Source organism: Flavobacterium humi (genome assembly GCF_004745595.1).
GTDB lineage: Bacteria > Bacteroidota > Bacteroidia > Flavobacteriales > Flavobacteriaceae > Flavobacterium > Flavobacterium humi.
Window position 1 is genome coordinate 1 of the sequence record NZ_SRLH01000001.1, and the last position, 230,686, is coordinate 230,686.

At 40.8% G+C, this 230,686-nt stretch carries 180 protein-coding genes, 1 tRNA gene and 1 pseudogene (1 of these 182 cut by a window edge); 109 read left to right on the top strand and 73 right to left on the bottom strand.

What is annotated here, in order from left to right; translation table 11 throughout:
- Positions 1-946: T9SS type B sorting domain-containing protein (locus tag E4635_RS00005; protein ID WP_135524562.1), on the top strand; the 946-nt coding region annotated here is incomplete at its 5' end.
- Between the two features lie 85 nt (positions 947-1,031).
- On the opposite strand, the gene E4635_RS00010 is transcribed toward E4635_RS00005, so the two are convergent.
- Positions 1,032-2,228: a pyridoxal phosphate-dependent aminotransferase gene (locus E4635_RS00010; RefSeq protein WP_135524563.1), complete on the bottom strand. Its 1,197-nt coding sequence runs from the start codon at positions 2,226-2,228 to the stop codon at positions 1,032-1,034.
- Positions 2,229-2,353: 125 nt separating this feature from the next.
- Between E4635_RS00010 and E4635_RS00015 the strand changes: the two genes are divergently transcribed.
- On the top strand, positions 2,354-3,682 hold the full coding sequence (locus E4635_RS00015) for a PDZ domain-containing protein (protein ID WP_135524564.1): 1,329 nt from the start codon (positions 2,354-2,356) through the stop codon (positions 3,680-3,682).
- A 34-nt stretch (positions 3,683-3,716) separates the two neighbouring features.
- On the opposite strand, the gene E4635_RS00020 is transcribed toward E4635_RS00015, so the two are convergent.
- Positions 3,717-4,151 carry a DUF1573 domain-containing protein gene (locus tag E4635_RS00020; protein WP_135524565.1) on the bottom strand — a complete coding sequence of 145 codons (435 nt, stop codon included), beginning with the start codon at positions 4,149-4,151 and terminating at the stop codon, positions 3,717-3,719.
- 207 nt (positions 4,152-4,358) lie between these two features.
- Between E4635_RS00020 and E4635_RS00025 the strand changes: the two genes are divergently transcribed.
- On the top strand, positions 4,359-6,992 hold the full coding sequence (locus E4635_RS00025; RefSeq protein ID WP_135524566.1) for a valine--tRNA ligase: 2,634 nt from the start codon (positions 4,359-4,361) through the stop codon (positions 6,990-6,992).
- Between the two features lie 47 nt (positions 6,993-7,039).
- On the opposite strand, the gene E4635_RS00030 is transcribed toward E4635_RS00025, so the two are convergent.
- The 7 genes from E4635_RS00030 to E4635_RS00060 form a co-directional block, all read right to left on the bottom strand.
- Positions 7,040-8,317, bottom strand: a complete 1,278-nt coding sequence (locus tag E4635_RS00030) for an aspartyl protease family protein (protein ID WP_135524567.1) — start codon at positions 8,315-8,317, stop codon at positions 7,040-7,042.
- Entirely contained in the window at positions 8,314-8,814 is a 501-nt protein-coding gene (locus tag E4635_RS00035) for a DinB family protein (RefSeq protein ID WP_135524568.1), read from the bottom strand. The genes E4635_RS00030 and E4635_RS00035 overlap by 4 nt, the downstream gene beginning before the upstream one ends.
- A gap of 160 nt (positions 8,815-8,974) precedes the next feature.
- Positions 8,975-9,661: a carboxypeptidase-like regulatory domain-containing protein gene (locus E4635_RS00040; RefSeq protein WP_135524569.1), complete on the bottom strand. Its 687-nt coding sequence runs from the start codon at positions 9,659-9,661 to the stop codon at positions 8,975-8,977.
- A 15-nt stretch (positions 9,662-9,676) separates the two neighbouring features.
- Positions 9,677-10,504 carry a 4,5-DOPA-extradiol-dioxygenase gene (gene ygiD / locus E4635_RS00045; protein ID WP_135524570.1) on the bottom strand — a complete coding sequence of 276 codons (828 nt, stop codon included), beginning with the start codon at positions 10,502-10,504 and terminating at the stop codon, positions 9,677-9,679.
- A gap of 7 nt (positions 10,505-10,511) precedes the next feature.
- Positions 10,512-11,084 (bottom strand): pentapeptide repeat-containing protein, encoded by a 573-nt coding sequence (locus E4635_RS00050; RefSeq protein WP_135524571.1) that lies wholly within the window; start codon positions 11,082-11,084, stop codon positions 10,512-10,514.
- Between the two features lie 30 nt (positions 11,085-11,114).
- On the bottom strand, positions 11,115-11,495 hold the full coding sequence (locus E4635_RS00055; RefSeq protein ID WP_135524572.1) for a response regulator: 381 nt from the start codon (positions 11,493-11,495) through the stop codon (positions 11,115-11,117).
- Positions 11,492-13,852: a sensor histidine kinase gene (locus E4635_RS00060; RefSeq protein ID WP_135524573.1), complete on the bottom strand. Its 2,361-nt coding sequence runs from the start codon at positions 13,850-13,852 to the stop codon at positions 11,492-11,494. Before E4635_RS00060 ends, E4635_RS00055 begins: the two co-directional genes overlap by 4 nt.
- 231 nt (positions 13,853-14,083) lie before the next feature.
- Between E4635_RS00060 and E4635_RS00065 the strand changes: the two genes are divergently transcribed.
- The 4 genes from E4635_RS00065 to E4635_RS00080 all read left to right on the top strand — a co-directional run bounded on the left by E4635_RS00065 (position 14,084) and on the right by E4635_RS00080 (position 20,351).
- Positions 14,084-14,479 (top strand): hypothetical protein, encoded by a 396-nt coding sequence (locus E4635_RS00065; protein ID WP_135524574.1) that lies wholly within the window; start codon positions 14,084-14,086, stop codon positions 14,477-14,479.
- A gap of 173 nt (positions 14,480-14,652) precedes the next feature.
- Positions 14,653-15,735, top strand: a complete 1,083-nt coding sequence (locus E4635_RS00070) for an efflux RND transporter periplasmic adaptor subunit (RefSeq protein ID WP_135524575.1) — start codon at positions 14,653-14,655, stop codon at positions 15,733-15,735.
- A gap of 28 nt (positions 15,736-15,763) precedes the next feature.
- The gene (locus E4635_RS00075) at positions 15,764-18,928 is read left to right on the top strand and encodes an efflux RND transporter permease subunit (protein ID WP_135524576.1); all 3,165 of its coding nucleotides are present in this window, start codon (positions 15,764-15,766) and stop codon (positions 18,926-18,928) included.
- Positions 18,921-20,351: a TolC family protein gene (locus E4635_RS00080; RefSeq protein WP_135524577.1), complete on the top strand. Its 1,431-nt coding sequence runs from the start codon at positions 18,921-18,923 to the stop codon at positions 20,349-20,351. Before E4635_RS00075 ends, E4635_RS00080 begins: the two co-directional genes overlap by 8 nt.
- Before the next feature lie 975 nt (positions 20,352-21,326).
- Here E4635_RS00080 and E4635_RS00085 read toward each other — a convergent pair.
- Genes E4635_RS00085 through E4635_RS00095 form a run of 3 tightly spaced genes read right to left on the bottom strand, consistent with a single transcriptional unit; the run spans position 21,327 to position 30,018 of the window.
- On the bottom strand, positions 21,327-23,267 hold the full coding sequence (locus tag E4635_RS00085; protein ID WP_135524578.1) for an OmpA family protein: 1,941 nt from the start codon (positions 23,265-23,267) through the stop codon (positions 21,327-21,329).
- A gap of 12 nt (positions 23,268-23,279) precedes the next feature.
- Positions 23,280-24,197 carry a PorP/SprF family type IX secretion system membrane protein gene (locus E4635_RS00090; RefSeq protein ID WP_135524579.1) on the bottom strand — a complete coding sequence of 306 codons (918 nt, stop codon included), beginning with the start codon at positions 24,195-24,197 and terminating at the stop codon, positions 23,280-23,282.
- 55 nt (positions 24,198-24,252) lie between these two features.
- On the bottom strand, positions 24,253-30,018 hold the full coding sequence (locus E4635_RS00095) for a gliding motility-associated C-terminal domain-containing protein (RefSeq protein WP_135524580.1): 5,766 nt from the start codon (positions 30,016-30,018) through the stop codon (positions 24,253-24,255).
- A gap of 372 nt (positions 30,019-30,390) precedes the next feature.
- On the opposite strand from E4635_RS00095, the gene E4635_RS00100 reads away from it, so the two are divergent.
- A complete protein-coding gene (locus E4635_RS00100) occupies positions 30,391-30,870 on the top strand; it encodes a DNA-deoxyinosine glycosylase (protein WP_135524581.1) in 480 nt (159 codons plus the stop codon).
- Between the two features lie 23 nt (positions 30,871-30,893).
- Here E4635_RS00100 and E4635_RS00105 read toward each other — a convergent pair whose 3' ends face one another.
- The 4 genes from E4635_RS00105 to E4635_RS00120 form a co-directional block, all read right to left on the bottom strand.
- On the bottom strand, positions 30,894-32,081 hold the full coding sequence (locus tag E4635_RS00105) for a helix-turn-helix domain-containing protein (protein ID WP_135524582.1): 1,188 nt from the start codon (positions 32,079-32,081) through the stop codon (positions 30,894-30,896).
- Between the two features lie 445 nt (positions 32,082-32,526).
- On the bottom strand, positions 32,527-33,087 hold the full coding sequence (locus E4635_RS00110; protein WP_135524583.1) for a hypothetical protein: 561 nt from the start codon (positions 33,085-33,087) through the stop codon (positions 32,527-32,529).
- Between the two features lie 92 nt (positions 33,088-33,179).
- The gene (bla, locus tag E4635_RS00115; protein ID WP_135524584.1) at positions 33,180-33,935 is read right to left on the bottom strand and encodes a subclass B1 metallo-beta-lactamase; all 756 of its coding nucleotides are present in this window, start codon (positions 33,933-33,935) and stop codon (positions 33,180-33,182) included.
- A gap of 28 nt (positions 33,936-33,963) precedes the next feature.
- On the bottom strand, positions 33,964-34,338 hold the full coding sequence (locus tag E4635_RS00120; protein WP_135524585.1) for a hypothetical protein: 375 nt from the start codon (positions 34,336-34,338) through the stop codon (positions 33,964-33,966).
- An 863-nt stretch (positions 34,339-35,201) separates the two neighbouring features.
- Here E4635_RS00120 and E4635_RS00125 point away from each other — a divergent pair.
- From E4635_RS00125 to E4635_RS00140, 4 genes are all read left to right on the top strand, one after another.
- The gene (locus E4635_RS00125; protein WP_246020615.1) at positions 35,202-35,648 is read left to right on the top strand and encodes a T9SS type A sorting domain-containing protein; all 447 of its coding nucleotides are present in this window, start codon (positions 35,202-35,204) and stop codon (positions 35,646-35,648) included.
- Between the two features lie 9 nt (positions 35,649-35,657).
- A complete protein-coding gene (locus tag E4635_RS00130) occupies positions 35,658-42,587 on the top strand; it encodes an RHS repeat-associated core domain-containing protein (RefSeq protein ID WP_135524586.1) in 6,930 nt (2,309 codons plus the stop codon).
- A gap of 3 nt (positions 42,588-42,590) precedes the next feature.
- On the top strand, positions 42,591-42,947 hold the full coding sequence (locus E4635_RS00135; protein WP_135524587.1) for a hypothetical protein: 357 nt from the start codon (positions 42,591-42,593) through the stop codon (positions 42,945-42,947).
- Positions 42,948-43,057: 110 nt separating this feature from the next.
- On the top strand, positions 43,058-46,873 hold the full coding sequence (locus E4635_RS00140) for a T9SS type B sorting domain-containing protein (protein ID WP_135524588.1): 3,816 nt from the start codon (positions 43,058-43,060) through the stop codon (positions 46,871-46,873).
- 425 nt (positions 46,874-47,298) lie between these two features.
- On the opposite strand, the gene E4635_RS00145 is transcribed toward E4635_RS00140, so the two are convergent.
- Positions 47,299-47,604, bottom strand: coding sequence for a helix-turn-helix domain-containing protein (locus E4635_RS00145; RefSeq protein ID WP_135524589.1), 306 nt, complete (start codon positions 47,602-47,604; stop codon positions 47,299-47,301).
- A gap of 220 nt (positions 47,605-47,824) precedes the next feature.
- Here E4635_RS00145 and gapS4a point away from each other — a divergent pair, with 220 nt between their 5' ends.
- The 7 genes from gapS4a (at position 47,825) to E4635_RS00180 (ending at position 58,379) form a co-directional block, all read left to right on the top strand.
- A complete protein-coding gene (gapS4a, locus tag E4635_RS00150) occupies positions 47,825-48,763 on the top strand; it encodes a GapS4a family protein (RefSeq protein WP_135524590.1) in 939 nt (312 codons plus the stop codon).
- A gap of 2 nt (positions 48,764-48,765) precedes the next feature.
- Positions 48,766-49,869, top strand: coding sequence for a GapS4b family protein (gapS4b, locus tag E4635_RS00155; RefSeq protein ID WP_135524591.1), 1,104 nt, complete (start codon positions 48,766-48,768; stop codon positions 49,867-49,869).
- 83 nt (positions 49,870-49,952) lie between these two features.
- Positions 49,953-51,650: a hypothetical protein gene (locus tag E4635_RS00160; protein WP_135524592.1), complete on the top strand. Its 1,698-nt coding sequence runs from the start codon at positions 49,953-49,955 to the stop codon at positions 51,648-51,650.
- A 313-nt stretch (positions 51,651-51,963) separates the two neighbouring features.
- Positions 51,964-53,196 (top strand): hypothetical protein, encoded by a 1,233-nt coding sequence (locus E4635_RS15785; RefSeq protein WP_211518705.1) that lies wholly within the window; start codon positions 51,964-51,966, stop codon positions 53,194-53,196.
- Positions 53,197-53,242: 46 nt separating this feature from the next.
- Entirely contained in the window at positions 53,243-54,181 is a 939-nt protein-coding gene (locus tag E4635_RS00170; protein ID WP_135524593.1) for a HamA C-terminal domain-containing protein, read from the top strand.
- On the top strand, positions 54,181-56,862 hold the full coding sequence (locus tag E4635_RS00175) for a DEAD/DEAH box helicase (protein ID WP_135524594.1): 2,682 nt from the start codon (positions 54,181-54,183) through the stop codon (positions 56,860-56,862). Before E4635_RS00170 ends, E4635_RS00175 begins: the two co-directional genes overlap by 1 nt.
- Before the next feature lie 329 nt (positions 56,863-57,191).
- Positions 57,192-58,379 (top strand): HEPN-associated N-terminal domain-containing protein, encoded by a 1,188-nt coding sequence (locus tag E4635_RS00180; RefSeq protein WP_135524595.1) that lies wholly within the window; start codon positions 57,192-57,194, stop codon positions 58,377-58,379.
- 23 nt (positions 58,380-58,402) lie between these two features.
- Here the strand turns inward: E4635_RS00180 and E4635_RS00185 are convergent, their stop codons facing one another.
- The 5 genes from E4635_RS00185 to E4635_RS00205 all read right to left on the bottom strand — a co-directional run bounded on the left by E4635_RS00185 (position 58,403) and on the right by E4635_RS00205 (position 64,369).
- Positions 58,403-59,974 (bottom strand): alpha/beta hydrolase, encoded by a 1,572-nt coding sequence (locus E4635_RS00185; RefSeq protein ID WP_135524596.1) that lies wholly within the window; start codon positions 59,972-59,974, stop codon positions 58,403-58,405.
- Positions 59,975-60,286: 312 nt separating this feature from the next.
- On the bottom strand, positions 60,287-60,853 hold the full coding sequence (locus tag E4635_RS00190) for a helix-turn-helix domain-containing protein (protein WP_135524597.1): 567 nt from the start codon (positions 60,851-60,853) through the stop codon (positions 60,287-60,289).
- A 525-nt stretch (positions 60,854-61,378) separates the two neighbouring features.
- Positions 61,379-62,776 (bottom strand): tRNA uridine-5-carboxymethylaminomethyl(34) synthesis GTPase MnmE, encoded by a 1,398-nt coding sequence (gene mnmE, locus E4635_RS00195; RefSeq protein WP_135524598.1) that lies wholly within the window; start codon positions 62,774-62,776, stop codon positions 61,379-61,381.
- Between the two features lie 112 nt (positions 62,777-62,888).
- Positions 62,889-63,653 (bottom strand): TIGR02757 family protein, encoded by a 765-nt coding sequence (locus E4635_RS00200; RefSeq protein ID WP_135524599.1) that lies wholly within the window; start codon positions 63,651-63,653, stop codon positions 62,889-62,891.
- 2 nt (positions 63,654-63,655) lie between these two features.
- Positions 63,656-64,369, bottom strand: a complete 714-nt coding sequence (locus E4635_RS00205) for an ABC transporter ATP-binding protein (RefSeq protein WP_135524600.1) — start codon at positions 64,367-64,369, stop codon at positions 63,656-63,658.
- Positions 64,370-64,510: 141 nt separating this feature from the next.
- On the opposite strand from E4635_RS00205, the gene msrA reads away from it, so the two are divergent.
- Both msrA and E4635_RS00215 read left to right on the top strand, forming a co-directional pair.
- The gene (gene msrA / locus E4635_RS00210) at positions 64,511-65,158 is read left to right on the top strand and encodes a peptide-methionine (S)-S-oxide reductase MsrA (protein WP_135524601.1); all 648 of its coding nucleotides are present in this window, start codon (positions 64,511-64,513) and stop codon (positions 65,156-65,158) included.
- 49 nt (positions 65,159-65,207) lie between these two features.
- Complete coding sequence (locus tag E4635_RS00215) at positions 65,208-65,516, top strand: hypothetical protein (protein ID WP_135524602.1); 309 nt, start codon at positions 65,208-65,210, stop codon at positions 65,514-65,516.
- 34 nt (positions 65,517-65,550) lie between these two features.
- Here E4635_RS00215 and E4635_RS00220 read toward each other — a convergent pair whose 3' ends face one another.
- From E4635_RS00220 to E4635_RS00245, 6 genes are all read right to left on the bottom strand, one after another.
- Entirely contained in the window at positions 65,551-65,865 is a 315-nt protein-coding gene (locus E4635_RS00220; protein WP_135524603.1) for a DUF6787 family protein, read from the bottom strand.
- 29 nt (positions 65,866-65,894) lie between these two features.
- Positions 65,895-66,323: a DUF6146 family protein gene (locus E4635_RS00225; RefSeq protein WP_135524604.1), complete on the bottom strand. Its 429-nt coding sequence runs from the start codon at positions 66,321-66,323 to the stop codon at positions 65,895-65,897.
- Positions 66,324-66,374: 51 nt separating this feature from the next.
- On the bottom strand, positions 66,375-67,037 hold the full coding sequence (locus E4635_RS00230) for a DUF937 domain-containing protein (RefSeq protein ID WP_135524605.1): 663 nt from the start codon (positions 67,035-67,037) through the stop codon (positions 66,375-66,377).
- Between the two features lie 51 nt (positions 67,038-67,088).
- The gene (locus tag E4635_RS00235) at positions 67,089-68,048 is read right to left on the bottom strand and encodes a D-2-hydroxyacid dehydrogenase (RefSeq protein WP_135524606.1); all 960 of its coding nucleotides are present in this window, start codon (positions 68,046-68,048) and stop codon (positions 67,089-67,091) included.
- A gap of 106 nt (positions 68,049-68,154) precedes the next feature.
- On the bottom strand, positions 68,155-69,228 hold the full coding sequence (gene serC, locus E4635_RS00240; protein WP_135524607.1) for a 3-phosphoserine/phosphohydroxythreonine transaminase: 1,074 nt from the start codon (positions 69,226-69,228) through the stop codon (positions 68,155-68,157).
- Between the two features lie 115 nt (positions 69,229-69,343).
- Positions 69,344-70,402 (bottom strand): acyl-CoA reductase, encoded by a 1,059-nt coding sequence (locus tag E4635_RS00245; protein WP_135524608.1) that lies wholly within the window; start codon positions 70,400-70,402, stop codon positions 69,344-69,346.
- Positions 70,403-70,527: 125 nt separating this feature from the next.
- Here E4635_RS00245 and E4635_RS00250 point away from each other — a divergent pair, with 125 nt between their 5' ends.
- Positions 70,528-70,878: a 4Fe-4S dicluster domain-containing protein gene (locus E4635_RS00250; RefSeq protein ID WP_135524609.1), complete on the top strand. Its 351-nt coding sequence runs from the start codon at positions 70,528-70,530 to the stop codon at positions 70,876-70,878.
- A gap of 71 nt (positions 70,879-70,949) precedes the next feature.
- Positions 70,950-72,110, top strand: coding sequence for a hypothetical protein (locus E4635_RS00255; RefSeq protein ID WP_135524610.1), 1,161 nt, complete (start codon positions 70,950-70,952; stop codon positions 72,108-72,110).
- A 62-nt stretch (positions 72,111-72,172) separates the two neighbouring features.
- On the opposite strand, the gene E4635_RS00260 is transcribed toward E4635_RS00255, so the two are convergent.
- The gene (locus tag E4635_RS00260; RefSeq protein ID WP_135524611.1) at positions 72,173-72,709 is read right to left on the bottom strand and encodes a hypothetical protein; all 537 of its coding nucleotides are present in this window, start codon (positions 72,707-72,709) and stop codon (positions 72,173-72,175) included.
- A 198-nt stretch (positions 72,710-72,907) separates the two neighbouring features.
- Between E4635_RS00260 and ychF the strand changes: the two genes are divergently transcribed.
- The 5 genes from ychF (at position 72,908) to E4635_RS00285 (ending at position 76,681) form a co-directional block, all read left to right on the top strand.
- On the top strand, positions 72,908-74,002 hold the full coding sequence (gene ychF / locus E4635_RS00265; protein ID WP_135524612.1) for a redox-regulated ATPase YchF: 1,095 nt from the start codon (positions 72,908-72,910) through the stop codon (positions 74,000-74,002).
- Positions 74,003-74,007: 5 nt separating this feature from the next.
- Positions 74,008-74,667 carry a porin family protein gene (locus E4635_RS00270; protein WP_135524613.1) on the top strand — a complete coding sequence of 220 codons (660 nt, stop codon included), beginning with the start codon at positions 74,008-74,010 and terminating at the stop codon, positions 74,665-74,667.
- 87 nt (positions 74,668-74,754) lie between these two features.
- Positions 74,755-75,276 (top strand): NADPH-dependent FMN reductase, encoded by a 522-nt coding sequence (locus E4635_RS00275; protein WP_135524614.1) that lies wholly within the window; start codon positions 74,755-74,757, stop codon positions 75,274-75,276.
- 56 nt (positions 75,277-75,332) lie between these two features.
- Positions 75,333-76,001 (top strand): hypothetical protein, encoded by a 669-nt coding sequence (locus E4635_RS15645; protein ID WP_169630170.1) that lies wholly within the window; start codon positions 75,333-75,335, stop codon positions 75,999-76,001.
- The gene (locus tag E4635_RS00285) at positions 75,998-76,681 is read left to right on the top strand and encodes a TIGR02117 family protein (RefSeq protein WP_211518706.1); all 684 of its coding nucleotides are present in this window, start codon (positions 75,998-76,000) and stop codon (positions 76,679-76,681) included. Before E4635_RS15645 ends, E4635_RS00285 begins: the two co-directional genes overlap by 4 nt.
- A 43-nt stretch (positions 76,682-76,724) precedes the next feature.
- On the opposite strand, the gene E4635_RS00290 is transcribed toward E4635_RS00285, so the two are convergent.
- Positions 76,725-79,430: a TonB-dependent receptor gene (locus E4635_RS00290; RefSeq protein ID WP_135524615.1), complete on the bottom strand. Its 2,706-nt coding sequence runs from the start codon at positions 79,428-79,430 to the stop codon at positions 76,725-76,727.
- A 267-nt stretch (positions 79,431-79,697) separates the two neighbouring features.
- Here E4635_RS00290 and E4635_RS00295 point away from each other — a divergent pair, with 267 nt between their 5' ends.
- A complete protein-coding gene (locus E4635_RS00295) occupies positions 79,698-81,554 on the top strand; it encodes a DNA topoisomerase IV subunit B (RefSeq protein WP_135524616.1) in 1,857 nt (618 codons plus the stop codon).
- Between the two features lie 48 nt (positions 81,555-81,602).
- Positions 81,603-84,317: a DNA gyrase/topoisomerase IV subunit A gene (locus E4635_RS00300; RefSeq protein ID WP_135524617.1), complete on the top strand. Its 2,715-nt coding sequence runs from the start codon at positions 81,603-81,605 to the stop codon at positions 84,315-84,317.
- 52 nt (positions 84,318-84,369) lie between these two features.
- On the opposite strand, the gene E4635_RS00305 is transcribed toward E4635_RS00300, so the two are convergent.
- The 7 genes from E4635_RS00305 to E4635_RS00335 all read right to left on the bottom strand — a co-directional run bounded on the left by E4635_RS00305 (position 84,370) and on the right by E4635_RS00335 (position 89,206).
- A complete protein-coding gene (locus E4635_RS00305; RefSeq protein ID WP_135524618.1) occupies positions 84,370-85,227 on the bottom strand; it encodes a TerC family protein in 858 nt (285 codons plus the stop codon).
- Between the two features lie 42 nt (positions 85,228-85,269).
- Positions 85,270-85,641: a DNA topoisomerase IV gene (locus E4635_RS00310; protein ID WP_135524619.1), complete on the bottom strand. Its 372-nt coding sequence runs from the start codon at positions 85,639-85,641 to the stop codon at positions 85,270-85,272.
- Between the two features lie 85 nt (positions 85,642-85,726).
- The gene (locus E4635_RS00315; protein WP_135524620.1) at positions 85,727-86,302 is read right to left on the bottom strand and encodes a DUF1572 family protein; all 576 of its coding nucleotides are present in this window, start codon (positions 86,300-86,302) and stop codon (positions 85,727-85,729) included.
- A complete protein-coding gene (locus E4635_RS00320) occupies positions 86,289-86,516 on the bottom strand; it encodes a DUF6095 family protein (RefSeq protein WP_135524621.1) in 228 nt (75 codons plus the stop codon). Before E4635_RS00320 ends, E4635_RS00315 begins: the two co-directional genes overlap by 14 nt.
- Positions 86,516-87,328 carry an N-acetylmuramic acid 6-phosphate etherase gene (murQ, locus tag E4635_RS00325; protein ID WP_135524622.1) on the bottom strand — a complete coding sequence of 271 codons (813 nt, stop codon included), beginning with the start codon at positions 87,326-87,328 and terminating at the stop codon, positions 86,516-86,518. The genes E4635_RS00320 and murQ overlap by 1 nt, the downstream gene beginning before the upstream one ends.
- A 478-nt stretch (positions 87,329-87,806) precedes the next feature.
- Positions 87,807-88,475, bottom strand: coding sequence for a ZIP family metal transporter (locus tag E4635_RS00330; RefSeq protein ID WP_135524623.1), 669 nt, complete (start codon positions 88,473-88,475; stop codon positions 87,807-87,809).
- Entirely contained in the window at positions 88,475-89,206 is a 732-nt protein-coding gene (locus E4635_RS00335) for a class I SAM-dependent methyltransferase (RefSeq protein WP_135524624.1), read from the bottom strand. Before E4635_RS00335 ends, E4635_RS00330 begins: the two co-directional genes overlap by 1 nt.
- A 150-nt stretch (positions 89,207-89,356) precedes the next feature.
- Between E4635_RS00335 and E4635_RS00340 the strand changes: the two genes are divergently transcribed.
- Together E4635_RS00340 and E4635_RS00345 are read left to right on the top strand one after the other, a co-directional pair.
- Positions 89,357-90,535: a THUMP domain-containing class I SAM-dependent RNA methyltransferase gene (locus E4635_RS00340; protein WP_135524625.1), complete on the top strand. Its 1,179-nt coding sequence runs from the start codon at positions 89,357-89,359 to the stop codon at positions 90,533-90,535.
- A gap of 58 nt (positions 90,536-90,593) precedes the next feature.
- Positions 90,594-90,827, top strand: a complete 234-nt coding sequence (locus E4635_RS00345; protein WP_135524626.1) for a hypothetical protein — start codon at positions 90,594-90,596, stop codon at positions 90,825-90,827.
- Between the two features lie 5 nt (positions 90,828-90,832).
- On the opposite strand, the gene E4635_RS00350 is transcribed toward E4635_RS00345, so the two are convergent.
- The 5 genes from E4635_RS00350 to rlmD all read right to left on the bottom strand — a co-directional run bounded on the left by E4635_RS00350 (position 90,833) and on the right by rlmD (position 96,020).
- Complete coding sequence (locus tag E4635_RS00350; protein WP_135524627.1) at positions 90,833-92,242, bottom strand: hypothetical protein; 1,410 nt, start codon at positions 92,240-92,242, stop codon at positions 90,833-90,835.
- 26 nt (positions 92,243-92,268) lie between these two features.
- Positions 92,269-93,171, bottom strand: a complete 903-nt coding sequence (locus tag E4635_RS00355) for a hypothetical protein (RefSeq protein ID WP_135524628.1) — start codon at positions 93,169-93,171, stop codon at positions 92,269-92,271.
- A gap of 194 nt (positions 93,172-93,365) precedes the next feature.
- Positions 93,366-94,061 carry a DUF6048 family protein gene (locus E4635_RS00360; RefSeq protein ID WP_246020617.1) on the bottom strand — a complete coding sequence of 232 codons (696 nt, stop codon included), beginning with the start codon at positions 94,059-94,061 and terminating at the stop codon, positions 93,366-93,368.
- Positions 94,042-94,545: a DUF6452 family protein gene (locus E4635_RS00365; protein WP_135524630.1), complete on the bottom strand. Its 504-nt coding sequence runs from the start codon at positions 94,543-94,545 to the stop codon at positions 94,042-94,044. The genes E4635_RS00360 and E4635_RS00365 overlap by 20 nt, the downstream gene beginning before the upstream one ends.
- A gap of 62 nt (positions 94,546-94,607) precedes the next feature.
- Positions 94,608-96,020 carry a 23S rRNA (uracil(1939)-C(5))-methyltransferase RlmD gene (gene rlmD / locus E4635_RS00370; protein ID WP_135524631.1) on the bottom strand — a complete coding sequence of 471 codons (1,413 nt, stop codon included), beginning with the start codon at positions 96,018-96,020 and terminating at the stop codon, positions 94,608-94,610.
- Positions 96,021-96,176: 156 nt separating this feature from the next.
- On the opposite strand from rlmD, the gene E4635_RS00375 reads away from it, so the two are divergent.
- Complete coding sequence (locus tag E4635_RS00375; RefSeq protein WP_135524632.1) at positions 96,177-96,728, top strand: DUF1697 domain-containing protein; 552 nt, start codon at positions 96,177-96,179, stop codon at positions 96,726-96,728.
- 42 nt (positions 96,729-96,770) lie between these two features.
- Here the strand turns inward: E4635_RS00375 and E4635_RS00380 are convergent, their stop codons facing one another.
- Positions 96,771-98,549 (bottom strand): cytochrome c peroxidase, encoded by a 1,779-nt coding sequence (locus E4635_RS00380; RefSeq protein ID WP_135524633.1) that lies wholly within the window; start codon positions 98,547-98,549, stop codon positions 96,771-96,773.
- 71 nt (positions 98,550-98,620) lie between these two features.
- Positions 98,621-100,069, bottom strand: coding sequence for an alkaline phosphatase PhoX (locus E4635_RS00385; RefSeq protein ID WP_135524634.1), 1,449 nt, complete (start codon positions 100,067-100,069; stop codon positions 98,621-98,623).
- A gap of 266 nt (positions 100,070-100,335) precedes the next feature.
- Between E4635_RS00385 and rocD the strand changes: the two genes are divergently transcribed.
- Positions 100,336-101,580, top strand: a complete 1,245-nt coding sequence (rocD, locus tag E4635_RS00390; protein WP_135524635.1) for an ornithine--oxo-acid transaminase — start codon at positions 100,336-100,338, stop codon at positions 101,578-101,580.
- A gap of 56 nt (positions 101,581-101,636) precedes the next feature.
- On the opposite strand, the gene E4635_RS00395 is transcribed toward rocD, so the two are convergent.
- Entirely contained in the window at positions 101,637-101,999 is a 363-nt protein-coding gene (locus E4635_RS00395; RefSeq protein WP_135524636.1) for a CCC motif membrane protein, read from the bottom strand.
- Between the two features lie 16 nt (positions 102,000-102,015).
- On the bottom strand, positions 102,016-102,300 hold the full coding sequence (locus E4635_RS00400) for a DUF2752 domain-containing protein (RefSeq protein ID WP_135524637.1): 285 nt from the start codon (positions 102,298-102,300) through the stop codon (positions 102,016-102,018).
- Between the two features lie 81 nt (positions 102,301-102,381).
- Here E4635_RS00400 and E4635_RS00405 point away from each other — a divergent pair, with 81 nt between their 5' ends.
- Together E4635_RS00405 and E4635_RS00410 are read left to right on the top strand one after the other, a co-directional pair.
- Positions 102,382-102,561 (top strand): hypothetical protein, encoded by a 180-nt coding sequence (locus E4635_RS00405; RefSeq protein WP_135524638.1) that lies wholly within the window; start codon positions 102,382-102,384, stop codon positions 102,559-102,561.
- Entirely contained in the window at positions 102,561-103,115 is a 555-nt protein-coding gene (locus tag E4635_RS00410) for a Smr/MutS family protein (protein WP_135525112.1), read from the top strand. The genes E4635_RS00405 and E4635_RS00410 overlap by 1 nt, the downstream gene beginning before the upstream one ends.
- A 3-nt stretch (positions 103,116-103,118) precedes the next feature.
- Here E4635_RS00410 and E4635_RS00415 read toward each other — a convergent pair whose 3' ends face one another.
- Positions 103,119-104,069 carry a hypothetical protein gene (locus tag E4635_RS00415; RefSeq protein WP_135524639.1) on the bottom strand — a complete coding sequence of 317 codons (951 nt, stop codon included), beginning with the start codon at positions 104,067-104,069 and terminating at the stop codon, positions 103,119-103,121.
- A gap of 177 nt (positions 104,070-104,246) precedes the next feature.
- Here E4635_RS00415 and E4635_RS00420 point away from each other — a divergent pair, with 177 nt between their 5' ends.
- The 5 genes from E4635_RS00420 to dnaK all read left to right on the top strand — a co-directional run bounded on the left by E4635_RS00420 (position 104,247) and on the right by dnaK (position 113,060).
- Positions 104,247-105,905, top strand: a complete 1,659-nt coding sequence (locus E4635_RS00420) for an MFS transporter (RefSeq protein WP_135524640.1) — start codon at positions 104,247-104,249, stop codon at positions 105,903-105,905.
- Positions 105,906-105,990: 85 nt separating this feature from the next.
- Positions 105,991-107,247, top strand: a complete 1,257-nt coding sequence (locus tag E4635_RS00425; RefSeq protein ID WP_135524641.1) for an NHL repeat-containing protein — start codon at positions 105,991-105,993, stop codon at positions 107,245-107,247.
- Between the two features lie 6 nt (positions 107,248-107,253).
- The gene (locus E4635_RS00430) at positions 107,254-108,147 is read left to right on the top strand and encodes an EamA family transporter (protein WP_135524642.1); all 894 of its coding nucleotides are present in this window, start codon (positions 107,254-107,256) and stop codon (positions 108,145-108,147) included.
- A gap of 60 nt (positions 108,148-108,207) precedes the next feature.
- Positions 108,208-110,946: a M16 family metallopeptidase gene (locus tag E4635_RS00435; protein ID WP_135524643.1), complete on the top strand. Its 2,739-nt coding sequence runs from the start codon at positions 108,208-108,210 to the stop codon at positions 110,944-110,946.
- A gap of 233 nt (positions 110,947-111,179) precedes the next feature.
- The gene (dnaK, locus tag E4635_RS00440; protein WP_135524644.1) at positions 111,180-113,060 is read left to right on the top strand and encodes a molecular chaperone DnaK; all 1,881 of its coding nucleotides are present in this window, start codon (positions 111,180-111,182) and stop codon (positions 113,058-113,060) included.
- A 154-nt stretch (positions 113,061-113,214) separates the two neighbouring features.
- Here the strand turns inward: dnaK and E4635_RS00445 are convergent, their stop codons facing one another.
- Positions 113,215-113,601, bottom strand: a complete 387-nt coding sequence (locus E4635_RS00445; protein WP_135524645.1) for a RidA family protein — start codon at positions 113,599-113,601, stop codon at positions 113,215-113,217.
- 38 nt (positions 113,602-113,639) lie between these two features.
- A complete protein-coding gene (locus tag E4635_RS00450) occupies positions 113,640-116,360 on the bottom strand; it encodes a putative LPS assembly protein LptD (RefSeq protein ID WP_135524646.1) in 2,721 nt (906 codons plus the stop codon).
- Positions 116,361-116,440: 80 nt separating this feature from the next.
- Between E4635_RS00450 and E4635_RS00455 the strand changes: the two genes are divergently transcribed.
- Genes E4635_RS00455 through E4635_RS00495 form a run of 9 tightly spaced genes read left to right on the top strand, consistent with a single transcriptional unit; the run spans position 116,441 to position 126,397 of the window.
- Positions 116,441-117,595, top strand: a complete 1,155-nt coding sequence (locus E4635_RS00455) for an N-acetylmuramoyl-L-alanine amidase family protein (RefSeq protein ID WP_135524647.1) — start codon at positions 116,441-116,443, stop codon at positions 117,593-117,595.
- 45 nt (positions 117,596-117,640) lie between these two features.
- A complete protein-coding gene (locus E4635_RS00460; RefSeq protein WP_135524648.1) occupies positions 117,641-118,588 on the top strand; it encodes an MlaD family protein in 948 nt (315 codons plus the stop codon).
- Positions 118,589-118,614: 26 nt separating this feature from the next.
- On the top strand, positions 118,615-119,943 hold the full coding sequence (locus E4635_RS00465; RefSeq protein WP_135524649.1) for a (Fe-S)-binding protein: 1,329 nt from the start codon (positions 118,615-118,617) through the stop codon (positions 119,941-119,943).
- Between the two features lie 4 nt (positions 119,944-119,947).
- Positions 119,948-120,391, top strand: a complete 444-nt coding sequence (locus E4635_RS00470; RefSeq protein ID WP_135524650.1) for an LNS2 domain-containing protein — start codon at positions 119,948-119,950, stop codon at positions 120,389-120,391.
- A 46-nt stretch (positions 120,392-120,437) separates the two neighbouring features.
- The gene (locus E4635_RS00475) at positions 120,438-121,229 is read left to right on the top strand and encodes a (Fe-S)-binding protein (RefSeq protein WP_135524651.1); all 792 of its coding nucleotides are present in this window, start codon (positions 120,438-120,440) and stop codon (positions 121,227-121,229) included.
- A gap of 48 nt (positions 121,230-121,277) precedes the next feature.
- Positions 121,278-121,760, top strand: a complete 483-nt coding sequence (locus E4635_RS00480; protein ID WP_135524652.1) for an ABC transporter ATPase — start codon at positions 121,278-121,280, stop codon at positions 121,758-121,760.
- A 9-nt stretch (positions 121,761-121,769) separates the two neighbouring features.
- Positions 121,770-124,775: a glycoside hydrolase family 3 N-terminal domain-containing protein gene (locus E4635_RS00485; protein ID WP_135524653.1), complete on the top strand. Its 3,006-nt coding sequence runs from the start codon at positions 121,770-121,772 to the stop codon at positions 124,773-124,775.
- 60 nt (positions 124,776-124,835) lie between these two features.
- Positions 124,836-125,966 carry an N-acetyl-alpha-D-glucosaminyl L-malate synthase BshA gene (bshA, locus tag E4635_RS00490; RefSeq protein WP_135524654.1) on the top strand — a complete coding sequence of 377 codons (1,131 nt, stop codon included), beginning with the start codon at positions 124,836-124,838 and terminating at the stop codon, positions 125,964-125,966.
- A complete protein-coding gene (locus E4635_RS00495; protein ID WP_135524655.1) occupies positions 125,963-126,397 on the top strand; it encodes a protease complex subunit PrcB family protein in 435 nt (144 codons plus the stop codon). The genes bshA and E4635_RS00495 overlap by 4 nt, the downstream gene beginning before the upstream one ends.
- 34 nt (positions 126,398-126,431) lie before the next feature.
- On the opposite strand, the gene E4635_RS00500 is transcribed toward E4635_RS00495, so the two are convergent.
- Together E4635_RS00500 and E4635_RS00505 are read right to left on the bottom strand one after the other, a co-directional pair.
- Positions 126,432-126,920 (bottom strand): hypothetical protein, encoded by a 489-nt coding sequence (locus E4635_RS00500; RefSeq protein WP_135524656.1) that lies wholly within the window; start codon positions 126,918-126,920, stop codon positions 126,432-126,434.
- Between the two features lie 87 nt (positions 126,921-127,007).
- Positions 127,008-127,838: a UDP-2,3-diacylglucosamine diphosphatase gene (locus tag E4635_RS00505; protein WP_135524657.1), complete on the bottom strand. Its 831-nt coding sequence runs from the start codon at positions 127,836-127,838 to the stop codon at positions 127,008-127,010.
- Between the two features lie 151 nt (positions 127,839-127,989).
- Here E4635_RS00505 and aroC point away from each other — a divergent pair, with 151 nt between their 5' ends.
- The 3 genes from aroC to E4635_RS00520 are packed head-to-tail and all read left to right on the top strand — an operon-like array spanning position 127,990 to position 132,041.
- Positions 127,990-129,051 (top strand): chorismate synthase, encoded by a 1,062-nt coding sequence (aroC, locus tag E4635_RS00510; protein WP_135524658.1) that lies wholly within the window; start codon positions 127,990-127,992, stop codon positions 129,049-129,051.
- 5 nt (positions 129,052-129,056) lie between these two features.
- Positions 129,057-130,325: a dicarboxylate/amino acid:cation symporter gene (locus tag E4635_RS00515; protein WP_135524659.1), complete on the top strand. Its 1,269-nt coding sequence runs from the start codon at positions 129,057-129,059 to the stop codon at positions 130,323-130,325.
- A gap of 60 nt (positions 130,326-130,385) precedes the next feature.
- Complete coding sequence (locus tag E4635_RS00520) at positions 130,386-132,041, top strand: T9SS type A sorting domain-containing protein (protein ID WP_135524660.1); 1,656 nt, start codon at positions 130,386-130,388, stop codon at positions 132,039-132,041.
- Between the two features lie 53 nt (positions 132,042-132,094).
- On the opposite strand, the gene E4635_RS00525 is transcribed toward E4635_RS00520, so the two are convergent.
- Entirely contained in the window at positions 132,095-132,895 is an 801-nt protein-coding gene (locus E4635_RS00525) for a TIGR00266 family protein (protein ID WP_135524661.1), read from the bottom strand.
- Between the two features lie 196 nt (positions 132,896-133,091).
- On the opposite strand from E4635_RS00525, the gene miaE reads away from it, so the two are divergent.
- A complete protein-coding gene (gene miaE / locus E4635_RS00530; RefSeq protein ID WP_135524662.1) occupies positions 133,092-133,673 on the top strand; it encodes a tRNA-(ms[2]io[6]A)-hydroxylase in 582 nt (193 codons plus the stop codon).
- Positions 133,674-133,745: 72 nt separating this feature from the next.
- On the opposite strand, the gene E4635_RS15650 is transcribed toward miaE, so the two are convergent.
- The gene (locus E4635_RS15650; protein WP_169630171.1) at positions 133,746-134,006 is read right to left on the bottom strand and encodes a hypothetical protein; all 261 of its coding nucleotides are present in this window, start codon (positions 134,004-134,006) and stop codon (positions 133,746-133,748) included.
- 132 nt (positions 134,007-134,138) lie between these two features.
- On the opposite strand from E4635_RS15650, the gene E4635_RS00535 reads away from it, so the two are divergent.
- The 3 genes from E4635_RS00535 to ypfJ all read left to right on the top strand — a co-directional run bounded on the left by E4635_RS00535 (position 134,139) and on the right by ypfJ (position 142,537).
- Positions 134,139-135,368: a glycosyltransferase gene (locus E4635_RS00535; protein ID WP_135524663.1), complete on the top strand. Its 1,230-nt coding sequence runs from the start codon at positions 134,139-134,141 to the stop codon at positions 135,366-135,368.
- 110 nt (positions 135,369-135,478) lie between these two features.
- Positions 135,479-141,637, top strand: a complete 6,159-nt coding sequence (locus E4635_RS00540; protein ID WP_135524664.1) for a PAS domain S-box protein — start codon at positions 135,479-135,481, stop codon at positions 141,635-141,637.
- Between the two features lie 42 nt (positions 141,638-141,679).
- Positions 141,680-142,537 carry a KPN_02809 family neutral zinc metallopeptidase gene (ypfJ, locus tag E4635_RS00545; RefSeq protein ID WP_135524665.1) on the top strand — a complete coding sequence of 286 codons (858 nt, stop codon included), beginning with the start codon at positions 141,680-141,682 and terminating at the stop codon, positions 142,535-142,537.
- Between the two features lie 172 nt (positions 142,538-142,709).
- Here ypfJ and E4635_RS00550 read toward each other — a convergent pair.
- Positions 142,710-144,246 (bottom strand): annotated as a pseudogene (locus E4635_RS00550) (YifB family Mg chelatase-like AAA ATPase).
- A gap of 289 nt (positions 144,247-144,535) precedes the next feature.
- Here E4635_RS00550 and E4635_RS00555 point away from each other — a divergent pair.
- The gene (locus E4635_RS00555; RefSeq protein WP_169630172.1) at positions 144,536-144,925 is read left to right on the top strand and encodes a DUF1398 domain-containing protein; all 390 of its coding nucleotides are present in this window, start codon (positions 144,536-144,538) and stop codon (positions 144,923-144,925) included.
- A gap of 76 nt (positions 144,926-145,001) precedes the next feature.
- On the opposite strand, the gene E4635_RS00560 is transcribed toward E4635_RS00555, so the two are convergent.
- A complete protein-coding gene (locus E4635_RS00560) occupies positions 145,002-145,214 on the bottom strand; it encodes a helix-turn-helix domain-containing protein (RefSeq protein ID WP_135524667.1) in 213 nt (70 codons plus the stop codon).
- A 3-nt stretch (positions 145,215-145,217) separates the two neighbouring features.
- The gene (locus E4635_RS00565; RefSeq protein WP_246020619.1) at positions 145,218-145,757 is read right to left on the bottom strand and encodes a DUF2975 domain-containing protein; all 540 of its coding nucleotides are present in this window, start codon (positions 145,755-145,757) and stop codon (positions 145,218-145,220) included.
- A gap of 305 nt (positions 145,758-146,062) precedes the next feature.
- Between E4635_RS00565 and E4635_RS00570 the strand changes: the two genes are divergently transcribed.
- A complete protein-coding gene (locus tag E4635_RS00570; RefSeq protein WP_135524668.1) occupies positions 146,063-147,262 on the top strand; it encodes a GAF domain-containing sensor histidine kinase in 1,200 nt (399 codons plus the stop codon).
- 33 nt (positions 147,263-147,295) lie between these two features.
- Here the strand turns inward: E4635_RS00570 and E4635_RS00575 are convergent, their stop codons facing one another.
- The 3 genes from E4635_RS00575 to E4635_RS00585 form a co-directional block, all read right to left on the bottom strand.
- The gene (locus tag E4635_RS00575) at positions 147,296-149,323 is read right to left on the bottom strand and encodes a protein-disulfide reductase DsbD family protein (protein WP_135524669.1); all 2,028 of its coding nucleotides are present in this window, start codon (positions 149,321-149,323) and stop codon (positions 147,296-147,298) included.
- Positions 149,323-150,627, bottom strand: coding sequence for a tRNA lysidine(34) synthetase TilS (tilS, locus tag E4635_RS00580; protein ID WP_135524670.1), 1,305 nt, complete (start codon positions 150,625-150,627; stop codon positions 149,323-149,325). The genes E4635_RS00575 and tilS overlap by 1 nt, the downstream gene beginning before the upstream one ends.
- A gap of 386 nt (positions 150,628-151,013) precedes the next feature.
- Positions 151,014-152,300: an anthranilate synthase component I family protein gene (locus E4635_RS00585; RefSeq protein ID WP_135524671.1), complete on the bottom strand. Its 1,287-nt coding sequence runs from the start codon at positions 152,298-152,300 to the stop codon at positions 151,014-151,016.
- A 178-nt stretch (positions 152,301-152,478) separates the two neighbouring features.
- Between E4635_RS00585 and E4635_RS00590 the strand changes: the two genes are divergently transcribed.
- The gene (locus E4635_RS00590; RefSeq protein ID WP_135524672.1) at positions 152,479-153,402 is read left to right on the top strand and encodes a DUF4349 domain-containing protein; all 924 of its coding nucleotides are present in this window, start codon (positions 152,479-152,481) and stop codon (positions 153,400-153,402) included.
- Between the two features lie 74 nt (positions 153,403-153,476).
- Here E4635_RS00590 and lpdA read toward each other — a convergent pair whose 3' ends face one another.
- From lpdA to E4635_RS00610, 5 genes are all read right to left on the bottom strand, one after another.
- Positions 153,477-154,880: a dihydrolipoyl dehydrogenase gene (gene lpdA, locus E4635_RS00595; protein WP_135524673.1), complete on the bottom strand. Its 1,404-nt coding sequence runs from the start codon at positions 154,878-154,880 to the stop codon at positions 153,477-153,479.
- A gap of 209 nt (positions 154,881-155,089) precedes the next feature.
- A complete protein-coding gene (locus E4635_RS00600) occupies positions 155,090-155,284 on the bottom strand; it encodes a hypothetical protein (RefSeq protein ID WP_135524674.1) in 195 nt (64 codons plus the stop codon).
- A gap of 24 nt (positions 155,285-155,308) precedes the next feature.
- Positions 155,309-155,485 (bottom strand): hypothetical protein, encoded by a 177-nt coding sequence (locus E4635_RS15655; RefSeq protein WP_169630173.1) that lies wholly within the window; start codon positions 155,483-155,485, stop codon positions 155,309-155,311.
- Positions 155,486-155,573: 88 nt separating this feature from the next.
- Positions 155,574-156,032, bottom strand: a complete 459-nt coding sequence (locus E4635_RS00605; RefSeq protein ID WP_135524675.1) for an Lrp/AsnC family transcriptional regulator — start codon at positions 156,030-156,032, stop codon at positions 155,574-155,576.
- A 598-nt stretch (positions 156,033-156,630) separates the two neighbouring features.
- Positions 156,631-158,328: an amino acid permease gene (locus tag E4635_RS00610; protein WP_135524676.1), complete on the bottom strand. Its 1,698-nt coding sequence runs from the start codon at positions 158,326-158,328 to the stop codon at positions 156,631-156,633.
- 216 nt (positions 158,329-158,544) lie between these two features.
- On the opposite strand from E4635_RS00610, the gene katG reads away from it, so the two are divergent.
- The 4 genes from katG (at position 158,545) to E4635_RS00630 (ending at position 162,258) form a co-directional block, all read left to right on the top strand.
- Positions 158,545-160,782: a catalase/peroxidase HPI gene (gene katG, locus E4635_RS00615; protein ID WP_135524677.1), complete on the top strand. Its 2,238-nt coding sequence runs from the start codon at positions 158,545-158,547 to the stop codon at positions 160,780-160,782.
- Between the two features lie 172 nt (positions 160,783-160,954).
- A complete protein-coding gene (locus E4635_RS00620; RefSeq protein ID WP_135524678.1) occupies positions 160,955-161,590 on the top strand; it encodes a peroxiredoxin in 636 nt (211 codons plus the stop codon).
- Positions 161,591-161,689: 99 nt separating this feature from the next.
- A complete protein-coding gene (locus tag E4635_RS00625; RefSeq protein WP_135524679.1) occupies positions 161,690-161,998 on the top strand; it encodes a thioredoxin family protein in 309 nt (102 codons plus the stop codon).
- Between the two features lie 2 nt (positions 161,999-162,000).
- Positions 162,001-162,258, top strand: a complete 258-nt coding sequence (locus tag E4635_RS00630) for a DUF6952 family protein (protein WP_135524680.1) — start codon at positions 162,001-162,003, stop codon at positions 162,256-162,258.
- A 24-nt stretch (positions 162,259-162,282) separates the two neighbouring features.
- Here the strand turns inward: E4635_RS00630 and E4635_RS00635 are convergent, their stop codons facing one another.
- Positions 162,283-162,657, bottom strand: coding sequence for a DoxX family protein (locus tag E4635_RS00635; protein ID WP_135524681.1), 375 nt, complete (start codon positions 162,655-162,657; stop codon positions 162,283-162,285).
- Positions 162,658-162,869: 212 nt separating this feature from the next.
- On the opposite strand from E4635_RS00635, the gene tpx reads away from it, so the two are divergent.
- The 17 genes from tpx to E4635_RS00720 all read left to right on the top strand — a co-directional run bounded on the left by tpx (position 162,870) and on the right by E4635_RS00720 (position 178,565).
- Positions 162,870-163,367 (top strand): thiol peroxidase, encoded by a 498-nt coding sequence (gene tpx / locus E4635_RS00640; RefSeq protein ID WP_135524682.1) that lies wholly within the window; start codon positions 162,870-162,872, stop codon positions 163,365-163,367.
- 9 nt (positions 163,368-163,376) lie between these two features.
- A complete protein-coding gene (locus E4635_RS00645) occupies positions 163,377-163,751 on the top strand; it encodes a diacylglycerol kinase family protein (protein WP_169630174.1) in 375 nt (124 codons plus the stop codon).
- A gap of 41 nt (positions 163,752-163,792) precedes the next feature.
- The gene (locus E4635_RS00650) at positions 163,793-166,273 is read left to right on the top strand and encodes a DNA translocase FtsK (protein WP_135524684.1); all 2,481 of its coding nucleotides are present in this window, start codon (positions 163,793-163,795) and stop codon (positions 166,271-166,273) included.
- Between the two features lie 2 nt (positions 166,274-166,275).
- The gene (locus E4635_RS00655; RefSeq protein ID WP_135524685.1) at positions 166,276-166,917 is read left to right on the top strand and encodes a LolA family protein; all 642 of its coding nucleotides are present in this window, start codon (positions 166,276-166,278) and stop codon (positions 166,915-166,917) included.
- 6 nt (positions 166,918-166,923) lie between these two features.
- Positions 166,924-168,363, top strand: coding sequence for an LptF/LptG family permease (locus E4635_RS00660; protein ID WP_135524686.1), 1,440 nt, complete (start codon positions 166,924-166,926; stop codon positions 168,361-168,363).
- Position 168,364: 1 nt separating this feature from the next.
- Complete coding sequence (ribB, locus tag E4635_RS00665; protein ID WP_135524687.1) at positions 168,365-169,498, top strand: 3,4-dihydroxy-2-butanone-4-phosphate synthase; 1,134 nt, start codon at positions 168,365-168,367, stop codon at positions 169,496-169,498.
- A gap of 148 nt (positions 169,499-169,646) precedes the next feature.
- A tRNA-Ser gene (locus E4635_RS00670) sits at positions 169,647-169,731 on the top strand.
- 68 nt (positions 169,732-169,799) lie between these two features.
- Entirely contained in the window at positions 169,800-170,339 is a 540-nt protein-coding gene (locus E4635_RS00675) for a hypothetical protein (protein WP_135524688.1), read from the top strand.
- Positions 170,340-170,560: 221 nt separating this feature from the next.
- Positions 170,561-171,205 carry a DUF3575 domain-containing protein gene (locus tag E4635_RS00680; protein WP_135524689.1) on the top strand — a complete coding sequence of 215 codons (645 nt, stop codon included), beginning with the start codon at positions 170,561-170,563 and terminating at the stop codon, positions 171,203-171,205.
- A gap of 149 nt (positions 171,206-171,354) precedes the next feature.
- Positions 171,355-172,104 (top strand): SDR family oxidoreductase, encoded by a 750-nt coding sequence (locus tag E4635_RS00685; protein WP_135524690.1) that lies wholly within the window; start codon positions 171,355-171,357, stop codon positions 172,102-172,104.
- A 51-nt stretch (positions 172,105-172,155) separates the two neighbouring features.
- The gene (locus E4635_RS00690; protein ID WP_135524691.1) at positions 172,156-173,028 is read left to right on the top strand and encodes an RNA polymerase sigma factor; all 873 of its coding nucleotides are present in this window, start codon (positions 172,156-172,158) and stop codon (positions 173,026-173,028) included.
- Positions 173,029-173,443: 415 nt separating this feature from the next.
- A complete protein-coding gene (locus E4635_RS00695) occupies positions 173,444-174,667 on the top strand; it encodes a hypothetical protein (protein WP_135524692.1) in 1,224 nt (407 codons plus the stop codon).
- 16 nt (positions 174,668-174,683) lie between these two features.
- A complete protein-coding gene (locus E4635_RS00700) occupies positions 174,684-175,301 on the top strand; it encodes a DUF6705 family protein (protein WP_135524693.1) in 618 nt (205 codons plus the stop codon).
- Between the two features lie 313 nt (positions 175,302-175,614).
- Positions 175,615-176,112 (top strand): helix-turn-helix domain-containing protein, encoded by a 498-nt coding sequence (locus E4635_RS00705; protein ID WP_135524694.1) that lies wholly within the window; start codon positions 175,615-175,617, stop codon positions 176,110-176,112.
- A 56-nt stretch (positions 176,113-176,168) separates the two neighbouring features.
- Positions 176,169-176,459: a hypothetical protein gene (locus E4635_RS00710; protein WP_135524695.1), complete on the top strand. Its 291-nt coding sequence runs from the start codon at positions 176,169-176,171 to the stop codon at positions 176,457-176,459.
- 290 nt (positions 176,460-176,749) lie between these two features.
- On the top strand, positions 176,750-177,622 hold the full coding sequence (locus E4635_RS00715) for a helix-turn-helix domain-containing protein (protein WP_135524696.1): 873 nt from the start codon (positions 176,750-176,752) through the stop codon (positions 177,620-177,622).
- 82 nt (positions 177,623-177,704) lie between these two features.
- Positions 177,705-178,565 (top strand): nuclear transport factor 2 family protein, encoded by an 861-nt coding sequence (locus E4635_RS00720; protein WP_135524697.1) that lies wholly within the window; start codon positions 177,705-177,707, stop codon positions 178,563-178,565.
- 53 nt (positions 178,566-178,618) lie between these two features.
- Here E4635_RS00720 and E4635_RS00725 read toward each other — a convergent pair whose 3' ends face one another.
- Positions 178,619-179,251 (bottom strand): nitroreductase family protein, encoded by a 633-nt coding sequence (locus E4635_RS00725; RefSeq protein WP_135524698.1) that lies wholly within the window; start codon positions 179,249-179,251, stop codon positions 178,619-178,621.
- 100 nt (positions 179,252-179,351) lie between these two features.
- Here E4635_RS00725 and E4635_RS00730 point away from each other — a divergent pair, with 100 nt between their 5' ends.
- Both E4635_RS00730 and E4635_RS00735 read left to right on the top strand, forming a co-directional pair.
- Positions 179,352-179,723, top strand: a complete 372-nt coding sequence (locus tag E4635_RS00730) for a winged helix-turn-helix transcriptional regulator (protein ID WP_135524699.1) — start codon at positions 179,352-179,354, stop codon at positions 179,721-179,723.
- 91 nt (positions 179,724-179,814) lie between these two features.
- Positions 179,815-180,534: a DsbA family oxidoreductase gene (locus E4635_RS00735; protein ID WP_246020620.1), complete on the top strand. Its 720-nt coding sequence runs from the start codon at positions 179,815-179,817 to the stop codon at positions 180,532-180,534.
- A gap of 59 nt (positions 180,535-180,593) precedes the next feature.
- Here the strand turns inward: E4635_RS00735 and E4635_RS00740 are convergent, their stop codons facing one another.
- The gene (locus E4635_RS00740; protein ID WP_135524700.1) at positions 180,594-181,352 is read right to left on the bottom strand and encodes a response regulator transcription factor; all 759 of its coding nucleotides are present in this window, start codon (positions 181,350-181,352) and stop codon (positions 180,594-180,596) included.
- Between the two features lie 89 nt (positions 181,353-181,441).
- Between E4635_RS00740 and E4635_RS00745 the strand changes: the two genes are divergently transcribed.
- The 9 genes from E4635_RS00745 (at position 181,442) to E4635_RS00785 (ending at position 201,509) form a co-directional block, all read left to right on the top strand.
- Positions 181,442-181,684, top strand: a complete 243-nt coding sequence (locus tag E4635_RS00745; protein ID WP_135524701.1) for a hypothetical protein — start codon at positions 181,442-181,444, stop codon at positions 181,682-181,684.
- 31 nt (positions 181,685-181,715) lie between these two features.
- Complete coding sequence (locus E4635_RS00750) at positions 181,716-182,408, top strand: DUF3667 domain-containing protein (RefSeq protein ID WP_135524702.1); 693 nt, start codon at positions 181,716-181,718, stop codon at positions 182,406-182,408.
- Between the two features lie 95 nt (positions 182,409-182,503).
- The gene (locus E4635_RS00755; RefSeq protein ID WP_135524703.1) at positions 182,504-183,235 is read left to right on the top strand and encodes a DNA-formamidopyrimidine glycosylase family protein; all 732 of its coding nucleotides are present in this window, start codon (positions 182,504-182,506) and stop codon (positions 183,233-183,235) included.
- A complete protein-coding gene (locus E4635_RS00760) occupies positions 183,232-183,966 on the top strand; it encodes a DUF72 domain-containing protein (RefSeq protein WP_135524704.1) in 735 nt (244 codons plus the stop codon). The genes E4635_RS00755 and E4635_RS00760 overlap by 4 nt, the downstream gene beginning before the upstream one ends.
- A 395-nt stretch (positions 183,967-184,361) precedes the next feature.
- A complete protein-coding gene (locus E4635_RS00765; RefSeq protein WP_211518707.1) occupies positions 184,362-190,541 on the top strand; it encodes an Ig-like domain-containing protein in 6,180 nt (2,059 codons plus the stop codon).
- Between the two features lie 89 nt (positions 190,542-190,630).
- A complete protein-coding gene (locus E4635_RS00770; protein WP_169630175.1) occupies positions 190,631-197,725 on the top strand; it encodes a choice-of-anchor J domain-containing protein in 7,095 nt (2,364 codons plus the stop codon).
- Positions 197,726-197,804: 79 nt separating this feature from the next.
- On the top strand, positions 197,805-198,740 hold the full coding sequence (locus E4635_RS00775; RefSeq protein WP_135524707.1) for a PorP/SprF family type IX secretion system membrane protein: 936 nt from the start codon (positions 197,805-197,807) through the stop codon (positions 198,738-198,740).
- 18 nt (positions 198,741-198,758) lie between these two features.
- A complete protein-coding gene (locus E4635_RS15910; RefSeq protein ID WP_135524708.1) occupies positions 198,759-200,630 on the top strand; it encodes an OmpA family protein in 1,872 nt (623 codons plus the stop codon).
- A gap of 294 nt (positions 200,631-200,924) precedes the next feature.
- On the top strand, positions 200,925-201,509 hold the full coding sequence (locus E4635_RS00785) for a DUF4142 domain-containing protein (RefSeq protein ID WP_135524709.1): 585 nt from the start codon (positions 200,925-200,927) through the stop codon (positions 201,507-201,509).
- Between the two features lie 330 nt (positions 201,510-201,839).
- Here the strand turns inward: E4635_RS00785 and E4635_RS00790 are convergent, their stop codons facing one another.
- Complete coding sequence (locus E4635_RS00790; protein ID WP_135524710.1) at positions 201,840-203,417, bottom strand: FAD-dependent oxidoreductase; 1,578 nt, start codon at positions 203,415-203,417, stop codon at positions 201,840-201,842.
- A gap of 45 nt (positions 203,418-203,462) precedes the next feature.
- Positions 203,463-203,825, bottom strand: coding sequence for a SpoIIAA family protein (locus E4635_RS00795; protein WP_135524711.1), 363 nt, complete (start codon positions 203,823-203,825; stop codon positions 203,463-203,465).
- Between the two features lie 243 nt (positions 203,826-204,068).
- Here E4635_RS00795 and E4635_RS00800 point away from each other — a divergent pair, with 243 nt between their 5' ends.
- Together E4635_RS00800 and E4635_RS00805 are read left to right on the top strand one after the other, a co-directional pair.
- Positions 204,069-204,317, top strand: a complete 249-nt coding sequence (locus tag E4635_RS00800; protein ID WP_135524712.1) for a hypothetical protein — start codon at positions 204,069-204,071, stop codon at positions 204,315-204,317.
- A 344-nt stretch (positions 204,318-204,661) separates the two neighbouring features.
- Entirely contained in the window at positions 204,662-204,868 is a 207-nt protein-coding gene (locus E4635_RS00805) for a hypothetical protein (protein ID WP_135524713.1), read from the top strand.
- A 7-nt stretch (positions 204,869-204,875) separates the two neighbouring features.
- Here E4635_RS00805 and E4635_RS00810 read toward each other — a convergent pair whose 3' ends face one another.
- The gene (locus E4635_RS00810) at positions 204,876-206,012 is read right to left on the bottom strand and encodes an FAD-dependent monooxygenase (RefSeq protein ID WP_135524714.1); all 1,137 of its coding nucleotides are present in this window, start codon (positions 206,010-206,012) and stop codon (positions 204,876-204,878) included.
- A gap of 205 nt (positions 206,013-206,217) precedes the next feature.
- Between E4635_RS00810 and E4635_RS00815 the strand changes: the two genes are divergently transcribed.
- From E4635_RS00815 to E4635_RS00830, 4 genes are all read left to right on the top strand, one after another.
- Positions 206,218-207,261: a papain-like cysteine protease family protein gene (locus E4635_RS00815; protein ID WP_169630176.1), complete on the top strand. Its 1,044-nt coding sequence runs from the start codon at positions 206,218-206,220 to the stop codon at positions 207,259-207,261.
- A gap of 176 nt (positions 207,262-207,437) precedes the next feature.
- Positions 207,438-208,028 (top strand): TetR/AcrR family transcriptional regulator, encoded by a 591-nt coding sequence (locus tag E4635_RS00820; protein ID WP_135524716.1) that lies wholly within the window; start codon positions 207,438-207,440, stop codon positions 208,026-208,028.
- 10 nt (positions 208,029-208,038) lie between these two features.
- The gene (locus E4635_RS00825; protein WP_135524717.1) at positions 208,039-208,263 is read left to right on the top strand and encodes a hypothetical protein; all 225 of its coding nucleotides are present in this window, start codon (positions 208,039-208,041) and stop codon (positions 208,261-208,263) included.
- Positions 208,264-208,275: 12 nt separating this feature from the next.
- The gene (locus E4635_RS00830) at positions 208,276-209,505 is read left to right on the top strand and encodes an MFS transporter (protein ID WP_135524718.1); all 1,230 of its coding nucleotides are present in this window, start codon (positions 208,276-208,278) and stop codon (positions 209,503-209,505) included.
- Positions 209,506-209,538: 33 nt separating this feature from the next.
- Here the strand turns inward: E4635_RS00830 and E4635_RS00835 are convergent, their stop codons facing one another.
- Entirely contained in the window at positions 209,539-210,819 is a 1,281-nt protein-coding gene (locus E4635_RS00835; RefSeq protein ID WP_135524719.1) for a hypothetical protein, read from the bottom strand.
- Between the two features lie 76 nt (positions 210,820-210,895).
- Positions 210,896-211,987: a hypothetical protein gene (locus E4635_RS00840; protein WP_135524720.1), complete on the bottom strand. Its 1,092-nt coding sequence runs from the start codon at positions 211,985-211,987 to the stop codon at positions 210,896-210,898.
- Between the two features lie 294 nt (positions 211,988-212,281).
- On the opposite strand from E4635_RS00840, the gene E4635_RS00845 reads away from it, so the two are divergent.
- The 8 genes from E4635_RS00845 to E4635_RS00880 all read left to right on the top strand — a co-directional run bounded on the left by E4635_RS00845 (position 212,282) and on the right by E4635_RS00880 (position 224,480).
- A complete protein-coding gene (locus E4635_RS00845) occupies positions 212,282-213,043 on the top strand; it encodes a hypothetical protein (RefSeq protein ID WP_135524721.1) in 762 nt (253 codons plus the stop codon).
- Positions 213,044-213,054: 11 nt separating this feature from the next.
- Positions 213,055-213,678, top strand: coding sequence for a hypothetical protein (locus E4635_RS00850; RefSeq protein ID WP_135524722.1), 624 nt, complete (start codon positions 213,055-213,057; stop codon positions 213,676-213,678).
- Positions 213,668-214,441, top strand: coding sequence for a sensor histidine kinase (locus E4635_RS00855; RefSeq protein WP_135524723.1), 774 nt, complete (start codon positions 213,668-213,670; stop codon positions 214,439-214,441). Before E4635_RS00850 ends, E4635_RS00855 begins: the two co-directional genes overlap by 11 nt.
- A 5-nt stretch (positions 214,442-214,446) precedes the next feature.
- Positions 214,447-215,103 carry a response regulator gene (locus E4635_RS00860; RefSeq protein ID WP_135524724.1) on the top strand — a complete coding sequence of 219 codons (657 nt, stop codon included), beginning with the start codon at positions 214,447-214,449 and terminating at the stop codon, positions 215,101-215,103.
- Positions 215,104-215,263: 160 nt separating this feature from the next.
- Positions 215,264-216,331, top strand: a complete 1,068-nt coding sequence (locus tag E4635_RS00865) for an NAD(P)H-dependent flavin oxidoreductase (RefSeq protein WP_135524725.1) — start codon at positions 215,264-215,266, stop codon at positions 216,329-216,331.
- 170 nt (positions 216,332-216,501) lie between these two features.
- Positions 216,502-221,577: a translocation/assembly module TamB domain-containing protein gene (locus tag E4635_RS00870; protein ID WP_246020622.1), complete on the top strand. Its 5,076-nt coding sequence runs from the start codon at positions 216,502-216,504 to the stop codon at positions 221,575-221,577.
- 1 nt (position 221,578) lies between these two features.
- Entirely contained in the window at positions 221,579-223,888 is a 2,310-nt protein-coding gene (gene tamL, locus E4635_RS00875; protein ID WP_135524726.1) for a translocation and assembly module lipoprotein TamL, read from the top strand.
- A 169-nt stretch (positions 223,889-224,057) separates the two neighbouring features.
- A complete protein-coding gene (locus tag E4635_RS00880) occupies positions 224,058-224,480 on the top strand; it encodes a hypothetical protein (protein WP_135524727.1) in 423 nt (140 codons plus the stop codon).
- 129 nt (positions 224,481-224,609) lie between these two features.
- Here the strand turns inward: E4635_RS00880 and E4635_RS00885 are convergent, their stop codons facing one another.
- Positions 224,610-226,091, bottom strand: coding sequence for a hypothetical protein (locus E4635_RS00885; protein WP_135524728.1), 1,482 nt, complete (start codon positions 226,089-226,091; stop codon positions 224,610-224,612).
- Positions 226,092-226,404: 313 nt separating this feature from the next.
- On the opposite strand from E4635_RS00885, the gene E4635_RS00890 reads away from it, so the two are divergent.
- From E4635_RS00890 to E4635_RS00900, 3 genes are all read left to right on the top strand, one after another.
- Entirely contained in the window at positions 226,405-228,018 is a 1,614-nt protein-coding gene (locus E4635_RS00890) for a PAS domain-containing sensor histidine kinase (RefSeq protein ID WP_246020624.1), read from the top strand.
- Between the two features lie 49 nt (positions 228,019-228,067).
- Positions 228,068-228,850: an RMD1 family protein gene (locus E4635_RS00895; RefSeq protein ID WP_135524729.1), complete on the top strand. Its 783-nt coding sequence runs from the start codon at positions 228,068-228,070 to the stop codon at positions 228,848-228,850.
- 120 nt (positions 228,851-228,970) lie between these two features.
- Positions 228,971-230,686, top strand: the 5' portion of a protein-coding gene (locus E4635_RS00900; RefSeq protein ID WP_135524730.1) for a GAF domain-containing protein. Its footprint extends 618 nt past the window's final position; the window shows 1,716 of its 2,334 coding nt (coding positions 1-1,716); the start codon lies at positions 228,971-228,973; its stop codon lies beyond the right edge, outside the window.

Here is a 230,686-nt window from a genome sequence, read left to right on the forward strand (position 1 = left end):
CCAGAATGCTACGGCTACGGCCTTAAGTGCTACAGGAACGAATTTATTATGGTATACAGCAGCCACCGGTGGAACAGGCAGTGCTACGGCACCAACCCCAAGTACGGCTACGGCAGGATCGACTACATATTATGTGAGCCAGACGACTTCAAGTTGTGAGAGCCCACGAGCGGCCATTACGGTAACGGTTAGGGAATTGCCTAAGCCGGTATTGTATCCGGGCTATGTTTGTGTGGACAGCCAGACAGGAGCCGTATTGAATACCTATACCCTGGATGCAGGGCTGGATAATACCGCTTTCGATTTTGTATGGTACAACTTGAGTTCAGGGACAGCGGTACCGATTGCCGGTGAAACCCAAAACATGTATGTGGTGACTACTCCGGGTACGTATGGTGTCCAGGCGGTGAATGTCGCTACGGGCTGTACTTCGCTGCGGGTAGATACTACGGTGGGTACATCATCGCCTCCGCAATCCATCACGGTGGAAACCTCGAATTATTTTGCAGAAGTGCAGACCATTACCATCAATGCGACCCCGGCAGGCAATTACGAATACGAGATTGACAATGGAGGATTCCAGAGCAGCAACGTGTTTGCCAATGTTGGTTCGGGTGACCATATTATCCGTGTAAGGGATGTAAATCAGTGCGGTGTGCTTTCGGTAAATGCCACCATTATCGACTATCCGAAATTCTTTACGCCAAACGGGGACGGTTATCACGACCGATGGAATATTTCGGCTTTGAGTGGTCAAGCTAATGCAAAAATTTATATCTTTGACAGGTTTGGTAAATTATTGAAAGAGATCCGTCCGTCGTCTACAGGATGGGATGGAACCTTCAACAACTTACCTTTACCGGCAACAGATTACTGGTTTATCGTGTATTATACCGAAGAGAACCAAGATAAAGAGTTTAAATCCCATTTCGCTTTAAAAAGATAAATGATAGCATACAATAAAAAAGGCTTCCAATTTGGAAGCCTTTTTTATTTATAAAGAAAATGTAGATTTTTTATTACGATCCTTATTATTTGTTAGCGTTATATACTTTTAAAGCTTCTCCGAGGATCTGAACCGATTTGATTAAATCTTCTTTTTTGAGTACATAAGCAATCCTAACTTCATTCTTGCCTACACCCGGAGTAGAATAAAATCCTGCGGCAGGAGCTACCATAACGGTTTCGCCATTAAAATCATAAGTTTCAAGCAACCATTGCGCAAAATCATCGGCATCCTGTACCGGAAGTTGTGCGATGCAGTAAAACGCTCCTTTTGGCGTGGCTACTTTTACACCTTCGATTTTATTCAATTCGGTGATAAGCGTATCGCGGCGTTCTTTGTATTCTGTAATGACTTCGTCAAAATAACTTTGCGGGGTATCAAGAGCAGCTTCGCTGGCAATCTGTGCAAAAGTAGGAGGGCTTAGTCTTGCTTGTGCAAATTTCATAGCAGTGGCCATAAGGTCTTTGTTTTTCGAAACAATGCAACCAATACGGGCTCCACACATGCTGTATCTTTTGGAAACAGAATCAATCATGATCGCATTTTCCTCAATCCCGGGCACATTCATGATAGAATAGTGTTTGTATCCATCGTATGTAAATTCGCGGTACACTTCATCTGCAATTAAAAACAGGTCATGCTTTTTAACCAGCTCCGCCAATTGTTGTATTTCTGATTCGGAATACAAATACCCGGTTGGATTTCCAGGGTTGCAAATCAGGATGGCTTTTGTTTTAGGGGTAATCAATTTTTCAAATTCTGAAATAGGAGGCAATGCAAATCCTTCATCCAAAGTAGAAATTACCGGTATTACCTTTACGCCTGAAGCGGTTGAAAACCCATTGTAATTGGCATAAAACGGTTCCGGGATAATGATTTCGTCACCGGCATCCATAGTACTTCCCATCGCAAATAACAAGGCTTCAGAACCTCCTGTGGTCACAATAATGTCTTCTTTGTTGATAGGAAGCCCGATTTTTTGGTAACTCAGCGCTAATTTAGTCCTGTAGCTGTCAAATCCTGCAGAATGGCTGTATTCCAATATTTGAATATCAGCGTTTTTTACTGCATTTAAAGCTACTTCAGGAGTTTTTATGTCCGGTTGCCCAATGTTTAAATGGTATACTTTGTGGCCTTTTTTCTTTGCAATTTCCGAGTAGGGAACCAGCTTCCTGATAGGAGATTCCGGCATTTGATGTCCTTTGTTTGATATTTTTGGCATGATAATAAGATTTGAAATGCAAATTTGCGATTTTTTATTAATAAATGGCCCAAAAAAGTGTTGGAATATTGTTAATACTAATTTTTCTTGCAGTATTATTGCTAACTTTATAAAAACACCTGTTGATGAAGAAAATTTACTTGTCTGCTTTTTTTGTACTCTATTTTTTGACCGCATTTTCCCAGGAAGGGTTTCATTTTATTTCAGATAAAAAGAAGATAACAATCCCTTTTCAGCTTAGCAATAACCTGGCTATCATTCCCATTAAGGTCAATGGGGTAAGCCTTAATTTTTTATTAGACACAGGAGTTGAGAAAACCGTTCTTTTCAGTTTGGAAGATACAGATTCGCTTCAGTTCAATAGTGTAGAAAAAATCAAGATAAAAGGTTTGGGCGATGGCAAATCGATCGATGCGCTCCATTCCAAAAAGAACAAAATTGCCATTGGTGATTTAGTAGATGACAACCATGAAATTTACATAGTCCTGGATCAGGACATTAATTTTTCTTCACAATTGGGCATTCCGGTGCATGGTATCCTGGGATACCATTTTTTTAAGGATAATTTCATCGAAATCAATTACAGCAAGAAAAAGATCATCGTTTACAAAAACAGCGAGGCCTTTCCACCAAAAAAACTTAAGAAATTTGAAGGAGTGCCTCTTTCATTGGAGCTGGAAAAACCTTATATTGAAGCTACGGTAAGTTTGAATTCCAAAGAAATACGGACAAAACTTTTGGTAGACACCGGCGGAAGCGATGCTTTGTGGTTGTTTGAGAATAAAAATACGATTACCGTGCCGGAGAAATATTTTGATGATTTTTTAGGCCGGGGTTTCAGCGGGGATATTTACGGAAAACGCTCCAGGATCGATAAAATAAGGATTGGGGAAAAAGATATTGATTTTCCAACAACTTCCTTTCCGGACGGACAATCGTTGCAAAGTGTGAGTATGGTGGAAGGAAGGAACGGTTCTTTAGGTTCCGAAATTTTGAAAAGGTTTACCGTTCTTTTCGATTATGCCCATAATAGAATGTATTTAAAAAAGAACCTTAATTTTTACGATCCCTTTAATTACAGTATGAGCGGGATTGAATTCCAGCATTCAGGGTTGCAATGGGTGGAGGAAAAGGTTGAGCTGAAGACTGAATTTGTAAAAAGCGAAAACACAAAAACGGTATTTGATGACCGGCCTACCAATGTGAAATATGAATTTAAGTTAAAGCCTTTGTATGAAGTTTCAGCCGTCAGGAAAGATTCGCCCGGTGATTTGGCAGGGATTAAAAAAGGAGACATCATCAGGAAGATCAACGGAAGAAATGCTTTCAATTATAAATTGCAGGAAATCAATGACCTGATGCAGTCAGAAGAAGGACGTGTGATTTTCCTGGAGATTGAGCGTAATAAAGGAGAGATTTTAAAAATCAAAATCCAACTTAAGAAAATACTATAAAAAAAGCCCCGTTAAGGGGCTTTCTATTTTATTTTTAGTTGCTTGGCAAAGTCTTTTTCTTTTCCATCATATTTACCTGTTCGGGAACGATAACGGTACCTTTAATCTTAAGGGCCACTTTACCGCCTTCAAAGTTTACCGCATTGGATTCTACGGTTATGGTTTTACGGATAGGGCCTGGGTTCATATTGTATTTGACATCGATTTTACCCGTTTTCCCAGGTTTGATCGGCTCAGTCGGCTTGGTAGGAACCGTACATCCGCAAGAGGATTGAACATTTGTAATCACTAGATCCTGATCTCCGGTATTTGTAAATTCAAAAGTTCTGATCCCACTATCGCTATCTTTAGTTACAGTGCCGTAATCGATGGTGTTATCTTTGTCTTTAAACTCAATTTTTGCTCCTGTTTGTGCTTGAGATGTAAAACCAAAAGCCGCAATTGCCATAAAGGTTAAAAATTTTTTCATTATCAAATTAATTAATATTATTAGTAAAAATAGTTTTGTTTCTGTAAACATACAAATATTTTAACGCACTTTTTATATTTGAGCAGTTTACTTACTTTTGCATACAGTTGCAAAAAGCATACCAAAATTTGTTTTCTTTTTTTAAGGCAAATGAAAGAAGTTTTTTACAACCAATTAAATATAAACGAATCAACGATAAAACAGCATATGTCAATCCCAGCCCAATTTGAAGCGAAAACAGCAGAACAGAAATGGTATGATTACTGGATGAAAAATAATTATTTTCATTCGAAACCTGACCATAGGACACCTTACACCATAGTAATTCCTCCGCCCAACGTCACAGGGGTTTTGCACATGGGCCACATGCTGAACAATACACTCCAGGATGTACTGATCCGCCGCGCACGCCTAAAAGGTTTTAATGCCTGCTGGGTTCCCGGGACGGACCACGCTTCTATTGCTACGGAAGCCAAAGTAGTGGCTAAACTGAAATCCGAAGGAATCAACAAAAACGACCTGACCCGCGAGGAGTTCTTAAAGCATGCCTGGGAATGGACCGACAAATACGGTGGGACTATCCTCGAGCAACTGAAACAATTGGGTTGTTCCTGCGATTGGGACAGGACCAAATTTACGATGGATCCCGATATGTCGGCTTCCGTAATCCGCTCGTTTGTAGATTTATACAACAAAGGGCAGATATACCGCGGCTACCGTATGGTAAACTGGGACCCGGAAGCCAAAACAACATTGTCTGACGAAGAAGTGATCTATGAAGAACGCCAAGGGAAATTATACCATTTAAAATACCAGATCGAAGGATCCAACGAGTTTGTAACCATTGCAACTACTCGTCCTGAAACCATTTTAGGGGATACGGCTATCTGCATCCATCCGGAAGACGAGCGTTATTTCCACCTGAAAGGTAAAAAAGCGATTGTTCCTATCTGCAACCGTGTCATCCCGATTATTTTTGACGAATATGTGGATATGGAATTTGGAACAGGTTGCCTTAAAGTGACGCCGGCCCACGATGTAAATGATAAAATACTGGGAGAGAAGCACAACCTGGAAATCATTGATATTTTTAATGATGACGCCACATTAAACAGTTTCGGGTTGCATTATGAAGGGAAAGACCGTTTCGTAGTGCGCGAAGAAATAGCCAAAGAGCTTGAAACAATTGGTGCTTTGGCCAAAGTTGAAAACCATATCAATAATGTCGGGACTTCAGAAAGAACAAAAGCCGTTATTGAGCCGCGTTTGTCAGACCAGTGGTTTTTAAGGATGGAAGATTTGGTGAAACCGGCCATCAAAGCGGTTTTGGAAACGGAAGAAGTAAAATTATACCCGTCCCGTTTTAACAATACGTACCGCCATTGGTTGGAAAACATCAGGGATTGGAACGTTTCGCGCCAGTTATGGTGGGGACAACAGATTCCTGCCTATTATTACGGTGACGGAAAAGAAGATTTCGTGGTTGCCGAAAATATCGAAGACGCTGTAAAATTGGCACAGCAAAAAACAGGAAACGCATCTTTGCAGGTTTCAGACCTGGTTCAGGATGCTGATGCACTAGACACCTGGTTCTCGTCCTGGTTATGGCCAATGGCCGTTTTCGGAGGAATCATGAATCCTGAAAATGAGGATTTCAAATATTATTACCCAACGAATGACTTGGTTACAGGTCCGGATATCTTGTTCTTCTGGGTAGCCAGGATGATTATTGCAGGATATGAATATGCCGGAGAAAAACCGTTTACCAACGTATACCTGACCGGATTGGTACGTGATAAGCAAGGAAGGAAAATGTCCAAGCAATTGGGTAATTCCCCGGAACCGCTTGGCCTGATTGAAAAATTTGGTGCCGATGGCGTACGTGTAGGATTGCTGTTGAGTGCTTCTGCCGGTAATGATATCATGTTCGATGAAGAATTATGCAACCAGGGGAAAGCGTTCACCAATAAAATATGGAATGCTTTTAAATTAATCAAAGGATGGGAAGTATCGGATGCGATTGCCCAGCCGGAATCTTCCAAAGTGGCGATTGAGTGGTTCGAGGCCAAGTTGCAGCAGACTTTGGTTGAAATTGAAGATAATTTTGACAAATACAGGATTTCAGATGCCTTAATGGCAATCTATAAATTGGTTTGGGACGATTTCTGTTCCTGGTTCCTGGAAATGATCAAGCCGGGTTACCAACAGCCTATAGACAGCGTTACTTTCGCCAAAGCGATAGAAATGCTGGAAGCTAACCTGAAATTATTGCATCCGTTCATGCCTTTCCTGACCGAAGAAATCTGGCAGCATATCACGGAAAGAACTCCTGAGCAAGCGCTTATCATTGCCGAATGGCCTAAAATAACGTCGGTAAATGAAAAACTGATTGCTGATTTTGAATTCGCTACCGAAATTATTTCCGGGATACGCACCATCAGAAAAGATAAGAACATTCCATTTAGGGATGCGGTTGAACTAAAGGCGGTAAACAACGAAAATGCTTCAGCGTATTTTGATGCAGTGGTGATGAAATTAGGAAACATCTCCGCTATGGAATATGTTTCGGATAAAGTAGACGGCGCCTTGTCCTACAGGGTAAAATCGAATGAATATTTCATCCCAATCACCGGTAATATCGATGTGGAAGCCGAAATAACGAAACTGACCGAAGAATTGAACTATAACAAAGGGTTCCTGAAATCGGTACAGGCAAAACTGTCCAACGAAAAATTTGTGGCAGGAGCGCCGGAAAAAGTAATTGAAATGGAACGCAAGAAAGAAGCCGATGCATTGGCCAAGATTGCAACCTTAGAACAAAGCTTAATGAGCTTGAAATAAAAAAAGAAAGCCCTTCATTTGAAGGGCTTTTTTATTACACATACATGTTATTCGAGCCGGATAAACATCTTATGGAAATTCAGGATCATCCTGTCAAATTTCTTGATGACGTCCTGGCCAATGTTCCCGTAAAAATAATCGGCCCTGTCTTTCGGGGCATCCAGGATCAGGCTGGTCCCGTCGATACTGATTTTCTTCCCAAACAATTCCGGAGCATAATTGATGGAAAATCCCTGGTGTTCTTCCAAACCGCCGGCACCACCGAATTTTAAAGTGGTTTTCGGGTATTTGGCATCAATTTCCTGCTGGTTGGCGAGGTAATACTTTGTGTATAAGATCGTTTCATTGGCACCGGTATCAAAAGTATACTGCTTGTTTTCCATAAAAATAAGCGGCGTAAGCCCATCCATGGACATGTTGGAGCTGCCGGTAAAAGTGGTTTCGGTTTTAGGGACCATAAAATAACCGTCCTTTGTGATGTGCACTTCCTTCAGGGCTGCAATGACCGGATAGCCGAGAATGCCGTAAATCTGGTACCCTATCTGCGGAAAGCCCAGGTCTTCATCGTTAAAAACCAGGAAAACCGCATTCCGGATTTCAATGGAACCCAATACCATCTTATCGCATACGGCAAGCTGCGCTATGACTGTTTTGCCGGTAATGGCACCTACTTCGATATCTGCCGGGATAATCCGCATCTGCAGGCGTTTGGCCACTGATTGTATGGTGGTGGAAAGATTGGCTCCGGTATCAAAAATAAAATCCAGGGAATCTTTACCGGCCGGGACTTTAAGGTTATCGAGGCCCGCTTTGTCTTTATGGAGCCGGATGCGGCTATCGTCTTTTATGACGATTTGCTGTTTTGGAATGTTTTCCAGGGCAGACCATATTTTGAGGTTGTTTTTGAAATCGTCTATTTTCTCCGTGGTCAAAAGTGACGGGTATTTTTTCAGCAGGGTTTCCGCTGTAATTTTGGCTTCTTTGTATTCGAATAATTTCAGGGAATTGTCTTCTTTTATTTCATAAAGCCGAAGCTGAAGCGAATCAGGCAGCTGCCTTGCATTATTTTGCAGCAGGTTTTTTATTTTTTCATTCGAAGCTTCCAACCGGTTAAAAGCATTGTCCAGGTAAATTTCCGTAAAGGTTTGGTGGACAGGCGAAAGTTGTGCCTTATAGCCCGCATATACATTTTTGGCCTCAAAAAAGCTCTTATGTTTCAGTAAAGTATAAATCTGGCCGAATTTTTCTTTTTCAGTCTGGCCGAATGCTGTAAAGCCGGCGGATAACGATAGGATAAAAATCAGGCACTTGCAGGACGTTCTCATGGTGTGGTTTTTTCGAATTGGAGTATTACTTTGAATCTTTCGATTTGCCTTCTGTGCCGCAAAATATGCACAATGGCATGTTCCATCATTTGCTCGATATCGTATAGCTGGCCCCAGTTGGTATGGATTTTTTTTCCGGAATCGAATTCTTCCAGTTCAGCATCCCGGATCCCGGCAAAAGTGTCCCTGGTAAATTGGATCACCTGGTTCAGGTCCGCCACATATTCGGAAGCAGATTCCCGGTTTGTTTTTTCAGGACGCTGTGTGTTTTTGTTTTGCAGTGCCCGGACATAGCTTGCGTAGGAATATCCGGAACTCACCACGTGGGCCAGAATCATCTGGATAGAGGTACAATCCGGGTTTTGTGTGTGGGGATCTATCGGGAATTGTAAATCGGGATTTGGAATATCCCGGATGGTATTTTGCAGTTCCGCAATGGCTTTTTCATATTCCTGAAGTAGGGCATGGACTGCGTTTTGGCTGTTCGTATTGTTCATCTGTAGTTTGTATTGGATAAAAATACTTTTTTTTCCTGAAACCAGATGTTAAAGATATGTTGTAATGAAGGTCATGGCAAAAACCATTTTTTCCAGTTGGGTCCAGTAAGAAAAGTTACCCACTTTATTCCCTTCAAATTATAGACAGCCTTTTTATTTCTTAAATATCAACAAAATCAGTTTCGTTTATAGTGATGCTTTGTGTCGTCAGGGTTTCTGCATTGCTGGCAGGAAAGGAATAGGTTGCTTTCTGCATGGTCCCATTGGTTTTGGCCCTCATTATAGTGACTGTTTGCGGATAGTATTTGGAAATGTAGATCCTTTTGGCAACAGCCGAACCTGAATTAATCCGGGAATTCTCATCTGAAAAAAATGTTGTGTCGTGGGAAATATACAAAGGGAAACCTGTTGCACCAGTGGCATTGAAGGTGATATCGCAAGGATATAAATAAAAAAACTGATTGGTACTGAAAGTAAAGCTGCCTCCCAGGTTCATAATCGGAATACCATTAGTGCCTCCCCAGTAATGCTGCTCATCAATAGGCGAATTGGCTAAAAAAAACGTATAGGATGATCCTTTGCCTGTTGTTTTGAAAAGGAAATCATATTCCCCATTTGAATTGGTAGAAGAGGAATCTATCCATCGCTCAAAATATTCATTGACATACAAGGATCCGTTTTTTTGCCTGAATTCCCCAATTTTCACTTTGACATCCGCAATGGGCACCCCGGAATGATCGGTAACCCTGCCTGAAACCCTTGTTTCAACCCCTGACCGTATTGTATTTTCTTTGTCGCAACTCAATAATAGTAAAAATAACAACAAGCAGGCTAATGTGTTTTTCATAGTGTTTTTTAGTTTTTATAGTATTTTAACAGAAGTCATGCTCAAGGAGCCGGCCAGCAGATGATCATTGAACAAGGACAATTCTTCGTTTTTGTCCTTTAGTCCCAACGCATACACCAGAGGCAGGTAATGGTCCGGAGTCGGAACGGCTAATTGTATGGCCGTGCCTTGCTTGCCATAGTCTATAATAGGTTGGTAATTGCCGTCCAGCATCCAGTTATTGATTTTTTCATGCGCTTCGATAGCCCAGTCAAACCCATAATCTACTTTGTTGAAATGATGGAAATCGACCAGCCTTAAATTGTGGATGATATTGCCGCTGCCAATAATCAGGATGCCTTTATGCCGAAGGGAATTCAGTTGTTTGGCCAGTTCGAAATGATAGGAGGCAGGTTTGGTATAATCTATACTTAGCTGGATCACGGGGATATCCGCTTCGGGGTACAAATGTTTGATAACACTCCAGGCGCCATGGTCCAGGCCCCATTCTTCATCCAGTTCCACTAGTGCCGGGCTTAGCAATTGCCGGGTTTCTTCGGCCAGTTCCGGGCTGCCTTTTGCCGGGTACTGTACTTGGTAGAGTTCCGGTGGGAATCCTCCGAAATCATGTATCGTTGGCGGGAATTCCATAGCGGTGACTTTTGTGCCTTTGGTAAACCAATGCGCCGAGATGCACAAAATAGCATTGGGTTTTGGCAATGTTCTGGCCGCCTCACGGAATCCGGCCACAAACTGGTTTTCCTCGATCGCATTCATAGGATTGCCATGGCCCAAAAACAATACAGGCATCTTCGCCGTAGAGGGAAAAGCACTTGAAATGTTATGTAAGCTATTTAAATCCATGACGTTATTATTTTACGATGATTTCATACTTATCCAGCAAGCCCTTGATGTTTTCCTGGGAAAAAATGGCTTTCTTCAGTTTGGTTTTTTCAGGATCGATCGAGAAGAAATAACTCGAATAAAAATCGGCTTTATTGGCAATGGCATCTGTAAATACCGCCAAATGCAGGTTGCAGTTGTCAAATAAGGCTTCGGTTAAATCGGACTGCATAAAATCAACGCTTACCATGCTGCAATTGGTAAAATTCATATTCCGCAGCTTCAGGTTGTAAAACATGGAATAGTCGAGCTTGCAGTCTTTAAAATGGAATTCATAAATTACCTGGTCGGTCATCGCAAAATTCACAGCGGTGAAATCACAATTGAAAAATTGCACGTTCCGAAGGCCTACATGCCCCAGTTTTGCTTCTTTAAAATGACAAAAATGAAAAGTGCAGTCTACAAAAACAGTTCCCTGAAAGATGCACTGGGTCAGGTCGCAATGGTTGAAAGTACAGTTTTCGTATTCTTTTTGCGTGATTTCGTATGGTGAGAAAGTGATGTGGCTGAAATCTTTATCGTAAATATAAGTAGCGTCCATTGTCGTGTATTTGAACACAAATATACATATTTAGGAATTGGCAATTTTGGTTAATTTTTCCAGATTGATGGGTTTGCTGATGAAACCACAGATGCAGCCATAGGTGCTGGCTTTCTCGATATCTTCCTTCGCAATCGAGGAACTGATGATATAAATATAGATCTTTTTGTCAAAGCTTTTTTTGAGTTCGCAAAATTCGTCAAGGAAATCCCATCCGTCCATGGCAGGCATTTCAATATCCAGCAGGATGATGTCGGGTATGCTTTTCTCTTCCCTGAAAAAATGCAGCGCATCAAATCCGTCCGTAAAGGATTGCCTCTGCGAAAAAAGATGGCTTTTTTCTATGATTTTTTTGGTGATGAGCTGATAAATAGGATCATCATCAATGATGCAAATCGTTTTTAAGGTCATTTTTTGAAGTAAATTTTAAAAGTTGTACCCACATTGATCTCACTTTCCACTGTCACTTTGCCTTGCATGGTATCAATTTGGTTTTTGGAGATGAACAGCCCGATCCCTTTGGATTCGGGATTGTTTGTAAATGTTTTGTACATCCCAAAAAGTTTCTTTCCGTTTTTCTTTAAATCGATACCAATTCCGTTGTCTTTTATTTCAAGTACAATATATTCTTTTTCTTCGTACGAATTCAGTTCGATGACAGGATTTCTTTCCGGATGATGGTAACGGACGGCATTGAGTATAAAATTAAGGATAACACTGTCCAGGTAGGCCGGATTGTAATTAACCGTAACGGAGCCGGGTACATTGTTGATGATTTTCGCTTTCGAACTCTTGATCTGGTTGCTTAAGATTTCCAGTGTTTTACTGATGACCGGCTGCAGTTCCAGGGATTCGATTACGGGGTTTACCTGCGTTTGGATGGAAACCACTTCATTCAGGTTGTCCATAGTTTTGTGCAGGGTATCCGATACCGATTTGAGTAGCGCCAGGAGTTCTGTTTTTTCCGTTTCGTCGTCGCTTTCCTCAATTAGGGTAGCCAAAGACTGGATGTTGCTGGTATGCGAACGAAGGTTGTGCGAAACAATATACGAAAAATCCAAAAGCCTTTTGTTTTGCTGCGTGACCAGGTTTAAGGTGTTGTTCAGTTCCAGCTCAAACTGTTTGTTTTGCGTAATATCGATCAGGATGCCGCGGAATTTGATCGAATTGTCGTTTTCGACAAAAATACTCACGATATCCTGGAGCCAGACCGTATTCCCGGATTTGTCGATCATTCGGTATTCCAAAACATGCGGCGTTCTTTTTTTGGAATATTCCGAAGTTTGCGCTGTGACCCAATCCCTGTCTTCCGGATGCATATGGTTGTACCAAAAATCTTCATTTTCTAACCATTCTTCAGATTTATACCCTAAGATCGCTTCCGATTTTTTACTGATAAACGTTACCCCGGGCTTGTCCGGATAGCCTTCCCAAACAATCCCGTCGATAGTATTGATCAGGGATTCGATATTGTTTTGCGAGTTGACCAAAGCAAATTCGTATTCCTTACGTTTGGTAATATCCTCTACGATAGTCATGTGGGTATTGGGCATTTCGTCTTTTTCCCAAAGCGGTGTAACGGTAATGTTCACCCATATTATAGTGCCTTTTTTGTGGAAATACCTTTTTTCGAGCGAAAAACCTCCGAGTTTGCCTTCTTTTAGCAGTTCCATTTTTTTCAAATCGGCATCCAGGTCATCGGGATGGGTAATCATCATAAAAGTGATCTTTTTGATTTCCTCCTGGGTATAGCCTATGAGCTCGCAGAATTTGTCGTTCGCATCGATAAAATTTCCTTTGATCGAATTGGTATGCGTAATCCCCAATCCGGCATGTTCAAAAATGGATTTGAAAAACAGTTCGTTTTTAAGGAGTTTGTCCGTCTGGATTTTTACCTGGTTCTGAAGCTGTGACGGCCGCTTTAAAAAAGAAATGACAAACACCCCACAAATGGAAGCCATGAGCATTGCCAATAAAAATATGGGCGTCAGGGATTTTATTATCTGAAGGTCGTTTTTCCGGATTACGTATAGTTTCCAGTCGCCTTCGGGAATCGAAACGCTTTTGTATAATTTTGATTTGAAATCCTGCGGGCCGGGAAGGAAAAACTCTTCCTTTTGAGTCTCGATGTTGCGCTTTGAAAACTGGAAATAAAAATTTTGGTTGTGGAAGGTCTCAATCCCTGTAGATTTCACAAACCTTGAAAACTTGATGATCACAGCCGAAAACCCCCAAAACTTATCTTTTTTATAAACGGGCAGCCTTCCCACAATGCCAAGGCCTCCTTGCTTGAGTTCTACCGGGCCAACATAATACATTTTTTTTGAAGCAATTGCTTTAAGGGCCGCCCCGCGGTGTACCGGGCTTTTGAGTATGTTGAAATTCGTGGCCGCTTCATTGCCGGTCATCGGATACGTGTACTTGATGACACCATTGGGCACCAGCTGGACAGCATCGATAAAATTATTGGAGTTTAAAAGCTGCCGGCCTACCGCCTGAAAATTTTTGGGTTCCCCGTTATCGTCTATGGTAAGGGCAAGCCCAATGGTTGTGGCGTAGCTGTTTTTTAAGGATTGCTCGATGTTTTGCTCCACAATATTGAGCGCGATGGTCATTTCATTGGTTTCCGATTTTTTCAGGACCTGGTACCGGAGCATCACAGCAAGATCCAAAATGGCAAAAATGAAGAGGAAGACAAGGATCCCGGAAGTTTTGGGGCGAGAAAGAAACCAGCTGCTGTACGGCGTTATTTTTTTCTCGGTGTTCATATTATCTCTCTTGAAATTCGTGTTCTTAAGGCGTAAAAATAACTAAAAATCAGAGAATTATTGTAGTAGGCACATAAAAAATGATGCAGGATGGTAAAATACAGAAATGCTCTTAATTGAAAAGGGTTTCCGGCTATGGCTGAAGATTTCATACTACCGAAATGTTTTTTTTTTGTTAAGAATCGGGATTTTTTTTTTTCTTTCGATGCTTTCCTTAATTTTGTGCTCCAAATGAGAGTAATTGTATTTTTAGCCTACTTGTTTATCCATCTGCTCGGCGGCGGGGATTATACGCATGCAGGTACCTCTCATCCGCCGGTAAACCATTCCTTTACGCAGGACCTTACCCAAAAAGGCCAGGCCAGTTTTACCGATACCAATCATATCAGTACGATAATCGAAGATGGAGACCTTGACCTTGACGAAGAAGGCCTTAACGGTACCAATGTCAAAACAGGAGGTTCCTCCAAATTTGCCGAAGCACGGTTCTGCCTGCTGCATAATTGTTACATCACCGGATCCCGTCCGTATACCGTACATCGCTCTCAAAGGCAACTTACAATTTTTACGCCCTTTTGCGGCTATTCTTCCCCAATTTACTTTAGGCAAAGAGTCCTAAGGATTTGAAAAACACATACATCGGTTGCCGAAATGTAATCATGTATGCTCTTTAGCGTATACCAAACATTTACTTCTTACCTGTAAGGCATTGCATGCTTTATAGCGGCGACTGATGCTTTTACCTCACAAGGGACCACTTTGGTTCCAAGTATACAATCGCTTAATTTCCATTTAATACCATGAAAAGAAATGCCATGTTCACAGGCCTAATCGCCTTGTTGTACCTAACAAGCTGTACAACTAAAAAAGAAGAAAAAGAAGAAGCTGTAAAGTTTACGGTTACCAATCCCGTACAAATCGACACTTCATTCACCAAACAATATGTTTCACAGATCCGCTCCGTGAGGAATATTGAGATCCGCGCCCAGGAAAAAGGATACTTGCAGAATATTTATGTTGATGAAGGGCAGTTTGTAAAAGCAGGCCAGCTATTGTTCCGGATCATGCCGAAAATGTACGAGGCAGAATTGCTCAAAGCACAGGCAGAAGCCAAAGCGGCAGAAATAGAACTTCAGAATACCAAAACCTTAGCCGATAAAAATGTCGTTTCCAAAAGCGAGCAGGCCATTGCCAAAGCCAAGTACGAGCAGGCTAGAGCCGAAGTTTCATTGGCTCAGCTTCATTTGTCGTTTACAGAAATCAGGGCCCCTTTTGACGGTACCATAGACCGTATCCCTGAAAAACTGGGAAGCCTTATAGACGAAGGAGAACTGTTGACCAGCCTTTCGGACAACAGCAAAATGTTTGCCTACTTTAACGTATCCGAACCGGAATACCTCGAATACCAAACACACATCAGCGCAAGGGCAAGTAGCAATGTCGGTTTGCTTTTAGCCAATGGGGAACCTTTAAAATACAAAGGAAGGGTAGAGGTCATCGAAAGTGAATTTGACAACGAAACCGGTAATATCGCCTTTAGGGCAAGTTTCCCCAATTCGGATAAATTACTCAAAAACGGCGAAACCGGTTCGGTACTGATGACCGTTCCCGTTAAGAATGCCCTGATTATCCCACAGAAGGCCACATACGAAATCCAGGACAAGAAATATGTATTTATCGTAGGTAAGAACAACGTGATCCGATCCAAGGAGATTGCCATAAAAGGAGAAATGCCGGATTTATATGTGGTGGAGAACGGTATTACGTCAGCAGATAAAATCGTGCTGGACGGTATCCAGAAAGCCAACGATAACGACAGGATCAAATTCGATTACCTGAATCCCAAAGATGTATTGTCAAGATTGAGATTGAAAGCAGAGTAACGGCTTTAACTATTTAAAAAAATAAGATATGTTTAATAAATTTATACAAAGACCTGTCCTGTCGATTGTAATATCGCTGGTTATTGTCTTTTTGGGAGTGCTCGCCATGACCAGTTTGCCGGTTACGCAATTCCCTTCGATTTCGCCGCCCAAAGTGAACATCACAGCTGATTATCCGGGAGCCAATGGCGAACTGATGATCAAATCGGTGGTTATTCCCCTTGAAAGAGCCATCAACGGAGTACCGGGAATGAAATACATCACTTCAGATGCCGGAAATGACGGGGAAGCTTCAGTCCAGATCGTATTCAATTTGGGTACCGATCCCAACCAGGCCGCCATTAACGTACAAAACCGGGTTTCTTCCGTTATCAATAAATTACCGCCGCTAGTGGTACGGGAAGGGTTGAAGATTACCCGTGAAGAACCTAATATGTTGCTGTATATCAATTTATTCAGTAAAGACCCGAAAACGGACCAGAAATTCCTGTACAACTTTGCCGATATCAATATCCTTTCCGACCTGAAGCGTGTCAACGGAGTAGGGGTTGCGGAAATTTTAGGGAACCGTGATTATGCGATGCGTATCTGGCTTAAACCGGACAGGATGCTGGCCTACAAGATTTCTGCCGATGAAGTCATGGAAGCATTGAGCGCGCAAAGTTTGGAAGCCTCTCCAGGGAAAACGGGCGAGAGTTCCGGTAAAAGATCACAAGCGTTTGAATATGTTTTGAAATACAAAGGAAGGTATACGACTCCGCAGGGATACGAAAATATTGTGGTGCGTTCCAATGCGAATGGCGAAATGCTCCGGTTGAAGGATGTAGCCGATGTAGAGTTCGGAAGTTCCATGTATGATATTTATTCGAGCATCAACGGGAAACCTTCTGCAGCCATTACCGTCAAACAATCCTACGGGAGCAATGCCAGCCAGGTTATAGAAGATGTCAAAACCAAAATGGAGGAATTGAAAAAATCGTTCCCAAAAGGCATGGATTATGAAATCAGTTACGATGTGTCCAAATTCCTGGACGCTTCCATCGAAAAAGTAATCCATACACTTGTTGAAGCTTTTATATTGGTAGGTATCGTCGTATTCCTGTTCCTTGGCGATTGGCGTTCCACCCTTATCCCGGCTATTGCCGTACCGGTTTCGCTCATCGGTACGTTTGCCCTTATGCAGGTGTTCGGGATTACCATAAACCTTATTACGTTATTTGCACTTGTTTTGGCCATCGGGGTCGTCGTCGATGACGCGATTGTCGTCATAGAAGCCGTCCATGCCAAGATGGAAGAAGAACATCTCTCGGCCCGGAAAGCGACCAAAAAAGCAATGGTCGAAATAGGCGGAGCCATTATTGCAATTACCTTCCTGATGGCCGCGGTATTTATCCCGGTTGCTTTCATGTCGGGCCCGGTAGGTATTTTTTACCGTCAGTTTTCCATCACCATGGCAACGGCAATCATCCTTTCGGGGATAGTCGCTTTAACACTGACTCCGGCATTATGTGCCCTGATGCTGAAAAACCTCCACGGGAAACCACGTCCTAAAAATTTGGTAAACAGGTTCCTGGATGGCTTTAACAACCAGTTCAACCGTTTATCGGGAAGGTACCAGAAAATATTGGCACTTTTTATCAATAGACGATCGGTTTCCATTGGTGTCCTGCTGGCATTTTGCACGGGAATATTCTTCATCAACAACAGCCTTCCTTCCGGATTTATTCCAAGCGAGGACCAGGGGATGTTTTATGCGATTATCCAAACCCCGCCGGGATCTTCATTGGAAAGGACCAACCAGATAGCCGAAGAACTTCAGAAAGTAGCCGAAAAACTCGATGGTGTGAAATCCGTATCGGCTTTGGCAGGTTATGAAATCCTGACCGAAGGAACCGGATCCAACACCGGGACCTGCCTTATCAATTTAAAAGATTGGAAAGACCGCCATCAGAATGTAGAGGAAATCATCAAGGAACTGGAAGAAGAAACGAAAAATATTTCGGGTGCGACCATCGAATATTTCCAGCCTCCTGCCGTTCCGGGATATGGTGCCGCGGGTGGTTTCGAATTGCGATTGCTGGACAAAGCAGGCTCCGGGGATTACAAAAGAATGGAAACCGTCAGTAAAGATTTTGTGCGTGAGCTGAAAAAACGCCCGGAACTGACGTCGGTATTTACGTTTTACAGTGCCAGTTTCCCGCAGTATATGCTCGATATCGACAATGACCTGGCGCAGCAAAAAGGAGTAAGCATCGAAAATGCGATGAACACCTTATCAACACTTGTAGGAAGTAATTATGAAACCAATTTTATCAAATACGACCGACAATATAAGGTAATTGTGCAGGCTTCCCCACAATACAGGGCACTGCCGGAAGATATCCTGAAATTGTACGTAAAAAACAACCGGGACGAAATGGTGCCTTTCTCTTCTTTCATGAAAATGAAAAAAGTATACGGTTTGTCTGAAATAACGCGGCACAATATGTACAATGCTTCCGAGATCAGCGGTGCTCCCGCCATCGGTTACAGCAGTGGGACCGCCATTGAAGTGGTGAAAGAAGTAGCCGAGAAAACACTTCCGAGAGGGTATGGCATTGATTGGGCGGGTATTTCAGCCGATGAGGTAGCCAGAGGAAACGAGGCCATCTATATCTTCCTGATCTGCCTTGGTTTCGTATATCTGGTACTGGCAGCACAATACGAGAGTTTCATACTGCCGCTTGTGGTAATCCTGTCGTTGCCGGCCGGGATTTTCGGTGCCTTTCTATTCTTGAAATTATTCGGGCTTGCCAACAATATCTATGCCCAGGTAGCCTTTATCATGCTCATTGGTTTGCTGGGGAAAAACGCCGTACTGATCGTGGAATTCGCGGCTCAAAAACACAGCCAGGGCGTTTCCGTGCTCGATGCGGCTATGGAAGGTGCGGCAGTGCGTTTCCGTCCTATCTTAATGACATCGTTCGCTTTTATTGCCGGTTTGATTCCGTTGGCCTTAGCTTCAGATCCTGGCAAAATAGGAAACAGGACATTGGGTTCGGCGGCGGCAGGAGGAATGCTTGTCGGTACGGTCTGTGGGGTCTTGATTATCCCCGGCTTGTATTACATTTTTGCGAAAATTTCAGAAAAGCACCAGTTCTCTAAAAAAGACGACGAAAATCCATTTACCGAATATTTGAATGATAATGAATAAGATAAAATTCTATACATATTGTGTCCTGCCGGGTATTTTCCTGGCAGTGGCAAGTTGTGCCCCGAAATTGGCCCCGTTGGCGGAAATCAAAACCGTACCGGAATCCTTTGGCAAAAGCACCGATACCATCAATACGGCAACCACTTCCTGGCGTACCTATTTTAAAGACCCTAATTTGGTCAACCTGATTGATACTGCGCTGCAAAACAACCAGGAATTGCAAATCACGCTGCAGGAAATCGAAATTGCCAAAAACGATATCCGGATCAGAAAAGGTGCCTTGCTGCCTACCATAGGATTGCAGGCTGGTGCCGGATTGGAAAAAGTGGGCCGTTATACCAGCCAGGGCGCCGGGGATGCTGCTACCGAAATAGTCCCGGGGAAAGAAATGCCGGACCCTTTGGGGGATTTGAAAGTCGCAGCCTATGCGAATTGGGAAGTGGATATCTGGAAGAAACTCCGCAATTCCAAAAAAGCGGCGGTAAGCCGATACCTGTCTACTGTTGAAGGCAAGAATTTCGTCCTCACGAACCTTGTGGCCGAAGTTGCCGATTCGTATTATGAATTGCTGGCTTTAGACAGCCAATTGGAAATTGTAAAGGAGAATATCGAATTGCAGAAGAATGCCCTCGAGATTGTAAAGATCCAGAAAGAAGGCGCCAGGGCAACCGAACTCGCCGTCCAGAAATTCGAAGCGGAAGTATATACCTCCAGAGGGATGGAGTTTGATATCCTTCAAAAAATAAAAGAAACGGAAAACAGGATCAATTTCCTGTTGGGGCGTTACCCGCAGGAAGTGGCCAGGAGCAAAGGCAATTTTTTAAGCCTGATGCCTGCTGCAACCCATTCCGGTATCCCATCGCAATTATTGGCGAACCGTCCTGACATCAAACAGGCGGAGTTGGAGCTGACCGCCGCAAAGCTGGATGTAAAAGCAGCCCGTGCCGAGTTTTATCCTTCGCTGGATATTTCAGCGGCGGTAGGATTGCAGGCTTTTAAACCGTCTTATTTGTTGCGTCTACCAGAGTCGCTGCTGTATTCCGTTGCGGGAGACCTGGCCGCTCCTTTAATTAACAAGAATGCGATCAAGGCTGAGTTTTTCAATGCCAATGCACGACAGCTCCAGGCGTTGTATAATTACGAGCGTACTATTCTGAATGCGTACATCGAGGTTTCCAACCAGCTTTCCAGAATAAACAACCTGGAACAAAGCTATGGTTTGAAATCCCAGCAGGTAGATGCCCTGAACAAAGCGATAGACGTGTCGAAAGATTTGTTCAAATCCTCCCGGGCCGATTATTTTGAAGTCCTCATGACCCAGCGTGATGCCCTGGAATCCAAATTAGAATTGGTAGAAACCAAAAAAGAACAACTTGGCGCCTCGATCCATGTATACAGGGATTTAGGTGGTGGTTGGAAATAAGCAATTGTGATGGAGAAGCCGGTTTGAAAAGACCGGCTTTTTTTATGAAGAAAGAAGGAAGAAGGAAGAATAAAGAGAATAGAGCAAAGAACAAAGAGCAAAGAACAAAGAGAATAGAACAAAGAACAAAGAGTCAAGAAGTTTTGTGATGGAATTGATGATCTAAATAAGCGAATTAGCGAATTAATTAATTCGCTAATTAAAAACCCAATCTTTCCAAGCCCCCACTTCGCCCTCACAGCATAATCCGTAGAAAACAACAAGTCATGAAGCGGCAGCGTTCCGCATAGCGAGGAAGCATGACGAGCGGCTCGGAGCGCGGAGCGGAATGACGCGGTAGTTTTCAGGATTGTGATGTGCAGGCTTGATTTTTGGTACTTTGTATCAAGGCAAAGTACAAGAAAGAACAAAGAAACAGTCAGGAAAGCATAAAAACAGAGATTCCTCCTTCGTCGGAATGACAAACGTTATATTGAAATTGTACCAATAAAATAGAGCACAATCTTAGCTCACCAAGCATTTATTTTCATTTGTGTTCGCTGAACCTCATTCTTCGGTTCCTCCACCACGAACTTAAAAAGAAAAGAAAATAAGAAACAGGAAAAATGTTTTGTTGCAAATTTTCTAAAAAAAATAATTTGCAACAGAAAGTGTGGCAAAATTTTTCAAAATATTTTTTTTGCCACAAAATGTGTGATAATTTTTTTTAAATTAATTTTTTATCACAGAAAGTGTGGCAAAAATTTTTGGAATACTTTTTTTGCCACAAGAAAAAGAAGAGAAAAGAATCAAGAAACAAGAGTCAAGAGGGGACTTGTTTAAGCTGAAAAAACAAAGCCCCGGTACAACCAGGGCTTTGCATTACAAATAGGTTTTGTTTTCGTGGCCGGATCATCCTTCTTGTTTCACCTCTTCAGATCCCGGCCGGCACGTCATGTTGATTGAGGCGGTCCTGCTTATGATTCTTGCTTTGGGTTATTCCATGCTTACGATGATGAATTCGCTTCGCCTGTTGGCCTGGTGTTCTTCTTCGGTGCATGTTACACCGTCAGCACAGTGGTTCACCAATTGTGTTTCACCATAGCCTTTTGCTGTTATCCTGCGGGCTTCTATACCGTTTTGTACCAGCCATGCCATGGTTGATTTGGCCCTCCTGTCAGACAGGCCTTCATTGTATTTATGGGTTTGCCTGCTATCGGTATGGGAACGGATATCGATTCTCATCTTTGGATGCTGTTGCATTACCGCTACTATTTTTTCCAATTCAAAAGCGGCATCCGAACGGATAAATGATTTGTCCAAATCAAAGTAGATAATCGGGATGTCTAGGATTTTTGCCAAATCGGTTCCTTCCTTGACAGGTTTGATACGCTGCTCCAGCTGCAGGGATAATTCTGAATTTCCTGTGGCGTTCTCAATGGTGATTTTCCCTTCCTTGGTTTCGTATTCTGCTTTCTCCGCCCGGATGTAATATGTTTTCCCGCATTCCACTTCAAAAACATATACGCCCTTCTCGTTGGCAATCGTTTCTTTTAGTAACGTAAATTGTTCATCGAATAAACTTACTTTTGATCCCGGCAATACCATTTTTGTTTCCTGGTCTGTAATTATCCCCGATAATGATTGTGCACATACAGGTTCACGCCATTCTTTAAAACGATAGATGTCATCATAACCATGGCCGCCTTCCCGGTTGGACGTAAAAAAACCGCTTTGGGTTTTGCTGTCTATCAGGAAAGCAAAATCGTCCTGTGGCCCATTTATCGGTTCCCCGATGTTTTTTACTTCTTGAAAACGATTGTTATTTCCCAAATTAGAGACAAATACATCCAGGCCTCCAAGCCCCGGGCGTCCATCGCTGGCAAAATACAATTCATTATCTTCAGACAGGAATGGAAAGGTTTCCCTTCCTTCCGTGTTGATGGTCTTTCCAAGGTTTACCGGATCCCCATAACTGCCGTCAGCATTGATTTTGACACTGAACAAATCAGATTGCCCCAAAGTGCCCGGCATATCGGAAGCAAAATAAAGGGTCTTTTCATCGGGGCTCAATGCCGGATGGGCTACGCTATACTCATTGCTGTTAAAAGGCAATTCGATTACATTGCTCCATTCCCCTTGCTTTAAGACGGCTTTATAGAGTTTTAGCAAAGTCGAATTTTCAGAGTCTTTCCCTTTTTTTCCATTCAGGTAATTATTCCGGGTAAAATACATGGTTTGGCCGTCTTTGGTAAACACCGGAGTCGATTCGTGGAACCTGGAGTTGATAATTTTAGTAAAGCGCACCGGCTTTCCCATTGCACCGGTTGGTTTTATTTCGGCACTATACAAGTTGGTATAGGACTGATTGGTCCATTTGAATACTTTTTTGAAAGCTCCCGAGGTATCCCGTGCTGAAGCAAATACAAGTTTGTTGTTTAAGAAGGAACTTCCATAATCGGAATATTCCGAGTTGATCCCGGCATCGGATATATCATAGCGCCGTGAGTTGGCCTTGATCTCTTCGAGATAATTTTTTTGGCTGGCATATAGTTTCGCCCTTTGGTCATTTCCTGATTTCTTATTGAATTCTTCCATCATTTTATTGGCCTTTTCATAATCCCCAATTGATTTTAGGGTTTGCGCGTACCGGTAATAGTATTCGGCTTCCTGGTTTGGGTTCATAGCAAAAAGCGCCTTGTACCATTTTTCGGCCTTGGCCAATTCGGCATTAAAATAATAGGCATTGCCCAGTTTTTGAAACATCTTTTCGTCTTTGTACCCTTTTTCGGCTACACGCTCGTAAGTGGAGATAGCATCAACATAATCATACCGGTCGTATTTTTTGTCGGCTGCTTCTACTCTGGTTTTTTGCCCATAGCTTTGTGAAGCCAGGATGCTAAAAAGTGTACTATAAAGGAAGGTTCTGATTTTCATAATTCGTACTGTTTAGAAGAATCTAGGAGATATTATTTTATTGAATTTGGTAAACAATTCGTAGCGCAGGAATATCTCGTGAGATCCGGAATTGTATTTTCCTAAAGATGTCGTGTCAAAATCGTAGCTGTAGCCAATAAACCAGGAACTGTTTATCTGGAAACCTGCCATGCCGCTTAAGGCAGCGCTCCATCGGTAAGACAAGCCGCCTACAAATTTCTCGTTGATTAAGAAATTGGCGGATGCATCAACCTGCAATGGCGCTCCCGGGACATATTTGGTTAAGGCCGACGGCTTGAATTTTACAGCAGGGCTTATGTCCAATACGTATCCAGCCATCAGCAGATAATTTATTTTTGGCATAACAATCGTACTTGTTGAGGTTCCCTGGAGATAATGATCGGTTTTTATCAGGTATGGTGCCGATAATCCTACATACGCCTTGTCGGAGTACAAATAAAGCCCGGCCCCGATGTTTGGCGACAGCTCATTGTTGATGTTATTCTGGAAAACAGGATCTCCGCTTTCCTGGGTAAGCTTCGTAAAATCGGCATTTAGGATATGGAGACCGCCTTTTATCCCGAAAGCCAGTTTGTAACTTTGACTCACGGGAATGGTATACGAGAAATCAGCGGAAATGTCATTTTCTTCCGAAACGCCTATCTTATCATTCACTACAGACAATCCCAAACCGATACTGCTTCCGCTGATGGGCGTATTTATGGAAAACGAATTCGTTACCGGCGCGCCATCCAAACCGACCCATTGGTTGCGGTGCAAAGCAAAAATAGATATGGCCGGCCTGGAGCCTGCATAAGCAGGATTGAAATTTACCGTATTGTACATGTATTGCGTAAATTGCTCCCTGTTTTGGGCATGGGCGGCAACAGACATAAACATAATCAGTACTATTATTATTCTTGTTTTCATATGAAGGTGTTTTTTATCGTTCTCTTGAAGGGTATCGATTTTACTGCTTTCGGTTTTAATTCCATTTCAACTCCAGGAAACCTGTCAGATGAAAAGCATTGGCCCTTTTGTCTGTGTAATTGATGATATAATAATAAGTGCCTTCCGGTAATTTTTCGTTTCGGCTTACCGTTGTGCGTCCTTCGGAAATCCCGACGAATCCCCTGGTAGTGTCATTTGTGTATTGATTGCGTTCAAATACCAAAACACCCCAACGGTTGTAAATCTGGACCGTATTTGTCGGATAACAATCAAAGGCATCCAAGGCTTCGATATTGAAGAAATCATTAAGGCCATCCACTATTCCCGGAGATACGGCATTGAATACCTTTATTTTGTTTATTTCCTCACATTCCGGGCATATCACATTGATAATGACAACATCTGCCGAAGGTGTCGAGGTACATCCCGAGTCATTGGTTACGGTAAAGTTGTACGTCCCCGGTTGTAAATCCGTCACTTCTACAGTTGGGGTATTGCCTGTTATCCCGCCCGGATTAATGGTCCAGTTCCCTGATGGCAAACCGCTTAATACTACACTTCCTGTAGTTGAAGGACAAATGGGTTGTGTCGTAGCATCTGTTATTGGTGCTGAAGGCGTTGCCAATACATCTGCATTGCTAAACGGCGCAGAAGCCCCGGAAGTACAAGTTCCGTTAGAAGTAATCACGGAATACGAAACCCCGATGGTCATTCCTGAGATTAACCCCGTAGTATTCACCGTTGGTCCAGTCGGAGTAAAAGTATAGGTGTTTGAAGCACTGTAATTGCCAATCGCGCTCGTTCCTGGAGCAAAACAAGTTGGAGGAACTGAACTTATTGTCGGAATCGCAGGCGTTACCAACATCGCCGCATTGCTAAACGGTGCCGAAGCTCCCGAAGTACACGATCCGTTGGAAGTCGTCACGGTATAAACCATCCCGATTATCATTCCCGAAATACCTCCGACAGCATCTACTGTTGGCCCAACCGGAGTAAACATGTACGTATTTGAAGCGTTGTAATTGCTGATTGTGCTCGTTCCTGTAACAAAACAAGTTGGAGGAGTAGTACTAATTGTCGGAATTGCAGGCGTTACCAACATAGACGCATTGCTAAACGGCAACGAAGCTCCCGAAGTACAAAATCCATTAGAAGTAGTTACGGTATAGGAAACCCCAATGGTCATTCCTGAGATAAGCCCGGTTGCATCTACCGTTGGCCCTGCCGGAGTAAAAGTATACGTATTGCCCGCACTGTAATTGCTGATCGTACTTGATCCTGTTGCAAAACAAGTAGGAGGTACCGAACTAATCGTCGGTATAGCTGGCGTTACTAAAATATCGGCATTGCTAAACGGTGCCGAAGCTCCCGAAGTACAAGTTCCGTTGGAAGTCGTCACGGCATAGGAAACCCCTATCGTCATTCCTGAAATAAGACCGGTTGCATCTACTGTTGGCCCAACCGGAGTAAAGGTATACGTATTTGAAGCGTTGTAATTGCTGATCGTACTTGATCCTGCAACAAAACAAGTTGGCAGCGTAGAACTAATTGTCGGAATTGCTGGTGTTACCAACATTGCAGCATTACTAAATGGCGCAGAAGCTCCCGAGGTACAGCTTCCATTAGAAGTAGTCACGGTATACGAAACCCCAATGGTCATTCCTGAAATAAGTCCGGTTGCATTTACCGTTGGCCCTGTTGGAGAAAAAGTATACGTATTGCCCGCACTATAATTGCTGATGGTACTTGATCCTGTTGCAAAACAAGTAGGAGGCGTAGAACTTATTGTCGGAACGGCAGGTGTCACTAAAATATCGGCATTGCTAAACGATGCAGAAGCTCCCGAGGTACAGCTTCCGTTGGAAGTCGTCACGGTATAGGAAATTCCAATGGTCATTCCTGAAATAAGACCTGTTGCATCTACCGTTGGCCCAACCGGAGAAAAAGTATAGGTATTCGATGCACTGTAATTGCTGATCGTACTTGATCCTGCAACAAAACAAGTTGGCAGCGTAGAACTAATTGTCGGAATTGCCGGTGTTACCAATATTGCAGCATTGCTAAACGGCGCAGAAGCTCCCGAAGTACAGAATCCATTAGAAGTAGTTACGGTATACGAAACCCCAATGGTCATTCCCGAAATAAGCCCCGCAGCATTTACTGTTGGTCCTGTTGGAGAAAAGGTATACGTATTGCCCGCACTATAATTGCTAATCGTACTTGATCCTGTTGCAAAACAAGTTGGAGGAACCGAACTAATGGTTGGTACAGCTGGTGTCACTAAAATATCGGCATTGCTAAACGGCGCAGAAGCTCCCGAGGTACAGGTTCCATTAGAAGAAGTTACGGTATACGAAACTCCTATGGTCATCCCGGAAATAAGTCCTGCAGCATTCACTGTTGGCCCTGCCGGAGTAAAAGTATACGTATTTGATGCGTTGTAATTGCTGATCGTACTTGATCCCGTTGCAAAACAAGTAGGCGGCGTAGTACTAATTGTCGGAATAGCCGGTGTTACCAACATCGCCGCATTATTAAACGGCGCAGAAGCTCCCGAAGTACAGAATCCATTAGAAGTAGTTACAGTATACGAAACCCCAATGGTCATTCCCGAGATAAGCCCCGCAGCATTTACCGTTGGCCCAACCGGAGAGAAAGTATAGGTGTTGGAAGCACTGTAATTACTAATCGTACTTGATCCTGTTGCAAAACATGTAGGAGGTGTAGAAGTTATTGTCGGAATTGCTGGTGTCACTAACATCGCGGCATTGCTAAACGGCGCAGAAGCTCCCGAAGTACAGGTTCCGTTGGAAGAAGTCACGGTATAAACAGTTCCGATTATCATTCCTGAAATAAGACCCGTAGCATCTACTGTTGGTCCAACCGGAGTAAAAGTATAGGCGTTGGAAGCGCTGTAATTGTTAATGGTACTTGTTCCTGCAACAAAACAAGTTGGCAGCGTAGAACTTATTGTCGGAATTGCCGGTGTTACTAACATCGCCGCATTACTAAATGGCAACGAAGCTCCCGAAGTACAGAATCCATTAGAAGTAGTTACGGTATACGAAACCCCAATGGTCATTCCAGAAATAAGCCCGGTTGCATCTACCGTTGGCCCTGCCGGAGTAAAAGTATACGTATTGCCCGCACTGTAATTGCTGATCGTGCTCGTTCCTGTTGCAAAACAAGTAGGAGGCACTGAACTTATCGTCGGTACAGCTGGCGTTACCAAAATATCGGCATTGCTAAACGGCGCAGAAGCTCCAGAAGTACAAGTTCCATTAGAAGAAGTTACGGTATACGAAACTCCTATGGTCATCCCGGAAATAAGCCCCGCAGCATTCACTGTTGGCCCTGTTGGGGAAAATGTATAGGTATTCCCAGCACTGTAATTGCTGATCGTACTAGATCCTGTTGCAAAACAAGTAGGAGGAACTGAACTTATTGTCGGAATTGCCGGTGTTACCAACATCGCGGCATTACTAAACGGCGCAGAAGTTCCCGAAGTACAGCTTCCGTTGGAAGCGGTTACAGTATACGAGGTTCCAATGGTCATTCCTGAGATAAGACCGGTTGCATTCACTGTTGGCCCAACCGGAGAGAAAATATAGGTGTTGCCCGCACTGTAATTGCTAATCGTACTGGTTCCTGTTGCAAAACAAGTAGGAGGCGTAGAAGTTATTGTCGGAACTGCTGGTGTTATCAACATCGCAGCATTACTAAACGGCGCAGAAGCTCCCGAAGTACAGGTTCCATTGGAAGTAGTTACGGTATACGAAACCCCAATGCTCATTCCTGAGATAAGTCCTGCAGCATTCACTGTTGGCCCTGTTGGGGAAAAAGTATAGGTGTTGGATGCACTGTAATTGCTAATCGTACTGGTTCCCGTTGCAAAACAAGTTGGAGGAACCGAACTAATCGTTGGTACAGCTGGTGTTACCAACATCGCGGCATTGCTAAACGCCGCAGAAGCTCCCGAGGTACAGCTTCCGTTGGAAGCGGTTACAGTATACGAGGTTCCAATGGTCATTCCTGAGATAAGACCGGTTGCATTTACTGTTGGTCCAACCGGAGAGAAAGTATAGGTGTTGGAAGCACTGTAATTACTAATCGTACTTGATCCTGTTGCAAAACATGTAGGAGGTGTAGAACTAATCGTTGGCACAGCTGGTGTTACGAGCATAGCCGCATTACTAAACGGTGCGGATGTTGCTGCAGCACAAATGGCATTTGCCGCTACCGTTACAGTATAGGAAGTCCCGATAACCATTCCGGAAATAAGGCCCGAGGCATTAATTGTTGGGCCTGCGGGAGAAAAAGTATACGTGTTGGAAGCACTGTAATTGCTAATGGTACTCGTTCCGGCTGCAAGGCAAGTAGGAGGCGTAGTACTTATCGTTGGAATTACCGGAGTGCTGTTTACAGTTACCGTAGCTGTAGCCGTTGCGGTACAGCCATTTGCTCCCGTTACGGTTACCGTATAGGTTGTCGTGCTAAGGGGTGTAGCAACAGGATTAGGGATATTAGGGTCACTCAATCCTGCAGCCGGGCTCCAGGAATACGTTACTCCTCCGGTGGCAACTAATGTAACACTTGGTGAAGCACAATTCGTGGTTGCAGTATTGGGTGTTACACTGGCGGTGACCGGTGTCAATATATCAAAAATGGTAAATGGGTCTGATGGACTGAAAGTAAAATTGATATCAATCATATGCAAGGCTACTGTATACGTTTCACCATAATGTAACCCGGTAATCACTCCTCCCATGCCAACTGAAACATAATTAACAGGATTACCGCCAGAATCATAAAATATATAACTGATATTGGGATCGTCCAAATAATTATCTATAGTAGCGGTGCCAGCAGCACTACAGCTTGGATTTGTGGTAACCACTACAGGATTAACAACTCTTCCACAGCCAAATCCGTCATTACTGCTTGACGAACCTGATGGTAGCATCCATGTAATACTTGTTGTTCCTGATTCCACATTCGGAACGACATACACATTTCCGGTATTGTTGTTAAAAGCAAATAAAGTCCCACTTTCATCTACCCAAATAGCACCAAAATCATTGCCGGAAAAATCATTGCTTGCACTTGGATTTGTAAGATTTAAATTTCTGGTGGTAAGATTGTTTGTAGCTTGGTCAATAATGACTAAACGACAGCTTGTAGCCGAAATGCCCTTCATTCCATAATATGCTCCTGACGCTGCGAGTGGACTTTTGTAATAAGCGTAATCAAAACATCTATTAAGATTAAGGTTAGTGCCATTTACGATATAACTAGTAAGTCCGGCAGTGGCAACCTGGCCTGTAAAAACTACATTTACCGCATTGAACCGTGCTAAGTTATCACCATTCTGATCCCTGACATATATATAATCATCTACGGAAAACAAATTGTCATAAATACTGATACCGCCCGACCCCGTAAGATCAATTACACCAACATAGGCAAAATTATTGGCCGGATCAAAAACCCTGATATCCCTGGACGAATGATTCCCATCTCCCCGAATATACAACAATCCTGTGCTGGTATTAAATGCCGAGGCTGCTCCAGAGGCAAAATCAAGGCCTGTTGTAAGGCTTTGTATGTTTATAAAGCTTCGGCTGGGAAAATCATACTCATAAACATCCACATGCCCGTCATTTCCATCTGGAGCTCCTTTGGTCTGATACAATGAATTAAGCCCTGCACAATTCTGCGCTCCTAAATGAGAAGTTGAAAAAAAGACAAGGAGTAAAAATATATGCTTAAAATTAAGTCTTTTGGGTGTAAAATTTTCCATATATTAAATCTGTTTTTGATAAATAATCATCTCGGTTCCACTATAGTTTTTTAGTCGTATTCTAAAATTTCCACGTTTTGCAAAACAACTGTGTTGGCCTTCTTGGTACTTCAAAATTAGGCTCAAGATTATTTTTTAGCCCCTTTTTTTGTAGGAGATTAGTACCTGTTTATAAAATGAGACTACTCCTTTTTTACCCCGGTGGGCTGTTTTTACGGAAGAGGAATGAAAGACGGCCAAAAAACGGCAGGTTGGAAAATAAACTACAACACAATACAATTGATTTTGCCGTTATAGGAAAGTAAGGTTGCACCGTTTGATTCTAAAAAAAGAAACCAATTCGTTATTTTTGCCTGTCGAAATTACAGCGTCATGAAGATTTTTTCTTTTCCGCCCATTGCAGATGCCTATTCAACTGTATTGATACTGGGAACCATGCCGGGGATACAATCCATCCGGCTCAATGAATATTACGGCCACCCCAGGAACCATTTCTGGAAACTGGTCAGTTCGGTTTTTGAAGAACCGTTCCCAGCCGATTACGATCAGAAGAAAGCCATGCTGCTCCGGAACCGCCTGGCTTTATGGGATACACTGCAGGCCTGCGAGCGCGAAGGCAGCCTGGATAGTGCCATTGTAAAGGAAGTGCCTAATGACCTTGCCTCGTTCCTTGACAATCATCCTGGCATTGAAAGCCTTTTTTTCAACGGGCAAAAAGCCGCCGCTTTTTATAAAAAATACATTGGCCTTACTGAAAAATATACCTTTGTAACCTTGCCTTCCACAAGCCCGGCAAACGCCGGAATGACTTTTGAAAACAAGTTGGAACACTGGAAGAAAATAGTATTGTAACGGTTTCCGGCAGCAGAAAAAGGCTAGTCTGTTTTTGGCGGGCGGTTTCCTTCCTCTTTTTTCCTGAAATATTCAGAAGGCGTTTCCCCCGTGGCAATTTTAAAAGCCTTGAAAAAAGTGTTCCTGGAATTGAATCCGGCTTCATTTCCGATACCTTCAAGCGAAAATTGCGACCATTCCGGGTCATACCGGTGTTGGATGATATAGGCTACCCGGCAATTGTTGATGAAACTTTTATAATTGATGCAAAACTCCTTATTGATAACATAAGACAGGTGGTGCAACGGGATTCCTAAATCATTGGACAGATCTCCCAGCGAGTAATTCTTGATCAGGAAAATCTTCTCATTCTGGATAAACGATTCGATTTTTTCCTTGTACTCCTTTACCTTCACAGGCGATAATTCAAAATTTTTGGAAAGCATTTCTTCCTCTTTTTCCCGTTTAAGGGTATCGGTATTACTGAAATGGCTTAATCCGTACAATATCTTTGGCTTGAACATAAGAAGGATGATGCAGGTCAGGATAAAAAATACCGGATGTATAACCGAAAATTTAAGGTAAGCATAGTTGCTAAAAAGGAACAGGCCGCTCAGGGAGATCAGCAATGATATTACATGGATGCCCGTAAGCCTTGTAATCCAGTACCAAATATGGTTGTTGCGGATAATCCACAAAGGGTTTTTTTTATGGAACCGCAGCAATGTGACAATGGTCAGGACAATGTACAGGCACCACAATCCGGTTTTCAGCAGCACATGGGCATCCATCGGTAACATAAAAACACCCTGGCCCGGCAGATAGTTGGGATACAGCAGGTATAGCGTTAAGAAATGCTGCTTTTCCTGGACCGGAAGCAGGTAAAAAGGAATGAGCTCAATGCAATGCAGCAAGGCAGGTGCAAAATGAAGGAGATCCCATTTGCTGATCCTTTTGGCCCTTTGCAGTACCGATTTGACATATAAATACAACAGTGCCCCCGGAAGGAAATCAATCGGGAAGCTTGTAACCCAAAGATAGGCATGCTCAAGCAGCGGCACTTTTCCTTGGAAAAAAGTCCAGGACCCGATGACCATAATGCAGGAAATCAGGCAGAGCAGTACCAGGATTTTGTAATACAAATGAAATTTGTTCTGAAGGACAATAATCAGGACGCACAACAAACTCATTAAACAACTGAAGTAACAAAAGGTTAATAGGATGGTATTCATTATCTGGTGTTGTGAAGATTTGCTGTTTTGACGTTTAGAAAAAAAGCACAGGAATTATATCCCGTATTTTCAGATTTGCCGGTGGGAAAGCACAGGAACTTCCGGATACGGATTTTCCATATATAATTGGGGTGGCATCGAAATGATTATTTTCAATCTGAACCATAGAGGATTTCTACAATTGGCTATGCTGTTTAGTATTGGCGTAGGTTGTAAAAAGGAATTGGGGTTTCCGTTGCGAATATAAACTTTCTTTGTAAAAAAAAACGCGCTGTATTTGTTAAAAAAAAGAGGTTTTTTTGGGTGGAAGCTTAATTGTAATCAGATGAAAAAACAATACATTCATTTTCGGTAAATTGGAATTTAATATAATCGAATTGTGTTCCGAAATTAAATTATCCTGTATGCTTGCTCCATTTTAACGGTATCTTCTGGAGTGGGTGTTTTATCTTGAAGAGGATTCAGACTTAAATGAATTGATAATCCCTTCCATTTTTCCAATCAATTTATCCTTGTAATGAATATTAGTCCAGGACATTATTTGATATAAGTTCTTATTATCCTCAAGTAATGCATACCTGAAAAATACATTTTTACCATTGCCTAAATCTTTTCCACTCATGGAGAAAACAATTGCATTGCAGGAGTTGATTTTAGTAGTGCCAAAATCGTTGATTTTTAAATCTTTATAAATTTCATCAAAATGATTCGTAACAACTTTGTAGTATCCAAATAAACTAGGTGTTGCATGATGGACTTTTAACCTGATTGCATTTTCGAAACTTTCTTTAGTCTCTTCTAATACAATAAAATACAAATCTTCTTCTACTTTTTGGAACTGTACTTTAGCCAACTCATTCAGAGTATAGGCTCTTTCCATGTCATTTGGAACTTCCAACGAATAATTTTCTGTGAGGATTGTTTCATTTTCTGCTTTGTTTTCAGAATGTTTGCAGGAGGAAATAAATACTAGTAATATTCCTAAAATATAATTTTTGACTGCCATGATACAGCGGTTCGTTTTAGTGGATTCCTGCCAAAGATAGGCCTTTTCGCGAAATACGCTACGCAAGCAACTGTTACCAATAACAAAAACTTCTATTGCACTTTAAACAACCCTATCGTATAATCAAGCAATTTTTGATCCCCATAATCGCCATGCCCCGGGATAATGATTTTGGCATTCGGGTATTCCACCTTGAGTTTTTCAACCGTATTGGACCATTCGGAGACATTTGCATCGCCTAAATACCCTTTAGAGGCATCTATGGCTTTTATCAAACAACCGCCAAAAAGTATGTTTTCTTTAGGGAAATACCCAACCACATTGTCTTTCGTATGCCCTTCTCCAAAAAACTTCACAATGACTTTTTCACGGCCAATTTTTAAGTGTAACGAATCATTGAAACTGTTTTCAGGAACTGTAAAATGATGTTCCTTGGCTAGCGTAATGGTTTTATAATAAGCATAAGAAGGGACATTGTTTTTATGGAAAGCGCCCAAACCACCCAAACAATCATCGTGGAAATGCGTCGGGATGATGGCTTTGATCTTGCAATGCAATGTATCTTTTAACCACGCTATCAATAGTTCCGAACTTTTGTCGGTTGTTGGCGTATCGAAAACAATAACCTCATTATTGTCCTTCACAATTAATCCGTTGCAGGGAACATTCCCAAAATCATCCGTTTGCATGTATGAGGTATGCTCAAAAGCATTTTCGGCAATTTGAGTGATAATCAAATCCTGGGATGTATACACTTCCTTCGCCTTGAATGCCTCTTTTTTCTGCGAATGGCAGCTTGTGGCTGTTATGGAGATGATGATTAGTAAAATGGAGGTGATGTTTTTCATTTTGGGTATTGTTTATTATCAGCCGTCACTAATTGAACATACTAAATTTTATTTTTTCTTCCAGTTCTTTTATTGAAATGGAGTCCTTTATTTCTGAAGAAAAATCCACAATGATATCATTCGGGTTCTCTTCGTCATATTTCATAGAAAAATACTTGTTTACTTTATCCTCACGGCCTTTAGGGCATCCGCCTGCGCTTGTTCTATATTTTTTACCGTCAATATAATACTTTACAAAAGCTACGCTGCTTTTCCCACGCTGTTCGCACAGGGTAAGTTTGCAAATTGTACTTTTACCATTATTTAGAATCTTATTGTAGTGTGAATTTTCTTTAAACCAAAAAATTACCGCAAATACAATCATCGATAAAATGATAAGTTTATAAAAGTTTTCCTCTTTCACTGACAATTGGTTTTATTTTTTAATTCTATTTGTTTACTGTATTGGGTAAATCTTTTTCAGTATATTCAAAACTATCTTTTTTTTTGTTTTTGAGTTGAATTTCTATTTAAGTAGTATTGAAACTAATGGGCTGATTATTTTCTGTAAAGATAAAATTTTTCGTGAAGGAGAGCGTGAAGTTAAAAGTAAATGAGTCAAACTGCTGTTGTGTAAAGCTTTAATATTTCGTTTTAAGCTTTTCAATAAATACTTTTGCTTCATTTTCATTCATTCGAAGCGCTATCTTATCAGCTTCGTGATTAATTCTATCCTCGTCGAAAACGTATAAATCTTTATAAATGAAATCAGATAATGAATGCATGAAGGTTGAAGGAGTATTTTCGATTTGTCTGTAAAAAGCTTGTATGACTTCATATTCTATAAATGCCTTTTTTTGAATTCTTTTATTGCGGTTATCCTTGAATCATCTTTAATGTTGTCTGAATGTTTGAAACTATTGTTAAGATTTTGTAATTCATTTATTTCAACGTAATATTTCACCTTTTTGATGTTAATATTTTTTTCTTTTAAAAATTCCGAAACAAATTCCCATTTAAACATTTTACTTTTGGAAACCCCGTTCTTTTACTTTCTCCTAAAAAAGATTAAGCTTCTTTATTTTTTCTATTCCAAAATACAATATAAAACTAATTCAATCTCAAGTGCCATTATTACAATGCCTAAAAACATTAGATACCTAATAGATTTAATATGCCAAATATTCAATTCATTCTCAAATGCATGTAGTATAAAATTATGCAGAAATACCGACGTTTAGTATGGTTTTAATATCATAGTTTTGCGCCCAAATTAAAAAAATAGAAATGGGTAAATTTATTACTTTGTTAGTACTGCTAACCAGCAGTATGGGGTTTTCACAAAAATTAAGCTTTGACTATGACGCAGCAGGGAATCAAATTTTAAGGCAGTTATGTACTAATTGTCATTCAAAAAATTCAAATGGCCCATCAAAAGAGATTGCGGATATAAAAGAAGAAGATCTGCAAAAATTTTACCCTGAAGATGTGATTTCCTATTATCCCAATCCCGTAAAAGAGCAATTATATCTTAAATGGGAATTGATAAACAACAACAAAATGAATACTATTCAACTGTATGCATTGAGCGGCCAATTACTAAAACTGTATGACAAATTAGAAAATACAGATAATTATACAATGTCTTTCCAGAATTTGCCGCAGGGCCTATATACCTTATTGTTATCCTATACCAATGGAGAACAGAAATCAATTAAAATTATAAAGGAATAAATACCTCCCATGAAATTAAAATTACGTTTATCAGCCTTACTATTTCTAATAGCCAATTCATTATTTTCACAAAATTACCATGATACCCAAGGCAGGCTTGAGGTTTCAAGTTCAGGTCAGACAGTGTATACGTTACCTGTTGCCATGCCGCCGAGTATTAAAGATGTAGGCCCGGTTATTAATCTTACTTATGTTAGCGGGCAAGCTGGTGGTATTGCAGGACAAGGATGGAATATCAGTACCGTATCAAGTATAAGCCGTATGGCAACCCGTCAGGATATTGATGGGATGAAGGATGGGGTAGACTTCGATGACAATGACAAACTAGCACTGGACGGACAGCGATTGCTTAAAAAATCTGGAGAGTATTGGGCCGATAATTCTACTTATGAGACAGAAGTCCAATCGAACACAAAAATCGAACTGAAAGGGACAGGAAGCACTATTTATTTTATTGTCACTGCTCCGGACGGATCCAAGACATGGTACGGCAATTACGGAGGGATGAATGCAACTGATGCCACTGCTTTCTATATTGTACGGTTCGAAGATACTAACGGTAACTTTATGACCTATCATTATGCGAAGCCTTATAATAAAAGCCTTTGCATCACTGAAATCCGTTTCAGTGCCAATGTTACAACGAATGCAACCCCTCTCAATAAGATTGTTTTTACCTATAAGGAAGCAGCAAGAAAAGAAAATGCTTATATAAAAGGGATAAAAATTGAGAAAGTCGAGCTTTTAGATAAAATCGAAGTATTCACCAACAGTTTGTTGTTTAGAAAATACCAATTGACCCATGTAACTGATGCCGATGGATATCAAAGAGTAAGCCAGCTGCAGGAATTTAACGGCTCAAATGAAGCAGTAAACCCAGTTGTTTTTGAATATAATACCACTGGTAGTGATGGTTTTATTTATTCAAACACCTATACTGATGCTTTGGATTTATCTACCAGTCCAGACATGGCAGGTGATTTTGATGGCGATGGGCGCTTGGATTTTATCACTAGTAAAAATTTGTATACCAAATTGTTTCAGGGAACTGGCAGTGTTTACAGCTTGCCTTTTTTGGGATCTGCAAGGCAACGATTTGCAGCGACTACCTTGACCAATGGGAAAATAAACCAAAAGCAATCCATCGTTTATTCCAATGAAAGTCTTACGAGTGTTGAATTTAAAATTTATAATCTTGACAATGCCACAGTGGTGAACAGCTATAGTAAAATTATTACTATGGATAATGTTGGTTACTGTGATGATCTTTGTACTCAATTTATATATGATGAAAATGGAAATTTAGAGCCTGAAAGCCCACCTTCTAAGTGTACCAGTCCTACATTTGCTAAAAATTCGAACCAATATCTGGAAGGGGATTTTAATGGAGATGGCCTTTCGGAAGTCCTTATTTTAGGCTCGTATCAATCGAAAAAATATGTAACCAATCCTCAGACTGGCGGCCGTGGTGTTTCATCCCAATCTTCAGAAACAGCAAAAGGAGAAGAACCAGGCCCTAATACATGTCATTGGGAAGAGAAAGTAGGGGATTTTATCAATTCTGCACGTTTGGTGGATTTAAATCCTGCAGTTTCTACTGCCGAGAATACCGCAGGAAATGTTGCTTTAGTTGACTTTTCTCTTTTGCAGGTAGGGAAACGCTTTGTTATGGATTTCAATTCGGATGGAAAATCAGATATCCTAATGATTGATGACGACAAGAATTATAAAGTTGTTAGTTTTAAACAATTGCAGTCGGCTCCTTGGATCCAGCTAGAAGTAATTGGCCAAGGAGTGATGGATAGTTATTCCAAAACCAAACAAATCCTTTTTGGGGATTATAATGGTGATGGTAAGCCGGATGTAATGGTTCCTGAAGCAGATGGTAATGGATGTGAAGGATGTAGCCAATGGCATATTTATTACAGCAATCCGAACCCGGCCGGAGGAGCATTTTTTGTAAAAGAATCGCACAATATTGTAGAGTATAGGCCAAGTTCCGGTAATGCATACAGCCACGAATGGCATTACAGCAGTTACTATGCATTGGATATCAACAAAGACGGGAAGTCGGACTTGGTAAGGGTTTTTAGGGTTTTATACCAGCCGGATCCTTTTTTTGATCCTAAGAATATCGATTCTCAATGGAATATATCCAGTTATATCAATACTATCGGATACAACAATGGTTTTACGGCAGGTTACGGATCAATGGATATCGGGAATATTGACGATAACTCCCTTCCAATTCCATTGGTAAGTAATTACAAATACCAAGGTTTTAATAGTGAGGTATTAATGATTCGTTACCATGGTAATAACGCCTTTGACAAAACAGTCAGTTATGTTAATTTCTTCAAGAATTATACAGAGGAAAATTTATTGAAAAAAGTAACACAATCCGGAGGTGCGATTGTGGATGAATTGACATATAAAAACATGGAGCCGGATCCAAGTTCCAATGGACTTGGAAGCCCGGATGGTTTTTACTCTTCTGAAGATGCCCTGCAATATCCGTTTATTGAGATAAAACAATTGCCGACCACAAAATTGGTTAGTCAATTGAAAAACACATCGGCTGGGGTTACAAAATTCCAGGATTTCAGTTATTTGGGATATGTTGAACATGTAACAGCTTTAGGATCTATTGGTTTTAAGAAAACGGCACGTAGTGGATGGTATAAAAATCCTGGTGATAAAAAAACTTGGAACGTTACAGAAAATAATCCTTTACAGCGTGGTGCCAATAGTAAGACATATATACAATTATTAAGCAGCCCTTTTTCGTTTGCCAATAATAGTACTGGCTTAATCAATAAGGTTGAAAACTTATTTACAGAAGCAACAGACCCAGTTACAAAACGATACAGCATTTTACTGGCGAATCAAAAAACAACAGATTACCTGACCAATGTTGTGAGTGAGAAAGTATACAATAATTACTCGTCTGATTTTTTATTGCCTACCAATGTTACGTCAAATGCTTATTTAGGAACGACACTCCAAGGGACAACGAATATTGTTACTGTTTACGATAATGCAGGCAATTTTATAGGGCGTCCAAAGCAGGTGACAACAACAACAACTGCTTATTCCAATACACAGGTGAGTATTGAGAAGTATTCGTATGACAATGGTAATTTGACCGGTACCGAAAAGAATGCCAACGGAGCACCCGAAACCATTGTAGAAGCCATGGCGTATTTTCCGAACGGTTTGTTAAAAAGCAAAACTCTTAGTGCGACTGGGACAAATGCCACAAATTCCGTTTCTCCAAGAACAACATCATATACGTATGATACGACAAACAGATTTGTAAAAACAATTACCGATGCAGACAATTTAGTTACCACCAATAACAGTTATGACAGCAGGTATGGGACAGTATTAAGCCAAACCAATCCGTATGGGCTTACTACAGTGAGTGTATATGACAATTGGGGTAAGCGAACTAAAATAACCGATTTTTTAGGGAAGAGTATCACGTATGCTTACAGCAGGGCAAATAATGTATATACTACTACAGAAACCGGTGATGATGGCAGCGGGAATAGTATTGAAAGCGATGCTTTGGCAAGAGTTATCCGCAAAGGCAGCAAGGATATTTCTGGTGTATGGAATTATATTACTACTGAATATGATTATTTAGGGCGGAAAACAAGAGATAGTGAGCCATATGCCTCAACAGGTTCTCCTTCGCAATGGACCAGTTATGAATACGATGATTATTCAAGGCCGATTAAAACCACTGCCCATACAGGAAAAATAATTACGACTACGTATGCCGGATTAAAGATTACTGCAAATGATGAAGTCCTGACTAAAAGCAAGACTACGAATGCTAATGGCCATGTGGTATCTGCTACAGATACCCCTGGAGGAACAATACTATATAGTTACGATGCTGTTGGGAATTTACTGGAATCCAATTATGATGGTATTGCAACCACGATGAAGTATGATAAATGGGGAAGGAAAGAAGAGCTGAAAGACAGTTCGGCAGGAACGTATACGTATACTTATAATGCTTTTGGGGAATTATTGACTGAAACGGTACTTAATAAAGGAACAACAAGTTATACTTTAGATCCTGTTGGGAAAGTACTGACCAAAACTGTCCTGGGCTTTTCCGATACAGAGAAGACCAATATCAAGAGTACGTATACTTACGATCCTACTTATAAATGGGTTACCGGTATAGCGGTTACAAATACTTATGATGGTAACAGTAGTTACGCTTATACGTATGATACTCCGACCAAACAGTTGAAAAAAACAGTAGAGACGCTGCCTGGACCAGTCGTTTTTACAAAAGAATTGACTTTCGATACTTTTGGTAGAATTGATACCGAAATAACAACAGGTACAGCCCACGGTAAAACCAGTACCAAAACAATTAAGCATACCTATAAAAACGGAAAAGGATATCAGATGTTTGATGGAGCAAATCTCCTTTGGCAAGCTGACAGTGTAAATGCCCGAGGACAGCTTACTGGAGCAACACTTGGTAATGGTTTGACTATTACTAATACTTATGATGCTTATGGTTTTCCGTCGCAATTCAAACATGATAAAGCAGGAACAACTCCTGTGAATATCATGACCTTGAATACTACGTTTGAACCGAAACGTGGTAATCTGACCAGTCGTTACAATAGTATGTTCGATATCAAGGAAGATTTTCAGTATGATACCTTAGACAGGTTAACACAATGGAAATTTGAAGGAGAAGTTATTGTAAACTGTACTTTTAATACAGGTGTTGATGGTTTTTATTATTATGAATTTGACAGTGGTGGGTCTGTAACCAGATCTGGCAGCAGAATTAGGATAACTACAAATGCGGAATATACAGGGACCGAAAAGAAGATCCTAACCAATGCTGTAATAGGCAAGACGGTAAAAATAAAAGGAGATTATGCCTGGACAAGTGGTAATAGCAACGTCCACTTAATGATTGTTGAAAGAAACCCCCTGAACTCCAATTTTATTGAAACGGATTTAGGAATTGTTAGTACAGGGACTTTTCAAAAAGAATACACAGTACAAACGTATACCGATGTCTATTTTAGATTGGGGATTAAAGAGGATGTTATTCAACCGGGAGTTGCTCCTTCAGCTACTTTTACCCTGGATAATTTCATTGTAACTGATTTTTCAGGAAATACACAAACGTATGATGACAGGGGAAGGATAACAGCGAACAACCTTGGAACGTATAATTACAGTACAAGTGCCAAGCCTTATCAACAAACTTCAGTAACTCCATTATCTAGTGAAGCGAGTGGTTTTTATCAGTCAAGAGGTAATTTGAATGTCACCTATAATGCTTTCAAAAGCCCGGTGCAAATTGAAGAAATTGGAGTTGACAAAGTTAGTTTTGCCTACAATATGATGCAACAGCGAAGCGCAATGTATTATGGAAGTACTAATGATGATAGACTCGTAAGACCTTACCGTAAATATTACAGCGGTGACGGCAGTATGGAAATAAAATATACGTTAGCAGGTAATGTTGTTGAATTTATAACGTATATTGGTGGAGATGCTTATAACGCTCCAGTTGTATTAAAAAGCGATGGTACGGCCTATAATTATTATTACCTGCACCGTGATTACCAAGGTAGTGTCCTGGCAATTACAAACGCGACCGGTTCTGTTGTAGAAAAACGAGCTTTTGATCCTTGGGGGAATGTAACGAAGGTACAGGATGGTACTGGCAATAATTTAACAAAGCTTACGTTTTTTGACAGGGGTTATACTGGACATGAGCATTTGCAGAGTGTAGGGCTAATCAATATGAACGGAAGATTATACGACCCTAAATTACACCGTTTTTTACAACCGGATAATTTTGTACAGGATCCTTATAATACCCAAAATTATAACCGTTACGGTTACGTTCTTAACAATCCGTTGAAATATACTGATCCTAGTGGAGAAGAGCTTATTTCAGCCATAGCGATAGGGGCATTTGTTGGAATCATGTCCTATATGACCATGGGAGTCTTTAATGATACTGATGTTACCTTTTCCGGGATATTAAAGTCTAGCTTTGTGGGTGCGGTAAGTGGGGCTATTACCTGTGGTATTGGAAGTGCCGTAAGCAGTATCAGTAGTTTTGCCATGAGGGCAACAGTCCAGGCACTAGCGCATGGGACATTCCAAGGGCTAGTGAGTGGTGTGCAAGGAACTGGTTTTTGGACAGGATTTGCTGCAGGTTCCATTTCGAGCGTGGCAGCTAGTTTATATGGAGGTGTGGGTTATGAAGCCGCTGGTTGGCATGGTTTAGCAGGCTGTTCAGGAAGCAGTGATGTAGGAATGATTATCTTCGGTACTGTAAGTGGTGGTGCAGGAGCTGCTCTTACTGGAGGGAATTTCTGGCAGGGAGCTGTAACTGGTTTGGTTGTGAGTGGTTTGAATCATGCGATGCATTCAGAAGGTAGTGCAGATGATAACGGTTATGATGAAAAAGGAAATAAAATAAATGATAAAGGAGGAGATGAAATAGACTATCTATATAGGAAAGGTAAAATTATAGCTTCAAAAAAAGTTTTTAGTTTTACTGACGAATCTAGTGAAATAACATCGGATTATAGAGCCTATGGGATAAAAATTCATTCTGAAGGAACTGGATTAATATTTTCTGAGGGATTAAAAGAAGTGGGATTGATGTATGTCTTTGGTAGGGCAACTGAATTATTTACATCAGCTACAGGAGGACTTAAACAATGGATAAGGATTGGCCCTTCGTTTAGTCGTGCCTTAAATGAACCAATGGCTAACTCCATTCGTTGGGGAGCATCGCCAAGATATTTGAACAGAATACGAAGTGATCAATTTCAATTGTTAAATTATCGTATCAGGAATATGAAATTACCAGGTAACAGCTGGAGAGTAATCGATCCAGGTCATTTTCACTTAAAAAGATTTAATTAAAAGATGAAATATTTTAAATTCTCACAGCCTAAAAAGAAATTAGGAGTGAATAAAAAAGAAACTATAATAAGTAAAATTTTAAATTTTGCTTTTTCTTTTATTCCAAAAGCAAATCCGAAATATGATAAATTGATACAATTTGTTGATGTTTGGTATATAGAATATGATGATGTAAATGAATGTATTGAAAAAGAAATTGGCTTAAATGAAAATTATCAAGTTATTTTAAAGATGCCGTTTCAGAATGAATATGGGTATTGGTTAGATACAGATATGAAGTTTGAAGATTTCCAAAATAGATTTGGTATAGAAAAAATTGATGAACCTGAATTTTTTAAAAAGTGGAATGAATTGGAATAAGTTTGAAATAACTAAAGAAATTATTTCATCCCAAGAACAAAATTGCCATACGCAAAACTCCACAGTTACAACTGCGGAGTTTTGTCATAAATAAAAATAATGCAATTATAATGATTCATACGAAGCTAAAATTAGCTATTTGTCTTTTCTTTATTACGATGATTTCCCTGGCACAAGGAGAGGCCAATATCTGGTATTTCGGTAATCATGCAGGATTGGATTTCAATAGTGGTAACCCTGTGGCTTTAACTAATGGTCAACTGAATACGGAGGAAGGTTGCGCAACATTATCCAATGCTGCAGGCCAATTGTTGTTTTATACAGATGGTACTACAATCTATAACAAAAACCATCAGGTAATGCTAAATGGTACAGGACTGATGGGGAATAGCTCCACAACGCAATCCGCTACCATTGTTCCCAAGCCAGGCTCTGCAACCTTATTTTATGTTTTCACAATAGATTATGAAGCACATGCAAACGGCTTCCGGTATTCTGTTATAGATTTGACTTTGGATGGCGGTTTGGGAGGTGTAACGGCCGATAAGAATATTTTAGTTTATACGCCCACTTTAGAGAGTATAGGAATTACAAAACATGCAAACGGAACAGATTACTGGATCGTTACCCATGGTTGCAACAGCAATACTTTTTATTCCCATTTACTGACATCTTCAGGATTATCATCAACTCCGGTAACAACGAATGTAGGAGCAGTAATTACGGGTATTGGCTTTTATTCGGCTGGAACTATTAAAATTTCACCAAGTGGATCCAAATTGGCATTGACGAGCGTATCAGATATTGCACAACTTTTTAATTTTAATAATAGTACAGGTGTCATCTCAAACGGACTGACATTATTAGCAGAAGGTGGGGAGTTGTATGGCGTTGAATTTTCGCCAGACGAATCGATCTTGTATATTTCAAATGCGTGGCACAAACTGTATCAATTCAATTTGTCAGCTGCTGATATACCTGCTTCAAAATTTACCCTTTATGACGATAACAAGTATCCGGGAACGCTTCAGTTAGGGCCTGATGGTAAAATTTATATGGCAGTTATTAACCAAAATAAAATAGCGGTAATTAATAATCCGGATGTTGTAGGTATTGGCTGTAATTTCCAATTGGATGCAATTGATTTAGCTGGAAAAATAAGCCTGAGCGGTTTGCCTTCTTTTAATCAATCCTTCTTTTTCAATCCTTCAATAGAACTGGAAAATGCCTGCGTTGGGCAAAATACTCAATTGGAATTAAATACCAATCAAACTATAGTAAGCGCAACTTGGGATTTTGGCGACGGTTCTCCAACAAGTAATGCGATTATTGCGAATCATACGTACACAACGGCGGGAACTTACACCGTAACGGTTACGGCAACAAGTCCGGTAGGAACGAATACAAAAAGCCGGAATATTGTTATTTCAGCCATGCCGTCGGCTACACAGCCACAAGATATGTTGCAATGCGATACGGATAATAATGGTTTGTATGCTTTTGATTTGACTACTAGAAATACATTTATTTTGAATAGCCAAAATCCAAACCAATTTACAGTGAAATATTTTGCAAATGCTGCAGATTATTCCAATAATGTAGCCATTGCAACGCCAACCGGTTACCAAAATGTAGTGGCTTACCAACAACAAACTATTATTGCGGAAGTTTCCAATAATGCCAATACAAATTGCAAGGCCACCACTACTTTTGCCATAGATGTATTTGATACTCCATTGCCAAATTTGCCTGTAAACATACCAGCTTTAGCCTTGTGTGACAATACTACAATAGGAACTGATACTGATGGTCGTATTCTTTTTAACCTGAACCAAAGAGCTGCTACAATATTGAATGGCCAGTCGCCTTCACAATTTTCGATTGTATATTATACAGATGCAGCGTTAAGCAATCTTATAACTACTCCGGAGAATTATTCGAATACCAACCCGACAGAAACAATTTATGCTAAGGTAGTCAATAATGATAATCCAAGTTGTATGGCTATGACTTCATTTACTATTCAGGTATTGTCATTACCAGTTATTACATCTACAGTAACCCTGAAGCAATGTGATGATAATACAGATGGCTATAGTATATTCAATTTAACGGAAGCGAACAATACGATTTCGACTAACCATGCTAACGAAACTTTTGCTTATTTTGAAACACTTTCTAATGCCCAAAGTAATATACTCCCAATTCAGAACTTTACCGCTTATCCCAATCAAATTGTAAGTAATGATGTGGTTTATGTGAGGATCAGCAATTCGAATAACTGCTACCGTACAGCACAATTGAATCTTAATGTGTCAACAACCCAGATTCCGTTGAATTTTACAAGGAACTTTACGGTTTGTGATGATAGTGCTTCAGGAACTAACACCGATGGTATTGCTGAATTTGATTTCAGTAGCGTGACCAATGAGGTACAAAACCTTTTTCCGGCCGGACAACAATTAATTATCACCTATTATAAAAATCTTGCCAATGCCTTGGCAGAAAATAATGCCATAACCGATATTTCCAATTACAGTAACATTGGTTACCCGAATAGCCAAAATATCTATATTCGTGTAGACAGTCAGGTCAATAACGATTGTTTAGGCTTGGGAAGTCATATTACGTTACATGTGGAAAAAATTCCAATTGTTTCTCCACAGGAATTAAAGCATTGCGATGATGATCAGGATGGCCAATTTGGTTTTGATACGACCAATTTACAATCCAATTTATTGAATGGATTGACTAATGTTACAGTGTCTTACTTGGATCAAAATAACAACCCATTGCCGAGCCCGTTGCCAAATCCATTTGTATCGGCTTCACAAACGGTAAAAGCGGTAGTAACTAACAACACTCCGACAGCTTGCAGTTATGAAACAACCATTAGTTTCATAGTAGATGATCTACCAGAAGTTTTTCCTCTTCCGGCATCGTTAACAACTGCCTGTGATGATGAAACAAATCCGGTGCTTCAGGATGGAAAATATCCATTCAATACTTCAACATTCCAATCAACGATACTGAATAGTCAAGCAGGTATGACTGTTGCTTATTTTGATGGAAACAATAATCTTTTGCCAAGCCCATTGCCAAATCCATTTTTATCTGGAACGCAAAATGTAAGGGTAGAAGTAACCAATCCATCCAATACAAATTGCAAAACCGTTGCAACGATTCCTTTTATAGTAAACCCTGTTCCTAATATCAGTTTGTTGGGTGATGAATTAGTTTGCAGTAACAATACCACTTTCACAAAAACCATTGATGCCGGAATCCAGGATAACACGCTCACATCAGATTATACTTATGTGTGGAAACTGAACGGAGCGGTTATTCCCAATGAAACAAATTATTCTCTTACAGTAAATCAGGAAGGAATTTATACGGTTGAGGTTTTTAATAATCTAGGTTGTTCACGAACAAGGACAATTACTGTAACAGCTTCCGATATTGCCACTATTACCAACGTTGAAGTTACCGATTTCTCGAGCGATAATTCTATCGTTGTACATGTGACAGGTAACGGGAATTATGTATACAGCCTGGATAATAGTATTTTTCAAACATCGAATGTGTTTTTAGGTTTGGAAGCGGGGATTTATACAGTATATGTGAAAGATTTGAATGGATGTGGTATTGTCAAAGAAGATGTAAATATTTTAGGGATTCCAAGTTTCTTCACACCTAATGGGGACGGTTACCATGATTTTTGGAATATTAAAGGAATAAATAGAAATTCAAAAGGAATTGTTCATATTTTCGACCGCCTTGGAAAACTTATCAAACAGATCAGTACAAATTCCCAAGGTTGGGATGGAACTTTCAACAACCAGCCATTGCCTGCTACGGATTATTGGTATATCATTAAGCTTGCTGATGGGAGGGAGTTTAAAGGGCATTTTGCTTTGAAGAGGTAATGAATTAGGTTATTCAATTGATTACAATTTTCGTTGCTAGCCAAGTTGACATAAGAAACATTAAAATAAAAAATCCCTTTACTTAAAAGGGATTAGTGTGTTTTTGTTTACTTTAATTTGTGATGATTTGTATGCTTTACTTCCCAATGCAGAAATTAGCATTCAGTATTTACTGGTGTTTCCAGCTTTTTCGGTACAAAAATGGTACAAATTTGTACCATATATCACAAAAATAGAACAAAGTATCCTTATTGAGATAACATAACTCATGGGAGTTGTTTCATGCAAAAATAATATAAATTTTGAATGTTGATTATATCATTAATATAAAAAAGCTAAATCATACATGATTAGAATATTCAGAGATGAAGGTTAAAAAGAGAAAAGTTCAGAAATCTAAAGTAACCTAGATTACTGAACTTTTTTTAAATATCATTTTGGATTTCTAAATAAGTTTTTACTCGACCTGATTTAATCCATTTCATTAACTCATATTTGTAAAAATAAATATGTTTGCCTCGTTTATTAAATGGAATTTCCCTTTTGCATGCTTTACTATAGATTGTCGATACTGATAGATTTAAAAGTTTTGATGTTTCTTGAATGTTGAGTAGTTCATCTTGATTTTTTCCGGTAGGGGAGATTCGTTCAATCATTTTTTCCAAATGCTCTAATTTATCATAAAGCGTTTTCATCATTATTGGTATCTGGTCAAAAGTAAATGGTTTCATGATAATTTGTTGTTTAAAATCTTATGTAAAATTATGTATTGCCATGACAATGGTTTAATTAAATAGAAATACGTATTTCTAAATGTATTGCATAAGAGATAAAAAGCAGTATAAATACGTATTGTCATTTATTCTGTTTTATTATATATTCCCATCAAATTCAAGGAAAATAATTTGCAAAATTGTTTTTATAAAGTCAATCAAATAAAACTAAAAACGTATGGGAGAATGGTCAAAAACGGTAGGTGAAAAAGGTGAAAAAGTAGTCGACTTTTTCTTTAAGGATATACTCGGATTCAACTCTGTTACACCAAATGAAACAATAAATTGTATTAAAGGCACAAAACATAAATCTAAAACAGCAAAAGGAGAAAAAACTACTCATGGTATTGATGCATTAATTAGCAGTAAGAGTCCTCTTGAAGATCAGTTGCTGGATATTGTAGTTATATCTTCTAAATATACTGCAGATGAATACCCTAAAAACCCAAAGACAAAGTTTAAAGAGCACTTTGAAGATTTGGCGTTTACACTTGAATGCTTCAAAAATTCAAAACTGTATTCCGAAACAAACTATAAATTTAGCGGAATAACCAGAACGGAAATTACAGGTGTTCTTGTATGGCTATCGGACAAGAGCCCAGAAGACTACGAGCTTATTCCTAAAATTGCAAATATGCAAATTGATGCTGACCTTATTTTTGACAAGATTATTGTCATAGACAATAATCGTATGGATTTTCTGCATCAAACGGTATTTAGGGCAAAGGAAGTATATGGTATCGACAATGTAAAATTTGTATATCATAATACTAGCTTAAATATCATTGGTTTAAACTCGGTAAGCTACGGAGATTTTATGCCTGTGCAATATCTCTTCGCAGATATAATCCCAGTGAGAATTGAAAAAGGTAGCGATGTGGAGTTTCTTATCTTTTGTAAGGACAGTTTCTCAAAAGATAATTTTTCCAAACTTCTTTCTTTTGCAAATAGTTTCGATCATTTAGCCTCGGCGAAGAAAACAATTTTATCTTTCCCGGACTACAACGAATTATATCATAAAGGTGCAGTAGAAGGCGAGTTGTCTAAATTTCCTAAATACATCTTTAATCAAAACCTTTTACTTCGCAAGTACCCATCGGATTTTAGAAATAGTTAAAAATGGAAAAAGATTTTTTGCCACAAGGCGACCACATAAGACAATTGCTTGTTAACGCGAGTATTTCAACAACAAATATTAATGGATTGCTTCGGGATAAAGGTGTTTTTCTAGGGCATATAGAAAAGAATAATTCAATCCCGTTATTAATGAAAACTCTCGTAAGTCCTGCTGATTTTCACGATTTGCATGAAGCACAAAAGAAGAAAGAGGATACGATTAAATTTAGAACTGCAACGATTAAATGTACTGAAGATGTTGATTTAACAAAAGTTTTTTCGGTTCCAATGGATCTTGCTGGAAAAATTAAAGAAGTACATAAGTATGAGCCTAATTTTAAGCTTTTGGGGACGCCGACATTTTATATTGAGGACGAGACTGCTATTTTTGACTATAAAATTGAACGTGATAACTTTCTTGAAAACTGGACCAGTAATAAAACCGAACATTCAGGAAAGGTTTTTGTCAAAAAATCAAAGGATGGGAATCTCGAATTGTCGGTCGAACAAAATTCAACTTCAAAAGAAACTATTTTGATAAATGAGCTAATCGTTGGTGAAGTAAAAAAGCTACTTAAAGACCAAAGCTTCATCAAACCAGAGGACGATTTTATTCGCATTAAATTCAACGATTTCACAAACGCTCAAAGGATTCAATTTTTCTACTCCTTCACTAAAGAGTTTTGTATTTATCTTAAATTTCAGTCTATTACAGATATCGACCTTTACCTTGATGAGGAACAAGAGTCACATGTAGACATTAAAGCTTTAGTCGATGAAATAGATTCATTAAAGATAAACGGACGAGGGCTTCAAAATAATCCATTGCTCAAAAACAACCAATATCATGACAAGCTGATTGTAGGCTCAATTTCGCTTAGGTATAGTTTTGATATTAGAGGCGTTAAAGGAATAGCTAATCTTGTTATTGCATTCCCAGACTATATTGCAAAAAAATCAATTAATGCAGAACTACAGATTTCACTTAATTTCACGATTGAAAAAGAACATAAGAGGACGACTACCGAAACGCAATTAAGGAAAGAGCTGTATGCTTTTGTTGAGAAACACAAAATAGCAAATTATTCAAAATTTAAAACACCATAAATTATATGGAAATGAATTGCCGTTACTAGAACTCTCATCATAGATGAGAGTTTTTTCAGACACATCTAATTCTTCACAACAGAATGATAAACGTAAAACAATTACTAGTATTTAATAATGTCTTTCCAGAAGATCAAGAGGAACCAATTATCAGCTATTTGCGAAACGTCTCAAGAGAATCATTGTTGAAGGCTATCGGTTTTTTTAATACAAAGCCACTACCAAACTATGACAATTTTTTTAGTAATCCAGAGGTACATAATCAAATAGTTGGTAAAGTCAATATTTACCTATTTAATAACCGAATCGATACAAGGCCAGAAGTAGTCAGCGGACAAACTGCTTTAAAATTTGCAGAAGTAGTTCTGTCTAACTCCGGTGAATTACTTGAAAATAATACTAATGATTCTCCAGATGACGACGAATTAAATTTGTTTAAGGCATTTTTATGTATTAATACGGAACTCATTAGTAATCAAGTTTTGGATAATGTAAATGAAGATAACTTTGAAAAACTGGTAGATTTCAGTATTGTATTTACATTTCCATTTGCAGATCTAGCCATTTCCGAAAATGACGGCCTCGAATTTTTAAATTTGCTTTATGCTACCTTTTATAAAGTCGAAGCACTGTTTAAATTTCTTAATTCTAAACAGGAATATTCAAATCTCAAAAAGGAATTCATTGCATCCTTCAACATTTCTACGGAAGAGGAGTTCATAGAACAAATGACATTTTTGTTTGGGAAATTACTTGAATTAAAAGGGAACAACGGCTATCTGTGGAAAGTTGAAGATAAGAACGCACAGGCATTCCTAGATTCAATGGTATCGGATGACATAGCTCCTGATGAAGATTTTACAAATATTAAAAACAATCCCATCTATAAGATTGAGGATAATATATATTCAATTATCCATTACTTTTTTGTAATTGATAAATTTTACAAAAGTGCCAAGTTCAAACTGAAAGATCTTTATGAAAAAGATAAATTATTGAAGTCATCACATGGAAATTTTTTCAGCTTTTTTAACAGTGAATTTTCTGAGAACTTTCTAATGAAAAACCTACTCGACGAAATATTTTCAAAAAAATACTTTGTAAAAAAACCGGCAAGAGATAAAGAACTTCCTGGTGAACCTGATTATTACGTAAGACATAATAATGAAGTATTCATCTTTGAAAACAAAGATGTACTCATTGCTAAAGGTATTAAAGCGTCGGCTGACATTAATCAAATTAATGCTGTTTTAAAGACAAAATTTTTGGTTGATGGAACAAAGAAAGTTGGTATTGGACAAATCGTAACCACAATTGAAGAAATTGGAAGCAAGCATTTTAGATTTGATGATTATGTGAATTCCAAGAGTTTGCTCACAATCTATCCAATTTTACTTGTACACGATAGAATATTTCAAACATTAGGCATTAATTACAGGCTTAATCAATGGTTTAAAGAACAATGTATTGAAAGGCTTGGTAAATTAAATGAAACTTTCAATATTAAAAGCCTTACTGTGATTGACATTGACACCCTAATCCTCTGGCTTCCGTATTTGCAAGTCAAAGACAAGAATTTTAGAGAAGTTCTTAATTCTCATTTGCACAAAATGAATAAAAGTAAGAAAGTTGACAATGCTCCTGATTATGCTACAATGCTTTACAAAGCAAAACAAAATTTATCTGAGCAATTATCACCGATTTCAAGAAGGAAAATACCATATAATATTGATCTTGAAAAACTCATGAAAAGATTTAAAAATGTTATAAAAGATGAATAGCTTAAAAACAGATTTTTCGAGTTGTTTTTGAAGGTGAAATAATAAACTATGTCCCTTAAAGATAGGAGATGTTATTACATTAGATAATTGGATGAAAGGTCAAATAACTGAAATAAAAATAACTATTTATTGTTAATAAGAAAGAATATTTTTCTGTTAATTATTTAAATACTAACCTTTTTCATATATTTAAAGTGTTTTAAGCACATCTTATTGATGCGAAAATTACTATTATTATAGAATTTCTTCCCCAATCCACCAAATATTTAGTGTTGAATAATTTGTAAGATTAACTTTTTAATATTTGTGGTTTATGACAATCTCTAAACTAAAAATTCATTTAGATGAAACGGTTAAAGATTCCCCTCTTTTTAAATCAAAAGAAGAATTAAGCATATGTAAACCTGAAATCTTTAAGTATGGAGTCTTTGCAGAAGAGATTCCTATGAAAATTTCGGAATCAGATTTTGACTACTTGCAATCTAAGATTCCTGCCTATGAGATGCTTTATTCGGATTTTTTATCAATCTATGCTGATAGAATTGAAAATATTTCAAAAGATGATCGAAAGAAGAAATTACTTTCGGAAGTTATTGGAGTTGCTTTTGGAATTAAATATACAGTAGAACTACTTAACACCAATCCAAACAAGTTTAAGAAAATTGGAGTGCCTGTAAAAGGGAAGTATATGGATTACTCTATTATTGTTAATAACAGAGAGTATGAATTGGAGACTAAAGGAACTGTAAGTAAATCTTATAGCTCTTTCAAAAAGGATATACTCAAAAAAAAGAGTAATAAACATAACAAAGATGTTTATCTACGCTTTGGTACAATTGCTATGATTAATAATGAGGGTGAAGGGAAATTATCCAGATGTGTTGTGGTTGACGATCCACCAAATGAGGACAATATTGAGAAAAATAAAAGCTCATTTAAGACACAGTTACTAAATTATGCGATGTTTCTTAGTTATATTTTGGATTCCAAATATTACAACAAATATATTAGGCCCTTGAAATCAAAGAAACTTCAACGAGTAAGGATTGATAATAATAAATTCTTTGCAAAATACATCTTTGAAGGTAAGGCATATTATGGAGAATGTTTTGATTATCGCCTTATAAGAGAAGATTTTGATACACTTCAATACAATAATCCACAGGATTTATTTACCCTAAAAACCATAAAGTTTGGTAAAACAAAATTTTTTATTGGCATTGATGAAAGAATTATTGAGAGAATAAATTCTCAAGATATTTCATTTCTTGAGAATTTTAATGAGGAGAGCAAATGCCATATTAATGAGGATTCTTTTCAGTTTTTAGATAAAGACGGGATACTTATTGTCAAATCGAAAGATGGCTGGGATAGGCAATTAGATGTACTATTCACGGAAAAAGAAGTTAAGAGGCGTTTGGGCTACTCTTTAAACTACTCTTTAGGATTTAGTCACAAGTGCGGGGCTCCCTGCACCAGTAAAGACAGGGAAGGAAAACCATGTGAGATTAAGACATTTAGGGAGAAATGCCATTTTCACCGATAGGCAGATAAAATAGATATAGAATTAAACAAAGCTTAAATAGATATTCATGAGTACACAGTGGGATAAGTTAATACAGATTGACCGATCATGGGTTGATCAACAGCTGGATCATCATTTTAAGGAAGTAGATAAAAAGATTAATATAAAATTGTATACAGTTAAAATATCTGGAACGCAAATTTTACCTGATGGTCTTGTTGAAAAGCTACACGAAATGCTTCCTGATTATATATATAGTACAAAGGAAATAGCCAAGATTGGGGAAAGAAAAGCAGCTCTTAAAGCAAATCATTTTTTTGGACAAAAAGATCCAAAAGCTGATGGGAAATATGGAGAATTGCTACTTTTTGCATTAGTTGAAAGTGTCCTTGGATGTAAAATGGTAGCGCACAAGTTGAGATCTTTGAGTAATTTTAAAGACCAAGTTAAAGGTGGTGACGGAGTTTTTTTAGGAGATTATCAAATTTTTGATGGTAGGGTAGAAGCTGCCTATCTCATCGGGGAATCAAAAATAATGGGACAGTACAGTACTGCATTAAATGATGCCTTGGATTCGGTGAACCGGTTTTGTGGAAATTCAAGTTCGCCAGAGTTTCGTAGCACTGAATTAATCGTAGCTAAAGAAAAGCTTTTTTTAGATGACGCTATGGATATCGATGAACTCTATGATCGGCTCACTCCAACATCGGAACTTTACAAGTCACAAATCATTGTACATCCTATACTTATAATGTATGATGATACGACGATGAAAAATTGTGAACGGGACAACAGCGCAACCCGAAAAGACTTGGAAGATAGTATTCAAAAAGGGGTAGCTAAGAATAAAGAGCAGATAGTCAATTTTATAAAATCAAAGGTTGCGACCTATCCTGAAGTGGCGAAAGTTTATGTTGACTTTTTTCTTGTGCCCTATAATGATGTGAATAAATTCCGAGATACGATGTACTATCATATCCATGGTATAACTTATCCCCGAGAATAATGAGTGGATTACAGAACAACTATAACAAAATTTTCAATCATCAATTACTCAATAAAATAATTGATGACCTGACTTATAATCAGTTCTTTTTTCAGTTAAAAAAGGGTAAACCCTTATTGCCAATTTCTTTTGAAGACTTAAAAAAATGCATTTGGTTAAGCTCGATATTGGCTGATAGCAGCGATGAGAACCACCGAAAAAAAGTGCAGCTCTTTGCCAGTCTAGCATACCTCCAAAATTCGGAAGATGTCAATATAACGAGAGCTTGTTACCTATTGTGTTCCAGAGTAGGTAATCTTACAGCAACACGGCTTTTTAAGAGGTTAGAAAATGGTCACTATGATGAGATCTTCTTTTCTTTTGACGCTTTACTCAATTATGAACTAGCAAATGAATGGAACGACAAGCTGGTGATTTCGAACAAAGAACATATCGTAACCTCTAAGTTTCAAAAAGGATTATGGAATACATTGAATCTTGGAGAGCGGGTAGCGATTTCTGCGCCAACTTCAGCAGGTAAATCCTTTATTCTTAAAAAATATGTAAACAGATTACTTCTGGAGCATGATGCATTCCGCATCTTATACATTGTCCCTTCAAAAGCTTTGATTAACCAAGTTAGTGAAGAGTTTAGAAAGGAAGTCAATCTGAAAGAAGTTGATGTAAAGACCGCTTTCATAGATGATGAAAAGGGAGAAGCCAAACAAAAGGAAATTTATGTCCTTACAGCAGAGCGTTGTCTTAGATTAATAAAAGAAGCATCGAAAGGAGAATTTGTCCTTAACCTGATTTTTATTGATGAAATTCAAAATATTGAAGATGAAGAGGGAAGGGGGTCGCTTCTTGAATATGTTTTGAAAGAATTATTTACATTATTTCCGAAGGCGCAAATCATTATTGCCGGGCCCAATATCGATGATGCCTCAACCCTTTTTTTCAAGATATTTGATATTGAAGCTGTTGCCGTTGAGACTAGTGTTTCTCCAGTATTCCAGATAAAGACGATTGTGAGGCCGACGGAAGGAAACAAACTAAAGGTTACTCTAAAAAACCAATTAGGCAGAGAGCAAAGCTTTGAACTTGAAACAGAGACCAATATCTCTAAAATGATTAACAGCAGCTATGCTAGGGGTCTTGCTTCAATCATAGATTATTTCTCTACCAACGAGCAAAATATAATCTACTCCCCAAGGACGGACTATGTAGAGACATGGGCATTAGAATATGTTAACGGTACTGTCCAAGAGTTTAAAGACGAGATTGGGGAGACACAAACTAAAGAACTCATTGACTTCCTTAGAGAGGAAATCCATCCTAAATATCATTTAATCCCTTGTTTGGAGAAAAAAGTTGCCTTCCATCACAGTAAGCTCCCAGATATCGTACGTAAAGAGATTGAAGATGGTTTTTTGGAAGGTCGGATAATAAATCTTTTTTGCACCTCCACCTTGTTGGAAGGGGTTAATTTACCTGCAAATAATCTTTTTATTGTGGCGCCAAAGAAGATGAATGATCGCCTTTCAGCTTTTGAATTTGGAAATCTTATTGGAAGAGCTGGACGGATCAGAGACTGCCTTTATGGTACAATCTATTGTGTAGAGAGAAGCATCAATGATACCTGGGCTGAAGAGTACTATGATAAAGTTTATTCTAAGGAGGTAAAATCCGTAACTGAAAAATCACTTGATGTTGTGACAGAACTTGTATCACAGCTTGATAAACCTATTGAGGAAATTACCGAGGCTAAACATAGGAATACCTCCATATCTCTTCGCCATAAATACTTACAGGGTGAGGAAGCCCTGATTGATTATCTATTTAAGAAAAATGTTGAGCAGAGTAATGTAGAACATATTATAGGAAAATTAAGGACACTTTTGGGTAGTGTGGAAATTCCCCATGAGGTCTCAAAACTGAATCCTTCAGTTGATCCAATACTGCAGAACACCTTATATCTTAAGATTAAGGAGGAAGGGATCTCTCAATGGGCAGTAAATCACAACTCAAATTTTTATGGAAAGATTACGAAAGAGGATAAAGATAATTATGCCTTTCATGATACCAGTTTTTATTGGCAACTAGTAAGTATTATGGAAAGACTCGATACTATTTTTGAAATTTCAAAAGAGGCGTATTTCAGGCATAATATTTCAGCATCTATACGTCAGATATGTTTTTATGGACTACGCTGGCTGAATAGTTCATCTTTACATGATTTGATACAGAATGATATAAAATTCTACAGCAATCACAGTAATGAAAAGAAAAAAATTGATCCTGAGAATGATGGAGATGTAAATTTCCGAATTAACGAGGTAATCAAAATTAATAGTACGCTTGTATCTTATATATTAGTTAAATACCTAAAACTTGCCAATGATATAATGGAGCCTTTGATGAGTGATAATCAAAAAGAAAAGTACAAATTCTCCCTTGGCTTGCCGACAATGCTTGAGTTAGGGTCTACAGAAAATGTAGTAAAACTTCTTATTTCAAGGGGGATATCAAGAAGTGTTGCGATAAAAGTTTGGGGTGAGTTTAAGAAAGTATATGGAAATGAGACTATGGATATTTTTGAGTGGTTAAAGACTAAGGACAAACTCAATCTTAAGCCGATTTATAATCGCTATTTAAAACGGCTAAAGCTTCTGAAAAGCAATGAAAACGATTTTGAAGTATAATGCTTATATTTTTACTTTAAAAACCTTCAATATCCTTTTTAGCAACATAAGTAAACTTTCCCTTTAAAAATTTACTTACGTTGCTTTCGAATTAAATCCAAAAAGTAGTCTTGGTAATAAGGTGAGAAATAAAACATTGTATTAATAAGGAATATAATTATCAAGATAGATTACTTCGATTATACTATTGTAGTAGCTAGGCAGAAAGGCTACTTTGTGTCGAATGTATGGAGAAAGTGGATAGCTCTACACTGTAGATTTTATAATCTCGATGTAAAATTGTTAGATTGAGAATATTTTTTTAAGGAACAAAGCAAAACATAAAATTTATGAGTGGAGCAATGGAAGAGGCAATGCGCCTGGAAGAACTAGGACTGAACACGGTACCCGATACAAATGTGTGTGCAAAACATATAGACGAACCTGTAATAAGAAATTTTATTCGCAGAAATGCATCTCGAGGATATTGCGATTATTGTGAGAAGACAATATCTGTTGTTCCTTTAGAGGATCTTATGGAATTCATTATGGAGGCAGTTGTAAGATTATATACTGACCCTGCTAACTTCATGTCGTATCAATCCAGTGAAGGTGGTTACCTTGGAAATGTGTATGATAGCAATGAAATTCTTCAGGAGCATTTTGAACTTGACATACCAGACAATAAACTGTTCAATGATGTATTTGATTCGCTTGACCTGAACAAACCTTGGGCCAATGAGATGGAATATTATGATAGTCCTTCGGATATTATGTTGTACAGTTGGAACTATTTCAAAAAGGTAGTAAAACATAGATCACGGTATTTCTTCGGACTCGTTAAGGATTTTAATTCAGATGATTACCGTATCGATTCAGATGATATGCTAGACGAAATTGGTGATAGTATAAAAAAATTCGGCTTGTCAAAGGTACTTCCTCAGGGCACACCACTGTATCGATGCAGACAGCACAAAAAAGATGATATTTCAGTAAACACAGCTGAAGGAATGACATCGCCTCCAGAAAAATATGCCATAAATCCAAACAGGATGAGTCCTGCTGGTATTTCCATGTTTTATGGTGCATTTGAGTTGGAAACATGCCTTTTAGAAACGCTGGATTTAAAGGATACTGAGCTGGATTATTTTACGACTGTAACTTTTATTTCGAAACGTGAATTAAATATTATCGATTTATCCTCACTTCCAAATCTTCCAAGCCCTTTTGACCAAAAAAAACAGAAAGACCGCTTTAGGATTGTCTTCATGAAAGATTTTGTTAGAGATCTCGTAGCTCCTATTGAAAGAGATGGACAGGTTCACATAGAATATGTACCCACGCAGATCATTACCGAGTATTTTAGATTTCCTTTTTCTGATAAATTGAAAAAGGAAAAGCGAATTGACGGTATCATATATCCTTCTTCGAAAAACGGAAAAAAGGCATGTGTACTTTTTTTTGATAACATGGAGAGCTTTACCATACTTGATATGGACTCTACCTCATTAAAGACAAGCAAACTTGTGTATGCGTAGTTTGTAATGAAGAGAGCTGCCTGCTATTCCAGAAAGAGCCAGTAACGAAGGAGCTCTTTTTTAACTTCTCGTAATCTGCGCTGAGCGGGGTTTAGGTTTTTTGTTATCAAGTAAAAAAGATCAGTCAGCAAAAGCTTGCTTTCAAATATGTAGCCATGAGAATTTGGAGAATCAATATTTGATGCTTCTACTGTATCGATATTCTCGTCTACAAATATATCATTTCCAATCTGTCCCAAGCGAAGGCGTCCGCGTCTTCCCCAACTTGAAACTCCTAAAGCACCATCATGGTCAGAAGCGTAGATTGTCCTGCGAAGGCCAATATTTTTAAATTCAGGCAATATAGTATTGCGAAACTCTTCTTGATCTATATCTGATGCGCCAAGGATAAGCTGGTGGATCTTTTCAAGATGTGCTCCCATGGAAGAATTACGTCTTAAAGAATTTAAGGACAGGGTCGTGACAAGGGTTCCCATACTATGGGCGATGATATGTATATGTTCTAACTGTGTATTCAGCAATAATTGCTTTAAAAAATCTTCCAGAGCTGGAAAACTGCTTCTGGCTTTTGCCTCGTCAGAAAGATAGTCGACATATTTAGCACTTGAAGGCCAACTAAAGAAACCAGAAAATCCAGTAAATGGTAAATCCCAAGCCAATTGGGCTGTTCTTCTGGCGGCATCTTCAAATGAATTTCTATAACCATGAACAAATAGCAGTGCATTTTTTTCTGGTGCATCATTTATGACAGTATTAAATTTAGATATAAAATCTGTCCTGTCCAGCGGCTGGACTTTATTTACCATAACATGCTTATTGTCATCTTCTGGGAATTCCCATATTATACGCCTCGGCCTTTCCAATTCACCCTGTACATGCCCCTTTGGAATATTAACTTCGCAAAGACCTAGCTGGAGCTCATCCAAATCAGATCCATAAATCTGCTTATCATCATCTATTTTTAATGCATTTCGATTTGTTCCATAGAAAAGGGTAATTTTCCCTCCCTTATCCTGTTTTGGAAACATTCTGTCTATATTTTCAAGCCTTTCTACTACCTTATAATAATGGTTTTGCTCATACTGTATTACAGGCATAAGGTCATAGATTCTCTGAATACCAGTTCCAAATTGCTTTTCTATTTTACCCAATTCTCGGTTACCCAATGTTTGGATTTCTTCATCGTCACGAAAAACAGGAACATTTATTTCCTTGAGGGCACTTTCTTCTATCCAATTTATTGAAATTTTTACTGTGGTTTCATCAGTGATTTCTTTTAGACTTACGTACCCAATCCTATCAATATTTTGGTGATGTACCCCAAAAATCCTATCTAGGGGTTGGATGTTTTTTGTTTCTGTGATTGCTTTTGCCAATTCTTTTACCATGTACTTGGTTGAGCCGGGATTAGTTTGCGCGACCTGAATAACCAAATCATTTTTGGGCTGTGAAATATTGTCTACGATCTCATTCCATTTGAATATAATTTCACTGGTTTTGCCTCGGTCTATTGTATGTTTAAATTTCGTTTCTTTAAGCTGAATGGCATAATACCTCCCATAAGGTCTTTCAACAGGGACTAGAGATTTATTCATAATAGAAGATTAGTAAGGTTGGAAAATCTCTAAATTACTTAAAATTCTAATATGATATGAACCCTTCACAAATAACTAGGGTATTTTTCTCATATTTAGTTTCTGATTTCCAACAAATATTTTAAATTTCTAAAGACGATTTATCCTAAAAAATATTATCAAACAATACGTATTTTTACCTGATTTTACATCACTAATTTTAGTTAGAAAAACTTTGAGTTGTTATAATAAAAAGAAAAGAACAATCGAAAGATTCGTCTTTTTAAGAAGGAAACTATATTGGAATAACAAATTATATAGGTGTCTAATCTTTTACTTCAAAAAACCTTCAATATCCTTTTTAGCAACATAAGTAAACTTTCCATTCGAAAATTTATTTATATTATTTCGTTTTATAAGATTATATAGAGCCCCGCTTGAAATATTAAATTTCTTTTGTATTTCAGTAATGGTGTAGCAGTCTTTAATTTCAGCCTGTTTTCCTTGTTCTGTAGGCTGTAAAACTATTTCAAATCCAATTCGTGGCTGATCAAATAAAACATCAATATCACTCCGTCTGATTAAGGTTTTCCTTTTTGAAAAGTTATGGGCATTTATTCTTTTGGTATTAATCAAACGATAGACGGTTTTAACAGAAAAACCTAAAAGCAATGCCAGTTGTCTTACTCTTAAAAATTCTTTGTCTTTAAGATCAATAAGCGGCTGGTTTTTTATTTTGATTGTTTGAAGGTTAGAGTTTTCAATTTTCTGATTTTTTAACCTTCGCTTATAATCTTTGCTGGCACATTTTAGGGAACAATATTTTGTTGTGGTTTTCTTTGCAAGGAATTCTAAACCACAAAATCCACATATTTTATATACTGAAATATTTGAGCTCATTTCTAATTATATTAGTTGGAATTATAAGACTGAAAAGTAGTTAAGAATACTTAAGCAACATTTTTTGATTTGGGAAAAATTATTACAAGTATACTTCTTAAAGTATCAACACTAAAATGTTTAATTACCCTAGTAAATATAAGCCTTTCTATCCTAATATTTATGTTTCAGGACGTGTTATAAACAGTTTAAAAATTTGCTAATTTCGCTGATAGAAATTAACATGCCAGTATTTATGGGAGCTAACAGAGTTTAAAGGACAACGTGGTACATTTTTGAACAAAATAAAACAAAGAAAAAATCATAAAAGCTGTTAATTTTCCAAGAAATTTAATCTTTTTTGATGACTTTAAGCAGATTTAAGAGGTTTTAAGGGTCGTTATTTGCCCCAAAAAGACAAAAAAGGTAATTTTTCTGTTCTGAGGTACAATTTGGGTACAAAAAGTGGGTTTTTCAGTGAGGAAAGTAGGATTTTTAGTTAAATTTTAACATAAAATTAAGTTAAATATGTTAAAATTATGTTAATTATTTGCCGATACAAAAATTAGCAAAAATATTCCCCAATAGCTCATCATTGGTCACCTGGCCGGTAATCTCTCCAAAATAGTACAAGGCCTGGCGGATGTCAATGGCCATAAGGTCTGATGGTAAGTGGCTCTGCAGCCCGAACTGCACTTTCTGGATTTCTTCCAGGGCCTTGATCAGGGAATCGTAGTGGCGCGTATTAGTCACAATGGTTTCGTTGTTGCGCAACGCACCGGTATTCACAAAGGAAAGCAGCTGGTTTTTCAAATCTTCCACTCCTGTGTTCTGTTTGGCCGACAAAAGCAGTACTGCCTCCAGTTCGCTCTTCAAAAGGGCCTGTTGCTCCAAGGCCAATGTGTCCGATTTATTGACAATCGTAATCAGGGTTTTCAGCGGGAACTGGTTCCTGATCTTTTCCATTTCGATTTTTAACTGGCCAATGCCGCCATCAATGCTAAACAATTGGGAACCGTCTACAAGGTACAGCACCACCTGGGCCTGTTCCATTTTTTCGAAAGTTTTCTTAATCCCGATATTCTCCACAACGTCTTTGGTTTCACGGATGCCTGCCGTATCGATAAAACGGAAACCGATCCCGCCAATAACCAGTTCGTCCTCAATCGTGTCACGGGTAGTTCCGGCAATATCAGACACAATGGCGCGCTCTTCGTTAAGCAGGGCATTAAGCAATGTAGATTTCCCCACATTGGGTTCGCCCACAATGGCTACCGGGATACCGTTTTTAATCACATTCCCTACGGCAAACGAATCAATAAGCCTTTTCAGGACAAACTCAATCCGTTTCAACAGGTCATGGAATTGCGTCCTGTCGGCAAATTCCACATCTTCCTCCGCAAAATCAAGTTCGAGTTCAATCAGGGAGGCAAAATTGAGCAATTCTTCCCTAAGTTTGGCAATCTCGTTGCTGAACCCGCCGCGCATCTGCTGCATGGCAATCTGGTGGCTGGCTTCATTATCGGAAGAAATCAGGTCTGCCACCGCTTCGGCCTGCGACAGGTCCATTTTCCCGTTCAGGAAAGAGCGGAGCGTAAATTCCCCGGGCTGGGCCATACGGCAGCCTTTCCGTAACAATAGCTGGATAATCTGCTGCTGGATATAGGTGGAACCATGGCACGAAATCTCGATCGTATTTTCGCCGGTATACGAATTGGTTCCTTTAAAAATGGAAAGCAACACCTGGTCAATCACCTTATTTCCGTCCAGGACATGGCCTAAATGGAGCGTATGCGATTTTTGCCGGGTAATGTCTTTCCCATGGATGGATTGGAATACCTCCGAAGCGACAACAATGGCTTCTTTTCCGGAAATCCTAATAATAGCGATCGCGCCCGCACCCGAAGGAGTGGCCAGAGCGACAATAGTATCGTGGTGGTTCATCTAATGATTTGCAAGATTGTGAGCGGCAAAGTTACGAAGATTTTCGCAAGCGGAGGTAGTCAGGTAACAGTTGCTAGTGGTCAGTCGCAGTGAAAAGATAGCGTAACCAGGTTTAAAACCCTTCAAAAACCCCCAAACCGAACAAGGCGAAGTCGTATTTGACAGGGTCGGCAGGATCCAATAGGCGTAAATTGGCATCCAGTTCGGCCAGCGCTTTGGCATCGTTTTGTTTCCGCAACAGGAGTTCGAGCTTACGGGCTACATTCCCGGAATGCACATCAAGCGGGCAGGAGAGGGCAGCGGCTGGGATGGTTTCCCAAATGCCCAGATCGACGCCGTTCTTGTCCTTCCGGCAAAACCACCGGAGCATCATGTTGAGCCTTTTGGCCGCAGAGCCGTTCATCGGGTCGGAAATATGTTTTTGTGTCCTGGGAAGGTGTTCGGTTTCAAAGAATACCTTTTTAAATTCGGAAATGCTTTGCTGCATCGAGTGCGTTTCCTGGTGTTTTGCAAAAACCGCTTCCAGGCCGTTATGGTTTTGGTAAATGTGCCGCAGGCTTTTGATAAATCCGATAAAGTCCTGTCCGTTGAAAGTCCTGTGGACAAAAGATTCCAGGTGGCTTACATCCTTTTCACCAGAAGACATTACAAAATCATAAGGAGAATTCCCCATCAGGGCCATCATCTTTTTGGCATTCTCGATAATCATCTTGCGGTTGCCCCAGGCAATGGTAGCTGCCAGGAAACCGGCAATTTCAATATCTTCTTTAAGGGTATAGAGGTGCGGTATTTGTATAGGGTCGCTTTCGATGAAATTCGGGTGGTTGTATACCGTTACCTTTTCATCCAAAAACGCTTTCAGTTCTTGTATAGGCATGCTTAAATGGAACCTTTGATCGTATCGTAGGTAAAGATTTTAATATTTTTGACTTCCCTTTTGATGGCGCCGTTTTTCATGATCAGTTTCCGGTCTGCCATATCGGCAAGCTCATCGTTATGGGTTACGATTACGAAAGTCTGGCCCAGTTCGTCCCGCAGCTTAAAGAACAGCTGGTGCAGGTTCTGCGCCGTATTGGAGTCCAGGTTCCCCGAAGGTTCGTCTGCAAAGATAATGGCCGGTTTGTTGATCATGGCCCTGGCTACAGCCACACGTTGCTGTTCTCCGCCCGATAATTCATTGGGTTTGTGGTGGATGCGCTCTCCTAATCCTAAATAGGTGAGCAGTTTTTCGGCTTCCACTTCGGTGTCATGCTTGGGCTTATTGGCTATAAACGCCGGAAGGCACACATTTTCAAGCGCCGTGAATTCAGGCAGCAGCTGGTGGAACTGGAAGATGAACCCCAAATTAAGGTTCCGGAATTTAGACAAGGTCGCGTCATTCATCTTAAGGACATCTTCCCCATTTATTTCCAGTACGGTGCCGTTGGTATAGGAAGGATGGTCCAAAGTACCCAAAATTTGCAGCAATGTGGTTTTTCCTGCACCGGAAGCACCAACAATCGATACAATTTCACCTTTCTGTATATGTAAATCCACTCCTTTTAAAACCTGGAGCTTGTCGTAGTATTTCTGGATATTGGTTGCCTTAATCATGAAATCAATTTTCACAAAGTAACGAAGAATTTTGTGTATAATAAAATCTAAATCAACACATAGTGCGTATATAGTTATAAAATTTCGTTAACACCGGATTTTTTGGTTTTGCATTTCCTTAATTTTGATAAAAAGCGACAGATGAAAACTATTTTTATTCCGCTGATGGCACTCTTTTTCCTGGGCTGTCAGTCTGATAAGTTAAAGAAAGCCAATGTTATAAATAAGAAACAAGTTACAATGGATTTGAAAAAAGGAAATGAAGTGGCAATTTTTGCAGGAGGTTGTTTTTGGTGTACCGAAGCTGTATTTTTAGAACTGGACGGAGTGCAGAGTGTCAAGCCGGGCTATATCGGCGGGACAATCCCGAACCCTTCCTATGACGATGTCTGTTCCGGTTATTCCGGTCATGCCGAAGCGATACAGATTGTCTTCGATCCGGCCAAAATTACTTATGGAGAATTGCTGGAAGTGTTTTTTGCCACACACGACCCTACGACTGTCAACCGCCAGGGCGCCGATGTGGGTACGCAGTACAGGAGCGAGGTGTTTGCCACCAATGCCCAACAGAAGGAATTGGCTTTGACCTATATTCAATTGCTCAACGCACAAAATACGTACGGAAAACTTGTGGTGACAAAGGTTTCGGATGCCCCGGAATTTTACATCGCCGAAGATTACCATCAGAATTACTACAACCAGAATAAAGAGAAATCGTATTGCTCGTATGTCATTACGCCCAAAGTCGATAAGGTAAGGGAATTGTTCAAGGACAAGCTTAAAAAATAGTTTGGCATTAGTTTTGTGAGGTTGAGTACTAACTTTTAATAGAAAAGAAATGTCACAAGAAATACAAATAGAAACAAAGACCGGGCCCAATTACAAGATGGCCAAGCTTATCATTGGTATTTTCCTGGACCTGATAGGGATGGCTTCCTACCTGGTTCCGGGATTAGGGGAATTTACAGATATTATCTGGGCTCCCATAGGTGCTTTTATCCTGGCCATGATGTATAAAGGAACGGTAGGTAAGATAGGGGGGATCATCCAGTTTGTGGAAGAAGCCGTGCCCGGGATCGATATCATCCCAACCTTTACAATAGTCTGGTTTTACGAATATTATATTTTGAAGAAAACAGCCGGATAATAAACAAAAGCCTCCATCCTAACGGGGGCTTTTTTTATTTTTGCCCTTCTTTGAAGAGGAAGCCCAATCCCATACCGCGGAGCATCTTTTTTTCGAAATTCCAAAAGAAGGCAAACTGGCCGGACAAAAATCCGAAGGCCAACAGTAAAACCTGGTACACTGGTAAAATGATGATGATTTTGAGCAACAGGTATACCAGATAAGGCAGGCTGTCTTTGGCAATCCCTAAAAACTCAAGAATAGGCCTTGTGACCATCATACTGGTAGAACCGGTAATGGCAAACACTATAAATATAACGGTAAGTTGAAAATTTGACGTTATTCCCCAACGTTCTTTGAGCTTTTTCATCAAAAACGAATTTTAGCAAATATATAAATTTACCTTGGCGGGACAATGCCAAAAAGCCTTTGATTGTATTTGTTCTGAAAATAAACCATATAGTTGTAGATCAGGTAATTTACTTCATAGCCATAATGGATATTGCTGTCGTAATTGATCTGCATTTCATATAAATTGGGATTGTAGCGTGAAGGCTGCAGTGCCCGGTTGTTCCATTCGGATACATACAATCTGTTTTTATCCTCCAGGTAGAGTTCGGAATGATAGCCTCTCGGATAAGAACGGGAAGCCAGCCAGCTGCTGAAACCGGGATCGATTATGGTCACTTCATATTCCAGGTCCTTATTGGCTATGGTAACTGTATCGCCTTTTACGGCAGAAGCATTGGCGTTGTCATTAGTACTGATGCTTTGTGTTTTGCATGAAATAAGACTAACGAACACTAAAAATAAAAGAAGTCGTTTCATGATTTGTAGATTTAAAAAACCACGCTTGTAAGGGCGTGGTTTGGGTTATTGTTATTTTCCGAAAATACTGCTTAAGAATCCTCCAAGGCCGCCTTTTTTGGTGGCAGCCGCAACTGCATCGCCCAATCCGAGCTGCCCGTCACCATCCTGGTCCAGTACAGATGTCAATACGGATCCGCTACCGCCCATGGTTGGTGTTTCCTGGTTTTGGGAAGCCTGTCCTCCGCCCAATAAGCCACCTAAAATATCTGTCAGTCCGCCACCGCCGGGTGTTGTTCCTTCTTTGTTCAAGCCGCTGTTCATGGCACGTTTCGCCAGGTATCCCATAAGGATCGGAGCGGCTATTTTAATGATCATGGCTACCTTATCGGAACTGACACCGGTATTCTGGCTGACTTCATTTTCAACATTTCCCTGGTTTCCACCCAGTACATGCCCTAAAATGCTTCCGCCGTCAGAATGGTCCCCGCCGGTAATGAAGCCGGACAGGTTATCAAGGATGCTGCCGTCGTGCTTTCCTCCCAAAAGGGCTCCCAATAGGCCGCTTTGCCCGTCAGGGGTTGCCGCGTTATTTTGCATGGCACCTACAAGGGCCGGAAAAGCGGAAGACAATACCGAAGAAGTTTCCTCTTCACTGGTTCCTACTTGTTGCCCGACACCCGATATGATCTGCTTGCCAAGGTCACTCTCTAATAAATCCGTCAATCCTGCCATTTTAGTATCATTTATAGTTGGTAAAACAAAACATAAATGTAAGAAATAATTTTAGATTTCGTGTTTTAATAATGTTATAATTTGCTCTGCCAATTCAACGCTTATGCGCTCCTGGGCTTCGAGTGTAGCCGCCCCGATATGCGGTGTCATGGATATCTGCGGGTGCATCAGGACTTGTACGGCAGGCGTTGGTTCGTCTTCAAAAACATCCAGTCCGGCAAACAGTACTTTGTTGTTGTCCAGGGCTTCGATTAACTCTACCTCATTGATGATGCCGCCACGGGAACAGTTGATGATCCCCACGCCATCTTTCATGATGCTGAATTCTTTGGCACCGATAATATAATCCTTCTGCGCCGGCACGTGCAATGTCACAAAATCCGAATGTTTCAATAAGTCTTCTATAGGTTCGGTAAAAATTTCCACATTGATGAACTGGTCGTTGTAAAAATCGACCTTAATGGCTGCCTTACCTACAAAATTGTCGGAAGCAATCACTTTCATCCCTAATCCCAAAGCCATTTTCGCTACCGATTGCCCGATGCGGCCAAACCCGATAATACCGATGGTTTTCCCACGCAATTCAATACCGTTGGCATAGGCTTTTTTCAAATCATTAAAACGCGTATCTCCTTCAAGAGGCATGTTCCGGTTGGAATCGTATAAAAACCGCACACCCGAAAACAAATGGGCAAAAACCAGTTCCGCTACCGAGTTGGAAGAAGAAGCAGGCGTATTAATCACCTGGATGTCTTTGGAAATGGCATAATCGACATCGATATTATCCATCCCGACACCGCCGCGGCCAATGATTTTCAGGGAAGGGCAGGCGTCTATGACATCCTTTCTGACTTTGGTGGCGCTCCTAACCAAAAGCACCGCTACCTGATGCGTGTTAATATAATTGATGATCTGTTCTTGGGCTACTTTGGTAGTAATGACTTCAAATCCGGCGTTTTCAAGAAGTGTGATCCCGGCCTTTGAGATACCGTCATTCGCTAATATTTTCATTTGTATTGTTTAAATCCGTTGTTGTTTTTTTTTTATTTGAAGCTGTTCCTGCTTTCGCCTTTATCTCGCTCCGTTTCCCTTCGCGAGGATATCGGCTCTATCAGGGCTAGGATATGGAGCTTTCCAGTTCTTTCATGGCCTCTACCAGCACCTGGACACTTTCCAGCGGCAAGGCATTGTACATGGAAGCACGGTAACCGCCTACGCTCCTGTGCCCTGTCAATCCGGATATCCCGGCAGCTTTCCATATCTTGTCAAAAGTTTCGGTATGTTTTTCATCGTTTAAAACAAAAGTGGCGTTCATGACACTTCGGTCTTCTTTTGCTGCAGTTCCCGTAAATAAAGGGTTTCGGTCAATTTCAGCATACAATAAAGCGGCTTTGGCTTCATTGATTTTTTCCATTGCCGGTATCCCGCCCGATTTTTTGAGCCATTGCAAGGTGAGCAAAGAAGCATAAATAGGAAAAACAGGAGGAGTATTGTACATGCTTTCTTTAATTATGTGCTGCTGGTAATCAAGCATGGAAGGGATATGACGCCCTGTTTTGCCCAGGATTTCTTCTTTTACAACCACTAAAGTTGTTCCTGCAGGGCCCATGTTTTTTTGTGCCCCGGCATAAATCAGGTCAAATTTTGAAAAATCCAGGCTCCTGGAAAATATATCCGAACTCATATCGCACACTATTGGGATATGTAGCTGTGGGAATGATTTCATTTGTGTCCCGAAAATCGTATTGTTGCTCGTACAATGGAAATAATCGGCATCGGACGGAACGGTAAAATCCTTCGGGATATGTGTGTAATTCTCAGCTTTGGATGAAGCGACAGTTACGGTTTCGCCAAAATATTTCGCTTCTTTAATGGCTCCGCTCGCCCAAGTCCCGGTGTCCAGGTAGGCGGCTTTTCCGTTGTCTTTCATCAGGTTGTAAGGAACCATCAGGAACTCCAGGCTTGCCCCACCATGCAGGAATAATGCCTGGTAGCCTTTTCCTTCCAGGCCTAAAAGCTCCAGTACCAAAGCCCTGGCTTCTTCCATAACGGTCACAAAATCTTTGCTTCGGTGAGAAATTTCCAGGATAGACAAATCCAGGTTGTTAAAATTTAAAATAGCCTGCGCCGATTTCTCGAAGACTTCCTGAGGTAAGATGCAAGGTCCGGCGCTGTAGTTGTGTTTTTTCATTGTGTTGTAGTTGTTGTGAAAAATAAAGACACAAATTTCGTGAAAACAGAACGAAAAAAAACCTAATTGTTTTAAACAATTAGGCAAGATTATTAACAAAAAGCGTCGTTTTTACTTACAAAGACGTTAAAAAAGCAATTGTATCCACATTGTCCGCATAATCCCAAAGTTTTGGTTTTTGCGTCTGCCCGAAAGCCACACTGTTTGGTGTCAGGTTATTGGACACGACACACTGGATTTGCTCCGCTTCTTCTTCCAATTTGGCCTTAACGGTTTCCAAATCGTCATAAAATTCATAAAATACGGAAGAAATAGGCGAAGCATAACTCGTATCTTCCTTAATGGTCATAAAGCCATTGTCGAGCAATTTATAAAGGCTCATTAGGAATACCGCTTTATTATAATCGTAATTGTTGGCGTATTTTTCATATTTGATGATGTCCTGGTACACAAAAACTGACTCGAAGAAATGCGTAAAGTCATACCCTTGCGGTACAAACAGTTTGGAAACATTACGGCATCCCAACCCAAAATACCTAAAAATGTCCTCCCCAAGAAGGGTCAGGTCATCTGTTGTTTCTTTCCCGGTGAGGAGTGCCACGGAATTCCTGCTTTTACGGATAATGCTGGGTTTGTCCTTAAAATAATATTCGAAATAACGGGCCGTATTGTTGCTTCCGGTGGCAATAACGGCGTCAAAATTTTCCAGTTTGCCTTCGGCGAAAGTAATCCGGTTTTTAAACCTTGGCTCGGCCGAAATAAGGTAATTGGCCAGGAAAGGCAGCAAATGCTGATCGTCCGAAGATGTTTTGACCATAACATTATGGCCTGAAATCAAAACAGACAAGAAATCATGGAACCCTACCAGCGGAATGTTCCCGGCCAATACCAACCCGACTGTTTTTGGTGCGGTATCAGGGAAATCATAATGGGAAACCCATTGGTCAAGATTGCCTTTGGTTAAAGCTTCGGCCCATGAATGTATGGAATGGTACACCTGTTCGGGAGTATACCAGCCGTTGTGGGATTGGGATAATTCGATCAAAGAAACAAAGGCTTCATAAAACAAATCATTCTGCCTGGCTTGTGGGAGCGGCTCATTTTTTTCTAATGAAAACTGACTCAAAAAAGTCCCCAAATCCGTAAAGGCCGATTTTCTTTCTTCTAATGTCATTCGTAATATTTGTTTATGAATGGTTTTGATTGTATTTTTGTGCAAAATTAAGCTTTTATTAGCATTAGTCAACAGAAATTTTAAACAGCTTGCGGCAATAGCGCGTAAGGCATAAAGCAAAATAGATGGCAATCATTATAACAGACGAATGTATCAATTGCGGGGCTTGTGAACCGGAGTGCCCTAATACCGCAATTTACGAAGGTGCCGACGACTGGCGATACAAGGATGGGACGAAATTAAGCGGGAAAATAATCCTGCCAGATGGGACTGAAGTCGATGCGGATGCTGCACAAACCCCTATTTCAGACGATATTTATTATATCGTTCCAGGGAAATGCACAGAATGCAAAGGTTTTCATGAAGAGCCGCAATGTGCTGCGGTTTGCCCGGTCGATTGTTGCGTTCCCGATGATAATTTTGTGGAAGACGACGAAACCTTGCTCAACAGGCAGTCTTTCCTGCATAACGAATAACCTGAGGATAAACCTGGTAAAGAGGATTTTTAAAAGTCCTCTTTTTTTAACTTTGATAAATGAGAATGACAATGAGGAGAAATTTATGTTTTATTTTGTTTTTAATTGCCGGATGTGCTTTTGCTCAAAACCTGGAGTTTACCGTAATTGTTAAAGATATCCAGACCGGTTTGCCCATAGAAGAGGTTACTATAACTTCCCTAAAAAGCAACCAGGGCTTTTTATCCAATAAAAACGGAGAAGCTATCATCAATCTTACAAAGCCTTCGGATTTGAAATTCGAGCATTCGCTTTATAAAAGCTATACGGTGAAATTCAGTGAATTGGATAAAAAAATCAATGAGGTTTACCTGGAAAGCAATGCCATGCAGCTCGAAGAGATTATCCTGACAAGCGAGCATCCACAGGATATTTTAAAGGAATTGATTAAAAATTCACTCACCAAAATAACCGTTCCCGTAAACCTGAAAGTGTATTTAAGGGAGTTTTACAAAAAAAACGACCAAATTGTCTTTTTTAATGACGGGCTGATCAATTTCCAGATTTTGGGGAATTCAAAAAAGCTTAAAACCGATATCCTGGTCGAACAGAACCGCGCGGTTGGCTTGCTTGATATCGATATAAACTCGGAATTGTTAGGGTATGACCTGAACAATATCATCGAGAATTATTACCAATTCGAATACCTCGACGAAATCCTGGCATCCAGCGCCAAGCGAAAATACGAGTTCCAGGTCCGGTCTTTTCCGGGCAATGAAGATTATTTGGTCATCAAAGTTACGCCGCTGGAAGAAGCAAGCGGTGTTTTGTCCGATTTCACGATCATGTACGACCGGAATAAGATGATTATTATGGAAGTTGGTTCGGTCGTTCCGGAATCCCGTATGGTAGATTTGAGAAGGTCTTTTTTAAGCAGTGATAAAATCTACAAGCTGGAGTACAAGAATACGTTCCGGGTAGATAATGACCTGTATTATCTAGCCAATTCGAAAGAAGTGATCGGTTTTGAAAAAAAGTATAAAAAGCAAAAAAGAAGGATTGAAGTCAACAACCACATGATCACGACAAACTTTGACAAGCAGATTTTCAAATACAGCAATCAGAATGTATTCAAGGACAAATCCCTAATCAACAAGAAGACAAAATTTTTCAGTAATTATTGGGATGTGGAATCCGGTTTCATTTCTACCAAAGAAGAAAAAGAAATCATTGAACGTCTTGATACGCAGTAAAATAAATTTATAAAATAAAAAAAATCCTGAGTTTGTTGCTCAGGATTTTTTTATGTGTTGATTTACGGTTTTATCAGGTCGTATTTTTCCATAGTGATCTTATCCGTTTTTTCATCGTAGGTTTCAAGCACCAGGTTTCCGTCTTTGTCAAAATACCCGACAGATGTTTTGTTTTTATTTTTAAAGATGTAATTATTGTTCGATGTTTTTCTTAAAATCGCGGCTTTTTTACCGGTAGACCCAAAAATGGAATAACCGCTTTTGTCCAATGCTACCTGGTATTTTTGGCCATTTAGGTTGTAATAAGAAGAACGGTCAACATCTACCACACGGGTCACACCGTCCACACTTACTTCAGTGGTGGCCGTTACCTGGACCGGAGTGTCTTTCATTTCTTTGTTCAGAGGATCCGATTTTTCTTGTTTCATTTCGATATGCTGTACCTCGTTCGTTTTCTCCTTTTTAACAATTTGTTTCTCTCCGTCTGAATCTTTGACGGTCGTAACCGTAGTTTTCACCTCAGATTGTACATTAGTATTCTGGCCATATCCTAATACTGCCGTAACGGTTAAGGCAAAACATAAAAATAAATTTTTCATAAGATTTCGATTTAAGTTAATAATTTTTAAATATACTCTTGAAAAACAAGTAATTACTTACATAATATCAAGATAAAGTTACAAAATTATCATTGAAAAAAATTGAATTAATTGTGTTTATAAATCTTATATTTGCACACTTTTAAAATGAACTTAAACCCGCTGGCCCAAAACGGTTAGCTGTAAACTGAATATAGAATGAAAGCAGGTATTGTAGGCTTACCGAATGTAGGGAAATCAACTTTGTTCAATTGTTTATCGAATGCCAAAGCGCAGAGTGCCAACTTTCCGTTTTGTACTATCGAACCGAATATAGGCGTAGTGAACGTACCGGACCCAAGAATCAACAGATTGGAGGAATTGGTAAAACCGGAGCGTGTCCAGATGGCAACTGTTGATATCGTGGATATTGCCGGCCTTGTAAAAGGGGCAAGCAAAGGAGAAGGTTTGGGGAACCAGTTTTTGGGGAATATCAGGGAATGTAATGCCATCATCCACGTGTTGCGTTGTTTTGACAATGACAATATCGTTCACGTAGACGGGAATGTAAACCCAATCCGGGATAAGGAAACCATTGATATCGAATTACAGCTCAAAGACCTGGAAACCGTTGAAAAACGTTTGGAAAAAGTAAACCGTGCCGCTAAAACCGGAAACAAGGAAGCACAAGCTGAAAAAGCACTGCTGGACAGGATCCGCGAAGCATTATTACAGGCAAAATCAGCCCGTACGGTAATCCCGCAAAACCAGGATGAAGAGGCCTTGATGGAAGATTTCCAGCTCATTACTACCAAGCCCGTATTGTATGTTTGCAATGTAGATGAATCTTCGGCGGTGAACGGAAACAAATATGTAGACCAGGTTAGGGAAATGGTGAAAGACGAACAGGCGGAAGTAATTGTGCTTTCGGTTGGGGCTGAAGCCGATATTACAGAATTGGAAAGTTACGAAGAGCGCCAGGTATTCCTGGAAGATATGGGCCTTACAGAGCCTGGTTCTGCGGTTTTGATCCGTGCGGCATACAAATTACTGAAACTGCAAACCTATTTTACCGCCGGTGTAAAAGAAGTACGTGCCTGGACCATCAATATCGGGGATACTGCGCCAAAAGCGGCAGGAGTGATCCATACCGATTTCGAAAAAGGCTTTATCCGTGCCGAAGTGATCGCTTTTGACGATTTTTCTAATTTCGGATCGGAAGCCAAAGTAAAGGAAGCCGGTAAACTTCGTGTGGAAGGAAAGGAATATATCGTAAAAGACGGAGATGTGATGCATTTCCGATTTAACGTATAGTTTTTATGAGAAGATATTTAGTGGTTGTATTGGCGTGTTTTGCCATGACATTTGGTAATGCCCAAAATAAAATTAAGTTTGGAATAAACGCAGGATTGACTTATTCTAGTTTCCGGGGCAATCCGATGGTAGAAGATTTTAATGCGGGTTTTTCGTATTTGACAGGAGTTTCCCTGGAGTATTTTTTAAAGGATAACCTATCACTTAAAGGAAATCTTAATTACGAAAGAAAGACTGCTGCCAAAACATTCTACCTGACATCTGTTTATATGGATCCTTCCGATCCCGCTTTTTCTACTAATAGAAGCTTCAAGCAAAAACTAAATTACGATTATTTGGTATTGCCGCTTCTGGTTAATTATTATGTAAACGGCAAAAAGGATTTGTATATCAGCGGAGGATGCTTTACAGGATATTTGTTAAAATCAACTATAGCTTCAAAAGGTTATAGAGATGAGGATACTACTGATTTGGATACGAAAATTGACATGGGCCTTGTTTTTGGCCTCGGGAAAAAATTCAAATTAAATGATAAGAACGAGATTGGTGTCGAATTAAGGGAGAATTTAGGATTGGTCAATACGAGTGATGTTGAAGTTTATCGCAATGGTTCCATCAAAACCAATGCGGTCAATTTAATAGCCACCTGGAATTTTGATATATAATTCGTGAAAAGCTGAAGAATTACTAAAAAGCGAAACGTTTTGTTTCGCTTTTTTTTATTATATTTAATCAAAAACGTAAAGAAACATATGAAAATTATAGCCTTTGGAGGAAGTAACAGCAAGCATTCGATCAATAAAAAACTAGCGACTTATGTATCGCACCTGTTTCAGGATTATGAAGTGGAAGTGTTGGATTTGAATGATTTTGCCCTGCCGTTGTTTAGTGTCGATTTAGAGAAAGAAATCGGGCAACCGCAACTGGCAAAGGACTTTCTGGACAAAATCGGATCGGCAGACCTGTTGGTGGTTTCCATGGCCGAAAACAACGGGAATTACAGCGCGGCTTTCAAAAACCTGTTCGATTGGGCTTCCCGCCAAAATAAAGAAGTTTTCCAGCAAAAAACCATGCTGCTGATGGCTACTTCTCCCGGAGGTAGAGGAGGCGCTTCTGTCCTGGAAATCGCCAAGACCGCTTTTCCCCGATATGGAGCAAATATCAAGGCTGTTTTTTCATTGCCGAATTTCAACGATAATTTTGATATTCAGCATACTATCATTTCCAATCCGGAGCTGGACCATCAGATTAAAGAAATCGTGGCTGGTTTTTAATTTCCAGCGGCATTTTTGGCTTGAAAATTGTTATGGGTTAACAAAGCCAAAGAATTATGAAAAAACTCATTTTGTGTATTGCATTGCTGCCCTTTCTTTCGTGTAAAAACGCTCTTGAGGAAAGGGATGTAGGCCTGCGCTTCTATTTTGAAAGCCCGCAGCCTGCCAACGATCCGGAATTATCGGTATTCCCAAACAAATTCAGGGGAATGTATCGTAATGCAGATTCCACTTTTATCACAATTAGCGATAAGTTGATTGTATCGGAACACGATTACGGATTCAGGATCCATAAAAAAGACCTGGATTCGTTACGGGATATTTTCGAATTTGTCAATGGAAAACTTATCGACAAGGAAACCAATAAACCCATTGAAAGCCATTTTGTGGGCGATTCCCTGCAAATTTCCAACAAACAGGTTGACACTTTATTTTATATATCAGCAACAAACAAAGTCAAAAGAATCCATGGGGATTTAATTCTTAACAGAAAAGATTCTGTTTTTTGGAAAATAAAAATATTACGCCTGGAAAAAGATGTCCTCAAGATCAAGTACCTTTATTCTCTGGAAGATGTGAGAAGGATTGATTCGATAAGCAAATCTAAGGCAAGAAAGCTGGATTCAGTTTCTTATCTTTTCAAACCGGAAAGAAAGGAATTCAAAAATATACTCAAGGTAAAAGGTTTAGGAGCTGAAAATGAATTTAAAAAAATATCCCGATGAAAGTGATCCAAAAAACAATCGGAATTATCGGCAAAACCATTTTAGGGATATTTATTTTCCTGTTCCTGTACGCAATTTCAGTTTTCCTGATTTCTAAAATTACTGTCAACAGCGATGTTTCCCAAAAAGGCAAGGAAATAGAGATTTTTATCCTGTCCAACGGCGTCCACACGGATATTGTCGTTCCCGTTACAACGGAAATCAAAGACTGGTCTACAGAAATCCTTTTTGCTCAAACAGCTTCCAAAGATAGCCTGGCCCATTATCTTGCCTTTGGTTGGGGCGACAAAGGTTTTTACCTGAACACGCCTACGTGGTCAGACTTGAAGGCCAGTACGGCATTCAAAGCGGCATTCAATTTGAGTACATCGGCGATGCACACTACTTTTTACAACAACCTGAATGAAGGCGAAAATTGTAAAAAAATCAGGATTTCTACAGAGGAATACCAAAGATTGATTGCTTTTATCGAAGAAAGTTTCCAATGGGATGCCAATCATAAAGTGCAGTGGATTTCCGGGCACAGTTATGGCAACCGGGATGCGTTTTATGAAGCCAAGGGAAGTTATAATCTATTTTATACCTGCAATACCTGGACGAACAACGCTTTAAAGGCGGCTGGCCAAAAAGCAAGCCTTTGGACGGTTTACGATAAGGGAATCCTCAACCATTATCCATAAATGAAAATGCCACTCGGTTTGAGTGGCATTTTTTTGTTCGTATCTATTGCAATTTCAGGTTTAGCCTTGCGTAATAATAGGCTCCGCTGAATCCCATCTGTACGGCATCCCAATAACCTCCCGCTTCAACCCAGTCATCCTGCTGGTCCGGGTAAATATTGAGAAGGTTATTGCTTCCCAAGCTTAGTTTGACGTTATCGGACAATTTAAACCCAAGGGTCAGGTCAACAACCATTTTTGCGCTGTACGTATCCGTTGCGGCCTGGATCTGATTGGCAAATGAGCCTCCATAATTGGCAACATCCTCATATACTTGGTAATCCAATAGTTTCACTTCACTGAATCGGGTTATTGCGAGTCCGGCATCAAACCATTTCACGCCATAATTCAGGTTTAAGGCAAATTTATTGGCCGGAGCAGATGCCAATAAAAAGGCTTTGTCCCTTTCCCCGAAGAACGTTTGTTCGTCCAAATCCCTGTTGTTCACTTTTGAGATTTCCATATCATTGATATTTCCGACGAAAGTGGCTCCAAAACTAGAACTTCCTATTTTTTTCTTCCAGGAGAAAACAAAATCAATCCCTTTGGTTTTTGTATCGACACCGTTTACGAAAAACTGGGCCTGGTCTACATTCATCCCTAATGAGGAAGCGTCAAAATAACCGGTCAAAACAATCCTGTCCTTTACGTTGATCATGTAACCGTCTACGGTAGCAGTGAAATCACCGGCTGTTGCCGTAAGCCCCAATGATGCATTTATGGCTTTTTCTTCGTTCAGTTTGCCAATTCCAAAAGATCGTGTCACCTGGCTGTCATTGCTGGACAGCAGGATTTCAGATGCTCCTGAGCTGCTAAAATTCGTAAAACTTGTGTTGTAATAAACCTGAGCCAAGGAAGGCGCCCTGAAGCCTGTACTTACAGAACCTCTCACGTTGATTTTGTCAGTAATCTTATATCGGGAAGCTATTTTGCCATTGAGTGTGCTTCCGAAATCGCTGTAATTTTCAAAACGAGCCGCGCCACTGATCAAAAACTTATCGGTAATGTCAAATTCTGCATCCGCATAAGCAGAAACATTGGAACGGGTCCTGTTTACTTCGTTTTTCGGGCTGTAACCCGGGAATCCTTGTGATCCTCCAGGCCTTGGGTCGCCTGAAATAGGATCGATAGGAGCTGTTTGTGTGTTCGGATCTGTAATAGGTTCGCCGTTAGTGTCGTATGTGGCATAAGAACCAATTTCGCCGGCAAATATTTCAAATCTTTCAATCCTGTATTCGGCACCAAAAGCCAAGTTCATCCCTTTAAGTACCGAATCGTAATTTTTTGAAAGGTCAAGGTTGATGGTATTTTGGCTCAAACTATGTCCTCCGGCGTCAAAGGCGGTAGGGGAATTGGCTTCCATTGAAGCATTTAAAGTCCCTTTAATCCTGTAATCGAAGATGTTTTTTCCGAATGTGTTGCTCAAATCGGCTTTCCAGCCACTTTCTGATTTGCGTCTAAATCCTACAGCTACCGAATTGTCTACAATATTGGAAGTGATTCTCGGGGTAAATCCTCCCGGATAAATGGATTCTACGACTCTCGCTCCATCATTCCTGGTAAAAGCGTAAGCATCCGTGTCCCTGTAATTCCTTCCTCCGAAAGCATAAAAATCCAATTTATCGCAAATAGGGATAGACAGGTTGGCCATGATATTGGCGCTGGTAATTTCTGCTTCTCCAAAACCTTTCCTGAAATCGAATCCCGGGCGCAATGTCTTTTGTTTGTTTAAAAATTCGGTTGTAAAATTGACGAAACCTCCTTTTTTTCCTAATGGGATACCATAATTGGCAGCCACTTTAATGGAATTCCCGTCTAATTTTTTGTTTTTCCCGAAAGTATTCCCATTGCCATTCTCATCAAGCCTGTAGCCTCTTGTGTTAGCTGTTCCTTCCGGAAAATCGCCATCGGCGTCTGTATTGTATGCGCCATAGGTAATTGCTCCGTTGAGTTCATTTACGTTATCGTTCAAAACGATATTGATTACTCCCGAAATAGCATCGGAACCGTATTGTGCAGCCGCGCCATCACGTAAAATCTCTATTCTTTTTATAGCCGAAGCAGGAATGGCATTCAGGTCGGTTCCGGTATTGCCGCGGCCCCTGGTCCCGAATAAGTTAACTAACGATGACTGGTGCCTGCGTTTTCCGTTTATCAAAACCAACGTCTGGTCCGGGCCCATACCTCTTAAAGAAGCAGGGTCCACATGGTCTGCCCCGTCAGATCCTGACTGTTTGTTCGCATTAAACGAAGGTGCAACATACTGAAGCAACTCATTGATTTCTATTTTTCCGCTTTGAGTGGTAACATCCTTGACATTGATGATGTCTATTGGCACGGCAGAATTGACAACCGTCCTTTTTGAATTTCTCGAACCCACCGTTTGAACCGTAATTTCTTCCAGATGGACATTTTCACTCGATAGGGTTACCTGCAATTCCTTGTCGTTGCTGTTGCCTGATACTTCCGTTTGGGTGTATCCGAGAGAAGAAACCTTCAAAAAGTATTTCCCGTTTTTTAATGTTACATTGATCTTAAATTTCCCTTCGATATCGGTGCTGGTCCCGTTATTGGTCCCGCTTTCCGTTACCGATGCGCCTGACAAGGGCTGCCCATCCTTGTCACTTACTTTCCCTGAAACCGTCATCTGCGCAAAACCGCCAAATGAAATTCCGATAAGGAAAAGCATAATCCAAAATTGTTTTTTCATAGTTAAGTTTAATTTGTTTTAATTTGGGATTAAAAATAGTAATTCCTACAAATAGACTGTTATTTTTTCAATAAAACTTGTTAAAAATTGTTAACATCCGTATTTTTTTAAGTTAAATAACCTGCTATGATTTGAGTTGTTTTTACAACAGTAATAGGATCTTCCCGGAAATTGACTCAAATGCAAATCTTTTTGATAACTTTATGCCCCGGCTATTTTATTTTTTAGCCATTTCCAGTACATTAGCAGAAATTCCAAAAAACCTTTATGCAAGAGCAAGATCAATATACTGAAGACAACATCCGTTCTCTCGACTGGAAAGAACATATCCGTATGCGTCCCGGGATGTACATCGGAAAATTGGGTGACGGTTCCTCACCGGATGACGGTATTTATATTCTTCTTAAAGAGGTGCTTGACAACTGTATCGATGAGTTTGTCATGGGTGCAGGGAAAACCATAGAAGTTACCCTTAAGGAGAAAATGGTCACCGTTCGTGATTACGGACGTGGGATTCCTTTGGGAAAAGTGGTGGATGTGGTTTCCAAAATGAATACCGGAGGTAAATACGATTCCAAAGCCTTCAAAAAGTCTGTCGGTCTGAATGGGGTCGGTACCAAAGCCGTTAATGCGCTTTCCAATTATTTCCGTGTGGAATCCGTACGGGACAACCAGCAAAAAGCCGCTGAATTTTCGGCCGGTAATTTAACGCTCGAAGAAGAGGTTATCGAAACGACCAAACGCAAAGGGACTAAGGTTTCCTTTATTGCGGACGAATCCATCTTCAAAAACTACAAATACAGGAATGAGTATATCATAAAGATGCTCAAAAACTATTGTTACCTGAATACCGGGCTGACCATTATTTACAATGGCGAAAAGTATTTTTCAGAGAACGGGCTTAAGGATTTGTTGGAAGAAACCATTTCCGATGAAGATATGGTGTATCCGATCATCCATCTTTTGGGTGATGATATTGAAGTAGCCATAACACACAGCAAGACGCAATATTCGGAAGAATATTATTCGTTTGTCAACGGTCAAAATACGACTCAAGGAGGAACGCATTTAGGGGCTTTCCGCGAATCTATCGTCAAAACCATCAAGGAATTCTACAACAAGCCTTTCGAGGCTTCGGATATCCGAAAATCTGTAGTTTCCGCCATTTCCGTGAAGGTAGAAGAGCCCGTATTCGAATCCCAGACCAAAACCAAATTGGGTTCTACGGATATGGGACCGAATTCACCATCAGTAAGGACATTTGTCAATGATTTCATCAAAACCAAATTAGACAATTTCCTGCACAAAAACCCTGAAGTGGCCGATGCGCTTTTGCGGAAAATCCTTCAGGCGGAAAGAGAGCGTAAGGAACTTTCCGGTATCCGTAAGTTAGCTAAAGACCGTGCTAAAAAGGCCAGCCTGCACAATAAAAAATTGCGTGATTGCCGTGTCCACCTGACGGATGCCAAAAACCCAAGGAGTTTGGAAAGCACGCTTTTCATTACCGAGGGAGATTCGGCTTCGGGTTCCATCACCAAATCGCGGGATGTGAACACCCAGGCGGTTTTCAGTTTGCGTGGTAAACCATTGAATTCCTACGGGATGACCAAGAAAATCGTTTACGAGAACGAGGAATTCAATTTGCTCCAGGCGGCACTCAATATAGAGGAAAGCATGGAAGACCTGCGTTACAACAACATCGTGATTGCAACCGATGCCGATGTCGATGGAATGCACATCCGCTTGCTGTTGATTACTTTTTTCCTGCAATTTTTCCCCGAACTGATCAAGGAAGGGCATTTGTATATCCTGCAAACCCCGCTGTTCCGTGTGCGTAACAAAAAAGAGACTATCTATTGTTATTCCGAAGATGAAAGGAAAAACGCTATCGAAAAACTGAAACCCAAACCGGAAATTACCCGATTTAAAGGATTGGGGGAAATTTCTCCCGACGAGTTCAAGAATTTTATCGGGGAAAGCATCCGCCTGGATCCTGTAATGCTCGACAAGGCAACTTCCATCGAAACATTGCTGGAATTCTATATGGGTAAAAACACACCTGACCGCCAGGAATTTATCATCAATAACCTGAAGGTAGAACTGGACGCGGTAGAAGAAGCTTAAAATCAATTTAATAAATAAGCCGTTAACCGAAAACCGTTAACTGTAACTATGAAAGACGAAGAAGAAGATAACATGCTCCCGGAGGATCAATCGGAAGAAAACCAACCTGAGAACGATTCGGAAGAAATGCCTGCGGACGATCATCCCGAAGGTAAATCCTTTGAAGGAGATCATTTTTACGACCACGCCGAAAACCCGGAAGATACCATTACCAAAGTAACCGGGATGTACAAGGATTGGTTCCTGGACTATGCTTCGTACGTAATCCTGGAGCGTGCCGTTCCCGCTATCGAAGATGGTTTTAAACCGGTGCAGCGCCGTATCATGCACTCACTCAAGGAATTGGATGACGGGCGTTACAATAAAGTGGCCAATGTCGTTGGGCATACGATGCAGTATCATCCACACGGTGATGCGAGTATTGGTGATGCTATGGTACAAATCGGGCAACGTGAATTATTGATTGATTGCCAGGGAAACTGGGGAAATATCCTCACAGGCGACAGTGCGGCGGCTTCGCGTTATATCGAGGCGCGTTTGTCCAAATTTGCCCTGGAAGTTCTATATTCTCCAAAAATTACAGATTGGGGCGTTTCTTATGACGGAAGAAGGGCAGAGCCGAATAACCTTCCGGTGAAATTCCCGTTGTTATTGGCTTCCGGTGCCGAAGGTATTGCAGTTGGGCTTTCCACGAAAGTGCTGCCGCATAATTTCAACGAGTTAATTGATGCTTCCATAAAAATATTAAAAGGCAAGCCCTTTACGATTTACCCCGATTTTCAAACGGCAGGAATCGCTGATGTGTCCAATTACAATGACGGAATGCGTGGCGGGCGGGTACGTGTGCGTGCCAAAATTTCCCAACTGGACAAACAAACGCTGGTCATTACCCAGATTCCGTATTCAACCAATACGTCAACACTGATTGACAGTATTTTGAAAGCGAATGAAAAAGGGAAAATCAAAATCAAGAAAATTGAGGACAATACTGCTGCGGAAGTAGAAATCCTGATCCATCTTTTCCCTGGGGTTTCCCCGGATAAATCAATTGATGCCTTGTATGCGTTTACTGCCTGCGAGACTTCGGTAGCACCATTGGGATGCGTGATCCAGGACAATAAACCGTTGTTTATCGGGGTTTCGGATATGCTGAAAATATCCACCAACCGGACCGTACAATTGCTCAAGGCCGAACTGGAAATCCAATTGGAAGAACTCAGGGCCAAATGGCATTTTTCGACACTGGAGAAGATTTTCATCCGGGAAGAAATGTACATCGATTTCAAATTGTATTCCGATCGGGAATCTTTGTATGCCTATTTGTACAAGCAGTTTGAGCCGTTCAAGAAATCATTTGTGCGGGAGATTATCGATGAAGACCTGCAAAGGCTGACTCAAATCCCGATGATCCGTATTACGCGTTTTGATTCTGACAAGGCTGATGATTTCATTGCCAAATTGGAAGATGAAATGAAAGAAGTACAGCATCATCTGGACAACCTGATTGATTTTGCTGTCGATTATTTTGCCAAACTGAAAGAAAAATATGGAAAAGGACGGGAGCGCCAGACCGAATTGCGTTCTTTCGATACCATCGAAGCCACAAAAGTAGTCCTGCGCAACACGAAACTGTATGTGAACAGGGAAGAAGGCTTTATCGGGACCGGATTGAAAAAGGACGAATATGTTGCGGATTGTTCTGATATTGACGACGTGATTGTCTTCCTTCGTGACGGGAATATGATGGTCACGAAAGTAGATGACAAGAAATTTATAGGGAAAGATATTATCCACATTGCCGTTTTCGACAAGAACGACAAGCGTACGATATACAATATGATTTACCGTGACGGGAAATCCGGTTCTTCGTTTATCAAGCGTTTCAATGTTTCGGGGGTTACCCGAGATAAAGCATATGACCTGACACAGGAAAAAGCCGGCTCGCAAGTGCTTTATTTCTCCCATAACCCTAACGGAGAAGCGGAAGTAGTCACTATTTTATTGCGCCAGGTGGGAAGTGTGAAAAAACTCAAATGGGATTTGGACTTTGCAGATATTGCGATCAAAGGCCGGGCTTCCAAAGGAAATACTGTGTCTAAATATCCGATCAAAAAAATCGAATTGAAGGAAAAAGGGATTTCGACCCTACGCCCGAGGAAAATATGGTTTGATGATACCGTACAGCGGTTAAATGTAGACGGAAGAGGCGAATTGCTTGGTGAATTCAGGCCAAATGACCGTTTGCTTATCATCAATCAGTCCGGAAAACTCAAAACCATCATTCCGGAGCTGGCAACCCATTTTGACGAAGACATGATCATCCTCGAGAAATGGCATCCTAAAAAGCCTGTTTCCGCTATTTATTTTGACGGAGATAAGGAACGTTACTATATCAAAAGGTTCTTGATCGAAAACGAGAATAAGGAAGAAACGTTCATCTCGGAACATGAGAAATCACAATTGGAAATCGTTTCAACTGATTGGAGGCCCGTGGCGGAATTGGTTTTTGCCAAGTCCAAAGGTGTCCAGAAAGAAAACCAAACCATAGACATGGAGCAATTTATTGCCTTAAAAGGGATTAAAGCGCTGGGGAACCAATTGACCACAGAGAAACTCAAACAGGTTAATTTACTCGAGTCATTGCCTTTTGAAGAGCCTGTAGAAGTCATTCCTGAAGACCTGGAAGTGAACCAGGACGTCGAAATTACAGATTTCAATATCGAATTGGATGAAGACGGGCAGATAACGCTGACTTTGGAATAAAAAAAAATGCCTTTCAGATCGAAAGGCATTTTTTTATACTGTAAAATTGAAATTAATTGGTAATATCGGAATCTTCCAGTTTGTCGTCAACAATTTTATTATTGTGGAGCTGTACCGGTTTTTTGCTTTTCTTCATTTTCAGGTTCAGGAATTCCACAAGCAATGAGAAGAAAATGGAGAAGTACAGGTAGCCTTTAGGAATGCTGGTCACCTCGGTACCGCCAAAGAATTTAAAATGTGCCATATGGGAACCTTCCGCCAAAAGCATCACGCCGATCAGGATCAGGAAAGACAGGCCAAGTATCTGGATAGTAGGATGGTTGTTGACAAACTTACTTACAGGTCCGGCAAAAATCATCATGATCGCAATAGAGATTATAATTGATAAAATCATGATTATCAAAGCGCCTTCATAGCCAAAACCGCCTTCTGACGGATCTTTCATGCTGATCAGTCCAACAGCCGTTAAAATACTGTCAAAAGAGAAAACAAGATTTAAGGCCGCAATCTGGATAATTGCTGAAGATAACGAATTGGACGCTTTTCCTTTTTCGCTTTCTTCTTCTCCTTCCAGTTTATGGTGGATTTCCGAAACCGATTTATACAATAAGAACAAGCCACCACCAAAGATAATGATACTCTGTCCCGTAATCCCGGCGCTGAAAAAGCCCCAATCCAGATGGAATAGGACGTCCTGAAGGCTCAAAACCCAGGTAATCCCGAACAAGAGTACAATCCTGAAAGCCATTGCCAGTAACAGCCCAATCCTTCTTGCTTTCGGCTGGTCTTCAGTTCTTAGCTTGCCGGAAACGATTGACAAGAATACGATATTGTCAATACCAAGGATGATTTCAAGAAAAGTTAAGGTTAATAATGCGATCCACGCATCAGGGTTGAGCAAAAGTTCCATTTTTATTTGTTTAGGTTAAAATTATCGGTGGTTAAACGTAAGTCAGTCGGTTTTTGTTACAGTTCCCTTTTGTTTTTTTGCATCGCCTACAAAAGAATATTCAAAAATATAGCCTTTCTTGTTGGTTGTCAGGATCTTCATGCTGATGGCTTTTTTTTCCTGCATGTTCTTCGGATGCAGTTTTTCCAGGACAAATTCGCAATCGTTGACCCAACGGACCGTAGCGGTATCGGTTTTCCCGTTAAAAGTTTCAATCTGTATGGAATCGTTCCGTTCAAAGGTCGAAACCAGTTTTTTCCCGTCTATTTCCTGTGTGAACTGGAATTTCCCGGTTTTAAAATCCTTGCAGTTCCGCTCCTGGTCGTAACAGGAAAACAATAACGGAAATATAAAGAGTACTAGTGTTTTTTTCATTTTTTAGGAGCTTTTTCCTGCTATCCGTTTCAATCTTTTTCTCTCGTCTGAAACGAGAGAAAAAGGATTTCCACTGCTATCAGGGCTATTTCAACTTGTTTAGTTCGTCGTGAGTAAAATGTTTTGTTGTTTTTTCTTTGGAAAACTTATCGGCGTTGTAATCACCGGATTTGTTTTTGGGAATGGAAAGGCTGTCCCATTCGCTTTTCTTGAGCATTTTGGCATAAAACACAATTTGCCCTACGTGGTAAGGATAATGCGCCAATTGCCTGTTGATGGCATCCATGACGGTATGGCCTTCGTTACGGATATAAACGATCTGTGATAATTGTCCCGGAGTTAACCCGTTGATGGCCTCGAAAAGGCAATCCCATCCCTTTTCCCAGGCTTTGAGCAATTCTTCCTTGGTATGGATAGTTTCTTCAAATTCGCCATCCCTGTTCCGCCATTCCTTTTCCCCGTCTGTGGTAAGGAAATCGGTCCAGCGGGAAAGCATGTTCCCCGACAGGTGTTGTACAATCACGGCTATGGAGTTCGTATCTTCATTTACGACAGTAAAAAGCTGTTCGGGTTCTAATTGCCCCATCGCTTTTTCCCCTAATGTCTTATAGTACAGGAAAAGCCTTTTGCTGCTTTCCAGGTAGGTATTATCTGTTTCCATGGAACATACTGTTTAAAATGGTTTTTAATCCTTTGAAAGTGAGGAATATGGCAAAAAAAGAAATGATGATCCCGATTCCAAGGACAAGATAATGCCAGGTGTTCTGTTTGTTTATAAAAGCATTATAAACAACGGAAGGCCCAATAAAATAGAGCGGTAAGGCCCAGGCAATATATTTTATCCCTTTGGTTAAGATGGTTTTGTCTGTGTGCATTATCGGTTATGGTTTTCAATGGCTTTTCGTACGTTGCCGTATTTTTCTAACAATGTTTTTGCCTGGTCATAACTGACGTTGATTTCTCCCATGATCATTTTTACGCCACGGTCAATCAATTTTACGTTACTCAATTGCATATCGACCATTTTGTTGCCTTTTACTTTTCCGAGTTGGATCATGGCAGCTGTCGAAATCATGTTAAGGACCAGTTTTTGTGCTGTTCCGGCTTTCATTCGGGAACTTCCCGTGACAAATTCAGGCCCTACGACCACTTCTATTGGGAACTGGGCTGTTTGTGACAATGGGCTTCCGGCATTGCAGGTAATGCATCCTGTAGGGATATTGTTTCTGTTGCATTGTTCCAGCCCGCCAATCACATAAGGGGTTGTTCCAGAAGCGGCAATCCCTATGACCATATCATTACTGTTGATATTCCATTGGGAGAGGTCTTTCCAGGCTTGTTCCTTGTCGTCTTCGGCGAATTCGACGGCTTTGCGGATCGCGGTATCGCCACCGGCTATGATACCGATGACCAGATCGAACGGGACACCGAAAGTAGGAGGGCATTCCGAAGCATCTACAATACCCAAACGTCCGGATGTGCCGGCACCGATATAGAACAACCGGCCTCCGTTTTTCATTTGGCTTACCACTTTGGAAACCAGCATTTCAATCTGCGGAAGCGCTTTTTCGACGGCAAGCGGAACGGTTTTATCTTCGTTGTTGATATGAGTTAGCAGCTCCTGTACCGGCATTTTCTCCAAATGCTCGTATTTTGAGGATTGCTCGGTGGTCTTGGTAAAAGTCATGAGTATAACATTGCAGTTGACAAAGTTTCAAAGTTATGAATTATAATTATAGTTATGAATTATAAGTTATGTCTTTGTTCTTGATTTTATTATTTTTTTTGAATGATAAGGATTGTTTAGAAAGATTGAAGAGATTCCTCTTTCGTCGGAATGACAAGATTACACAACGTTTTGTCATTCCGACGAAGGAGGAATCTCCATACGTTTCTTCTTTTCTTTTTACGGATCCTTTGGCTTTCTGACGCTCGCCTTTGAATACCAGGATGAAAGGATGACTTGGAAAGATTGGTTTTTAATTCGCTAATTAACAAATCTGCTCATTAAATCCCATCACTAAACTTTTTTGACTCTTTGTTCTTGATTCTTGATTCTTTCTTCTGTACACAGGCCTGCGTGAGGGATAGAGGCGGCATCCTTTTTTTGAGGCACGAAGAAAAAGATACAGCCGAAAGCCCGACCCTTGCGGTCACGCCCTGAATTATACAAAACAGGCCAAGGCAACTCCTAATATGATCATCGAGATTTTGGCGATGTTGAATTTATGGCCTTCGCTGCTTTCAAAAATAATGGTTGACGAAATATGGAATAAAATACCGATAACAACAGCTGTGATTTCAGCGTAATACTGTGTCAGGGCTGGGAAACTGTCGGAAACCCACGTGCCTAAAGGAGTCATGACCGCAAAAGTGAGCATGAAAAGGAACAGGGCTATTTTATTTAATTCGGCGTTAAGGAAAAAAGTGGTCAGGATAATGGCAATAGGCAAATGGTGGATGGCAATCCCTATGGCTAAATCATGGTGATGGCCTACCGGAAAGCCTTCCAAAAGGGCATGGAGGCACAAACTGATAAACAGTGCCCAGGGGATTTGCGTCATTTTACCGTGGCCGTGGACATGGCCGTGTTCCGCGCCTTTGGAAAAAAACTCGAGTATGATCTGGAACAAAATACCGACCATGATATATATCCCGATATTGTGGTGGTGGCTTTCGTATATTTCCGGCAACAGGTGGATTACCGTAAGTGACAGCAGGAATGAACCGCTGAAAGCCAGTAGCAATTTCAGGTTTTTCTTTCCTTTCGGCTTTAGCGAAATGGCTATGAAATAACCCAAAAGGACCGATAATAAAGGCAGGATATAATTCATTATTTAAAAATCATGATTAAGCGTTCTGATTCTTTTTTGTAGAATTTTCGCAGTTTGTAATCACCAAAAACATCCAGGAGGTAAATACCGGCTTTTTCCATCATGGCTTCAAAATCCGAAAGGGCCAAGGCTTGCACTTTTTCGGTATAATGGAATTTTTCGCCCTTGTCTTCAAAATCTATTTCTTTGTAAATATGCTTGTCTTTCACATAACGTTTGATATGGAAATCAATACCGTCGACGGTTTTGACTTCTTCTGGGACCAAATTTGGAATAACATAATCGGCATTTAAGAAATCAATCACCGCAAAACCATATTCGTTTAGGCTTTGTTTGATGGAAGACAACGTCTTGAAGTTATCCTCGTCATTTTCAAAATAACCGAAACTGGTGAATAAATTGAAGACCGCATCGTATTTTTCGTCAAAAGGAAGACGCATGTCATGTACCTTGAAATGCAGTTTCTCATTCGCATGCTGTGAAGCGATGGCGATGCTGTTTACAGATAAATCGGCGCCGGTCACCTCATAGCCCAATTGGTTCAGGTAAATCGAGTGGCGCCCTTTACCGCAGGCTAGATCCAATATTTTGGCTTCTTCGGGAAGGTTGAGGTAATGCGTAAGGTTATCCATAAAAAGATGTGCTTCGGCATCGTTTCTTTCCTTATATAAAATATGGTAATAAGGAGTGTCGAACCAACAGGAATACCAGGAAGCGCTATCTTTTTGCATAGGATTTATTTAAGCCCACAAATTTAATGTATTTTTGCGGAAAATTATGTAGAGCCGGGAAGAGTTTATCACAGGGGCCTGCAAAATTCATGAATGTATTAATTTTAAACAGGGCAATGGGATATTCTTATAGCCATTGATAGTGTGAAGATGGAAAATTTTAAAATGATCGCCAAGACTTTTTTTGGCTTCGAAGAAATATTAGCAAAAGAATTACAGCAATTAGGGGCACAGGATGTGGAAATCGGGACCCGCATGGTCAGTTTCGTTGGGGATAAGGGATTTATGTACAAAGCCAATTTATCATTGCGGACTGCCCTGAAAATATTAAAACCAATTTTTTATTTCAGAGCTACGAACGAGCAAGGGCTGTATAAAGGGATACAAGGCATTGACTGGTCTAAACACCTGAACTCCAGGAATACTTTTGTAGTAGATACGACGGTTCATTCCGATAATTTCAAACATACGCAATTCGTGGCCCAAAAAACCAAGGATGCCATTGTAGACCAGTTCAAGGCAAAATTCGGGGAAAGGCCGAGTGTGGATAAGGATTTTCCGGATTTACGCATCAACGTGCATATCGACAGGGACCAATGTTCTGTTTCATTAGATAGTTCGGGTGCTTCCTTGCATCAGCGTGGATACAAAACCGCTACCAATATTGCTCCTATAAATGAAGTCCTGGCTGCTGGAATGCTATTGCTTTCGGGTTGGGACGGAAGCTCGGATTTCCTGGATCCGATGTGTGGCTCAGGGACTATCCTGGCAGAAGCGGCTATGATTGCGTGTAATATTCCGGCCAATATCAACAGGAAAGAATTCGCTTTTGAAAAATGGAACGATTGGGACAACGAATTGTTCGACCAGATCATGAATTCACTCATGAAGAAAACAAAAGAATTCCATTATACCATAAAAGGGTATGACAAAGCGCCAAGTGCCGTGATGAAAGCCAAGGACAATATGCGCAACGCCAACCTGGATGATTATATTACCATTTCGGAGCAGAATTTCTTTGATACGGAAAAAGAGAACCAGGGCCCGCTGCATATGGTTTTCAATCCGCCTTACGGGGAACGTCTTGATATTCACCTGGAGCGTTTTTACAGGGAAATAGGGGATACCTTAAAACAGAATTATCCTAATACCAATGCATGGTTTATCACTGCCAACCTGGAAGCCCTTAAATTTGTCGGGCTGAAACCTTCCAGGAAAATCAAGCTTTTTAACGGAAGTTTAGAAGCAAGATTGGTAAAATACGAAATGTACGCCGGAAGCAAAAGGACGAAATTCAATCCGCCGGCAGGTCAAGAAAGCCAGGAGTAGGTTTTCGGCCCTGATTTCAGCTTCAGGGTAACATTCATAACTTATAAATCATAATGTAATGTCAAAAAAAACAAAATCGTTTCTATATAATTTCATTGGCTTTGCCATTATCTTTTTTACTGCCCGCTACCTGATTGCCACTTTTACTCATTTGGATGGGTATTGGCTTCCGCTTACGGCATTTGTGGCAGGCACGCTTCTGGCACCTAAATTCCAAACCGTACAAACCAAAGACGGAGAGAAATTATTTATGAGCTGGCTGTTTATCAGAGGGTTTAAGGAAATAAAATAATATTTTTAATTGCCCGCTACATTCGGATTCGTACTGTTGTTTATCGTCAGTTGAACCGGAGGTGCAGCCGGTGGAGCTGTTTTTCCGGGTTCTTCTTTTTTTCCGGTAGCCCGCAACTGGACTATTTTCTGTAACAAATCAAACCAAAAAGGTGCACCAAGGCATATCCCGAAGGCAAGTAGCAGGAACCCGATCATTTTCCTGCCATGAAAAGAAGCGTCCAGGATGTAGCACACTTTGAGTTTGATCCAATGCTTGTCATATAACGCCTTAACCGCTTCCTGATTATAATAAACAGTGCTGTCCTTATAGTTTTTCGGTGGAACGGGATTGTCTTTTTTGATGGCGGTTTCCAGGTGCTTTATCTCAGTGCCATATTTTGCATAAATGGAAATACTGTCTTTTTTAAACCCGTAATCTCCCCAGCCAAGAGCCAAAAGGTTATTCGCATCCTTAATGTCGCCGTTTAATTCCGATTTGATGTTTTCCACTTCGTTTGCATACACTTGATTTGGGATACTGTCCGTGTTTTTAGTAAGGTCCGTACTGGTTTTTTGTACCCTTGGGTCGTCTTTTAAGGCATCAACATCCCTTAAGGCTATTTCCACAAGTTTGCTCCGGGCATCTTTATCGGTGCTTAGTTTTCCGGAAATATCTAAAATATCTACATTAAAAGTAATGGCGATTATAATGCCCAGATAGAATAAGGTAAATTGTACCTGTCTTTTGTACCAGCCACTGATCCTGCTCATGCTGTCCTCAAACCATGTTTGCAATTGAAGGGTGAATGTTTCTATTGCCTGGCCGCTTTTTTCGAGGTACAAAGCCAGGATCTGCAATGTTTCGTGATCAATATAAATCCCTTTTTTCTTGAATTCCTCTTTCAGGCTTTCATCCGTAACACTTTGCAGGTACTGGACTAAATAGTCTATTTTAGTGATGGGTGGAAGTGCGTCAAAACCAGGCGATTGCGGGAAATTGGCTGTGATGTATGCTTCAATTTCCGTTTTATGGTCCTCTGCATAATCTTTTAGTACTTCAATCAGGATATCCGAAAAAGTTTCTTTGGAAAGATACGAAGGGATCGAAAACCGGTTGGTGCATCCGTAATTTTTTATCAGGGGATGGTCGTAAAAATGATTGCCCAACTTTCCCTTTTCTTTTGGCTTATAGCCAATTATGGAAAAAACAAATTCCTTACAGGTATTCCCGATGCTTTTTAGGGTATTGTCCAAGATCCATCTTTTATGTTTCGAACCCGACAGCATACCGTCAATAATCCCTTTTTTGAGCATCCTGGCCCGCAAGGCAAAAAGTGTCGCTATGGCTTCATTTACAGAAGTAGCCAGCAAACTGTACAATAAAAAAATGAAAATTAAACCGATTGCCGTATCTAATACTGGAGAGTTGATCATAAGTGGGCTTTTTTTGAAAATAAGTGTTAGGCTGGAATGAATTCACCGGAACCGGCATCGTATTTCATAGAAAACAATCCTTGGTCGGTTAATTTGGCCAGCGTATTTTTGACAGTGTTTATCCTGGGTTTATAGTTTGTTTCCCCTATCGTGCAGAGGTTTGAAAATGCTTTCTGATAATTTCCGTTGGTATTTAAAGCGGCAGCTATGCGGTCGTTTTTTGACCTTCCCTGGTGCCTGATGTCACAAATCATGGCGCACACGTAGGCAGGTGCATGATGGAGGTCAAAACGACTGTCGAGTGCTTTCATGTTTTCCTTGTAAAGTGTTATCGCAGTTTCTACCTGTATTTCTGTTTGTTGCGGATCATTAATGGTCCAATGTACAAAACGGGCGGCACAAATACGTTCCTGGGTTTCGATATCGTTTAGCGTAGGATTGAGGTAATCCATCAGGGCTTGTGTAGAATGGTCTGATTCCAGTTGGGAAAAGGTTCCATTATTGCTTTTGTAAAATATCCTTCCGTTTTGCAAGGCCAGTTTAGGGAAATACTCCCGGGCAACAGGCAATTGAAGCAATTTCTTAAAAAAAGAGACAAAATCACCGTTTGGAACATGGGCGGCATATTGCATGAAACCAAATGTGAATTTCGCCCTGTCATAGGTATTAAGGCATTTGAAGGAACCCTGGCTTTCCGCCATAGCAGTAGGATGGATGAAATAAGCCCAAAAGCCGTGCCTGGCTGCATGATCTTCCGGTTTGTATACTTGGCCGTTCGTAACGGTCGTGTTGAATAAGCCTAAATTCCCTTCATAATGAGTCCTGTACCCGATGATGAATTTTGCTTCGCCACTATTGATCCGCTGTGCGCTGAAAGCCGTTCGGCCGTTGGGCAGGACATTGCTTGTAATAGTAAAATCAATTGCCATTTTATGGTATAATTAAATGAAAGAAAAACAATTACAATCCAGATTATATAAACGGTTGATAAAAATGAGGCCCGTAAATTTAATAAATAAAATAGTACGTTTTTTAGCGGGCTGAATATTTTATCGAAATAAAAGAAGATCAGTGAATTAAGAGATTTTGTGGTATAAAAAAACCGGACTCAAGGTCCGGGTTCTTATTTTTTGCTTTTATACAAAGGGATGAAATAACTTAAGGTATAATTCCAGCCCACGCCAAATTTCCCGTCATATGTCCTGTTGAAACCCGGAATATATAAATTGTCAAAATTGTCCGGTTTTGTATTGGTAACCAGGTAATTCAACCGGGCACTGAAGCCTCCGTAAAGATTATTGAAAAGTTTTACTTTCATTCCGGCAACCACTTCGATCCATTGCGCAGATAACCCGCTGTACTTTGTACCGGCCGTAATTGCCGGTGCTTCGGGGAAATAAGTTGAGGTATCGTATATTTTGTAACTATTCAGTTCCTGGCTGAAAGAACTCACGCCGTAACGCAGCCCTACATGGATCATATTTTCCATATCGAGCCAGTTTTCATAAGAATTATGATCGAACCCGACTTTGAAGTACGTCCCTTTGGTGGTAAAATTAAGCCTGGCATCGTCTGTGGTTTTATTTTCATTCCCAAGTTCCCCGGCAATGTATATTTTTTTGGTCAGACGGTAATCGCCCACCAGTTCCAGGCCTTTATAATCCTTGTCGTAGAGCGTCCTGGCTATCTTTGATAAATCGGCACCCAAACGCAAACCGTAACGCTGTGTTTTGGGAACAATCGTGTCGGTTTTTTTATTTTGGGCGAAAGCACCTGCCGCCAAAGACAAAAGCAGGATACTAAAAGAAAATCTTAACATGGACTTCATCTTCGTTAGCAATGTTATAATGTTGAATGGTAATTTCCTTAATCCAATTGTTAGGATCAGCAGTCAGGTTGATTCCGTTAGGGTTTGCAAGTGTGAAAAGCGTTTTGTAACCGCAGGCGCGGGAAATAAAAACATTATCCCGAGTATAATTGATCTCGAGTTTGTCTTCATTCCTGAGTGATACAATCGGGTTTTCAGCATCCAGGATGAAACTGTATTTGGTAACATCATCGGTTATTTTTAGCGGTACTTCAATCTTGCTGACACCATCAAAAAGGATGCCTTCGGTCAAACCTTCGCCAACTATTGCCAAATCATTTACCGTTTTCTTTACCGTAGCATTGTTGTTGTCATAAAACTCCACGATCATTTTAGGCGTCGTAGGAGTAACCGGGTCACAGATATCGTCTTTTTCGCAGTTCCATAAAATGAAAGCGAGGGCAAAAAAAACAGAAAACAATACTAATTTTTTCATAATTTGATGTTGCTGCCGGATGAAAAAGCACTTCTGGTGCATGTTTACGGCAAAATTATTCCTTATCGTTTTTCCAAAAGTACAACATTTTCCACATGATGCGTTTGCGGGAACATATCCACAGGGCGCACACGGGTAACTTTGTACATTTCATCCATCAAAGCCAAATCGCGGGCCTGCGTTGCCGAATTACAACTTACATATACTACTTTTTCAGGAGCAATGTTCAAAATCTGCTTCACCACATCAGCGTGCATCCCATCTCGCGGCGGATCCGTTATAATAACATCCGGATGGCCGTGCGCCTTGATAAAAGCATCATTGAACACATTTTTCATGTCTCCTACGAAGAATTCACAATTCGTGATATTATTGCGTTTTGCATTTTCTTTGGCATCGGCGATAGCTTCCGGAACGGCTTCCACACCAATCACTTTTTTGGCCTGTTTGGAAACGAATTGTGCAATGGTCCCAGTTCCGGTGTATAAATCGTATACCAGCTCATTCCCGGTCAATCCTGCAAATTCGCGCGTTATTTTGTACAATTCGTAGGCTTGCGCCGAATTGGTCTGGTAGAATGATTTCGCATTGATGCTGAAATGAAGGCCTTCCATCTCTTCCAGGATATAATCACGGCCTTTGAAAAGCTTCACGTCCTGATCGTAAATCGTATCGTTCGGTTTTCCGTTGATGACATATTGCAATGAAGTAATTTGCGGGAATTTCTCCGCCAAATGGTTTAAGATCAGCTCACGCTGTGCCGTATTTTCTTCAAAAAACTGGATCAGCACCATTATCTCCCCGGTTGAAGCCGTACGGATCATCAAAGTACGCAACAAACCTTCATGGTTCCTTGGGTTGAAAAAAGGCAAGTCATTTTCGATGGCAAAACGCCTGATTTCATTACGGATCGCATTGGAAGGGTCTTCCTGAAGGTGGCATTTGGTAATGTCCAGGATCTTGTCCCACATTTTTGGGATATGGAAGCCCAGTGCGTTTTTATCGTTTAGCTGTTCTTCGCTTTTGATTTCGGCTTCCGTCATCCAACGGGCGTTGGAGAAACCGAATTCCATTTTATTACGGTAGAAAAACTGTTTTTCGGACCCCAAAATGGGTTCAAAATCAGGCATTTCTATTTTGCCGATACGTTTTAGGTTATTATAAACTTCATTGTTTTTGTAAAACAACTGCTGCTCATACTTCATGTTTTGCCATTTACAGCCGCCACATACGCCGAAATGCTCGCAAACCGGCTGCGTCCTGTGTTCGGAATACTCATGGAATTTGATGGCTTTCCCTTCATAAAATGCTTTCCGCTTTTTGAAAGTCTGCACATCAACCACGTCGCCCGGAACGACATTTGAAATGAAAATTACTTTTCCGTCAGGAGCTTTCGCAACTGAAACGCCTTTTGCACCCGCATCAAGGACTTTTACCGTATCAAAAACGATTTTGTCTGTATTTTTTCTTCCCATGGGGCAAAAATAAGGATTGTTGGCAGTATTTAATGCATTATTTTATTTTTTCTGTTTTGTAGGATGTCCCGGCGGTTTGTAACCAAAAGAATTATGGCGTTTTTCCAAAAATGGTATATTTGGAGCCATTAATAAGGATGAAATAAAAATTACGATATGAAAACACATTTAGCTCTTCTTCGCGGCATCAACGTTTCAGGCCACAATATGATTAAAATGGAAGCTCTGAAAAGCACTTTGGAAAATATCGGTTTCCAGAACGTGGAGACTTATATCCAATCCGGAAATGTATTTGTGGATTCCGAAGAGGAAAACGGGCCGAGTGTTGGTTTTGCCATCAAACAGGAAATTTTCAAGGTTTTCGGACATGAAGTCCCGGTGATTGTTATTGGGAAAGAAGATTTGGAAGCCTGCCTGAAAAATTGTTCCTACTTGAAAGAAGCCGAAGCCGACACCAAAAAAATATACACCGCTTTTATTTCCAAAGAACTCGATCATAATGCGATCAATGACTTGAAAATAAGCCAGTTCAAACCCGATGAAGCCAGTGTTGACAAAAGCAGGATTTACATCAAATATGCAGTGGGAGCAGGTAAGACAAGGCTTGACCAGAAATACATCGAGAAAAAATTGAATGTGACGGCAACCATCAGGAACTGGAATACCGTTACAAAATTGCTTGCCATGTTTGAGGAAAGAGGAGTTTAACACCCGGTTATTCCTAACTGGCCCAAACTCCTCGATTTAGTATTACTGATTATACCCTTTTTGCGGGTTGTTTAATGTTTTGAGAAAAGCAACCAGATTACTGATTTCTGTTTTGGATAGTTGTAATTTATCACCCGGAAGGGTTTGGTTGTCAACAGTTATGCCAATGCCTGCACCTCCGCCAAGATTATAAAAATTAATGACTTCTTCCAGCGTTTTATAGACTCCATTGTGCATATAAGGAAACGTAATGGCACTGTTGCGGACTGTCGGTGTCTTGAACGCGTGTTTTTTAAGCGGTGACCTGGTAATTTCGTATTCGCCCAAATCGTTGTCAATAACTGCATTTTGTGTGACATTTTGAGAAGGAACGCCTAAAACCTCGCTTTCGGTGTCATTGTAAAAAGGAGGGACGCTTCCGTTAAATAAAGGGAAGAAATGACAGGTGGCGCATTTGGCTTTGCCCATAAATACATTAAAACCATCCTTTTCATTTTGTGTAAGCTGCGCTTTACCGCGAAGGTACTGGTCAAATTTAGATTTCAATCCTGACAGGGAACGGATATAGCTGGCTATGGATTGCAAAAGGCTTTTTTCGGTGATGTTGGCTTCTTTCGGGAACACATTGCGGAAAGCTGCCTGATAAGCACTGTTTTTAGCCACTTTTTCCAAGGCATTGGCAAAACTGCCGTGCATTTCGTCTTTGTTGTTGATGACCATTTTTGCCTGGTCTTCCAGGTACATGACCCGGCCGTCCAGGAATTGTACGTTCTGATACGCAGAATTGAGTAATGTAGGAGTGTTTCTCGATTTTTGACTGGCCATGACCGCTTTGGTTTTATGATCTGCGTAGGCTTGGTCCGGAATGTGGCAGGTGGCGCAGGATACCGTGTGGTCACCGCTCAGGATGGGATCGAAAAACAGTTTTTCACCCAAAGCAATTTGTGCCCCGGTGGGTTTCTGGTTGTAATTTGGTGCGAAATAATCAGGATTGAAAGCGCCTTCTTCAAAAACAGTCTGTTTCTCAAAATCGATGGCATTCGTATAGCGGTTGTTCTTGATTTTTAATTTTTGCTGGATTTTATTCAAGGCTTTTGAAAACGGAATACAATATCCAACAATGAAATCAGCGCGGTTGAACGTATTGAAATCCGGGTTATTGTCAAGGTAATCAAGTGTTTTTTTGGTAAGCGCGGCCCATTCTTTATCTTCGGAAAAAAGGGCAATCACATTGGAAATGCTTTCGATGGATGCTTTGGCTTCGGGAAGCGAATACAGCGCCACCGGCGAATCAAACCCTGAAATACCCAAACTCATCATTCGGACCATTTGGAGTTTTTGTGCTTCGAAAATATTGCTGTCGGAAAGCTGGATATTTTCAATATTGGCCTTGAGCGACTGGCAGAAACCGTTCAGGATGCCTATTTGCTTTTTGAGTTCGGCCGAATCGGTTTCTTCCGCAAACAGGAGTTCTTCCACTTTTTGGAAACCCGTGGCATATTCTACCTTTCGGTTGGTTTCTTCAATATCATTTTTATCAATAGGAGCGCCATTGATGTTTTTGGCCGTTTCAGGAAAATAAAAAGTAACGAAACTTTCTATTTTTTTATAACGGATACGGGCCTTTTTAAACGCATCCTGAACAGTTTTGATATCAGGCGAATGCTGGGCCAGGCTGTCGAGTGTTTTGGAACTTTGGGCAAATTGAGCATAATCCTGAACCAGGGCAAGTTTGGTTTTTCCTGCAGTATCCAGGTTTTTGTATTCCTTGTGGCAAGAGGATACTAGTGCAAGCAAGAGTAAAGCAATAATTTTTCTCATAGCAAAATATAAAATTAGGAATGCGAAAAACTCACATTCCTAATTAGTTGAATTTAAGAATTTTGTTGGAATTATCTTGGTAAGCCTTTGATTAGTATCACCTGGCTTCCCTGGTTTTCGTTAGGACGTACCGTACCGCCGTCAACGCCTTTGAAAGCATCGGTTTTCCAGGAATGCGACTGGATAGACAGCATGAAAGTGTCCGGAATGCCGATGGTCTCGGAAACATCGATCAAAGCGCCATATTCCCAGGAACCGAATACAGAACCGGAGCTTAAATATTTGTTTCCTGGCTCGCTGCGCCTGTGGTCTAATTCAAATACTACTTTTAGTTCTTTGGTAGCGATATTGTATTGGTAGATGTAAGCATCGTGGGTTTCGTCTCCATATCCGTTGGAATCTTCCTGAAGGTATACATAATTTTTGGTCACGCAGATGTTATCCACGTTTTGGAATTGTTTGGCTTTCCCGGTTCTGTTGTCACCATCCAAAACCAATGTCAGTTGCCCGCTTAACGGATTGTTCGCATCAAGTTCCAATTTGTAAACACGGCCGTATTTTGATCTTGAATTATCGGCATTAGGCCCTGAATTGTCCTGACCGGTAACGTTAAAATAGACTTCTCTTTCTTTGCCGCTTTCTTTTCTGTAATCGATATCTTCCACACGTCCGAAAACAATAGCGTTTGCTGCCTGGGCCGCTTGGTTGTTCTGCATTCCCGTATTTGTTTTCGCATCTGTGATTTCTACGAACTGCACCGGATAAGTGGTGTTTTCCGTCATGGTCCTTTCGTTGCTTACGCCATCAGTTCTTTTGATTGCGTATACTTTTCCGTTGTTTAGGTCACCAAGTGTGCTTTTATACAATACTAATTGTCCTCCGTAGGTTCCGGAATCGTCATCACCTAATAGCACAACTGTTTGCCCTGGGAAAGCTTGTTTTGGCAATGGTACGGCATTTTCCGCGCTCCATCTTCCAAAACCTGTAATTGGCCTTGGCGTGCTGTTGTTGGCTTTTGTATCGTAAGGTGTAAGGCCCATTACCTGAGATTCGCTGCTGCTTTCCCCGGCTGTTAGGAAAATTGGCCCAAACCCGTGGATTTCAGGAGTTACTAGTGTAGCAGAACACAACCTGTTCCCGGATCCGTTCGAATTCAAAATATATTCCCCGGCTACCGGTTTGAAGTTTTTATTGAATTTGATTTTGGAAACCGCAAAATTATCTTCATTATTTACCAAGAATGTAAAAGTACCGTCGTTGTTCCTGAATAATCCCGATCCATCAGCAGAACCTCCAAAAACATACCCAGGGCTTTCTGTAAAAGTGTCCTCACTTGAAAACAAGGCAAAAGTCTGAAGAGAAGTAAAACCGGTCATAGGCTTGATAAAGGCCGGTGTCACGGAATAGTTTTTCAATTCGACAGGGTTGCCTTCCTCATTATTGGAAGCGTTGTCATCGGAATTGCAGGAAATCATGGCAGAAATCATGGCAATGCTTAAAATGCTGTTTGTAATTTTCATTGTATTGTTTGTTTGATTAAATAAGGGCAAACTTAAAGACTTCATGTTATCCTAAAAGAGCGGAAATATTTTATAATTGTTATGATTAATTATAAGAAAAGGTGTATAAGTTAAACCAATGTTAGAAAAATGTTATTTGGGTTTTTGCCTCTGCGGCCGCTTTATAAAGAGAGAAACTAATTCCGGTAATATTTCCCGTTTACACATAGAATCATTATCTTGCGCATCATTACGATAGATTTTGTTTAAATTTAAAATGCTCAAGAATGTCAGTATTAGAAAAAATGAGTTCAGCTGAAGCGATTGCTTTGGAAAATAAGTATGGAGCGCATAATTACCACCCGCTACCTGTGGTTTTGAGCAGGGGTGAAGGGGTATATGTATGGGATGTGGAAGGAAAAAAATATTATGATTTCCTGTCGGCTTATTCGGCAGTGAACCAAGGACATTGCCATCCGAAGATTGTTGGGGCAATGATGGAACAGGCTCAGACATTAACACTTACTTCCCGCGCTTTTTACAATGATAAATTAGGAGTATACGAGGAATTTGTAACCAAATATTTCGGTTTCGATAAGGTTTTGCCTATGAATACCGGCGCCGAAGCTGTGGAAACCGCCCTGAAACTATGCAGGAAATGGGCTTATGAGAAAAAAGGAATCGATGAAAACCAGGCACAGATTATTGTGTGTGACGGAAATTTCCATGGAAGGACAACCACGATCATCTCTTTTTCAAACGATGAGAACGCCCGTAAAAATTTTGGCCCTTATACGGCAGGTTTTATCAAAATCGCCTATGATGATATTGAGGCTCTTGAAAAAGCGATTACTTCTTCCAAAAATATAGCTGGTTTCCTTGTGGAGCCTATTCAGGGAGAAGCCGGTGTATATGTGCCATCCGAAGGTTATCTGGCAAAAGCCAAAGCGCTTTGCGAGGCAAACAACGTGTTGTTTATTGCTGACGAAGTGCAAACAGGGATTGCCCGTACCGGAAAATTACTGGCCGTACAGCATGAAAATGTACAGCCGGATATTTTAATCCTTGGGAAAGCATTATCTGGAGGAGCTTATCCTGTTTCGGCAGTTTTGGCAAACGATGCCATTATGAATGTGATAAAGCCCGGCCAACACGGATCTACCTTTGGTGGAAACCCGATTGCAGCAGCTGTTGCCATTGCCGCCCTGGAAGTGGTTGCAGATGAAAAACTGGCGGAAAACGCAGAAAAACTGGGAATCCTTTTCCGTTCGGAATTGGATAAATACATCCAGACTTCAACGATCGCTACTTTGGTCCGCGGTAAAGGTTTGTTAAATGCAATAGTAATCAACGATACGGAAGAAAGCGATACCGCCTGGAATATTTGTATGTCATTGCGTGACAACGGATTGCTGGCAAAACCGACACATGGCAATATCATTCGTTTTGCACCGCCTTTGGTCATGAACGAAGAACAATTGCTGGACTGTGTCTCGATCATTATCAAGACTTTGAAAGCCTTTGAAAAATAAGAAAATAAAAAATCCGTCTCGTTAAACAAGACGGATTTTTTTATGACGGCAGGGAGTTATTGTCCCATCAATTCCCTCATTCTCTGTTCCATCAAAGCAGGATCTTGTAAAGCATCCATACCTACGGCGGCAATGATGAAAAGCATGAAGATCAAGTAAATGGCGCCTAAAACAATCCCGATAATACACAGGATTTTACCGGTTTTTATATTGTTGTAATTGCTGTACCAGTTTGGGTTTTCATTATAAAGCTGCGTGTCTTTTTTGGCCAGGTAAAGCCCGACAACGCCCAGGAGAACGCTTATGATCCCGTAACAACAGCAGGAAAGGATTGATACGATTCCCATGACGAGCACAACTGTCGCATTAGGCAGTTTTTGGGATTGGTTCTCAAAAGTTGAAAAATTGTTTTGATCCATGAAAATTTGTGTTTGGTTAAATGTGAGTTTGTTTATAAATATAGGAAATAATCATGATAACAGCATTTACGATAGCCAGCGATACCATGATTTTATGGTAATTCCTGGATTTGTCGACAAAATGGAGGCCGGTAACGGCAAAGAAAGCGATCAGAGTGTAAATAGCCGGAAACATATGGAAAGCCGCCGCAAATTCCCCTTTCAGGACCAGGAGTAACGCTCTTTGCGTGCCACAGCCCAAACAATCAATACCAAAAAGCTGTTTGTTGAGGCAGGGAATCATATAGTCTTCGATCTTCATATAGCAATTTTACAAAAAATAATGTTTTTTTCAAATGAAAACAATTCAAAGTTTCTATTTTTGGTACAAATCTATAAAACAATGAAAGTTAAAAACAGGTATATCATCGCTATGATTGTTATAGCGGTAGTATTGCTTTGGGAACAGACAAAACCGGCTCCTAATATCTGGATCCGTGTTATCGGTGTCATTTTGTTTTTTTATGGAATGATGCGCTTAAGTGCCAAAACACCAAGTAAAAACGAGGAAAACGAAGAATGATGTTTGTAAAAGGAGATAAGGTTTCTGTGCTCGATGATGCCATAAACGGAATAGTGTCCAAAGTTAATGGAAAGACAGTCACGGTGGAAACCGAAGATGGCTTCGAATTGGATTTCAATGCTTCGGAATTGATCCTGACCGAATCGTCGAAGGATTTTTTGAACGATATTGCCAAAACGAATTTTTCGGGCGTGGCCAAAGAAAAAGAAATCCCGAAACCAAGAAGTTTCGTAAAGGAAAAGAAATCCAGGAAAGAGGAATTTGTCCTGGAAATAGACCTGCATATCGAAAAACTCGTGCCCAACAAAAGAGGGATGAGCAATTACGACATCCTGAACATCCAGACCGAAACGGTAAAGCGCCAAATGGATTTTGCCCAGAAAAACAGGATTCCAAAAGTGGTTTTCATCCACGGAGTGGGAGAAGGCGTACTCAAAGCAGAACTGGATTTCCTGTTAGGCCGTTACGAAAATATAACCTTCCAGGATGCGAATTACCAAAAGTACGGATTGGGCGCCACAGAAGTCTATTTCATCCAGAAAAAGAACAACTGATTCCTATAAATGAGTATAATATATACCGAAAGTATAAGATCCTTCCGGAGCCGGGCTGTATCTGTAAATGCCTTTCCTGAAAGTGGTTTTATACAGTTTTATGGTGTGTTTGAATACATTCGGGTCTATTGTCGTTTCCGTGTCAACCGTTATGATTCCGCTGGTTGCGGCGATTCCGTCTTCAGCGATCCATTCTTCGGTTAAGGTAGGTGTTGCCGGTGTTATGGCAGCACAGAAATAGTTCGCATTCAGTGCTCCGGTATATACCCTGTACACCACTTTATTGGTCGTAGTGTTGATTAAAGCTGTCCTTGGGGAACCAACCGGTGTTGCTGCATTTGCAAATAAACTTTGATCCACTTCGAGTAGTAAGGCATTATTGTTATTGTATTTGAAAATAAGAGTATTACCGGTACAATTTTGAGTAGTCGCCGAATCATAATCAAAGTTCAGGTTCACGACATCCGTCCTGTAATTCCCGAATTCATAAGAATCATACACCACCTGTTTGTCAGGAGTATTGAAAGTAACGTTTTTAAATACGATATTGTGGTTGTAGGCGATAACGGTAGTCCCGTCTGTACCGAAAACCTGCGTAGTCGTGATTTCAACTGTCCCTCCGATAGCTTCCCATTCTTCCAGGACGGTTAAAGTTGGTGTTCCGCAGATAGTGGCAGTCGTGGCTGTTCCGCTGTATTTCCTGTATTTGATGGAAGTTGTACCTGTAATTGTGATGACCCTTGGCATATTGGCAGGGGTTACTGTGTTCTCGAAATTAGTGTCGGGAGTAGTAAGGACCAGGGCTTCCTGGGCATTTATTTTGTATAAAACATTGGAATCGGTACATTTTTGGATAGTAACATTTTCAAAGTTGAATGTTTCTACAATGACATCACCATTATCACAGCCGGTTACTGCTAAAACGCTTATCAATAGTACCAGGAAATATTTCATATCAATCAAATTTTAAACAAAAATACTATTTTTAAATTCTAATAAAAGTTTTGCCGGCCAATTTAATGAAATTTAAACGCCCTTACCCTGATTTTTCTTCAATGGCCCGCCTGGATGTTTTTTTGAAAAAAAATATGTAAGTTTGGGCAACTAAACTAAACCAAACATTCTAAATTTATGATTTCCGAAACCAACAAAACCAATTACCCTGCACTTTACACCCTGATTACGGTGTTCTTTTTTTGGGGATTTATTGCCGCAGGGAACAGTATTTTTATTCCTTTCTGCAAAAGTTATTTTTCGTTAGACCAATTCCAGTCCCAGCTGGTGGATTTTGCTTTTTATACGGCCTATTACATCGGTGCGCTTTTGCTTTTTGCCCTTAGTGACTTGAGCGGGAAAGATATTGTTGGAAAATGGGGATACAAGAAAAGCATTGTCTACGGGCTGTTGTTTTCAGCCTTGGGAGCGGGAGCCATGATTATTGCCGTAGAGGCGAACCTATATGCAGGAATGTTGGTCGGTTTGTTTATCGTAGCCTTGGGTTTTTCCTTGCAACAGACGGCTGCAAACCCTTTTGCCATTTTATTAGGAAACCCAAAAACTGGGGCCAGCCGTGTGAACCTTGGCGGAGGGATCAACTCCTTCGGGACTACTATTGGGCCGATTATTGTAGCATTGGCTTTATTTGGCGCAGCTACTTCCGTATCGGAAGAACAGATAAAAAGCCTGGAATTGAGTAAAGTCGTGATACTGTATACCGGCGTTGGTTTGCTCTTTATCGCTTCAGCCGCATTGTTTTATTTCTCTAAAAAAGTACCCGCAGGAATCGCTATCGAGCCTATGGAAAAAGCCAATAAGGCCCTGATGACACTGGTTGCGATGACCGTTCTTTTAGGAGCGTGCTTTGTTCCGATTTTCAAATCATACCAAATAGATGTCACTATTTTAAACGAGCAAGCTCTGGCAGATCTGGAATCCTACAGGATCCGTTTTTTGGTTTTGGCTTTATTTGTGGTTTTGGGAGGGATATTTTTCTCCTATGTATCCGCGCAAAAAAAATCTGAAGGTTGGGGTGCCATGCAATACCCACAGCTGGTTTTGGGGATGCTGGCCATTTTTACCTACGTTGGTGTAGAAGTTGCTATAGGAAGCAATTTAGGGGAGTTGTTGAAATTACCGGAATTCGGCAGTTTGGCTTCGTCCGATATCGCGCCTTATATTTCGATGTATTGGGGAAGTTTGATGATTGGCCGCTGGGCCGGTGCCATAAGTGCTTTTAACTTAAGCGGTGCTAAAAAAACAATAGCCTTGATTATCGTCCCATTAATCGCTTTCGGCGTTATCCTGAGCGTTAATATTATTTCAGGGAAAGATATGAAACCGTTGTATTACTACGTGGTTTGTGTATTGGCTCAAATAGGTGCCTTCTTTTTAAGTAAAGACAAGCCGGCCAGGACATTGATGATTTTCGGAAGCTTCGGGATTATAGCCATGCTAATTGGTTTGTCTTCCAGCGGGACAGTTGGGATATATGCTTTCTTGGCGGGAGGTTTGGCCTGTAGTATCATGTGGCCTGCCATTTTCAGTTTGTCCATTATCGGATTGGGGAAATATACGTCACAAGGCTCTGCGTTTCTGATCATGATGATTTTAGGAGGTGGGATCATACCGCCAATCCAGGGCAAATTATCAGATATCATCGGAATCCATCAATCGTATATTGTCGCTGTGGTTTGCTTTGGTTACCTGACTTTGTTTGCCGTATTGGTCAAAGGAATCCTGAAAAAACAAAACATTGATGTGGATGTCATAGAAACAGAAGGAAGCCATTAAGAAAAATCTTAAATATATATTAATGAAAGAATTCGGAGAAAGGTAATTTAGTACTTTTACTCCGAATTTTTTTTACCCTCACCCTATGAAATTCAACTGCATCAAAAATGTGTTTTTCTGCCTGGTTTTCAGCCTTTCTTTAGCACAATCCCAAAAGGAAATGTACAATTTGAGTATCCGGGCATATCAGGATAAAGACTTCGGGAAATTTTTAAAACTGACTCAAAAGCTTGACAGTATTCGGCCTTCGCATCCTACCTATACTTATAATTTAGCGTGTGCGTATGCCTTGAATGAAAAGCCAAACGAAGCCCTATCTGTTTTGAAGCAATGCGTTTTAATGAACCACGCCCTTAATTTTGAAGCCGAAAACGATCTCTCTTCCCTAAAAAAAACAGACGGCTATGCTGAAATTGTTGCATTGAAATCGGCACTCGAAATACCGGTTGCCACTTCTGAAAAGCAAGTGGTTTTATCAGAAAAAGAATTGCATCCGGAAGGTTTGTTGTATTTGAAAAATTCAAAGACATGGCTCGTTACCAGTATCCGGAACAGGAAAATCGTTTCATTTGACATACACACCGGAGCGTGCCAAGATTGGTTTGCAAGCCCGGACCTGCTTTCGGTTTTTGCCGTAAAAGCCGATAAAAAAGAGAAATTTTTATGGGCCTGTACTTCGGCTATGCCGGAAATGAAAGGGTATAACAAAGGGTTTGAAGGAAAATCCGAAATCATAAAGATTGACATCAAAACCAAAAAAATAGTAAAACGTTTCCCATTGCAAGGCAATCATGTGTTGGGGGATTTAGTGGTGGCAAAGAATGGGGATGTTTATATTTCAGATAGTGGAGAAGCCATTATTTTTAAAATTTCGGGCGATACAATCTCTATGTGGCTCGATTTGAAAAAAGAAGCGTTTAACCTTCAGGGATTAACTTTTAACGAAGGAGAATCACAGCTGTTCATTGCCGATTACATGAAAGGGATTTTAAGTATTCGGATGTCAAACCCGGAAGGAAGGAACTGGTTGCAATTCCCCGAATCCAACACTGTCAAAGGCATCGATGGATTGCTTTGGTATAAAAACAGTTTAATTGCCATCCATAACGGAGTGAAACCCATCAGGATTATGCGGTATTCGCTCCGGGACAATGAGATTATAGCTTCGGTAGCTTTGGACCATAACCGCCCGGAATTTGATGAACCGGCTTTGGGGACCCTTTCAAACGGAAAGCTTTATTTTTTCGCGAATGCGCCATGGAAAGCCTATAACAAGGATTTTGACCTCGATCTGACCCAATTTTCAAACCCAGTCTTATACACCAACACCTTAACGGAATAACATTTTATGCAAATCAATAAATATTACATATCTGCCTTTTCTTCTTTTTTTATTTGGGGGTTTTTCAGCCTGGCGCTAAAGCCATTGCATGAGTATCCTTCTTTAGACATTCTTTTTTACCGCGTTTTTTACGGGACGGTTTTATTGCTGGCGATCAATTTGTTTTTCAGGAAAGAAAAGCTTAAAAGTGACTTGAGGGTTTTTAATGATTTGGAAAAGAAGGTAAAATTCAAGACTTTTTTCTTAACTGTACTTGGTGGTTTCTTGTTGATATTCAATTGGTTCCTTTTTATTTATGCGGTGAACCATGTGAGTTTGAAATCGGCTTCGTTTGCCTACCTGATTTGTCCCATCCTGACCACCATCCTTGCTTTTTTTATTTTGAAAGAAAAGCTAAGCCAATGGCAATGGTTTTCGGTAGTTTTGTGCCTGATCAGTTGCGGGATCCTGTCTTATGGCGATTTGACAGGGCTTTTTTATAGCCTGGTCATTGCATTTACCTTTGCCCTGTATTTAGTGAGCCAGAGGAAAAACAACCAGTTTGACCGTTTTGTTGTGCTTACCGTTCAATTGGTGATTGCCTCGCTTGTTATTTTGCCTTTCTTCCCTTTTTACAGAGGAGAAACCCCGGCAGAGCCTTTGTTTTATATTTTATTGATCGTGATTGTGGTGCTATTTACCATTATTCCGCTATTCTTGAACTTATATGCTTTAAAAGGCATGAATTCTTCTGCTGTTGGGATTCTGATGTATACCAATCCGTTGATTAACTTCCTGTTGGCGATTTTTTATTTCCACGAAGAAATCAACCAGGCACAAATTATCTCCTATTCTTTGATTCTTATTTCCGTGATTGTTTTTAATGAAAAGCACTTCTTTAAGAGTAAAAAAATTAAGTAAGAATTTTCTCTTCTTAATTAAAAAACTAAATTTACGTCTTATTCAAGAAAAAAAATACAAATGAGAAAACAACTTATACTATTATCGCTTCTAATTGGAGTGCAAGTAGTAGCTCAAAAAAAACAAGCGGTCATTGCTGAAAAACCAATTTTCATTTCTTCTATTGAAGGCATGAAGGAATATAGTTTGAAAAATGGCATGAAAGTACTTTTGATACCAGACGCCAGCCAAAGCAATATGGTGGTAAATATCATCTATAACGTGGGTTCGCGCCACGAAGGCTATGGTGAGAAAGGAATGGCACACTTGCTGGAGCACATGCTGTTTAAAAGCACAAAAAAATTAGGCGACATCAAAAAAATGTTGTCTTCAAAAGGAGGAAATGCGAATGGTACCACTTGGTTGGATAGGACAAATTACTATGAGATTTTCCCTTCTTCGGATGAAAACCTCAAATGGAGTTTAGAAATGGAGGCCGACAGGATGATCAACGCAACTATTTTACAAGAAGATCTGGATAAGGAATTTTCAGTGGTTAGGAACGAGTTTGAAATAGGAGAAAACAATCCGCAATCGGTTTTATTGGAACGATTGGTTTCTACAGCATTTTTATGGCACAATTACGGAAACAGTACCATTGGTTCCAAAGAAGATATCGAAAGGGTTAAAGCCAAAACATTGCGTGTTTTTTATGAAAAATACTACCAGCCGGACAATGCGACATTACTCATTGGCGGGAAGTTCGATACGGAGAAAGCCCTGGAATATATTGGAAAATATTTTGCCGGAATTAAAAAACCAGCCCGTGTATTGGAAAAAACCTATACCGTGGAACCAGCTCAGGACGGAGAACGTTTCGTAGAATTGAAACGAAGTGGCGATGTGCAAACCATAGGCGCCATTTACCATACTATCCCATATGCCCATAAGGATTTTGCGGCCATCGATGCGCTTACGGAAATCTTAACTTCCGATCCGTCCGGTTACCTTTACAAGGCTTTGGTAGAAACACAAAAAGCCTCAAGCCTATACGCTTACCAACCCAACGTAAGAGATGCTAGCTACTTGTCGTTTACTGTAAATGTTCCCAAGGATAAAAGCCTGGATGAGGCCAAAAAAATATTTTTATCAGAGTTGGATAATATTAAAAATAAAACTTTTACACAAACAGATGTTGACAGGGCCAAGTCCAAACTCTTGAAATATATTGACAATACTAAGAACAATACGATCAACCTGACAATTTCACTTACTGAAATTATCGGTGCCGGCGATTACCGCTTATGGTTTCTTTATAGGGATGCTGTCGAAAAGCTTACTTTAGAAGATATAAATCAAGTTGCCAAAAAATATTTCCTTACCAACAACCGTACTTATGGCGTTTTTATACCTACAAAAGAAGAAGAAAGGGTAAAACCGGTTGAAGTGTCAGATGACAATATAGCCGCTTTAACGCAGTCTTATAAGGGAAAAGCAACAGTAGAGGATACCGAAACTTTTGAAAGCTCTATTACAAATATTAAAAATAATCTAATCGAATATAAATTATCAAGCGGTTTGAAGTATGCGGTGTTAAAAAAACCGGTCAAAGGCAAGAAAGTAATGGCTGATTTCAAGTTTCCGGTAGGGAATGCTACCGATTTAAAAAACAAATCTGAGGTAGGGTATATTGTCGCAGGTATGCTTAAAGCCGGTACTACCACTAAATCTAAAGAACAAATCCAGGATGCTTTAGACAAAATGAAGTCGGACATCTCTTTCTTTTTTTACGGACAGACCTTATCGGTTCGCCTTACTACTTACGAAGAATTTGCGGTACCTACTTTTGATTTGCTCCAGGATTTATTGACCAATTCGGTTTTCCCGGAATCAGAAATGATAAAGTTGATTACTGAGGAAAAAACAAACATCGAGGCTAATAAAAATGACCCTCAAAGTGTTGCTTTCGATGAAATTGACAGAAGATCGAATAAATATGCAAATGACCATATTTTTTATAGTGCGTCTCCGGAGGAAAAAATTGCTTCTCTAAACAAAATTAAAAGAGAACAATTAGTTGATTTTTACAAAACGATTTTAGGGGCTAACAATGGAATCGGAACCCTTATCGGAAACCTGGATGGTTCGGAAGCGACCAATCTTGTGGCCAAGACATTTGGAAGCTGGAATTCAAAATCCGTGTATGAAAAAGTACAGCCGGTTTATTTTGAAACCTCAAAATCGAATGATAAAATCAATACCCCAGACAAGGAGAATGCTGCTGTTGCGGGAAAAATCAGCTTTACTATGAATGTTAAGAACGCAGATTACCCGGCAATGGTCATGGCCAATGAAATGCTTGGAAGCGGTGGTTTTTTAACATCCAGGATCCCAATCCGTTTGCGTGAAAAAGAAGGGATTTCCTATGGAGCAGGATCTTATCTCAACATTCCTACAGATAACGAGGTTGCCTCTTTAGGATTCTATGCATTCTTTAATCCGACCAAAGTTGGAAAGGTAGAAGATGCCCTGGCGGATGAAATCAAAAAAGTAGTTACTACAAACGGTTTCACTGCTGAGGAGTTGAAAACGGCGATTGTGAGCTGGAAAAATGAAAGAAAAACAAGCCTTGGCCTTGACAGTTACCTATTGTACCTAATCAATACCAAACTTAATTACGGCACTCCATTAGAAGACTTTGAAACGTTAGAAGCAAAAGTGGACCAATTGACTGCGGATCAAATAAACAATGTCATTAAAAAATATGTGTCATTAGATAAGGTAATTTTTATCTATGCTGGGGATTTTGCCAAAAAATAGTGCTACCCCTTTGTAATACTGAAAAAATGCGTTGGTTTTCCGACGCATTTTTTTTGGATTTTGTATTTCTGCCAGACACAACATGACTTTTAAAAATGACACCTTGTCATAAAAATAAAGCCAAAAAAATAAAAAACTGACAATTTATAGCTGTCAGCAGTATTGGCACAATGATTGACTTATCGACTACGAGTTATTAAAATGATTATACTAAAACTAAATATAATAAAAAAATGGGTAAAATAATCGGAATTGACTTAGGTACGACGAACTCTTGTGTTTCTGTAATGGAAGGAAACGAAGCGGTAGTAATCCCTAATTCAGAAGGAAAAAGAACAACACCATCTATCATTGCATTTGTGGAAGGTGGCGAAATCAAAGTGGGTGACCCTGCCAAAAGACAGGCAGTAACTAACCCTACGAAAACGATTGCTTCTATCAAACGTTTTATGGGACATACTTTTTCTGAAACTACTGGTGAAGCAAAAAGAGTACCATATTCTGTGGTAAAAGGAGACAACAACACACCACGTGTGGATATTGACGGCCGTTTATACACGGCACAGGAATTGTCAGCAATGACACTTCAAAAAATGAAAAAAACAGCTGAAGACTATTTAGGTCAGACAGTTACGGAAGCGGTTATCACTGTTCCTGCATACTTTAACGATGCACAGCGCCAGGCTACGAAAGAAGCTGGTGAAATTGCAGGACTTAAAGTAATGCGTATCATCAACGAGCCTACTGCTGCTGCGTTAGCGTATGGTTTGGATAAAAAAGGTACAGACCAAAAAATCGCGGTATACGATTTAGGTGGTGGTACTTTCGATATCTCTATCCTTGAATTAGGAGACGGCGTATTCGAAGTATTGTCTACAAACGGTGATACTCACTTGGGTGGAGATGATTTTGACCAAACGATCATTGACTGGTTGGCAGATGAATTCAAAGCAGAAGAAGGAATCGACCTTCGTTTGGATCCGATGTCATTGCAAAGAATCAAGGAAGCGGCTGAAAAAGCAAAAATCGAGTTGTCTTCTTCAGCAGAGACTGAAATCAACTTGCCTTACGTAACGGCTACGGCTTCAGGACCAAAACACTTAGTTAAAAAATTATCAAGAGCTAAATTCGAGCAATTGTCTGATGCATTGGTAAAACGTTCTATGGAACCAGTTGCCAAAGCGTTGAAAGATGCAGGTTTATCTACTTCAGATATTGACGAAGTAATCCTTGTAGGGGGTTCTACACGTATGCCAAGAATTGCTGACGAAGTAGAGAAATTCTTCGGTAAAAAAGCATCAAAAGGAGTTAATCCTGATGAGGTTGTGGCTATTGGAGCTGCTATCCAGGGTGGTGTATTGTCTGGAGATGTAAAAGATGTATTGTTACTTGACGTTACGCCTTTATCTTTAGGTATCGAAACTATGGGTGGTGTTATGACAACTCTTATCGAATCAAATACTACGATCCCAACTAAAAAATCTCAAGTATTCTCTACTGCTGCAGATTCTCAGCCAAGTGTTGAAATCCATGTATTGCAAGGAGCTAGAGCGATGGCTGCTGACAATAAAACAATCGGGCGTTTCCACTTAGACGGTATTCCGCCGGCACCAAGAGGAGTTCCGCAAATCGAGGTGACTTTTGATATCGATGCCAATGGTATCATCAAGGTTTCCGCTACTGATAAAGGAACTGGAAAATCGCATGACATCCGTATCGAAGCTTCTTCTGGATTGACAGCTGAAGAAATCGAAAAAATGAAAAAAGACGCTGAAGCAAATGCTGATGCTGATAAAGTTGCCAGAGAGCGCATCGAAAAACTGAACGAAGCTGACGGAATGATCTTCCAGACAGAAAGCCAATTGAAAGAGTTAGGTGATAAATTATCTGACGAGCACAAAACAGCTATCGAATATGCTTTGACAGAATTAAGAATGGCACACCAATCTCAGGATTTGACTGCAATTCAAACAGGATTGGATAACATCAATGCAGCATGGAAAACAGCTACTGAAGCCATGTATGCACAAGGAGAGCAAGGTCAGGCTGCACAACCGCAACAAGGTGATGCTACTGATAACACTCAGGATGTAGAATTCGAAGAAGTGAAATAATCTTTCCCTATAAGAATGGAAAACCACGCTAAACAGCGTGGTTTTTTTATGTAGTATTGTGAAATGCTTTAGCAATCGCCCAAACGTGTCCAACCACGTCCGAAACGTCAGGTACCACGTCCTATAACGCCAGTCATGGCATTATAAGTTTAAATTATCGTACGGCGATCACAGAAATTTCGATATTGACATTTTTAGGTAAAGTAGCTACCTGGACCGTTTCTCGGGCCGGAGCGCTTTCTTCTGTAAAATATTTTCCGTACACGGCATTGATGCGGGCAAAATCACCCATGTTCATAATGAAGATGGTCGCTTTTACTACGTTATCGAAAGTCATGCCGGCTGCATCCAATAATGCTTTGAGGTTTTGCATTACCTGTTCGGTTTCCACTTCGATGGAATCTAAAATTAATTCCCCGGTTACCGGATCGGAAGCAATCTGTCCTGATGTGTATAACGTCGTGTCATTGATCAGGATTGCCTGGCTGTATGGCCCGATAGGAGCAGGGGCCTTGTCGGTAAAAATGATTTTCTTACTCATGATATTTTGTATTACTATGGATTGTTATTTTCGGATACTTAAAGCCTTCTGTCCGGAACATTTCTCTTATCCCACTTGATATCGCTCAATACCGACGAACTGATTCCGATGAAGAAATACCAGGAGGCGCGGTCACCATAAGGGTTCCAGTTGAAATCCATGCGCCAGCTCAATAAATCCCTTTCAAATCGAAGTTGGGTATAAGTTACCCCGTTTTGCACAAAATCATATCCGGAAGAAATCCCGGCTTTCCATTTTGGGGTAATGTCAATATCTCCGGAGAACATCAAAGAACTTTGCGAGATCTTATTCTGCCTGTTGTCATTGGTGTAGGACAGGGAATATGCCAGGCGAAGGTCCCAAGGGATTTTGGCATTGAAGAATCCTGAAAAAGGCTCATCTTCTTTGTCTTTGTCAAATTGGCTTTCGCGGCGGTCACTAAAGTCAGTGGTAGTCCCGAAAAGGTTATCTTCACGGCCTCCGTTCCTCAGTCCCTGATTGTTAAAGGAATCCTGTTTTTTGGTATCTTCCCTTTTACTGGTCAGTGCGTAGTTGACTGTCAAGCTTGCCCTGGTCATCCTGAATAGGCTTCCCCCGTTGTCAATATTGAACTTGTTGACAGTTTTCCCTTTGCTGTCAATAGCATAAGGGTCTAATGTTGCATTGAAGTTAATGTTCATCTTGTCCTTCAATATATTGGTTCCACCACTGATATCCAACGGAGCCCATGCCGGTTGGTCCTTTTCCGCTGATAAATTATAACGGGTGCTGAAATTCAAGCTGTTGAGCAGTTTTATTTTTTTGAGATCGGTTTTTGTAGAGTCCCGGTCTTTTACTTTTGCTTCCAGGGTGTTGCCTAACGTGAAACCCATGATGTTGGAATATGTCAGTCCCGGAGCCCCGAAAATGCCATTTTCAAAACGGGTATAACTTCTGATGGTTCCATTGGCATCGGCCACATAATCATCATAATATCTTTTGAAGCTTGGCGTGTATGTATACCCGATCCTTGGGGTCATCACATGTCGTATGGCTTGAATCCTGCTGTCTTTTTTGAAGTTGAAAGTACCATAAATCGTAGTTCCTATCCCGGAATTGAAATCATAAGTCCTGAAAGCGGAAAATCCGTTTTTATCAATGCTTTCCACAGTATTGGTAGTGGTGTTGTATTTTTTCTCGATGGTTTTCAGGTACCAGGTTTCCTGATAGTTGGTGCCGGCGGTAACACTGAAATGCTTGAAAATCTTAAAATTGGTATTGATCGGGATCGAATGCTGCAAACCGTTTTTGGCATCCCGGAACATCTGTGGCTTGAAAAATAAAGAATCGACAGTGTTAATCCTGTTTTCACCTCTTAAATTATACTGGAAGTTGATGTTTTTGATAATCCCTTTTTTGGAACCGTCTTTGGGTGCAAACGGGAAAATCTGGGCCACGCTCGCCTGCAATGTTGGCAAAGTCATGTTGATTTCTCCGGTATTGGTATTTTGCTGGTGCGATGCCGTAAGGGACATATTGACCTGTGGCACGGTATTGAAGGTTTTGGCGTACGATATCGAGGATTGAAGCGTGTTATTTAAAAAATTGGCGCTGTTCAATTGGTTTAACGAATTCTGGTAATATTTCTGGCTTCCCAAATTGACCGATGCTGAAAACCTGGAGCTTGGAGTAGCTTTGATATCAGGCGAATGCGTCCATTGAATGTTGTAAATACTGCTTTTGCGGTAATCGGGCAAACCGCGCTCGTTTTCAATCAGGTTTTCATACCTGAAATTAAAACTTCCCCTGAATTTATAAATCTTGGCATAATTGGTTTCGGCCCTTAACGCATAACTTCCGTTGGTGTAATAATCGCCGAGCAGTGCCAGGTCATAATGCTTGTTTAACGCAAAATAATAGCCTCCGTTCTGTAAAAAATAACCCCGCGCATTCGTATCGCCAAAGGTAGGGATAATAATACCGGAGGTGCTTTCTTCCGTCATGGGGAAAAAGGCAAATGGGACTCCTATAGGTGTAGGGACATCGGCAATGACCATATTGGTTAAGCCTGCCACTACTTTTTTGCCGGGAACCAGCTTGATTTTGCGGGCCAGGAAATAATACTCCGGGTTTTCAATATTTTTGGAAGTGGTAAAACGGGCATTTTTAATAAAATACACTGAATCGTTTTCACGTTTGGTGATTTCCCCTTTTAGTTTCATTTCGCCCTGGTCGGTACGGGAATTCCATATCAGGGCTTTTTTGGTTTTAAAATTGAAACGGATGGAATCCGGCTCCACGGTATTCGAACCTTGCTTGAAAACCGGGTATTGTGTGTAAACACCCGCCGAATCCTTCAGCCTTCCGGCGTAGACTTCGTCTTTTTCATAATCGATCACAATAATTCCGGCCTTGAGCTCAATATCCTTATAATAAACCTCGGCCTCGTTATTAAGTGTGATTTGTTTTTTCTTTTGGTTTATCGTAGCGTATTCCTTCGATTTATATTTTATATTGGCATCCAGCAATTGCTTCTTTTTTGCAACGGTGTCTTTTTTTACGGTATCGTTCGCTTTTGCTATGTTTTTGAGACCTATATTTACGCTATCTTGCTGTTTTTTAACGGCTAAAGGGGTCCTTTTTTTAGGCAGCTCTTGTGAATATGAAGAAATGCATCCAAAAGTTAATAAAAAAGGTAAAAAAACGATATGAAATAAGTTTGTACGCAACGCTATAAATACTATTTTTGTAAAATTATGGCTTAATTTTTGAAGTGACAAACTTACATCTATTTTTAGAAAAAAAATTACGCATTTAGTAAAATTATAACCTTTTAGGTCACTATAAAAAAATATCAGGTATGAAATTTAGATCCCATTTAAAACATTTTGCCCTCACAATTTCATTAATATCCGCTGTAAGTCTTTCAGCACAAACCAATTCCAAATTTAAAGTTACGCTGGATGCCGGTCACGGAGCCCATGATTTCGGGGCAACGTACCACGGATATGTCGAAAAGAACATCACTTTGGCAATTGTCCTTAAAGTAGGGAAGATACTGGAACAGGACCCGAATATCCAGGTGCAGTATACCCGTAACAATGATACTTTCGTAGATTTGGTCGAAAGAGCCAACATTGCCAACAGGGCAGATGCGAATTTATTCGTATCGATCCATTGCAATGCCAATAAAAACCAGGAAGCCTACGGAGCGGAAACGTATGTGATGGGACTTTCCAAAAGCGCTTCAAGCCTTGAAGTGGCAAAAAAGGAAAATGCCGTAATTACCCTCGAAGCCGATTATAAGACAAAGTATGCCGGTTACAACCCTAATTCCCCGGAATCTCTGATAAGCGCGACCATTGCACAGGAGGAAAACCTGGAGCAGAGCATTGAACTGGCCAGTAAGATCCAGGAAAATTTCGAAGAGAAACTCAACCGGAAAGTGAGAGGGATCCACCAGGCGCCTTTCATGGTTTTGCACAAAGCGTTCATGCCAAGGGTATTGGTGGAAACGGGTTTTATTTCCAATAAAGATGAAGGGGCTTACCTGAATTCGGAAGAAGGCCAGCAAAATGTTGCCAAATCGATTGCAGATGCTATTTTCAGGATGAAAGTGGAACATTTCGGAGGTTCCATGCCCACTATTGAAATCAAAAAATCGGAAAAACCGGTCGTAAAGGATTCAACTCCCAAACCAACAACGCCTGAAAAACCGAAACCATCTGAAATAAAAGAAACCAAAGCCGTAGATTCTACCAAAGCGGTTTACAAGATCCAGATCAAAGCAAGCGCTTCCAAAATTGAAACCAAACCGGTAAATTTCAATGGTTTGGATAATATTTCCTTTGTCAGCGAAAAAGGGTATTTCAAGTATATGTACGGTCAGAGCAATGATTATGAAATGGCCAAAAAACAGCTGCAGGAAGCTAAAACCAAAGGATATGGTTCTGCATTTATCGTAGCCTTCAGGAACGGAGTGAAGATTACACTCAATGAAGCCTTAAAACAATAAGCGCTTACTGATTTATTTATTAATTTTGTTTAAAATACTATAATTTTGAAAATCACTAGAGAAATTAAAACCGCAATACTGGTCATTGGTTCCATTTTATTATTTATTTGGGGCTATAGCTTTTTAAAAGGCCAGAATTTATTCAATAACCATAAAAAATTATTTGTTGTATATGACAATGTTGAAGGGTTGGCAGCCTCCGCTCCGATTACCATAAGCGGGAAGATCATAGGAAAAGTCAATTCGATCGAGTTGGGCAAAACCGGGAAACTGGTTGTAGAACTGCAGATTAACGAAGAGGATTTCCCGATTTCCAAAACGAGCGTCGCCCAGATATACGAGCCGGGCCCAATTGGAGGCAAACAAATTGCCATCATCCCTAATTATAAAGACAGGACTGTCGTGGCCGATGGCGATACGCTGGTTTCGGGCATAAAATTGGGTCTGACTGATGCTTTGGGCGAAAAACTGGCCCCGCTTCAGGAAAGATTGGATAAGGTTTTGACCAATGCCGATGTTCTTTTGACCAATGTGAATTCTGTTTTGGATACTAAAACACAGGCGAACCTGAAAAACGCCATCGGTGAATTAAATAAGACTCTTGCCAATTTTACCAAAGTATCGGGTAACATTGACCAGATCCTGATAGAAAACAAACAGAAATTAGGTTCTGCCGTGACAAATCTGGACAAAACGACACAGAATTTCGCGAAAATATCAGACGACCTGGAGAAGGCAAAGTTAGGGGAAACCGTTAAATCATTGGAAAACACATTGGCCAATGTAAATAAAATAATGGCTGATTTATCGGCTGGGAAAGGTACGATGGGAAAATTGCTCAAAGACGAAACCATGTATGCTAATTTGTCAAAAGCATCAAAAGAGCTGGAATTGTTACTGCAGGATGTCAGGTTGCATCCTACACGATATGTTAATGTCTCGTTTTTCGGAAAAAAAGAAAAACCATACATAGCACCTCAAGATAAAAAATAAGCAAACATTCAAACAAACCAACAAATATGAGTTATTTAGATAATATATTGTTCTTTATTATCCTTGTTTTAGGGGTAGGATATTTTACAATTAATGTCAAAAAGATTATCCGGAATATCAAACTAGGGAAAGATATCAACCGTTCCGACAAGCCATCCGAACGCTGGAAAAACATGGCCATGATTGCTTTAGGGCAGTCTAAAATGGTCAAGCGCCCTGTTGCCGGAATCCTGCATATTTTCGTGTATGTTGGGTTTGTCATTATCAATATCGAGGTTTTGGAGATCATGATCGACGGATTGATCGGTACCCATAGGGTTTTCTCTTTTTTAGGCGCACTTTATGATGTCCTGATCGGTTCTTTTGAAGTGTTGGCCTTTTTGGTTTTGGTTTCGGTGATCATTTTCCTGATCAGGAGGAATATCATCAAACTCAAAAGATTCATCCATTCAGATTTGAAAGGCTGGCCAAAATCGGACGCCAATTATATTTTATATTTCGAAGTCGCTTTAATGTCCTTATTCCTGCTGATGAACGCTGCAGATTATCATTTACAGTTATTAAATGTGGGCGAATACCATAGAGTAGGGGCTTTTCCGGTTTCCCAATTTATCGAGCCGCTTTTTAACGGCATGTCCGAAAGTCTTGTGATGCTGATCGAAAGAGGCGCCTGGTGGTTGCATATTTGTGGAATTTTGGTGTTCCTTAATTACCTGTATTTTTCGAAACACTTGCATATTTTACTGGCTTTCCCGAATACTTATTTTGCAGATTTGAATCCGGAAGGGAAATTTGACAACCTGGAAAGCGTGACCAAAGAAGTAAAACTGATGATGGATCCAAACGCCGATCCTTTTGCTGCACCGGCACCTGATGCAGATGCTGTCCCTGCTAAATTCGGGGCTTCTGATGTTCAGGATTTAAACTGGGTACAGCTGCTAAATGCTTATACCTGTACCGAATGCGGCCGTTGCACTTCCTCGTGTCCTGCCAACCAGACCGGTAAAAAACTATCCCCAAGAAAAATCATGATGGACACCCGTGACCGTTTGGTGGAAGTCGGGAATAATATAGATTTGAATAAAGGCACTTTCGTAGATGACGGCAAATCATTGCTAAACGATTATATCACTCCGGAGGAACTTTGGGCGTGTACTTCCTGCAATGCGTGCGTGGAGGAATGCCCTGTCAACATCAGCCCGTTGTCCATTATTATGGATATGCGCCGTTACCTGGTAATGGAACAAAGTGCCGCACCGATGTCACTCAATGCCATGATGACAAATATTGAAAACAATAGTGCGCCTTGGCAATACAATCAACAAGACAGGTTAAACTGGAAAAACGAACAATAATACGATGATTACCGAAGAGTTAGATAAGAAATTAGTTGCTGCCTCAGAAAACGGGCAAACCATCAGTCCTGTGTTGCCGGAAGGCGTAAAAAATTACCTGATAGACATAGACGGGACGATCTGTGATGATATCCCGAATGAAGAACCTGAAAGGATGCTTACAGCACAGGTGTATCCGGATGCTTTGAAAACATTGAATAAATGGTATGACGAAGGGCATATTATATTCTTTTTTACCTCAAGGACGGAAGAGCATCGGGCCTATACCGAAACATGGCTGAAACAGCACGGTTTCAAATACCATGGGATGATTATGGGCAAACCGCGCGGAGGCAACTACCACTGGATAGACAATCATTTGGTAAAAGCAACCCGGTACAAAGGGAAATTTACCGATTTGGTAGATAAAGAAGTAACAATTCAAGTCTTTGATGACGAACAGGAATAATTTTGATCAAACAATAACCGCATAACCGAATTTAACATATAAGAACATGTCAGAAAGTTTAATGGTGCCTACAATGGCCGAAATGCTTGCTCAGGGCAAACAACCGGAAGTTTTATTTTGGGTGGGTTGCTCCGGAAGTTTTGATGACAGGGCAAAAAAAATAACCAAAGCATTTGTACGTATTTTAAACCGAGCAAATGTTGAATTTGCTGTTTTAGGAACCGAAGAAGGCTGCACAGGGGATCCTGCGAAAAGGGCCGGAAATGAATTTTTGTTCCAGATGCAGGCCATGATGAATATTGAAGTGCTCAATGCGTACGAAGCCAAAAAAATCGTTACGGCATGCCCGCACTGTTTTAATACGCTAAAAAACGAATACCCGGAACTGGGCGGAAAATATGAAGTAGTCCATCATACCGAATTCCTGAAGTCATTGCTGGATACGCAGCGCCTGACTATTGAAGGCGGGCAGTTTAAAGGAAAAAGAATTACCTTCCATGACCCGTGTTATCTGGGAAGAGCCAATAAAATCTATGAAGCGCCAAGGGACCTGATCCAGAAACTGGATGCCGAATTGGTGGAAATGAAACGTTCCCGTGCCAACGGATTGTGTTGCGGTGCAGGTGGCGCCCAAATGTTCAAGGACGCAGAGCCGGGTAACAAAGAAATCAATGTGGAAAGGACAGAGGATGCCCTGGAAACAAAACCTGAAATTATCGCGGCAGGCTGCCCTTTTTGCAATACGATGCTTACCGATGGTGTAAAAAACAAAGAAAAAGAGGCGGAAGTCAAAGTGATGGATATAGCCGAATTAATTGCCAACGCCCAGGATTTATAATTTAAAAATAATAGTCTTCCTTAATTGAAAGGCAAAATAAAACACCAGATGTATATTCCTTTTGAAGAATTACCTTTAGAATCCAAAATTTGGATTTACCAATCCAACCGTAAATTTTCAGAGGAGGAAATTTCTGAAATTGAGGTTGCCACAAAAGATTTCGTAGCGAATTGGTCTGCGCATGGAACCGGTTTGGAAGCGTCTTATTTAATAAAATACAACCGGTTCATCATTTTTGCCGTAAACCAGGAAGTACAGGTCGCAACAGGTTGTTCTATTGACAGTTCTGTACAGTTCATCCAGGATTTGGAAAAAAAATACAATGTCGATTTGCTGGATAAAATGAATGTGACATTCAAGAACGGTGAGTTCATCGCACACAAAACCCTGATCGAATTCAAAAAAATGGCCAAGGAAAAAGCGGTTTCCGGGTCGACCATCGTTTTCAATAACCTGGTTAATACTATCGAAGAGTTCAACGATGCGTGGGAAATCCCGGCCGAAGAAAGCTGGCATAGTCGTTTCTTTTAAAAAAATATAATGAAAAACCTTGTTTTTAAGTTTTTGCTGTTTTCTGCCCTTTCCCTGTTTATGGTCAATTGTTCCGTAAGCAAAAACAATGCGGCAAAAAATGATAAAGCAGCCAAAACTGTTGATAATTCCTCAAAAATAAAGTTCCTTAATCAGTCAAAAGCCGGGTTTAATTTATTTGAAGACACTCCTGCGGAGAAAATATGGGTAGACAGTATTTATGCCTCGATGACTTTTGAAGAAAAATTGGGCCAGTTGTTTATGGTCGCGGCGTATTCCAATAAAGACACCGTGCACTTCAATGCTTTGGATAAATTGGTCAAAGAGTATAAAGTAGGCGGACTGATTTTTTTCCAGGGAGGCCCGGTGCGCCAGGCAAAACTGACCAATCGTTTCCAAGCCGAATCCAAAATACCTCTTTTTATCGGGAATGATGCCGAATGGGGATTGAGCATGCGTTTGGATTCCACTTACAGGTACCCTTGGAACATGACATTGGGAGCTGTCCAGGATATGAAACTTATTGAAGAATTGGGGAGCCAAATGGGAAAGGAAGCCAAAAGAATGGGCATCCAGTTCAATTTTGCGCCCGTAATCGATATCAATACCAATCCTAACAACCCTATTATCGGGAACCGTTCTTTTGGTGAAGACAAGGACGAAGTCACTAAAAGAGCTGTTGCTTTAATGAAAGGTTTCCAAAACCAGGGCGTATTTTCTACCGGGAAACATTTCCCAGGGCATGGCGATACCGAAACCGATTCGCACCATACCTTGCCAATGGTTAATTTCTCCAAAGAACGCTTGGAGGATGTTGAGTTTTATCCTTACAAAAAAATGTTTGACCTGGGCCTGGCTTCTGTCATGGTGGCCCATTTGAATGTTCCCAGCTTAGAATCACGGCCTAATTATCCTTCTTCGATTTCTTATAATGTAGTGACCAATATCCTGAAAAAACAATTGGGTTTCCAGGGTCTGGTTTTTACCGATGCGCTGAATATGAAAGGTGCGAGTAATTTTAAAAAGCCCGGGGAAATAGACCTGGAAGCTTTCCTTGCCGGAAACGATATTTTGCTTTTTGCCGAGGATGTTCCAACGGCCATCCAGAAATTCAAACAGGCCTATACCGACACGTTGCTTACCGACGAAAGATTGGATGCTTCGGTCAAAAAGATCTTAAGATACAAATACAAAGCAGGGCTAAACCATTACAAACCAATTGAGACGACTTCTTTATACAATGACCTTAACAGGCCTTTAAACGATGCGCTTCAATATAAATTGTATGAAAATGCGATTACGGTTATCAAAAATGAAAACGAGATTTTGCCGGTAAAAGATTTGGCACAATCTAAAATTGCTTATGTAAAATTAGGCGATGACAGCGGAAGCACTTTTTTGACAACATTGAAAAAATATACTGATGTCACTGAAGTTGCCAATCAGGATATCGACAGCCTGAATCTCGACCTGAAGCACTACAATACTGTTATCGTAGGATTTCACAAATCGGATAAAGCCTGGAAAAAGCATGAATTTACCGAGAAGGAATTAGACTGGCTGCAAAAATTAGCTGCCAATAATAATGTAATCCTCGATGTTTTTGCCAAACCATACACATTGCTGCCAATCAAATCTTTCGACAGCATCAAATCGGTTATTGTAACCTATCAAAATGGCGATATTGCACAGCAGGTTTCCGCAGAATTGATTTTTGGAGCTATTGAAGCCAAAGGAAAATTACCGGTTTCCATTGGCACGTTCTTTAAGGTAGGCGATGGGCTCGCTACCCAAAAATTGGACCGATTAGGATTTACGGCTCCTGAAAATGTGGGGATGAGTACCGAAGGATTAGCTAAAATTGAAGCGATTGCCCAAAAAGCCATTGACGGCAAAATGACTCCCGGCGCGCAAATCCTTGTGGCTCGCAAAGGAAAGATCATCTACCAGAAATCATTTGGTTTCCACACCTATAAAAACGAGACAAAAGTCAAAAATTCGGATATTTACGACATTGCTTCCCTAACCAAGATCATTTCGACTTTGCCAAATGTGATGCAGGACTATGATACACAGAAATTACATTTGGATACGCTTTTAGGCGATATGGTCCCTCAGGCAAAAGGTACCGACAAGGACTCTATAAGGCTGAAGGATTTCCTGTCCCATTATGCCCGCCTGCAGGCCTGGATCCCTTTTTATAAAACGACTCTGGATGGCAAACAGCATCCGTTGAAAAAGTATTATAAATTTACCGCCGGTAAAGGTTTTGAAGCTGAAGTTACTGAAAATCTTTACATCAGGAATGATTTTAACGATAGCATCATCAAAACCATCCTTGCCAGTAAGTTATTAGACAAAAAAGAATACAAATACAGTGATTTCACGTTTATTTTATTGAAGGAATACCTGGAGAAAACACGTCACAAAACATTGGATGCTATTTCGGAAGAGCAATTCTTTTCAAAATTAGGGATGAATAATACGCTTTATAATCCGTTGCATAAATTCGATATGGACATGATCCCGCCTACCGAAAACGACACCTATTTCCGTCATCAGGTACTGCAGGGGAATGTGCACGATATGGCTGCTGCGATGCAGGGCGGAGTGGGAGGCCATGCCGGAATTTTCTCCAATGCGGCCGATGTGGCCAAAATGATGCAGATGTACCTTCAAAAGGGAAGTTATGGCGGCATCCGCTTTTTTTCAGAAAAGACATTCAATGACTTCAATACCTGTTATTTCTGTGCCGAAGGAAACAGGAGAGGCCTTGGTTTTGACAAACCGCAACTCGAAAAAGAAGGCCCTACCTGCGGATGTGTTTCAAAATCAAGCTTCGGGCATACAGGTTTTACCGGTACCATTGCCTGGGCCGATCCTGAAACCGAAATAGTGTATGTTTTCCTTTCCAACAGGACTTTCCCGGATTCCAATGCATCAAACAGGCTTTCAAAAGAAAACATCAGGGAAGACATCCAGCAGATTATCCAAGCCGCGATTATTGAAAAATAATAACGTTAATTTTGTCTAAAATCACCTATTAAATTTTGTGGTTTTAAGTAAATTCGTAACATGAAAATAGCAATAGTTTGTTACCCGACTTTTGGGGGAAGTGGCGTTGTCGCTACTGAATTAGGTTTGGAATTAGCCCACCGCGGACACGAAATCCATTTTATCACATACAGGCAACCGGTTAGGCTGGCACTTTTAAACCCAAATGTGCATTACCATGAAGTGAACGTTCCCGAATATCCATTGTTCCATTACCAACCGTATGAACTGGCTCTTTCGAGCAAGCTTGTCGATATGGTCAAATTATACAAGATTGATGTGCTGCATGTGCATTACGCCATTCCGCATGCCTATGCCGGTTATATGGCCAAGCAAATGTTGAAGGACGAAGGTATTACAATCCCAATGGTCACGACCTTGCACGGAACGGATATCACTTTGGTAGGGAACCACCCGTTTTACAAACCGGCAGTAACTTTCAGCATCAACAAATCGGATGTGGTAACTTCAGTGTCGCAAAGCCTGAAAGACGACACCCTAAGGCTTTTTGATATCAAAAACGAGATCGTTGTTATCCCTAATTTTATTGAATTGGATAATAAGATAACGGAAAACATCCATTGCAAAAGATCTGTAATGGCAAGGCAGGAAGAACGCATTGTGACCCATATCAGTAATTTCAGGAAGGTGAAAAACATCCCGGATGTGGTGAAGGTTTTTTATAAAATCCAACAGAAAATCCCTGCCAAATTAATGATGGTAGGAGATGGCCCGGAAAAAGAAGAAGCTGAAAAACTGTGCCAGGAACTGGGCATCAGTGATAAGGTGATATTCTTTGGCAACAGCCACGAAATCAACCAGATATTGAGCTATTCTGATTTGTTTTTATTGCCTTCGGAAACCGAAAGCTTCGGATTGGCGGCCTTGGAAGCAATGGCATGCCATGTCCCTGTTATTTCCAGTAATTCGGGAGGTTTGCCGGAAGTGAACATCCACGGGGTTTCAGGTTATTTAAGCGATGTTGGCGATGTGGATGATATGGCAGAAAATGCCCTGGCAATCCTAAAAGACGACACAACCCTGCAACAATTCAAGGAAAATGCCCTGAACACGGCAAAACAGTTTTCCATCGAAAAAATAGTCCCTTTATATGAAGGTTTATATACGAAAGCAATTCAGGAATCAATATGAAAAAAATAGGATATTATCTTTTGTTTTTAGGTGTAATGGCTTGTGGTAGTGGTGCATCGAACACATCCGAAACCAAAAAATCGCCCAATGCCTTTGAAGTCATTTACAAAAGCACCTACAACGGCCTGCCGCAAAAAAAATATTATGTGATTGATAACAATGAAGACCTGAAAGTTCTTTTTTCCCAAATGAAGGAAGACCAGGTCCCGGCAATTGATTTTAAAGATTCAAATGTTGTGGTCCTTAATATGGGGCAGAAAAATACCGGAGGATATGATGTTTATCCGGAGAAAATCCTCGATGAGGGCAATACGATAGTTTTGACCATAAAAGAGGTTTCCCCTGGGCCTGGCGATATGGTAACCACAGCACTGACAAATCCGGTTTGTGTGGTGAAGGTCAATTCGAAGAAAGAGATCATTATTAAATAAAAAAAAACACCTTTTTAAAAGGTGTTTTTTGTTTTTAGAATCTGTATCGGATCCCCAAAGCGATATCCGGGCCAAAATTATCATCCCTGAAATCATCGGAATTGAAATAAAGCTCCGGCCTGAAATCTAGAGATAACTGGATAGGAACGTCAAAATTATATTCGATACCGATATCTCCTGCCGCAAAAAGGAAAGTCCCATTGTCTTCATAATTATTGTAGTCGTAATTCCAGCTTCCGATACCGCCACCAACACCGGCGTACCAATTAAATCCGTTATCTATGTTCCAAACCCATTGGTATAAACCGGCCAGTTTTATGGCGTCCACATGGTTGCTGTTTCTCCATCCTAAATCGAATTCCAAGCGGTTTTTAGAAGACAGGCCTCTTTGGTATGAGATTTCCCCACCAAAACCATCGTTATCTCCTAAACGCAAACCTAAGGCATTCTTTGAAATATCTTGTGCTTGTCCTGCAAACGCTAAACCTAGTAGCATAAATGCAGATAAAAATAAATTTTTCATAAGTTTTAATTTGTTTAAACTAAGTAATAAAAACGCTTTTTTGGCGCCATTTAGTATACTAATTTAACAAAAAAAAAATTATTAATATCATTTTCGCGCAGAATTAAAGTATACCTGGGTCAATAAATTCTCCATGTCAAAATTGTCATTTTCCTCATTTTCAATCGTTTGTATAGGATTGTTTGAGTACCTATACAATTTCCACCGCTTGTTGTTGTATTCCAAAGCCGTCAGGTTTTCAACCCAGTCACCGGAGTTTAAATACAGTGTTTTCCCAAATTTATTCTCCACTTCCTTGATTTTTGGCTCGTGGATATGACCGCAAATTACATAATCGTATTTTTTTTCAATGGCCAGGTCCGTAGCGGTAATTTCAAAATCACCAATAAATTTAACCGCTTTTTTGACGCTTGATTTTATTTTTTTGGAAAAGGAATACGGTTCTTTCCCCAATTTGTTCAGGCACCAGTTGATAAACCTGTTCAGTAAAATAAGGTAATCATAGCCCAATCCGCCCAGTTTTGCGATCCATTTGGAATGTTGTACCGAGGCATCAAAAACATCTCCATGGAAAACCCAGGCTTTTTTTCCGTCCAGCTCCAGCAAAAGCTTGTCCTGCAGCGAAAAATTCCCTACAAACGTATCACTGAATTTGCGGAGGAATTCATCGTGGTTTCCCGTCAGGTAATGCACTTTGGTCCCTTTTGAGGCACAATTGATGATTTGCTTGATGACTTTTAAGTGTTCTTTTGGGAAATATGACTTTCTAAATTGCCAGATATCGATAATATCTCCATTTAAAATAAGCGTTTTTGGTTTGATCGAAGCCAGGTAATTTGCTAATTCCTTTGCATGGCATCCATAAGTGCCGAGGTGGGCATCGGAAATCACAACTACTTCTACTTTTCTTTTTTTCAATGGTTATTGATTTGAAGTTTTGCAAATTAAGCGCCATATTATTAATTGAACTTAAATCGAATGTTAAGAAAAATATTATTTCCGGTACTTTTGAAGAGCTAAACTTTTAAACTTTAAACTAAAACAGTACATTTGTTTCAAACAAATAAAAATGGCAGGAAACAGCTACGGAACCCTTTTTAAAGTCACCACTTTCGGCGAATCCCACGGGGAAGCTTTAGGAGGCATTATTGATGGATGCCCGGCAGGAATCGCTTTAGACCTCGAGGCAATCCAGGCAGAAATGCAGCGCCGCAAACCTGGTCAGTCTTCCATAGTCACACAACGGAAGGAAGAAGATGAAGTCCGGTTCTTATCCGGTATTTTTGAAGGGAAAACAACGGGTACGCCCATAGGTTTCATGATCCCGAACACCAATCAGAAGTCTGATGATTATTCCCATATAAAAGACAGTTACCGGCCGAGCCACGCCGATTACGTATACGAAAAAAAATACGGCGTCCGTGATTACCGCGGCGGCGGAAGGAGTTCAGCCCGGGAAACGGCCAGCAGGGTAGTGGCGGGAGCTGTTGCCAAACAAGTGCTGCCGGATATCAGGATACATGCTTTTGTGTCATCCGTAGGGGAAATTTTTATTGACAAACCGTACCAGGACCTGGATTTTTCATTAATCGAAAGCAATCCGGTGCGTTGCCCTGATTTGGCTGCAGCCGAAAAAATGGAAAAATACATCAAAGAAATCAAAAAACAAGGCGATACAGTCGGCGGAACAGTTACCTGTGTTATCAGTAATGTCCCTATCGGGCTTGGCGAGCCGGTTTTTGACAAACTCCACGCCGAACTGGGAAAAGCAATGCTTTCCATCAATGCGGTAAAAGGCTTCGAATACGGCAGCGGTTTCTGTGGAGCCAAAATGAAAGGAAGTGAGCATAATGATCAGTATAACGAAGACGGAACGACCAGGTCAAACCTTTCAGGAGGCATTCAGGGAGGTATTTCAAATGGAATGGATATTTATTTCAGGGTCGCTTTCAAACCTGTAGCAACACTTATCCAAAAACAGGAAGTTTTAACCAATGCAGGCCAAATCATAGAACAACAGGGCAAAGGGCGCCATGATCCTTGTGTCGTGCCTCGTGCCGTTCCTATCGTAGAAGCTATGGCTGCCATGGTCCTGGCCGATTTTTACTTATTAAACAAAACCCAAAAATAATCCACATGCATACACATTCGCCTGAGGCTGAATCGACAAAGAAAAAATCATTCCTGAGTAACTTAACGGTACAAATCCTGATTGCTATGCTATTGGGAGGTGCCTTAGGGATGTTTATCCATAATAATTATTCTGAAGCAGCGGCAAAAGAATTTAGCGGTTACATTAAAATGCTGGCTACCATATTCATCCGTTTAGTTCAAATGATTATCGCACCATTAGTAGTCACCACACTAATTGTCGGAATAGCGAAATTAGGCGATATAAAATCAGTGGGGCGAATTGGCGGAAAAGCACTGGGTTGGTTTTTTACAGCTTCGTTCATTTCCCTATTGATCGGAATGTTTTGGGTAAATGTACTGCAGCCTGGAACCGGTTTGCATCTATCAGATGTTGATGTGTCGACTGCTGCTGAAGTAACTGATAAGACACAGGGTTTCTCGGCGCAGAATTTCGTGGAGCATATCATCCCTAAAAGTATTTTCGAAGCCATGGCCACCAATGAAATCCTGCAAATCGTCATTTTTTCGATTTTCTTCGGATTGGCAACTGCTTCCTTGGGAGAGTATTCCAAACCGGTTGTAAATGTTTTGGATAAGCTATCGCACATCATCCTAAAAATGGTCAATTATGTAATGAAATTTGCACCCCTGGGTGTTTTCGGAGCCATTGCAGGTGTTTTTGCCATTAAAGATGCAGTTGTATTATTGGAAACCTACAAGAACTTTTTAGGGTCGTTTTTCGTAGGGATTTCAACCCTATGGGTAGTGTTGTTGCTGGCAGGATATATTTTCCTGAAAGGCAGGATGACCCAATTGCTAAAGCATATCATCAGCCCTTTGGTTATTGCTTTCGGCACAACCAGCAGTGAAGCGGTTTTTCCTAAATTGACCGAAGAACTCGAAAAATTCGGTGTCAAAGACAAAATAGTATCTTTTATGTTGCCGTTGGGTTATTCGTTTAACCTTGACGGAAGTATGATGTACATGACTTTTGCCAGCATTTTTATTGCACAGGTTTACAACGTACACCTGGACCTGCCTACCCAATTGACCATGCTTTTTGTACTAATGCTGACCAGTAAAGGCATTGCGGGTGTGCCAAGAGCCAGCTTGGTTGTTGTTGCGGCTACTTGCGGGATGTTTAAAATCCCTGTGGAAGGAATCGCATTAATTTTGCCTATCGATCATTTCTGCGATATGTTCAGAAGTGCTACAAATGTACTGGGGAATGCTTTGGCTACTTCTGTGGTAGGGAAATGGGAAAAAGATTAATAATGTAATAAATAAAATGTTATATTTGATGTAATCGTTTAATCAAAACATACATCAATTATGAAAAAAACATTACTTTATTTAGTATTAATTGTTGGTTTTATCGCCAATGCGCAAACGGATTACTATACAGCGTTGCCCAATAACAATTCCACTTCCGGTAACGGAAGGGCACCTCAGGGAGCAACGAAATACAATAGAAGCATTTGGTTGATCACTGCTGCAGAAATGACAGCTTCAGGATTTACAAACGGTTCTGTTGTCAATTCATTGGGATTTAATTATTCGACTGCGCAAAACATTGCCACAACTGGGAATATTGTCATCTATTTGCAAAATACTGCCGATGCTACCAATACCAAAAGCACCACATGGGCAACTGCCATCGGAGGTATGACAACTGTAAGCAACGGAAGTGTTACGCTTCCAGCCGCTACCGGTACATTTGACATTCCCTTCGCAGGAGGATCCCCTTTTACTTATACAGGAGGAGCGCTTTATGTAGCCTTCGATTACCAAAATGCAGCCAATCCTATCGCTACTACAGCCAATGCAGCGTTGTGCTCCACAACTTTGGCCAACGGGCTTAAAAGTGCTTTCAGTGCTACAGCGGCTCCTGCCACTATTGCAGCTTCCAATTTCCGTCCGGAAACAAGATTGGGCAAACAGGTAACCTGCGCCAGGCCAACAGCTTTAGGATTCAATACGCCTGCTTTAAATTCAGCTAACCTTACTTTTAATGTGACAGCTGGCGGAACCGTTACCCTGGAGTACGGGCCATATGGCTTTGTACAAGGAACCGGGACTACTGTAAACAGTGTAACAAGCCCTTATAACGTAACCGGTTTGGCACCAAACAGTACGTACGAGTATTATGTTAGGAAAGATTGCGGCGGCGGTAACTTAAGCGTATGGGAAGGCCCGTATCCGTTCTATACTATTTTCCAGTCTACAGCACCCACTTATAATACCAGTTTCGAGCATGTTGATTTTCCTTTTGTAGGCTGGTTGGCCGTACCTAATAACACTGCCAATGCATGGTTCATCAATTATGGCGGGCCTGGAAGTGCTTTGGTACAGCAAGGCGAAAGTTCAGCGGTAGCGATTACACCGGCAGCAGCTGCAGCCAATGAAAGATTATTTTCAAGAGGCATCAATCTAACGGCAGGTTCCACAACGACTATAACGTACTATGTAAGGAATTACCAGGCAGCCACTACAGCCTTGGCCAATTACCAACTGACAGTAGGTACAGATCAGACCGCGGCTTCACAAACCACTGTATTAGCCACAGAAACAGGTATAAGCAATACTGCTTTTGCTCAAAAAACATATAATTTCACACCGCCTTCCACCGGTACATATTATTTCAGTTTCCTGCATAATTCCCCTATGAATCCTACGGCAAATTCTACCCATGCCTTGATTATAGACAATGTTACCGTTACGGAAGTGCTATCCACTAAAGATTTCCTATTCTCAAAAATCGCAGTATATCCTAACCCGGCAACTGATTTTGTTACCATTAGCAACACCGCTGCCATAGAAATCAATTCTGTAGAGATTGTAGATGTAAACGGAAGGATCGTTAAAGCCCTAACGCCTAAAAACACACCAATAACGCAAATCAATATTGCTGATTTGACGGCTGGTGTTTATTTTATGAATATCAAAACAAGCGAAGGTTCCGGAACAAAGAAAATCGTGAAAGAATAATAGTCAGTATCATAAATAAAAAAAGCCAAATCATTTGATTTGGCTTTTTTGTATTAAAATCTGTTGTCACCGTCGAGCAGGTTTCCTAAACCTCCGAGCAAGCTACCTTCTTCACGGCCGCTTCCTCCGGCTTTCGGGGCAGAAGCAATGATCCTGTCGGCCAACCTACTGAAAGGCAATGACTGTACATATACTATTCCCGGGCCACGAAGCGTAGCAAAAAACAATCCTTCACCACCAAATATGGAATTTTTGATCCCTCCAATGAATTCAATATCATAATCGACATCTTTCGTAAAACCCACGATACAGCCTGTATCTACTTTCAGGATTTCCCCGGCTTGCAGTTCCTTGCGTGCCAAAGTCCCTCCGGAATGTACAAAAGCCATGCCGTCTCCTTCAATCTTTTGCATGATAAAACCTTCACCGCCAAACAACCCGCGGCCTAATTTCTTCGAAAATTCAATCCCGACCGAAACCCCTTTGGCTGCGCACAAGAAAGAATCTTTCTGGCAAATGAATTTTCCCTGGTATTGAGTCAGGTCTATCGGTACTATTTTCCCTGGGTACGGAGACGCAAAAGAAACTTTACGTTTGCTGTTATCCTGGTTCATGTAGGCGGTCATAAAAAGGCTTTCCCCGGTCAGCATCCTTTTCCCGGCATTGAGCAATTTTCCAAAAACACCGTTCTGTTCATTGGAACCGTCCCCGAAAATGGTCTCCATCTTAATCCCGTTGTCCATCATCATAAAACTTCCGGCTTCGGCCACGACCACTTCCTGCGGGTCTAGTTCTATTTCAACATATTGCATTTCTTCCCCATAAATATGGTAATCGATTTCGTGTGCTTGCATGGTTTTGTTTTTTTTGATTATGAATGATTAGACACAGGAGCCAGCAAGATGTTACAGATAAAATAGTGTTTCTTTTCTCGCTCGGGTTTTATTCTTTGCGGTGGGCCGGTACGAATTAGCGGCCCAAAAATAAAACAGGCAAACCCGGTACAAACCAAACTAAAAAATGTAATTTTGCATACTTATTTTTTACAAAATGTTAGGATTAAAACTGAAAACAGACCCGAAATGGGTAAATATTGTTGAAACAAACATCGAAGAGATACTCACCGACCATGCCTGGTGTGAGCAGAAAGCGGCTACCAATGCCATTACCATGATTACTCATAATTCCGAAATAGAAGAATTAGTCACCGAATTGCTTGTCATCGCCCGCGAAGAACTGGAGCATCTGCAAATGGTCCATGACCTGATCAAACGCAAAGGATACCAGCTTGGCCGCGAACGTAAGGACAATTATGTCAACGAGCTCTTCAAATTCCTCAAAAAAGACGGAAGCCGTTTGCAGTCATTGGTAGACAGGCTGTTGTTTTCAGCCATGATCGAGGCCAGGAGCTGTGAGCGTTTTAAAGTGCTTTCGGAAAATATCAAGGACGAAGAGCTCGCATCCTTTTACCGGGATCTTATGATTAGTGAAGCAGGGCATTACACCACATTCCTGACATTGGCCAGGAAACATGGCAATGAAGCCGAAGTCAACAAGCGCTGGAAAGAATGGATCGAGTACGAAGGCAGTATCATCACCAAATACGGTACACAGGAAACCATCCACGGATAATAAAGCAAGAAGAAGATACCCATACAAAAGTATCTTCTTTTTTATTTTGCCTTACGGCTAAAACAGCCCTTCCTACTGCTTTGCCAGATGGAGCAACTGCAACGTGCAATTTAGCAACTGCAACGTTTGATTTAGCGCCTGCACTGTTTGAGGAAGCACCTGCAACGCAAAAACAAGCACCTGCAGCGTTTGATTTAGCGCCTGCACTGTTTGAATAAGCACCTGCAACGCAAAAACAAGTACCTGCAACGTTTGATTTAGTGCCTGCACTGTTTGAATAAGCACCTGCAACGCAAAAACAAGCACCTGCAACGTTTGATTTAGTGCCCGCACTGTTTGAATAAGCAATTGTAGCTTAAAACATCAAGCCTGCATATTACCGCACATCAGTTTGACCTATTTTTCTGTCAGGATTCACTTTTGATAACTAATTAATAATTGTATTTTGCGCAAAAATTAATAGTATTGAAAAATAAAACCCTTTTAATCATAGGCTTGGTTTGGCCGGAACCGGGATCTTCAGCCGCCGGGACAAGGATGCTACAGCTTATCGGGTTGTTCCTCAAACAAGGCTATACCATTGTTTTTGCTTCCGCAGCGCAGGAAAGCGATTTTTCTTCCGATCTGGAAACAATGGGAGTTTCTTCCCTTTCCATCGAATTGAATTCCGGCAGTTTCGATACCGCCATACAAAAACTCAACCCTGAAATTGTTTTATTTGACCGTTTTGTCACCGAAGAACAGTTTGGCTGGCGGGTGTATGAAAATTGCCCCAATGCCTTACGAATCCTGGATACCGAAGATTTGCATTGCCTGCGTTTGGCAAGGCAGGACGCCATAAAGAAAGGCATTGATTTCCAGCTTTCGGACCTGCTTTCAGAACCTGTGGCCAAAAGGGAAATAGCCAGTATCCTGCGGTGCGATTTATCCTTGATCATTTCAGAATTTGAGATGCAGGTTCTGGCAACTGTCTTTAAGGTCGATATAAGCGCGTTGCATTACCTTCCGTTGTTTTACGATCCTTTGGAAGAAAGCAGCCTGCCTCTTTGTAAGGAAAGAAAAGATTTTGTTTTCATAGGCAATTTCCTCCATGCCCCGAATTGGGATGCCGTAAAACAGCTCAAGGAGAAAATATGGCCGCAAATCAGGAAGCAATTACCTGAAGTATCCTTGCATATTTACGGGGCCTATCCTTCACAAAAAGCATTGGAGCTCCATAACGAAAAAGAACATTTCCTGGTGCACGGAAGAGCCGCCACTGCCGCAGAAGTAATCTGTAAATCCAGGGTTTTGCTGGCACCGTTGCGCTTTGGTGCCGGTTTGAAAGGGAAACTGCTCGAAGCCATGCAATGGGGCACTCCAAGTATAACGACCACTATCGGTTCGGAAGGGATTGCGGAAACTGCCCTTTGGAACGGGTTTGTAACAGATGATTTTGAAGCATTTGCCACAAAGGCAGTCCAATTGTACCAGGAGGAAATGCTTTGGCACCAATCGCAGGGAAAAGGATTTGAAACACTCCAAAAACGGTTCAACATCCATTCATTTGAAGAAGTATTCGAGTACCGGATACGTTTTATCCTATCCGACATTGCAGCCCACAGGAAACAGCATTTTTTAGGAGCGCTTTTGTGGCACCATACTGTTTTGAGCACAAAATATATGTCACGATGGATTGAGGAAAAGAATAAATAAGTGAATTTTTTAAAAAAATATTGTAATGATAATTTTATAACATAAATTTTGCTAATTTTATTAATAACTCGTCATGACACAGCGAAAAAGGTTTCTTAATAAATTTATTGATGTTTAAAAAATACTTTTTTCTTCTTTTAACCACGGTTAGTTTTCAATTATCAGCGCAGGTATATGATTTTCAGTGTATAAATCAGGATGACGGCCTGCCTTCATCTAGCATCAATGCTGTTTTTCAGGATAGCCGCAATTACCTTTGGATTGGTACCGAAGGCGGCGGATTGGTAAAATACGACGGGATCAATTACGAAGTATTTGACAGGAATAAGGGTTTGTCAGGGGAATTCATCACCGATATCACCGAAGACATAAACAACAATATCATCATCGGGACCCGTTACGGAGGCGTCCATGTGTATGACGGCCAGTTTTTCAGCAGAAGATTTAGCCGTAAGACCAAAGCACTTACGAATGATTTAGTTTATAAAGTATTAAAAACCGATCAAGGAATCATCGTAGTGGCCCAAAATGAGGTCATCAGGATCGATTCTAACTACCGCAGCACTACCATAGTGCGTTTCGCACAAAACCAGGAGCCGGTAAATTCCATCATCGAAGTAAGCCCTGGACAGTATCTTTTAGGCACATCAAACGGCCTTTTACTAATTGACAAATCAAAACTGTCTCCCTTTTATACCGATAAGATTTCCGGAAAGACAACGGTTTGCAAGGATCATAACAACAAGATCTACATCGGCACCGATAAAGGCCTGATGTTTACTTTTAAGGACAACAAACTCTCCGGCCCTGATTATATTGTAAGCCGTACGGGCAAGCCATATGCCATTAAGAATATTTTTGTGGGCAGGAGCGGCAATATCTGGTTCAGCAGTTATGATGACCAGGGGATATGCATGAATGCCAGATCGTATTTTTCCTATTTTGACAAAAGCAATGGTTTTGCGGGAGAAAACGTAAACGGTTTTTACCAGGACGGCAACAGGAATCTATATGTTACCACTGACGGCACAGGTTTGTTTAAATCGGGCGCGCAGCAGTTTATCTCGTATTCGAATGTGGAATACCTGAACCGGTCGGATATTTTTTCGGTACTGATAAACAAAGACAAAATATATGTTTCTTCCCGGCAAAAGGAAGTGGCCCAATTGCTTTTCGACCAGGAAAACCCTATTCGTCTCCTTCGCAAATTCCCGATCAAAAAGGCTACGGCCAGTATTGTAAATAAGGAAGGCAAAGTGGTTTTCGGTTCTGACAAAGGCCTGGCCATCATTGATGGAAGCACACTTGCTAATATTAACCTGCAGGCTTTCATAGACAATGGAGAACTGAATATCAAGAGCCTCTACCAGGATGACAAGTCAAGGTATTTTATCGGCACATTTGGAAACGGATTACTTATCGTAGACAAAAATTACAAACTGATCCAGAAATTCAATAAGGAGGACTTGCCTTTTTTTAGCAATTACATTTCGGTTATCCTTCCGGTCGCACCCAACAAATGGTATATAGGCACCAATATGGGTTTGTACCTGCTTAAAGAAGAAAAAAACAAGTTCTTTTTATCTAAAAAAATCATAGGTACCAATATCGAACTGGGCACACGGGACAGTTTCGGGAATTACTGGTTCGCAGGCGATAGGCGGATGAACGTGATCGTAAAGCATAAGATCAGAAGGAATTATACTGAAAAATCCGGGCTTTTATCGACTCTTTTTTATACGCTCATCGCTAATGAAGAAGGAGATTTGCTTATCGGGTCGAATTTAGGTGTGGCCAAGGCCAAAATAACGGCCCAGGGGAAAATACTGAATATCATCAATTATAATTCAAAAAACGGTTTCAGCGGTTTGGAAACCAATATGCGGGCGCAGTTTATGGATCATGAAGGCAGTATTTATTTTGCCACGATCAAAGGAATTTACCAATCGATACCCCATTACAGGATTGAAGAGAAGGTTGTCCCTAAAATCCAGATCATCAGCATTAATTTATTTAACGAAACCAATTCCTGGAATAAAAATGGCACCAACCACTGGATCAACCTGCCTGAAGAGAACCATGTCTTTAAAAATAATGAAAACCACCTGGTATTCAATTACCTGACCATCAATAATAAAATTACCAAGAATGCTTTGTATTCGTATAAATTGGAAGGTATCGAAAAATCAACCTGGTCCAGGCCCACGGCACAAAGGGAAATCAATTACTCCAATTTGAGTTTTGGGAAATACACCTTCAGGGTCCATGTGGTCAATAACCTGGGCATTCCAATGAGCGAGGAAGCTGCCTATTCGTTCAGTATAGAAAAACCGTTTTACCTGTATTGGTGGTTTATCCTGACTGCGCTTGGGATTATCGCTGCTATCCTGACCATCATTTTCAATAAAATCTCAAAATACAACAAAGATTTTGTCAAGAATTATTCGGAGAATGAATCTACAAACGAACAGTTCGGGCTGTATTTCCTGTTTTTAGGCATCACAGTCCCGCTGATTGATTTTATTATTGAGATAACAAATGTCAGGGAAACCGATACCTTAAAATTCAACCTGATTACGGGCCTGGTACTTATTTCGGTTTACCTGTTGAGCAGGAAATACAAATTTGTATACAATAACCTGAAATTCCTTTTTTCGCTTTTCCTTCTGATTTATACCATTGAAACAGTAAGGAAAATGGTAAGTTATCCGGAAAGCATCGCTTCTTATTTTGACTTCCTGATTATTTTTTTCCTGTCGTATAATATTTTCAAATCCATACGGATGTATTGGTTTTTTGTGTTTATGACCTTTGGGCTTGTGATCATATTGTATACGACCAATGGGATTTCGAGGGAAATTATGGTGGCTTACCTGTATTGCATTTTCATTATCGCCATTCTGAACCATATCCGTTATGTTGTCAATTTAAATGAAAACGACAAATTCCTTTTTGCCGATAATATCATCAACAAAGGCACTTCTTTGGTATTGGCAGTGAATAAAAAAGGTGAAATCGTGTATTGCAGTGAGACCATCAGCCAGATTTTGGGTTATGAGCCCGGAGAAGTAAAAGGGTTTAATTATTGGAATTTAACCGAAGATTCCGAATTCAGCCCTAAAAAATATGACATTAATCAAGGTTTGTATATCCGGAAATTAAAATGCAAAAACGGAAGCTACAAATTCATCCAGTGGAAAGATTCCAAATATTCCGATGACCTGTTTGTGGGTATCGGGCAGGATGTAACCGAACAGGTCGAAGTCCAGAACCAATACAAAAAACTGATCGAATCCGCATCGGACATGATTTACGAAGCGGACCTTAAAGGGAAATTTACCTATATCAACAATTTTACGGTCAAACTGCTGGGCTATTCCAGGGAAGAAACCATCGGCAAGCATTTTACGGCGTATATCAAAAAAGAATATATAGACGAAGTTGTCGATTTTTACCGAAGCGTGCCGCTGGAAGCCGAAGACATTCCCTATATAGAATTCCCGATCCTTAAAAAAGACGGGCAGGAGCTGTGGGTTTCCCAAAAAGTGACACTTTCCAGGAATACCGAAGGCAAAGTGATTGGGTATGCCGCTATTGCCAGGGATATTACCATCCTTAAGAACATTGAGATCGAGCACAATTTGCGCCAGGCGAAAAACGAAGCTTACAACAAAACCATTAACCAGCTGGTAACCAAACGGTACACTCATGCCGATTCTTTCCATACGATTGTAAACCAGATTTTGAAAGCCGCTGCGGAAGGATCCAATATCAGCCGGATCAGCATCTGGAATTATTCGGAAGATAATATCCATTGCGTGAGCATGTACAAGCTTGATGAAGATGAATTCACCAACAATTTCACCATCTATAAATCTGAAAAACCCATTTATTTTGAAGGGCTGGAAAATGATAAGATTATCATTGCTTCGGATGTTTACGAAAACCATTATACACAGGAATTCACAAAAGATTATTTCCCGAACAACAACATCAGGTCAATGCTTGATGTCCCTATTATTGCCAGTGGGGAAATGGTTTCCCTGTTGTGTTTTGAAACCGTAAGGGAAATGCGCAATTGGGACAATGACGACATAAATTTCGCGCGTTCGGTCTCCGATGTGATTTCTTTGACTATCGAATCCCAGAAACGCCTTGAAACGGAACAGCACCTGGCTTTCAAAACTGAAATATTATCGGCCATTGCCACGTCCACCAAAAAACTATTGCGAAGCAACAATATTCAGGAATTGTTCTCGGATGTGTTTTCCATTATTGGAAAAGCGACCAAGATCGACAGGATTTATTATTTCGAACACAATGCGGCCGCCAAAACCTTAAGCCAGAAAAACGAATGGGTCAACGATAATATAACACCGCAAATTGACAACCAGGAACTCCAGAATATGACCTACGAAGCCTGCGACGTATTTTTGGAGCAATTGCTGGAAAACAAATTTTTCAAGGCAGTCATAGACGATATCAAAAACCCGGTCATCAAAAAAAGATGGGTGGACCAGGACATTCTATCGATCCTTATTTTCCCTATTTTCGTTAAAAACCAGTTTTACGGATCTATTGGTTTTGATGATTGTACCAAAGGAAGGAACTGGACTGAAGATGAGGTTGGCGTACTGAAAATCCTCGCCAATAATATCGCTTCTGCCATAGAAAGGCTCGAAAACGAAACCTTGCTCCAGGAAAGTGAGCAGCGTTTCAGGCTGTTGGCCAATAATATCCCAGGAACCGTTTTCCTTTCCGAATACGATGACAAATGGACAAAAGTGTACTTGAATGATGAGATTGAAAAACTGACCGGTTACCCTAAAACCGATTTCCTTGATAAAAAAGTTTCCCTCATAGACCTGGTCCACCCGCTAGATAAAGAAAACCTTATCAATTACACCAATTCGGCGATCCTTAAAAAAGAAGCCTACCATGTCGTGTACCGATTATTACGGAAAGATGATGTGTACATTTGGGTGGAAGAATTTGGCGATGCCATCATCAAGGAAGGCAAAGTGGCTTATATTGAAGGTATTTTGGTCGATATCACGGAGAAAAAAGCCATTGATTCGGAAATCAAAGCCCGTGAATTGGCGGAAGCCTCCAGTAAAGCAAAATCAGAATTTTTGGCCAATATGAGCCATGAGATCAGGACTCCTTTGAATGCCATCATTGGTTTCTCAAACCTGCTCAAAGAAACAAAACTGGAGGAAAACCAGGCAGAATACATCTCAACGGTCAACCAATCGGCAAGTATTTTGCTGGAAGTGGTAAACGATATCCTGGATTTCTCCAAAATCGAAACCGGGAAATTCGATCTCGATTATCAAAAAACCAACCTTCACGAATTAGCAGACCAGGTAATTGACATTATCCGTTTTGATTCGGAACAAAGGAACCTTTCCTTAAACCTTTTTATTGATGAAAACGTTCCTAAATATGTTTCAATCGATGCCCTGCGGATCAAACAGATTTTACTGAACTTATTATCAAACGCGGTAAAATTTACCAATAAAGGAAAAGTTGAATTGCATATTGAACTCGAATCGCTGACCAAAACCAATGCAAGACTCAAAATTTCGGTTATAGACACCGGAATAGGTATCAAAAAAGAAAACCAGAAGAAAATTTTCGAGCCTTTCTCACAAGAAGACAATTCCACCACCCGGAAATATGGAGGAACGGGGCTTGGGCTTGCCATTTCAAGCAATATCCTCAAACTGATGAAAAGCAGGCTGGAGCTTGCCAGTGATGTCAGAAAAGGAAGTACTTTTTATTTTACCCTCGATTTGGTTTACTTTAAGGAAGAAGAACCACTTTCAGCCGTTGATATCAACCAGATCGATGTTGATTTTGAAGATGTACACCAGCAAAGCAAAGAAAACGAAATCTTCCAGCAACCTAAAAAAATATTAGTAATCGAAGACAATAAGATCAACATGCTGCTGGCCAAAACGCTGATCAAAAAAATCTTCCCCAATGCAGTAGTTTATGAAGCCAAGGACGGGAAAGTAGGAGTGGAGCAATGCAAGGCAACCCATCCGGACATCATCCTGTTGGACATCCAGATGCCAATTCTTAACGGTTATGAGACCGCTCAGGAAATCCGTAAATTCGATCCCGACGTCCCGATAATTGCCCTAACGGCAGGAACCATCAAAGGAGAAAGGGAAAAATGCATGGAATCGGGAATGAATGATTACATATCAAAACCCATTATTAGGGATTTATTTGAAAATGTGCTGTTAAAATGGCTGCAATAAAACCTAAAAATTATATTTGTATAACGCTAAACAATAAAAATTATGAAATGGCAAGGAAGACGCGAAAGCGGTAACGTCGAAGACAGAAGAGGTATGTCCTCCGGAGGAAAAGTAGTTGCCGGAGGCGGGATAATAGGAATTATTATTCTGTTAGTGAATATTTTTGGCGGTGAAAATGCCCAGATGCTCACCCCGGTACTGGAGCAGATGAACCAGCAGCCGGCCACCGAACAAACCCAGCAACGCCCGCTATCCGAAGAAGAAGAGTTAATTGGAAAATTCGTTAAAGTCAATTTTGGAATGATGGAAGACACCTGGTCCAAGATTTTCGCCGAAAACAATATCGATTACCGCAATCCTAAAATGGTCTTGTTTACAGACGCAGTTGAAACCGCCTGCGGAAGTGCGACGGCAGCTTCCGGCCCGTTTTATTGTCCCGGCGACGAAAAAGTATATATGGATATGGCTTTTTTCGAAGAACTCCGCACCCGTTTTGGCGCCAAAGGAGGTGATTTTGCCATCGCTTACGTCATGGCACACGAATTTGGGCACCATTTACAGACCGTTTTGGGAACCTCCGGCAAAGTGCGCCAGCTGCAGCAAAAAGTAGGAGAGGCAGAAGGCAATAAATTATCGGTGGCTTTGGAGCTCCAGGCTGATTTTTATGCAGGAGTCTGGGCGAGCCACAACAAAGATGTGCTCGAAGAGGGCGACATCGACGAAGCTTTAAGTGCTGCAGAAGCCGTTGGCGATGATGCCATCCAAAGTAAAATGCAAGGCCATGTCGTACCGGAAACCTTTACCCACGGTACTTCCGAACAGCGTAAACATTGGTTTATGAAAGGCTACACATCCGGCGATATCCGCCAGGGTGACACCTTTGCCGAGCTGGATAATTAGGAGCTATTCCTGCTGTCCATTGCAAGAAAACAACCTGAAAACATCATTTTATCATAACAAAAGGAGCTTCCGTCCGGTCGCTCTTTTTTTATGTAAAATGGTCCATGTTTTCAGGCCGTTTTGCTTTCCATTCCCATCAGGGCTAGGGGAAAAGCTTAAAATACAGTATATTTTATCCCAGCCAGCCTTCCCTGTCCAGGCTTCTGTATTGTATTGCCTCCGAAATATGGGACGCATTTACTTTATCCGTTCCCTCCAGGTCTGCAATGGTCCTGGAAACCCTTAAAATCCTGTCGTACGCCCGTGCGGAAAGGTTCAGGCGTTCCATAGCCGTTTTCAATAACTGCAATGAAGCTTCATCGAGGGCGCAATGTTCCCGGATTTGTTTGCTGCTCATCTGGGCATTGTAATGAATGCTTTCAAACCGTTCAAACCGCTGCGATTGCACTTCCCGGGCTTTGGTCACCCGCTTGCGGATTTGTGCACTACTTTCACCATTCCGGGTATCGGTGAGTTTTTCAAAAGGAACAGGAGTTACCTCAATATGAATGTCGATCCTGTCCAGCAATGGCCCGGAAATCTTGCTCAAATAGCGTTGCATTTCAGCTGGGGAAGAACTTACCGGTGCATCAGGGTCATTAAAATAACCGCCCGGGCTCGGGTTCATACTCGCAACAAGCATAAAAGAAGAAGGATAGGTAATGGTAAATTTCGCCCTTGAAATGGTAACTTCCCGGTCTTCCAGAGGTTGCCGCATGACCTCAAGCACTTCGCGCTTAAATTCCGGAAGTTCATCCAAAAACAGGACACCATTGTGTGCCAAAGAAATCTCTCCCGGTTGCGGGTAGCTTCCGCCACCTACAAGCGCGGCAGATGATGCATTGTGGTGCGGGCTCCTGAAAGGCCTTTGGTTCATCAGCCCGACATCTTTCACCTTACCGGCCACACTGTGTATCTTTGTGGTTTCCAATGCTTCTTTTAAGGTCATTGGCGGTAAAATACTCGGCAAACGTTTGGCCAACATAGTCTTCCCGGAACCCGGAGGCCCTATCAGAATAACGTTGTGCCCGCCTGCTGCTGCAATTTCCATACAGCGTTTGATGGATTCCTGTCCGCGGACTTCGGCAAAATCGAATTCGGGAAAATCGAGGGTTTTGTAAAATTCTTCCCGGGTATTGATTACAGTAGGTTTCAAGGTTCCTGTCCCTTCAAAAAAACGAATGACTTCCAATACATTTTCTGCACCATATACGTCCAGGCCGGCAACTATGGCCGCTTCTTTGACATTTCCTTTAGGAAGGAAAAAACCTTTATAACCTTCTTCTTTGGCTTTGATGGCAATGGGTAAAGCACCTTTTATCGGCTGCAGGCCGCCATCCAGCGAAAGCTCACCCATGATAATATACTTTCCGATCTCCTCCGATTGTATCTGCCCGGTTGCAGCCAAAATTCCTACGGCAAGCGTCAGGTCATAAGCGGAACCTTCTTTCCTTAGGTCGGCGGGCGCCATATTGATGGTGATTTTCTTTCCCGGGAGCTGGTACCCGTTATTTTTTAAGGCAGCGGCAATGCGGTAACTGCTTTCCTTAATGGCGTTGTCGGGCAGTCCTACCAGGTGGTAGCCAATTCCCTTATCGATATTAACCTTCTACGGTTATGGTTGTGGCGTCTACACCGAAAACGGCGCTTCCAAATACTTTCGTTAACATGGCGTATAAATTTGTAAGGCAAATATTATAATTTTTTTCTCTAAAATAAAAAAAGAAGGCATTTTTTACACCAAACGGATTAAAATTAAATTACAAAGATTTGCGCTGGCATTCAAAAAAACGATTTTTTACAATTACAATGATTTTATCATGAGCAACTTTGCAGTGTAATTTTAACATAAGAGCAATGAAAAAAATAATTCTAAAACCGATAATGATTTTGACGGTATTAAGTTTTGTGGTTACCTGTAATACAACTCATTATGTAACAAATAAAAATCAAGAAAAAATGTTTACAACAGAACAAATCAAAGAGAAACTTTCAAAAGTGGAAACCGGTGCAGATTTTCCTGCTTTGGCTACTGGCCTGAAAAATATCGGAGTAACTTATTATGAAACCAAAATGGAAGATGGCAGTAGTATTTTCCATGGTAAAAACGGATACGAACTGCCTACCGTGCCAAATTATGAGCCCATACTAATTGCTGATACGGTAAATTTAGAACAGCTGAAGATTGATATTGCAAACCATCAACAGGGAAAATCCGATTATTTTCAGATAAGCCGCCAAAGCGCAGATAACGGAGTTGAAAAATGGGCAGTATGTTTGGTATCTATGACCTGTACTTACATTGACAAGGCAGGAAAGAATGTTTGGGTGGAACACATTCCTCAATAAAACTATTTTTAGGATTGGTTTCATTTTATCTAAAAAAAGACTAAATCTGATGATTTAGTCTTTTTTGATAAATGATCTATTTGCCGTCATTAATATATTCCAGAATATCACCCGGCTGACAGTCTAAAGCTCTACAGATAGCTTCTAAAGTGCTGAAACGTACGGCTTTTGCTTTGCCTGTTTTCAGGATGGAAAGGTTGGATAATGTCAAATCGACTTTTTCCGAAAGTTCGTTTAATGACATTTTCCGTTTTGCCATCATCACATCGAGATTTACGATAATTGCCATAATTTAGACGGTTAGATCGTTTTCGTTTTGAAGATCGACTCCTTTTTTAAAAATAGTCGCAATAATATAGATTACAGCGCCCATTAAAATAAATGCCTGACTGTCTGCCCAAAATTGGTTCAAGTTGTCGGGAACAAAACCGTGATGCATTAAATTTTTAACGATCTCTCTGGCAATGTAACTCAATAGTCCAATGGAAAGCGTGTAATAACTCATCTGTGAAATTTGCCTCGCAACGAAAGTACTGAACGGTTTTGACAAATCCATTTTGTGCATTAGCCTGATAAGGGTGTAAAATAAGCAGGATTTTAAAATTGAAATGGTTAGGATGAAGCTATAGACACCGAAAAAAACGAAGCTACTGTCGTTATACATTTCAGATAAGTCTAACTTTTGATAAAGATTCGGGACAAATTCAGGCCTATACAGGCTGAAAAAGAAATTTACGATTAAGCCTCCTGCTTCAATGCACAAGCCGACAAAAATAAGCCAGGCTACAACATATAAGCCCCAAAATACGAAGTTGTTTGTTTTTGACATCATTGTTTAAATTAAAGTTGATGCGTCAAATGTAATCAATATTTATTGATAAACAATAAAATTTAGTTTTTTTTCAAAAAATATTTAGTGATAAATGAAGACAAGTAAAATACCGGCGGTTATTTTTATTGGAATTGTAAGGTAAATAGGATTCTTTCGTTTGTTTTTTTTGGGATCGGAAATAGCTGAAACTCCTTTTAATTACTGAGTTTTTCGTGTTTTTAGGAGCAGCGAGAGCTTTCATTTTTTTAGATAATCCAATTAATCTTCCTACATTTATAGGTAATCTCACTAACGTTCCCAGCATCATGAATTTATTGTCAACTATAGAAGAGAAAATCAGGCTCAACATTTTAAAAAGCTATGATATTCTGGACACAGATCCCGAAAGTGATTATGATAATATTACTTTTTTGGCTTCAAGAATCTGCAATACCCCTATTTCTACGATTACATTTATTGACCAGGACAGGCAATGGTTCAAATCTAAAGTGGGTTTTGAGCATAACGAAAGCCCCAGGGAGGTTTCTTTTTGCGCTTTAGCCATCCAAAGAACCTCTAGGACAGTTGTCATTCCTAATATTAAAGAAGATAAGGAGTTTAATATTATGAGCGTTTTAAACGGATTCGAAAAGGGCGGATTTTATGCCAGTGTAGCCCTAAGGGACCCTGATGGATATGATTTGGGCACTTTATGTGTAATTGACCATACGCCAAGGGAAATGACAGGCGATCAGTTGAAATCACTCGAAATCCTTGCCGATCAGGTGTGCAAATTACTTGAATTGCGTAAAAAAAATGTAAAACTCCTGGAAAAAAACGAATTGTTGAACCTGAAATACTCTGAATTAGAACATTTTGCCAATGTGGTTTCGCATGACATCAAATCGCCTTTAAACAATATTATTTCCCTGGTATCGCTTTTTGAGGAATATGCAGAAGGGAAATTCAATGAAGAAGGAAGGGAATACCTGGACTGCATAACGGCTTCGTCTTATCGGTTAAGGGATTATGTAGACGGTTTGCTGGAGTATTACCGGAGCGATACGGTAAATGTATTGCACAAAGAAGATATTTCCATAAACGAAGTGCTCAACAAGATCATCTGTGTGCTTGATCCAAAGCGGGAATATCATTTTATCCTTCCCGCAACGCCTGTAACGATCCGTTCGGTTAAGCCTGCCATTGAGCAAATCCTTTTGAACCTGATCAGTAATGCAATCAAATACAATGATAAAAAACCGGTCGTTATTGAAATAAAGTGCGAAGAATCGGAAAACGGAATCATGATTTCCGTAAAAGACAACGGTATCGGTATTGAAAAAAAAGACCTGGATGTTATTTTTTCATTCTTTACCACTTTAAAAAGAAAAGACCGTTTTGGCCATTACGGAACCGGGATAGGGCTGGCCACGGTGGAGAAAATCGTTCGAAAAATCAATGGGAAAATAAATGTGAATTCCATTCCAAACGAAGGGAGCGAGTTTACTATCATCCTTGATATATAAACCCGCTCCTTTATTTTCTGTACTGCAATCGTATTATTTCCCGAATTTCGAAATCCCGCTTTCCAGCCAGGCTTTGTACTCGTCTGCATCCGGCGTATAGCCTACAGGAGTATTCAGGTCTTTGCCTTCTGCATCGAGGATGATATAATAGGGCTGGGCATTGATGTTGTATCTCGAAATCTGGAAATCGCTCCATTTCTTGCCAATGGTAGTAATTTCCTTGCCGGTTGCTTTAGAAACATATTGTTCACCTGCAGGCAAATCCCGTTTGTCATCTCCATATAATGAAATCAGGACAACCTGGTCTTTTAAAATAGCGGCAATTTCTGTTGTGGACCAAACTTTTTCTTCCATTTTACGGCAATTGGCACAGGCATATCCTGTAAAATCCAGCAGGACAGGTTTGTTTACTTTTTTGGCATACGCCAATCCTTGCTCATAATCGTTAAAAGCAATCAGGCCGTTCGGACCAATATGTGCGTGCTCAGGAAGATCAGTTGTAAGGGCTGCAGTATTGGAATTATTGGTATATCCTACACCGTAAGGGCTTTCGCTATAGGTCATTGGCGGTGTAAATCCGCTTAATATCTTTAGCGGAGCTCCCCACATTCCCGGAACCAGGTAAAAGGTAAAAGCGGTAACAAATAAGGCAATAAACAAGCGGCCAACAGATATATTGGTAACCGGACTGTCGTGCGGTAAGGAAATTTTCCCGAACAGGTAAACGGCCCAGGCTCCAAAAACGGCAATCCAGATGGCCAGGAATACTTCACGTTCCAATAAATGCATCTGTAATACTAAATCTGCGTTGGACAGGAATTTGAAAGCGAATGCCAATTCCAGGAATCCTAAAGAAACTTTTACGGTATTGAGCCAGCCTCCTGATTTCGGTAAGGAATTCATCCACCCTGGGAACATCGCGAAAAGCATAAAAGGAAGGGCAATAGCCGATGAGAATCCCAGCATTCCTATAATAGGCCCGATACCACCAAATTTGGAAGATTCGGCTATCAAAGTCCCTACGATAGGACCGGTGCATGAAAAAGATACGATGGCTAATGCCAAAGCCATAAACAAAATCCCTATAAAACCGCCCCTGTCAGCTTGTTTGTCTACCTTATTTGCCCAGGAATTAGGCAATACAATCTCGAAAGCCCCCAAAAAGGAAGCCGCAAAAAAGAGCAGTAGTACAAAAAAGATAATGTTGAACCAAACGTTGGTCGATAAGGCGTTTAACGAATCGATACCGAAAATAGCCGAGACAATCAGGCCCAGTGCTACATAAATAATAATGATCGAAATCCCGTAAAAAATAGAATTCCGGATCCCGGCAGCCTTGGTTTTGCTTTGTTTGGTAAAAAAACTAACAGTCATCGGTATCATAGGAAATACGCAAGGGGTTAGCAAGGCAGCGAAACCGCCTAAAAAAGCCAGGACGAAAATCGTTAGCAAGCCTTTTTTCTCTTCTTTTTTACCGTCCGGTTTTCCGGTATTCGTATCGGTTTTTACCGTTTCTTTGGTAGCGGAAGTATCCGGAACCGTAATAACAGCTGCAGCCGTATCGATTTTAGTATCGGTAGGAGTGGCAACATCAGTCATTTTTACAGCAGCCATTATAGGCAATTTGATGTCAAAAGTTTTGTCTTGCTGAATACAGGATTGTTTGCAAACCTGGTATTCCACATATACCTGCGCTGATTTTGCATTGGGATTGGTCACTTTAATGACCTGGCGGAACTGCGCCTTATTTTCAAACAGGTATTCGTCTACCTCAAAAACATCGCTGTATACTTTTTTATACGGGCTTTCCGTCGTTTTGCCTATCAGGTCGTAGTTGCCTTTTGCGTTTTTGAATTTGAAAACCATTGGCAATGAACCTCCATCGGGCGTAAATTGCGAGTACATATGCCATTCGGGCTCTATGACAGCATCAAAAACCAAAACAACTTCGGTATCTGATTTCTTCTCTATGGAAGTTTTCCATTTAACCGGATCTAAAATTTGTGATTGGGCACTTAAAAAAGTGAAAAAAAGTAGGATTAGGGCATTGATTTTCTTCATTACTGTAATGCTAGTTGTATAATATTTTGTGTTGTTTCTGTTGCTGCAAACCGTTTGTCCGGACGTTTCCCGATAACCCAGGCTATCTGTCCTCCAGAACATAAAAGCCAGGTATTCTCTTTATCTATCAACGACATCTTCTCGTCCTTGAAATACTTGCTCAATTTTTTCTTCCCGTTCATTCCCAACGGATAAAAATAATCACCTTCCTGCCATTTTCTGATGGTTAGCGGAAATTCAAGCGTATCTTCGTCAACAAATATAATTGTATTTTTAAAAGTAGAAATGTCCGGTACTTTACAAATAGCAATTTTTAAGGGAACTTTAACGACATTTTCTAACGAATCAATATAATAAACAGGGTTTTCCTGATTTTTTATTTCTTCCAAAATCAAAAAATCACGGTCTTTGAGCAAGCGGTATTTTTCAGAAAAAACCTGTTTGCCGGATTGCGAGCGGACCAAGGCATAAATATCTTCCCAAGCCGAAAACCCATATTCCCGGAGCCATTGGTATAAATAGGAATTGTAATTGGGCAACCGTTTGAGTTTCTTTAAATCGAAGCGGATGGTGTCTTTTTCTTCTGATGCTACCTGCTGGTAAATTAGGATCGCTGCATCTTCAGCCATGACCTGGGCCTGCTGGAGATAGTCTTGCGTTTTTTGGAAACCTGCCGAAAAATTGGCATTAAGCTCTTTGAATACCGGAACCAGGTGATGCCTGATTTTATTGCGTAGGTAATGATCGGAAGCATTGCTGGAATCTTCCCGCCATAAAATATCGTTTTGATGGGCGTATTCTTCAATTTCGAGGCGGTTGAAAATCAAAAAAGGGCGTATGATTTGTTCGTTCTGCTCCGGAATCCCTGTCAGGCCTTCAATCCCGGTTCCCCTGGTCAGGTTGATCAGGAAAGTTTCCAGGTTGTCATCGGCATGGTGGGCGGTGAGCAAATAATCGAATCCCTCCGTTTCCAAAAGCTCATAAAACCAGTTGTAACGCAGTTCCCTGGCGGCTACCTGGGTTGATAATTTATAATCTTCTGCAAAGGATTTGGTATCGAAAAGAGTCGTGTATACAGGAATGTTGTGGGTATTGCCATAATCCTCTACAAATTTCTGGTCGCCGAAACTTTCCAATCCCCTAAGCTGGAAATTGCAATGGGCCAGCGCAATCTCAAAGCCCAATGTGCGAAAGGTTTCGGCCATGACCATGCTGTCGATGCCACTGCTTACCGCCAAAAGGAGCTTCTTTCCATTTAAAAAACGGAATCTGGCATTAAGGTGTTCCTGCAGTTTTTGAAGCATAAAGCAAAAATTATGGGCTATGGTAACCAACAACGAATGTACTGTTTTTTCCGCTTATATGAATGGAACCGCTTTCTTTTCCACAAAGAACATCTTGTTTGTGATATTTTTAAAAATGTTTTTTTGTAACGGTAATATAGCGTGGTTGACCACGTCTGGAACGTCAAATACCACGTCACCTAACGTGGTCAACCACGTCCCGGACGTCAAATACCACGTTGCATAACGTCAAACACCACGTCCGGAACGTCAAATACCACGTCGGGTAACGTGGTCAACCACGTCAGGAACGTCAAACACCACGTTGTATAACGTCAAACACCACGTCACCTAACGTGGTCAATGAGGTTATGGCTTTTTAGTTAAAATGAATGGAAACGGATGTTTCAGCTTAATACTTCCCGCATTGCTTTGGCCTTGAGCAGGCATTCCTCGTATTCGTTTTCCGGGATGGCGGCTGCTGTAATGGCGCTTCCCACCGAAAAGGAAAGGTATTTTGCTTGAGCATTGTATAAAATGCTCCTAATGACGACATTAAAGTCAAAATCACCTTCAGGGGTAAAGTATCCCACCGCGCCGCTGTACAACCCGCGTTTGGTCTCTTCGAGTGCTTCAATTATTTTTAGTGCCGAAACCTTGGGAGCGCCCGTCATGCTTCCCATAGGGAAAGTAGTCCGGATAATTTCGACTGGGGAAACCGTATGCGGTACTTCCGAAACTACAGTAGAAATCATCTGGTGCACCTGTTTGAAAGTGTAAATACCGCACAATTCCTCTACATGTACCGAACCTTTGGTGGCCGTGTGGGACAAATCATTGCGGACCAGGTCAACGATCATGATGTTTTCAGAACGTTCTTTCGGGTTTTGGGAAAGATCGGTTTTTGCTTTTTCATCCCATGATCCTTCCGGGAAACGCTTGGCTGTCCCTTTGATGGGCTGTGTGATTATCTTCGTCGCTTCCTTACGTAAATAACGTTCCGGTGAGGCGCAGAGGAGGTAATCGGTATTGTTTTTGAAATAGGCCGCAAACGGTGTTTGTGAGATGGCATTCAGTTTTTGATATATTTCCAAAGGATTGATCTGGGCATTTTGGGCAAAGAATTCCATGCAGAAATTCGCTTCATAAATATCTCCCCGATGGATGTGCGCCAGCATTTCTGTTATCTTACCGATGTATTTTTCTTTCGAAATCCGTTGCTCAATGTGTACCGCAGCATCGTTTTTAGTTATTTCTGCTACTATTTGGCCTATTTCGTCAAAATCACTTTCCCACTGGTCATCGCACATGTTCAGGTAGCAAATTTCCAATTGATTGCCTTTGAGCAAGAATATTTTTTTGGGCTGGAAGAAAAACAAATCCGGAAAAAACAACCCGTCGGCATTTTCCGAACGTAAGTCTTCGGTATCGTTTTTCAGGTCATAGGACAAATAGCCAAAAAGCCAGTCCCGCGATTGTGACTGGTATTGTTTTAAATCGTCAAAAGCGTTGTGATAGTCTGTTTTTATTGAGGTGAAAGCATCTACAGCCAATACGGCATCGTAACTTCTGTAATGTTCGGGATACTGGTTGCTGTCTAAAAAAACAACTTCACGGAACTGTTGTGACCAGAGCAGGAGTTGCTTTTTGAGCAAAATCGGATCGGGTATGTTTTTAAAAATGGATGTTCTCAAAGCGGGTTTCGGATAAAAAACAAAATTACAATAATATTATTCCTTCCGCCTATAATTTTTGGCACAGTTTTTAGTACAGGTTAAAAGAATTCGTTTAACATAAAAACCTACCGATTATGGATTGAAAACTACCTAATTATAATCCAACCTTAGTATTAATTAAAACCTGAATTTTTTTATGAAAACGATTCCAAAAGCCGGCCTGGTGCTCTTGCTTGCCGCCACCGCAATTTCCTGTAAAGAACAATCCAAAACAGAAGATGCTTTTTCCGACCAAAGCAGCCCAGCCATGGAAGAAGCCGTTGAAGCCCAGTCAAATGCCAAGGATAAGGCCATTTCTTCTTCGGCGGCAGTCCAGCCCAAAAATTCCAACAGGAAATTTGTCCGTACCGCGGATATCAAATTCCGGGTAGACAATGTGCCCCAATCAACGTATGCCATTGAGAATGCAACGGTTAAATTTGGCGGATTTGTGACTTATACCAACCTGCAAAGCACCATTTCCAGTAAGGATGAAACCAAAGTGAGCCAGGACAGTACGCTGGAAACCACAAGATATACCGTAGAAAACAATATTACCATCCGGGTGCCCAACACCAAATTGGATACGGTCATTAAAACCATCGCTAAACAGATAGATTTCCTGGACTACCGCGTGATAAAAGCTGATGATGTGTCATTGCAGATGCTGGCGAATCAAATGGCGCAAAACCGGAGCAACCGTTCTGAAAAACGCCTGGAAAATGCTATTGATACCAAAGGCAAAAAATTAAATACCATTGTGGATGCCGAAAATAACCTCGACGCTAAAAAAGAACAACACGATGCCAGCAAACTGGAAAACCTTTCCTTGCAGGACCAGGTGAATTTCAGTACGTTGACATTGCAGTTGTACCAAAGGGAAGGCATCAAGCAGGAAATGGTTGCTAATGAGAAAAGCATCAATGCTTATCGCCCGCATATCGGTTTACAAATCATGGACAGCTTAAAAACCGGATGGTTCATGCTGGAAGCTGTTATTGCTTTTGTTGTGCAGCTTTGGGGTTTGGCTTTGATAGGAATCTTGGCCTGGTTCGGGTATAGGAAATTCGGGAAAAAATAAAAAAAGAAGGTAAAATAAAAACCCGTTTCGTTCTTAAAACGGGACGGGTTTTTTTATAGTTCGATTGTAAAATCTTAAATGTGCAAAGCTCTTTTTCCGGTTGCATCCAAAGCGGCTTCTTTGATGGCTTCGGCAAAAGTAGGGTGGGCGTGGGACATTCTTGAAATGTCTTCGGCAGAGGCACGGAATTCCATAGCAGTTACTGCTTCGGCAATCAAATCGGCAGCACGGGCACCAATCATATGGATTCCTAAAACTTCGTCTGTTTTGGCATCGGCAAGGATTTTTACAAAACCTTCAATATCCGAACTCGCACGGGCACGTCCTAAAGCCTTGAAAGGGAAACTTCCTGATTTGAAATCGACTCCGGCTTCTTTTAGCTGCTCTTCCGTTTTCCCTACGGCGGCAACTTCCGGCCAAGTGTACACTACGCCAGGAATTAAATTATAATCGATATGTGGTTTTTGTCCTGCCAAATATTCGGCAACGATAACCCCTTCTTCTTCCGCTTTGTGAGCTAGCATGACGCCACGTACAACATCTCCGATAGCAAAAATATTGGAAGCCGTCGTTTGCAAATGGTCGTTTACTTCCACCTGACCTCTGTCTGAGATTTTAACACCTGCCTTATCTGCATTCAAACCGTCGGTATAAGGGCGTCGGCCTACGGAAATCAAAGAATAATCTCCTTCTAAAGTGATGATTTCGCCTTTGGCATTTTCGGCTTTGACCGTTACGGTATCTCCAGCACGCTCTACGGCTTGTACTTTGTGGGATGTATAGAATTTCATTCCTTGTTTTTTCAGGACTTTAGTCAGTTCTTTAGACAAAGCGCCATCCATTCCCGGAATGATCCTGTCCATGAATTCCACTACAGAAACCTGTGCGCCTAAACGCAAATATACTTGTCCCAATTCCAATCCGATAACTCCTCCGCCAATGACAACAAGGTGTTTAGGGACTTCTGTTAATTTTAAGGCTTCAGTTGAAGTAATGATCCTTTCCTTGTCGATTTTGATAAAAGGCAATGAAGAAGGTTTTGAACCGGTAGCGATAATCGTGTTTTTGGCTTCTATTTTCTCAACAGAACCATCGGCTTTGGTTATGGCAACAGTCGTAGCATTTTCAAAAGAACCAACTCCTTCAAAAACAGTGATTTTATTTTTATCCATCAGGAATTTTACACCTCCGGCAGTTTGATCTACAACGGCTTGCTTGCGGGCAATCATTTTCTCAAGGTTGACTTTTACATCTCCGGAAACTTCAATTCCGTGGTCTGCAAAATGTTGCAGTTCCTCATAATGGTGCGAAGAGGCTAATAATGCTTTTGAAGGGATACATCCTACATTTAGGCACGTACCACCCAAAGTGGAATATTTTTCGATAATGGCCGTTTTCATCCCTAATTGTGCGCAACGGATTGCCGCTACATACCCGCCGGGACCTGAACCAATAACAACTACGTCAAATGAACTCATAGTAATTTATTTATGTTGTGTTTTAAAAAATTTCGAGTGACAAAATTAAGGAATTTTGTTTACAAGGAATTGCTTTATTCGGGAAAATAAAGAAGCTTTTTTCTTTCTTCCGGATTATTGCTTTTTGGGGTATGAGATCTGTAAAGACCAAGCATAAAAAAAACCCTGAAAAAAGATTATCAGGGTTTCTAACTCAAAAAATTAATTAATTATACAGCGTCATTACAAGTATACACTTGAGGACATCCGATATATTCTACACAGTAGTATGGTCCTGTCACGGCTCCGCTGCAAGAGCATCCGCAAAGTGACAAGTCCGGTTTTCCTGCCATTCCGACAATCGTTTTTTGGCTTTCTTTAGAAAGCACTTCTACTCCGGAAAGGTTTAAAAGTCTTGATTTCATAATAAGTATGTTTAGGTTAACAGATTAAGAATCTTGGTTTGCGCAAGGATCGATAAAGCAAGGAGAGCAATAAGGTGGTTTTGGTTTTCCGCAAATGCAATGGCAACCGCCAGTAATAGGCCCGATACCTCCGTTGATTGCTTTTTGGTTCTCTTTTGAAATCACTTCCGCTCCTGGGATGTTTAAAAGTCTTGTTTTCATTTGTACTAGTTGTTTTCGATTAATAAAGGCACTAAAGTAGTATTTTATTTACAATAACAAAAATATATTACGTTAAAAATGTAATATTTTACATATGAAAAACGGTAGTGTTTTTTACCTCGCCAATCATAAATGTACTGTGTGTACTGCCAATATGCTGGAGCGTAGTGAGTTTTGTAACCATAAATTCCCGGTATTCTTCCATGTCTTTTACACAGATCTTGAGGATGTAGTCATAATCGCCACTTACATGGAAACATTCGAGGACTTCGTTGAGCAGGACCACTTCCTTTTCAAATTGGGAGATAAATTCTTTGGTGTGCTGCATAAGCTTGAGGTGGCAGAAAACCACAAAACCCTTTTCTATTTTGTTCCGGTTGAGCAAAGCGACATACCTGGAAATGATGCCTTCTTTTTCCAGTTTTTTAATCCGTTCGTAAACAGCGGTTACGGAAAGGTTTAGTTTTGAAGACAATTCCTTGGTCGTTTTCTTACTGTCGGTTTGAAGGAGTTTAAGCAGTTTCTTGTCAATCGTATCGAATATCATGATGGAAAATGGTTTTAGCAATCAAAATTACGGCTTTGGCAGAAAATAATAGCAGGATTAAGTACAAATGATAGTTTTATTTTCTAACTACTCTTCATGAGATGCGTTATTTTATGGAATAGGTTTCTTTTTTGCGTTGCAGGTGCTCCATCAAACAATGCAGGCGCTAAATTGTAAGTTGCAGGTGCTCCATCAAACAATGCAGGTGCTACATTGTAAGTTGCAGGCGCTTGTTTTTACGTTGCAGGTGCTCCATCAAACAATGCAGTCGCTACATTGTAAGTTGCGGGCGCTTGTTTTTACGTTGCAGGTGCTCCATCAAACAATGCAGTCGCTACATTGTAAGTTGCAGGCGCTTGTTTTTACGTTGCAGGTGCTCCATCAAACAATGCAGTCGCTACATTGTAAGTTGCGGGCGCTAAATTGTAAGTTGCAGGTGGTCCATCAAACAATGAAGGAGCTACTTTGTAAGTTGCGGGTGTTCCATCAAACAATGAAGGTGCTACATTGTAAGTTTCGGGTGTGGCCTTTTCTACAGAAATAAAAAAATCCCGCTCAAAGGGAACGGGATTTTTTTATAGTATTAAAGAAGATACGCTTAATCTTCGATGGTATCTTTCAATGGAGTAAAGTTTAAATGGCTCTTTTTAAATCCGTAACAGAAATAAAACACCAATCCGATAACCAGCCAGATCCCGAACCATTTCCAGTTGGAAACAGCCATTCCGGTTAATAGATAACAGCAGGAAATAAGCCCCAATAAAGGAATTAGGGACAGGTTTTTAAAGAAGGCCAAAAAGGACATTACGATACATAATATAAAGAAAATGACCATAGTGATATTGGCCGTCAGCTTACCGTCTGCCAGTGTAAGGGTCTCAGCGAAAAATGTCGGAAGGGTATAATTGATTATTGCTGCTGAGGCGATTACAATAAGCGGGAATATGAATTTTGAGTTGATGTAAGGAATCCTGAATTTGCCTTTGGTGGCGCGTTCGGCAATTTCGGCTTCACTTTGAGGGGATAGCATCAGTACGCCGCCGCACACCAATACGAAGGCAAATAATGTCCCGATACTGGTAAAATCCAAGACGAAATTCTCATCGGTAAAAAAGATAGGGATACCTACGACCAAACCGGTTACGAGTGTGGCAAAACCGGGAGTCTTGTATTTCGGGTGGATGGCAGAGAACTTCTTTGGCATCAGCCCGTCGCGGCTCATGGTCATCCAGATACGAGGCTGTCCCATCTGGAAAACAAGCATTACGCTGGTCATGGCAACAACGGCAGCAATCGATACGATGAACAGCATCCATTTCACTCCTTTTAAAGCAAAAATTTCAGCCAAAGGATCGCTAACACCTAATAAAGAATACGAAACCATTCCCGTGATTACCAAAGCCAGGATAATATAGACCACGGTACACACGACTAAAGAATAGATCATTCCGCGTGGCAGGTCGCGTTGTGGGTTTTTGCTTTCTTCGGCCAAAGTGGAAACGGCGTCAAATCCTATATAAGCAAAGAAAACGGCAGAAACTCCACCCATTACACCGCTGAAGCCGTTGGGCATAAAAGGAGTCCAGTTATTGATGTCGATATAAAAAGCACCTACTATAATAACCAGGGCTATGATCGCTAATTTGATGTACACCATGGCGTTGCTGATGTTCTTGGATTCTTTGGTTCCTTTGTATACCAAATAAGTGATAATCACATTGATAAGAACTGCGGGTAAATCGAAAATGATCCTCAAACTTCCGATCATGGGAGCATTCTGCCATGCCGTTAGGCCTTCTCCGGCCTTATTGTCCAAAAGGGCATCGTGCGCTGATTGGTAATTGATGGTAAGCCATTCCGGTAAATGGATACCGAAAGTTTCCAGTAAATTGGTGAAATAACCGCTCCATGAAAAAGCGATATAAATGTTACCGATAGAATATTCCATTAGCAAAGCCCAACCGATTATCCAGGCAAAAATTTCCCCGAAAGAAACGTAAGCATAGGTGTAAGCACTTCCGGAAACAGGTACGCGCGAAGCGAATTCGGCATAACACATCGCTGTAAACCCGCAGGCAATAGCACAAATCACATACAATAAAACTACTCCGGGCCCACCTGAGAAACAAGCATTTCCAATGGCACTAAAAGTACCTCCTCCAATGATGGCAGCAATCCCGAAAAAAGTTAAATCTTTAACATTTAATACTTTATTTAATCCTGAATGCTCTCCATCTCCTCCTTGCTGTAATATCGTTCCCAGCGGTTTTCTTCTGAATAGTTTTAAAAAAGACATAATTTGGTTAATTATAGTTGGTTAGTCCTGCTTTTTTTAGCAGGAAGCAAATATATAAAACTTACGGAATAAAACTTTTGATGTTCGATTTTTCTTATTAAGAATGATAGTTATTTACTATTTTAAAATAAAGATTAATAATCATTTTTGATGAAATCAGCTTTCTTAAATGCTTAAATTTGGGATAACCAACTAAAAATCAAATATTATCAGACTATGGAAAACAACACAAATCCTCACACAGCAGCACATAATCATAACGGGGAAGGCAAGTGTCCTTTTTCGGGCGGGAATGCAAAATTCAGTGCCGGATCCGGTCCAGGCAACAATGAATGGTGGCCCAACCAGCTCAAATTGGGCATCCTTCGACAGCATTCGTCCTTATCTGACCCGATGGGCGCCGATTTTGATTATGCTGCCGCTTTTAAAACCCTTGATTTAAAAGCATTAAAGAAAGATATTGTTGATCTGATGACTACTTCTCAAGACTGGTGGCCTGCAGATTACGGGCATTACGGGCCGCTTTTTATCCGAATGGCCTGGCATAGTGCCGGTACTTATCGTATTGCAGACGGACGAGGCGGTGCCAGTTCGGGGACGCAGCGTTTTGCACCTTTGAATAGCTGGCCTGACAACGCAAACCTTGACAAAGCCCGGTTATTGTTATGGCCTGTCAAGCAGAAATACGGAAAGAAGATTTCCTGGGCGGATTTAATGGTCCTTGCCGGGAATTGTGCGTTGGAATCTATGGGCTTTACCACTTTTGGTTTTGCCGGTGGACGCGCCGATGTATGGGAACCGGAACAGGATATTTACTGGGGTTCGGAAGCAGAATGGCTGGGTGATAAAAGATATACCGGGGACCGTGAGCTCGAAAACCCTTTAGCCGCTGTCCAGATGGGGCTTATTTATGTCAATCCGGAAGGGCCTAACGGCAATCCCGATCCTTTGGCTTCAGCCCGGGACATTCGCGAGACCTTTGGCCGTATGGCGATGAATGACGAAGAGACCGTTGCACTAATCGCCGGAGGGCATACCTTCGGGAAAACCCACGGAGCTGCCAATCCTGGCGAATATGTTGGGCTGGAACCGGCTGGAGCAGCTATTGAAGACCAAAGTTTTGGCTGGAAAAATACTTTTGAAAGCGGGAAAGGCGAACATACCATTACCAGCGGCCTTGAAGGGGCTTGGACCACAACTCCTACAAAATGGAGCAATAATTATTTCCAGAACCTGTTTGGGTTTGAATGGGAATTGACCAAAAGCCCGGCAGGAGCGCATCAGTGGAAACCTAAAAACGGAGCAGGGGAAGGGACAGTGCCTGATGCCCATAATCCTTCGAAAAGCCACGCACCAATAATGCTCACAGCAGATTTGGCTTTAAAGGTAGATCCTATTTACGAACCTATTGCAAGGCATTTTTTTGAAAACCCTGATGTTTTTGCAGATGCTTTTGCCCGCGCGTGGTTTAAGCTGACGCACCGTGATATGGGGCCTATTTCACGTTATTTGGGCCCGGAAGTACCTAAGGAAGAACTGATTTGGCAAGATCCTGTTCCTGCGTTGACATATAAACTGATTGATGCTGATGACACCTCTGCATTGAAAGCCAAAATACTGGATTCGGGATTAACTGTTTCAGAATTGGTATCAACTGCCTGGGCTTCTGCTTCGACTTTCCGCAACTCAGACAAAAGAGGCGGTGCGAATGGCGGAAGGCTGCGATTGGCACCCCAAAAGAACTGGCAGGTCAATAATCCGCTTCAACTGGCAAAAGTATTAGGTGTATTGGAAAATATCCAAAGTGAATTCAACAATTCCCGGACAGATGGCAAAAAAATTTCGATGGCTGACCTGATTGTCCTGGGAGGATGTGCCGCCATTGAAAAAGCGGTAAAAAACGGCGGGCATACTGCCACAGTACCTTTTACACCTGGAAGGACAGATGCTTCGCAAGAACAAACAGATATAGATTCCTTTGCCGTATTGAAACCGGAAGCAGATGGTTTCCGTAATTACCGAAAAACAGATTATACGGTTTCAGCCGAAGCCATGCTGCTCGATAAAGCGCAGCTAATGGCACTGACCGCACCTGAAATGACCGTGCTGGTTGGCGGGATGCGTGTCCTGGATGCCAATTTCGACAAGTCCAAACATGGGGTATTTACCAATCATCCCGAAACACTCACCAATGATTTCTTTGTCAATTTGCTGGATTTGAATACCGGCTGGAAACCGGTCCAGGATTCAAAAGACCTTTTTGAAGGACGCAATCGTGCTACCGGTGAATTAAAATGGACAGCCACCCGCGTAGACCTTATTTTTGGTTCCAATACCGAACTCAGGGCCATTGCCGAAGTATACGGATGCGAGGATGCACAGGAATTATTTATCAGGGATTTTATCGCGGCCTGGAACAAGGTCATGAATTCGGATCGGTTTGATTTGGTTTAATTGCTTGGAAATATATACGTTAGAAAAAGGCGGTTTGGCAACAGGCTGCCTTTTTCAATACCAAATAAAATTAAATTATAGTGAAATAAAAAAATATAATTAAAGTCTATTATGTAACAATCGGATAATGGCTACTTTTGCGTTGTTAAAAAATATTTAAACCATATACATTATGTCATTAGTAGGTAAAAAATTTCCAAACATTACAGTCGACGCCATTTCGGAAATGGGGGACAATTTAAGAATCAATGTTCTTGAGGAAGCAGTAAACAATAACAAAAAAGTGCTATTGTTCTGGTATCCAAAAGATTTTACATTTGTTTGCCCAACAGAATTGCATGCTTTCCAGGCTGCTTTAGGAGAATTTGAAAAAAGGAATACTATCGTTATCGGGGCTTCCTGCGATACAAACGAAGTACACTTCGCCTGGTTGAATACACCAAAGAACAACGGAGGAATTGAAGGAGTTACGTATCCTTTGTTAGCCGATACGACACGAAACCTTTCTAAAGCATTGGACATTTTAGATGCTCAGGAGGTATATGATGAAGAATCAAACGATATTTTATTGGAAGGCTCTAACGTAACTTTCAGAGCAACGTACCTAATTGACGAAACCGGTAAGATTTTCCACGAAAGTGTAAACGATATGCCGCTAGGAAGAAATGTGAACGAATACCTGCGTTTGGTGGATGCTTATACCCACGTGCAGACTAAAGGAGAAGTTTGCCCTGCCAACTGGGAAGAAGGTAAGGAAGCGATGGGAGCAGACAGGTTAAGTACTGCTGCTTATTTAAGCCAAAACTAAGAACAACAATAATCCAAATAGTAATGGCAATAGCAATTTTCGGGTTTTGCTTGCAGGACTTGACTGTTGATATTGCCATTATAATATAAAAGAAACGTTATGTTAATAGAATTAAACGAAGATACTTTAGCTGATTTGGTATCCCAAAACGATAAGGTTGTGGTTCAGTATTCCGCCTCATGGTGCGGCAACTGCCGAATTATGAAACCGAAATTCAAAAAACTGGCTGCAGAAAACGAAGGTGTGGCTTTTGTATTGGTCGATGCCGAAAATTCCCCGGAATCAAGAAAACTGGCCAATGTTTCGAACCTGCCGACATTTGCGGCTTTTGTAAACGGGAAATTGGTTAATGAAACCCAGACCAATAAAGCAGAAGTTTTAACGGAACTGGTTAACGGGATAGTATAATTATGAAATTACCTATTATTAAGCACCTCACGCAGTTTGTTGAGGAAAACGACCAGGATTACCTTATTGAAACCATTGAAGTACTGGAAGCCCTGACCGAAGTCCCTTCTTTAAAAGATGAAGAACTGGATGTTATTGGAGAATTGATCTCGAATATGTACGGAGCACTCGAAGTCCATAAAATGGTCAAGGAAGGCAAGGATAAAAAAGAAGCCCTGAACGATTTCATGAAACGGGTTTTAGGCTCGATAGATAAATAAAAAAGCTCCCGGAGGAGCTTTTTTTTATGGTGTAAACACAGATTTGTAATTGTCCCAATAGCGGTAGATCAGGAATAAATTCCCTAAAATAAGTGCAATAGCGATTGGCAGTTGTTCCGGCGTCATGAACAGATTGATCATGAAAATGTTTATCGTTACCGGTAAAATCACGATATTGGCCAGGGTTACAAATTTCCCGGTTAAGAAAGACAGTCCGCAAAGCAGCTCTAATAATTTTGCGAAAGGCAAGATGTAAGTCGAAGCAACTATCCCTGATTGGAATGCTTTAAAAGCGCCGGTTGTCTCCGGTTCAGGGGCAAGTTTTAGAAAAAAGGCTAAAGAGGCGTAGATAAACAACAATCCCATTAAAGTCCGGACAATAATTGTAGCAATTTTCATAAGTGTTCGTTTTTTAGTTAATACTCAAAGTTACTAAATAATCTGCAAAGAAATTCTTAATATTTTCAAAATAATAAACCAGAATTATAAATTTATTGTTTTGTTTGACAGGATTTTAAGGAAACGAAAAACGGCTTTCAAGATTCCCTTTTGATGCCGGGGATTATTCTCTTTTTTTTCATTACTTTTGAAATTCTAAAAAAATATCAAAAATGGCACAAATAACGCTAAAAGGCAATCCGGTCAATACTATCGGGCAATTGCCGGAAATAGGATCACAAGCAAAAGATTTTCAATTGGTAGGGACAGATTTGTCCGTTTCGTCTTTATCGGATTTTAAAGGGAACAACATTGTCCTGAATATCTTCCCAAGTGTAGATACCGGGACATGTGCGGCTTCTGTCCGTAAATTCAACGAAAAAGCCAGCGGATTGGCCAATACCAAAGTATTGTGCATTTCACGCGATTTGCCTTTTGCACAAAACCGTTTTTGCGGTGCGGAAGGTTTGCAGAACGTAATCAATCTTTCTGATTTTAAAGACGGCAGTTTCGGGAAAGACTATGGCCTTACCATTACAGACGGGCCATTGTCAGGATTGCACTCCCGTGCCGTTGTGGTGATAGACCAAAACGGTGTGGTACAATATACGGAACAAGTGCCTGAAATCGTAAACGAACCTAATTACGAAGCGGCTTTGGCTTCACTATAATTTATTTCAATGGAATTCGAAAAAGACAATTCTTTTTTTACCGGGCGTTTAAAAAGTGTAGGTTTCGCTGTTAAAGGTGCCCTAAAACTGATTACCACAGAACATAGTGTGATGGTGCAATCCTCTATTGCAGTGCTGATGGTCATTGCTGGGATTTATTTTGACATTGACAGGTACGAATGGATGTTCCAGATTTTTGCTTTCGGGCTGGTACTCAGTATCGAAGGCCTGAATACAGCCGTAGAAAAAGTGGCCGATTTTGTGCACCCGGATTACCACGAGCGCATCGGTTTTATTAAAGACATAGCGGCCGGAGCGGTATTTTTCGCGGCCTTAACGGCTATTATAATCGGGCTTTTTATTTATTTACCACGATTAGTTTAATTGGTAATATTGACTATTTTTGTTTCAAAGTATTTATGTAAATGGCCAAATCCACTAAAAAAGAATCAACCCCTATAGAGCCGGGAGAAACGAGTTTATTGAGCCGTTTCAGCCCTTCGCGCCAGCACAAAATCGCTTTTGGCGTCTTGCTGGTGCTGCTTTCCATTGCACTTGCCGTTTCTTTTGTTTCCTATTTTGTCAATGGGAAATTCGACCAGAGCGAGCTGAATGATTTTGCAAACAGGAATTCACATGTCCAGAACTGGCTGGGCAAATTCGGGGCATTCCTTTCCGATTTCTTTATTTACAAAGGTTTTGGAGTCGCGTCCTTTTTATTTGTCAGATTGTTGTTCATCACCGGGGCGTACCTGGTATTGGATATGTCAGTTTCCAAATTGAAGAAAACCTGGTTCTGGGACATCTTCGTGATCATCATCCTATCGATACTTTTTGGTTTCTTCGGTGATTTCCTGCCGGAATTGGGAGGTGTTATAGGATATGAAATGAATTTATTCTCGCAGGATTACATCGGGAAATCAGGGACATTACTGGCCTTGATCTTCGGAATCGTGATCTATCTTATCTTCAAGATAAAAATTTCACCGGATAAAATAAAAGGGTTTTTCGAAAGTGCCAAAGCAGAAGCCAAAACAGACCTGGCTTCGCAAAACGACACCAATTCCACGGCTTATATTTTAGAAGAATTTGCCGTAGACGAGCCGGAAGAAGCTAAAGATTCCCTGATGACAAGCCCGAATAAGAAAGATTTCGAATCGGATGAAGAGGATTTGGGGGAAATTACACTCAAACCGATTTCCCAGTTCGAGATCAACAAACAGGACCTGAAACCAACAATTTCAACTGCATCGGAACTTTCTTTGGAACCTGCTAAAAAAGAGCCGGATGGTTTAGAGGAAAATCCTCCGCAAGAAAACGGTTTCGTCATCGAGAAAGTAGAGGAGGAGGATATTATCGAAGAAAACCTGGCTGCCCGTTTGGTTTCCGATTTCGGTGAATTCGACCCTACATTGGATCTTTCCAACTTTAAATTCCCGACTATTGACCTGCTTAAAGAATATTCTTCAGGCGGCATTACCATCAACCAGGCGGAATTGGAAGAAAACAAAAACAATATCGTTGAAACATTACGAAACTATAAAATTGAAATTGCGCAGATAAAAGCGACCGTGGGGCCATCGGTTACCTTATACGAAATCGTCCCGGAAGCGGGTATCCGTATTTCAAAAATCAAAAGCCTGGAAGACGACATCGCTTTATCGCTTTCGGCATTGGGCATCCGTATTATCGCACCGATTCCCGGAAAAGGGACCATCGGTATTGAAGTCCCGAACAAGAATCCAAGTATGGTTTCGATGAAATCGGTGATTGGTTCGGCTAAATTCCAGGAAGCAGAAATGGAACTGCCTATCGCTTTAGGGAAAACCATTTCCAATGAAACCTTTGTGGTCGACCTGGCCAAAATGCCGCACTTGCTGATGGCAGGAGCAACAGGACAGGGAAAATCCGTAGGATTGAATGCCGTTCTGACATCATTGCTCTACAAAAAGCATCCTGCAGAAGTTAAATTTGTTTTGGTCGATCCGAAAAAAGTAGAATTGACCCTTTTCAATAAAATAGAACGCCATTACCTGGCCAAACTGCCGGATGTGGAAGAAGCGATCATTACCGATAATTCTAAGGTAATCACGACATTAAATTCCCTTTGTGTGGAAATGGACCACCGTTATTCCTTGCTGAAAGACGCGATGGTCCGGAACATAAAAGAATACAACGAAAAATTCAGGCAGCGTAAATTAAACCCGGAAGCCGGCCACCGTTTCCTGCCGTATATTGTCCTTGTTGTCGATGAGTTTGCGGATCTGATCATGACCGCCGGCAAGGAAGTGGAAACACCTATTGCCCGTTTGGCGCAGTTGGCCCGAGCCATTGGTATCCATTTGATTATCGCTACGCAAAGGCCTTCGGTAAACGTAATTACCGGGATGATCAAAGCGAATTTCCCGGCAAGGATTGCCTTCAGGGTAACTTCAAAAATTGATTCCAGGACCATCCTTGACTCGGGAGGGGCAGACCAGCTTATAGGACGCGGGGATTTGCTGTACACCAACGGAAATGACCTGGTGCGTGTGCAATGTGCTTTTGTGGATACTCCCGAAGTGGAAAAAATCACAGAATTCATCGGTTCCCAAAAAGCCTATGCAACGGCGTACCTGTTGCCGGAATTTGTGGGCGAAGACAGTGGCATAACTCTTGATATGGATATCTCCGAAAGGGATTCCCTGTTCCGTGATGCGGCTGAAGTGATCGTAACGGCGCAGCAAGGTTCGGCATCCTTGATCCAGCGGAAACTCAAATTAGGGTACAACAGGGCAGGGCGACTGATAGACCAGCTCGAAGCGGCAGGCATTGTCGGCCCGTTTGAAGGAAGCAAGGCCCGTTCTGTGAATATCCCGGATTTGGTCGCTTTGGAGCATTTTTTTAATAATGAAAAAAACAATTAAAAATGAAAAAGATAATTGGTTTGATACTTATCGTTTTAAGTATTTCGGTTCAGGCCCAGGATGCGGCAAAAGCAAAAGCATTACTGGACAAAGTTTCGGCAAAGGTAAAAACGTATAAAAATATCCAAATCGAGTTTAAGTATACTTTGCAGAACCTGAAGGAAAACATCAATCAGGAAAACAAAGGGAACGTAACCTTAAGCGGCAACCAGTATGTGCTGAATTTTTTAGGCGTGACCAAAATGTGCGACGGTAAAAAATTATACACGATTTCTGCCGAAGACGAAGAGATTTCCATTTCGAGCGTCGGGAAAAACGAAGAAGATACCGATACGCCTGCGAAAATGCTGACTTTTTTCAACAAAGGATTCAAATATGCCTGGGATATTACCCAGAATGTGAAAGGAAAAAAAATCCAGTACGTAAAACTGACTCCTATCAGTTCCAAAGACGAGAGGAAAGAAATCCTTGTCGGGATCGATACCAAGACAAACCAGGTGTACAATACAATTACTGTGGGTAAAAAAGGTACTAAAGTGACTTTGACTGTTAATTCTTTCAAAACCAATTTAACATTGCCGAAAAATCAGTTTACCTTTGTCAAAAGTAAATACCCCAACTATTACATCAATAACCTGGATTAATTTGGAATGAAAATCCTCGACAGATATTTATTAAAAACCTACCTGATTACATTTACGTCCGTATTTGTAATCTTGTTTTTTATATTCGTCCTTCAAATGATATGGCTTTTCATATCGGAACTGGCGGGCAAAGATTTGGATTTCGGCTTAATTTTGAAATTCCTGATGTTCGGTTCGCCAAAGCTCGTGCCGATGGTTTTGCCGCTTACGGTATTGCTTTCGTCTATAATGACTTTTGGTGATTTGGCCGAAAATTATGAGTTCGCAGCCATGAAATCGGCAGGGATTTCTTTCCAAAGGACCATGAAAGGCCTCACGATTTTTATCGTCGGATTAAGCGTTTGTGCTTTTTTCTTTGCCAATAACGTCATCCCGTATTCCGAATACAAGTTTATCAATTTCAGGAAGAACATTGCGCAGGTAAAGCCCGCCATGGCTATTGCGGAAGGGCAATTTAGCACGATCGGGAACATCAATATCAAAGTCAATAAAAAATCGGGGGAAAAAGGGGAATTCCTGGAAGGAGTGACCATCCATAAAAAATCAAACCTCGGCGAAGGAGCCAAAACCGTGATACGTTCCAAAAAAGGCGAATTGATCAGCAGCGAAAAGTCAAACCTGCTTCAATTGGTGCTGATTGACGGCTATTATTACGAAGACATTACCCCGAAGAAATACGAAGACAGGCAGAAATTCCCGTTTACGAAAGTGTATTTCAAAAAATACAATATCAACATCGACCTGTCCAAACTCAATAATATCGATACCGACAAGGAACAGATTGCCAATACCAACAATATGCTGAAACTGACCGAGTTGAAGTATACGGTAGATTCGTTGACGGTCAATTATGATAAAGAACTTTTGTCCGTTGCGGACAATGCCTATATGCGTACCGGTTTGGGTACTGATGTGCAACCGGATTCCCTGCGCCCGAAACAGCCGAAGACACCGGAACTTACCAGTTTCCTGCTCACCAAAGAGAAACAGAAAGTATTTGAAATTGCGGTAAGCGACGCTTTGAGTTCCAAACAGAATATCGATATGAATGTCTTAATGCTCGAAGCAAAGCAAAAAGACATCAACAGCCACTGGTTGTCCATATATGAAAAATTTGTGATTGCTTTTGCCTGCCTGCTGATGTTCTTTATCGGCGCGCCGTTGGGAGCCATTATCAGGAAAGGAGGGCTTGGACTGCCTATTGTTTTTGCCATGCTGATTTTCATCACGTTCCATTTCCTGAATACATTCGGCAAAAAAGTAGCCCAGGAATCAGGGATTACGCCATTTATGGGCGCCTGGATTTCTTCGCTGGTGTTGGCGCCATTAGCCATATACCTGACCAGGAAAGCCATCAACGATAACGGTAATATCAATTTCGATTTTATAACCGAACCGTTCCAAAAATTATATACTAAATTTACACAACGCAACAAATCAGAATAAAATGGCAACTGAAACCATTAAATTGAATACCATTGAAGAAGCAATAGAAGATATTCGTCAAGGTAAAGTCATTATCGTAGTCGATGATGAAGACAGGGAAAATGAAGGGGATTTTTTAGCTGCGGCTGAAAAGATCACACCGGAAATGGTAAACTTCATGGCCACCCACGGGCGCGGGCTCATTTGCGCGCCGCTAACGGAAAGCAGGTGCAAGGAATTGGAACTCAGGGCTATGGTGAGCAATAATACAGACCATATGGAGACTGCTTTTACGGTTTCTGTTGATTTGAAAGGCCATGGCGTAACTACCGGGATTTCCGCTTCAGACCGGGCCAAAACCATTTTATCGTTGGTCGATGCCAATACCAAACCTTTCGATTTAGCCAGACCGGGCCATATTTTTCCTTTAATAGCCAAACAAGGCGGTGTTTTGAGAAGAACGGGCCATACCGAAGCCGCTATAGATTTTGCACGATTGGCAGGCTTTAAACCGGCCGGTGTTATTGTGGAAATCATGAACGAGGACGGGACCATGGCACGATTGCCGGAATTGTATGAAGTAGCCAAGAAATTCGACCTGAAATTGGTTTCCATCGAAGATTTGGTGGCGTACAGAATGCAGCATGATAGTTTGATCGTAAAAAAAGAAGATTTCGATATCGAGACCCGTTTCGGTACCTTCAGGCTCCGTGCGTACGAACAGACCACGAACAAGCAAATCCATATCGCACTTACCAAAGGCACCTGGAATACCGGCGAATCTGTCCTGACAAGGATCAATTCCTCACAGGTGAACAATGATCTGCTGGGCACCCTGACCAATAACGCAGACAAACAGCTTGACGATATGTTTAAGGTGATCAACGAGCAGGGGCAAGGCGCCGTGATTTTTATCAACCAGGACATGCAGTCGGTTAATTTGCTGAGCCGCATCCATGAACTAAAGGATTTGCAGGCACAAGGTGTGATGAAAGCGCCTAAAATTGTAATTGACAGCAAAGATTTTGGGATTGGGGCACAGATATTGCATGATATCGACATCTCAAAAATACGTTTGGTCTCCAATACGGCACAGGGAAAACGTGTCGGAATGATAGGTTACGGCCTTGAAATTACAGAATACGTAACGTATTAGGAATTTTTCCCTGTCGGTAAGTTTTTATAAATGAATGTATTACTATTCCGGGTTAAAAAAACTTTATTTTTTAGTAGATTTTATTTTTGATAATCAAAAAAGGTTCCTATATTTGCAACCGCAATCAGGAAATGATTGCGGTTTTACTGGAGAAATGGCAGAGCGGTCGAATGCGGCAGTCTTGAAAACTGTTGACTGTAACAGGTCCGGGGGTTCGAATCCCTCTTTCTCCGCAACACAAACCCTAATTACAGATGTAGTTAGGGTTTTTTGTTTTTCAATAATCAACTGCAATAAAACAATGAAGAAATTTTTTAAGATAATTGGAATCATTATATTGACACTACTGCTTGGTGTGATTGCTTTTTACTTGTATTGGACAGATTTCGGAACTAAAAGAATTCTATTTCAAGGCCCAAGAAAACCAAAGGTTGAAGTTCCCATAACATATACTATTGGCTGGTGGGCAAACCAAAAAGCACTCACCATTGACACTCTAGAGATTAAAGTCATTGAAAGCGAGTTAAACCTTTTTAATAGCAAATCATTAATTTCATACAACGTTGCGGGGCAATTAATATGTGAAAGACATTGGCAACCAAAAATAAAAGAGATTCACATCTCAGAAAGAATAAATCTTGATACACTTTTACATTGTGATAGAATTATTGAGATAACACCAGTAATCGAAGTTGGAGAAAACCGAAAAGCCAAAGGTTCGAAAAGCAATTTTTCCTTTAAAAACGAACATACTATAATTTCAAATCATTGGGGAATAAATAGAATTAAATTTGTTTGTGGCAATAAGGAACAGATAATTGAGTTACTGCAAAGAAAATAACAGTATTGCCAATAGCGGTTTGACGGAATAGCTGCGTTCGATAGCACAGATTTACTTTGTCTGTTCGGCTAAAGCCTTGGATGCAAATCCGTGCTATTGGGTAAATTAAAGTTATACATATCTAACTTATTACCGATATTTTATCTAGTTTTATCATCCAGATAAGCAAGTTAGCGGTAAGCTTAGCACAAATCTGGAAAATCAAAAACCTATCGGAACAAATGAGAAAATTCTTTTTTATTTTACTTTACACTCCATTTTTATTTTCGCAAAGTAATGAAGGAATAGATAATGATTTTTGCATAAAAACTAATCCGTTATCCCTTATTGATGTTTATGGTAGCTATTCGTATAGAATAGGTTTAGAAACTAAAATTTACAAAAATTTTGCTTTTTCAGCAGAAGTTGGTAATTATTTCAATTACGGAAAAAATGACGGAATAAGAAAAAATTCAAAAGGATACATTATAAAACCTGAAGTCAAATGGTATTTGAACAAAAACGGAAAAACTAATGGGGATTTTGTTTCGTTAGAATATACATATAAAGATATTTTATTTGATTGGAAAGATTCAATTCCGGCTATAAACAATCCTAATCGAGTGATGGATTATAGAATTCAAAAAAAAATAAATTGCTTAACTGTCAAAATTGGTAATCTAAAAGCTTATTCAAATAACTTAATATTTGAATGGTTTGTTGGAATTGGTTTAAGAATTTCTAAAGGTAAGGATTCTCTAACCGATGAAGAAAGAAATAGTATTAAAGCATTTGATGAAAGCGAAATTGCAAATGCTCAGAAAAATGTAAATTATATCTTGCCAAATTTAAGCCTCGGGATAAAAATTGGATATAGGCTATTTTAAAGCCTACCGCTAACAGATGTTTGCCGTTTCCTTCCCCAACAACTCCTCCTACAATTTTACACCCCAACTCCTAAAAACTTTTGTAACACCACTATTTTCTCATTGTCCAAATAACAGAGTAAGATGATTTACTCCGTTAAATTTTAAAGATGAAAAAATTAGAAAACAAAGTAGCCGTAATTACAGGCGGGAGTAGCGGGATAGGTTTAGCAACGGCTAAAGAATTTATCGCCAATGGTGCAAAAGTAGTCCTTTTTGGGCGTGGGAAACAAGCACTCGAAGACGCTATCCAAGAACTGGGAGCCAATAGTTTGGCCATTCAGGGAGATGTTACCCAACTTGCAGACCTGGAAAGATTGTATGCAGAAACCAAAGCAAGATTTGGAGGCATTGACATTTTGTTTATAAACGTAGGGCAAGCAAAATTAGCCCCAATTGCGGATACCTCTGAACGTTTTTTTGATGAAATGATTGCCATTAATTTCAAGGGCGCTTATTTTTCATTGCAAAAAGCGATCGGGCATTTAAACAACAATGCTTCGGTGATTATTACAACGTCCTGGTTCAATCAAATCGGTTTTGGAGGAAGCAGCTTATTAAGTGCCAGTAAAGCAGCGCTGCGTTCTGTTGTAAGGGTTGCCGCTGCGGAACTTGCCGAAAAAGGGATCCGGGTCAATGCCGTAAGCCCGGGGCCTATCGGGACGCCTTTGTGGGGAAAAATCGGCTTGCCGGAAGATGTCTTGCAAGGTGCTGCGGAAACGATTACCAATCAAGTCGCCCTAAAAAGGTTTGGGCAGCCTGAAGAAGTGGCAAAAGCAGTACTATTTCTTGCATCCGACGATTCTTCCTATATTGTAGGGCACGAAATGGCTGTTGATGGCGGTATCAATCAAATTTAATTCACTAAACTTGCCCTGTCTTACTAAATTAGGACAGGGTATTATATTATTATGGACAATCCTTTTACACTACATTATCCGGACCACACAGACACAGCACTTGTTGCATCAGCGATTAAGGGCGATAAAAAAGCGCTTCAGAATTTAATACTCAGGCATCAGGTATTTATTTATAACCTGGCGCTTAAAATGTCAAAAAATGTTGAAGATGCCGAAGATTTAACGCAAGAAGTATTTATAAAAGCCATCACGGCATTAGGGAAATTTGAAGGCAAAAGCAGTTTCAGGACCTGGCTCTACAGGATAACCGTCAATCATTTCTTGAACTCCAGGAAACGCAAAACCGAACTGCAGGTTTTTGATTTTGAAACGTATTTTGACTCGATCGATACTGTTCCAAACCATCCACTCAACGAAACGGAGGAACATGAATTGACAGATTCCATTGAAGAACTCCGGATAAGCTGTACTGCAGGAATGCTGCTTTGCTTGAACAGGGAGCAAAGGCTTGTTTACATCCTGGGCGAAATGTTTGAAATAGACCATAATCTAGGGGGCGAAATTTTAGGGATTTCACCAGGTAATTTCCGAATTAAACTAATGCGGGCCCGGACAGATTTATACAATTGGATGAATAAAAGATGCGGTTTGGTCAATGCCGGAAATGCCTGCCGGTGTTCCAAAAAAACAAGAGCCTATATAAACGCCGGTTTGGTGGATCCGGATAACCTCAAATTCAATGCCCGTTACAAAGAAAAAATATACGATTTATCAGGGCAGAAGGCCACGGAAATTACAGAAACCATCGAAGACCTGAACAAAAAAATATACCAAAGCCATCCGTTGCAGCAACCTTTGACCATTTCAAAAATAGTGGATGAGATTTGTAATAATAGTTTAATTAAGAGTATTTTGGATTTGTAGACATCATACAATTTATTTGTTTTTAAAATACAGTAACATCTGGTGTGTTTTTCCTTAATTAGAAATCAAAATTTTCAAAAAGAAAGAATATACTTACATATTTAGTAGGATTTTGCACTTTTTTTAATTTGTTTTACCGTATGATTTAACAAATAAAAAATGAAGAAAATTAAAGTGATTTTATTGTTGTCAATAATTGCTTTATGTTTACATTCTTGTGGAAATGAAATTCAGGGAACAAATATGCAATCCAATCCAACTTCTCGTTTTGTTTCGCTGAGCGAAATCAGAAAAAAACCAAAAAGTATTTGAAGCATTCCAGGAAATAAAACATAAAACAAACCTGGCTAAAAATTCGCGGCTTGTTTATTTGAGCTAGTATAATTTTTCAATAGATACCGATAAAATCCTATTAGTGGAAAATGGGGATTACAAATCCTATACTTTTCCCATTCAAAGAGAAGCGGGAAGCGGTAAAATTGAGAACCTTGTCCTCACGCAGAAAAACAATCAGGTAGGTGTTTATCTGGCAAAATATACTTTAAGTGAGATTGAAAAAGAGAAAATCGAAAACAAAGAATATGTAAATTTATTAAACAAGAGTGAGTTTTTAAACTTACAGCATCAAACGCAGGCTGAGCCTTGTTGGGAATTGGTAAGTGTACCGGTAGAATGGAATTCGCAAGGACAGGTAACTGTTTCTATGGTGTATGCAGTTGAAGTTGCATGTCCTGATGGAGGCGGTTCCTCTGGCGGCGGCGGATCTTCTGACAGTGGAAATGGTGGGACGGGAGGTTCTAATGGAGATGGTTCCGGCGATTGGAATGGAGGATTAGGAACCCCAGGCGGCGGTTCGGCAGGAAGTGGCGGCTCAACGGGAGGCAGTGGAGGAACCGACGGGCCAAATCCTGGCGCAGATCCCATTTTAACAGACTGGGATGGAAATCCTGTTGTCACTTATCCTGTTCTTCCCAGCCCTGAAATTATTCAAAAACATTTGGACGATTTGAATACTATTACAAATGACAACACCAAACCTTATAAAGCTAAAGTTGCCGTTTTACAGCAAAGTTTGAACGAGCCGTTAGAGAAAGGTTTTGAGTTCAGAACGAATAATGATGGAACATTGCAGCCAGCAATACAACCAATTTCTACTCCGACAGGTGTACATTTTAACATACCCGTGATTAATACCTTAGTAAGAATGCACAATCATACAAACACTCTTGATCCTATTTTCTCTGCAGAAGATATCACTGGAATGGCAGAGTTTTTTGCTGTGAAAGATGATTTGGGAGCTGATGATAAAGATCAAATTACTTCGCTAATGATAACAAGAACAGGAGCATTTGCGTTGAAAGTGGATAATCCTGATACTGTTGATGATTTTAATGATAGGAATAAGACTGGGCAAAATAATGACTATAAATCTACAAAAGAAACTATTCTTGAATCTTATAAATTAGAAGTCGTTAAATTAGCACAAGATGAATGTAATAATACATGTACTGATGAAGAATATATAGCCTTATTGGAACAATATTTTTTAGAATGGTTAAATAGCTGGGATACAGGGTTAGGATATTATCAAGGAGCATTGAATCCTGACGGGACTTATACTTGGATTAGAATAAATTAATATTAAAAAAGTAAAAATGAAAAATATATTAAAAATAGCGATTATATTATATGCTTTTCAAATCAATGCGCAAACAGTAAAACCTGCAGAGCAATTTTTGACTCCTGAATTCCTTAAAATGGATAATGTTTATTTTAAGGATGTCAATCATGTATTTGATAAGTTCTTAGGTACTTGGGAATACAGCAATGGCCCTTATTATTTAAAAGTCATAATAACAAAAATAACAAAACAGGAACAAGGAATTAGTAATGGAAAGAGAATGAGGACAAGAAAACATTTTTTCGACCTGATCAACTGTGATTATATCTATAAATATAATGGAGTAACTGTTTATAATGTAATTCCACCATATCAAGTGGTTAATGACAGTGTAATTGCCAGCTCAATTGACGGGCATTTAATCAACAATACAAATCAGGTAGAATTATCATATAATGAGCCATCAACAACTACTTGTATTAGAAATAGATTTGGAGAATTAAAGTTAACTTATATTACCGGTGCGATTCCCAAATTGCAATGGCTAAGAACTGATAAATTAACAAGTTGGCCTGAGTCTTACTGTACCAATGGTCAATTTGATATTTCAGAATACAAAATACCTGCGAATTTGGTTTTGACTAAAATATAAAATCCTTCATAGTTTAAATTTATAATTAATTCATCTTTACAGGAAAACCATTAAGTTGATTGATGCTAATAACACTTTCAAAATAAAAAAGAAAACCTAACCGAATAGTTAGGTTTTTCTTTTTTAAATCAGGATGTCGGTTTATTTATCCTATGATTTAATTATAAAATGCTGTAATAGTGAAGATTGTTTTTTCTGTGGCAAAAAAATAATTTCAAAAATTTTGCCACAAAACCTGTGACAAAATTTTTTAATTCGAAAAAATTGTCACAACTTTAGTGACAGAAAAATAATTTTAAAAAAATTGTCACAAATGAAAGATGATTCGATCCGAAAACTGCTGGGTTTTCCCCAAGAGGAAATTTCCATGCTATTGGGAGTGACCAGGAGTCAATTGGCCATGTATGAAATAGGCCAGCGTGACTTGCCGCTGGACGCTAAAAAAAAATTAACGACTATCTTATCGCATCTCCAGTCAACAAAAGAGGATTCTAAAGTAAAGAAGCAGTTTTTAGCATCGGAAAAGCAGAAAACACAACAATGGCTTGAAAAGCAGCGCCTGGAAATCGAGTATAAAAAACAATTGCTGGCCAGGAAAAAAGAGAACATCGAAAATAAAAGAGCAGCATGCTTCACCGCCCTGGAAGTAGTGGCTTTCCTTGAAACCCAACCATCAAATGCCTCGACCCCCTTATTGGAAGGCATGAAAGAAAAAATCCATAGAACCTTAGAGAAGCATTCTTTGCAGCAATTGGAGAGTTTGCGAATGGAGGAGGAGTATTTTAAGGTGTTGGGGGGAAGGAGTTTGTAGGGGAGCCAGTATAACTATCATTAGCTAACATAATCGGAAATATAAATTAAAGTAAAATGTCAAAAAAAATTATAATTGGTGCTGACGAGTTAATTTTATGGTTACGCAAAAATCAAAAAGCTAAAGAAATTCCTAATGATGAAATTCAAGGTTTAGGTAGAAAAATTTATGAACTAATGGTAAAAGAATTAGGTAGTATAAAAGTAGTTGAAAACAGCCCTTCATATTGGGCAAATATGATGGAAGACAAAAATATTGAGAAGTTTAATTTGCCGAAAACATCTGCCCAATATGAAATTGACTCTTCAAGAATAGGAGATTTATATGAAACACTATCGAGTTGGTAAAATTCAAATGAAAAACTGAACAGCTATTGCCTCTCTTACGTTTAATTTTAACTCTGTTGTGGGCTGGTTTAAGTTTAAATAGATATGTTCTAAAATTCTATCTTTTATTTTTTGGATTTTCCAATATAGATTGGAATCCAGTTTTTTAATTCTGTATGTCTGGAAAGTCTGATAGGCTTGCGTACCTGGATGAAATAAGTATGTTGGTATTTAAAAGAATCGTCCTTCAACCCCAAACACAACAACACCTCCAAAAAAACAATACCTTTACATTATCCGAAAAGGCAACCATGGCAGCAAGCATAGAGAAATACGAATTTAAGCCCGGGCTTCCGCAGGAGTTTGAAATCCTGGACATGGCGGCCTTGTATGAGGCATTTGCCGATACGTTGACCGCGCCGCACAGGACCAATTTTTACCATATCCTTTGGTTCCAAAAAGGAAACCCGACACATACGATAGATTTTAATCCGGTTGCCACAAAACCCAATTCGGTGCTGTTTTTAAATAAAGATGCCGTCCAGAAGTTTGATAAAAACGGCGGTTTTGATGGGAAGGTTGTTTTGTTTACCGATGGTTTTTTCTGCAAGACCGAAGCCGATACTAAGTTTCTGCAGTCTACCGTTTTATTCAATGATTTGTTTTCTATTGCACAAATTGAGCTGGAAGAAATTGCCCAAGAATTTAATCAATTATTTGCCTTGCTGGAAAGCGAATACAAAAAAGGAAACGATCGTTACCAGCCCGACATTTTACGGAATTACCTCCACAACCTATTGCTGGTATCGGAACGGGAAAAAAGCAAACAACATACATCAAACCTAAAAAAAGGAGCCGACCTGGATTATGTCATGCTTTTTAAAGATTTCCTGGAAGCAGGTTTCCGCAGCCAAAAGCAGGTAAGTAGCTATGCCAGGCAAATGCTCGTTACCGAAAAAAGATTGAACCAAGCCACAACCAAGATTTTAGGCAAAACCCCGAAAGAAATAATCGATGACCGCGTCATGCTCGAGGCGAAGCGCTTGTTGGCCCACACCACTGAAAATGTAAAGGAAATAGGGTATGGGTTAGGGTTTGAAGAACCTACGAATTTTATCAAATACTTCCGCAAACACAGCAATAGTACGCCAATTGAGTTTCGGGAAAACCATTCCCAGGCTTAAAAGTACCCTATAAAGGCACATTTTTACCTTTTTATTTTTGGGCATCCGTTGCAATTTTGCCTTGTCATTAAAACAAAACAAGATGAAAAAAATACTGATCGCTGCAACGGTAATTCTCGGCCTTGGATCCTTTGCTGCCTATGCACAGGACCAGCCGATTTCAAAAACTAAAAAAGAAAGAAAAATGGAAAACAGGCAAAAAGCAATCCGTTTGCTAAAAGCAATTGAAACAGGTGATTCTGGACCTGTAGGGTATATCAATCCGGACAAATACATCCAACATAACCTGGGCGCAGCCGACGGCCTTGCCGGTTTTGGGGCTTTGATGAAAACCTTGCCGCCCAATTCTGCCAAAGTGAATACGATCAGGGCGTTCCAGGATGGCGATTTTGTGTTCACCCACACGGAGTATGATTTTTTCGGGCCAAAAATCGGGTTTGATATTTTCCGTTTTGAAGGAGGGAAGATTGTAGAACATTGGGACAACCTGCAAACAACGGCAAAACCCAACCCAAGCGGGCATACGATGATTGACGGTGCTACTGAAATCAAGGATTTGGATAAAACCGAAGCGAATAAAGCGTTGGTCCGCGATTTTGTCGAATCGATTTTGGTACAAGGGAAAATGGAAAAACTGGCCGGTTATTTTGATGGCGACAATTACATCCAGCACAACCCGAATATCCCGGACAAGCTTTCAGGCCTTGGTGCCACACTTGAAGCACTTGCCAAGCAAGGGATTTTCCTGAAATACGATAAGATCCATAAAGTTTTGGGAGAAGGAAATTTTGTCCTGGTGGTCAGCGAAGGGCATTTCGGTAAAGAGTATAATGCTTTTTATGATTTATTCCGGGTTGAAAACGGTAAAATTGCGGAACATTGGGATGTTATCGAACCCATTCCAGCCAAAGAAGAGTGGAAAAACAACAACGGGAAGTTCTAAGGTTGCCTTGTAAAATAGGGAAAGGCGCAAATGAAGCGCCTTTCCGGTATTTATTATTTGATTTCGGTAACCAATTTACTGAATGGCTTTCTGACTTTTTTCAAACTTTCGTTCCAGTCGTTGGTGCTGTCCCTAAATCCGATAGGTAAGATAACGGCACTTTTGAGCCCTTTTTCGGTTAAGCCCAAAATCTTGTCATATTCCACCGGATTAAAACCTTCCATAGGCGTTGCGTCTACTTTTTGTTCGGCAGCAGCAGCGATGGCCATGGCAAAGGAGATGTATGCTTGTTTGGACGTGTGTATGGCATGCCAGTCTTTGCCTAAAGGCTCATAAGCGCTCCACAAAAAGTTTTTGTAATCATCCATTTGGTTCAATGGCAATTGTCTTTCCGTCAAGGTATAATGGAATTCATTTTCCAGTTTTTCCAGGCTGTAACTGTCCCAGGCTGCCCAAACCAATAAATGCGAACAATCGGTAATTTGTTCCTGGTTGTACGAAAAAGGCTTTAACTGCTCTAACAATTCGCGGTTGCTGATCACCAGGATTTCATACGGCTGCAAGCCTGAAGAAGAGGGAGCCAAGCGGGCCGCTTCGAGTATGTATTCTAATTTTTCCTGTGGAACAGCCTCGCCGTTCATCTTTTTGGTAGCATAGCGCCACTTCAGGTTATCAAGTAAACTCATAAGGTATGTTTTAAATTGTAAGCAAAATTATTAAACCTTTGTTACTTTTAGTAACTTTGTATCCAAAAGTAATAGTAACATTACGGTAACAAAGTAACTTATGGAAGACACACAATGTTCCGCCACGGAATGCAAAAAAAGGATAATGGCCGTCCATGATACGATGGATGTGCTGAGCGGCAAATGGAAAGTTTCGATAATTGCCACATTATGTTACCATGAAAGCAGGAGGTTTTCGGATATTTTAACAGATGTCAGCGGGATTTCGAACAAGATGCTGAGCAAGGAACTGAAAGAAATGGAAGTGAACAAGCTCATCAAACGGACCGTCCTGGAAACCCAGCCTATAACCGTCAAATACCAACTGACCGAATACGGGTTAAAGCTTAAATCTGTCATTGATAACCTGGCAGAATGGGGAATGGAACACCGGAAATATATTTTCCAGACGAGTAAGGAAGAAGTGCTTTAATGGTACATCGTATTGTTTTATAAAAACGAGAGTGCTTTTATTACAAAATATAAAGAGAAAACCCATCAGGGAATAAACAAAAAACACAACCATGGAAAGTAAAATGAAAATAGAGATATGGAGTGATGTAGTATGTCCGTTTTGTTATATCGGAAAACGGAAATTCGAAAAAGCATGGACAGGATTTGCCCATAAGGAAAGTGTAGCGATACTTTGGAAAAGTTACCAGCTCGATCCGGATATGCCCGATGATTATGCTAAAAGCACCTATGAATTAATTTCTGAAAAATATGCTATTTCTTTAGAAGAATCAGTGGCAATGCACGCCCAGGTAACTCAAACGGCAAAAGAAGCCGGCCTTGTATATCATTTTGAAAAGGCAATCCCGGCCAATACGCTAAAAGCCCACCAGCTGATCCAATTTGCAAAAACAAAGGAAAAGCAAGAAGAAGCTGAAGAGGTTCTTTTTCGGTCTTATTTTACAGAAGGCAGGAATATTAATGATTTAAATACTCTTTTGGAAATAGGGGAAACAATCGGTTTGGAAAAAATAGCCCTAAAAGAAGCTTTAGAAAATGGAACATACATCCCTATTGTAATGGCCGATCAGAGCGAAGCGCAGCAAATAGGCGTCCGTGGCGTGCCTTTTTTTATAATGAATCGTAAATATGCTGTATCAGGAGCACAGGACAGCACTGTTTTTCTTGAGGTTCTCGAAAAGGCATTTGCCGAATGGCGAACAGAGAATCATGAAATTAAACAAGAAGTTATCGAAGGGAACTCCTGCACCCCGGGAAAAAAATGCGACTAAAACCTATTTGAATTCTTTGTTGCCTAAATATTAAAAAAGGTGTTGGGCTTTCCCAAAGATCAGATAATTTTATTGTCTATGGCAAAGGCAAGGGCTTCGGTAAAATTTTTGACATCGAACGTTTCGAAAATCTTCCTTCTGTAATATTTGACGGTATCGGGTGAAACAAACATTTTTTCTGCAATTTGATGGATTGTCAAGCCCTGGGCATATAACCGGAGCATTTCCAGCTCTTTTTCCTTGAGTTTCGATTTTTTTCCTGCGATCCATGCCTTTTGGGCTATATCCAATTTCCAGAACAAATCGGTACCTTGTTTGTGTATGGCCACATTCCCGGCATGCTGGTTGTGCGAAAGGGACACGATGCACAATGATTTCCAGACGGCGCCGTTTTTGTTGAGGAAAAGCGGCGTTAGTTTATGGTTGATCAGGACAGGCTTGTCATATTTGCCCTTCAGGTGGAAATCGTAGGAGATACTGTAGGATTTGCGCTCATCGGTATTGGGCAGCTGGTCATAAAAATCAAACCCAAGGACATTAATCAGCCCCAATAATTCCAGGTCTTCCTGGGGAACATTGTTAAAATAGAAATTGTAGCCCATTTCCAGGACTTCTTCCGCCGTATAACCGCATAAAAACAAAGGGTTGTTCGATACATATTCAAATTTCATCTGCTCGTAATCAATCACATATACACTTTGGTAGGTTATTTTGGCAAAAGATCTCACCACATCGAGGTAATTGCCGAACTGAAGTTTGTCTTCTTCCTCGGATTTTATCCGGTTTCTGTTCAATAAGGCGCTTTTTTCATTTTCCATTGGATAAAAATACTAAAAACTACACAAAAGTGTAAAAAGGAATCCGGAACCTTTGCCTTTTTTTGTATAAAACTTTAGCGTTTCATCCTATGGAAAAAAAACCACTCTCCGAATGTAGCCTGGAAGAACTGCGCCAGCAAAGAAAGGATTTGAAATCAGCCATGGCCGGATTGCGAAACGGCTGGATTGTAGTTTTGTTGATTATGGCCTTCGTGTTAAAAAACCTGCTGCCTACATTTATTCCTTTGGCGATCGCAACCCTTATTCCTACTTATGCTTCCATGAACAAGATTGATATAGAAATTAAGAAGCGAGAAGAAATCAAACCATGATTTTGGATCAATACTGTAAAACCCATGAGACATGAATGAAAAATATTGTCCCCATTGCGGGAAAGATGCAAAACCACAAAGGATAGACGCAAAATATATTCTCCATGAAATTGAGCATGTCCTGCATTTCGAACGGGGCATTTTGTATACTATCCGCGAATTAACGATACGGCCCGGGCAGAATATCAGGGATTTTATCGGTGAAAATAGGGGCAGGCTGGTAAAACCGATTTTGTTTATTATTGTAACTTCATTGATTTATAGTGTTATAAGTCATTTTTTCCAGATTGAAGAAGGATATATCAAGCTTGATAATGGTAAACAGTATGCAGTTATTGCCATCAACAAATGGATCCAGGACCATTACGGATATGCCAATATTTTAATGGGAGTTTTTATTGCTTTTTGGCTGCGGCTGTTTTTCAAGAAGCATGGTTATAATTTTTTTGAAATCCTGATCCTGCTTTGCTTCGTAATCGGGATGGGAATGCTGATGCTTGCTGTTTTTGCCATTGTTGAAGGCATCGTTGGAATTCAGTTGATGAAGCTTTCGGTTACACTTGTTTTCATCTATTCTACCTGGGCGATAGGGCAATTTTTTGACGGAAGAAAACCGGTCAGTTATATAAAATCCTTCATTTCCTATGTATTAGGGACGATTTCCTTTGGTATTTCAGCAACAATTTTGGGTATTTTGATCGATTTGATCCTCAAACATTACTAATTTTCTTTTTTCAGATGTAAGCTTTGCCAAGAATTGTATAACAGTTCTCTATGGTGCTTGCTGTATTTTTATGGCATATCCTAAAACGAGAACGCATGCCAGAAGGTCCTTCCATAGTAATCGTAAAAGAAGAAGTACAGCAATTTGCAGGACACAAAGTGATTGCCGTTTCCGGGAACAGTACCATTGGCATTGACAGGATGGAAGGCAAAACCGTGCTTTCTTTTACAAGCTGGGGCAAGCATTTTTTGATTTGTTTTGAAGGATTTACGCTCAAAGTCCATTTTCTGATGTTTGGCGCTTATAGGATCAATGAAAGAAAAGAAAGTGTTCCACGGCTGAGCCTCGTTTTTTCCAATGGCGAAATCAACCTGTACACTTGTTCTATAAAATTCCTGGAAGGCGACCTGGACCTTTATTACGACTGGAGCGCAGATGTGATGAATGAAAGCTGGGATCCGGAAAAGGCAAAACGCAAACTACAGGAAATCCCTCAAAAGATGATCTGCGATACTTTATTGGAGCAGGATATTTTCTCCGGCGTGGGCAATATCATCAAAAACGAAGTACTGTACAGGACCCATACGCATCCGGAATCCCTGACCGGGAAAATCCCTTCGGAACTTATAGATACCATTATTGAGGAATGTTCACGTTACAGTTTTGAATTCCTGGAATGGAAGAAGCACTATGAACTGAAAAAACATTGGCTTGCCCACACCAAAAAAACCTGCCAGAGATGTAATTTGCCCATTGTACTGAAATATACCGGGCTCAAAAAGAGAAGAAGTTTCTTTTGTATCAACTGCCAAAAATTATACCAATGAAGCAGGAAGTCAACATCGGGTGTTCCAGTTTCAACAATGCCTACTGGAAGAGTATTTTCTATCCGGAAGAGCTGCCAAAATCCAAGTGGTTTGATTTCTATTGCACGCATTTCGGCACCTATGAAATGAATGGTACTTTTTACAAACCTCCTACGGTCAAAAGCATGGACAATTGGTACCATAAAGTTCCCGGGGATTTTTTATTTTCAGTGAAAGCGCCCAAAGACATAACCCATATTAAAAAAATGTCGGGTTGCGAAGGATTAATCGAAGATTTTTATACGGCTTGCCGTTTAGGCTTGCGGGAAAAGCTGGGCTGCATTTTGTTCCAGTTTCCTCCTGGTTACCAGTATAGCCCTGACAAATTAGAAGACATTTTAAAAAACCTTGATCCTAATTTTGAAAATGTGCTGGAATTCCGCCACAATAGCTGGTGGATCCCTGAAGTGTGGAACGAATTGTCCAATCATAACATAACTTTTTGTAGTGTTAGTTATCCTGGGCTGCCTGATACTGTTTTTACCGAAGCCCCGCTTGTTTACCTCAGATTGCATGGAAAACCCGAATTGTTTTATTCCGCTTATTCCCATGAAGAACTTTCTTATTTGAAGAACTTAATCTGCAGCAGCAAAAAAAGTAAAAAAGCATTTGTTTATTTCAACAATACGGCCAGCCAGGCAGGAATTTTGAATGCTTTGGAAGTGAAGGCCCTTTTAACACCTCTAACATAAAACAGCTATAGTTTGTTTATGATTTTAATAGTTCGTTTGGACTTTTATCAAAATAAACGGCCTAATCATTAAAATACATAAAAAGTTATATTTATAACTTTTTATGTAATAAAATAACAATACTTTTTATTTCTATATCCATCGTTGTTTTATTTATAATTTCTTCTGATAAATTACAAAAATTCTTAAAAATATCTTAAAAAACCTACAAAACAAATGTGTGTTATGGGAGGTTTAATAAATAATTAATAAATCCATCAACATATTGATTATCAAGTAATTGTATTTGTTTTTTGCTTTTCAAATTTCAGGAATTAGCAAAGGGATCACTTATAATAATAGGAATAAGGGTATTATTTTCATCACCTATTATTTAAACCAATAGCAATATGATTATGCAAAAAAAATTACGATTCACCAAAGTAATTGACTACTTTGATTTCGGCAAAAGTACAGGGCGGCTTCACAGCACGTTTTGGACACTTTTGCTTTTTGGAGTTGCAAACAGTGCTTTTTCGCAAACAACCCTGATCAATCCGGCAACGGACGGTGGGTTTAATTCCGGGAACACTTTTGCGGCAAATGGATGGACTGTGGCAAATGAAGGATCAGGTCCTATAAAATGGGCTGTAGGAAATGCCGCTTCCGGAATAACGGCAACAGGCGCTACGACAAATGGTTCGCCTACAGTAACCTTAACAGCGGCTAATGCCAACATCGCCATAGGCCAGATAGTGTACGGAAGTGCCATTCCTGCCAATACTTTTGTACAAGGTATTTCAGGAACGACCCTAACGTTGTCTCAAAATGCCATAGTCAGTGCCGGTGGTACTACTTTAGGTTTTGGAAAATATTCCGGAACGATGAGTGTGGGTGCTATCCAACTGACAAATGCTTCTATCAGTGCCAATACCTATTCGGTTGCGTTATCGGCGGCGAATCCAAATATTGCCGTAGGTATGGCTATTGCTCCCGTGCCAGGGTTTATCGGTGCCAATACTTATGTTGCCAGCATTAACGGGACAACATTAGGGTTATCAAGAGCATCGATCAACAATAGTGCGCTTGCCGTGGCCCAAACCTTGACTTTCTCGGCAACTTCCGCCGGAATTTCAGGTAATGCCGCTTATGTTACCAATGATAACGGAGCTTCTTATTCTTATGGAGGATACCCTGTAAACAGGACTGTTTATTTCTATAGGGATATTAATGTTCCTTCTGCCGAGACCGCAATGACATTAACTTTTGATGTAAAATCGGATCCTTCTTTCGGAGCGGGATGGCAAGTATGGGCAGCACCAATTAGCCAAACAGTAGCAGGGACGAATACTCAGGTAACGTCTCCTTTTACACACGGTGTTTCCTGGCCTGGTGCTACTTTGATCTCTTTCAATTCCAATCCGCAGGTTTCGGTGACCAAAGCTACGGCTTTTATCCCTAAATCTTTTGCGGGAATGCCTTTCAGGTTAATTTTCGTGTGGACAAATGGAACATCGGCAGGAACGAGTGCTCCGGCTTCCATTGATAATATTTCGCTTGTTTCAAGAATGCCTGAAGAAATTACCTGCGCGCATTCAGGACTTTGGTCCCAGCCAGGTACTTGGGACGGTGATAAAGTACCAACTCCGGCAGATACTGTCGTATTGGATAATGATGATGAGGTAGTGATGATCGATTCAAGATATTCAGGATGCGAGGATTTGATCCTGGCAGGATTGAATTCATTGGTGCAGTACGCCATCAGTTCGGTTATGGATGAATTTACCATTAATAATGATTTGAATATTGCCGCAGGTGGCGCCCGGTTTAACAACCATGACGGAACCAATGGTAAATATTTGAAAATAGGCCATAATATCGATGTAGGACCATCAGCAAGATTTGACAGCAGCCTTGGGAATACGGGTAATTTTTCCGGAAGATTGACACTGAATGGTTCTTTGCTTCAAACGATAACAGTAGACCCATCCGGTTTTATGGGAGGCTCGCTTCCGGGAACAAACGGATTCAGCAATGTGGCTGGTGTCCTGAATCAATTGGAAGTGACCAATACTTTTCCTGCTGCAACAAACGTAGTTTGGGATGTGAATGGAGTTAGGATTAAATCTACTTTGATTTTAACATCGGGGAGAATAAATGTGACTTCAGGAAACAGGGTTATCCTGGGAAGTTTCGGTTCTTTAAATGGCGTAACAATCCTTCCTGGAAGTGGTTTTACTAATGGAACGGTATCAAGATGGATGTCTTCTTCCAATACTAAAAATGTACAGCCGGGAACAGAATACCCTGGAACAGATAATAATTATAAACCGTTTTGGTATCCTTTTGTGAGCGGAGCAGGACTGGACAGGTCATTGTATTTGTTGCCTGATGCCAATCCTACAACAGCAGGAGAAGTAGCGGTAACGTATACAGATGCCAATACAGTTGCAGGAAGCCTTTCCATTGCTGACGGCAGTTACACGATCAATAAAAAATATAACGGGAACTGGGTTTTTACCACTCCTGACGGAAATGCGGTTCCTGCAGGTGCAGCGGTTTATTATACTACAGCTGGAAATCATAGGGTAGGAGTATATGCTAACGGCGCTTTTGAAGCGATAGACGGTACTTCAAGATTAATGAATGCGTCAGCTGCTTTGGCAGGTACTCATCAAGATGGTACTGCACAGCCATTTGCGTTTAGAAAAGATTTGTCTTTGGCAAATTTAACAGCAGCACCTGTTTATGTAGGAGTTGCCAATGCATCGGTTTTGAATACGGCAGCAGCCATTACTTCTGCAGGTTCAGGTGACTGGAACAATCCTTCCACATGGGTTGGATCTGTTGTTCCTTCTTGCGGAAATGTAGCTACGATTGCCAGCGGGCATACAGTTACGGTAACTACTGCGGCTGATGCTGCCGGTGTGATTATCTCCAAAGGAGGAACATTGGCAAACAATGCAGGCAGCACTACTATGACGGTAGGTTGTACGAACAACAATGCTGCTTTTTATAATTATGGTACGCATACAATGACAACCGGTAATTTGAAAGTAAACGGTTTTGTAGCGCATAAAATAGGAAGTTTCTTCAACCAGACTGGTGGGGAAATCATCATTGACAGTAATAATGCAGGTGATGCAGCGACTTCTGTTGCTTTTGGCGGAGCTTCCTGCAAAATTGAAACGGCTAATTTAGCACTGACAGGTGGTAAGATAACCATTGTTGATCCACTTGTAAATATCGGAACTCCGGCTTCTGCTACTTCTATCGGGAATTATTCTTTGAGTACAGAAGGGGCTGCCGGAACGTTTACCTATAACGGAAGCATTACCGGAAGTACAGCCAGTATGGGGAATATAGCGAATCTTTTTGCTGTAGGGCAAGTAATATCGGGCCATGCCAATATTCCGGCAGGTACTACTATTACCGCAGTAACAGTTGGGAATTTCGGTTTTCCTTTCCCTCCGGTTACTTTGACATTATCAGCTCCGGTTACGGCTCCTGTAGCTGCCGGGACTCCTTTGAACTTCTCTTCTATGGCAAATAATTGTGCCGCCGTAGTCCTTGGGATGGATGCTGCCAGTGCAAATTTAGCTTTGGGAACAGGCGTTTCAGGAACAGGTATACAGGCAGGTTCAGTAATTACCGGTATAGCGATTAGCGGTAATGATTATCCTACCAGCTTGGTTAAAATTACTTTGTCACAACCTGTAGCCGGTTTGGCCCCATCGCCAATTACCGCTCAGCAGGCATTGTCATTTGCCGGGGTAACACCAGGTTCTTATACTGTAATTTTAACTGCTGCCGATCCTGCTATAGTTATTGGTATGACAGTTTCAGGAGCAGGTATAAATCCGGGGACATTTGTAACGGATATGTCCGGGCCTAAATTGACTTTATCCGAACCGATCCAGGCGGGAGCTCCATCTCCTTTGGTACTGAATTTATATTCTTTCAATACACAATCCAGCGGTTCGTTCATTTATGCATCGCCGGTTAATTATGCTGCCGGTCTGAACCATACTTTACAAATCGGTGACGGTATCTCGACTCAGAATACGGCACTTGTATCTACAGGGTTCAATTGCCAGTTCCAGGCAATGGACGGATTGTTTTCTTTGGGGAACCTAACGGTTGATGCTCCAAACGGGGACAGTAGGTTCATGAACGTAAGCAGCAATAACATCAACAATAGATTCAATATGTATGTCCAGAATACATTTACGGTTACTGCCGGAAGTGCTTTCAGGAAAACATTTGCCAGCGGAACTGTTTATGTGGGCGGTAATATCGTAAATAACGGTACTATCAATTTCCCGTGGGCATCCTCTCCTTTATACCTTGGAAGTTTTACCAACGGTGTGGCCGGGCCGTCTACATTGCCTCAAACGATTTCAGGTTCCGGTTCATGGGTAGCAAACCAATGGGCATTAACCAGTGGGCCATCTTCAGGTTATGCTTTATCGGGCTTGACCATCAACAATACAAACCCGGCAGGAGTAACGCTTCAAGTGCCTAATTTCAGGGTTTGGTCATCTGTTACTTTGGCCAATGGTATCCTTCATACTTCGGCGGCTTATCCGATATATTGCGGTGTTTCCGATGTTACGTCCGCAACTTATTTTGGAGGTTCTTTCAGTATTACCAATGGAGGAAATACTTCTTATATTGACGGGCCGTGCGTGCATGCCAACAGGTTTGACAACACGCTTTCACAATACAAATTATTCCCGGTAGGGAAAAACGGAAAATACATGCCGATCTTCATTTCTTCAGCTGGAGGCGTAGAACTGATGGCTGAAGCTTTCGATACCAATTCGGGAACAGCAAATCCAGCGAATGCTTCTAATATAAGCGCTGAAAGATGGAAAGTGAGCAGAGTAGGATCTGCAGGAGCTTTTACAGGATATAATGTTAGGTTGGGAGCCTTGTCAACACCGGTTACTGCTTCTAATATCATCGTGCATTCCGCTACTGAAAACGGAGTTTACGATATTGTTTCCACTCCGGCTTCCGCTACTACTTTTGAGTTGGCTTATTTTGGTTCGCCAAACGTTCCGACACTTTATTTGGCTACGCCACAAACTGGAGGATTCTTAGGTAATTTTGCTTATGCACAAGGTGTTGCCTGCGCAGGAGTTCCTGCACCAGGAGCTACAATTGCATCAGCGGCTTCGGTATGTTTAGGGCAATCTACAACATTGAGCCTGACAACTCCAACAATTGGGGCAAGTGTAACGTACCAATGGCAAATTTCTACTAACGGTGGCGCTACATGGACAAATATTTCGGGAGCTACTGCAGCAACGTACATTGCGACGCCTTCTGCAGACACTTCTTACCAGTGTAACGTAACCTGTTCGTCAAGCACGGGGACTTCTGTTCCGGTTGCCGTGACTGTTTCGTCATCAAGTGCTTCGGTAACGCCTGCTTCGATCTGTACTGCGGGAACGGCTAATTTATCTGCTTCCGGAAGTACTATCCTAAACTGGTACGATGCACCAATAGGCGGTAATTTAGTGGCAACAGGTACTTCATTCAGCCCTGCTGTAACATCAACAACAACATATTATGTTTCTTCAGGAGCAGAATCTACAGGAGCCGTGAATACTTCGGCTTATACTGGAACAAGTGCTTCTACAGCTTTGTTTAAAGGAATTGCTTTTGATGTTACCAATAACCTGAAATTAAAAACAGTTACGGTTTATCCAAAAAACACTGTAGCACTTACACCGATAACCATCAGTTTATACGATGCTTCAGGAGCTATTGTTGCCGGGACAACTCCGGTTACTTTTACTCCGGCTTTAGTGACTGGAACCATCGGAACAACGGCTCAGGTGGTAACACTTAACTATACTATTCCTGTAGGAACAGGTTACAGGTTGGTGGCTACAAATGGTTTAGCGGCTACTATCAATACTTTGGGGAACAGTACTGGTGCCATTGCATATCCAACTAGTGGGCCTCTTAAATTGACAGGTAATGTTTCTGCGCTTAACGATGCGATCAGCACTACGGCCAATACGACCAATTGTTTCCATAATTTGACATTTGATGAGGTATGCGAATCAGTAAGGGTACCGGTTACGGCCACTGTGGCAAATACGCCGGCTCCGACTGGTGCTGGAATACAAGATTCTTGTGCTACTGGGACAATTGCTGATTTTGCGGTGACCGGAGCAGGTGGCGCGACCTTTACATGGTACAATGCTGCAACGCTAGGTACTGTTTTGCCGGTTTCGACGCCAGTGGTTTTAAACGCTTCTTATTTTGTTTCACAAACAGTAAACGGATGCGAAGGACCAAGATTAGCGATCCTGGCCCAGGGAGGTTGCCTTGATACTCATGATTTTGAGATTTCAGGCGTGCGATATTATCCAAACCCTGTAACAGATCAATTGACTATTACGGCGAAAGAAGCCATAACAAAGGTTGAATTGTATAATCTATTAGGCCAGAAACTGAAAGTTATAGAAGCTAATGGAACAACTGTCAGAATGGATTTTAATGCATTCGGATCTTCAACTTATGTAGTTAAGGTATATTCTGAAGAAAACGTTCAATTCTTTAGAGTGATCAAAAAATAGCAAATTACCGGGAAGTAAGGCAATCATCAAGGTTGCCTTGCTTCTCTTTTTTATACCAGATGATGTCTAACAACCAAAAAATTAAAAAAATGCAAAAAGAAATCCCCATATCTCATTGGGTAGCTATTTCGGAGCTTTTTCTTCAATGGAGGAAAAATTTCGGAATAAGTATCTTGCTGATATTTACATTTGGATTATTTTCAAATGCTGCTTTTGCGCAAATGCCGCTGGAAGATTTTACCAGTGGGATACCAGCTACCTGGGCTATTACCAGTAACCAGGCAGTTACGAACAACTGGGCACCCACAACTCCTACAGGAGGATACCTCTCGACACCGGGAGCTATGGTAAACCCGGCTTTAAATAATACGGTCGGCACCACGGCGGAGTATTATTTGATTACCCCTCAATTCCTGACAACAGATATTACTGAGATCAGGTTTTTTACAAAGCAAGGTAGTTTTTCCAATAAAGGAACGACGTACCAGGTAAGGCTTACCACAGCGAACCAGCCGGATATCAGTAATTTTAATGTGATACTGCAATCCTGGACGGAAGCCCAGCTGAATGTTTCAGCCACTACCTATGAAGAAAAAATTGTAACCATTCCTTCCATTCCGGCAGGAATACCGGTATATGTTGCCTTTGTTGCCATAACACAACAAACAGGGACCTCTGCAACCAGCGGGGATACTTGGTTTATAGACAATGCAAGGGTTATTTCCAGTTGTACTCCGGTAACAGGGATTACTGCTACGATGACTGCAAATGGAGGTGTCATTAACTGGACACATCCTACAGCGAATAATTTCCTGATTCAGATTGTCCCTAAAGATACTCCTTATGTTCCAGGCGGAGGGACTCCGGTAACGGGAACTTCTTATACTGCTTCAAGTTTAGCAGACGGTACTGCTTATGATGTGTATATAAAAACAGTTTGCGACGGTACTACGGCAAGTGCCTGGGCCGGGCCTTTTCCGGTTACCACAGCAAAGTTGGGACTGGATTGTGCCACGCCTATTGTGGTGCCCACAAGCATAACAACAACGCCATATGTTTTAAGCACCAACTTAAGTACATTCCATGATCCGCAGAATTATACTGTTTATGATTCTCAAGGATTGAGCTGCCAGCCTTTTGGTTCTACCCAGAACTGGCTATCGGGAGACCATGCCTTTTTGTCTTACACACCAACTGCTTCAGGATTGGTAAATATCAGCCAAGCGGTAAATGTTGATTATCCGTCAGGATGTTATAACACTTTATCTAGTGTGTTTATTTTTGACAGTTGTGCTATTGGAACCACGGCAAACTGCCTGGGTTCACTTACTACAGGACAGGGCAATAGTAACTCTTCCCAACTTCAAAATGTGTATATGCAGGCGGGGCAAACGTATTATTTTGTCATTTCTTCGCCTTTTACATACTATCCTGACCAGGACGGAGCCAGTATTTGCTTTACATTTACTTTATCGGCACCATCTTGTCCTACTCCTGCAGGAATCTCTTATGATAACCTGACGCAAACGAGTGCTACTTTCTCATGGGCTAACCCTCAAAATTTAGTCAGTAACTGGGAATATATCGTGAAACTGGCTTCTTTAGGAGCTCCTACAGCTTCAGATACTGTAATTCCTACAGCAACAAACAGTAACAATATAGTTTCGCCGCTTATTGCAGCGACAAACTATAATATATATGTTCGTTCTGTTTGTGGCGGTACTCCGGGAGCATGGTCTGCACCATTTGCTTTCAGGACACCGTGTGATCCTATAACACCTCCTTATTATACAGGTTTTGAAGATGACGGCATGAATAGCTGCTGGTCACAATTAAACCTTAACAACGATAGTGATTTTTTCCACTTTGGTACTGATGGATTTGGTGAACCAGTAGCGAAATTACGCACTTCCAATGCAGAGAACAATACCAATGATATGCTTGTTTCGCCGCAATTCCATTTGGATGGGGTAACCCAGAAAAGATTGCGTTTCAAGTATAATATCTATGGCAACTGGGGGCTTATTGTAAATAATCCTACCGGTGGGCCGGGTTCTTTTGAAATAAAAATTTCCACTACAGGCGTTGGAGCGCAAAACTTCACCACCACCGTAATTCCTTTGACTTCTTATACGACCGCCTACAACTATATCGAAGCGATTGTTCCTTTGCCAAATATTACGGGAGATATCAATATTGCCTGGATAGTACCGCAAGGAGCTAACCAAACCGGAAGCTGGATATATATCGATGATGTACATGTAGAAGACTTGCCAGCTTGTTCAGAACCAAGTTATCCGGTAGTTACGGCAGGTTCCATAACCACAAATTCAGCGGAAGTTTCCTGGACAAACGGTTACAACAATACCCAATGGGAATTGGTAGCCCAGCCTTTAGGGACAGGTGTTCCGACTACTCCGGGGATTATCGTAAATACGAATCCGTACACGCTGACAAATTTAGATCCGTCTACGCGATATGAATTTTACGTAAGAGCTTATTGTTCGGCTACATCACAAAGTACCTGGGCAGGGCCAATCAATTTCAATACGTTGTGTATCGAACAACAGGTTCCTTATTTTGAAAGTTTCAATGATGTAGATGCCAATACGAAGAAATTCTGTTGGTCTACCAATAATGTTGATGGCGATCCTGCAGAATGGAGCATCTCCGGAACGGAAGCAAGTATCCGTCCGCAGCCTGTCAACTTCTTCGAACCTTTCTCCACGTATAACGATTGGCTGATCAGTGCGCCGGTTCATGCTGTTGGTACCAAAAGGCTCCGTTTCAAATATAGAGTAACAACTTCTGTATTTTTCCCGTCTCCAAGGGGGAATTTTGAAGTATTGATGTCATCCACACCCGATTTCAGTACGTATACGACTTTAATTCCGGCACATGATTTTACCAATGGTGCCTTCATGGAAGATTCTGTTTTATTGAATGGGACAGGGACAACATACATTGCTTTCAGGCTTCCGCCAACGATGGATAACCCATCTGCGACAGGAAATGTTGTCATTGATGATTTTGTCATTGAAGAAGCACCGGCATGTCCGAATCCTTCTCATTTAGCAGTTACCGCGATTACACCTACAACGGCCAATTTAAGCTGGAATATAGGAAATACCGAATCCCAATGGCAGGTCGTAGTTCAGGAAGCCGGAGGAGGAGTTCCTACTGGTTCCGGGACAGCCGTAAATACGACACCGGCTTACAATGCTACCAATTTAACACCGGATACTACGTACGAATATTATGTTATGGCAGTATGTAACGCTACGGAAAGCAGCGAATGGGTAGGGCCTTTTACGTTCAAGACTACTTGTAATCCGCTACCGACACCTTTCCTTGAAACGTTTGATTCTAATTCCAATACAGAATCCTGCTGGACAGTTGTCAATGGCAATGGTGACGGGAACCTTTGGAACCTGAACCAGCCGGTTAACCCAATTTTCGGGGATCAGATGGCTGCTTTGTTCACAGGATCTAATGGAAACAACAACGATTGGTTAATCACGCCAACCCTTACGGCACATGCCGGCCAGAGGCTTCGTTTTTACTATAAAGTACTGGACAGCTTTTTCGAAGAAGATTTGAAAGTAATGCTTTCGGTAAACGGAGTAGCTACGAATCAATTTACGCTTTTATATGAGAATAATACCGTAATCCCTACAGATGCTACCGGGACTGTTGCAGGTTCTGATATCATAACGTTAACGTCCACTCAAGGTGTGAAGATAGGGGATAGGGTAGATATTCCGGGTTGGGTAATCCCTTTTGGTTCAACAGTAGTTGCCATCAATGGTTCATCCATAACCATATCAGCGAATGCTGACGTAACAGCAGCAGGTCCTTTAAATGTTACATTCGTTCATCAGAATATTAATAATGAACAAGTTCGCGAGATGGTAATCAATTTAGACGGGATTACCACTGCGTCAAACATCAATATTGGATTCCATACACCTTTCTTTCCACCAAACCCGTGGAACTACAGAGGTCAGTATACTTTCATAGATAATGTAATTGTAGAAGATATTCCGGCATGTCCATCTGTAATAAATGCAGCGGTTAGCACTATTATGGATACCACGGCCGGAATTAATTGGGAAGCGGTAGGTTCTGAAACAACATGGGAGATTTCAGTACAACCATTTGGTACGCCTGCTCCGGTGGGCAGTACCCTTCCTCAATACCTGCAAACAGCCACTGCACATCCTTATACGATAACAGGGCTTGCACCGTCAACTAAATACCAGGTATATATTAGAGCGGTTTGTAGCGGAAGTTCACAAAGCGAATGGATAGGACCTTTGGAAATCTTGACAAAATGCGACCTTGCCAATATGTGCGAATACACTATTTCGCTTACTAATGGTAATACAGGACAAGTATATCCAGGATTGGATGTAATGCAAAACGGTGAGGTTTTACAAACGATTACGTTCCCTGTAGATGCACCTGACCAGCCTACAGTGGTTGACCATCAAGTGTATTTATGTTCCGGTATTGAATTTAGCCTATATTGGAATGGAATGGGAGGAAATGGGCTTCAATATGCTGAAGCACAAGCTGTAATTAAAGACCAGGCCGGAAATGTGGTTTGGACCAGCCCTCTTGGTTTGGGTACGGTTAATACCAATATTTATACGGGAATTTCGAATTGTTCTGTAATTACTTGCCCTCAGCCGACTAATTTGGCGGTAAGCAACCTTGGAGTGCTTTCATGGACTCCGGGCGGTTCGGAAACACAATGGGAAGTTTTTGTACAGCCATTAGGCCAAGGATCAATCCCACAATCTGGAGTTATTGTAAATACACCGAGTTATACACCGGTAGCTTCCGATTTTTATTCTCCTTTAGCAGGAACGAATGAATTTTTTGTAAGAGCCGTTTGTGGTTCCAATGATAAAAGTTATTGGACAGGCCCGAAAGTATTCATTAAAAACGACGAACCGGCTACAGCTATCAGGCTTACTGTAAACTCTTCTGAAGCTTGCGTATCACAAGGAACCAATGCTTCTTTCATCGGAGCAACAGTTTCGAATGTCCCAACATCGTGCACAGGTGCGAATGGCGGCGATATTTGGTATGAATTCATAGCGGCTTCAAAAGTTCAGGTTGTCGAATTGAGCAATTTCAACCCTGGAAGCTATTATGCCAGCGCTTTTAACGGAACCTGGCCAAAAATCATCCTGTCTTTATACGAAGTACAGCCAGACGGATCGCTTGTGGAGAAATCCTGCAGTGAAAATAATTCATTAGTAACGATGTATTCTTCTGAATTAACCGTAGGAAACCTTTATAAAGTACGCATAAAACTGGATGCTTCAGGAGCGAATGACAAGCGATTTGACATTTGTGTGAGCACGCCATCGGATATCTGTAATATGAATGCTTTCAATTATAGTTTTGAAAAACTGCCGATGCAGCATGTTACCGGGATTTCTACTATTATCGATGCCACTGTGGTACCGGGATGGAGAGTCAATACAGATTGGGGGACGATGTTCTTCCAGGAAGGATCTAATTCCGGCGATGTGACGCCTTATGCAGGCGGCCAATGTCTTCAGTTAACACAAGACGGTGCTGATGCCTGGGATCCTTCAGATCCTAATATCAAAGGATTATACAAAGATTTCGATACGTCTGAAATTACCGTAATGGATTATAGTTTTGCCAGTGCAACGCGACAAACCAACGGTACAGGTACAACAATTCAATTGTTTGCCGGGCCTCCAGCAGGACCTTTCACAGTAATTGCAGAAGATCATGCTGATAGTTTGATTTGGGATTTGATCAAGGGAAGTTATACTATTCCAACCGGTCAAGCCACTACACGATTTATTTTTAGAGTGAAGGAAAATGCCATCGGCCATATTTTAGACGCTGCTAATTTTAAAGCGAATACCGATATTGTAACAGAAGATACCACTTTGCCATGCAACCTGACATCTTTAACTGTTGAAGCTGTAGGAATAGGACAATGGATTGCAGATGACGCCAATCCTGGTGTTACTGTTATCGATGCTCCGGCCAATACGACAACTGCCATTTCAGGCTTTACAGTACCGGGTGTATATACTTATTACTGGAAAACCCGCTATTGCGAAAAACCAATCGTAGTTACCTATGAAGGTTTCACGCAAGTAGCCTCGGTAACTTCCCCGGTTGAATATTGCACGAGCCAGGCGGCTACAGCTTTAACAGCAACAGCACCGGCAGGGTATACTTTGCAATGGTTTACACTTCCTACGGGCGGTACCGGAGATGTTAATGCTCCAACTCCGTCAACGGCAGTGGTTGGAACAACAACTTACTACGTTGCTCTGGTAGATGCCGGCGGATGTATCGGGCCAAGAACCCCAATAGAAGTTATCGTAAACGAATTGATTACTCCTGTAGTCGGATTTGCCTATGATAAAGCATTGTATTGTGTTGGAGGGACTGCACCGGTTATGACAACAAATGCAGGATTCACAACAGGAGGTAATTTTACAGCTACACCATCAGGATTGTCGCTTAATGCTGGAACAGGAGCTGTTGCTCTTTCTGGAAGTGCTCCTGGAGTGTATACGATTACGTATGCTGTAACTGCCCAGGGTTGTAATCTTGCCGGAAGCGAGAGTGTGACACTTACAGTCAATGAAGCACCGGTAGTGGTTATTGAAGACGTTTGCGAAAACCAATCATTATTGCTCAATGCAAACCCGGTTGATAGTTCATTCGATCCGAATACTGTTGATTATCTCTGGACGAACGAAAGCAATACTGTAGTAGGTTCAGACAGTCCTACTTTTAATGTTGATGAGTATCTGGCGCAGAATCCTTCTTTAAGCCTGCCATTGACATTCTATGTTACTGTAGATGCGGATGGTTGCCTTGCTACGAAAGAATTTACCGTGACAAGCAATCCGTGCCGAATGATCCCTAGAGGTATTTCGCCAAACAATGACGGTTCAAACGATCAATTTGACCTGACGGGAATGGGAGTGAAGGAGTTAATCATCTTCAACCGTTACGGCATGGAAGTGTATGCATTCAAAGGAGAATATACCAATCAGTGGAATGGTTTGTCCAATAAAGGGAATGTGTTACCTGATGCCACCTATTTCTATACTATTGTCAAGCAAGATAACACGACCATTACGGGTTGGGTATATATCAACAGACAACATTAGAATCTAAATAAGAGCAGCCTGCCTGCCCAATATGTGTGGGTAGGCTGTAATTAGTAACGTAAAGCAATACAAAGCTGAAATGAAAAAAATATATTTTGCAATGCTTCTGATGGGTGCCATCACCACAGAAATACAGGCGCAACAGGATCCTCATTATACACAGTATATGTATAACATGAATGTGATGAATCCGGCTTATGCGGGATCAAAGGAAAATTTGGCAGTAGGGATTTTGTACAGGGATCAATGGGTTAATGTTGACGGAGCTCCGAAAACGGCAACGCTATCGGTACATAGCCCAGTAGGGAAAAACGTAGGTTTGGGACTTTCTGTCATTTCAGATAAAATAGGGCCGGTTGAAGAGAATAATGCATATGCGGATTTTTCCTATACACTAAACCTGGGCGGAGAACACCGTTTGGCCATGGGGATAAAAGCCGGGGCTACGTTTCATAAAGCCGGGCTTTTCAGTGACATCGGAAACGGATATGTGCCTCAGCCGGGAGATGTGGCATTTAGTGAAAACGTAAGCAATACCTATTTAAACATCGGAAGTGGTCTTTTCTATTATACACAGAAATATTATTTGTCCTTTTCTGTGCCTAATATGTTGGACAGCAAGCATCTGGATGTTTCCGTAAACGGAGATGAGTATAATTTCGGGAGTGAAACGCAACATTACTTTTTTACAGGAGGATATGTTTTCGAATTATCGGAAAATACAAAATTCAAACCTTCATTTATGTTGAAATCAGCCTTCAAAGCACCCACTTCCTTAGATGTTTCGGCCAACTTTTTATTTTTTGACAAATTTGAATTGGGAGGAACATACCGTTTGGAAGATTCGTATGGTGCCATGGTAAATTATGGTATAACACCTTCTATAAGAGTAGGGTATGCTTATGACCGCGTCATTTCGAATTTGAAAGCAACAACGGCTGCTTCTCATGAGTTCCTATTGTTGTTTGATTTGAATTTCCCTAAAAAGACATCGATATCTCCAAGATATTTCTAATAAAAAGAAGCCATAAAAATGAAAAAGAACTATATAAAAATAGGTTTGCTGCTGCTCATGACCACGGCATATGCACAAGACAAACATACCAAAAAGGCAGACGAGTTTTTTGGAAGTTACCAGTATGTCAATGCCATCGGGGAATATCTTAAGCTTGCCGGAGATGGAAAAACGTCCCCGTATGTTGCCAAACAATTGGCTGACAGCTATTACAACATCAATAATATGGATGAGGCTTCAAAATGGTATGCACAAGCAGTAGTATCCAAAACCGATGCCGAAACCCATTACAATTATGCACAAGTACTGAAAACTTTAGGTAAATACCAGGAGGCCAATGTCCAAATGGATGCTTTTGCTGCTTTATTGCCTAATGATGCCAGGGCCAAAGAACATAAGTCTAACCCCGATTATATCCCAAGCCTGTCCAACAGGTCCAAGATGTTCGACATAGCCACCACGAATATAAAAGCCAAAGGAAGCAATGATTTCGGGGCGGTTTTGTCAAACGACAATACTTTGTATTTTGCCAGTACCCGGAATGCTTCAAAAAAGAAGGACAAATGGGCCAACCAGCCTTACCTTGATGTTTTTCAATCGGCCCGCCAGGCAGACGGGACATTGTCTGAACCGGTGCAGGTAAAAGAATTGAATACGGCTTTCCACGACGGGCCCGTAACGATTAGCCATGATGGCAATACGCTGTTTTTTGCCCGCGACAGGCATAGCGAAGGACAATATGAAAAAGACAAGAAGACCCATGTAAAAGTCGGGCAGCAAGGATTGTACAAAGCGGTTAAAATCGATGGGCAATGGTCTAAAATCGAGGCGCTTCCGTTTAACAGTTCCAATTATTCCGTATCTAATCCTGCTCTGAGCAAGGACGGCAAAACCTTATATTTTGCATCTAACATGCCGGGTGGTTTCGGGGAATCGGATATTTGGAAAGTAAGCGTGGAAGCCAACGGTTATGGGACACCGCAAAACTTAGGTGATAAAATCAATACGCCTGGAAAAGAGAATTTCCCTTTCATCACCGAAGAAGGCATATTGTATTTTGCTTCGACAGGAAAACAAGGATTTGGCGGACTGGATGTTTTTAAGATCGATACAAAAACGAATGAACCGGCCCAAAATTTAGGAAAACCGGTCAATTCTGAAAAAGATGATTTTGCCTTCAGTTTCAACAATACGCTTAATGTAGGTTACTTTTCTTCTAACAGAGAGGGATCCGATGCTATTTTCTCAGCATTGGCCATTTGCAAAGCGGAAGCCATCGCCTTTGTGACCAATAAAAAAACGGGCGAGCCTATTTCCGGAGCTTCGGTATCGATTGCTGATGCAAAAGGGAATATAATTGCTGCCCAAACAACTGATGTTTCCGGGAAAGTGGGTTATAATGTAGAATGCCATACGGAATATGTTTTTCAGGTAACGGCTCCGAATTTTGAAAGGGCAGTGTTCCCTATCCAGAAAATAACTTCAGGAGAATTTGTTGTCCAGGCCGGGCTAACACCTATGGAAGTGATCATCACAGACACAGAAGTAATCCTGAACAATGTGTATTTCGATTTCAATAAAAGCAACATCACTACGCCGGGAGCAGCCGAATTGGATAAATTGGTCCAGGTCATGAAGGATAATCCTGCCATGGTGATTTTCGTAAAATCTCACACAGATTCAAAAGGTAGTGCCGCATACAATCTTAAATTATCTGAACAAAGAGCGCAGGCTACCGTTCAGTATTTGATTTCAAAAGGAATCGGACAGGAAAGGATTTCAGGCAAAGGTATGGGTAGTACTTCACCTAAAATTGCCTGTGGTTCTAATTGTACAGAAGAAGAGCATGCCCAAAACAGACGCTCTGAGTTTATTATCGTAAAAAAATAATGGGGATTTTTTACATCGTACTGAAAAGCGAAGGGTTTTAAATACAGAAAAGGCGGCCCCAAAGTTAGTTTGGTAATTTTTTGAATTGGGGTTTGCCTTTATGTAGATTTTTCTGTTTTTAATTTTGGTAAACTAGGTTTGGCCCGTAAAAAGGCTAAACAAAAAGCCCACTCACCCGAGTGGGCTTTTTTTAGGGTCAAAAAGTGAAAATAGTATAATAAATACAGAAAGTAATGTAAGAGGTTTGAGAAGTAAAGGCGATAGATTTGACCATAACCTTAAAACTATCATACGATGAAAAAGACATTCATTTTAGGAGCAGCCCTGGTCAGTGCAATAATGCTTTCAGGCAGCCTGCAATCCTGTAAACAGGAAAACAAACAGGAAGATCCCAAAGAAGCGGCGGAAGACATGAACGACGCCAAATTTGAAACAGATTCTTTAGAAAACAACGCCGAATTCCTGGTTGATATAGCAGATGTGGATTTGACTGAAATTGAAATAGGGAAGCTGGCGCAGAAAAAAGGCAATACGCAACATGTGAAGGATTTCGGTAAAATGTTGGTAGACGATCACACCAAATCCCTTACGGAAGTCCGGAACCTGGCCATAGCCAATAATGTTACACTTCCTGCTGCGCTTACTGAAAAAGGAACGGAGGCATACAACAAGCTTAATGAAAAATCTGGTGCCGATTTTGATAAACTTTTTGCAGATATGATGGCAGACGGGCATGTAAAAGCAGTCGATAAGATGTCTGAAATTGCAGATAAAACCACAAATGCGGAAATAAAACGCTGGGCAACCGATCAGGTGGGCATTTTGACAGGACATCTGGAACATGCCAAAAGAATACAAGAGGAAGTGAAGAAAAAATAGTTATTTTTTAAGTAAAATAATTTGGTTAGTTTACAATCCTAAAAGGGAACCCGCTTGGGTTCCCTTTTTTCATGCAACGTTATTTTTCGTATGTTTTCATTCACTTCCAGGCTGATGTTCCTGTCTTATTTTAACTTAGTATAGAGTTTCCAGAGCACAAAAGGAGCAGCACACAAATCGATTAAAGGGTTCTGGGGGTTTTTCTTTACAATATGCAATACGGCAGACAGCGTTATGCCGCTTAAGGCAAGCCAAAAGATAATGTCTGATTCGGTTGCTGCTTTTTTGGATGGATTTTGATTAGCCGTATTTTCCATAGTCTTATTGTCATTATGTAATGGATTTTGGTTTCAGGTCTGTTTTGGCCGGTCCGCTGATTACTTTCCCAAATGGTGTAAAACGGGAACCGTGCAAAGGGCAGTCAAATGATTTTTCCTCATCGTTCCATTGGACGATACCTCCCAAATGTGGGCAAACTGCGCTGCAGCTGTGTAATTTTCCCTGTTCGTCACGATAGAGTGCGATTTTTTCCAAACCGTGGGAAAGTATCGCGCCTTTTCCTGCAGGAAGCATAGAAGCTTCAGGCGTATCTCCGGAAGACAACCAGCCTTTGGTCAGGTTTACCACCATATGGCCTACTTCCTTGATGTAATCGTCTCCGGTCTGGATGGTAATTCTTGAAGGATTGTAAATGTCTTCCCAAGGGTTCTTGTTCCCAAGGATCAGGTCGTGTATCAAAAGGCCTCCGATAGTGCCGTGTGTCATGCCATTCCCCGAATCCCCGGTAATGATGTATATGTTTTTATCTCCCGGATTCCTTCCGATGAATGCTACGGCATCAATAGGTTCTATAATTTGCCCGGACCATTTATAATCGGCTTCGGAAAAATAAGGGAAATGCAATATGGTCCAATCTTCCAGGTTTTCAAACCGTTGGGCTTCGGAAATATGTTCATCGCCCGCCAAACCAGTCTTATGGTCTTCTCCTCCGGAAATCAAAAGGTCGTGCTGGTCATCAAAAGACTCCAGGCGGACATAATGATATGGTTTTTTCATCCATTGGGAATTCTGGTTGCCCGTGTCCCACCATAAAGCATACGGCAATTTCCCCTTTGGGATTTTGGCCGCGATGACATAAGTCCGGTACGCCCATTGTTTGGTATGCATGGTGACGATATCATTTACAGGTGAATTGGTGGCTACAATAATATGGTTGGCCCTGATGGCGAACCCATTAGAAGTTGCTCCTGTGTGGGATATGGCTGATGCTTTGGATTCCGTATAGATTTCACCGCCCAAACGGATGAAGGCATCAGCCAGTCCTTTACAATATTTTAAAATATGAAATTGGCCTTGCTTTGGGAACTGGATACAATTTCTTTTGTTATCTGTCGAATAATAAGGAATCCCGGGAAGCATTTCCGTAGGCAGCCCTATTTTTTGGGTTTCTTCAAATTCCTTCTGAAGGTTTTCTTCGGGATCGCTCGGATCTGAAAACAGGTACCCGTCCACATTCTTAAAATTACAGTCGATTTTCTCCGAGTTTATGGTAGACTCAATCCAGTGCAGTGCATATTTATGGCTTTCGGCAATTAGTTTTGTTTTTTCGTAGCCAAATATTTTTTCCAGGTCGTAATACCGGTCATCAAGTGCGTAGGTTATGTGTGCCGTTGTGCGACCGGTTTCTCCGCTGCCCAGGTAGCCTTTTTCCAGCAGGATGACTTTCTTTCCCGATTGGGCAAGGCAATAAGCGGATGTGAGTCCGGCAATACCGCCTCCTATAACCAATACATCAGTCGTTTTGTCCTGATCTATTTTTCTGTAGGCCAAAGGCATCATGGTGTCGATCCAAAAGGAGTGGAGTGTACCGTTGGTTATATTTTCATCAATAGGGTCAGCTGTTTCCATAAGTAGTCAATTTGGGGAGAAAAGGGATAATGTGATAAATGCGTTTCAATTGCCTTCCACCCAATTTAAAGCTTCATTGAAGGAATTTTTTTTGTACCCGCGGAATTCTCCAGGTGAAATAGAAGTAAAACCGTTGGTAAATGAAAGAATGGAATCAGAATCAGTAACGATGGCTGCCCGGTTCCATTTTCCGGAATTTTTGAGCCCAAGCATGGCATCGTCCATCCAGGCTTGGGGTGTAAATTTTTCAAGGTCCGTATCAAGTACCAGCAAGAAATTGATTTCTTTGATTTGTTGTGCCAAATGTGCCACTTCCGGAGCTACTGTTTTTTGGTAATCTTCTTCGGTAATCTCTCCTAATGCCCTAAAAGCAACGACATTGTCCGGGGCGCTGATTTTCTGTATCATTTTCGGTTGTATTTAAATGGTGGTATTTTTTGTTCCTAATGTATAATCCAAGATTTGTACCTTCAAATATACTTTGACTTATGATTTTTAATTTTACAACATTCTGCATAAATCTTATAGAATAAGCAGGCGGTTTCAATACCGTTAATTGTAATAATATGTGGTTTTCCCGTAATAAAATCCGGGAATCATCGCTTATATTTACATATAGGTTACTTATTTCACCCCCAAATATCTCCCATCATGTTTGAAAAAGAATATGAATACTACATAAAAAACCAGAACCGGTTGGTTGAAGAATTTGACAATAAATTTATTGTCATTATGGAAAGCGAGGTTATCGGTGCTTACAAATCGTATAAGGAAGCGTACTTCGGAGCTCTTAAATTTGGGAAGTTCGGTACTTTTTTCATACAATATTGCTCGTCGGCAAAAAGCATCTACAATACTACTTTCCCATCACAAATCATCATTAAGCCCCAAGCGGAATGAGCACTGCAATTCGGGGATTTTGAAGTTAGTTTAAAAAGACAACCCCGTACCAAAATGATACAGGGTTGTCATTAATGCAATCTACTATATGACACAGCACTTCCCAATTACTGTGTCATATTTTTTTAAATCAAAAGCCGTGCCATTTTCCTATAATCTGACCAAAAAACATGAAATCGCCGGTTTTTTCAAATGACAATCAAAAATTCCCTAATGGTATTCAGTGAGATGAAAATCATTAAAATTCAGGATTGTGAAGGTGTTTTTTAAATAGTATGTTTGACCATTGTTTTTTTGCCTTATGAAAGGATGGTACCAATAGTGTAATAATTAAGGAATTGACTATGAATGTAATACGTATAATTGTAGAGGAAAGAAAAGACGGTTTTTCCGCATATATCGATAAAATGGAAGACATTTATGCGATAGCCACTACCATGACCGAACTCAAGAGCACCATTTCAAATGCCATCCGGCTTTTTAAAGAAAAAAACACTGAAGAAGCCCTTCCGGAAATACTCAAAGGGCAATATAGGCTCGTATATGTTTAGGACAAACCTACGGCAAAGTAAAAATCATTTCCAATTGTTTTCGGTTTACGGATAAAGGGATATTTTTTACGAGGCTGTTCCTAAGCCAGATACCCGCACTATTTTCGAAATGGGCCATTTTTCCCAACGCCCAGCTGGTATTTACAATGGAGTGTGCTTTTTTTACCCTTATTTTTTCGTATTCCTTACACCCTTGTTCAAAAGGCATCCCCTGCGCGAGGAGTTTCCCCAAAACATAGGCATCTTCAACGGCCTGACAGGCACCTTGCCCTAAATTAGGCGTGGTCGCATGGGCAGCATCGCCAAGTAGGCAGCTGTTTCCGTCCTGCCATTTGGATATTGGTTTAAGGTCAATAATATCGTTTACTATAATTTGTTCCTTCGGGGTTGCCAAGATCAAATCCAGCATATCGCTGTGGAATTCCCCAAATAATGATGCGAGGTCCGTTTCTTCTGTTTGATCCTTTTTGGAATTTACCACGGCAAACCAATACACTTTTGTATCACTGATTTTTGAAAAACCGAAACGTTTCCCTTTTCCCCAGGCTTCAATGGCCTGATGATGGTATTTTTGGGGAAGCTGTATCTCACAAATGCCCCTCCAGCATTTTTGGTTTGCGGATCGTATGGTGCTTTTTGGAAACAGCTGTTCCCTTACGACTGATTTTATTCCGTCGGCCCCAATAACAAAGGAGCTTTTTAGGGTAGAACCATCTTCAAAAGTCAGGTCATAAATTTCTTTTTTTTCAATTTGGGAAAGGCGCTTGTTCAAATGAATACGATCGTAGCCAATTTCTTCCGCCAGGATTTTCTGCAACTCGCCACGGTGTATGGCAATGTTGTGTACACCATATTTCTGTTCGTATTCCGAAAGGTCCAAAGAGGAAAGAATAGCACCTTGGGCGTTGGTGATTTTAATATGGGAGATGCTGTGCCCGGCTTTTTCAATTGTATGATGAATGCCCAATTTTTCAAAAACCTGCATGGCGTTATGGGCCATGATAATTCCTGCGCCAACAGGCTTGATTTCCGGGGAACTTTCATAAATAGCAGCCTGAATCCCTTGCTGCTTCAAGGCAAGAGCGGTTGTCAACCCTCCGATTCCGGCTCCGATTATCGTTATGGGCGATGTGGTATGTGTCATGGGAAATTGTTGTATGTGACATTTCAAAGATACGAAAGTATTGGGAAACAAGCGGGTTTCCGACCGGCTATAACACTAAAAAAACAGGTAATTATACCTATAAAAATCCAATGAAAAACAGCTAGGTTTACTTTTTGAATTCCATTGGAATGCAACCCTATAAAATTGAGAAGCGACCATGGCCAATATAGCCTTACCTTTTTTTATGCAATTTCAGTCCCAGAGCAATTGGTGCTGGGCTGCCAATGCTGCGAGCATATCGGTATTTTATAATGGCGGGTCAACTGTTACGCAATGCATGGTGGCCAGTTTTTGCCTGAACCGTACAGATTGCTGTTCGACTGCGGCTTCGGTTTGCAATGTTCCGTACTACCTGGACCGGGCGCTCAAAGTGGTAGGCAGTTTCAAGCAAGTTGTCAACCAACCGGTGGGGCTTCCATTCATTAAAGCTGAAATTGACGGCCGGTGTGTCATTGGTGCACGGATCGGATGGCAAGGCGGCGGCGGGCATTTTGTAACGCTTTTCGGGTACAATGACATGACAAGCAATAGTTTTGTGTATGTGGCCGATCCTATATATGGCGGTTCGTATTGCAACCTGGCCAACTTTACAAGTTCTTACCTGAATGCAGGAAAATGGACGGATACGTATTTAACGAAAGGACAATCGAAAATGTTACATTTCAATACTTTAGATGAAAACCTTATTGACCGCGCCAGGAAAATGGTGCCGTTGCAATTGAGCGATACGTTTGCCCATGCCAAAAAGCAAGGAAAACAGCCTGAAATGATGGGGCATGATATTTACAATATTGATATGGAACAGCTCAAAGGCAATGGCCAGGTCATTTTAGAAAAAGTAGGCGAGAGGCTACTCGACAAGGACAGTAGTAAGGGAGATACTTTCCTGTATGAATTTGACCATTCCGATGAAAAGACAAATTTGAGCCGGATCGTATACGGGGATAATTATGCGGACCGTTATTTCGATGTTTTTGAGGCTTTGAAAAAGGAATCGCTGAAAAAGAAAGAAGATTTTAAAGTAAGTGCGGTTCGTTTGCCTGCGCTGAAAGTTGATGCTGTATGGCTTGAAGGTGTCGGAAATACTACCGAAGAATGGTTCATTCCTTTGTTTGCAAACGATTTTTTAAATACAAACGAACGATACAGTAAAACTGAATTTTACGAGCTGCTTCTGAAGCATGCGGCCGATACAAAATTCTATGATGACGATAAGCTGGGTGGGTAACCTTTTAAGCAAGGATATCATGGGAGTGCCTTTCTGTAAAGCAACTCACTCAAAGCGTAAAGTGCCTCTAAAAAGGGCACTTTTTTTAATTATAACACTTTTTTATAAAAAAATATAAATAAGTAAGCGTTCATTCATTTATTATTATATCTTTGCTCAACTATTATTTTTGGTTTATGCGCACAAGAGATACAAATAAAGAAGACCTGGTTAAGCAAAAAGCAATTGAAATGCTCGTAACATATGGCATAGAAGGCTTTGGCATGAACAAGCTGGCTAAAGAATGCGGGGTTTCTGTGGCGACACTTTATATTTATTATACTGACAAAGAAGATCTTATAAAGAAAATTGCCGTTGAGATCGGGCAAAATTTCTTTAGGGAAACACTTAAGGATTTTTCGCCGGAAATGCCTTTTGTAGACGGGCTTCGCAAGCAATGGGAAAACAGGGCCGGTTTCATGATGTCCTTTCCGAAAGAAGTGGCGTGCTGGGAAGTCCTGCAGAATTCTTCTTATAGCGATTATATTATCCAGGAAAGCTTTAAGGAGTTTAAAAATACCATGATCGCTTTTTTCCAAAATGCCGTAGAACGAAAAGAAATGATCCCGATTTCTAAAGATGTATTCTGGAGCATCGCATACGGGCCGCTGTATTCTTTACTGCGTTTCCATGATAAAGGCAAAAGCCTGGGCGGTTTTCCTTTTACCCTGACCAAAGAAATACAAAACGAAGCTTTCGAGCTCGTCATAAAGGCATTAACCCCATAAACCAACACCGATGGATACAGATTTAAACCACATACTGATATTTGCCACCAATATAAAAACCCTCTCCGACAAGCAAAAAATAGCAGGCCTGCTTGATGTAAACCCTGCCATACAGCAATGGAGCATCGACCAGGAAGATATTGACTGCGTGCTCCGCATAGTAAGCCCTACTTTGTCGGTAAACCAATTAATAGCGATAGTTAACCAATATCATTTTGAATGCAAAGAATTATAATCAATTAAAAACATGAACGAACAAGACCAACAATCATTAACATTTACAGGCTATCAGAAATTTGTAATTTTCTTATTGGCCATTACACAATTTACAGTTGTGCTCGATTTTATGGTAATGTCCCCATTGGGTGATATTATGATGAAAACACTAAAAATCACTGCGTCGCAATTTGGGGTTGCGGTTTCAGCCTATGCCTTCAGCGCCGGGATTTCCGGATTGCTTACAGCCGGTTTTGCCGATAAATTTGACCGGAAGAAACTCCTCATTTTCTTTTATATAGGATTTGCCCTGGGGACTTTGTTCTGCGCTTTGGCACCCAATTACCACTTACTGGTTGCAGCCAGGATTATCACCGGTATTTTCGGAGGAGTAATCGGATCAATTTCGATGGCTATCGTAGCGGATTTATTCAGCCTTCAGCAAAGAGGGAAAGTAATGGGATTTGTCCAGATGGGATTTGGCGTGAGCCAGGTGCTGGGTATCCCGATCGGTTTGTATATTGCCAATTCCTGGGGATGGCACATACCTTTCTTATGGATTGCCATAATGGCTGCAGCAATTGCCTGTGTTTTATTTCTGAAATTGAAACCCATTACAGCACATCTTGCCTTGCAAAAGGAAAGATCGGCTTTTGAACATTTATGGCATACGGTTGCCCAAAAAAACCACAGGATAGGGTTCCTGGCTACGGCTTTGCTTTCTATAGGAGGTTTTATGATGATGCCTTTTGGAAGTGCCTTTGCCATCAATAACCTGAAGATAACAGCAGCTCAATTACCATTTTTATTTTTGGTTACCGGTTTGGCTACGCTTTTTTCAATGCCTTTGATTGGGAAATTGAGCGATTCTGTGAGCAAGTTCAAGATATTTGCATTTGCAACGATCCTGGCCACGATTATCATCAACATTTATGCTCATTATTCGGCGACACCTTTTTGGATTGTTCTGGTAACCAATGTTTTGATGATGGTTTGCATTATGAGCCGAATGGTGCCTTCTACCGCTCTTGCCACTGCCATACCGGAACCGCAAAACAGGGGCGCATTTATGAGCATCAACTCCTCTTTGCAACAAATGGCCGGAGGTTTCGGGGCGATGATTGCCGGAATGATCATTGTACAGAAAAACAATTTCGCGCCATTGCAGCACTATGATATTTTAGCCATGATTGCATCATGCATTATGCTGGTTACCATTTACCTGGTGTATAGGGTAAGTAGGATTGTAGTGACAAAATAAAAACAGAACGGGGAATTATTTCCCCGTTTTTAATTATTGCAATTGTTGTCTTTTCCAGGAGATGATGATGTCATCCGTAACTGGATTGATCCGCAGGTCAAATAATTTGTCGGCCTTGCTCGGTGTAAGGACAATTTCCTTGTTATCGAAAGTTTTCACCAAGGCATAATTGATGTTAGGCCTGTTGCTGTCTACCGGATCCGGTAATTCTACAATTGACGGGTTTACCGAGGTTATCTTCTGGGTTGCCGTTTGTTTTTTATGGATAGGATAAATGGTTTCCATTTCCCTGTAGTGGAAGGTTAATTTTGAAAAGCCTCCGCCACCTCTGGGCCTTCCGTCAGATTTACAGGTAATTTTCCCTTTGATTTGCTGTTCGGTCTTAAAATCAAAACTATGGCCGCCACCATGCCTTTGTTCCCAGGAAACGGCTGCCACGGAATTGGAATCAAATAATCGGCCGCCGGTTGGATTCAGGTTGAATGCCACTGTATTTCTTCTTTGGTTGCCCAACCAATCGCTTGGTCCCGTGGAACATTGGCAGCTATAGGAAATATAATCTGAAAATTTCAATTCCGGTAGTTTTTGTTCGTAAAAAACAGTCAGATCGCCAATATTCAACGGAGCAATCGGGATTAAGAAAGGCTCCTGTTTTATTTTTTTGGTTTTGAAAAGCCCTTTGTGCCAATGAAAGACTATTTTGGCATCGGCGTAGTAAATATCGGCCCTGCCGGAAGGAATGTCAGCCGAATCGATGCGGAATACCAGCTCATTGTAATTGGTTTGTACCGGTTTGATTTTCTTCCCGTTCAATTCGACATACATTTCTTTGGTTTGGTCAAAATTCTTGCCTTTGACCTTGAACGCGTAATATTTACTATAGTCTTTGATGAATGTCCCCGTTTCGTATTTGAAAATGCGGGGTTCTTTCTTCTTAATCAGGAGATTGTCAAGTGTTTCGGAAATTTTGGTCGCCACCACATCTATATTATCGATATCTTCCTTAATGGCCGTATCCAGGTCATTGGAGAGGTTTTGAATCTGGTTGAATAAGGCCAGTTGGTTCTCCCGAAGCACTTTGTCAGTATTCCCGATGGTTTCATTGATATCTTTGCGAAGGCGCGCCGATAGTGAGAGCATCATATTCCCGGCATTTCCGATGGCATTTGTAGCCAGGTTGTCGATGGTTTGCAATTGCTTGGTCATGGTGGCATCGATTTCGTCTAAAGCGATCAAGGCCGCCGCTCCGGTTACCTGCGAATAGCAGTTGTTCAGGCAAAATCCTAAAAGGATCGTAAAAAGTAGTTTTTTCATAATGTGTTGATTTAAAAATTGGTTTAAATAAAATATTGAGTAAGCTTTTTTTGAGAAGTTGAAAAGGCCAAAGGGTTTATTTCAGCACATTTAATGAAAGAAGCCAATATTCCTGTTTGGCCAGCCCTTTCATTGGGTCGGAACCTTTATTGAAGCTGCCACCAATAGTAACTCTAATAGGAGTGTTTAGTAAAAATACTTCGGCTTTGGCCTTCAAAAGACTGGTATAGCCTTCATCATTAGCTGTGTTGTTTATCATATCCTTTCGGCCTGTGTAGGTGACGCTCAATTTTACAATTCCTTCTTGAGGTTTTTCTTTTTTAGTTCCATCTAGGGTAAGAACACCACGTTTTTCAGGTTTATTGAAATAAAGCGCTGCTGAACCGGAAAAAACAGGTCGTAAGATGAAGCCTTCCTTATTTTCATCGCTTGCCTTGAAATTGTCTTGCAGTTGAGCCCCTAAAAAGAAAGTTGGAACAAAATTTACCCTTTTCCCGAAGGAGTTGTCCCTGTTGAATTTTAAAAAAGAAGAAGTGGTACTTGTCATTGTAAACATCATGTTGCTGACAAGGCTGCTTCTGTTTTCAATACCGTCGTATGCATATTTGGGATCAAATATTACATACAGCATAGTCTTAGTACTGTCCGGCACTTTAGAAAACCTCCATTGGCCCTGGTAGCCGGCTTCTAAATTTTCCTGTTCTTTTTCCAGCAATGTGTTTTTATGGAATTCTGCCTTTACTTTCGTTTTCCATCGCTCCTCAACTTCTGTATTTTCTGGTTTGTTAAGCTGGTAGGAAACGCCGAGGTTGATTACATAAGATTCTTGCTTGTCTTTAGGAAAAGTGAACTGCAATTGTGCGGGTTCGCCTATTTGCTCGTATGTTTCCATAGATTCTGAAATGGCTATTCTTTTCAGGAAAACCTGCCATTTCGCAGATTCCAATTGCCTGTAAAACATCCAGTTGTTAAATTTCAAATTAGGGAAAACCAAAGTATCGGTGGGTACGATAATTTCAGTGTCGGTAATCTTATTCTGATTTTGGCCATTTGCCAATTGTAACCCCAGCAGGAAGCAAAGCAAAATTGCATTTCTCACCTGAATCGGATTGTGTAGGATTTTGCTCAAACCTGATGCATTTGCCTGTGTTGTTTTTTTTGTTTCCATGATTTTTAGTATTAGTTATTCTTGTATCCAAAATGTTTTCGGTGGCAGGATTTATTCTTATTCCAAAGGTATTCCTGCACCTGGCCCTTGACAATAGTGGAAACCCTACTTCCAATCGGTTTTTTACCTAAACAGTTGAAATTACTGGCGAAGCACTAATTATTAAGAAAAAAGTGATATTTTAGCTTAAGTTGCCTATTGGGGGAATCCCTTGACGGAAATAGGGTTTTGCCTATTTAAAAGAAAATGGGAATGTGCAACCTTTGTAACGAAAACCTTTAAAACATTATAATCATGAAAAAAATAGTACTTTTTTTATTGTTCCCATTGTTAATGGTGGGATGTAAACCTAATGATGATAAACCGAAACCTAACGAAGGCAAGCCTGCCGATGCAAGTGAAATTCAAGAAGGAAAATGCGGGGAAAACTTAATTGTAATTGATTCCAGCAAGACAGATAGTAATTGGAGATCCCAGAACGAGAGATTTTTTTGCGAATTGAAACTGCCAACCAGGAAAGATAACCATACCCACAACTATTATATCATTGATTTGGATAAAGTGAATGTGCTCAACCGGGATGAGGTGGGGAAGTGGCTTAAAAAAAACACGAAATTTATCTGCTACGAAGAATCGTATCAATATATTGAAAAACAGCACGATATCGAAATCACTCCGGTTTTGACACAGCAAATAAGTAATTTGAATAAAGCAACCATAACATTTAAAGATCTTAAAACTGAAATCTCCAAAATTTCCAATTTCGACACTTTATACTATGATACTTATGTACAATTTTCATTAGAGTCCGGAAAAGTGAAAGTGACACCTTTTGCTGATTTTGATTATACCAAAAACCTGTATTCAATCCCTTTGTTGAAAAGTATTTTATACAATAACCGAACCATTAGCGATCAGTCCTATTTGGAGTTTTATGATGTTAGTACTGACTCTGGCAAGCAAATTATCGTATTCGGTATCAGGGATGCCACCAACCTGGTTTTGTTTTACGATATATCCGTAAACCCGTTTTATTTCAATTTCTTTACAAAATAATACCATAAGAAATGGACCTGATAGCTTTGTATATCACTTTTACTTTTTTCTTTTTCTGGAAAAACTACACCGATAGCAGGACTAACAGGTTTATTTTTTTGCTGTTGCTGCTTTCTGTCATAAATGAATTTTTGACTTTGCATTTAGTCAGGATTGAATTTCCTTATGCCTTGAACACAACGGTTTTTATTGTGATTCATAACTTAATCTGGCTGTACATCTTATATTTAAATACGAACCTGAAAAGATTGATTTCCTTTTGTTTGTTGGCTTATCTGATATTTTCCCTTTGCAACTTGCTGTTTTTGGAAGGACTGCACGCATTCAACTACAATTCTTTTATCTTGGGCGCTTTTATGTACATGGCTTTGTTTATCTATGAAAGTTTGCTACAGCTGAAAAAAGAGAACCTGGCCTTTTTTATGTCTGCCAAGTACATTTTATTAGCGGCTCCGGTTTTATTTTTTTTAGGTTTTAGTTTTGTTTTTGGTTTCAAAAGCCATTCGCTTGGGGATATAGTCCTTTTCAACAACGTAAGCCTTTATGATTTTATAAGCCATTTTGTTAACGTAATTTATTACACGCTGCTGAACATTTATGTTTACAGGGAAAAAAAATTAAAAAATGCTGCATGATGTTGCCTTCGGGATTGTGATAGGACTGATTTTTGTCAGCCTGGTAGTACTGTTTTGTGTGCTATTGGTAAAGCTTTATATCCAAAAAATAAAAAACTATACGCAGCAGCTTTACCAGAAAGATATTGATTTCCAAAAAACCATAAACACCACGATGGTGGAAACCCAGGAACAGGTACTCAATAACATTTCACAAGATCTTCACGATGATGCGGGGCAACAGCTTACGTATATTAATTTCCAGTTGGAAAACCTGAAGCTGGAACATCCAAAATTCCGGGAAATATTGGAACCCGTATCACAATCTGTGGGCCAATTATCGCAATCCATCCGCAATATCAGCCATTCCCTCAACAACCAATTGCTTTTGCAGCAGGATATAGTCAAAGCAATTATTACAGAAACGGAGCGGCTGCAGAAAAACCCCAAAACAGCCATCATATTGGAAGTCACCCAGGATGTAAAAAAGGAACTGAGCACTAACGAGAAAATAGTAATTTACCGTATTTTCCAGGAAATAACCAATAATTGCTTTAAGCATGCACGTGCCACCCGGATCGATATACAAATCAGGACCCATCCCGCTTTTGTACTGCGTGTGGCCGATAACGGGAAAGGATTTGCGTATCCTATCTTTGAGGAAGGCAAGCATACGTTAGGGCTTCAGAATATGAAACAGAGAGCAGCAATTATTCATTACGAGCTGGTTATAGAATCCAAAATCACCGAAGGTACCGCCATTACACTTTCGGAAAAATTATAACGCTTATGGAACAAACCACAATATGTATTATAGATGACCATGCCATTGTGCGGCAAGGGCTAAAAGAACTGCTGCATAAGATTGGGCATTATAAAGTCATCCATGAATTTGACAATGGGGAAGATTTCCTTGAAGCCTTGCCTTTAAATCCCAAACCTGATATGTACATCCTGGATTATTCCATGCCCAATATGAATGGGATACAAGTTTTGGAAGCATTGGAAGAAAAACAGGAAGAACACAAAGTTTTGCTGCTGACACAACATTTTGACGAGCAAATCATCAATGACGGATACCATCATGGAGCCAGGGGTTTCCTGCATAAAAACTGCACAGCCCAGGATTTGAAATTCGCTATTGATAACATTATTAAAATTGGGTATAACAACATCACGGAAATCCTGAAAAGAATCCGGAATTATACGGTAACCCCTGAAAACGAAAAAAAACAGATCCAATTGTCGGATAGGGAACTGAATTTCCTCCAGCTTGTTTGTGATGAGAAAGAGTTTACCTATGAGCAAATGGCCGATATCATGAGCTTGTCCGTCAAATCAATCGAAGCATACCGGACAGCACTTTTCGAACGGTACGAAATCAAATCAAAAGTTGGATTGGTGCTGTTTTCACATAAATACAGGCTTACGGCTCCATTTCTGTAAGGATTGCTTTGAAAACCGTGATCTGCATCACATAACCTTTTGGCATTTGGTACTTTACTTTGTACTAGGATTTACTGCATGGTCCAGAAAGTATTTTTATAAGCGGAAAATCAGTAAATTTAAAGTACAAAATAAATATAGGAATATAATTATTTAAAAGATGTGGTATCAAACTAAAATAACAGAAGCCCTCGGTATCCAATATCCCATCATTCAGGGGCCGATGGGAGGCGGTTTTTTCTCCGCAGACCTGCTGGCGTCCATTTCCAATGCCGGCGGTTTGGGAAGCCTTGGCGCCTATACGATGACGCCTGGTCAAATTTTGGAAGCAACCAAAGAAATTCAATTAAAGACCAACAAACCTTATAATCTTAACCTGTGGGTATCCGATGTAGACGAGCGCCTGAAAGACTATCCGCAAGAAAAACTCGCCCGCATTACAGCACTTTTCAAACCTTATTTTGATGAACTGGGTATTCCTGTCCCGGAGCTGGTAACAGATATTCCTTCAAAATTCGAGCAGCAGGTAGAAGTTCTTTTCCAGGTCCGTCCAGCAGTATTTAGTTTTATTTTTGGCATTCCATCTCCGGAAATACTAAAAGAAAGCCGCCGTTTAGGGATCAGGACTGTTGGAGCAGCTACTACGTCCGATGAAGCCATGATGCTCGATGAAGCAGGTGTAGATGCCATTGTTGCTGCCGGTTTCGAAGCTGGCGGGCACAGGCCGTCTTTTCTTAAGCCCGCACAGGATTCCCTCATAGGGACCTTTACACTCATCCAGCAGCTCAGGGCAAAAGTAAGAAAGCCTATTATTGCTGCAGGAGGTATCATTGATGCCAATGGTATCGCCGCGGCACTTACCTTGGGAGCTGATGCCGTTCAGATGGGTACCGCTTTTTTAACCAGTGAAGAATCTGTGGCAACGCCCGAACACAAAAAAATACTTTTATCGGGAAACCATACCGTACTTTCCAAATCCCTAACCGGACGGTTGGGCCGGATGATTGACAACCGGATATCCGGGGAAGTGGCCTTTGAAACGGAAGTATTGCCTTTCCCGCTTCAAACCAGGCTGATCGCTCCTCTAAAGGCGGCAGCTATCGCCCAGGGAAAAACCGAGATGATGAGTTTCTGGTCGGGCCAAAACAATACAAATCTCAAGAACTGGAAAGCAGCGGAATTGATGCAATGGCTTATCGCCGAAACAGGCAGGATACTCGATAAATAAGGCCTTTTGCCTTGACAATAAAAATGTAGTTTACATGCGAATTATATAAAAAAATGCCCTGCCCATATAAGTTGTTTTACACGTATTTATGTCAAATTTGTAAGAGCAATTGATGATCAGCTAACAACAATGGCGCTATTTTGCAGCCGCCGTTATTCAATATATACCACGTGAGATTGCATAAGTATGTTAAGAAGAGTTTGAAAATACTTGGCTGGACAGTAGCTTCTATTGTTGGGCTGTTCCTTCTTGTGGTGCTCTTGCTCCAGATTCCAGCCATACAAAATCTGGTCAAGAATAAGGCTGTTGCTTATCTTGAAGGCAAAATCCATACGCCTGTCCGTATTGGCAAGGTAGCGATCGGGTTGCCTAAAAAAGTCGTTTTGGAAGAAGTGTATTTCCAAAGCCAGGCTGGCGATACGTTACTTTCCGGCGGAAAAATAGCCGTTGATATTAGTTTGTTCAAACTCTTGGATGATGCTGTAGAAATCAATTCCGTCCAGCTGGAAAACATCACGGCCAATATAAAACGCGATAAGGATTCTGTTTTTAATTTCGATTACATTATAGATGCTTTTGCTTCGAAAGAACCTAAAAAAGACAGCAAACCGACAGAAATTTCCCTTCACAAGATCAACCTTTCCCATGTGAAGGTACGTTTTGATGATGCTGTTACGCAAAACAACCTGAATGTTTCCCTGGATCGTTTTGAAACCCGGATGCAAGTATTTGATATAGCCCAAATGGATTTCGACATACCCAGGATCCGGCTTCAGGGATTGAATGTAAAGCTCAAACAAGGAGAACTGCTTCGGGAAATTACCACAAAAACCATTGTAACCGCAGACTCGGTCATCAAAAAACGTCCCGACCTGAAAATCAGGCTGGGAGAAATTGACTTTGGCGACATACGGGTGAGTTACGATAATGCCGGTACAAAACTCAATAGCGGGCTTTCATTGGATAAATTACGTATTATATTTGATGAAACCAATTTGCCCAAACGTCGTATTGCCATTGAAAAATTCGAATTGGAAGGAATGAAAGGAGGCCTGACCATAGGGAAGTTTGACCGTAAACTGACTATCAATACACTTCCGCCGCAAGAAACCCCGGACTGGAAACTTAGCCTTGCCAACGCCAGTATCAAAAAATCAGACTTTCGTTTTGACGATGAAAATGCCCCCAAGGCAATCCGAGGTATTGATTACAAACATTTAGATGTAAAGCAATTGCAAATGGAGGCCGAAAACCTGGACTATACCACCGCTGGGTTTTCAGGGACTATAAAATCGTTTGGCGTAAAAGAACAGAGTGGCCTTGAAGTGCAAATGCTGCGCACAGATTTTGCCTATACGAACCATGGGGCAAAACTTAAGAACCTCTATGTAAAAACACCCCAAACGCTAGTCAAAGATGAGGTTACCGTAGCCTATCCGTCCCTGGAAGCATTGAAGGAAAATCCCGGGCTTATGGGAATCAATGCCAATATGCAAAAAAGCCGCGTGTCCTTTACCGATATTTTGCTATTTGCCCCGGAACTAAACCGCGTACCGGTATTCCAAAACAACCCAAATGCCGTAATCAACATAGACAGCCGTATTGTCGGACACCTGAATGACCTTCTTATCCGGGAATTAGACGTTAGCGGTATCGGGAATTTTCATTTGGCCGCCAGTGGCAGGATTATCGGTTTGCCCGATGCCAAAAAAGCCTGGTATAACCTGAATATTAAAAACCTGCAGGTAGGAGCAAGGGATATCCGCCAGTCTTTAGGAACGAAAGCCTTGCCGTCCGCTATTCAATTTCCGGAACATTTGGCGCTTAAAGGGACTTTTAAAGGAAAAATAGACAATTTCAATACCAATGTGTCATTGAACAGTACATTTGGAGCGGCCCGGGTAAAAGCGGATTTTGACAATCGGTTTAAAAACAAGGAAAAATATAACGGTATTGTGGCTTTGGATCGTTTCGATTTAGGCAAAATGATTAAAAACCCTTCTATTGGCAAAATCAGCCTGAAGGCCAATGTTAAAGGTGTCGGGCTCAATCCCAAAACGGCTTCGGCTACAGTAGACGGTTTCATGCAGCAGGGCATTTTTAACGGATATGCTTACCAAAACCTGGCCGTAAAGGGTACAATCTTAAACGGCCGTTATAGCGCTACGGCTGAAATGAATGATCCCAACCTGGATTTTGATTTAGTTTCAAAAGGAGGATTCGACGGTATTTATCCGCAACTGGACCTGAAACTGAATGTTGATATCGCTGACCTGGAAAAACTGAACCTGCATGCCGGGCCATTAAAATTAAGGGGCGAATTCGATGCCGTAATTCCTACTGCCGATCCAGATTATCTCAACGGGAGAGCCACGGCGCACCATGTATTTGTTGCCAATGGGAAAGAACAGTTTTCATTGGATTCCATCAGTATTACCGCCACAGCAACTGCCGAAAAAAAGACACTTCAGCTTACATCCCAGTTTTTAAAAGCCAACATTGAAGGGCAATACCAAATGACCGAAGTGGTTACAGCGCTAAAAAATTCAATAGCCCGATATTATAACAGTAATCCGTCGGCCCCGAAAAAAAACACAAAACCCCAGCAATTTGATTTTAATATCACCGTCAGCAACGATCCAATCGTAATGAAACTGGTTCCGGAAATTAAACGGCTGGAACCGATTACCATCAATGGCCGTTACAATAGCGCCAACGACACCATCGTATTGAATGCCTCCATCCCGAAAGTCGTTTACGGCGACAATACCATTAGCAACACGGTCCTTAAAATTGATACCAAAGACGATGCGTTGGTTTACAATGTTGTGATAGATGAGGTTCAAAATGCCCAGTTCCGCCTGCCTAACACTAAATTGGAAGGCAGCCTTAAAGACAATACACTTGCTTACAGATTGCAATTGCAGGATGATAAAAACAAAGACCAGTATAGTGTAGGAGGAACCGTGAAAACCGTTAATGGTGCTACCGAAATCCATTTGTCGCCCGAAAACCTATTGCTCAATTACCAACAATGGGCCTTATCCGAAAACAATCTTATCCGGTTTGGTGCCAAAGGAATCTATGCCAATGATTTTGAACTGCGCAATGGAAACAGCGTTGTCCAGCTTCAATCCCAATCTGAAAACGCCAATGCGCCGCTCGTGCTTCATTTTACCGATTTTGACATCGCCACGCTGTCCCGCATGATACAAAAGGAATCGCTGGCTTTCGGAGGCCTTATCAACGGAGATGTAATGTTTGAAAACCTGGCAAACCATCCGGTTTTCACTTCTGACCTTACAATTAAAGGCTTTACTTTCAAAAAAGAAACAATAGGCGATATCAGCCTGAAAGTCAACAACCAGGTGGCCAATACTTACGCTGTTTCAGCAGCTATTACCGGACAAGGGAACCAGGTTTCCGTTGAAGGAGTGTACCAGAATAATGACAGCAGCTTTGATTTGAACCTCGACCTGCAACAATTGAATTTAGCCAGTATCCAGCCTTTTACAGCAGGACAGCTTTCCAACAGCAGCGGTTTTGTATCCGGGAAATTCCATATAAAAGGAACAGCAAAACAGCCGAAAGTCATTGGGGAACTTCAATTCCATAACGGTGCATTTACGGTAACTACCCTGAATTCGGCCTTTCAATTACTGAATGATAGCATCACTTTTACAGAAGAAGGAATGCAGTTTAAAAACTTCAGTTTGTCAGACTCGGAAAACAATGCGCTGTTGCTGCGGGGAAAAATGGACACGCCCGATTACCGTGATTTTGCCTTTAATTTAAGGATAGATGCGGATAATTTCAGAGTGACCAATTCTACCGCCAAAGACAATGACCTTTATTACGGAAAACTGTTTGTCGATACACACCTGCGTGTGAAAGGCGATAGCAACAAGCCGGTAGTGGAAGGGAATATCAAAGTTAATGAAAATACGAAGCTGACCATTGTATTGCCGCAATCGGATCCGTCCATAGCAGACCGTGAGGGCATTGTAGAATTTATAGATCAGGACGCTCCTTTGCTCGACAAACGATTCACCATCGCCAAAGATTCCCTGAATCAGTCCAAATTCAAAGGCATGAATGTTTCGGTAAATATTGAAATAGATAAGGAAGCCGAACTCACGATGATCATTGACAAAGGAAACGGGGATTACCTGAAACTCAAAGGAGAAGCACAACTTACCGGAGGCATTGACGAATCCGGCAAAACAACATTGACCGGCCGTTACGAACTAAAGGAAGGAGCGTATGAAATGACCTTTAACTTCCTGAAAAGAAAATTCGAAATCCGCGAAGGAAGCTATATTTTATGGACCGGAGAACCTACAACGGCAGACATCAACATCACAGCCGTATACAAAACTCAAACGGCACCTATTGATTTGCTTGATGACCAATTGGGCAATGTTTCCCCAACAGTGAGGAACACCTACAAACAGCGCATACCGTTTGAAACTTTGCTGAAAATGAAAGGCGAGTTGCTCAAACCCGAAATATCCTTTGATATTACGTTGCCTGAAGGGAATTACAATGTTTCCTCGGAAATTGTAAGCAACACCCGCGCCAAGCTGGAACAATTGCGCCAGCAGCCGGACGAACTCAACAAACAGGTATTTGCCTTATTGCTGCTAAACCGTTTTATTGGAGAAAACCCTTTTGCCAGCGAATCCGGCACTGGGGCTGAAACCTTGGCAAGGCAAAGTGTCAGCAAGATTTTATCACAACAGCTCAATAACCTGGCCGGCGACCTGATTAAAGGAGTCGAACTCGATTTTGACCTTGAATCTTCAGATGATTATACCACTGGTGCCAAAGCCAACCGTACAGACCTGAACGTAGGGGTTTCCAAACGTTTGCTGGATGACCGTTTGAAAGTTACCGTGGGAAGCAGTTTTGGTATTGAAGGGCCGGAGCAGGCCAACAGGGAAGCCACCAATATCGCCGGAGATGTTTCCCTGGATTATCAATTGTCCAAAGACGGAAGATATGTCCTTAGAGCCTACCGCAAAAATGAATACCAGGTTGCGTTGCAGGGTCAGATAATCGAAACCGGGGTGGCCTTTATCATTACCATGGATTATAACAAATTCAGGGAACTTTTTCACCGTTCGGAAGAAGAAAAGGAAATGAACAGCGACATGAGGAAAAAAAGAAGGGCCGAAAGAGAGCTAAAAAAACAACAGGAAGCCCAGCAGGAAACCCCAAAGGAAACTGAAGACAAAAAAGCATAATATGAAAACACAACACCGGTATTATTTCCTTTTTCTGATCGTGCTGTTTGCATCGTCCTGCAGCAGCACCCGCTATTTGCCGGAAGGCGAGCTGCTGTATACAGGCGGAAAAGTAAAAGTGATCGATACTGCGGTTTCCCGCAAAGAACGCAAATCACTGCAAAAGGAACTACACGGATTGTTGCGGCCTAAACCGAATTCCAGGATTTTGGGGTTGCGCCCGAAATTATTTTTCTACAACCTGGCGGGAGAGCCCAAAAAAGAAAAAGGGTTCCGGTATTGGCTTCGGTATAAAGTAGGGGAACCGCCAGTGCTTTTCAGCCAGGTAGACCTGGATTACAATACTCGTTTGTTGCAGAATTATTCGGAAAACCGAGGTTATTTTAAAGTCAGGGCTTCCGCAGATTCCACCCGGAGGGGCAAACGGGCCACCGCCGAATATGAAGTGCAGCCAGGAAAGCAATACCATATCAAAGACGTTACATTCCCAACAGATTCTACTACACTTGGCATTGCGGTGGCTGCTACCCAGGACAAAACGCTTCTTAAAACAGGCGAAGGTTATGATCTTGATCGAATCAAAGCGGAACGCATCCGTATCGATGCCCGATTGAAAGAGCAAGGGTATTATTATTTTGGCCCCGATTATCTTAAAGTGCAGGTTGACAGTACGGTAGGGAGCTATGAAACGGATCTTATCGTTAAAGTGAAGGAAGAAACCCCTGCGGCCGCTAAAAAAGTGTTTACCATCGGAAAGATTGTCATTTATCCCAATTATGCCATCAAAGGAGGCAATCGCCATATAAAACAATTGGAAAAAGACAGTACAGCAGTGGAGCATTACCACGATTTTACAATTATCGATAAGGAAAAACTGTTCAACCCGCGTATTTTTGACCGGACTCTTTATTTTAAGAAAGGAGACCTTTACAACAGGACGGCCCATAATCTTTCCCTGAACAGGCTTGTAAACCTGGGGACTTTCAAATTTGTCAAAAATCAGTTTACGGTTTCCGATTCGTTAAATACGGTACTCGATGCCTATTATTACCTGACTCCGCTCAAGAAGAAATCTATTCGTGTAGAAGTCCTGGGCAAAACCAATTCGGCCAATTATACCGGGACAGAATTGAGCATCAACTGGAGCAACCGCAACACATTCAGAGGTGCAGAATTATTCACGGTTTCCCTTTTTGGAGGATTGGAAGTACAAATGTCAGGGCAAAATAACGGTTTTGACGTCTATAGGGTAGGATCGGAAGCGAGCTTGATCTGGCCCCGTTTCATTGCTCCCTTCCGATTACGCTCTTCCAGCGGGTTTGTACCAAAAACAAAGGCCACCATCGGTTACGAATTCCAGAAAAGAGAACAATTGTACGCCTTGAATTCCTTTAAAGGATCTTTCGGTTATTTGTGGAAGGAAAACATCCGTAAAGAGCATCAGTTGAATATTACCGATATTCATTATGTGAGTCCAAATAATGTGACCAATTTATACAAAGAACAAATTGCCGTTAATCCTACCTTGGCCAAAGTCATCGAAAAACAGCTTATTTTCGGGCCAACTTATTCCTACACGTACACCAATACGATGGAAACAGCCAAAAAACACACTATATATTACAAAGGAACGCTCGATGTGGCCGGAACTCTTGCCGGATTGATTTCAGGGGCAAATGTAAAAAAAGGGGATACCACCAAAGTTTTCGGCGTTGCTTTCAGCCAGTTTGTAAAGCTGGAAAATGATTTCCGCCATTACCTGAAGCTGGGCCCGGAATCCCAATTGGCCAGCCGCATCATTGTTGGCGCCGGATACGGATATGGCAATGCTACGGAACTTCCGTATATTAAACAGTTTTTTATTGGCGGGACCAATAGCATCCGCGCTTTCCGTTCCCGGTCTATCGGCCCTGGGGATTATTTCCCCGCAACCGAAACAAGCTCTTTCCTTCCGGATCAATCGGGAGATGTCAAACTGGAAATCAATACGGAATACCGGGCAAAATTATTCAGTATTGTAAAAGGAGCCGTATTTATCGATGCTGGAAATATTTGGCTTATGCATAAAAACCCTGAAAAACCCGGTGCTGAATTTTCCAAGAAATTCCTGGACCAGATGGCTGTTGGTACCGGAGTCGGGCTGCGTTTCGATCTTTCGTTTTTACTGCTCCGCACAGATTTTGCCTTTCCCTTAAGGAAACCTTACCTGGAAGAAAACCACCGCTGGGTACTCAACCAGATTAATTTCGGAAGCGGTTCCTGGCGCAAGGAAAACCTGATCTTCAACCTGGCTATCGGTTATCCATTCTAAAAAAAACATTGGCGAAGTTTACATTTTGTCACTCCTGAAAGTGAAAATAGTATAATAAATTCCTGAAGTAATGTAAAATTTTTCAGGCAGTGACAGCATACTTTTGATACTGACTTACATACGATTGAGTGTGTATCCAAATCTATTATTAACTATTAAAAAAGTAAAAATGAAAAAACTAGTATTAGTACTGCTTCTTGCAGTAAGTTCTGTCAGTATGCTGGCACAGAAACCAAAAGTTGTCACCAGTGATAAGACAGGTTGGCATAAAATAGGAGAGACCACAGTCGATTTTAAAAATGAAAGCGATCAGATCCTGGTGCTTGGCGCAGACCGTTTCGCTTCTGTTAAAATTAAAGTTACCGACGCTCCCATCAATTTAATTTCTTTTGACATCTTTTTTGAAAATGGAGAAAAATACAGTGTAACGGAAGGCCAGGAAATCAAAATCCCGGCCGAAAGTAAAACCGTTGCCCTTGGCGGGGAGAAAAGTATCAAAAGCGTGTCCTTCCGATACCAGACTCTAGGCAATAGTACAGGAAAAAAGGCCCACGTTGAGCTTTGGGGAATGAAAACCAACGCGGATAAATAAATCCGGGATTGCTACAAGAACCGGCAAAGCCAGATAGCAAAAACTAACGACGCCATTACTTATAGGCCGGAAACATAAAAAAAACGAGGGAATCTTTCCCTCGTTTTTAATAATAACCAATCTGTATTCTTATTTGATTGTAACCACTTTCCTGTTTGGCAACGGGATAATGGCTGTGTACACGTGGCTCAAATCACCAGGTTGTAAGCCGCCATTGTCGGAATGGCAATAAAAACAGGAACCGTTTGCGCTGTATTGTGTTCCGTTCTGGATGTATGTTTCCATGCTGCAATTCGCCAGCTGGCTTGTTCCAATAGCAACACCCGGAGTTGTCAGGGTTGGGGAATAACTGGTTCCTAAAGGACCCGCGCCACCATCTGTCCAGGTGGCTCCGATGAAAAGGTATTTTTTCCTCACATCACCATCTTTTAAGTAACCGCGAACGGCATTATTGATGGCTAATATCTCGCTATTGGATGCGGCAGGGCTAGCGTCTTCGGCATTAGGCTGCATATTGTAACCGCTTCCCCAAGGTTTGGTACGTCTTGTATTACTTGGGCTTACCGTATAACCTGGCTTGCTTTTGATGCTGTCTGAAGCAAAATACATATGCGATACATTGGCCGTGTCTTTTACATCGGAGTTCAATAACCATCCGTCATTTCTTTTGTCCGGTGCTACAGTAACGGTTTTGCCTGTATCATCAATGTATTGGTATGCCGCGTTTGGAGCGCAGTTTTCATGCTCGAATGTAGCCCAAACCATTTCAGGATGGCCATCGGTACTTCCCACAATATGCATTCCGATCAGGGCCAGTTTTGCTTTTCGCTCTCCGCTAACCGTCCAGGCTGTAGGTGTTTTGGTATACGTGGGGATAATGGCTTCCACAATAACATAATCTTGCGGGTTTTTCAGGCTTTCTGCCACAACCCAAGATGTTTTCAATTCCATGGCTAAAGTGTTCGGAGCCCTTACAGCACCGCCTCTTTCTTTGGCGTAGGCCACAACACTATCACGCGTGGCAGCAGTTGTTGGGAATGTATTTCCGCTCATTTTCCCGTTCTTTTGGGCAGTCAGGTATTCGGCATACACATCATTGGCCATCGAGATGTAATAAACGATGTTGCCGTTTTTATCCATAAGGACATCATCTGTTGCCTGGGCCTCTTCACTATTGATTGACCGTACCAAATCGATATTGGCCATAGCTCTTAAAAGTTGTCCTTTTTTATGCGGGATCAGTTTTCGGACCCCGTTTTGTTTCGGTGTGATGGTATAAAAAACAGGAGATTCCATTACCGTATTCCCGCCTCCGTAAGTGCCATCGGTATCCGGTGAAGTGATCCACAGGAACATTTGCTCGGACCATTTGTAAAAATCACAATTGTTGTTGTGTACAAAAGTCACACTGTTTTTAGGCAGTACGGCACCATTTTCGGAAACCGACCCTGATTTGAACCAAGTGTTGAACTCTTTTTCTGGTAATTGACAAGTGGAAGAAACGTTTTGGGGCAAGTAGCTTGCTTCCTGTTTCACATCCGATTTGCATGCCCATACAATGCTTAGCAGTACGCCGCAAATAACACCGATTTTCAATACTCGTGTTTTCATAATTGATTTGTTTTTGGTTGTTCGTTCTATAAAGATAATAATATTATTCCTAAAATACTTACAAATATAATGTATTGAAAGCAAAAATAAATGAGTAGAAATACCTGTTTTTTATATGCTTTTTTTAGAATTCTTACTTAAAAAATTTTGATTGTTTTTATATTGGTTTTAGCTAAAAATTCAGAATTTTTTTATAAATTTAACTAAAGTTATTTTCCACTTTTTTTAAAGTAAAATGGTCATTAACAATACACTATAAAGAAGCAGCCATTTAAGTCTTCATTAGTAATCCTAACATTTTATTTTCATTTAGATGAAGACAGAAAGCAAAGACATGATCCAGGATCAGGAAAAAGACAGCGATGCCCGGTCGTTGCTCCTGGAAGGACTCCCGATAGCCGTATTTACTTGTAATTGCGAAGGTTTGCTCACCTATTATAATGCCATTGCCGAAGGATTGTGGGTACATACGCCTGTCATACAAAAAGATCCTTGGTTCGGTTCCTGGAAATTTTATAAAGAAGACGGTTCTTCTATGTCCAGGAATGAATTTACCACAGTCAAAACGCTGAATGACCGAATGGCGGCCGCATCCGGCAAGGTTATCATAGAAAGGGCCGATGGCGTGCTGATTCCCGTATTGCCTTTTTCCAAACCTGTTTTTGACAAGGAATCCGGAAAGATGACCGGTGTGTTAAACCTGCTGGTCCCAGTTGGCGAGAGTACGGAAACAGACCTTAAAATTGCGGATAATGAAATGGAATTCAGTGATTTGTCTGGATTTTTGGATGAAAAAGTAGAAGAAAGGACATTACTGTTGAAGAAAAGCGAAGAGCGTTACCATAAAATGATTGAAGAAGTAGAAGATTATGCTATTTTGCTCCTGGACCGGGATGGTAATATTCTAAATTGGAACAAAGGTGCCGAAAAAATCAAAGGGTATTCGGAAAAGGAAATATTAGGCAACAATTTCAGGCTTTTTTACCTGGAAGAAGACCGTATGAAAAAACTCCCGGAGCAGCTAATCACACAAGCGGCCGAAACGGGAAAAGCCATGCACGAGGGCTGGCGCCGCAAGAAAAACGGGGACAGGTTTTGGGGGCAAATCGTGATAACGGCATTGCACGACCAGGAAAACAATATTATCGGTTTTACAAAAGTTACCCGTGACCTGACCGAAAGGAAACTGGCTGAAGATCAAGCCCGTAAGCTTACCCAGGATATAGAACTAAGGAATACGCAACTCGAGGAATACGCACACATTGCTTCACATGACCTTCAGGAACCGCTCCGGAAAATACTCACTTTTGCAGGATTGCTCAAACGGAATCCGGATGATAAGGAAGCCACTTTGAGAAACATCGAAAAAATCAATTCCTCAGCCGAAAAAATGCTCAAACTCATAAAGGATATCATGCAATATTCGCAGCTTTTATTGACCGATGAGTTGTTTGAGATGAATGACCTGAATACTGTCCTGGAGAATGTCAAGGATGATTATGAATTGCTCATTGAAGAAAAAAAAGCGGAAATCAATTGTTCAGGCCTGCCGGTTGTGAGAGGAATTCCCATCCAGCTGCATCAGTTGTTTTATAATTTGCTTGGCAATTCCCTTAAATTTTCGGGCGAAAACCCGGTAATCACCATTATTTCTGAAAAAGCCGAAAGAGAAGAAATACAACGTTATCCGCAATTAGAGAGCAATACATCGTATGTAAAAATAACTTTTAAGGACAATGGTATCGGTTTTGATCCGTTGTATGCCGATAAAATATTCAAATTATTCGAAAGGCTGCACACCGAAACGCCGGGAACAGGAATCGGCCTGGCGCTCTGTAAAAAAATTATTGAGAACCATAAAGGCCATATACAGGTTAGCAGCGAGCTTGGAGTAGGAACCGTTTTTACCCTATTCCTGCCGGGTTGATTTTAGGAAAGATTAGCCACATTTTCAACATCCGTATAAACCCATCTTTATGGAAATCAGAATTGAAGCCCTCCAAATAGCCGAATCGTTTAACATTAGGAAATTCCGTGCCGAGTTCCGTGTCGAGCCTTTTTCAGGCACTACTTCAGAAGTATTTTATACATTGGAAGACACCAACCGTTTTCTGTATGTTTTTGATTATGGAGTGGTGGTTTTCGGAAATTACGACGCCATCGCCAAAAGCGAATTCATCAATTTTATAAAGAATTATGCGGTGCATCCCGTAGAACTGAATTTATTTGAAGAATACAAGATAGTGACCGATCCTGAAGCACAAAAAGCCCTTGTCAAGGACGATACGGTTACAATACCGCAAATTGATGCTTCGGTCGTACACATCGTAATGCTCAATACGGGCCAGTCGGTCGCGCTGGAATATTACGAAATCCTTACAGACGAACTCATAACGTCTTCCAAGCATTATATCCTCGAATTGGAGCAGTCGGGAAGGCTTAGCATTTCCAAAAAAAACCTTCTTAAATACATAGGAAAAGTATTGAATGTCAAGAACAGCATTGTAGACAATTTGTATATCCTGGACGATCCCAACCTGGTATGGGACAACGAAGAACTTCATTTGCTCAACCGGCGTTTGAAGATGAATTTCGATATCAATCCCCGTTTTAAGGACATTGATTACCGGCTCCAGATCGTAGAAGACAACCTGACGCTTTTTACAGATGTGCTCAATGTAAGGGAGAGTGCCCGCCTGGAATGGATCATTATTATACTGATTATTATGGAAATTGCCATTGCACTTTTTTTTCATTAGCGACGGCTAAAAATATGGCGCTTATTTAGTACCTTTAGTACCGCGTAAAAGTAACGTTTATTCCTTTTTTACGTCTAAAGAAAAAGCACGCAACCATACAATACAAGCTGTAGCAACACCATGAATTTCAATCAGTTTAAGGACAGTCCCTTTATAATCAAAATCTCATTTAACAAAGTACTAGAAGCTTTGGAGAAAATAGCCGCGTCCGATGTAGATTACCGGTCCAATTACGCCAAAGCGCTTATTGAAAAATGTAAGCCTTTCCCCGAATTAAGAGATGGGGTGAGCACTATGGAGCAGATTAATGAGAATGAGGTACTGATTAACCATTTGCTTGCCGATTTGTTTCCTACTGCATTGACAAACAACGAAATAAAAGCTGTCACGGTTCCCTTTTTGAATATTACCTTCAATTATACCGAGCGTTTCAAAAAGATCATGAACGAGGCCGGTAGTGATTTCGATTTTTATATCCGGGATTTTGACCAGCATCAGTTTTATATCATGAGTTGTTCCCTGATACTCAATGCCTATTACAACCAGCATTTTGATTTCAGTAAACCTTTGTTTTATGATATTCCCGATGCTCAAGGAATTATGAAGCATTACAGGATCATGTACAATGCAGATTTCCTGGAAATCATTCCTACGGAAAAAGCGGTAAAACTCACGCAGGAAGATATCGATATGTTAATTGACAATTTCGATAATGTCGAACTCTGGAAAGAGAAATTCCCTATGGAAAGCTGGATTCTAAAGGGTTTCGGTATTGTGCTTCTTTTTGATGCCACTGCCGAAAATGCCGTATCGAACCTAAAAAGCGACTTGTTAAAAGTAAACGGTGACGAAAATAATTTCAACGAATCCATCCAACGTATTTTCCGTTCGATTTTTAAGATTCCGGACCTGAGGATCGGTTTTACTTCTTTCATCCAGGAAGAAATAAAATTCAACCACATGCCCAATAAAAAGCAGGTCAACAGCTTTATCCTTTCCGGGAATTTGGAGATGAAATGCCAGAATGCCGTAAACAGTGTTGTTTTTAAGACATTAATCGAAGAGAAGAAGCGCGTGGCTATTTCCGATGTCAAGAAATTTTCGGAAGCTCCGGAGAATGAAAAATTCGGATGCCATTTGCTGGCACAGGACATCCAAAGCTGTATTTTGGCTCCTATAGTCAAGGATGACAAGATTTTAGGGATTATCGAGTTGGTTTCTTCCATGCCGAAGGAATTGAACAGCCTTAATGCCAATAAATTAGATACGGTCATGCCATTTATAATCGATACCATTGAACGGTATGATTCGGATTTCCAAAATAAGATCGAGGTGGTCATCCAGCATGAATATACGACCATCCATCCAAGCGTGTACTGGAAATTTCAAAAAGAAGCACGGAAATTCATCCTGGAAGAAAATTCCAATCCGGATTATATTTTTAAGGAAATCGTTTTTAAGGACGTCTATCCGTTGTATGGCCAAATCGATATCAAAGAGTCTTCCGATACCCGGAACAAAGCCGCCCAGACCGATATCAAGAACCAGCTGAATTCCCTGATACATATCGTAGAAGCCCTGCATGCCGAATTCAAGCTGGACATTCTGGAACAACGCAAATTTGAGCTGGAAGGTTTTTTCAAGGAAATGTTCTCGAGCCTCAAGGCCGATACCGAGCAGCAAATCCAGCGGTATATCGAAACTGAAATCCACCCGGTACTCAAGAAGCACGATACCAGTGATTCTGTCAAAACCTTAATTGAGGATTATTTTGGCGAGATAGATGAAGTGACTGGTGCTTTTTATCAGGAAAGAAAGAAATTTGATAAAACCCTG

Bases quoted from the DNA above. Each gene is read 5' to 3' on its own strand.
- E4635_RS00225 (WP_135524604.1), bottom strand. From the start codon at position 66,323: ATGAAACGACTTCTTTTATTTTTAGTGTTCGTTAGTCTTATTTCATGC.
- E4635_RS00355 (WP_135524628.1), bottom strand. From the start codon at position 93,171: ATGGCAATTGATTTTACTATTACAAGCAATGTCCTGCCCAACGGCCGA.
- E4635_RS00745 (WP_135524701.1), top strand. From the start codon at position 181,442: ATGGAAAAAAAACCACTCTCCGAATGTAGCCTGGAAGAACTGCGCCAG.
- E4635_RS00820 (WP_135524716.1), top strand. From the start codon at position 207,438: ATGCGCACAAGAGATACAAATAAAGAAGACCTGGTTAAGCAAAAAGCA.
- rocD (WP_135524635.1), top strand. From the start codon at position 100,336: ATGTCAGTATTAGAAAAAATGAGTTCAGCTGAAGCGATTGCTTTGGAA.
- E4635_RS00400 (WP_135524637.1), bottom strand. From the start codon at position 102,300: ATGAAGATCGAAGACTATATGATTCCCTGCCTCAACAAACAGCTTTTT.
- E4635_RS00315 (WP_135524620.1), bottom strand. From the start codon at position 86,302: ATGGAAACAGATAATACCTACCTGGAAAGCAGCAAAAGGCTTTTCCTG.
- E4635_RS00075 (WP_135524576.1), top strand. From the start codon at position 15,764: ATGTTTAATAAATTTATACAAAGACCTGTCCTGTCGATTGTAATATCG.
- E4635_RS00160 (WP_135524592.1), top strand. From the start codon at position 49,953: ATGATAAACGTAAAACAATTACTAGTATTTAATAATGTCTTTCCAGAA.
- E4635_RS00320 (WP_135524621.1), bottom strand. From the start codon at position 86,516: ATGCACACAGACAAAACCATCTTAACCAAAGGGATAAAATATATTGCC.
- E4635_RS00285 (WP_211518706.1), top strand. From the start codon at position 75,998: ATGAAAGTGATCCAAAAAACAATCGGAATTATCGGCAAAACCATTTTA.
- E4635_RS00690 (WP_135524691.1), top strand. From the start codon at position 172,156: ATGGACAATCCTTTTACACTACATTATCCGGACCACACAGACACAGCA.
- E4635_RS00245 (WP_135524608.1), bottom strand. From the start codon at position 70,402: ATGACATTAGAAGAAAGAAAATCGGCCTTTACGGATTTGGGGACTTTT.
- msrA (WP_135524601.1), top strand. From the start codon at position 64,511: ATGAAAACTATTTTTATTCCGCTGATGGCACTCTTTTTCCTGGGCTGT.
- E4635_RS00395 (WP_135524636.1), bottom strand. From the start codon at position 101,999: ATGGATCAAAACAATTTTTCAACTTTTGAGAACCAATCCCAAAAACTG.
- E4635_RS00480 (WP_135524652.1), top strand. From the start codon at position 121,278: ATGTATATTCCTTTTGAAGAATTACCTTTAGAATCCAAAATTTGGATT.
- E4635_RS00235 (WP_135524606.1), bottom strand. From the start codon at position 68,048: ATGAAAATATTAGCGAATGACGGTATCTCAAAGGCCGGGATCACACTT.
- E4635_RS00680 (WP_135524689.1), top strand. From the start codon at position 170,561: ATGAGAAAATTCTTTTTTATTTTACTTTACACTCCATTTTTATTTTCG.
- E4635_RS00085 (WP_135524578.1), bottom strand. From the start codon at position 23,267: ATGAAAATCAGAACCTTCCTTTATAGTACACTTTTTAGCATCCTGGCT.
- E4635_RS00100 (WP_135524581.1), top strand. From the start codon at position 30,391: ATGAAGATTTTTTCTTTTCCGCCCATTGCAGATGCCTATTCAACTGTA.
- gapS4a (WP_135524590.1), top strand. From the start codon at position 47,825: ATGGGAGAATGGTCAAAAACGGTAGGTGAAAAAGGTGAAAAAGTAGTC.
- E4635_RS00600 (WP_135524674.1), bottom strand. From the start codon at position 155,284: ATGAAATCAAGACTTTTAAACCTTTCCGGAGTAGAAGTGCTTTCTAAA.
- E4635_RS00420 (WP_135524640.1), top strand. From the start codon at position 104,247: ATGATTTCCGAAACCAACAAAACCAATTACCCTGCACTTTACACCCTG.
- lpdA (WP_135524673.1), bottom strand. From the start codon at position 154,880: ATGAGTTCATTTGACGTAGTTGTTATTGGTTCAGGTCCCGGCGGGTAT.
- E4635_RS00140 (WP_135524588.1), top strand. From the start codon at position 43,058: ATGATTCATACGAAGCTAAAATTAGCTATTTGTCTTTTCTTTATTACG.
- E4635_RS00445 (WP_135524645.1), bottom strand. From the start codon at position 113,601: ATGAGTAAGAAAATCATTTTTACCGACAAGGCCCCTGCTCCTATCGGG.
- E4635_RS00765 (WP_211518707.1), top strand. From the start codon at position 184,362: ATGCAAAAAAAATTACGATTCACCAAAGTAATTGACTACTTTGATTTC.
- E4635_RS00380 (WP_135524633.1), bottom strand. From the start codon at position 98,549: ATGAGAAAAATTATTGCTTTACTCTTGCTTGCACTAGTATCCTCTTGC.
- E4635_RS00025 (WP_135524566.1), top strand. From the start codon at position 4,359: ATGTCAATCCCAGCCCAATTTGAAGCGAAAACAGCAGAACAGAAATGG.
- E4635_RS00470 (WP_135524650.1), top strand. From the start codon at position 119,948: ATGATTACCGAAGAGTTAGATAAGAAATTAGTTGCTGCCTCAGAAAAC.
- E4635_RS00560 (WP_135524667.1), bottom strand. From the start codon at position 145,214: ATGGCAATTATCGTAAATCTCGATGTGATGATGGCAAAACGGAAAATG.
- E4635_RS00890 (WP_246020624.1), top strand. From the start codon at position 226,405: ATGAAGACAGAAAGCAAAGACATGATCCAGGATCAGGAAAAAGACAGC.
- E4635_RS00715 (WP_135524696.1), top strand. From the start codon at position 176,750: ATGGCAGCAAGCATAGAGAAATACGAATTTAAGCCCGGGCTTCCGCAG.
- E4635_RS00015 (WP_135524564.1), top strand. From the start codon at position 2,354: ATGAAGAAAATTTACTTGTCTGCTTTTTTTGTACTCTATTTTTTGACC.
- E4635_RS00835 (WP_135524719.1), bottom strand. From the start codon at position 210,819: ATGAAAAAACTACTTTTTACGATCCTTTTAGGATTTTGCCTGAACAAC.
- E4635_RS00295 (WP_135524616.1), top strand. From the start codon at position 79,698: ATGCAAGAGCAAGATCAATATACTGAAGACAACATCCGTTCTCTCGAC.
- ygiD (WP_135524570.1), bottom strand. From the start codon at position 10,504: ATGGATTTAAATAGCTTACATAACATTTCAAGTGCTTTTCCCTCTACG.
- E4635_RS00190 (WP_135524597.1), bottom strand. From the start codon at position 60,853: ATGAGCTCAAATATTTCAGTATATAAAATATGTGGATTTTGTGGTTTA.
- E4635_RS00570 (WP_135524668.1), top strand. From the start codon at position 146,063: ATGAATTTATTGTCAACTATAGAAGAGAAAATCAGGCTCAACATTTTA.
- E4635_RS00435 (WP_135524643.1), top strand. From the start codon at position 108,208: ATGAGAAAACAACTTATACTATTATCGCTTCTAATTGGAGTGCAAGTA.
- E4635_RS00575 (WP_135524669.1), bottom strand. From the start codon at position 149,323: ATGAAGAAAATCAATGCCCTAATCCTACTTTTTTTCACTTTTTTAAGT.
- E4635_RS15910 (WP_135524708.1), top strand. From the start codon at position 198,759: ATGAAAAAGAACTATATAAAAATAGGTTTGCTGCTGCTCATGACCACG.
- E4635_RS00635 (WP_135524681.1), bottom strand. From the start codon at position 162,657: ATGAAAATTGCTACAATTATTGTCCGGACTTTAATGGGATTGTTGTTT.
- E4635_RS00020 (WP_135524565.1), bottom strand. From the start codon at position 4,151: ATGAAAAAATTTTTAACCTTTATGGCAATTGCGGCTTTTGGTTTTACA.
- E4635_RS00250 (WP_135524609.1), top strand. From the start codon at position 70,528: ATGGCAATCATTATAACAGACGAATGTATCAATTGCGGGGCTTGTGAA.
- E4635_RS00215 (WP_135524602.1), top strand. From the start codon at position 65,208: ATGTCACAAGAAATACAAATAGAAACAAAGACCGGGCCCAATTACAAG.
- E4635_RS00340 (WP_135524625.1), top strand. From the start codon at position 89,357: ATGGAAAATTTTAAAATGATCGCCAAGACTTTTTTTGGCTTCGAAGAA.
- E4635_RS00800 (WP_135524712.1), top strand. From the start codon at position 204,069: ATGTTTGAAAAAGAATATGAATACTACATAAAAAACCAGAACCGGTTG.
- ribB (WP_135524687.1), top strand. From the start codon at position 168,365: ATGGCAACTGAAACCATTAAATTGAATACCATTGAAGAAGCAATAGAA.
- bshA (WP_135524654.1), top strand. From the start codon at position 124,836: ATGAAAATAGCAATAGTTTGTTACCCGACTTTTGGGGGAAGTGGCGTT.
- E4635_RS00730 (WP_135524699.1), top strand. From the start codon at position 179,352: ATGGAAGACACACAATGTTCCGCCACGGAATGCAAAAAAAGGATAATG.
- E4635_RS00650 (WP_135524684.1), top strand. From the start codon at position 163,793: ATGGCCAAATCCACTAAAAAAGAATCAACCCCTATAGAGCCGGGAGAA.
- E4635_RS15785 (WP_211518705.1), top strand. From the start codon at position 51,964: ATGACAATCTCTAAACTAAAAATTCATTTAGATGAAACGGTTAAAGAT.
- E4635_RS00750 (WP_135524702.1), top strand. From the start codon at position 181,716: ATGAATGAAAAATATTGTCCCCATTGCGGGAAAGATGCAAAACCACAA.
- dnaK (WP_135524644.1), top strand. From the start codon at position 111,180: ATGGGTAAAATAATCGGAATTGACTTAGGTACGACGAACTCTTGTGTT.
- E4635_RS00775 (WP_135524707.1), top strand. From the start codon at position 197,805: ATGAAAAAAATATATTTTGCAATGCTTCTGATGGGTGCCATCACCACA.
- E4635_RS00200 (WP_135524599.1), bottom strand. From the start codon at position 63,653: ATGCCTATACAAGAACTGAAAGCGTTTTTGGATGAAAAGGTAACGGTA.
- E4635_RS00110 (WP_135524583.1), bottom strand. From the start codon at position 33,087: ATGGCAGTCAAAAATTATATTTTAGGAATATTACTAGTATTTATTTCC.
- E4635_RS00840 (WP_135524720.1), bottom strand. From the start codon at position 211,987: ATGGAAACAAAAAAAACAACACAGGCAAATGCATCAGGTTTGAGCAAA.
- E4635_RS00630 (WP_135524680.1), top strand. From the start codon at position 162,001: ATGAAATTACCTATTATTAAGCACCTCACGCAGTTTGTTGAGGAAAAC.
- E4635_RS00330 (WP_135524623.1), bottom strand. From the start codon at position 88,475: ATGAATTATATCCTGCCTTTATTATCGGTCCTTTTGGGTTATTTCATA.
- E4635_RS00845 (WP_135524721.1), top strand. From the start codon at position 212,282: ATGAAAAAAATAGTACTTTTTTTATTGTTCCCATTGTTAATGGTGGGA.
- E4635_RS00230 (WP_135524605.1), bottom strand. From the start codon at position 67,037: ATGGCAGGATTGACGGATTTATTAGAGAGTGACCTTGGCAAGCAGATC.
- E4635_RS00885 (WP_135524728.1), bottom strand. From the start codon at position 226,091: ATGAAAACACGAGTATTGAAAATCGGTGTTATTTGCGGCGTACTGCTA.
- E4635_RS00810 (WP_135524714.1), bottom strand. From the start codon at position 206,012: ATGACACATACCACATCGCCCATAACGATAATCGGAGCCGGAATCGGA.
- E4635_RS00785 (WP_135524709.1), top strand. From the start codon at position 200,925: ATGAAAAAGACATTCATTTTAGGAGCAGCCCTGGTCAGTGCAATAATG.
- E4635_RS00010 (WP_135524563.1), bottom strand. From the start codon at position 2,228: ATGCCAAAAATATCAAACAAAGGACATCAAATGCCGGAATCTCCTATC.
- E4635_RS00735 (WP_246020620.1), top strand. From the start codon at position 179,815: ATGGAAAGTAAAATGAAAATAGAGATATGGAGTGATGTAGTATGTCCG.
- E4635_RS00610 (WP_135524676.1), bottom strand. From the start codon at position 158,328: ATGTCTTTTTTAAAACTATTCAGAAGAAAACCGCTGGGAACGATATTA.
- tilS (WP_135524670.1), bottom strand. From the start codon at position 150,627: ATGCTTCAAAAACTGCAGGAACACCTTAATGCCAGATTCCGTTTTTTA.
- E4635_RS00385 (WP_135524634.1), bottom strand. From the start codon at position 100,069: ATGAAAATTACAAACAGCATTTTAAGCATTGCCATGATTTCTGCCATG.
- E4635_RS00660 (WP_135524686.1), top strand. From the start codon at position 166,924: ATGAAAATCCTCGACAGATATTTATTAAAAACCTACCTGATTACATTT.
- E4635_RS00725 (WP_135524698.1), bottom strand. From the start codon at position 179,251: ATGAGTTTACTTGATAACCTGAAGTGGCGCTATGCTACCAAAAAGATG.
- E4635_RS00755 (WP_135524703.1), top strand. From the start codon at position 182,504: ATGCCAGAAGGTCCTTCCATAGTAATCGTAAAAGAAGAAGTACAGCAA.
- E4635_RS00040 (WP_135524569.1), bottom strand. From the start codon at position 9,661: ATGAAAAACACATTAGCCTGCTTGTTGTTATTTTTACTATTATTGAGT.
- E4635_RS00125 (WP_246020615.1), top strand. From the start codon at position 35,202: ATGGGTAAATTTATTACTTTGTTAGTACTGCTAACCAGCAGTATGGGG.
- E4635_RS00825 (WP_135524717.1), top strand. From the start codon at position 208,039: ATGGATACAGATTTAAACCACATACTGATATTTGCCACCAATATAAAA.
- miaE (WP_135524662.1), top strand. From the start codon at position 133,092: ATGTTAGGATTAAAACTGAAAACAGACCCGAAATGGGTAAATATTGTT.
- E4635_RS15655 (WP_169630173.1), bottom strand. From the start codon at position 155,485: ATGAAAACAAGACTTTTAAACATCCCAGGAGCGGAAGTGATTTCAAAA.
- E4635_RS00555 (WP_169630172.1), top strand. From the start codon at position 144,536: ATGTTTACAACAGAACAAATCAAAGAGAAACTTTCAAAAGTGGAAACC.
- E4635_RS00180 (WP_135524595.1), top strand. From the start codon at position 57,192: ATGAGTGGAGCAATGGAAGAGGCAATGCGCCTGGAAGAACTAGGACTG.
- E4635_RS00065 (WP_135524574.1), top strand. From the start codon at position 14,084: ATGAGAGTAATTGTATTTTTAGCCTACTTGTTTATCCATCTGCTCGGC.
- E4635_RS00220 (WP_135524603.1), bottom strand. From the start codon at position 65,865: ATGAAAAAGCTCAAAGAACGTTGGGGAATAACGTCAAATTTTCAACTT.
- E4635_RS00055 (WP_135524572.1), bottom strand. From the start codon at position 11,495: ATGACCTTAAAAACGATTTGCATCATTGATGATGATCCTATTTATCAG.
- E4635_RS00520 (WP_135524660.1), top strand. From the start codon at position 130,386: ATGAAAAAAACATTACTTTATTTAGTATTAATTGTTGGTTTTATCGCC.
- E4635_RS00720 (WP_135524697.1), top strand. From the start codon at position 177,705: ATGAAAAAAATACTGATCGCTGCAACGGTAATTCTCGGCCTTGGATCC.
- E4635_RS00430 (WP_135524642.1), top strand. From the start codon at position 107,254: ATGCAAATCAATAAATATTACATATCTGCCTTTTCTTCTTTTTTTATT.
- E4635_RS00865 (WP_135524725.1), top strand. From the start codon at position 215,264: ATGTGGTATCAAACTAAAATAACAGAAGCCCTCGGTATCCAATATCCC.
- E4635_RS00360 (WP_246020617.1), bottom strand. From the start codon at position 94,061: ATGTTAAGATTTTCTTTTAGTATCCTGCTTTTGTCTTTGGCGGCAGGT.
- bla (WP_135524584.1), bottom strand. From the start codon at position 33,935: ATGAAAAACATCACCTCCATTTTACTAATCATCATCTCCATAACAGCC.
- murQ (WP_135524622.1), bottom strand. From the start codon at position 87,328: ATGACTTTTACCAAGACCACCGAGCAATCCTCAAAATACGAGCATTTG.
- E4635_RS00170 (WP_135524593.1), top strand. From the start codon at position 53,243: ATGAGTACACAGTGGGATAAGTTAATACAGATTGACCGATCATGGGTT.
- gapS4b (WP_135524591.1), top strand. From the start codon at position 48,766: ATGGAAAAAGATTTTTTGCCACAAGGCGACCACATAAGACAATTGCTT.
- E4635_RS00255 (WP_135524610.1), top strand. From the start codon at position 70,950: ATGAGGAGAAATTTATGTTTTATTTTGTTTTTAATTGCCGGATGTGCT.
- E4635_RS00465 (WP_135524649.1), top strand. From the start codon at position 118,615: ATGAGTTATTTAGATAATATATTGTTCTTTATTATCCTTGTTTTAGGG.
- E4635_RS00060 (WP_135524573.1), bottom strand. From the start codon at position 13,852: ATGAACACCGAGAAAAAAATAACGCCGTACAGCAGCTGGTTTCTTTCT.
- E4635_RS00620 (WP_135524678.1), top strand. From the start codon at position 160,955: ATGTCATTAGTAGGTAAAAAATTTCCAAACATTACAGTCGACGCCATT.
- E4635_RS00645 (WP_169630174.1), top strand. From the start codon at position 163,377: ATGGAATTCGAAAAAGACAATTCTTTTTTTACCGGGCGTTTAAAAAGT.
- E4635_RS00135 (WP_135524587.1), top strand. From the start codon at position 42,591: ATGAAATATTTTAAATTCTCACAGCCTAAAAAGAAATTAGGAGTGAAT.
- E4635_RS00770 (WP_169630175.1), top strand. From the start codon at position 190,631: ATGCAAAAAGAAATCCCCATATCTCATTGGGTAGCTATTTCGGAGCTT.
- E4635_RS00540 (WP_135524664.1), top strand. From the start codon at position 135,479: ATGTTTAAAAAATACTTTTTTCTTCTTTTAACCACGGTTAGTTTTCAA.
- E4635_RS00415 (WP_135524639.1), bottom strand. From the start codon at position 104,069: ATGAAATATTTCCTGGTACTATTGATAAGCGTTTTAGCAGTAACCGGC.
- E4635_RS00625 (WP_135524679.1), top strand. From the start codon at position 161,690: ATGTTAATAGAATTAAACGAAGATACTTTAGCTGATTTGGTATCCCAA.
- mnmE (WP_135524598.1), bottom strand. From the start codon at position 62,776: ATGAACCACCACGATACTATTGTCGCTCTGGCCACTCCTTCGGGTGCG.
- E4635_RS00655 (WP_135524685.1), top strand. From the start codon at position 166,276: ATGAAAAAGATAATTGGTTTGATACTTATCGTTTTAAGTATTTCGGTT.
- E4635_RS15645 (WP_169630170.1), top strand. From the start codon at position 75,333: ATGAAAAAACTCATTTTGTGTATTGCATTGCTGCCCTTTCTTTCGTGT.
- E4635_RS00525 (WP_135524661.1), bottom strand. From the start codon at position 132,895: ATGCAAGCACACGAAATCGATTACCATATTTATGGGGAAGAAATGCAA.
- tpx (WP_135524682.1), top strand. From the start codon at position 162,870: ATGGCACAAATAACGCTAAAAGGCAATCCGGTCAATACTATCGGGCAA.
- E4635_RS00130 (WP_135524586.1), top strand. From the start codon at position 35,658: ATGAAATTAAAATTACGTTTATCAGCCTTACTATTTCTAATAGCCAAT.
- E4635_RS00805 (WP_135524713.1), top strand. From the start codon at position 204,662: ATGAATGTAATACGTATAATTGTAGAGGAAAGAAAAGACGGTTTTTCC.
- E4635_RS00080 (WP_135524577.1), top strand. From the start codon at position 18,921: ATGAATAAGATAAAATTCTATACATATTGTGTCCTGCCGGGTATTTTC.
- E4635_RS00700 (WP_135524693.1), top strand. From the start codon at position 174,684: ATGAAAAATATATTAAAAATAGCGATTATATTATATGCTTTTCAAATC.
- E4635_RS00860 (WP_135524724.1), top strand. From the start codon at position 214,447: ATGGAACAAACCACAATATGTATTATAGATGACCATGCCATTGTGCGG.
- E4635_RS00795 (WP_135524711.1), bottom strand. From the start codon at position 203,825: ATGATACAGAAAATCAGCGCCCCGGACAATGTCGTTGCTTTTAGGGCA.
- E4635_RS00475 (WP_135524651.1), top strand. From the start codon at position 120,438: ATGTCAGAAAGTTTAATGGTGCCTACAATGGCCGAAATGCTTGCTCAG.
- E4635_RS00030 (WP_135524567.1), bottom strand. From the start codon at position 8,317: ATGAGAACGTCCTGCAAGTGCCTGATTTTTATCCTATCGTTATCCGCC.
- E4635_RS00185 (WP_135524596.1), bottom strand. From the start codon at position 59,974: ATGAATAAATCTCTAGTCCCTGTTGAAAGACCTTATGGGAGGTATTAT.
- E4635_RS00050 (WP_135524571.1), bottom strand. From the start codon at position 11,084: ATGGACGCTACTTATATTTACGATAAAGATTTCAGCCACATCACTTTC.
- E4635_RS00880 (WP_135524727.1), top strand. From the start codon at position 224,058: ATGAAAAAACTAGTATTAGTACTGCTTCTTGCAGTAAGTTCTGTCAGT.
- E4635_RS00740 (WP_135524700.1), bottom strand. From the start codon at position 181,352: ATGGAAAATGAAAAAAGCGCCTTATTGAACAGAAACCGGATAAAATCC.
- E4635_RS00310 (WP_135524619.1), bottom strand. From the start codon at position 85,641: ATGAAAAAAACACTAGTACTCTTTATATTTCCGTTATTGTTTTCCTGT.
- ypfJ (WP_135524665.1), top strand. From the start codon at position 141,680: ATGAAATGGCAAGGAAGACGCGAAAGCGGTAACGTCGAAGACAGAAGA.
- E4635_RS00300 (WP_135524617.1), top strand. From the start codon at position 81,603: ATGAAAGACGAAGAAGAAGATAACATGCTCCCGGAGGATCAATCGGAA.
- E4635_RS00405 (WP_135524638.1), top strand. From the start codon at position 102,382: ATGAAAGTTAAAAACAGGTATATCATCGCTATGATTGTTATAGCGGTA.
- E4635_RS00375 (WP_135524632.1), top strand. From the start codon at position 96,177: ATGAAAACACATTTAGCTCTTCTTCGCGGCATCAACGTTTCAGGCCAC.
- E4635_RS00850 (WP_135524722.1), top strand. From the start codon at position 213,055: ATGGACCTGATAGCTTTGTATATCACTTTTACTTTTTTCTTTTTCTGG.
- E4635_RS00090 (WP_135524579.1), bottom strand. From the start codon at position 24,197: ATGAAAACAAGAATAATAATAGTACTGATTATGTTTATGTCTGTTGCC.
- E4635_RS00455 (WP_135524647.1), top strand. From the start codon at position 116,441: ATGAAATTTAGATCCCATTTAAAACATTTTGCCCTCACAATTTCATTA.
- E4635_RS00350 (WP_135524627.1), bottom strand. From the start codon at position 92,242: ATGATCAACTCTCCAGTATTAGATACGGCAATCGGTTTAATTTTCATT.
- E4635_RS00175 (WP_135524594.1), top strand. From the start codon at position 54,181: ATGAGTGGATTACAGAACAACTATAACAAAATTTTCAATCATCAATTA.
- E4635_RS00565 (WP_246020619.1), bottom strand. From the start codon at position 145,757: ATGATGTCAAAAACAAACAACTTCGTATTTTGGGGCTTATATGTTGTA.
- E4635_RS00070 (WP_135524575.1), top strand. From the start codon at position 14,653: ATGAAAAGAAATGCCATGTTCACAGGCCTAATCGCCTTGTTGTACCTA.
- E4635_RS00275 (WP_135524614.1), top strand. From the start codon at position 74,755: ATGAAAATTATAGCCTTTGGAGGAAGTAACAGCAAGCATTCGATCAAT.
- E4635_RS00105 (WP_135524582.1), bottom strand. From the start codon at position 32,081: ATGAATACCATCCTATTAACCTTTTGTTACTTCAGTTGTTTAATGAGT.
- E4635_RS00685 (WP_135524690.1), top strand. From the start codon at position 171,355: ATGAAAAAATTAGAAAACAAAGTAGCCGTAATTACAGGCGGGAGTAGC.
- ychF (WP_135524612.1), top strand. From the start codon at position 72,908: ATGAAAGCAGGTATTGTAGGCTTACCGAATGTAGGGAAATCAACTTTG.
- E4635_RS00270 (WP_135524613.1), top strand. From the start codon at position 74,008: ATGAGAAGATATTTAGTGGTTGTATTGGCGTGTTTTGCCATGACATTT.
- E4635_RS00095 (WP_135524580.1), bottom strand. From the start codon at position 30,018: ATGGAAAATTTTACACCCAAAAGACTTAATTTTAAGCATATATTTTTA.
- E4635_RS00425 (WP_135524641.1), top strand. From the start codon at position 105,991: ATGAAATTCAACTGCATCAAAAATGTGTTTTTCTGCCTGGTTTTCAGC.
- E4635_RS00205 (WP_135524600.1), bottom strand. From the start codon at position 64,369: ATGATTAAGGCAACCAATATCCAGAAATACTACGACAAGCTCCAGGTT.
- E4635_RS00515 (WP_135524659.1), top strand. From the start codon at position 129,057: ATGCATACACATTCGCCTGAGGCTGAATCGACAAAGAAAAAATCATTC.
- E4635_RS00855 (WP_135524723.1), top strand. From the start codon at position 213,668: ATGCTGCATGATGTTGCCTTCGGGATTGTGATAGGACTGATTTTTGTC.
- E4635_RS00345 (WP_135524626.1), top strand. From the start codon at position 90,594: ATGTCAAAAAAAACAAAATCGTTTCTATATAATTTCATTGGCTTTGCC.
- katG (WP_135524677.1), top strand. From the start codon at position 158,545: ATGGAAAACAACACAAATCCTCACACAGCAGCACATAATCATAACGGG.
- E4635_RS00830 (WP_135524718.1), top strand. From the start codon at position 208,276: ATGAACGAACAAGACCAACAATCATTAACATTTACAGGCTATCAGAAA.
- E4635_RS00335 (WP_135524624.1), bottom strand. From the start codon at position 89,206: ATGCAAAAAGATAGCGCTTCCTGGTATTCCTGTTGGTTCGACACTCCT.
- E4635_RS00790 (WP_135524710.1), bottom strand. From the start codon at position 203,417: ATGGAAACAGCTGACCCTATTGATGAAAATATAACCAACGGTACACTC.
- E4635_RS00815 (WP_169630176.1), top strand. From the start codon at position 206,218: ATGCAATTTCAGTCCCAGAGCAATTGGTGCTGGGCTGCCAATGCTGCG.
- E4635_RS00710 (WP_135524695.1), top strand. From the start codon at position 176,169: ATGTCAAAAAAAATTATAATTGGTGCTGACGAGTTAATTTTATGGTTA.
- E4635_RS00305 (WP_135524618.1), bottom strand. From the start codon at position 85,227: ATGGAACTTTTGCTCAACCCTGATGCGTGGATCGCATTATTAACCTTA.
- E4635_RS00410 (WP_135525112.1), top strand. From the start codon at position 102,561: ATGTTTGTAAAAGGAGATAAGGTTTCTGTGCTCGATGATGCCATAAAC.
- E4635_RS00760 (WP_135524704.1), top strand. From the start codon at position 183,232: ATGAAGCAGGAAGTCAACATCGGGTGTTCCAGTTTCAACAATGCCTAC.
- E4635_RS00145 (WP_135524589.1), bottom strand. From the start codon at position 47,604: ATGAAACCATTTACTTTTGACCAGATACCAATAATGATGAAAACGCTT.
- E4635_RS00605 (WP_135524675.1), bottom strand. From the start codon at position 156,032: ATGATATTCGATACGATTGACAAGAAACTGCTTAAACTCCTTCAAACC.
- E4635_RS00495 (WP_135524655.1), top strand. From the start codon at position 125,963: ATGAAAAAAATAGGATATTATCTTTTGTTTTTAGGTGTAATGGCTTGT.
- E4635_RS00485 (WP_135524653.1), top strand. From the start codon at position 121,770: ATGAAAAACCTTGTTTTTAAGTTTTTGCTGTTTTCTGCCCTTTCCCTG.
- E4635_RS00705 (WP_135524694.1), top strand. From the start codon at position 175,615: ATGAAAGATGATTCGATCCGAAAACTGCTGGGTTTTCCCCAAGAGGAA.
- E4635_RS00895 (WP_135524729.1), top strand. From the start codon at position 228,068: ATGGAAATCAGAATTGAAGCCCTCCAAATAGCCGAATCGTTTAACATT.
- E4635_RS00590 (WP_135524672.1), top strand. From the start codon at position 152,479: ATGAAAACGATTCCAAAAGCCGGCCTGGTGCTCTTGCTTGCCGCCACC.
- E4635_RS00290 (WP_135524615.1), bottom strand. From the start codon at position 79,430: ATGAAAAAACAATTTTGGATTATGCTTTTCCTTATCGGAATTTCATTT.
- E4635_RS00365 (WP_135524630.1), bottom strand. From the start codon at position 94,545: ATGAAAAAATTAGTATTGTTTTCTGTTTTTTTTGCCCTCGCTTTCATT.
- E4635_RS00260 (WP_135524611.1), bottom strand. From the start codon at position 72,709: ATGAAAAATTTATTTTTATGTTTTGCCTTAACCGTTACGGCAGTATTA.
- aroC (WP_135524658.1), top strand. From the start codon at position 127,990: ATGGCAGGAAACAGCTACGGAACCCTTTTTAAAGTCACCACTTTCGGC.
- E4635_RS00500 (WP_135524656.1), bottom strand. From the start codon at position 126,920: ATGAAAAATTTATTTTTATCTGCATTTATGCTACTAGGTTTAGCGTTT.
- serC (WP_135524607.1), bottom strand. From the start codon at position 69,228: ATGAAAAAACACAACTACAGCGCCGGACCTTGCATCTTACCTCAGGAA.
- rlmD (WP_135524631.1), bottom strand. From the start codon at position 96,020: ATGGGAAGAAAAAATACAGACAAAATCGTTTTTGATACGGTAAAAGTC.
- E4635_RS00675 (WP_135524688.1), top strand. From the start codon at position 169,800: ATGAAGAAATTTTTTAAGATAATTGGAATCATTATATTGACACTACTG.
- E4635_RS00035 (WP_135524568.1), bottom strand. From the start codon at position 8,814: ATGAACAATACGAACAGCCAAAACGCAGTCCATGCCCTACTTCAGGAA.
- tamL (WP_135524726.1), top strand. From the start codon at position 221,579: ATGAAAACACAACACCGGTATTATTTCCTTTTTCTGATCGTGCTGTTT.